Source organism: Pseudoduganella sp. R-43 (assembly GCF_049913255.1).
In the GTDB taxonomy this organism is placed as follows: Bacteria; Pseudomonadota; Gammaproteobacteria; order Burkholderiales; family Burkholderiaceae_D; genus Rugamonas.
Genome location: NZ_CP183988.1, coordinates 6,211,475 through 6,436,012 on the forward strand (window position 1 = coordinate 6,211,475; position 224,538 = coordinate 6,436,012).

Genomic DNA, 224,538 nt, shown 5'->3' on the forward strand with positions numbered 1-224,538 from the left:
CTGCACCACGACGAAATCATTCCCGATTCCGATCACCTGAACATCCCTTACCTGCCGACTACCCAGCAGAAGATCGCCTGCTTCCTGCAGGCGCAGTTCACGCAGCCGGCTTGAATACCGAGCGGAAGGCGCGCATCGCGCCCGGATGGCCGATCGTCATATGCGTTTCTTCCAGCATTGGCGCCATTTGCCAGTGCAGGCCGTCGAGCTGCACGCTGCCCAGCGCCTGCTCCAGCTGTTTCGCCAATTCCGGCTGGCCTTTCTCGCCACTGGTGGCGATGAACAGGGTCTTGTCCAGGCGCTTGCGGGCGCGCAGCGCGCCGGCGGCGGTTTTCAGGATCTGGCGGTTGTTCCACCATAGCGTCGGGTCAATGGCGATAAAGGTGTCGAACATCTCCGGCGCCTGCAGGAAGGTTTCCAGCACGAACATGCCAGCCAGCGATTCGCCTATCAGCGCGGTCTCTCCAGTGGTGTTGTAGCGTGCTGTCACCTGCGGCATCAGTTCTTCGCGGATGAAGCGGCGGAACGCGGCAGAGCCGCCGACCACGGGGGCAATCTTCCTGTCTTCCGGGTTTTCGGTAGGAGCGGTCATGTCGCGGCGCCGCTGCGTATTCTCGATCCCCACCAGCATGAAGGAGCGCATCACCAGGCTGGCCACCGATACTTGCAGCAGGCCTGCCGTGTGCACGAAGTCTTCCGCCACGCCGCCGTCCAGCATGAACAGCACCGGCAGCGGCGCATCCGGCTTCACGTTCCAGGCCCGCGCCGAGTAGACGTTGATGCGGCGCATTTCGCCGAGGATTCTGGACTCCATCGTGAACGTTTCGCCAATCGCCAGCGGTGCAGCAGGCGCGGCGCCAGCCGCCCCAGCTTCCGCCGCCCCCGCCCGCGCCACCGCGGACGCCAGCACGCCCGCTGCCACGCCCAACACCTGCCTCCTGCTTGCCATGCTTTCTCCTCTCAAAACACCAGACAGCCCCGGTACGCGCGCGGCGCGACCACGGACAGATAACCATGCACCGCCTGCCGCACCAGGGCCCGCAGCGCAGCCGCATCGGGCCGCTCGCTGCGCGCCATCAAGGTCTGCGACACCAGGCTGTAAGCGATGGCATGCGCGGCAAAGGCGGCATCCTCCAACGTTGCGCCGGCCGGCCAGTCGGCGCCCGCGCCCAGGCCGCGCTCCCACGTGGCTACGAACTCCCGGTAAAGCTCACGGAACGCCTGCGGCTTTGAAATCTGGCGCTCCAGATGAAACAAGGCCGCCCACTGTTCGGGTTCCGCCAGCGGCGCCTGTAATTGCGCGTCCAGCAGCGCGTCGACCCGTTCCGGCAGCGGCAGGCCGGCCGCCGCCTGCGCCGACTGCTGCAACGCATCGGCAATGGCCCGCACCCGCTGGCGGATGCTGACTGCGGCCAGCGCTTCCTTGCTGGCGAAGTACTCGTAAAAGCTGCCGGCGCCAACGCCAGCCAGCGCCAGCACCTGTCGGATGCTGACCTGCGCATAGCCTTTCTCGACGAGCAGTTGCACGAAAGCCTGCTCGATGGCCTGCGCCGTGGCGCGGGCGCGCGACTGTGTCGGTTTTCGCCGCTTCGGCGCGACGGGAAGTGGTGCATGCATGGTCGGAATCCGAACACCCGGGAAAGCGCCGAGCATTACACTTTCTTGCACATTAATCAAGGAGCTGCGCCGCAATGGACAACCTGCCCCACGAATTGCAAGGCTATAACCTGTACACCAGCGACCTCGCGCTGCAGGAAGGCATCTGCCGCGCCGGCGCCGGCGCCCATGAAGCCGAACTGGAAGCCTATGGCGCGCTGCTGGGCAGCGCGGCCACGATCCGGATGGCCGAAGACGCCAACCATTTCAAACCCGAACTGCAAACCTTCGACCGGCAGGGCCGCCGCATCGACCGTATCGAGTTCCATCCGGCCTGGCACGGCATGATGCGCATGGCGCGCGAGCAAGGCATGATCACCCAGCCCTTCTCGGACCCGCGGCCCGGCGCCTGGGCGGCTTACGCGGCCGCTTTCTCGATGCACCACCAGATCGAGTCCGGCAGCCAATGCCCGCACTCGATGACGCTGGCCTGCGTGCCCGTATTGCGCCAGGAGCCGGAACTGTTCGAAGCGCTGGCGCCGAAACTGTTCTCGCGCACTTACGACCCGCGCGACATCCCGCTCGAGGAAAAGGATTCGATCCTGGTCGGCATGGGCATGACGGAGAAACAGGGCGGCTCGGACCTGCGCACCAACACCACGCGCGCCGAAGCCGTTGCCGGCGGCTACGAGCTGACCGGACACAAATGGTTTTTCTCCGCGCCAATGTGCGATGCGCACCTGGTGCTGGCCCGCACCGAAGGCGGACTGTCCTGCTTCTTCGTGCCGCGCTACCGGCCGGATGGCAGCAAGAATGCGGTGCAGGTGCAGCGCCTGAAGGAAAAGGTCGGCAACCGCTCGAATGCCAGCAGCGAAGTGGAATTCCATGGCGCCTGGGGCCGCATGGTGGGCAAGGAAGGACGCGGCATCCCGACCATCATCGAGATGGCCAATATCACGCGGCTGAACTGCGTGATGGGCGCAGCGAGCCTGATGCGCCAATGCGTGGTGCAGGCCATCCACCATTCGCGCCAGCGGTACGCCTTCGGCAAACGGCTGGTCGAACAGCCACTGATGCAGAACGTGCTGGCAGACATGGCGCTGGAAAGCGAGGCTGCCACGCAGCTGATGATGCGCATGGCCGAAGCCTTCGACCGCGACGACAGCCCGCTGGAGCGCGCTTACCAGCGCATCGTCACCCCGGCAGGCAAGCTGTGGACCACCAAGCGCTCGATCGAACTGTCGGCGGAAGCGATGGAAGTCTTCGGCGGCAACGGCTATATGGACGAAGGGCCGATGGGACGCCTGTACCGCGAAACACCGGTACTGTCGATCTGGGAAGGTTCCGGCAACGTGATGGCGCTCGACCTGCTGCGCGCCATCGGCCGCGAGCCGGAAGCCATGGCCGCACTGCTGGCCGACCTGCAGGATGGCTGCCACGCCGACGCCGTGCTGCGCCCCCATCTCGCAGCGCTGGCCGGCCTGTTCGACGGCGGGCCAGCGCAGGAGGCGCCGGCCCGCCGCAACGCGCAAGCGCTGGTCCTGCTGATCCAGGCCCGGCTGCTGCGCGAACGCGCCCCGGCCGCAATCGCCGACGCCTTCATCGCCAGCCGCTTCGACAGCGCGCACGGCCGCATCTACGGCACCCTGCCGGACGCCCGCGCCCTGCCCGCCATCATCGACCGCGCCTGGCCGGTGTAACGCGAATCGCGGTCCGGCTTCCGGTATAATCCTGCCCCATGAACGATACTACCCGCCCAGAACTCCCGGACCACCTGTCGATCGACCCGCGCAGCCCGCACCACGTAGCTGCCGTGTTCGAGCACGACATTGGCATCAAATTCAACGACAAAGAGCGCTTTGACGTTGAGGAATACTGCATCAGCGAAGGCTGGATCAAAGTCCAGCACGCCACGGCCAAGGACCGCCGCGGCCAGCCGATGCTGATCAAGCTGAAAGGCAAGGTAGACGCCTTCTACCGCTGATATTCCTCCCCGGGCCAGCTTTCGCTGGCCTTTTTTCCGGCCAGCGCAGTCGAATCAAGGCGTCGGCTGCGAAGTTCGATTTGCCGCACCGCTTCCGCGACGCCATTCTCCTGCCGCATTCCTTCGCCAATCCGGCGTGCCCGCTCGCCCATCTCAGGATTTTCGCGCACATGGCGAATCTGCGCGGCGATGCCGGCTGCTGTCGCATTGCGGCGTTTGACGGTCTTGCCTGCGACGCCGATGCGTTTCAGCTCACGGCCCCAATGCTCCTGCTCACTGAGATTGGCGACCACGATCGAAGGCTTGCCCGCCAGCGTAGCCGACTGCGTCGTCCCGGCGCCTCCGTGGTGAACAATCGCCATGCAATGGGGGAAAATCCGGTGGTGCGGCGCCGCCGCGACGTACAAGATACGGTCGTCAGAGCTGAAGCCGCATGCATTCCAGTCGCTGCACTGGATGATCGCACGGCAGTTTGCCTCGCGCGCAGCATCGGTCAGCAAACGCAGGGCCGCCGTTTGCCCCTTGAGATCCTTGGGCATCCAGCTGCCAAAGGTCATGTACACCGGCGCTTCCCCAGCCGCAAGGAAGCCAGACAAGGAGGGCGGCAAAACTCCTTCCAGTTCACAGTTCGGCCGGTCAAGGAAACCGCAGACCTGGATCGAGTCGGGCCAGTCGGGTTGACGCGGACAGATTTGCGGGCTGACTGCCACCAGCGCCAGGTAGCGCGATACCCAGACGTCCGACACGATGTCGCGCATCGGCGCCATGCCCAATTGCTTGCGCAGCCGGTCCGGGTAGTGGCGCACAGTGCGATTCAGGAGAGTGCGGGTCAGCCACCATAACAGGCGATTTCCGTGCCTGCCGACCATCGACAAGCCAAGAGGATTGACATGATCGCTTGGCACGCCGCCATGCGACAACAGGACGCTAACGTAGGGCAGCCCCGCATGTTCCGCCGCAACCTGCAACGGGTGCATGAAGTAATGCCCAACCAGCAGGTCCGACTCCGCGCACAGGCGCCGGGCCGCCTCGAACATGGCGTCCTCCGCCGGCGCAAACGCCAGGCGCAAGATCTCGGCCATCTGCTTCAGCGGATCACGGATGCGATAGGCAGCCTGGCCGACGGCTTCGGCCTGCTCGGCGTTGAAGGTGAGCGGTGTCAAGACGGTGATTTTCGCCCCGGCAGCGGAACGCACCTTGTCGTACGTTTCGGCTTCGAGGCTGGTAATCACCAGGTGGACTTCATGGCCGGCGGACTGCAAGCCATCGGCAAGCGCAAGAAAGGGACGGATATCACCGTGGCTGCCCCAAGTCAGCATTCCAATTTTCATCGTGCCTCCGGAATCTCCGTCAGGTCGTGGTACACCAGCTTGCCGAGTTTGCGCGCCGCGGCCACCATGGCCTCCGCCGCGGCGGAGGCGCCGTCAATGCGCAAGATGGCGTTGCAGTGAGAAAGTAAGCGCTCACAAAGTGGCCGCAAGCGCCACACCAGTTCATTTTGTGAGGAGAAACGCGAAGCGATCAGCGAGCATTCCCCACTGCTTTTCACCGCCGTTGGCTTCATTGGCTTGGCATTGGCCGAGAAGTTGCTGGCATCTCAGTTTTGACAAGGTGATGTTTCCAGTCTCAATGAATGCATCCATTCCGCACCTGACACCGGCCATGTAAAGATCAAGATACTCAACGCCACCTCTTTCAAGGAGCTCTTGCGCAAGTCGCGATACAACCCTGTTCACACCCCAGGCTTCTTTTGCAAAGAGAGTTTCCGCTTTGGACAGCGCCGCAATCAAAGCCAACGGAAAGGCATCCTTGTCATCTTCAAAATAGGAACATACGGCCCTGCGAAACTGCAGATTGCCATCGACGAATTCATCAGCATGCTTACCGTTCCAGGCAAATGCAATTTGAGGTTCAGCATCCGGAGAATAGGTGCGAACAAAATCTTCAACTGCCAACATGCAACTCCTATCTACAATCTAATGAACTAGCGAAGGCGGCTCCTGGCCGGTCACTTCCGATTGTACTCGACGCGAGGGCCGCGCTAGCCAACTCGGCCGCTGGCGCCCGGGCGCGGAAGTGTAGAGCGCGGAATGCGCCTTCGCAGATCAGACATTCGCTGCGCATTTGGCTACAGAACGCGTTCTCCGCGTGTAAACCGTATGTTGATTGTCTCAAGCTCGGGATGGCTTAGCCATGCTGTCACCCCAAACCGGACGTATCGCCAGTCGACGACGTCCAGCAAATCCCAGTCAAAGAAGGTGATGAACGAAAGCACCGCGTCGGCTGTGAAATTGACTCAATTCTTCAATCAACTCGTCAGACAGCAGACCTGCGCAACTGTCCGCTCCTGGCCGATTGCAAACTTCAACTTTTAATCCGGCGCAGCATGGGCTGTAAAGCCAGCCATTGCTTTAGCCGAGCGCCTTGACACCTCATTTCCCCGCCGTGCCACCGTTGAACGCAATTGCCTCGATATTTGGGAAGCGTTCGAGCAAACCAGGCAGGTCATTATCATTCCGTTGACGGATCTGGCTATCCAAGCTTCCCGGGCGATGCGCCTCCGCCACGACGTCCCACAGGCCGATGCTATGTCCCAGTAAGGCCGCCAGTCGAGCCCCATACGCCAAGGCGCGCAGGTCGGCTTCGATCACCTGCCCCACCAGCTCCCAGAACTTGTTGATGTTTTGGTCAATTTGACACTCGCGAAATCGTTTCAATCTACGATGTGCATCAATTCCCTTCTCTGAATCCTGTGCAATGCTTGTTCGCCTAATTCGTCTTGCGACGATTCGCTTATAAGCTAAAATGTACGCTATCCTTCACTACCTTGATTCTCATGGTCGGGACCACTTCCAGGAGTGGCTGGAAGCTCTGGGTGATCGGAAGGCAAAGTTAGCAATCATCCGGCGAGTGGCGCGATTGGCCGCTGGCTTAGCAGGTGACCACCGGTCTCTCCGCGACGGAGTTCAAGAGCTTCGAATTAATGTCGGCCCAGGATACAGGGTGTACTTTGCATTTGTTGGCAGGGCGGTCGTTCTTTTGACCTGCGGCGGTAGCAAACAAACTCAAGGCCGAGATATCGCCTCCGCAATCGACATGCTACGAGATTGGAAGACCAGAAATGACGAAAAGCCACCGTTCTCATGATGACGCCACTGTCGAGATGTTTAGAAAGGATCCATCTCTCGCCGCAGACTATCTTAATGACGTACTAGCGACCGGCGACGAAGTGGACCTGATGATGGCGCTAAGATATTTGAGCACTGCCTTCGGTGGTGTGCAGGAAATAGCGCGCCGGGTGGATGCCAACCCGAATACGATGTACCGCACATTGTCAGAACAAGGCAACCCGTCGTTGAGGACTTTGCGGGCAATTCTAAGCTCGATGGGATTACGCTTAGCAGTCCAGCCGATCGCCGCGGGCAAAACATAGTCATCTACTTGGAACCTTCGAATCGACGGCGACGGCTTTCACCCCGAAGCCGCCGATCGCTGCCAGAGAGCGTGGGAAGCGATGGACAGAATGAAGTAATCGTTGCGCCGCATCGATCACATTCACGTAAGCCCAACTTTCGTTCCATTCGTTCCTTTCCCAATTGTCCCATTGGCCGATTGCGGCCTGCGTCTAATAATCATCGAACCGTCTCATTATCGGCTGTAATGCTAGCCACAGTTTAGCTTTACCTGCGTAAGGCAAAGTGTAGGCCGGGCTACTCGAGGGCAAAGTCAAGATTTGATACGCAACAGCTCGGGAACCAAGCGCTTTGATGCCTAATTTCGCTGCCGTGCCGCCGTTGAACGCGATCGTTTTGATCGTCGGGAAGCGTCCGAGCAATCCGAGAAGGTCATTCTCGTTGCGGTTGCGAATTGCGCTATCCAGGCTTCCTCGGCGATGTGCTTCGGCGACGACGTCCCACAAGCCGATACCGTGTTCGCGCAGCGTTGCGAGTCGTGCGTGGTAGGTCATAGCGCGCAGGTCGACGTTGATCACCTGCCCCACCAGCTCCCAGAACTTGTTCTGAGGATTGCCGTAATACTCCTGCACCGCCAGCGATTTATCGCCCGGCAGGCTGCCCAGCACCAGCAAGCGGGTGCGATGGTCAACCACCGGGTCAAAGCAGCGCTTGCGCGCATCCTGGCATGTGTCGAGGTTCGTCATGCCAGCCATTCTATCAAGCGGGCCGGGCCCGCTTCCAGGCTTCAGGCCTTGCGGCGGCGTACCAGGCCGAAAGCACCCAGGCCCAGGCCGAACAGTGCCAGCGAAGCCGGCTCAGGGACGTCGGCAGCGGCGTTACGGCCTTCCACGGTGAAGGACACGAAGTCGGCGCCGCCGACCGCGTACGAGTCCACCATCGAAGTGTTTTGCCAGCGCACATTCAGCACATTGTCGGCTGCAAACTGCGCCCACTGTGCTGCGGTCAGGGCGATGGTGCCGGTGATGGTGTAGTCGTAGTCAGCCACGTTGGTCACGACATTGGAAGGGCCGCCGTTGGTGCTGCTCCAGTGGGTCAGTTGCACATTATCGAGGAAGAAGTTCAGGTATTCGTCGAAACCGGCATAGTTGGTGCCGTAGTCGCCCTTGGCGGTGATCGACAGGATGACGTCGCTTTGTGCAGGGCCGCTCAGGTTGAATGCACTGGTATAGCTTTGGCCAGTCGTCGTAATTGCAGTGGTGTTGCTAGCGATTACACCGGCGAAAGCGCTGGTGCTGGATGCGGCGGCGATCAGGGCTGCAGCGATCAGTTTCTTCGACATCAGTCTTACTCCATAGTGGTAAATAATAAACAGAACTGCTCATTAAGCAATATTGATGCCAGAGTGCATGTTTTGTTTCCAATCAATAAGTTAGGTTGAAAGCGAAACAAGAGGTGTAAAAAAATCCGACACCAAATGCCGATTCCTCAGGTGTAGAATCGAACGGTAGTGCTAAACAAACAACCACACTGGAGACCGCAACCATGAGCGAGCAGCGCGCCATCGTCACCCTGCTGTTGAAGTACAGCGAGAGTCACCTGAACCCCACGAATGAAGCGATCCACTGCGTGTGCGTGCCGCTGATCGTCTTCAGCCTGCTGGGACTGATCTGGTCCATTCACCCCTTGCTGGCGGTGGCGCTGGCGGCGGCATCGATGGTGTATTACTTCAAGTTGTCGCGCAATTTCGCGCTCGGCATGCTGCTGATGGCGGGCTTCATGCTGGCGGTGCTGAGCGCGCTGCCGCCGGCTGCGGTCCTGCCACTGAGCGGCTTGATCTTCGTCCTGGCATGGATCGGCCAGTTCATCGGCCACAAGATCGAGGGCAAGAAACCGTCGTTCTTCGACGACTTGCGCTTCCTGCTGATCGGGCCCCTGTTCGTCCTGGGCGTGCTGTATCGCCGCCTGAATCTCGCCTACTAAACCAGGGCGGCGCTGCCATGGCCGGGACTTGCGCGTCGCCGGCCGGCGCACTGCGCCGCTTCGAAGAAACACTTATACTGGCGGGATGCCTTCATCGATACTCTTCATTCTCGCCTGCCTTATCTGGGGTTCCACCTTCTTCGCGATTACCCTGCAACTGGGCGACATCGCTCCCGCCGTTTCCATCGTCTACCGCTTTGCACTGGCCTCGAGCGTTCTGTTCGCCTGGTGCCTGCTGCGCGGCGACAAGCTGAAGCTGTCGTGGAAGGCGCAGCGCTGGACTATCCTGCAGGGTTGCTGCAGCTTTGGCTTGAGCTATATCGGCACCTATAACGCGGAACAGTACGTCGTTTCGGCGCTGGTGGCGGTGCTGTTTGCGCTGATGGTGTTCTGGAATCCGATCCTGAACCGCATTGCCTTTGGCACGCCGCTGACCTGGCGCACCTGGGCTGCCGGCAGCGCGGCAGTCGGGGGCGTGGTGCTGCTGTTCTATCATGCGATTTCCGAGTCGCTGCGCGACGTGATGGCGGGCGGCCAGGGGCATTTCATCCTGGGCCTGGCCCTGGCGCTGGGCGCGACCATTGCGAGCTCGGTCGGCAATACGCTGGTGGTCAAGGTGCGCCAGCATGAATCGAATGTGCTGCTGACCATGGCCTGGGGCATGTTGTGGGGCACCCTGCTGGTGGCCCTGTGGGCGCTGGTGCGCGGCGATGCCTTTGTCATGCCGGCCACGGCTTCATACTGGGGCGGCTTGCTGTACCTGTCGCTGCTGGGTTCCGTGATCGCGTTCGCCTGCTACTTCACGCTGATCGACCGCATCGGCACGCAGAAGGCGGTGTATATCGGCGTAGTGACGCCGGTGATTTCCGTCTTGCTGAGCATTCGCCTTGAACATTACCGGCCGGGTTGGATGGAAGTCCTGGGCATGGTGGTGTGTATCGCCAGCGTGGCCTGGGCGCTCAAGGCGCCGTCGATGCCGGCCAGCCGCATTCCTGTTGACCTTAAACCTTTGAAGAAAGCTTCATGAGCAATTTGACTATCCGCCCTGCCCGTCCGGAAGACGTGGCGTCCATCATGGCCATGATCCGCGAACTGGCTGTTTTCGAAAAACTGGAACACCTGGTGGTGGCTGACGAGGCCATGCTGCATGAGGAAATGTTCGGCGCCAAGCCAGGCGTGGAGGGCATCGTCGGCGAGGAGTCGGGTGAAGTGGTGACTTATGCCCTGTTCTTCCACAATTTCTCGACCTTCCTGTGCAAGAAGGGGCTGTACCTGGAAGACCTGTACGTGAAGCAGAACCGCCGCGGCGCGGGCTATGGCAAGCAGATGCTGGCGGCGCTGGCACGGATCGCGGTCGAGCGCCAGTGCGGACGCTTTGAATGGTCGGTACTGGACTGGAATGTCAATGCAATCAAGTTCTACGAACAGATGGGCGCCGACGTGCTGCCAGACTGGCGCGTTTGCCGCGTTACCGGGCCGGCGCTGCAATCGCTGGCCAAGGCCTGAGACAAAAAAAATCCCTCGCGGCTCGTGTGTGGTCGGGCGAGGGATACTAAACCCAGGTGTCAGTTGGGAGGGGAGATGAATCGACGGTTTCAATATAGTCGCCCTGCCCCGACCGTGCCTCGTCACTTACAAATTCTTACCTGGCTTACATTTGATCTAGCTCAATACATTCTTCGGAGAAACTCCCAGAATGGATAGTCCCGCCTCGGTGGAGACTGACGATGTTCAAAGCTGTTTATCGGGTTTATCTGCGCCTTTTGCTGGACCGCTACACGCGGGAATTGCAGGTGCTGGCGGCGCAGCGGGCCAATGATGCATTAGCAGAGCAAGTACTCACGCACGAAGCCGAGCAGGTGCGCGCGCGGCTGCTGATGCTTTGAATCCCCTTTCCATCCATTCGAACAGCCCCTGCGTGAGCAGGGCCAGGAGGGCTGCCGGCAGCGCGCCGGCCAGCATCAGGGTGTTGTCGTTCAGGGCCAGGCCGGTGGTGATGCGTTCGCCGTAGCCGCCCGCGCCGATGAAGGCGGCAATGGTGGCGGTGCCCACGCTCATCACGGCTGCGGTTTTCACGCCGGCCAGGATGACTGGCGCAGCCAGCGGGAGTTCGACTTCTTTCAGGCGCTGCGTGCTGCGCAGGCCTAGCGCTGCGGCGGCTTGCTTCAGGCCTTGCGGTACGCCGCTGATGCCGGTGCAGGTGTTGCGGATGATCGGCAGCAGCGCGTAGACGAACAGCGCACACAGGGCTGGCATGGTGCCGATGGTGCCCAGCAGCGGAATCAGCATGGCCAGCAGGGCCAGCGAAGGGATGGTTTGCAGGGTTCCTGCGACGGCCATCACTGGTTCGCGCAGCCTTGGGCGGTAGGCGGCGAGGATGCCAAGCGGGATGCCGATGGCGCTGGCCATTGCGACCGACAGTGCGACCAGGAGGATGTGCTGGCGGGTCAGGGGCCAGAAATCGTCAGCAAAAAGGCGTCGCCAGAATGTCGGGACGCTGGCTGGCGCGCCCGGGGCCGGGGCCGCGGCGGCGTGCGATGCGCCGGCCGCGCTAATGGAGGCCGGGTGGCGCCCGAGCCAGTCGCTGGCGATGGCGGCGAACGGCTGGCCGTGCAGTTCGGCGGCGGCGTTCATGGCGATCATGTCGGTGGCGCTGATGCGGCCTTCGAGCGCGCGCAATGCCTTCCAGGCGGCAGGGAAGCGCTGGGCAGCGTCGAGGCGGTACAGCAGGACGGCGTCGTAGCGCGGGAAGTAGCCGCGGTCGTCCTCCAGCACGCGCAGGCCGTATTGGCTGATCTTGGCATCGGTGGAGTAGATGTCGATGACGTCGACTTGCTTCTGCGCCAGCGCTTCATAGGCGATGCCGTGGTCAAGCCCGCGCGGCGCGGCGCCAATGCCGTACTGCCTGGCGAGACCCGGCCAGCCGTCTGCGCGGCCGATGAATTCATGCGACAGGCCGTAACGCAGGCCGCGCCGTGCTGCCAGTTCGCTCAATTTGCGCGGGCTGCCCGCGTCGCCGCGCACCGCCAGGGCGTATGTGTTGTTGAAGCCAAGCGGGATGGCCACGCCCAGGCCTTGCGCGGCCAGTTCGCGCTGCATCTGCTCCAGCGTGGCGGGCTGAGTGTGTTTCAGGATTTCCAGGCTGATCGTGCCGGTGTACTCGGGATAGACGTCGATGCTGCCGGACTTCAGCGCGGCCAGCACGATCGCTGTGTTGCCAAGGCCTTGCCTGTGCTCGACCCGCGCCTGCGCCGCAGCGGTTTGCGCCAGCAACTCGCCAAGGATGTAGGACTCGGTGAAGCGCTTGGAGCCGATGCGCAGCGTGGCGCCGGTGGCGTCGGCGGCGCCGGTGTTCGCGGCGCCCGCTGCGCTGCAGGCAACGAGGGCGGCGGTCGCCAGGGCCGGCAGGACTGTGGCGGCGCGGCGCAGCAAGGTCAGGCGCCTGCGGCGGCAGCAATGGCTGGAATGCCGACCACGGGGTCGCGCCAGACGCCTCGGTTGACCACGGCGACGCAGGGGTTGAAACCGAAGGCGTAGCACAAGTCGGCCGGGCGGGCGATCTGCCACAGCGCGAAGTCGGCGCGCTTGCCCACTTCCAGTGTGCCGACCTCGCCATCCAGGCCCAGCGCGCGGGCGGCATGGATGGTGCAGCCGGCCAGCGCTTCGAGCGGCGTCAGGCGCCACAGCGTGCACGCCATATTCATTGCCAGCAGCAGGGACGTCATCGGCGAGGTGCCGGGATTGTTGTCGGTCGCGACTGCCATCGGTACGCCGGCAGCGCGCAAGGCGGCGACCGGCGGCGGCGTCGTGTCACGCAGGAAGTAGTAGGCGCCCGGCAGCAGCACGGCCACGGTGCCGGCGGCTTCCATGGCGGCGATGCCGGCAGCCGACAGGTGCTCCAGGTGGTCCGCCGACAGGCCGCCAAAGCGCGCCACCAGGGCCGCCCCGCCCTGGTCGGACAACTGTTCGGCATGCAGCTTGACCGGCAAGCCATGCTCGCGCGCGGCGGCGAAAATGCGCTCGGTCTGGGCGGCAGTGAAGCCGATGCGCTCGCAGAAGGCGTCCACCGCATCGGCCAGGCCTTCGTCCGCCAGGGCGGGAAGCATGCCGATCACGGCGTCGACGTAGTCGTCGGGCCTGTCCTTGAATTCGGGCGGCAGCGCGTGCGCGCCGAGGAAGGTGGTGCGCACCGACACCGGCATGACCTGCTCCACACGGCGCGCCACGCGCAGCATCTTGCTTTCGGAGGCGAGGTCCAGGCCGTAGCCGGACTTGATTTCCAGCGTGGTCACGCCTTCGGCCAGCAGCGCGGCGATGCGCGGCAGGGACTGGCGCAGCAATTCTTCATCGGAAGCGGCGCGGGTGGCGCGCACGGTGGACATGATGCCGCCGCCGGCACGGGCGATATCCTCGTAGCTGGCGCCGTTCAGGCGCGCCTCGAATTCGTCGCTGCGGTTGCCGGCGTGGACGATGTGGGTGTGGCAGTCGATCAGGCCCGGCGTCAGCCAGCAGCCGCCGGCATCGTGCTCCAGCTCCGCGCTGCCCGCCGCGGCCGCATCCTGGCGGCGGCCGATCCAGGCGATGCGGCCGTTATCGACCGCAATCGCGGCATCGCGGATTTCGCCATAGCCCTCGCCCGCCATGGTGGCCAGGTGCACGTTGGTGATCAACAGGTCCCACTCTACTGCCATGTGTTTTTACTCTTCGTTCGGGAAAATATCGACAATGAACACGGTGGCGTGGCCCGCCTCCAGCGTCCACACGTCATCCTTGTCCAGCACCACCGCATCATAGCGCACCAGCGAGATGCGCTCGCTGGTGCTGGCCAGGTTCAGACTCTCTCCTTCGGCCAGGAACACCACGGTGGTCGGGCTGCGCCGCTCCAGCGTGGAGAAGTCGCGGATGGTGCGCCGTTCCAGCTGGTGGTTGCAGATCGAGCGCCGCGTCATGACGTTGAAATCGGTGGTCGGCGCGCCTTCCACGGTGGCAGTGACGGCGTTCTCGCCCGGGAAGGCGATCACCGGCTCGCGCTCGGACAGCGCCACGCGCCGCTCGTTGCCCACGTCCAGCACCACGCCGCCGCCCTCGACCAGGGTCAGGGTGCGGTCGATGCCGGGAAACACGGAGAACGGTCCGCTCTGCGCGATGGTGGCCAGCGACAGGCGCCATTCGAACTCGTCGAAGCCGGCGCCCGGCGGCATCACGCACAGTTCCGTGGTGCTGCCGCCGCCGTTTTTCCAGGGCGTGGCGTGCAGGCTTGCATACTGGATGATTTGAGTCATGCTCGTAGCTCGCGCAGTTCGGCCAGCGTCTTTTTGAAGCGCGTGGTGATGGCCGGTTGCGCCACGTGCTCCCGGTTGCGCACCACCCAGTGGCCGCCAACCATCACATCCCTGACAAGATTATCATTTCCGCTGAAAACCAAGCATCCCAGAATGTCGGCGGCGTCGATTCCGTCAAGATTCGGGTGGTCGTCGTCCAACACTATCAGGTCGGCACGCTTGCCGGCCGAGAGCGCGCCCACCGGGCGGCCCGCCGCCTGGGCCCCGCCGCGCAAGGCAGCTTGCCACAGGAAGTCGCCGACGCGGCGCTCGCTTCCGGACACCGCGATATTGCGGCGCTGCTGCGCCAGGCGCTGGCCGTATTCGAGCCAGCGCAGTTCTTCCACCGCGCTTTGCGAGACGTGGCTGTCGCTGCCGACGCCGAAACGGCCACCCTGCGCCAGGAAGCTTTCAAGCGGGAACAGGCCGTCGCCCAGGTTGGCTTCCGTGGTCGGGCACAGGCCCGCCACGGCGCCGCTTTGCGCGATGGCCGTCACTTCGTCGTCGCTCAGGTGGGTGGCGTGCACCAGGCACCAGCGCGCGTCGACCGCCAGGTTGTCGACCAGGTACTGCACCGGGCGCTTGCCCGTGTAGTCCAGCGACTGCTGCACCTCGCCCTGCTGCTCGGCGATGTGGATGTGCACCGGGCGCGCCTTCGGCAGGTGGTCCAGCACTTCGCGGATCTGCGCCACCGAGGCGGCGCGCAGCGAATGCGGCGCCACGCCCACTTCCACCTGCGCGTCGCGCAGCGGCTCCAGCTCGCCGATGATCTTCAGCACGTCGCGCGCATCGGTGCGGAAGCGCGCCTGCTCCGGCTTCAGGGGCTGTTCGCCGAAGCCGGCATACGAATACAGCACCGGCAGCATGGTGATGCCGATGCCGGCCTGGCGCGCGGCGGCAATCACGCGCTGCGCCGTTTCCGACGCCTGCGGGTACAGGCTGCCGTCCGGCGCGCGCTGCACGTAGTGGAATTCGCACATCGAGGTATAGCCGTGGCGCAGGCATTCGGAGTACAGCTGGGCGGCGATGGCCTCCATCTGCTCCGGCGTGATGTTGCGCGCGAAGCGGTACATCAGGTCGCGCCAGGTCCAGAAGCTGTCCTGCGCATCGCCCGCGACTTCGGTCAGGCCGCCCAGCGCGCGCTGGAAGGCGTGCGAGTGCAGGTTGACCATGCCCGGCATGACCAGGCGCGCGCCCGGGATGCCGGGCGCCGCCACGGCGTCGGGCTGCACGGCGGTGAAATTGCCGCGCTCGTCCCACTGCAGCAGGACGTTCTTGCGCCAGCCGTCGGCCAGCAGCGCGTGGTGCGCGAACAGGGCTTTCATGGGCGCACCCCGCGCACCCAGTCCGCGGCGGTTTGCACCAGCCGGCGCAGCAGCGGCTCGATCTCGGCAGCACGGTCGGCGCGGTAGCCGAACGGCGCTGCTTCGTCCATATAGGTGGACTGGCACATCTCGAGCTGGATCGCGTGCACGCCCTGCTCCGGCTTGCCGTAAAAGCGCGTGATGTGGCCGCCCTTGAAGCGGCCGTTGACGGCCACGGTGTAGCGCTCGTCGCGGCGCGCCACGCCGGCGATGGCCTCGGTCAGGGCGGCATCGCAGCTGGCGCCGTCGGCGCTGCCGAAATTCAGGTCCGGCAGCTTGCCTTCGAAGAAGCGCGGCACCACGGAAGCGATCGAGTGGGCGTCCCACAGCACCACCTTGCCGTGCATCGCCAGCAGGCGCTCCAGCTCCGCGCGCAACTGGGTGTGGTAGGGCTGCCAGTAGGCGGCCAGGCGGCGCTCGACCTCGGCCTGCGAGGGCTGCTGGCCTTCCAGGTAGAGCGGCTCGCGGTGGAAGGTGTCGACCGGGCACAGGCCGGTGGTGTCCTGGCCGGGATACAGGTTGGTGTTTTCCGGCGGGCGGTTCAGGTCGATCACATAGCGCGACCAGCGCGCCGACAGGGTGGACGCGCCCAGCGCGCCCAGGAAGTCGTACAGCTGCACCAGGTGCCAGTCGGTGTCGGCCTTGCCGCTCGCCGCTGGCGTCATCGCCGCGGCGATATCGTCAGGGATGTCGGTGCCCACGTGGGGCATCGACACCAGCAAGGGAATACTGCCTGCTTGGAAGCGGTAATCCATGGAACCTCCTTACGGATGCAGGGCGCTGAACAGGCTCTTGCAAGTTGCGCTCAGGTCGCCGTTCACCACCATCTGCTTGGCTGCCTCGATGTCCGGCGCGAAGAAGCGGTCGGCGTCGAAGAATGGTACCTTGGAACGCAGCTGGGCGTGTACATGTTCCAGTTGCGCCGAGGTTTTCAGCGGACGGTGGAAGTCGATGCCCTGCGCCGCAGCCAGCAGCTCGATGCCGAGGATGGTCGCGGTATTGTGCGCCATATCGTGCAGGCGGCGCGCGCCGTAGGTGGCCATCGACACGTGGTCTTCCTGGTTGGCGGAAGTCGGGATGGTGTCGACCGAGGCCGGATGCGCGATCGACTTGTTTTCCGAGGCCAGCGCGGCGGCGGTCACGTGGGCGATCATGAAGCCGGAGTTCACGCCCGGGTCGCGCACCAGGAACGGCGGCAGGCCGGACAGGGTGGCGTCGATCAGCAGCGAGACGCGGCGCTCGGAAATCGAGCCGATTTCCGCGATGGCCAGCGCCAGCGTGTCGGCGGCGAAGGCCACCGGTTCGGCGTGGAAGTTGCCGCCCGAGACCACTACCGGGCCGTCGTCGTTCTGGAAAATCAGCGGGTTGTCGGTCACGGCATTGGCTTCGATCAGGAGGGTGCGGCCGGCGTTGGCGATCAGGTCCCAGCAGGCGCCCATCACTTGCGGCTGGCAGCGCAGGCAGTACGGGTCCTGCACGCGCTCGTCGCCCACCAGGTGCGAGGCGCGGATGGCGCTGCCGGAGACCAGCTCGCGGTAGATGCCGGCGGCGGCGATCTGGCCCGGCTGGCCGCGCACTTCGTGGATGCGGGCGTCGAACGGGGAGTCGGAACCCTTGGCGGCGTCCAGCGACATGGAGCCGGTCACCATGCCCGCTTCGAGCAGGCGTTCGGCCATGAACAGGCCGTGCAGCGCCAGCGCGGTGGAGGCCTGGGTGCCGTTGATCAGGGCCAGGCCTTCTTTCGCGGCCAAGACCACGGGGGCGATGCCGGCGGCTTTCAAGGCGTCGGCCGCCTGCACCAGCTCGCCCTTCACGCGCACTTCGCCCACGCCGAGGATGGCCAGGGTCATGTGCGACAGCGGGGCCAGGTCGCCGGAGGCGCCGACCGAGCCCTTGGCCGGGATGGCGGGCATGATGCCCTTGTTGTACAGGGCGATCAGGGTGTCGATCACGATCGGGCGGATGCCGGAGAAGCCGCGCGACAGGCTGCTGATCTTGGTCAGCATCAAGAGGCGCACCACTTCGTCGGACATCAGCTCGCCGGTGCCGACCGAGTGCGACAGGATCAGGTTGCGCTGCAGCTGTTCCAGCTTGTCATCGGGGATGCGGGTTTTCGCCAGCAGGCCGAAGCCGGTGTTGATGCCGTAGGCGGCGTCGCCTTTCGCGACGATGTCCTGTACGGCTTTGCAGGAGGCGTCGATGGCGCTGTAGGCTTCTTGCGCCAGGGCGATCGGGGTGGGGGCGCTCCAGACGGTGCGCAGGTCGGACAGGGTCAGTTTGCCGGGATTCAGGGTCAGGTGGGTCATGGTTTTGTGTCTCGTGTTCGTTTGCTCTTCAACCGGTAAACCGGTGTCTGACCCGCAGGGTCAGACACCCGATACGCGGCGGTCGCGTGGCAAGGTGCCTTACCGGTCTTACTTGATCATCGGCAGGTTCAGTTTATTACGCTTGGCGCATGCGATGGCGGACTCGTAGCCGGCGTCGGCGTGGCGCATCACGCCCGAGCCGCAGTCGTTGACCAGCACGCGGCCCAGGCGCTTGGCGGCGGCTTCCGTGCCGTCGGCCACGATCACCACGCCGGAGTGCTGCGAGTAGCCCATGCCGACGCCGCCGCCGTGGTGCAGCGAGACCCAGGTGGCGCCGCCGGCGGTGTTGAGCATGGCGTTCAAGAGCGGCCAGTCGGACACGGCATCGGTGCCGTCGCGCATGCCTTCGGTTTCGCGGTTGGGCGAGGCGACCGAGCCGGTGTCGAGGTGGTCGCGGCCGATCACGATCGGCGCCTTCAGTTCGCCGTTCTTCACCATTTCATTGAAAGCCAGGCCGGCGATGTGGCGCTCGCCCAGGCCCAGCCAGCAGATGCGCGCCGGCAGGCCCTGGAAGGCGATGCGTTCGCGCGCCATGTCCAGCCAGCGGTGCACGTTGGCGTGGTGCGGGAACAGTTCCTTGATCTTGGCGTCGGTCTTGTAGATGTCTTCCGGATCGCCGGACAGGGCCACCCAGCGGAACGGGCCGCGCCCTTCGCAGAACTGCGGGCGGATGTAGGCCGGCACGAAGCCGGGGAAGTCGAAGGCGTTCCTGACGCCCTTGTCCAGCGCCACCTGGCGGATGTTGTTGCCGTAGTCGACCACCTTGGCGCCCAGCGCCTGGAAGTCCAGCATGGCCTGCACGTGCACGGCGCAGGAAGCGGCTGCCGCGTCGACCAGGCGCGCATGCTGCGCCGCGTCGGCCTGAGCCGCCTTCCACTGCGCGACGCTCCAGCCTTGCGGCAGGTAGCCGTTGACCAGGTCGTGGGCCGAAGTCTGGTCGGTCACCAGGTCCGGCACCAGGCCGCCGGCCTTGGCGCGGCGCACCAGTTCCGGCAGCACGTCGGCGGCGTTGCCCAAGAGGCCGATGGAAATGGCGTCGCCATTGGCCTGGTGCTGCTTGATCATCTCGATCGCTGCATCGATGCTGGCGGCCTGCTTGTCCAGGTAGCGGGTGCGCAGGCGGAAATCGATGGAGGACTGCTGGCATTCGATGTTGAGCGAGACGGCGCCGGCAAAGGTGGCGGCCAGCGGCTGCGCGCCGCCCATGCCGCCCAGGCCGGCGGTCAGCACCCAGCGCCCTTTCAGGTCGCCGCCGAAGTGCTGGCGGCCCGCTTCGGCGAAGGTCTCGTAGGTGCCCTGCACGATGCCCTGGGTGCCGATATAGATCCAGGAACCGGCCGTCATCTGGCCGTACATGAACAGGCCCTGGCGGTCCAGCTCGTTGAAGTGCTCCCAGTTGGCCCATTTCGGCACCAGGTTGGAGTTGGCCAGCAGCACGCGCGGCGCGTCTTCGTGGGTCTGGAACACGCCGACCGGCTTGCCGGACTGGATCAACAGGGTTTCATTGGCTTCCAGCTTTTTCAGGGAAGCGAGGATCTGGTCGAAGCACGCCCAGTTGCGGGCAGCGCGGCCGATGCCGCCGTACACCACCAGGTGCTTCGGGTTTTCCGCCACTTCCTTGTCCAGGTTGTTCTGCAGCATGCGGTAGGCCGCTTCCGCGCCCCAGGTTTTGCAAGTCATTTCCGGGCCGCGCGGGGCGCGGATGTCGCGGGTGGCGTCGTAGCGGGGATCGTTGGCAAGGCTGGTAGGCATGGCGGCTCCTTGAATGGTTGATGGCGCCACTCTAAGTTGTATATACAAGCCAGTCAACTGATTTTTAGCGGCTTGCAGAGTCAATAGTTAGTAAGTACACTACTTTTCTTTCACGTTTACAATTCCCGCCTGGCGCCATGCTTCTCGACCACCCCGACTTCCCTTTGATCGACCTGGCGGGTGAAGCTGCGGCGCAGGCCTACCAGCTGATCCTGGCCGGCCAGCCCCTGCCCTTCACGCTATACCAGCGCGACCACGTTGGCCAGGCGCGCAGCACGCAGCCGCGCGGGGCGCTGGCCGAAGTGCGCGCCCAGCTGCATGGCGCCGGCGCCACCGGCCAGGTGCTGCTGTTCGAGATGAATGCCCGCTTCGACGATTGCCCGGCCGAGCGCGCCCTGTTCGTGGAATTCGGCGCCGCCAGCGGGCTGCTGCACGGCCTGGTGCTGGCCCTGCCCTATACCAGCAACCCCCAGCGGCGCTGCATTCCGGGCATGATCCAGCTGCAGCGCTGCCCGGCAGGCCTGCGCCACCTGGCCGACGACCTGCTGCCGCGCTTCACGCGCGCCCTGCGCAAGAGCCCCAGCGGCAGCGCCTGGCAGCAGGCGCGCGAATACGACCGCCTGGCAGCGCCGTCGCTGGAAGCCTTCGAGGCCACCCGGCGCGCGGTCGACGCCTTTTGTCCCGCGCTGCGCGCCGACGACCCGGCCGGCGACAGCAATGTGCTGGCCAACCGCCACGTCGACGCCCTGATCGAACGCTACCCCTTCGAGCACGGCATCGCCTACCGCAAGGCGCTGTACCAGCTCGGGCTGGACCTGTCGGCGGCCAGCCTGCTGCGCATCGACAACCTGCTCGAGCAACTGCAGCCCAGGCTGGAGGTCAGCGAAGCGCAATTCCTGGCGCATCCGGCCAAGCGCAATTTCCTGCACGTGCTGGCGTTCTACATCGGCACCGTGGTGGCGCAGGAGTCGGGCGCGCGCATCGACTGGTTCACGGCGCGGCAGTTGCAGCAGGCCCACGCGATCGCGGTCGACGCCGTCGGCCAGCCGCGCCTGGCGCTGGCCGGGCTGCTCAACAAAAGCGAGGTCTACTTCCCGCTGCACATGCTGCTGGACCGCCTGTTCGGGCCGTGCAGCGGCGCCCAGTTCCGCGCCACGCTGAAAGAGCTGGGGCGCATGGCCGCCGCCTCGCGCGCGCCGCGCCTGCAGGACGATATGGAGCATGTGCAGCGCCGCATCGACCTGGCGCGCAGCACCGATCCCGGCTACCTGGTGCCGGCGCGCCCGTCCTGGGTCGACGGCGACAGCATTGACCTGTGGTTCCAGAACGTCGGCGCCCTGTTCCTCGGCGGGCGCCTGGTATGGGGGCAAATCACCCAGGCCAATAGCCTGATGTGGCAGGAAGGCGACGCCAACTGCCCGGGCGAGGTGCTGTACGACCTGCGCGGCATCCCGACCGGCGAAGAACTGGGGCCGATCGCCACCACCATCTTCGACTACAAGGGCACGCGCCCGCTGGACCACCGCCTGGCCTTCCTGTCCGACCACCTGATGCACGAGAGGACGCGCAGCTTCGGCCTGCCGCTGCCCTTGCGCCTGTCAAGCTCGGACTTGCGCCTGACCACCATCTTCTTCGACCGCAAGCACCTGCCCGGCGGCTACCTGCAAAGCGGCCTGGTGCCGCTGCTGATCCACGACGCATATCCCGGCATCGTGACGGTGCTGCCGGAGCGTTTCTGGACGGTCGAAGTCCAAGCCCATGCCCGCCGCAATGGCTGGCCGGTATAAGGCAAGCTCACCATGACCATCTGGCACACCCTCGGCATTGCGCCGACCAGCGACACGCGCGCCATCAAGCTGGCTTACGCGGCCCGCCTCAAGCAGATCGACCCGGAGCAAGACCTGGCCGGCTTCCAGTCCTTGCGCGAAGCGTACGAGCAGGCGCTGGCCACGCCGCAGGAGCAGGAGCAGGAGCAGGAGCAGGCGGCCGGCGATTTTCCGGCACTGCTGGCATTCGATAGCATCGGCGCGGCCCCAGTGCCACTGGTGCCGCCCCTGCCGCCGCCGCGGCCGCGGCGCCAGCCGCCGGCAGCGGCCCGCCCGCCGTTCTCCAGCCTGCCGGCCCTGCCCGAACTGCCGCTGGACGCGCCGCTGGCGCAGCCGCTGGTGCTCGACCTGGAGCCCGAGAGCGAGGCCGCGCTGGCGCAGCAGCACAGCCAGCGCTGGCTGCCCGGCCCGCGTCCCCAATCGTATGCCACCGCGCGCCCGCAACTGCGCCCCGGCCCCCAGCCGCCGGCGCCGGAGGCGGCAGCGGCCATGCTGTGCCAGGCGCTGGAGCACTTGCCGGCGGAGCAGCGCGGGGCCGAACTGGCGCGCCGCTACCGGCAGCCGGGCTGGGGCAACGGCGCCTTCCGCGCGGGTCTGGAAACGGCCATCGTGCGCGCGCTGGAAGAAGATTTCGAACAGCGCTGGCAGCTGGTGCCGGCCTTCTCCGGCGCCCTGGCCTGGACTTCGCGCGGGGGCGAGGACTTGCCGGACCAGGCGGCCATCCAGCGCCTGCTCAATCGCTACGTCGCGCGCAAATGGCGGCGCCAGTTCGACCAGTGGTCGCAGGAAGACCCGATGGTGCGGGCCTTGCTGCTGGTGTCCGGTCCGGTCGACGAGGCGCGCTTCACCACGTTTGCCCGCCACCGCAGCCACGTGGAGGGCATGCAGGAAGTATTGCGGCACCTGGCGAAAACCCCGTTCCTGGCCGACTACGAATTCAACGCCGCTGCCGTCCGGTGGTGGACGGACTACTGCCGCAATGCGCCGCCCGCAGCCGCGCCCGCAACAGCCAAGGCCAGGCCGGCCGCCGCGCGCGATGCCTGGCAGCCGCGCCAACGCTGGTACACCGGCCTGTCGTTCAACAAGGTGCTGCTGGTATTGCTTGTGCTGCTGTTCTGGATCGCCAGGCTCGCCGACTACGTCCGCACGAGCTGAGCGCGGCCGGCGCGCTTACTTGCGGAACACCTGCTTGCCGCCGACCCAGGTTTGCAGCACGCCGATCTTGCCGATTTCTTCGGCCGGCACCTGGAACAGGTCGCGGTCGGTGACGATGAAGTCGGCCCACTTGCCTCGCTCCAGCGAACCGACCGACTGCTCCTGGTGCGCCGCCCAGGCCGCGTCCAGCGTGAAGCAGCGCAAGGCTTCGGTCAGCGTCATGGCTTGCTCCTTGTGCCAGCCGCCGTTCGGCATGCCTTGCATGTCCTGGCGCGTGACGGCAGCGTGGATGCCTTGCAGCGGATTGGGCGACTCGATCGGGAAATCGGAACCGCAGGCAATGCGGCTGCCCTGCTTGAGGAAGGTGCGCCAGGCATAGGCGCCCTTGATGCGCTCAGGGCCGACGCGCTGCTCCGCCATGTTCTGGTCGGAGGTGGCATGGGTCGGCTGCATCGACGGCACGATGGCCAGCTGCTTGAAGCGCGGGATGTCGGCCGGCTGCACCACCTGCGCGTGCTCGATGCGGTGCCGTTTGGCCGCCAGCGGGTACTGCTTGCCCAGTTGCGCGAAGCTGTCGAGGATCTGCTTGTTGCCAGCGTCGCCGATGGCGTGCACATTGACCTGGTAGCCGGCCTTCATGGCCTTTTCCATCTTGGCGCGGATGGCGGCGTCGCTGTTGAACAGCAGGCCGCGCGTGTAAGGTGCGTCGCTGTAGGGGTGGACCAGGGCTGCGCCGCGGCTGCCCAGCGCACCGTCCGAATACAGCTTGACGGCTGCCAGCGCGTAATGGCCGTCGGCGTATGAAGGCAGCGGGCCGTTCTTCGACAATTGCTCGAAGTCGGGGCCCACGTCGCCGATCATGGCGTACACGCGGGTGGTCAGCTTGCCCTGGTCGGCGTACTCGCGGAACAGGCGGTCGGCGCCCGCGTCGATGCCGGCATCGTGCACGCTGGTCAGGCCGACGCTGGAGAGGATGCCCAGCGCGCCATCGAGCATGGCGCGCGCTTCGGCCTCGCTTGGTTTCGGCAGCACCTTGTAGACGAATTCCATCGCCGTGTCGACCAGGATGCCGCTGGCATTGCCGTTGGCGTCGCGCTCGATCTTGCCGCCTTCGGGATCTTTCGTGTCTTTCGTAATGCCGGCCGCTTCCAGCGCTTTGCTGTTGACCCACATGGCGTGGCCGTCGATACGTTCCATGGCGGCGGGACGGTCGCTGACCACTGCATCGAGTTCGGCGACATTCGGGAAGCGGCCCAGCTTCCAGGTCTCCTGGTTCCAGCCCTTGCCGATCACCCATTTGCGCTGCGGGTTCGCTTGCGCGAACCTGGCGACGGAAGCTTGCGCAGCCTGCAGCGAAGGGGGGCTGTACAAGTCGGCACTGGTGGCGACTTCACCCAGGCCGAACACGTGGCCATGGGCGTCGATCAGGCCTGGCAGCACGGTCTTGCCTTGCAGGTCGATGCGCTTGAAACCCTTGGCCTTCGCCGCTACTTCGTGCTTACTGCCGACCGCCACCAGCTTGCCGCTGTCGTCGAAGGCCAGCGCCTGGAACCGCAGCAGCTTGCCTTTGGCGTTCAGCGTGTAGCCGTTGGCATTCTCGATCATGGTGCCGGCGCTGGCGGCAGTGGCGGCCAGCAGCGCGGCGGCCAGCAGGGTGCGGCGGAAGTGCATGGGCATGTCCTTTCGAATTTGAAAGCAAGATTTTTTCCGTAGCAGAGTGTACCCGCAGACTCGCTTGCATTAAAGAGCAAGATTCGGGGTGTGGCGGGAACCGGCTGCTGGTCCAATGTGGCTTTTCCTGTTGGAGTTCCGCCATGCTGACGCTTTACGATTACCTGCCTTCACAAAACGCTTACAAAGTCCGCTTGCTGCTGTCGCATCTTGGCTTGCCTTATCGTACCGAGATGGTCAGCATCTTCGAAGGCGCCGGGCAGGATCCTTCCTACCTTGCGCTTAATCCGACCGGTGCGGTGCCTGCTTTGCGCCTCGATGATGGACGGGTGCTGGCGGAGTCGAATGCCATCCTCACCTATCTGGCTTCCGGCACGCGTTACCTGCCTGCCGATGCTTTTGCGGCGGCCAAGGTGCAGCAGTGGATGTCGTTTGAACAGGACTACGTGCTGAGTATCGCTTCCCTGCGCCATTGGACCATGACGGGCAAGCTGGCGCGCCGGCCTGCCGCGCTGGTCGAGATGCGGCGAGCGGGTGGCTTGCGCGCACTGCAAATCCTTGAGCGCGAGCTGGCGCTGCGGCCTTTCATCACTGGCGACACCTATACCATTGCGGATATTTCGCTGTTTGCCTATACCCACCGGGCCGAAGAAGCGGGCCTGCCTTTGCGTCAGTTTCCCCATGTTTGCGCCTGGATAGAGCGCGTGCGGGCGCAGCCGGGTTTCCTCGACGAGCATTACCCGTATTCGATCGATCCGCATTCCTCTGGCGAACTGCCTTGAGCGCATTCGGAAAGGGTTTTCGATGCAGGGGTCAAAACAAATTGTCTGAAACCGTGTCTGAAACTGTCTGAAACCGTTCTGAAATTGTCTGAAATGCCTAATCGTCAGGCAGGATGTCAGTCCGCCGTTCCAACTTGCCTTGGCGGCGGCTGGCTGCCTTCTCTATCAAGGCGAGGGCATTGCGCAGGCTTTGCGCCATGACGGCTGGGGCGGCAACCGCATCGTGAGGCCGGAATGCCGCGACCGGTTCCGGGCGCGGGCCCCGCAGTTGCTCACTACGAATAAAGGCCGCATTTTTCCAGTAGCGCTGGCCCGGCAAACGCAACCATAGGTCGCGCCAGGCGTTGCGGGCCGTGCCCGCCACTTCGGCTGCAAATTGGTTCGGACTCATGGACCTGCCATCGCATAACACCGCATCGCCGACAACCTTGGCAAATGCATAGTGACCACGGTATTGCATTTTCAGTTCCGTGCCTTCAGGCAGAAACAGCTGCTTCCATTGGAAACCTGGCGCTGGGCCATCGCCAGCGCTCGTTTCGCCGCGAGCGACCGCAAGCCAGGAAGCCAGAGCGCCCTCGACTACTTCGGCCGGATCGCGCTCGTCACCGAACTCCTGGAGATAGTTCGCCAGTTCGAGGAACAGTTCACTCGAGATTTGAACAGAAACAAGTTTACGGCCCATGATGTCCCCCCGCTTATTCAAGTACGTCTTTGACAAGCGAGAGAAACCTAAGTTCAGACAATTTCAGAACGGTTTCAGACAGTTTCAGACACGGTTTCAGACAATTTGTTTTAGCACCCGAATCGCGAACCCGTTCCGGATGTCCTCACTCGGCATCGTGGAAAATGATGCCCAGCGTATGCCGGTGGCCTGCATGCAGGCGGCTGACGCCATGCCGCATATTGACGCGGTAAGTACCGCGCGCGCCCGCCACCGGCCGATGAAAGACCGGAAAGATCACGCAATCGCCCTGCTGCAAAGGCACGACTTCCACGCGCGACTGCATGCGCGGGCGCTGTTCGGTGAGCACGAATTCACCGCCCTCGAAATCGCGGCCCGGCTGCGACAGCAGGAAGGCCGCCTGCAGCGGAAACACATGCTCGCCATACAGGTCCTGGTGCAGGCAGTTGTAATCGCCCGCCCCGTACTGCAGCAATAAGGGCGTCGGCCGGCGCTGCCCCGCCGCATGGCAGCGCGCGACGAAGTCCGCATGTTCAGCAGGAAAGCGCGGTTCCAGCCCCATCGTCGCATACCAGCGATTGGCGATGGATGCCAGCGGCGGATACATGGACGAGCGCAACTCGGCGACCAGATCAGGTAAGGGATAGCGGAAATACTGGTATTCCCCCTTGCCGAACCCATGCCGCTGCATGACGACCCGGCTGCGATAGAGCTCCGGCCGGCAATAGCCCGCCACCAGCCCCGCGCACTCGCCAGGCGACAAGACACCCCGCACCAGCGCACAGCCGAATTCATCCAGGTCGCCGGCAATGCGCGGCCAATCGAAAGCCGCGCGCGCCCCGGCCGCCGCAGCCAGCGGCGGCGCAAACAGGTCGCCCATCATGCCGCAGCCTCGGTGGCCGCCTCCGCCTCGCGTTCCAGCAAGGCCGCCTTGCGCTCCACGCCCCAGCGATAGCCCGAGATCGAACCATCGTTGCGCACCACCCGGTGGCAGGGAATCGCCACCGCAATCGCGTTGGCCGCGCAAGCGCCCGCCACCGCCCGCGCCCCGTTCGGCGCGCCCACGCGCTCGGCCAGTTCGGCATAGCTGACCGTCGCGCCGGCCGGAATTTCGCGCAAGGCTTGCCAGACGCGCTGCTGGAAGGCCGTGCCACGCACATCAAGCGGCAGGTCGAGCCCGATCCGCGGCGCCTCGACGAAGGCAATCACACGCGCCACCACCTGCTCGTAATCTGCCTCCGCGCCGCGCAACTCGGCCTGCGGGAAGCGGTCCTGCAGGTCGTGCGCCAGCGCCTGCGGATCGTCGCCCAGCAGGATGCAGCAGATGCCCCGTTCGGTGCTGGCCACCAGGATCGCCCCCAGCGAGCACTGGGCGATGGCAAAGCGGATCACCGCCCCGCGCCCGCCCGCGCGCCAGGCCGACGGCGTCATGCCCAGCGCGCCTGGCGTGGCGGCGTAGAAGCGCCCGCTGGAATTGAAGCCGGCGGCGTAGATGGCATCGGTCACGGAAGCCTGGTCGGCCAGCCCCTGCTGCATGCGCCGCGCGCGCGCCGCCGCGGCATAGGCTTTCGGCGTCAGTCCGGTCTGGGCCTTGAACACGCGGTGGAAGTGGAAGCGGCTCATGCCGCCGGCAGCAGCCAGCGCGTCAAGGTCGGGCGCCACTTCCGAAGCATCGATCAGGCGGCACACCTCGGCCACCATGGCCGCGTGGCGCTCGGCCAGCGGCGGCTGGTCCGGCTTGCAACGCTTGCAGGGGCGGAAGCCGGCCGCCTCGGCCGCCGCGATGGAGGCATGGAAGGCCACGTTCTCGCGCAGGGCCGGCCGGGCGCCGCAGGAAGGGCGGCAGAACACGCCGGTGGTGCGCACGGAATAGTAGAACTGGCCGTCGGCCGCGCTGTCGCGCGCCTGCACGGCGGCCCAGCGCTCGTTGTCGGTCAGGAAACGGGAAATCGGCTTCATCGGGTTCATCGCAAGCTCCAGTCGGTAGTATGCCACCATGGTAGGCAGCCGTCCGGCCGGCGGCACTCCGCCGCTTGCTATTGAATTCCCGAATGCTACAATCGGCGCACTCATCCGGAGGACGGCTTGGAAGAACACCAACAACACGACACCCCCATCTTTCAACGCATCAAGGACTTCCTGCTGGCGCAAATTGCCGCCGGCGCCTGGAAGGAAGGCGCCGTCATCCCTTCCGAGCAAGCCCTGGTCAAGCAGTTCGGCGTCTCGCGCATGACCGTCAACCGCGCCGTGCGCGAACTGACCGCGGAAGGCGTGCTGACCCGCCGCCAGGGCGCCGGCACCTATGTCGCGCCGCAAAAAGTCCAGGCCACCCTGCTGGAAATCAAGAGCATTGCCGACGAGGTCAGGGCGCGCGGCCACGCCCACCGCAGCGCCTTGCAGCTGCTCGAGCGCGGCAAGGCCGGCGACTTGCTGGGCAAGGCCTTCGACTTGCCGCCGGGCCAAGAGCTGTATCATTCCGTCATCGTGCACTTTGAAAACGGCGTGCCGATCCAGGTGGAAGACCGCTGGGTCAACCCGCTTTGCGCCCCCGACTACATGACGCAGGACTTCAGCCACACCACGCCCAATGAATACCTGATGCGGGCGGCGCCGCTGCAGGCGGCCACTTACAGCATAGAAGCGCTGGTGCCGCCGCGCGATATCGCCGAGATGCTGGCGATGGATGGGCGCCAGCCCTGCCTGGTGCTCAAGCGCCAGACCCAGTCGGCCGGCCGCGTGGCCTCGCTGGCCACCATGTGGCATCCTGGCCATCGCTACCAATTTGGCGGCAGCGTCCCCGCCTGAGCAATGCTATAGTTGTCCGCACGCCAGCGCCCCCGCGCTGGCCAGAAAGGGAAGCCTTGTCGCCATCGAGCCAGAAAGCCGCCCCGCCTGTCCTTGCCCGCGTGCGCGCCCGCGCGCGCCGCCGCTGCGCGCGCGCCATCGCAGCCCCGCTGTGCGCCGGGCTGCTGGCGCTGGCCGCCCTGCCGCTGGCGCCGGCCGCCAGCGCCGCCGAGGCCGTCACCGTCCAGCTCAAATGGCGCCACCAGTTCGCCTTTGCCGGCTATTACGCGGCCCAGGCCAAGGGCTATTACCGCGACGCCGGGCTGGACGTGACCTTGCGCGAAGCCCAGCCCGGGCAAGACCCGCTGCAAAGCGTGCTCGACGGCGGCGCCCAGTATGGCGTGGGCAATGCCTCGCTGCTGCTGCGGCGCGCCGCCGGCGCCCCGGTGGTGCTGCTGGCCTCCGTGTTCCAGCATTCGGCCACGGTGCTGGCCGTGCGCCTGGACCAGCAGGGGCGGCGCCGCCCCTGGCCCGGCAGCCGCGTCGCGCTCGGCCCCAACACCGAGGAATTGCGGGTCTACCTGCAGCGCGCGCAGGTGCCGCTGGCCCAGCTCACCATCGTGCCCGGCAGCCACGGCACGCAAGACTTGCTGGAGGGCCGGGTCGACGCCATATCCGCCTACCTGAGCTCGGCGCCCTACGCGCTCGAGCGCGCCGGCCTGCGCTATGAGATCCTGCACCCGCGCAGCGCCGGCATCGACTTCTACGGCGACAACCTGTACACCACCGAGAGCGAGCTGCGCGAACACCCGGCGCGCGCGCGCGCCCTGCGCGAAGCGACGCTGAAAGGCTGGCGCTATGCGCTCGAGCACCCGAACGAGATTGTCGACCTGATCCGCGCCCGCTATCCCGAGCGCAAGGCGCGCGAAGAGCTGCTGTGGGAAGCGGCCCAGCTGGCGCCGCTGCTGGAACAGCACCTGATCGAACTGGGCTACAGCAACCCGCTGCGCTGGCAGGGCATTGCCGCCAGCTACGCCGGCGCCGGCCTGCTGCCGGCCGACTTCAAGCTGGACGGCTTCCTCTACCACGAGGCCCCCGCCACCCCGGCCTGGCACTACGCGCTGGGAGTGGCGCTGGCGCTCTTGGCCGGCGCCGCCCTGTGGCGCCTGCTGCGCGTGTCGCGCGCCCTGCGCGGCGCCGAAGTGCGGGTCGGCGACGCCGAGCGCATTGCCAGCTTTGCGCTGGAAGGCGCCGGCGAAGGTTCCTGGGACTGGCAGCCGCAGCGCCCGGCGCTGCACCTGTCGCCGCGCTACTGCGAAATCCTCGGCTATGCGCCGGGCGCGCTGCGCCCGGCCAATGTCGAGCAGTGGCTGCAGCTGGTGCACCCCGACGACCGCGCCCGCATCGCCGGCGAGATTGGCGCGCTGGACCAGCCGGACGTCGGGCGCACCCCGTTCACCATGGAATTTCGCATGGCCTGCCGCGACGGCAGCTACACCTGGGTGCTGGCGCGCGGCATGGTGCTGGCGCGCGACGCCGCCGGCCGGCCCTTGCGCATGTCTGGCACCCTGGGCGACATTTCCGACCGCAGCGCGGCCGAACTGGCGCGCATGGCCGCCATGCTGGACGCCCTGCCCGGCGCCCTGCTGGTGGCCGACCGCGGCGGGCGGGTGCGCCAGGCCAACGAGGCGGCCGACGCGGTGTTTGCCGCCGACGCCGGCACGCTGGCCGGCGCCAGCATGGAACTGCTGATCCCGGACGTGATGCGCGACACCCCGGGCCGCCCGCGCGAACTGTTTGCCCGCCCGCGCATGCCGGGCCGGGTGCTGACCGCGCGCCGCCTGGACGGCAGCCACTTCCCGGCCATGGTGCACCTGGCGCCGATCCAGCTGGCCGGCCAGGGCCTGGTGGTGGTGTCGCTGCGCGACATGACCCAGCGCCAGCGCGCCGAGGAAGCGCTGCAGGCCTCGTCCGAGCGCTACCGCCTGATCGTGCAGACCGCAGCCGAAGGCATCTGGATGTGCGACGCGGCCGACCAGACCAGCTTCGTCAACCCCACCATGGCGCGCATGCTGGGCTACGAAGTCGAGCACATGCTGGGGCGCCCGATGGCCGACTTCATGGACCCCGACTGCCCGGCCCTGCAGGCGCAGCGCCAGCCAGGCGGCGCCGCCGCCACGCCGGCAGAACCGGCCGAAGGGCGCTTCTACCGCCAGGACGGCTCTTCGCTGTGGGCCCTGCTCTCGACCACCACCGTCAACGCCGACAACGGCAGCTACGCCGGCACGCTGACCATGGTCACCGATATTTCCGACCGGCGCCTGGCGGAGCTGGCGCTGCGCCACTCCAACCAGCGCCTGGCCTCGGTGTTCAACGCCGTCACCAACGGCCTGCTGGTGTTCGACGCGGCCGGCAATATCGTCGAATGCAATGCCGCCGCCAGCCGCATGCTGGGGCGCGCGGCCGCGCGCGGCGCCGGCCAGTGGGACGGCGTGCACGAGGACGGCCGCCGCTTTTCCGCCCCCGAGCACCCGGTGGCGCAGGCGCTCTCCAGCGGCCAGCCGGTGCGCGACGTGGTGATGGGGGTGCCGGCCGCCGCCGGCGCCGGCAGCGACACCTGCTGGCTGTCGGTCAACGTCGAGCCGCTGCGCGACGAGCACGGCCCGGGCAGCATGCTGGTGGCCAGCCTGACCGACATCACCTACAGGAAGCGCAGCGAGGACGCGCTGCGCCAGGGCGAGCAGCGGCTGCAGGAAATCATCCAGATGATGCCGATCGGCCTGTTCATCAAGGACAAGGACAGCCGCATGCTGCTGATGAACCGCGCCTGCGAGCAGCAGTTCGGCTACACCTTCGACGAATTGAACAACGGCGACTACAGCGTGTTCCACGCGCCGGAAGAAGCGGCCGCCTTCCGCGCGCGCGACCTGGAAGCGTTTGCCGGGCGCGCCCTGATCGACTTCGAGGAAAACATCTGGAACCCGGCCCTGGGCCAGACGCGCCAGCTGCGCACCTTCAAGAAGCCGGTGTACGACGCCCACGGCGCGCCGGCCTACCTGATCTGCATGTCGATCGACATCTCGGACAGCAAGGCCAACGAGCGCGCCCTGCGCGAACTCAACGAGCACCTGGAAGAGCGGGTGGCGCAGCGCACCGCGCAGCTGGACGAAGCGCGCCAGCAGGCCGAGGAAGCGTCGGCCGCGAAAGGCCAGTTCCTGGCCAAGATGAGCCACGAGATCCGCACCCCGATGAACGGCGTGATCGGCATGGCCTACCTGGCGCTGAAGACCGAACTGGAGCCGCGCCAGCGCGACTACCTGGAAAAGATCCGCTTCGCCGGCGAGCACCTGCTGCGCATCATCGACGACATCCTCGACATCTCCAAGATCGAAGCAGGCAAGCTGGAAATCGAAGACGTCGACTTCTCGCTCGAGCACGTGATCCAGACCCTGACCACGGTGGTGGCGCCGAAGGCGGCCAGCCGCGGCCTGCGCCTGGCGTTTGACATCGACCCGGCGCTGCCGCCGGTGCTGCGCGGCGACCCGCTGCGCCTGGGCCAGGTCCTGATCAACTACGTCAACAACGCCATCAAGTTTTCCGAGCAGGGCAGCATCGAAGTCAGCGTCAAGCAGCTGCTGGCCGACGACATGGCCTGCCTGCTGCGCTTCGAGGTGCGCGACCACGGCATCGGCCTGTCGGACGCCGAGCAGGGCAAGCTGTTCCAGGCCTTCCAGCAAGCCGACAGCGCCATCACGCGCGAATACGGCGGCACCGGCCTGGGGCTGGCCATCTGCAAGCAGCTGGCGCAGCTGATGGGCGGCGAAGTGGGCGTGCACAGCGCGCCCGGCGCCGGCGCCACCTTCTGGTTCACCGCCCGCCTGGGCGTCTCGCCGCGCGGCCTGCCGGACGTGATCAACGAAGTCAACGCCGCCGCCGCCGCCCTGCTTGACAGCGCGCGCAGCACGGCCGCCATGCAGGCGCTGAAGGACGCGCGCATCCTGCTGGTCGAGGACAACACCTTCAACCAGCAGATCGCGCTCGAGATGCTGGAAGAAGCCGGCTCCTCGGTGTGCCTGGCCAACAACGGCGCCGAAGCGCTCGACCTCTTGCACCAGGCCGCCTTCGACTGCGTGCTGATGGACGTGCAGATGCCGCTGATGGACGGGCTGGAAGCGACGCGCCGCATCCGCGCCGACCCGGCCCTGGCCGCCACCCGCGTGCTGGCCATGACCGCCACCGCCACCAAGGACGACCGCGAACGCTGCCTGCAGGCCGGCATGGACGACTTCATTGCCAAGCCGATCCAGCCGGCCCTGATGTACCAGAAGATCGCCAGCTGGCTGCCCGAGCGCGACGCCGGCGCCGCCGCCAGCGAGGCCGCCCTGCCGCGCGGCGCCGGGCGCGCCGCCTTCCGTCCCACGCTGGCTGGCGACCCGGCCATCATCGACCTGTCGGTGCTGGCCCAGCTCCTGGGCTACCAGCCGCACAAGATCCGCAAGTTCGCCTTCAAGTTCCTGCAGACCACCGAAGCCGGCTTTACCGAAATGGAAAACGCGCTGGCCGCCGGCGAGCTGCAGAAAGTGCGCGAGCTGGGCCACCGCATCAAGAGCAGCGCGCGCGCCGTGGGCGCGCTTGGCATGGCCGAGCTGTGCCTGCAGCTGGAACAGCTGGCGCCCGAAGCCGAAGCGGGCGCCGCGCGCGCCGTGCTGGACCGCCTGTGGCCGCTGCTGCATGCGGTGAGCGAGCACATCATGACCAACACCACCTTTGCCGACGATGACTGAGACCCCCACCACGCCGCTGCGCATCCTGCTGGTCGACGACGACCCCTTCATGCTGAGCATGTTGTCCGACATGCTCGAAGAGCTCGGCCAGCTCAATGTACGTAGTGAAAGCGACGCCCGCCAGGCCCTGCTGGTGCTGCCGCAATACCGCCCCGACCTCCTGGTGTGCGACCTGTCGATGCCCGAGATGGACGGCATAGAATTCCTGCGCAAGGCCGCCGACAGCCACTTCGGCGGCGCGGTCGCCCTCTTGTCCGGCATGGACGCCGGCATCCGCCAGGCCGCCGAAACGCTGGCGCGCGCCCACGGCCTGGCCCTGCTCGGCACGCTGGCCAAGCCCGCCACCCCCGCCGCCCTGGCCGAGCTCCTGGCCCAGGCCGCCACCCGCCGTGCAGGATGAAAGTCGGGGTCAGGTCTGGCAATCCGCCATTTTGGCGGATTGCCAGACCTGACCCCGACTTTCGCCTTTCAAGCAGCGTACACAGGCTGGAAAAATCGGTTATTATTTGGGCCATTCCCGCCCTGATTCCCGCTTGACTTCCCAGTATTGAATTAGCGCAGTTCGTCGCCAGATGGGCGATAACAGCAAGGGATATTCCCGGGCGAACACTCAACTAAGGAAAAACATGAGCGACCTGATCAAACACATTACCGATGCCTCCTTCGACACCGACGTGCTGAAGGCCGACCGCCCTGTGCTGGTGGACTTCTGGGCCGAATGGTGCGGCCCTTGCAAGAGCATCGCGCCGATCCTGGAAGAAGTGGCCAAGGAATACGACGGCAAGCTCACCATCGCCAAGCTGGACGTGGACAGCAACCAGGCCGTGCCGGGCAAGTTCGGCATCCGCGGCATCCCGACCCTGATCCTGTTCAAGAATGGCGTGCCAGCCGCGCAGAAAGTCGGCGCCATGGCAAAAGGTCAACTGACCTCTTTCATCGACAGCAATATTTGATGTAATATAGGCGGTGCTGCGCCCGCAGCCCGCCTGATTGGCAGGGAAAGCGCCCAAAAACCTTTCCCTTTAATTAAAAGAACCCACGTAGTTCCCTCCCCTACCCTTACTTTCCCGTCACGGGACACTCAAACAGCTATGCACCTTTCTGAACTTAAGGCTATGCACGTTTCAGCTTTGCTGGAAATGGCAATCAGCCTCGATATCGACAATGCGGCCCGCCTGCGCAAGCAGGAACTGATGTTCGCGATCCTGAAAAAACGCGCCAAGGCCGGCGAACAGATTTTCGGCGACGGCGCCCTGGAAGTCCTGCCTGACGGCTTTGGCTTCCTGCGCTCGCCGGACGCCTCCTACATGGCGTCGACCGACGATATTTACATTTCCCCGTCCCAGATCCGCCGCTTCAACTTGCACACCGGCGATTCGATCGAGGGCGAGGTGCGTACCCCGAAGGATGGCGAGCGTTACTTCGCCCTGGTGAAGGTGGACAAGGTCAACGGCGAATCGCCGGAAGCGTCCAAGCACCGCATCCTGTTTGAGAACCTGACCCCGCTGCACCCGAACGTGCCGCTGCGCCTCGAGCGCGACATGACCGGCACCGAGAACATCACCGGCCGCATCATCGACCTGGTGGCGCCGATCGGCAAAGGCCAGCGCGGCCTCTTGGTGGCTTCGCCAAAATCCGGTAAATCGGTGATGCTGCAGCATATCGCGCACGCCATCACCACCAACCACCCGGACGTGACCCTGATCGTGCTGCTGATCGACGAACGTCCTGAAGAGGTTACCGAGATGCAGCGCTCGGTGCGCGGCGAAGTGGTGGCTTCCACCTTCGACGAACCGGCCACCCGCCACGTGCAGGTTGCCGAGATGGTGCTGGAAAAAGCCAAGCGCCTGGTGGAAATGAAGAAGGACGTGGTGATCCTGCTGGACTCGATCACCCGCCTGGCGCGCGCCTACAACACCGTGATCCCGGCGTCGGGCAAGGTGCTGACCGGTGGTGTGGATGCCAATGCGCTGCAGCGTCCGAAGCGCTTCTTCGGCGCCGCCCGTAATGTGGAAGAAGGCGGCTCGCTGACCATCGTCGCCACCGCGCTGATCGAAACCGGTTCGCGCATGGACGATGTGATCTACGAAGAATTCAAGGGCACCGGCAATATGGAGGTGCACCTGGAGCGCCGCCTGGCCGAGAAGCGCGTCTACCCGGCCATCAACCTGAACAAGTCGGGCACCCGCCGCGAGGAACTGCTGATCAAGGCCGACCAGCTGCAGAAGATCTGGATCCTGCGCAAGCTGTTGTACTCGATGGACGAGATCGAGGCGATGGAGTTCATTCTCGACAAGATGCGCGCCACCAAGAACAATGGCGAGTTCTTCGAGATGATGCGGCGCGGCGGCTGATCCACCAAAACCGGTAAACCGGGGTCTGACCCGCAGGGTCAGACCCCGTACGGTCTCACGGCCGGGGGCAACCCTAATCCCCGGCTTTTGCACACCTGGGGTCCGACCCTTGGGTCGTACCCCGCCTTACCGGGTTTGATGTATAATCGCGAGTTCCGTTAAACCCTGGCAAGTGATCGGCAATCGGGTCGAGAGGCAGTAAGGACCGACGAAGTGCTGTTTGGCTACCAACATTGAGAGAAAAGCATGAAAGCTGATACCCATCCAGATTACCGCGAAGTCCTGTTCCACGACGTGTCCTGCGACTTCAAGTTCATCACCCGCTCGACCATCCAGACCCGCGACACCGCGACCCACGAAGGTAAAGAGTACCCACTGGTGAAGATCGAGGTTTCCTCCGAATCGCACCCATTCTTCACCGGCCAGCACAAGATCGTCGACACCGCCGGTCGCGTGGAAAAGTTCCGCCAGAAGTTCGGCAAAGTCGGTTCCAAGACCGCAGTTGCAAACGGCTAATCCCCGTCGCAGCGAAAAAAAGGCAGCCGCGGCTGCCTTTTTTCTTTTTACCCGTCATACTCCAGCTTTCCAAAGAATAAGCCCTGACCGATGAAGCCAGTCCGTCTTCCCGCCGCCGCCACCCGCACCCTGCCCCGCTGGGCGTTTTTCGCCCTGGGCTTGCTGTACATCCTGCCGGGCCTGATCGGGCGTGAACCATGGAAGAACGATGACGCGGCCAGCTTCGGCGTGATGTGGACCATGGCGCATGGCGCCTGGCAAGACTGGCTGTGGCCGAACATCGCCGGCCTGTCGGTGACCGATGAAGGGCCGCTGGCGTTCTGGCTCGGGGCGCTGGGCATCAAGCTGTTCGGCTGGGCCATCGGCGACGTGCTGGGCGCGCGCGTGGCCACCCTGGGCGTGTTTTTGCTGGGCGTGATGGCGGTCTGGTATGCCACCTTCAACCTGGGCCGGCGCCCGGAAGCGCAGCCGCTGCGCCTGGCCTTCGGCGGCCAGCCCGAGCCCAACGATTTCGGCCGCACCCTGGCCGATGCGGCCGTGCTGATCTACCTCGGCTGCCTGGGCTTGCTGGTGCACAGCCACGAGACCACGGCCGAACCGCTGCAGGTCTCGCTGCTGGCGCTCACCCTGTACCGCAGCGTGCGCTACATGGAACTGCCTTCGCTGCGCAATGCCGCCCTGGCTGGCCTGGCGCTGGGCCTGCTGACCCTGACGCGCGGCTGGGTGGTGCCGGCCGCCTTGGTGGTCGCCCTGTTTGCCTGCACCCGCTTCCTGGCCATGCCGGCCGCCCGTTCGCTGCGCGACCTGGCCTTTGCCGTGGCGGTGGCTGCCGGCGTGACCGCCGTGTGGGCCGTGCCCGCCCTGCTGACCCGTCCTTACGGCCAGGCGCCGCTGGCTGCCTGGATGGCCTGGAACGAGGCCCAGTTGACGGTGGGCGGGTTCGAAGGCTTGCGCACCTTCTTGCGCGTCGGGGTCTGGTTCTTCTGGCCGGCCTGGCCGTTTGCCGCCTGGGCCGTGTGGGCCTGGCGGCGCCAGAGCAACCTGCTGCACATCGTGGTGCCGACCACCTTCGTCACGGTAGCCACCCTGCTGGTGCTGATCAACCCGGCTCCCGAACAGGGCCACCTGCTGATGCTGCTGCCGCCCTTGGCCATCATGGCCGCCTTCGGCCTGCTGACCATGAAGCGCGGCGCCATCAACGCCATCGACTGGTTCAGCGTGATGGTGCTGACCCTGTGCGCTGCCGTGCTGTGGATTTTCTATTACGCCCAGCTGACCGGCTGGCCGGCCAAGCCGGCGCATAATGTGCTCAAGCTCTTGCCGGGCTTCACGCCGGAAGTGAGCTGGCTGTCGCTGCTGGTCGGCCTGTGCGCCAGCGCCGGCTGGTTCGTGCTGGTGCACTGGCGCCTGTCGCGCCGCCCGGCCGTGCTGTGGCGCGCCGTGGTGCTGTCGTCCGGCGGCCTGATCCTGATCTGGATCCTGCTGATGACGCTGTTCCTGCCGCATGTGAACTACAGCAAGAGCTACGCCAGCGTGGCGCGCGAAGCGGCGGCAGTCCTGCCGCCCGGCACCGATTGCGTGCAGAGCAACGTCACCCCGGCCCAGCGCGCCTCCTTCGCCTTCTTCGGCAAGATGCCGTTCAACGGCGTCGAACAGCGCCGCTGCGAAGTCATGTTGTTGCAAGATAGCATCAAATCTCGTGCCTACCAGCAACAGCCGGGCGCCGAGTGGGAACAGCTCTGGGAAGGGCGCCGCGCCTCGGACCGCAGCGAGCGTTTCCGCCTGTTCAAGCGCCGCACGGTGCACGCCAACTGATTGTCCGCCGGCCCGCCTCCCTGCTATCCTGTACCGGACGATAGCAAAGAGGTAGGCATGGTATCCGCGATAGCGCATCTGGCAATGTTGCTGGCTGCCGGCGCAGCAGCGCTGGCCGCCCCGCCCCTCGTCATCACCTCCGAGCATTCGCCGCCGGCCAGCATGAAGGTCGGCGACCAGGTGGTCGGCCGCGAGGGCGAAAAAATCCGCGAAATGCTGGCCCGCAGCGGCTACGCCTACACCATCGACGTGCTGCCCTGGAAACGCGCCTTCACCATGGCGCAGCGCGACCCCTATACCTGCGTGTATTCCACCTCGCGCACCCCGGAGCGCGAAAAGCAGTTCAAATGGATCGGCCCTACCGATGAAGCGCAATGGGTGCTGATGGGGCGCGCCGGCCGCAAGTACGATGTGCATCGCCTGGACGACGCGCGCAAGCTGCGCATCGGCACTTACAATGGCGATGCGCGCGACGAATTCCTGCGTGCCCGCGGCTTCGATGTCGATGGCGCGCCGGACAATGCCGCCAATCCGAAAAAGCTGATGCTCGACCGCATCGACCTGTGGGCGGTCGGCGTGCGCAACAACGACCTCAGCGCGCTGGCCCAGTTCGCGGCGCCGGAAGCCCTGGTGCCGGTGCTCACGTTCCACCACGTCAAGGTCTACCTGGCCTGCAACCCGAGCGTGCCCGACGCCATGGTGGCACGCATGAATGCCGCCCTCGATACGATGCGCAAGGACGGCACGTTTACAAGATTGGAAAAGAAATACGAGCAGTGGCAAGCCGGCAAATAACTTGTCGATTATTACTGTTGCGCAACTAAAGTTTTTTTGGAATGCAGCGGACGCGCGCTTGGTTTACGCGTTATAGTCACCATATGCGGAAAGTTGCCGTACAGCATTTCCGACAAATGGGGCCAGCCGAGGCATCAGCCGCCGGCCATAGGCCCACCAGAAAACCTTGCGTTTGAATGGCCTATGTTCAATATCTACAAGCTCCAACTCGCCCTCAAGAACCCCCTGGTGCGCATCACCTTGGTGCTGCTGGCTACCGCCGCCCTCGCCTTTGCGCTGCTGCGCGGCGACGTGGCGCAGGATGCCGCGCCGGTGCTGCGCTCGCAGAACATCGGTGAAATCACGGCCCTGGTGGCCCAGCGCGACAAGCTGGACTACCTGCTGATCGCCCGCCCGCTGGCCGATTCGCCGCGCTATGTCTACAAGTTCAAGGGCGACGCCACCCTGCACGTGGTGGTGGTCCCCAGCACCTCGCACCAGAGCCTGGAGCGCGAAGTCCTGCTGCGCAACAACATCCCTTACGCCATTGCGAAAGAAGACTACCTGGCCGCCCACAAGGGCGTGCTGCTGGACGACGGCGGCCAGTGGGCCAGCGTGCAAGTTTTCCTCAAGCGCCATGCCTTCGACATCTTCGTGGTGGGCCTGGTGCTGTTCGTGCTGAAGTGGGGCATGCCGGGCATGGGCATGAACGCGTCCGTGATCGCGCCCGACCAGCTCAAGGGGTCGATGGACGACCTGATCGGCATGGAAGACATCAAGCAGGAAGTGCTGCACCTGGAAGACATGATCCGCAACCGCGAAGTCTACAAGCAGCACAATATCGACAAGCCCTTCAACGTGATGCTGACCGGCCCGGCCGGCACCGGCAAGACCAAGCTGGCCGGCTACCTGGCCAAGCGCCTGGGCTATCCGCTGATCCAGGCTTCCGGTTCGGCGCTGGAATCGGGCTACGTCGGCGGCGGCTCGAAAGCCCTGAATGCGCTGTACAAGAAGGCTTGCGCGCGCGGCAACTGCATCATCTTCCTGGACGAGGCGCAGGCGCTGTTCATGCCGCGCGGCCGCGGCGAGAAGAAATGGGAAGACGATACCGCAAACACCCTGCTGGGCTTGCTGGACGGCGTGAAGAGCGAACAGGGCCAGGGCGTGATCTGGATCGTGGCGTCCAACTTCGACGATGCCTCGACCGCGATGGATGAAGCCATGCTGCGCCGCTTCAGCGTGAAGATCAACTTCCGCCTGCCGAACAAGGGCGAGCGCCGCGCGCTGCTGGAATCGTTCCTGAAGCGCAAGCAAGATGGCCTGGTGGACTGGAACGCCATGGACCTGGACCAGGTGGCGGAAATCACCGCAAACCTCAGCCCGGCCCTGCTGGAAACCGTGGTCGACCGCGCCTCCATGATCTCGATCCAGGAAAAATGCGTGATCAATACCGACCTGATGTTCCGCGCCTTCGAACGCGCCACCATCGGCCTGACCGACCGCGCCACCACGGCCGAGAAGACCCGCCAGCGCGAGCGCATCGCCCTGCACGAGCTCGGCCACTTCTTCATGCAGATCGACCCTTACCTGCGCGCCGGCATGCCGCTGGCCGAGGTGAAGGAAAAATCGCACCTGCTGAAGATTTCCACCGAAGCGGTGTCGAAGATGAACGCGCTGGGCTATGTGCTGTCGGCCGGCGACGACATGTCGCTGCGCACGCTGGAAGAGATGGAGCGCGACGTCATGCAGCTGTACGGCGGCGTGGCGGCGGAGGAATTGTTCTACGGCGCGCGCGGCATTTCCGTGGGCAGCCAGAACGATATCGAGAAGGCCACCAAGATGCTCAACATGATGGTCAACCGCCTGTCGATGTATTCGCGCTCCAAGCTCGATTACAGCCAGTTGCGCGGCGAGACCGGCGACGAGCACACCCTGGTGCAGGTGGAAGCCAAGGCGGACGAGTTGTACAGCACCACGCTGGCCGCCATGCGCGACTACCGCGCGGTGATGGAATCCATCAAGGATGACCTGATGGAGCGCTATGTGCTGTCGAAGGATGCCATCTTCGCGCTGCTGGAAGAGCGCCTCGATCCGGCGCCCCTGCAGCAGGCAGCGTAAGCCGCGTCAGCCAGCGACAGTTTCTCGAAGTTGAGGATGGTGACATCCGCGCCGTCGCTGCTGAATTCGACGCGCGTCCCGGCAGCGGTCACCAGCGCACCCGCCGCGACCGCGAACATGTCGGTCTTCGGCTGATTGTCTCCCGCCAGGGCGGAAGCGCTGCACAACAAGGCGAGGACGGCAGCACTCGCTGCCAAGGATTTCATGGCGTCTCTCCTTCAAACAAAGCGTCGTGGCGCACCGCTTTGATGCGGCGGCCCTGTGGCGACCGCCCTGTCTCTTCGACTTGGTCCCTCCTACGCCCCGCTGTTTCCCTTGGAAAGCTGGCCGTGCGCTCATTTTTTTCAATTTGGACACCGCAGCCCATAGCTTAAATATTTGCTGCAGGGTTGCCGCGCGGTGGCAAATCGGTAATAATGCGTGTCGCGTTAAGTGGCCCGAGTGGTGAAATTGGTAGACGCAGCGGACTCAAAATCCGCCGCCGCAAGGCGTGCCGGTTCGATTCCGGCCTCGGGCACCATCTCTTCTTACTAACGCCTGCTTCCCTATACGCTTCGGCGCACGCCGTGGCATCCGCAAGGCTTCCCGGATTCCGGCTGTTCCCTCCTTTTTTGCTGCAGCACCAGGCGCGCCAGCCAGGCCATCGCCGGGCAGCGGCACCATATCGCGCAAGCGGGACGTATTGCGGCCCGGGCCGGACCGGTCCAGGGTACTGCCGCGTATCGGCGTTCAGGCGTAGCCGTAGCCACGCGCCATGGCGGCGGCGGCAATCGGCAGCAGGGCGAAGAGATGGATCTCGGTCATCAGGGTTTTGCGGACCGCACGGATTTCCACCTCCTCCGGTGCAAAGCCGGCGTCGGCCGACTGCGCCTTGCGCCAGCGCAGGAAGGCGCGGGTCGGCTTGATCGACAGCAGGCCGATGACGGCAAACAGCACCACCTTGGTCCAGAACACGTGGTTGTGGAGGTAGAACGCAGCCCCCTTGGCGCCGAAGAACACGCGCGCAAAGCCGATCGCCACCAGCGACAGCGACATGATGCCGAGCGCGATGTCGTACTTGGCCGCCAGCTGCACGGCCGGCGGCTGCATGCCCGGCCGCACCAGCACCAGCTGGGCCGTGATGGCCGCGGCGATGCCGAAGGCCAGCAGGTGGTGCACTACCGCGAGCAGCAGGTCGACCATCATGGCCGGCCTCCTTAAGCGCGTTCCGACACCGCGTCGACCACGCACAGCGCCGTCATGTTGACGATGCGGCGCACGGTGGCGGACGGGGTCAGGATGTGCACCGGCGCGGCGCAGCCGAGCAGGATCGGGCCGATCGCGATGCCGTTGCCGGCGGTCTTGACCAGGTTGTAGGCGATGTTGGCGGCGTCGATGTTCGGCATCACCAGCAGGTTGGCGTCCTGCTTCAGGGTGGTGTTGGGCAAGAGCTTGTGGCGCAGCTTGGAATCGAGCGCGGTGTCGCCGTGCATTTCGCCGTCCACTTCCAGGTCCGGCGCACGCTGGCGCACCAGGTCCAGCGCGGCGCGCATCTTCTGCGCCGATTCGCTGTTGGAGGAGCCGAAGTTCGAATGCGACAGCAGCGCCGCGCGCGGCACCAGGCCGAAGCGCTTCATCTCTTCCGAAGCCATGATGGTGATGGCGGCCAGTTCGTTGGCGTTCGGGTTTTCGTTGACGTGGGTGTCCACCAGCGCCAGCTGGCGGTCCTGCAGCACCAGGATATTCATCGCCGCGTAGACGCAGGCGCCCGGGCGGCGGCCCAGCACCTGGTCGATGTAGTGCAGGTGCAGCTGGGTGGTGCCGAAGGTGCCGCAGATCATGCCGTCGGCATCGCCCTTCTTGATCATCATGGCGCCGATCAGCGAATGGCGGCGGCGCATTTCCAGCTTGGCGTATTCCTGCGTCACGCCCTTGCGCGCGGTCAGCTCGTAATAAGCCTTCCAGTAGTCGCGGTAACGCTCGTCGAAGTCCGGATTGATCACGTCGTAGTCGACGCCCTGCTTCAGGCGCAGGCCGAATTTCTGCACGCGCGCATCGAGCACGGCGGGACGGCCGACCAGGATCGGGCGCGCCAGTTTCTCGTCGACCACCACCTGCACCGCGCGCAGGATGCGCTCTTCCTCGCCTTCGGCGTAGACGATGCGCTTCATGTCGGCCGGGGTCTGCTTGGCCACCGCGAACACCGGCTTCATGAAGGTGCCGGAACGGTAGACGAACTGCTGCAGGCTGTCGGCGTAGGCTTCCAGGTCCTTGATCGGACGGGTGGCCACGCCGGAATCGGCCGCCGCCTTGGCCACGGCCGGCGCGATCTTGGTCAGCAGGCGCGGGTCGAACGGCATCGGGATCAGGTATTCCGGGCCGAAGGCCAGGTTGGCGATGCCGTAGGTGGTGGCGACGATGTCCGACTGCTCGGCGTGGGCCAGGTCGGCAATCGCGTGCACCACGGCGATTTCCATTTCGCGGGTGATGGTGCTGGCGCCGCTGTCGAGCGCGCCGCGGAAGATGTACGGGAAGCACAGCACGTTGTTGACCTGGTTCGGGTAGTCCGAACGGCCGGTGCAGATGATGGCGTCGCCGCGCACCGCCTTCACGTCCTCCGGCAGGATTTCCGGATTCGGGTTGGCCAGGGCCAGGATCAGCGGATTCGGCGCCATCTGCTTGACCATGTCCTGCTTCAGCACGCCGCCGGCGGACAGGCCGAGGAAGATGTCGGCGCCTTCGATGCAGTCGGCCAGGGTGCGGTGCGGGGTGTCGCGTGCGAAGCGTTCCTTGTCCGGGTCCATCAGTTCGGTGCGGCCCTTGTAGACCACGCCGGCCAGGTCGGTGACCAGGATGTTTTCGATCGGGAAGCCGAGGTCGACGATCAGGTCCAGGCAGGCCAGGGCCGCCGCGCCGGCGCCGGACACCACCAGCTTGACGTTCTTGATGTCCTTGCCGATGTATTTCAGGCCATTCAGGATGGCGGCGCCGACGATGATGGCGGTGCCGTGCTGGTCGTCATGGAAGACCGGGATCTTCATCTTCTCGCGCAGCTTGCGCTCGATGTAGAAGCACTCCGGCGCCTTGATGTCTTCCAGGTTGATGCCGCCGAAGGTCGGTTCCAGCGAGGCGATGATGTCGACCAGCTTGTCCGGGTCGGACTCGTTGATTTCGATGTCGAACACGTCGATGCCGGCGAACTTCTTGAACAGCACGCCCTTGCCTTCCATCACCGGCTTGGACGCCAGCGGGCCGATATTGCCCAGGCCCAGCACGGCGGTGCCGTTGGAAATGACGGCCACCAGGTTGCCGCGCGCGGTGTATTTATAGGAGTTGGCCGGGTCGATGACGATTTCTTCGCATGGCGCAGCCACGCCCGGCGAATAGGCCAGCGCCAGGTCGCGCTGGTTGGTCAGTTGCTTGGTGGGGGAGACGCTGATTTTGCCTGGCTTGGGGCACTCGTGGTATTCGAGTGCGGCGGCGCGCAGTTGTTGGCGAAGTTCTTCTTTTTTGTCAGATCCCGAATCCATGCTGTACTGCCCCTTCTATCCTATGTCCGAAAGCTTCCGATTCTAGCAGATAGAGGGATTGCTCTAACGTAGGTATTTTTACCAATCCCGAATTTTCATCGGTTTCCATTGCCTTCCGATTAAGAATCGTCTTGCGGCCCGGGATTTTTCTCCCAATCAAGCTAATAAACTGTCGCCCCGGCGACAATGCTGACTTGCGGCACGAGACCTTAAAATCTAGTTGCGCCAAATCGCATTTGCTTGCAATTTTCGGCGAAAGCAACTTTACATATAGCATTTTTCTGCATAGACTGGATTTACTGGCACTTTACGGAAGGAAAATACCATGCGTGATGCAATCTGGCATTCCTGGTCCCGTCTGTCCGGCGTCCTGTTCCCTGCGACTGCCGTCGCCCTCTTCTTCACCCCGCAAGATTCCAGTTATGTTGCCTTGCTTGCCATGGCGGCACTGGCTTCGGGCGGCACCTGGATTTACCTGCGCGACAAGCCAAACTAAGGACGAAGCCCGGCTACCCCGCTAGAATGGCGGGATGCTTTCCGAATTCGACCTGATCAAACAATACTTCGCCCGTCCCTTGCCCGGACGCGCAGCCCTTGGCATCGGCGACGATTGCGCCTTGCTGGGGCCGTCGCCGGGGATGCAGACGGCCGTTTCCTGCGACATGCTGGTCGAGGGCCGGCATTTCTTTGCCGGCGAAGATGCACAGCGCCTTGGCCACAAGAGCCTGGCCGTCAACCTGTCCGACCTGGCCGCGATGGGCGCCCGTCCGGTGGCTTTTACCCTGGCCCTGGCCCTGCCGGCCGCCGAACGCGCCTGGCTGGAAGGTTTCTCGCGCGGCCTGTTCGCGCTGGCCGACCTGCACGGCTGCGAACTGATCGGCGGCGACACCACCAAGGGGCCGCTGAATATCTGCATCACCGTGTTTGGCGAAGTGGCGCCGGGACGCGCCCTGCGTCGCAGCGCTGCCCGTCCCGGCGACGACATTTGGGTATCCGGCACCCTGGGCGATGCGCGCCTGGCCCTGGCCGGCTACCTGGGTGAACTGGCGCTTCCCGCCGAGCAGCTGGCAGCCGCCGGAACGCGCATGCATACGCCGACGCCGCGCGTGGCGCTGGGCGCGCTGCTGGCCGAGCGCAGCCTGGCCCATGCCGCCATCGATATCTCGGACGGGCTGGTGGGCGACCTTGGCCACATCCTCGAGAAGTCGCGGGTGGGCGCCACCCTGAATGCCGACGCGCTGCCGGCCGGCCCGGTGCTGGCGACCCAGCCGCAGGCGCTGCGCCGCGCCTTTACCGCAGCCGGTGGCGACGACTACGAGATCTGTTTCACCGCGCCCGCCTCGCGGCGCGAGGCGATCCTCGCCGCCGCCGCAGAATGCGGCACCCCGGTCACCCGCATCGGCCGCATCGAGGACGCTGCCGGCCTGCGCTGGACCGATGCATCCGGCGCGCCGTTGGCACTGGAGCTGTCCAGCTTCGACCACTTCTCCACCTGAACAATGACCTTCCGCGAACATTGCCAACGCCTCGATACCGAAGCGCTGCTGGGGCACCTGCGCCTTGACCTGCGCGACGACGCCAAAGCTGTCGTGATGCAGCTTCTGGCCGCGCGCGGCGTCACGCCCGCCACGATCGAACAGGTACTGGCCGACCAGGCGGCCCGTGATGCCGACGCCTTCGCAGAGTCCGAACGCATGGCCAGCTTGGGCGAGCGCATGCTGGCCTTCGGCATCGACTTCGCGGCCTGGCTGCTGGCGGCCGCCTGCCTGCTGGGGACACGCGACGGGGAAACTGCCGCCCTCCCGGCAAGCAGTTTTGAAGTCCTCAGCTGGACCTATTTGCTGCTGCGCGATGCCGGCCCGGGCCTCAGCCCAGGCAAGCGCCTGCTGGGGCTGCGGGTCGTCCGCGCGTCGGACGAAGGCCCGATATCGTTGCTCAGCTCAATACTGCGCAACGCCACGCATCTGATCTTCATTCTCGATGCTCTGTTCATCCTGGGCGAGCGCCGCAGGCGGCTCGGCGATAAGCTGGCCCGGACTATCGTGCTGCGGGCGGCGGCAGTTGGCGCAAGTATTCCCCCGGCGGCTTGCCCACCAGCGCAGCAAAATCCTTGATGAAGTGGGCCTGGTCGTAATAGCCCAGGCTGAGCGCGAGCTGGGCCAGCGCCGGGGCGGTGCCGGCCTGCAGCCGGGCCACGGCTTCGTGCATGCGATAGCGCTTGATCACCCATTTCGGACCGACGCCAACGTATTGCTGGAACAGGCGCTGCAGGGCGCGCTTGTTGATGCCCGCCTGTTCGGCCAACGCGTCCACCGTCAGCAGCGCCGGATTGCCTGCCACGGCAGCCACCAGCGCTGCGGCGCGGCCTGCGTCTTCATCCGCCCGGGGCAGGCGTGCCAGGAGAAAAGCTTCCGCCAGGGCAGCCATCGCAGAGGGCGCCGCATCGGCGGACGTTGCGCAGGCGCGCAGCTGCTGCGTCAGCTGTTCGCCGCCGGCGCCGAACAGCTGCGCCAGCGCGACACGCCGGTCGGACAGTTCCGCGACTGCGCGGCCGAAGAAGGGACGAAAACCGCCCGGCCTGAACTTGATGCCGAACGCGAAGCCCTGCCCCGCAAGCAGCTTGGTGTAGCGCGCCGTATGCACGCCGTACACGCCGTCCGTATCATTCTCGATCACCAGGTGCACATTGGGATGCGGCAGCGTTTCCTGCTGCTGCGGCGGATGGCCCTGCATGTCCCAGCCGACGAACCAGTAATGCTCGACCCATTCCGCCAGCGCGGCGCTGGGCGCCATGCGTTCATGGCAGAATGAGCCCACCTTGATATGCGGCACCAGGATGCCGCGCGGCTCAGTTTCGATTTGTCGCGTTTTTCCAATCATCAGGCGATGGAGACTACCATAATGGCGGCCATGAAAACACTGATCCCCCTACTATTCGCATTCGCCGCCGCTGCGGCCAATGCAGGAGACAAGCCCATGCAAATCGAAGGCACGTTCGACGTCAAACTCACGCCGCAGCCGGCGGTGGAGGGCCAGCCCTGGGGCCGGCAAACCATTAGCAAGACTTTCCACGGCCCGCTCGATGGCACCAGCAAGGGCGAAATGCTGGCCGTCATGACTGCCGTGAAAGGCTCGGCCGGCTATGTCGCTCTGGAACAGGTCAGCGCCACGCTGGAGGGCCGCAAAGGCAGCTTCTTCCTGCAGCACTCCGGCCTGATGAACAAAGGCACGCCGACACTGAACGTCAGCGTCGTCCCCGACTCCGCCACCGGCGAACTGGCCGGCCTGCAAGGCACGATGACCATCGACGTGACCGGCGGCCAGCACCGCTACACTTTCAACTACCAGCTGCCGTCACGCTGACCTGCCTCAATATCGCAGTCCGCCGTGCCCCTATGCTTGAAGCAGCGGCGCAACGGGGATAGCGATGGCAAATCTTTCCGAGGAAGAAGCACTAGCATTAATGACTGTTCGCAGCCACTGCGATGACTTATGCAACTGGAAGCTCGAGCGAGAGCGAAGCGTAACCTGGGAAATCTCGTCTGGCGTGCCAAACACAATTGGCATCAGAAAGGACCAGTTCATCCAATTGCAGCTCCCATGAACATTTTGGCTGCAGTCGCCGGGAAGAACAGCCTGGATGGCAAAGCTGGGACTTTGAATTGGCGCTTGCACACTTCTGCCAAAGGGCTAACATTTACCTGATGCCCATCCCAATGGATCCACGTTCGGCGTTCAAGGAGAAGGGATATGCTAAAAAACATCATTGAGGCCGCAACAGGCCTGAGCTGTGAAGTGGATGAAAACGACGAAAGCGCAGTAGTCTTCGCTCCACGCCCCTTTAAAGACGAACCGGAGTACTTTCTCTTGATCGAGAAGAGGGGCGACAAACTGCTGCTGACGGACGAAGGCGGAGTAATGCTTCATCATGGCCGCTGCGCAAAAGTGGTTAAAGAGATTTCTGCCATCGTGCGGGGCAGCGACCTGGACTTCACGAATGACGCCATTGAGTTACGCTGCGATGTCGACGAACTGGCTCCCGCAGTAAAAAAATTTCTCGCCACGATGTCAGCCTTGGCCGCACATGAACAGGAGTTCAACGAGATGTGGTGGCAAAGCTGGCAAGAATCAAAGGCAATTGCCGCGAAATGATGTCATGAAGTGGTCACAAGCAGCGACTATTATCCTGCCTGTCTCCACATTCATACCACTCCCGTGAATGTTTTCCAGCCGCCCCCATCGTGGGCGGCATTTTTTTATCCGGTGAGCGCGGTATGGTCTTCGCCCGGTTCCCCGGCGCGGCGGCCGCTGCCGTGCATCAGCCAGTAGTGGTGGAAGGCCAGGCGGATATTGTCGCGCAGCTGGGTGTCGTCCCACGGCTTGGTGTAGAAGCGGTAGATCGCGCCGCGGTTGATCGAGTCGAGCACCGCTTCCAGCCCGGTGTAGCCGGACAGGATGATGCGGATCGTGTCCGGGTACATTTCCTTGACCTTGGCCAGGAATTCGGTGCCGCTCAGGATCGGCATGCGCTGGTCGCACACGATCACCTGCACCGGATACAGCGCCAGCAGGTCGAAACCTTCGGCCGGCGACTCCGCCGTCAGGATGCGGTAGCCGTCGCGGCGGAACAGGCGGTGCAGCGAGGACAGCACGTTGACGTCGTCGTCCACCAGCAGCAGGGTTTGCGGCGGCTCGGCCGCCACATTGGGGTCGGGCGGCAGGCTCTTGCCCGATTCGGCCAGCGCGCCCATCTCCGGCGCGGCCAACGGACGGCTGAAGAAGTAGCCCTGGATTTCGTCGCAGCGGTTGCGGCGCAGGTATTCCAGCTGCGGCCGCGTCTCCACGCCTTCCGCAATCACGCGCAGCTTGAGGCTGTGCGCCATGCTGATGATGGCCAGCGCAATCGCGGCATCGTTGGGATTGGTCGTGATATCGCGCACGAAGGCGATGTCGATCTTCAGCTTGTCGATCGGGAAGCGCTGCAGGTAGGCCAGCGAGGAATAGCCGGTGCCGAAATCGTCGATCGCCACCTTGATGCCCAGTTGCTTGAGCGCCGTCAGCACCTGGATGGTGCGCTCGGCATTGGACATCAAGGCCGTTTCGGTCAATTCCAGCTCCAGCAGTTCGGGCGGCACATTGTGCCGTTCCAGCGCCTGCCGCACGTCGTTTTCCAGGTCGCCCTCGACGAACTGGCGGCTGGCCACGTTCACGGCCACGTGCACGCCGCCAACCGGCGTGCGCAGCCAGGTCGCGATCTGGCGGCAGGCGGCATCGATGATCCAGCTGCCGACGCGCACGATCAGGCCCGTCTCTTCCAGTACGCCGACGAATTCCGCCGGATAGACCAGGCCATAGCCCGGCCGGTTCCAGCGCAGCAGAGCCTCCGCGCCGCTGATGCGGCCCGCGGTCAGGTTGACCTTGGGCTGGTAGTGCAGCTCCAGTTCGTTGTTGTCCAGTGCGCGCCGCAGCGCCATCTCCAGGTCGAGGCGCGCCAGCACCTGCACGTTCATGCCGGCGGTGAAAAAGCGGTAGCCGTCGCCGCCGGCCTCCTTGGCGCGCTCCATGGCGGTGTTGGCATACTTGACCAGCGTCTCCGGATCGTTGGCGTCGTCCGGGTACATGGCGATGCCGATGGAGGCGGTCAGCGTGGCCTGGTGATCGTCCAGCTCGAAGGGCGAGCGCAGGGCATCGCGCACTTCGTTTGCCACCAGGACCGCGTCCTGCTGGTCGCGCGTCATGGTCAGGATCAGCGCGAACTCGTCGCCGCCCAGGCGGCCCACCGTATCGCGCAAGCGCACGCATTGCACCAGGCGGTTGGAAAATTCGTGCAGCAACTGGTCGCCCATGGCGGCGCCCATCGAGTCGTTGACCTTGCGGAAGCGGTCCAGGCCGATGAACAGCACCACGATGCGCCATTCCTTGTCCTGCGCCAGCTCGATCGATTCGCCGAGGGTCTGGAAGAACAGGGTGCGGTTGGGCAGGCCGGTCAGACGATCGTAATGCGCCATGTGGCGCAGGCGCTCTTCGGCCAGGCGCCGTTCGGTGATGTCGCGCGCCACGCAGATCAGGGTGCGGTGTGCCGACTCTCCTTCGCTTTGCAGCAGCCAGTAGACTTCCACGGGCACCGTGGCGCCATCGCCGCGCTGCAGTTCGATTTCCATCAACTCCGGCGCGCGGTGCGGCGCCGCCTTCGCCTGGCCGGCGCGCTCGGCCTGCGCCGACAGCGTATCGCGGCCGCCAAGCCCAAGCCGGGCCGGCTCCAGCGACAGCAGTTGCGCGCGCGGGTGGCCCAGCATGCGGCAGGCGCCTTCGTTGACGTCCACCAGCGCCAGTGTATTGGTGTCGATCAGGAAGATGGCGTCGGCGGTGGCGTCCATGGCGCTGCGAAAGCGCTGCAGGTCGGCGGTGCGGGCGCGCACGGTCTGCTCCAGCACCTCGTTGTAGTCGCGCGCCTGCTGGTGCAGCAGCCGCACTTCCAGCATATTGTTGATGCGCGTGAGCACCTCGACCGGGTCGAAAGGCTTGCTGACGAAGTCGCGCGCGCCGGCATCGAGCGCCGGCAGCTTCTGGTCCGGCTGCGCCGTCACCACCAGCACCGGCAGGTATTCCGGCTCCAGCGGCTTGAGCGCCTCCATCACGTCGAAGCCGCTCATGCCGGGCATGTGCAGGTCGAGGATGATCAGGTCGTAGCGGTGCTCTTCGTGCCAAGGCGCCACCATGCGCGGGTCGGTGGTGGAGCTGACGTTCACGTAGCCGCTGGTCTGCAGCAGGTATTCCAGCAACTGCACATTGACCGGCTGGTCGTCCACTATCAGGACTTTGGCGTTCAGGATATCGTCGCGGCTGATCACTTGGACGTACTCCCTTCTTCCTCCCTGCGTGCCAGGAAGGCCATGGTGCTGTTGATCGCTTCCGTGAACTCGTCGATGTTGATCGGCTTGATCAGGTAGCGGAAGAAGCCTGCCGCCAGGCCTTTTTCCACGTCGCGCGGCATGGCATTGGCGGTCAGGGCGATGACGGGGATGTGCGCGGTGCGGGGATCGCTGGCCAGCAGCTTGACGGCGTCGATGCCGTTCAGGCCCGGCAGGTTGATGTCCATCAGGATGATGTCCGGCTGGTGGGCGCGCGCCAGCTCGATGCCAAGGTGGCCGTCCGGCGCGGAAATCAGTTTCAGGTCGGGGCGGAAGCTGATGATCTCTTCCACCAGCTTGAGGTTGGCCGGGTTGTCTTCCACATACAGGATCATGGCCGGCTCGCCTTCCGCGTGGCGCTGTTGCTGGGGCGGCCGCTCGGCATTGGGGTCGATGCGCGACGGCGTCGGCTCGGTCGATTCCAGCTCGATCCAGAACATGCTGCCCACGCCCTGGCTGCTGGTCACGCCGATGGTTCCGCCCATCAGCTCCACCAGGCGCTTGGTCACCACCAGGCCGATGCCGGTGCCCTCCTCCGCCCCGCTTTCCTGGCCCAGGCGGTTGAAGGGCTGGAACAGCTGCTTGACCTGCTCCGGCCTGAGCCCCATCCCGGTATCCTGCACCGAGACCCGCAGCAGGCTGGTGCCGCTCGGGCTGCAGTCGACCACCACGGCGCCGCCATCGCGGTTGTACTTGATCGCGTTGGACAACAGGTTGAGCACGATCTGCTTCAGGCGGGTGCGGTCGGCCGTGACATGGGAGGTGCAGCCGTCCGGGAACAGCAGGCGGATGCCGCGCGCGCTTGCCAGCGGCGCCACCATGCCTTCGCACTCGTGCAGGATTTCGTTGAGCGCCACCGGTTCCAGCGACAGCGCCACGGCGCCCGACTCGATCTTGGCCAGGTCGAGGATCTCATTGATCAGGGTCAGCAGGTGGCGTCCGGATTTCAGGATGTGGTTGGCAAATTCGCGTTTCTGCACCAGCGTGGAAGGCAGTTTTTCCGAGGTCAGGATTTGCGCGAAGCCGAGGATGGCGTTCAGCGGCGTGCGCAGTTCATGGCTCATGGAGGAGAGGAAGGCCGACTTGGCCTGGTTGGCGCTCTTTGCCTCCTGCATTGCCATGGCCAGCTCGCTGTTGGCCTGCTCCAGCTGCAGGGTGCGTTCGTGCACGCGCTGCTCCAGTTCCTCGTTCAGGCGCATGACTTCCTGCTGCGCCTTGCTGCGCTGTTCCGCCTCGCGCGCGATTTCGCTGTTCGAGGTTTCCAGCTCGCGCGTGCGGCTTTCGATCTCGCCCAGCATCTTGTTGAAGGCATCGGCCAGCTCGGCCACCTCGTCGTTGCTGGTACCCGGCGCACGGCGCGAATAGTCGCCGGTCGCCATCACCTCGCGCGCGACGTCGGCAATCGCCAGCACCGGCTGCGTGACGACCTTGTTCAGGGGCCGCATCAGCAGGTAGGCAATGCCCATCGCCAGGAAGGTGGCGACGATGGCAATCATCATGTAGTCGCCGAAGCGCCCCAGGAGTTCATAGTCCGACTGCAGGTAGACGGTGCCCAGCAATTCGCCGTTGTCGCGGATGCGGCGGAACAGCATCATCTTGCCGTCCTCGAAAGCCACGCCCTCGGCCTGCGGCGCAGCCGGCACGCTGATATCGATGCCCGGCGCCACATAGGTAGCGAACAGCTGGCCGCGCGCGTTGTAGATGGCGCCGGCATTGACCTTGGGCCGCAGGCGCAGCAGGGCCAGGTTCTCCTTGGCCAGCCGCGGATCGTCGAACGTCAGCGCCGGCGCGCTCATATGCCCAAGCAGCTCGGCCTGGGTCGTCATGTCGGAACTGAGGGACTGGTGGTAGGCGCGCAAGTCGTACGCGATGATGGTGCCGAGCGACACCAGCAGGGCCGCCAGCGTGACCAGCATCACCACGCCAAGCAGCTTTTGCGGCAGGGAGCGGCGGCGCGTCATCATCCCGCCACCTGCTGCACGCGAAGGGCGGCCGACAGCATGCGCGCGCTGATCTTCAGGCGCGCTACGGCCGCGTGTTTCAGGGAGACTTCAAAACGCAGCCTTTCGTCGGCGATGACGAAATTGATCATGCTGCCCATGCCGAAAGTCTCGTCGCCATCGGTGACGGTCAGCACCGGCTGGCCGCGGCTGGCGGCCAGCAGCTCCTGCGCCAGCGCCCTCTCCTGCGCCGGGATGAACAGGATGTGGACGCCGGCCAGGCTGTCGCCGCGCTTGATGCGCCTGACCTGCAGCGGCCGGCCGTTGGCCGTATGGCCGGCAACCGTCTGTTCCAGTTGCTCGGCCAGCGGGTCGGCGCCGGCAACGCCGATCACGATTGGCGCATCCGGGCGCGCAAAGCTGCCCTCGGGCCATTCAACGAAGCCGGCAAACTTGTACAGGTAGGCAGCCTTGACCTGGCGCTCCAGGCTGGAGCCGGATTGGGCATGGGCGCACAGGGGCAGCAGCGCAGCCAATAGCAGCGCAACCCAGAAAACGGGACATCTTCCTTGGAGAGTCCTCACCACCGTGCCTCGCGAACAGGGGATTTGGGGCATTCTATCGCTGAGTACCCGACAGCGGCGCAATTATTGGTTTATCGCACCACAAAAGCCTTCCCCGGCTTGCAAGTTAGTCGTGACGCCACATTATTGCGGTGCAGCGTGGTCAATCTGCACAGCAGCGCGCTAGAATGGGTTCAAACGCTTTTGTTTGCTAAAGGAGCCACAAGTGAGTACAGACATCAACGAACTGGCCGCCCAGGTGGGTAAGGCCTTGCAAGACAAAGGCTTGCTGTTGGCAACCGCGGAATCGTGCACCGGTGGCGGCATCTCCACGGCAATCACGGACATTGCCGGCTCCACCGGCTGGTTCGATTGCGGCTTTGTCTGCTATTCGAACGCATCTAAGACCGAAATGCTGGAAGTACCGGCCGCCATGATGGCGCAATTCGGTTCCGTCAGCGAAGAAGTGGCAGCCGCCATGGCGCAAGGCGCGCTGGGCTCCAGCAATGCGCATGTGGCGGTATCGGTCACCGGCATTGCCGGCCCCACCGGCGCGGTGCCGGGCAAGCCGGTCGGCACGGTCTGTTTTGGCTGGGCCAACGCCGATACCGTGCACACCGAACGGCTGGTGTTCTCCGGCGACCGCCAGGCGGTGCGCGCGCAGACCATCGAGCATTCGCTGAAAGGCCTGCTGCGCTTTATTAACTAGTTGAGCAAGCGGCTGCGGCGCTCCGCTGCAGCCGGTTCGAACAGGGTCAGGCCGGCGATGGCGCGGCTGATCGCCACGTACAGGTAGCGCCGTTCTTCGGCGTATTCATCGCCATTACGGGTGGCGCGCGGGAACTGGCCTTCTTCCATATACGGCAGCAGCACCTGCTGCCACTCCCTTCCCTTTGCCGACTGCACCGTGGCCAGCGCCAGCGTCTTACTCGCTGTACCGCGTGCCGCAGGCTTGCCGCGCGTTGCCACCTGGCGGCGGCGCAGTTCTTCGAGGAAGGCCGGCGCCTTGGCATCGCCCTGGCGCTGGGCAAAATCAAGGAAGGCGCGCAGGGTGCGCAGCACGGAGTCGGCGTGGGCGCGCTTGACGAAAGTGCGGCGGGTAGCGGCCGGCAGGTCGAGGCCCGTGCTGGCCAGTTCCAGCAATTGCGCAGCGCTGGCCGTCGGGGCCTGCGCCTTCAACTGCTCCAGCACGGCGGCCAGGCGCTGCTTCCAGCGCCGCGTGGCGCCGCTGTCGTAAGGCTGTTCGGCGCACAGCAGGCCGCTGAACATGAATTCCAGGGTTTCCGGGTCGCGCACCACGGCGTCCTTCTGCTGCTGGTAGGCGTCGCCAGAGCCGTACATGGCGTGGCTGGCCTCGTAGTCGCGGCGATCGCCCGACACGGCGAAATAGGTTTGCAGGCCGTCGACCATCAGCTCGCAGCTTTCCTTGTCCGCCTTCAGCGTGCTGTAGTCGCCGCTGGCCACGTGCAGCAGGGCGCGCAGGGCCATGATCTCGGGGCGCTTGAGGTAGGAGGCGAAGCCGTCGCAGTTGTAGGGCAGGCCGGCGTCCAGCAAGGCGTTTTCGATTTCCACGCTCTGGTCCACTTCACGCAGGATGATGGCCAGGTCGGGGCCGAGCGCCAGCTCTTTCGCCTTGGCGACGACAGCCCGGGCGCAAGCTTGCGGATCGGCGTGCTCATATTCGACGTGGCGCACTTCCGAGTAGGTGTCCGGGTGCGATTCGAAGCCGCATTTCGGCAAGGCGCGTTCCAGCAGTTTTTTCAGCGACACGCCGCAGCGGCGCGACTGCGACAGCGGCAGGCGTTCCGCGTCCGGGAAGGCCAGCTCGAAGCCGCCGCCCGAAAAGCGCGGGTCGGCGCCGCGTTCGGCGTTGATCACCTGGTGGCGGTCGCCCACCACCACCAGCCGCGCGTTGCGGCGGAACAGTTGCAGCAACTCGAATTCGGCGGCATTCACGTCGTGCCATTCGTCGACCAGCAGCAAGTCGGCCTGCGGCATGTCGTGCACGGCTTCCTGAAAGCGGCGCAGGATGGACACCAGGTCGGTCGCGTAATCGACCGGCGCCTGCCACAGGATATGCCCGGCCTGCGGCTGGCGGCGGCGCTCGAACTCGTGGAATATCTCCACGATCTCGCGGTCTTCCAGCTGGAACTCATTGCACAATTCGTCGAAAGTGAAGTCGTCGAAGACCTCATCCTCGAAGCGCAAGGTGGCCAGGGTCGCCTTCATCTGCGCCAGCAATTGCAGCATCATTTCCACGCGCTGGGTGCTGCGCTCGAAATCGAAATCGAATTCCGTATAGCGGCCCTCGTGGCGCTGCCAGACCGTGTTGGCGGCTGCCACCAGCATGGGGCGCATCTGCTCCAGGCTGGACCAGCGCTCGGGCAGGTCCAGCCAGTTGCCGTGCTCCGCGATGCGCGTGAGCTGCGAGCGCGCCAGCGCTTCCACCGTCAGCACCTGCACCTTGCGCTCCGGGCATTCCAGCGCCAGCTTCTCGTAAAAGCGCTGGCGCGCCCCTTCCGAGAAACACAGGCCCAACACGACGCCCGGTTCCTGTGCCGCCAGCATGGCCAGCGTGGTAGTCTTGCCTGTCCCTGCGCGGGCCTCGATCATCAAGGTCCGGGCGCGGGACTTCAGGATCGCTTCCTGCTCGCTGGATGGTGAAACTCGCATGCCTGTTCAAATGGTGCCAATGAAAACACGCATTCTACCTTGGCTGGCCGTCGCAGCCGCCCTCTCCGCTCCAGCCGCCGGGCATGCCGCGCGCCCCCTGACGGTGTACGCCGCCGGCGACATCGCCGACTGCCGCTACAACCGCGCCGCCGACTCCGGCGCCGCCGGAACCGCTGCCATCATTGCCAGGGGCGACCCCGAGGCCCTGATCCTCACCCTGGGCGACCATACCTACCCGAATGGCGCCCCGGCCGAATTCAGCGACTGCTACGCCCCTACCTGGGGCCAGTTCAAGGCGCGCACCCGGCCCACGCCCGGCAACCATGAATACACCAGCGGCAAGGCGGCAGGCTATTTCGACTACTTCGGCGAACTGGCCGGCCCTGCCGGACGTGGCTATTACAGTTTCGACAAGGGCGGCTGGCACTTCATTTCCCTGAACAGCGACCTGAAAACCGCCGAGCACCAGCGCCAGCTCCTGTGGCTCAAAGACGACCTGGCAGCCAGCAAGGCGCGTTGCACCCTCGCCTACTGGCACGCGCCCATGTATAGTTCTGGCGGGCACACACCAACCAGGAAGATGCAGGACGTCTGGCGCGCCCTGCATGCGGCAGGCGTCGAACTGGTGCTGTCCGGGCATGACCACGACTACGAGCGCCTGGCGCCGATGGATGCGGACGCGCAGCCCGATGCGGCGCGCGGCGTGCGCCAGTTCGTGGTCGGCACCGGCGGCGCCATGCTGACGCCCTTCCTCTGGCTCAATGAGCAGAGCGAGGCGCGCTCCAACTGGCGCACCGGCGTGCTGAAACTGGTATTGAAGGAAAACAGCTACGAATGGGAGTTCCTGCCGGTCCAGCCGAAGACGGCGCCGGAACGCCCGCAGCAGGAAGCCCGTGACAGCGGCACGGCCAACTGCCACTGATAACAGGAGCATCAATGCAAAACACGGTTCACTTCGTCCTGCAGGGCAAGGGCGGTATCGGCAAGACGTATGTATCGACCATCCTCGCGCAATGGCTGAAAGCCAAGAGCGAAGGCCCGCTGCGCTGCTACGACACCGACCAGGAAAACACCACCTTCTCGCGCTACAAGGCACTGGACGTGAAGCACGTGCCGGTGATGACCGAATCGCGCACCATCGACCCCAAGCGCTTCGACGCCCTGATGATCGACATCCTGGAAGAAGACGGCAACTGCGTGGTCGACAACGGCGCCAACACGTTCTCGCCGCTGATGGCCTACCTGATTGAGAACGACTGCTTCAACCTGCTGGAAGAATCGGGCCGCAAGGTGTACATCCACACCATCGTTGGCGGCGGCGACACGCTGCACGATACCGCGATGGGCTTCGTCACCACGGCCAAGTCGACCCAGGTGCCGCTGGTGCTGTGGGAGAACGAGCATTTCGGCCTGCTGCAATCGGCATCCGGCAAATCCTTCCTCGAATCGCAGACCTACGCCGACAACTCGCAGCGCGTGCGCGGCCGCATTGTGCTGAGCGCGCGCAATGCCGACACCTTCGGCGCCGACGTGAAGAAGATGAACACCGGCCGCCTGACGGTGGACGAAGTGAAGGCCAGCGACAAATTCAATGTGATGGAAAAGCAGCGCATCAAGGTCGTGTTCCGCGACCTGTTCGAACAACTCGACCTGGTGAACTGGTAAATGGCCCTCGACCCGCAGAAACTACGCCTGCACGTATTCGAAAAGACCGGCATCAAGGTAGATGTCGACGACCCGATCTTTGCCCTGGTGGCCTTGAACGAAGCGGTACTGGAAGAAGCGGTCGAGCGCCACCTGGCGCGCCTGGACGGCGCGCATGCCCCAGCGGCAATGCCAGGCGCCGCCTACGTCCCGCCCCCTGGCGCCCGCCCCATCCCCACCTCGCACGAGCCCTTCTCGCGCCGCGAACTGCGCCTGCTGGCAGCCGCCGCAGGGGTAGCAGTCCTGACCGCCGCCCTGGTGTTGATCGGACAGGCAATGTTCAGCAAACCGGCCGGCATCCCGCCCGCCAAGCTCGAGCGCGCCCTGCAAACCCTCGACGCCAAAACCCGCACCGCCTTCGAAGCTGAACTTGCCAAATAAAAGTCGGGGTCAGGTCTGGCAATCCGCCACCAATTTCGCTATGCGAAATTGGTGGCGGATTGCCAGACCTGACCCCGACTTTCATGCTAACATGTGAATACCTATTCATTTGTTTGCTATGGCTATCTATTCTGACAACGATGCTTCCGTCGCGGAGCTGGCGGACCTGTTCCATTTGCTGGGGGATTCGACCCGGCTGCGCATTGTGCTGGCTTGCCTGGAGCAGCCGATCGCAGTCAGCGATATCGCGGGTTCGCTGCAACTGAGCTCTTCGCTGGTCAGCCACCACCTGCGCCTGCTGCGCGCCGCGCGTATCGTCAAGTCTGAGCGCCAGGGCAAACAAGTCTTCTATTCCACCGCTGATGCCCATATCAGCGGCGTCCTGCGCGATATGCTGGAACATATCGCCGAACCATCCAACGGTAACGAACAATGAGCGCCCATCATCATCACGGACATGGCCACGACCACGGCCATCATCACCACCATCACGGCGAAGTAGGCCACGGCCGCGCTTTTGCCATTGCGATCGCGCTCAACGCGGTGTTCGTTGCCATCGAGTTCTTCTACGGTTTCCTGGCCAATTCGACGGCGCTGATGGCCGACGCGGGCCATAACCTGTCGGACGTATTGAGCCTGATCCTTGCCTGGGGCGCGGCCATCCTGGCCAAGCGCGAGCCGTCCGGCCGCTATACCTATGGCCTGCGCAGCAGCTCCATCCTGGCTGCGCTGTTCAACGGCATGCTGCTGATGGCGGCCACCGGCGCGATCGCATGGGGCGCTTTCCAGCGTTTGATGGAGCCTACGCCTGTGGCGGGGTTGACCGTGTCCGTGGTGGCCGGCATCGGTATTGCCGTCAACGGCATTTCGGCCTGGCTGTTCATGAAGGGCAGCAAGGACGACCTGAATATCCGCGGCGCCTACCTGCACCTGGCGGCCGATGCCGCCATCTCGCTGGGCGTGCTGATTGCGGGCCTGGTGGTCATGTACACCGGCTGGGCGTGGATCGACCCTGCCGTGTCTCTGGTGATCGTGGTGCTGATCATGAAGAGCACCTGGTCGCTGCTGCGCGAGGCGCTGGACATGACGCTGGGCGCGGTGCCCGGCAACGTGGATGCAGGCGAAGTGGAAAAATTCCTGCTGGCCAGCCCTGGCGTGGCCGGCGTGCACGACCTGCATATCTGGTCGATGAGCACCACCGATGTGGCGCTGACTTGCCACCTTGTCATGCCGGGCGGCTACCCGGGCGATATGGCCATCGACGACATTGCGCGCCAGTTGAAGGAGCAATTCGGCATCCACCATACGACATTGCAAACCGAGCAAGGTACCACCCAGCATGAGTGCTGCCTGCAAGGCCAGGGGCATGCGCTTGAGGACAAGCATGACCACGACCATGACCATGACCATGATCACCAGCACGATCACGATCACCACCATGGTCATGCGCATTAAGCCAAGAAGTCATACACAGCCTCTCCACGCCGTCCAAGTCCTGGGACTGTAAAATTGCCAGCCGGCATCATTAGTATGCCGGCAGGCTTATAAATCAAGCACTTACCGGAATCCGTCCAACGGGCACACAGCTTGCTGTTGTCCCGGGACCCCGCCACACACGCGGGGACCTACACAACGGAGACCGGAATGCAAAAGAAGCGCCCCCTTACCCTCTACATCCTGTTCGCGATGCTGCTTGGCATCGCCGTCGGCTACGCCTGTCACACGGTTTTCCCTGACAAGAAGCTCACCGCCGACATCTCGGCCCACATCTCGCTGGTGACCGACATCTTCCTGCGCCTGATCAAGATGATCATTGCGCTGCTGGTGTTCTCGACCCTGACCGTCGGCATCGCCAACCTGAGCGACGGCAAGGCCGCCGGCCGCATCGGCGCCAAGGCTTTCGCCTGGTTCATCGTCGCTTCGCTGGTCTCCCTGGCGCTCGGCATGCTGCTGTCGAATGTGATGCAGCTTGGGACCAACCTGGGCCTGCCGCTGCCCGCCATCGACGCCAGCACCGGCCTGAAAACCTCGGCCTTCACGCTGAAGGATTTCATCACCCACGTGGTGCCGAAGTCGCCGATCGAGGCCATGGCCAATAACGAGATCCTGCAAGTGCTGGTGTTTTCGATCTTCTTCGGCTCCGCGCTGGGCGCGCTGGGCGAATCCGGCAAGCGCCTGCTGGACGTAGTCGACGAGCTGGCACAGGTGATGCTGCGCATTACCGGCACCATCATGGGCCTGGCCCCGCTGGCGGTGTTTGCCGCCATGGCTTCGGTGGTCACCACCAATGGCCTCGGCATCCTTGCCACCTTCGCCAAGTTCATGGGCGGCTTCTACTTCGGCCTGTTCTGCCTGTGGGCACTGCTGATCGGCGCCGGCTTCGCCGTGCTGGGCCCGCGCGTCCTGCGTTTGGTCGGCCTGATCCGCGAACCGTTCCTGCTGGCCTTCTCCACCGCCAGCTCGGAAGCGGCCTATCCCAAACTGCTGGTCGCGCTGGACAAGTTCGGCGTGCAGCGCCGCATCTCCAGCTTCGTGCTGCCAATGGGTTATTCCTTCAACCTGGACGGCTCGATGATGTACTGCACCTTCGCCGTGCTGTTCATCGCCCAGGCTTATGGCATCGACCTGTCGCTGGGCACCCAGATCACCATGCTGCTGCTGTTGATGCTGACCTCGAAAGGCATGGCCGGCGTGCCGCGCGCTTCGCTGGTGGTGATCGCCGCCACCCTGACCCAATTCCACATCCCTGAAGCCGGCCTGCTGCTGTTGATGGGCGTGGACCAGTTCCTCGACATGGGCCGCTCGGCCACCAACGCCGTCGGCAACGCCATCGCAACCGCCGTCGTGGCGAAGTGGGAAGGCGCGCTCGGCGAAGAAGAACAAGCGGACGAACACAGCTACATTCGCGCCGCATAAGAACAACAACCTCAGGAGAACACCAATGAAATACACTGCCACCACCCTGCTGGCCCTGGCCTGCTGCAGCGCGCACGCGCAATCTTCCGTCCAAGTCTATGGCGTTGCCGATGCCGGCATCGTACTCGAACGCGGCGGCGCCGCCGGCAATACCTCCAATGTGAGCAGCGGCATCGCCTCCGGCTCGCGCATTGGATTCAAGGGCACCGAAGACCTGGGCAATGGCCTGTCGGCCAGCTTCGTCATCGAGAGCGGCTTCGCCATGGATACCGGCGCTTCCGGCCAGGGCGGCCTGACTTTCGGCCGCCAGTCCTACGTCTCGCTGGCCAGCCCGCTGGGCACCATCAGCGCCGGCCGCCAGTACTCGCCGTACTACAAGGCCTTGCGCGACATCGCCGATCCTTTCGCAGACGGCCTGGCCGGCCAAGCTGCCAACCTGATGGTACCGAACCGCCGCATGGACAACTCGCTGCGCTACGCCTCGCCCAAGCTGGCCGGCTTCTCGACCGAGCTGGCTTACAGCGCGGGCGAAGTGGCCGACGACAATACCCGCAAGCGCGCGCTGAGCGGCGCCCTGAATTACGACGAAGGCCCGCTGGCGCTGTCGCTGTCGCACTTCCGCCGCGAGAGCGCCAGCGCCGGCCTGCATGCCTATAACACCCTGCTGGCGGCGCGCTATAAGGTCGGCAACTACCAGCTGCACGCGGGCTATGCCTTCAACCGGGGCATGGGCACCGTGGGCGGCGGCGGCAGCAGCACGCTGTCGAACGGCACCAGCAGCCCAACGGGCACCGTGACCAGCGCCACCAGCGTCATCACCGCCGGCACCATCGGCGTTCCCGGCGCATCCAGCCGCGACGTGGTGCTGGGCCTGTGCGCCACCTTCGGCCCGCACAGCTTTGCCGGCTCGGTCGTGCAGCACATGGACCGCAGCGCGGCCAACCAGGATGCGCGCCAATACGGCATCGCCTACCTGTACGGCCTGTCCAAGCGTACCGACCTGTACGCCGCCTACGGCCGCATCAATGGCCACAACGGCGCCCCTTTCACCGTCGGCAACGCCACCGACGACGGCAAGGGCCAGCGCGCCTTTAACCTGGGGTTGCGCCATCAACTGTAACTGAGGTTTGCTATAGTTGGCTGTAATGCCAGTCCAGCCCAACATCACCGCAATGCCCCAGGCGCAACCGCGTCCGACGCAACACGTCCGTACTTTGCTGGGCCTGGTGCTGCTGGCAGGCCTGGCCCTGCCCTACCTGGCCTACTGGTGGGCCGACAGCGCAACGACCGAGCGCCTGCGTGAAGCGGGCGCGCAAAGGCTGGAGGTGTATGCCACCAGCCTGGAAAACCTGCTCGACAAGTACGACCTGATCCCGCGCATGCTGGAGCTGGACAAGGACGTGGTCCAGCTGCTGGAACATCCCGGCGACGAGGATGTGCGCAACAGTGTCAACGAATACCTGGAAGGCTTGAACAAGAAGGCCGAGTCCAGCAATATCTACATCGTCAACCTGCAGGGCCGCACCCAGGCCGCCAGCAACTGGCGCCAGAAGGACAGCTTCATCGGCGACGACGTCAATTTCCGGCCCTACATCCGCAATGCCCTGCGCGGCCGCCCTGGCGGCTTCTACGGCGTCGGCACCACCAGCCTGGAGCCGGGCTATTTCTACGCCCACGGCATCTACAAGGACGGCCGCATGCTGGGCGTGGCGGCCATCAAGGTCAGCATCGAGAACCAGCAGCGCAGCTGGACGCAGGGCAGCGACAAGGTGGCCCTGGTGGACCCGAATGGCGTAATCTTCCTCAGCTCGGACCCGGAGTGGAAGTTCAAGGCCCTGCGGCCCCTGTCGGCAAACGTACGCGCCGAACTCGAACAGACGCGCCAGTATTTCGCGCAAGCGCTGCCGCCGCTGACGCTGAAGCATGACGAAGCGCTGGCCAATGGCGACCGCCTGCTCGTGATCCGCAACAGCAATGCACCGGGTGCAGCGTCGACGCCCCTGATGCTGGCGCAGACACGCTCCCTGGCGCCGCGCGACTGGACCTTCATCTACATGTCCGACCTGAACGCGGCGCGCGGCAATGCCAGCCTCGCCTTCCTGTTCGCGCTGCTGGCCTATGGCTTCCTCATCCTGCTGTTCCTGTACTGGCGCCAGCGCCTGCGCGCCAAGGAAGAGCTGGAACGCATGGTGGCCGAGCGTACCGCCAGCCTGGCGCGCATGACGCAGGATTTGAGCAAGGAAGTCGACGTGCGGCGCCAGGCCGAACAGCAGCTGCAAATCACGCAGAACGAGCTGTTCCAGGCCGGCAAGCTGGCGGTGCTGGGGCAGATGTCGGCCAGCATCACGCACGAGCTGAACCAGCCGCTGACGGCGCTGCGCACCATGTCCGACAACGCCGTGCTGCTGTTTGAGCGCGGCCGCATGGACGATGTGCGCAACAACCTGAAAACCATTTCGCAGGTGGTGGCGCGCATGGGCACCATTACCGGCAAGCTGAAGGGCTTCGCCCGCAAGTCGAATGCGGAACTGGGCCCGGTGTCGATCCACACCTCGATTTCGAACGCCCTGGTGCTGGTGGAGCGCCGCATCCAGCTCGACAAGGTCACCTTCCAGCTGCGCATCGACAAGGCCGATATCTATGCGCTGTGCGACAGCAACCGGCTGGAACAGGTGCTGCTCAACCTGATGACCAATGCCCTGGACTCGATGGCCGGCTGCGCGGTGCGCGAGCTGGTGCTGGAGGTGAGCAGCAAGCCAGGCCGGGTCCTGATCCGCGTGGCCGACAGCGGCCCGGGTCTCAGCGACGAAGCGCGCGAGCGGCTGTTCGAGCCGTTCTACACCTCCAAGCCGCAAGGCGAAGGCTTGGGTCTGGGGCTGGCGATTTCAGAACAAATCATCCGCGATTTCGGCGGAAGCTTAAGAGCGGAACAGGCCAGTACTGGCGCCTGCTTCGTGATCGAATTAAAAGAAGCGCAGGAGACGTAATGGACAACATACAAGTGCTACTGGTCGAAGATGACCCGACCGTACGCGCTGGCAGTGAACAGGCGCTGGAGCTGGCCGATTTCTCGGTGAGCAGCTTCGAAAGCGCCGAACCGGCAGCCCAGCTGCTGCAGGCGAACAGCCCGGTGGTGCTGGTGAGCGATGTACGCCTGCCCGGCATGAGCGGGCTGGAATTGCTGGAAGCGGCGCGTGCCATCGACCCCGAACTGCCGGTCATCCTGGTCACCGGCCATGGCGACATTGCGATGGCGGTGCAAGCCATGCACGACGGCGCTTACGACTTCCTGGAAAAGCCCTACTCTTCGGAGCAACTGGCTGACGTGGTGCGACGTGCCGTCGACAAGCGGCGCCTGCAGCTGGAAGTGCGCGCGCTGCGCCAGAAGCTCGAGCACAGCGAAGGCATCGAGGCCTGCCTGCTGGGCAATACACCCGCCATGCAAGCCTTGCGCCAGGTGATCCTGGACGTCGCCGGACAGCCGGCCGATGTGCTGATCTATGGTGAAACCGGCACCGGCAAGGAACTGGTGGCACGTTGCCTGCACCAGTTCAGCGAGCGCGGCAGGCATCACTACGTGCCGGTCAACTGCGGCGCCATCCCGGAGACGATTTTCGAGAGCGAACTGTTCGGCCACGAGCAAGGCGCCTTCACCGGCGCTGCCAAGCGCCAGGTCGGCAAGATCGAGCACGCCGATCACGGCACGCTGTTCCTGGACGAAATTGAAAGCCTGCCGCTGGCGATGCAGGTCAAGCTGCTGCGTGTGCTGCAGGAGCGCTCGATCCAGCGCCTGGGTTCGAACGCCCCGGTAGCGCTGGACATCCGTGTCATTGCTGCGTCAAAAGAAGACCTGAAGGAGTTTTCCGACCAGGGCAAGTTCCGCAGCGACCTGTATTACCGCTTGAACCTGATCGTGCTGCACATCCCGCCGCTGCGCGAGCGCCGCGAAGACATTCCGCTGTTGTTCGAGCATTTCATGATGGATGCGGCAGCACGCTACAAGCGTCCCTGCCCGGTCGTACCGCCCGCGCAGATGCAGCAGCTGATGGCGCAGGACTGGCCCGGCAATGTGCGCGAGTTGCGTAATGCGGCCGATCGTTTCGTGCTGGGGTTGTCGGCCTCGACGGAGAGCGCAGCGCCGGCTTCGCTGGCGGACCAGGTCGGCGCCTTCGAGCGCATGCTGATCGAGCAGGCGCTGCGCGCGGCCGGCGGCAACGTCGCCACCGCCTGTACCGCGCTGAACCTGCCGAAGCAGACCATGTACCACAAGATGCAGAAGTACAGCCTGGCGGCCGAGGACTACCGCTGAGTTATTTGACGTCCACCAGCTCGACGTCGAAGATCAGGGCCGAGTTGGCAGGAATGCCCGGCATGGAGCGCGAGCCATAAGCCAGTTCCGCCGGGATGATCAGGGTGCGCTTGCCGCCCACCTTCATGCCGACGATGCCCTGGTCCCAGCCCTTGATCACTTTGCCGGTGCCCAGCTTGAAGTCCAGCGGCTCGCCGCGCGGGATCGAGCTGTCGAACTGGCGGCCGCGCTGGTTCTTGGCCAGCGGACGATACAGCCAGCCGGTGTAGTGCATGAAAACGGTGTTGCCGACATTGGCTTCGGCGCCCTTGCCGATCTTGTGATCGGTGACGATCAGTTGCTCTGCGGCTGGACCTGGCTGGGCCGAACCCGGCACGACCGGTCCTGGCTGGGCCGGCGCCGCGGCTTCGGCTTGCGCCGCTGGTGCGGCCGTCGCCGCTGGCTGCGCCGGGGCAGGTTCTTGGGTAGGCTGCTGTGCCTGCGCCAGGCCGGCGGCGCACAGGAATGCGAACAGGATCGAAGTGCGTTTCATGTATATTCGTTAAGTGGTTTTAAAGCGGCTGCCATGATAGCAAAACAAGCTGTGCACAAACTGTTTTTTGCGCTCTGGCCGGACGAGGATGTTCGCCAGGACTTGGTGCGCCTGCAGCAGCCGGTGCGTGGACGACTGGTTCCGCCCGAAAAACTGCACCTGACCATGGCATTTCTTGGCCAGCAGCCGGCGGAAGCCTTGCCTGTCTTGCTCGACATCCTGCATGCAACGCATGTGCCGCCGTTGCAGTTGACCGTTGATTGTTATGGCTACTTCAAGCGGCCGCAAATTGCCTGGGCGGGGATGAGTGCTGTGCCTGCCGGGCTGCTGGCCGCACAAGGTGAGCTGATGTCGCGGCTGGAGGCGGCGGGGTTCAGCGCCGCGACGCATGGGGAATTCAAGCCGCACATCACGCTGGCGCGCGAGGCGAAGGAGGCGCCTGCGGATTTCAGCGGGGTGCCGGTGTTGTGGAATGTGCAGGGGCTTGCGCTGGTGGAGTCGATGCCGGATGGGCGGTATTTGCCGTTCGCCCAAAACCGGTAAAACGGTGTCTGACCCGCAGGGTCAGACACCGGGCTGCTGCGGCCGCGAGTCAGGTGTCTGACCCTGCGGGTCAGACACCGGTTTACCGGTTTCAGCCTGCTCAGCCAGTTTGCGCAGCAAATGCCCCGCCGCCACCATCCCAAACGTCGCGGTCACAACCATCGCCGAGCCAAACCCCGCGCAGTTGATACCGGTCAGCCCAGGCTTCGCAGCCTTCTCATCGCCATCGACAGTGCAAGCCTCCCCCGTCTCAGGAAACTTCAAAGGCTCCATCGAAAACACCGCATCGACCCCCAGCTTGTTCTTGGAATTCGGCGGATAGTTGTACTGGCTGCGCAAACGCCGCCGCACCTTCTTCAGCAAGGGCTCCTGCTCAGTCTTGGACAAATCGCGCACCTCGATCCGGGTCGGATCGGTCTGTCCTCCCGCACTGCCAATCACGATCAGCGGAATCTGCTTGCTGCGGCAATAGTGAATCAGCGCCGTTTTCGATTTGGCTGAATCAATTGCATCCACGACATAGTCGAATTGCTGCGCCCCCACCATCTCATCCAGGTTATCCGGCGTGATGAAATCCTCCACCTGCACCACTTCGCAGAATGGATTGATCTGGGCAATGCGCTCCGCCAGCGCGGTAATCTTGGCCATCCCGATCGTGCCGGACAAGGCCTGGATCTGGCGATTGATATTCGACTCGGCCACATTGTCGAGGTCAATCAGGGTCAGCTTGCCAATGGCAGAGCGCGCCAGCGCCTCCACAATCCACGAGCCGACGCCGCCCACGCCAATGACGCAGACATTTGCGCCACGGAAACGTGCGAGCGCTTTTTCGCCATACAAGCGGGCGATGCCGCCAAAACGGCGGTCAAAATCGATATCTTCCAGAACTGGATCAACTATTTGCGGGGAATTCATCCCGTCATTTTACCGGACCCGGGCTACAATGTTTTCTCTTGCCAAGTTCACCAGACCTGCACCATGAGTAACTCCTTGATCGATACCGCCCCCGGCTATGAGCAGCCGATCGCTGTCCTGAAACACTGCCACGACAAGATCCGCAAGCAATTGCAAACCTTGCAAAACCTGCTGAGCCACCTGCCGCAGCACGGCGCCGATGCCGCCGCCCAGCAGGCCGCCCAGGCCGTGCAAAAGTACTTCAACAAGGCTGCCCACCTGCACCACGCCGACGAGGAAAACGACCTCTTTCCCCTGTTGACGGCGGCGGCGCAAGGCGACGATTCGGCCCTGCTGGCCGAGCTGGGCCCGCAGATCCTCGCTCAGCACAAGCAGATGGACCAGGACTGGGCTATACTCGATTCGCAACTTGATAAGATTGCCAACGGTTCCAGCGCAGCCTTGAATGCCGCCGACGTAGAACGCTTCGTGCAAGCCTATACCTCGCATATGGAAACCGAAGAGGCGCACATCGCGCCCATGGCCAAACGGATACTCAGTCCCGCCCAGATGACCATCCTGGGCGAGGCCATGCAGCAGCGCCGCGGCATCCTGCCGGCGGCCATCGCCGGCGGAATCGCCCTGGCGGACCTGCGCATGGATTATGGCCGCGCCAGCCTGTCGGAAGCCGACACCCTGGCCGACCCGATTGCGCAGTTTGCCAAGTGGTTCAATGAAGCCATGAAGGCGCAGGTGAACGAGCCCAACGCCATGAGCGTGGCCACGGTCGGCAAGAATGGCCGCCCGAGTTCGCGCATCGTGCTGATCAAGCAATACGATGAGCGCGGCTTCACCTGGTACACCAATTACCAGAGCCAGAAAGGCCAGCAGCTCGCGGAGAATCCGCACGCGGCAATCCTGTTCTTCTGGCCCGAGCTTGAACGCCAGGTCAGGATCGAAGGCCGGGTCGAGAAAACCTCCGCCGAAGAGAGCGACAAGTACTTTTACAGCCGCCCGGTGAAGAGCCAGCTGGGGGCCATTGCTTCCCAGCAGAGCCGGCCGATCGCCAGCCGCGAAGCAATGGAAGAGAGTTATGCCGCCGTCGAGGCGGCCAGCGGCGGTCAGCCGCATCGGCCCGAGCACTGGGGCGGTTACCGCCTGGTCCCGGACCGCGTCGAGTTCTGGCAAGGGCGCGCCTCGCGCTTCCACGACAGGATAGTCTATGACTTGCAGGACGGTAGCTGGAAAAAGGAACGCATCCAGCCCTGATCCGTCCTTTCACAGGGAAGGGGCAGGCGCATGTTTGTACAAAACCGCATCAACAGCTGGATCAGCAGCATTGCCCCGCAAGTCGCCCTGCCCCTGAGGATCGAGCTGTGGAATGGCCGCAGCTTCGACTTCTCGCAAGAAGCGCCGCGCGTGACGATCCGCGTCCCCAGCCCAGCCGCGGCGCGCTACCTGCTCAAGCCCTCGCTCTCCAGCCTGGGCACCGCCTATGTCGAAGGCGCCATCGAAGTGACCGGACGCGCCGTCGACATGATCAAGGTGGTCAACGCCCTCGCCCGCAGCTCGCTGAATGACAGCAGCAGCCTGGCCCGCATCGCGCGCAGCTTCCACCACAACCGCAAGGGCGATGCGGAAGCGATCCGCTACCACTACGACGTCTCCAACGAGTTCTACCAGCAGTTCCTCGATCCGAACATGGTGTATTCCTGCGCCTACTTCGAAAATGGCGACGAGGACCTGGCTACCGCGCAGATCAAGAAGATCGACCATATCCTGGCCAAGATCCGGCTGCAGCCGGGACAGACGCTGCTCGATATCGGATGCGGCTGGGGCGCACTGGTGATCCGCGCCGCCCAGAAGTTCGGCGCGCGCTGCACCGGCATCACGCTGAGCGAAAACCAGCATGCGCTGGCGCAGGAGCGTGTGCGCGCCGCCGGGCTGTCGGACCTGGTCGAGATTCGCTTGCAGGACTATCGCGACGTGCAAGGCAGCTTCGACCGCATCACCAGCGTCGGCATGTTCGAGCACGTGGGCATCAAGCACCTTGTGGAGTACTTCGGGATTATCAACAGGCTGCTGGCCGACGATGGGCTGGTGATGAACCACGGGATTACGTCGACCGATCCGGATAACGGCGAGACACCGTATGGCGGAGGCGAGTTCATCGAGAAGTATGTCTTCCCGCACGGCGAGCTGGCCCACATCGGCCAAGTGCTGAAAGCCATGCAGCAAGGCCAGCTCGAGGCCTACGACGTGGAAAACCTGCGTCGCCACTACGCCCGCACCTGCGCCATCTGGACCGAGAACTTTGAAGAACACGAGGAGAAGGTGCGCGAACTGGCGGGCGACAAGCGCTTCCGCATCTGGCACGTCTACCTCGCCGGCTGCGCCTATGCATTCGACCAGGACTGGATCAGTCTTTACCAGATCGTGTGCGGCAAGGCGGGGCGGCATCCTTCTTCGTTTCCCTGGTCGCGGCGTTACATCTACGACGACCACTGATCCCGGCTGGCCGGTTGCACTCGGTTGGCTGGCCAGGTTCCCCTGTAACTCGTTCAATTCCTGCTCTTTGGCCTTTCCGCGATAAACTACCGCCGTTTGTGCAAACTAATCGCAGCATTTTCACAAGTGTACCGGCACAAGAAGTTGCGTCTTACGCTATTAGACGTCATGATTGTAATTTTGAACATGCCAGTATGACGTCTTATGCACGTTGTTAGGTTTATCTGTACGCGCCCATGGCAAGGCACTGGAAAGAAAAACCAGATCCGAGCAAGCACCGCGACTTTATGCGGGATTCACTTCGACGCCTACGGCGCGCCTGCATTAACGCGTTAAGCCGGCACTAAACTTTATGGACATCCAAGAAGAACTTCGCAAGTCGGTAGCGTTGGCAGTTCGTCGATCAGCCGCGACGCTAAAGACAGATGGCCCGCTATTTGGATTCGCACTTGCGACCGATGACGATGTAAGAACTCTTTACCATGTCGCGTGTACCGTCGACTGGGTTCGGGAAAATGAGCTGTCCTACCCTGACATTGGTTTCATCTTTGTCGAGTGGCCTGATTCCGCGCACGATGATCTTTTCTCTCCCATAAGTTCACGCTTGGCTACCCTATCCAATCAAACATCCATCGAACATGCCGCTTGGTCTTCCGCTAGAGATCAAAGATTCAATGCATTGGTACTGGCCCTGAAGGACTGTCGGGACGCAGGAATATTTGATGAGGAAACACTACTGGTTGTGGGCAGCACCGATCCAAGCGAACACCTTCAGGCTCTTGAGATGCGGGCAGCAAAGTTACTCAATAGATCCAAAATCATTAGCGAGTATGCGAGAGCAATTGGGTCGCCCATGGGGTCAACTTAACAATGCATTCAAGCCGACGCCCTGCCTCCACGCTGCGCGCTTCGGCTGCCAGTTACTAGCGAGATACGCAATCACTTATGGATACTCCTTACATTTGCCCCCGCTGTCGCTCGAACCAGTTTGGAGCATTCGTGCAAGGTGGCAGCTATTTCACTCGTTGTTTGAATTGCGGTGATGGTGGGCCAGTGACTAGTTGGCTCGCGTTGTCCGCTCGGCTTACCAGTGAAATACGCGCCGTAGTGGTGGATGAAAATCTCAACGAAATTGAGGTGTTGGGCCAAGCTGCGGGACCGCAAATCAGTAAGGTAATTTCGGAAGCTGCCTACCAAGGGAAGCTGGTCCGTCTAATGAAACCGATGTGACGCAAGTGCCCGCCCCACCCGGCCCAACTGAAGATCCTTGGCGTCACGCCGCAACCTTCCGATCACAGCCTCAACATTCCATTGCCATGACAGCGTGCTAGAATTTTCCGCCAAATCGCAGCATAAGGCCTTGTTTCGGGAGAGTGATCGTGTTGTTGGAAATTGCCTTTGGTGACGCCTATGGCGCAGGTTTCGAATTCTGCAGCCGCGAGAAGATTGAGCGCCACAATAATCTGGCTTCCTATGTGTCCCACGAGTGCGGGATGGCGCCTGGCCGTTATACCGACGATACGCAAATGAGCATGGCAGTTGCGGAAGTCCTGCTGGCATCCACTGACTGGACCAGCGATGCTTTCGCCGACGCGTTTGTTCGCTGTTATAAGCGCGATCCCAGAATGGGTTACGCCAAAGGCCTGCAAAGCTTGCTGGACGACTGTGGCAGCGGCATCGAATTGCGGAAAAAGATCCATCCAAATAGTGCCCGCAATGGCGCTGCAATGCGTTCGGTCCCATTGGGGCTTATCCCGGACAAGCATCTGCTATTGGCGACAGCTCGCGAACAAGCTGTGGTCACTCACGATACGCCAGACGGTATTCTGTCATCACAAGTTGTGGCATTGATGGCGCATCATCTGGTGCATGGACGCGCCACCCTCGAGGACTTGCCACGCATGATCCGAACCGATACTGGGTTCGAGTTGAGAACAGATTGGGCCGGCAAGGTCGAATGCGACGCCATCCAGACAGTGCATGCTATGAGTACCGCATTGCTCAGGAACAGGCGCATGTCCGACTTGATGCGCGACTGCGTGAATTTTGGTGGCGACGTCGATAGCGTGGCAGCCATTGCCATGGGGTTGGCATCGCTGACTGAGGAATATACGCCTGATGTTCCATCGCAATTGCGACTTGGCTTGGAATCCGGGAAGTATGGTTCAAATTTTCTGGCACAGCTGGATACGACTTTGGCTGCCCATTTCTCGCGATGAACTCCACCGCTCACCACATATCGCCACACGTCCAAGCCTTAAGCGCCGAACATGCGGCGCAATATCGCGCGCTTGTGTTGCACGGCTATGAGCAAGAGCCGGATGCTTTCACGGCTACGCCGGAAGAACGCGCTGGCTTGCCCTTGTCCTGGTGGGAGCAGCGCATCGGCGGCCCCGGCCAGGACATCATTGCTTTTGGCGCGTTCAACGATGCACAACTGATCGGCGTGGTGGCTGTGGAATTCTCAGTCCGGCCGAAGACCCGTCACAAGGCTCACTTGATTGGCATGTACGTGGAAAAGGTATGGCGCGGCAAGGGCCTCGGCCGCCAATTGGTGGATATCGCCCTCAACCAGGCCAGGCAGCGGCCTGGCCTGGCAGTCGTGACGCTGACCGCCACCGAGGGCAACGCCCCCGCCATCGCCCTCTATGAAGCAGCAGGCTTCCGCAGCTTCGGGATCGAGCCGATGGCAATACGAACCGCGACGGGATTTCGGGCAAAAGTTCACATGTGGCTCGCGCTATAGTGTTTACACTATCGATTTCATGAAAACAATCAATTAGATCAATCCATACTCTTGCTTTAGCCTAAGGTTTCCCTGACAACAACAAGGAGAAACCGTGATGAGCAATCGCAAACTCGCCGTGCTGGCCATGCTGGCAGGCCTTCTTCCACTCTTCGAACCGCAGCTCGCCTACGCCGCCGACAAGGTAGCCGGCGGGCAGAACCGGTGGCCCGAGAAACTGGACCTCCAACCGCTACGCCAGCATTCCCCCGAATCCAATCCCTACGGCGCAAACTTCAACTACGCCAAAGAATTCCAGAGCCTCGACCTGAAGGCAGTCAAAAAAGACATCAACACAGCCCTGACCAATTCCCAGCCCTGGTGGCCGGCAGACTACGGCAACTACGGTCCATTCTTCATCCGCATGGCATGGCACAGCGCCGGCACCTATCGCGTAGGCGATGGCCGCGGCGGTGCGGCCAGCGGCCAGCAGCGCTTCGAACCGCTGAATAGCTGGCCCGACAACGTCAGCCTGGACAAGGCGCGCCGCTTGCTGTGGCCAGTCAAACAGAAATACGGCCGCAAGATTTCCTGGGCCGACCTGATGGTCCTGGCCGGCAATGTGGCGATGGAAAACATGGGCTTCAAGACCATCGGTTTTGCCGGTGGGCGCACCGATGCCTGGGAAGCCGACAAGGTATTCTGGGGCGCCGAAAACAAATGGCTGGGCGCCGACCGCTTCAGCGGCAAGCGTGAGCTGAAAGGCGCGCTGGCCGCCACCCAGATGGGCCTGATCTACGTGAATCCTGAAGGCCCCGAAGGCAAGCCTGATCCGATCGCCGCCGCAGCCGATATTCGCCAGGCTTTCGGCCGCATGGCCATGGACGACGAGGAGATCGTCGCCCTGATCGCCGGCGGCCACACCTTCGGCAAGGCGCATGGCGCGCACAAGCCCGAAGAATGCGTGGGCGCAGATCCTGCTGGCGCCGCGCTGGAGCAGCAAGGGTTGGGCTGGCAGAACAAATGCGGCAAGGGTAATGCCGAGGATTCGGTGACCAGCGGACTGGAAGGCTCCTGGACCTCGAACCCTATTGCATTCACCACGCAATACCTGGACAACCTGTTTGCCTTCGACTGGGTGCAAAGCAAGAGCCCCGCCGGCGCCACGCAGTGGGTGCCAAGCACGCCGGATGCAGCGAACCTGACGCCGGATGCACACATCGCCGGCAAGCGCCACGCCCCGATCATGTTCACCACCGACTTGTCGCTGAAGGAAGACCCCGAGTTCCGCAAGATCGCCAAACGCTTCCAGCAAGATCCGAAGTTGTTTGCCGACGCCTTCGCCCGGGCATGGTTCAAGCTGACCCACCGCGACATGGGCCCAAGCGCCCGCTACATTGGCGCCGACGTACCGAAGCAGGCCTTCCTGTGGCAAGACCCGATTCCCGCGCCAAGCTATGCCGCCATCGGCAGCCAGGATGCGGCACAGCTGAAGGAGAAAATCCTGTCGTCCGGCCTGAGCACGCAGGATCTGGTCAAGACGGCGTGGGCCGCCGCTGCCAGCTACCGCGGCAGCGACAAGCGGGGCGGCATCAACGGCGCCCGCATCCGTCTCGCGCCGCAGAAGGATTGGGCGGTGAACGAACCTGAGCAACTGGCCAAGGTGCTGGCCAAGCTTGAAACCATCCAGGCCGATTTCAACAAGGCCCAGAAAGGCGGCAAGAAAGTCTCGCTGGCCGACCTGATTGTCCTCGGTGGCAATGCGGCAATCGAGAAGGCAGCGAAAGCGGGCGGCCATGCCGTGCAAGTCCCGTTCAAGCCGGGCCGCGCCGACGTGACCCAGGCGCAGACCGATGTCAAATCCTTCGCCGTGCTAGAGCCGAAAGCCGATGGCTTCCGCAACTACTATGACAGCGAGAGCAAGCTGTCGCCCGCAGAAGCACTGGTAGAAAAAGCCAACCTGCTCAACCTGACGGTGCCTGAAATGACGGTGCTGATAGGCGGCCTGCGCGCCCTCGATGCAAACTATGGCCACTCGGCCAATGGAGTGCTGACCAGCAAGCCGGGTACCCTGAACAACGACTTCTTCGTCAACCTGCTGGCCATGGACACCAAATGGAACAAGGCGCCCGGCGTGGACGGCCTGTACGAGGGCCGCGACCGCAGTAGCGGTGAACTGAAATGGAAGGCGACACCGGTGGACCTGGTGTTCGGTTCGAATTCGGAACTGCGCGCTGTGGCCGAAGTCTATGCTGCAAACGATAGTCGTGAAAAATTCGTCAGGGACTTCGTGGCCGCCTGGAACAAGGTCATGAACCTGGACCGCTTCGATTAAAGACCGCAGCCCTGTGGGGAGTGATTGAACAGAGCTCCCCGCAGGCATCCTCCGCCTGCTTACTGGCCTGCCGAACAGCACGCCGGAAACGCCGAGGTGACCAGTGCATAAGCGGCATGCTACCATTTGCAAAAAAGTTAATTTGAGCGTGAATCAATGTTCTGGAACCGCAACAAGAAACCCAAAGCCACTCCCGCCGAACCCAGGGAGCATCACTACGTCTTTGCCCACATCCTGGTGAGAGAAGTTTGCTCACAAGATCCGTTGCACTTTTTTGCTTTGGTCGCTTCGCCCGAGCAGGAACATTTCGTCGGATGGCTGTGGGAAATGACTGCGAAGCAGGTTGGCAGGCCAATCACCGACTTCGACGCGCGTCAGTTGGTAGTAAGCACCTTCCGGATTCAGGATTCGCCAACCGTTCTGCTGAAGATGCCGGCTCCAATAGCGGCGGCAGAGGCCCACATGGTTGCAGTTGTCCTCACCGACTTCCCCAAAGACGAGGCGTCGGAAAGCAAAGGAGGCTTCCGCTATTTCACCCTTGAGCACGGCGTGAACCTGGACGACTCGACCAGGACCGTCTTCTGCGAATGGGATAATGAAGGCCACAAGAACTTTGGCGATGGACCTTCGCCAACCGTTGAAGCCTTCGCAGCTGCTATTGAAGCGAGACTTTGATCCTTGAGCAAGCGCTGCATAGTCTTCGGCTCTAGCTGGATGGACCGCGCAAGTGAGCTTCAACACGGGACGGAGCCCTCAGCCCAATCTCGATGCCTACTGCGCGCTGAAGCCGTGATGAGCAACGCGTTATCTGAAAGATCAACATGAAGATGTATATTCTTGTTCGAGACGACATTCCGCTTGGCTTTGCCATGGTGGCAGTTGCGCACGCATCACTCGCGGGCTATCTGAAGTTTCAAGACTCTCCCGAAGTGAAGGAGTGGCTTTCTGGTCCGTTCTTCAAGGCCGTCTGCAAAGCCAATCCAAAGGAGTTCGAGAACGCCAAGCTCGTTCCGGACCACGTTGTCCTCACCGAATCTGCCCTTGGCAACCAGGAAGTCGCCATCGTTTTCAAGCCGCGCTCTGAATGGCCAAAGATGTTCAAGTTCCTGCGACTCTACCGTGCTTGACCCCTGCAGACCAAACGACGAGGCACGCACAATCGCCGTACCACCACTGGAAAGCCCGACTTGAGAGAAGTAAAGCGAGGGCAGTTGTTGCTGCTGACGGTATTTCTAATGTTGAACGGCCTCGACATCGTGCTGCTGCTTGGCCAGCTTTTTCACGGCAACGTTCAGCGCGCGTTACCTGTTTCGATCCGCTTAACGCTAACGCTTGTCTTGCTGTCCTATCTTTACAGGGGCTTCGTGTGGGCGCGCGTGGTTACCGGCGTGCTGCTTCTTGTCGCGACAATCTACGGCGCCGTTGCAGCGGCTTCGCTGCAGTCATGGGTCTTGTGGGCACTGCTTGCCTCGTATAGTTTCTCGCTGTATGTTGTATGCCTCTCGCCTTCAGTTCGAAAGTTCTTCGCAGCACAAAAAGCACAACGCACTCACATTCCGCAGGAAATCCCTGCCAACACCGGCAATGAACGAAATTTACGCATCGAAGCTTTCCGCAAGCAGCATGAAGGCTAAGACGATTTAGCTGGTCCTTTCATACATGACGTCAGACCTCAACACGTATTTGGTGCCCGCGCTGATCTCTGCCCCTTGGTGCGACTGGTTGTGCGGGAAGACCAGCAGCATGCCTTCCTGCGGGCGTACGGTCTCCCACCTGAACTGGGTGTCGCCGCCTTCGAAGCCGGCATTCAGGTAGATCAGGAACGTGAGCAGGCTCACCTCGTCCGGCGACTTCTCGAACGAGCCATCCTTGTGCCATTTGAAGTACTCACCGCGTCCGTACCGATAAAAACGAAAACGCTCGTTCAAGCCGCACAGGCGCCACTCTCCCATGGTCGCTGGGAGCAACGGCGCGGCACGCGTAAATAGCAACTCGGCCAGGCATGGATCGTCGAAGATCACCCGGTCGTTGTTGCGAATGTCCGTGCGCCGAACCGATCCCATAGGGAGATTGACTTCAGAGGGCTGGTAGCCCATCTGCTCGCCCATTGCGATGTAGTGATGGCATTCGGCTTCATCGAGGAATTGATTTACCGTGAAGACGCCAAGACCCAGTTGTTCTGCTTTCATGATGTCGCCTTATTTTCTTTGTTAGTGCAAATAATACACTAAGTTATTTTCTTTTGACACTAAGGGGATTAAAATGGCCGCCTATGAGCGAGGACATCAATGAGCAACCGCGAGACTGAGCAGGAATTTCTGCGGAAGTACAATATTCATGACTTCGACGTTCCGCTGACCAGCGTCGACCTGGTCATTCTCACGATTCGAGAAAATGCGCTGCACGTCCTGCTGGTACGCCGAGGCGAACACCCGCACAAGGGACGCTGGGCGCTGCCTGGCGGCTTCATCGACGTTCACCGCGACGCCGACCTTGATGCCACGGCGCTGCGCAAGCTACGCGAGAAGACGGGCGTCGAGGCGCCCTACCTCGAACAACTGCAAGGCTTCGGCAGCGCTACGCGCGATCCGCGCGGCTGGTCCGCGACCTTCGCCTACTTCGCCTTGATCGGATCGGACGGCGTGGAGCTGCACCATGGTTCCGGCAGCGACGCGGCCAGTTGGCATCCGGTGGATGGCTTGACGGCGAAAGATGCGCTGGCGTTCGACCACGCAACGATCCTCGACGTGGCCCTGCAGCGCGTGCGCAACAAGGTCGAGTACACGTCGATCCCCGTGCATTTGCTGGCGCCCGAATTCACCTTGTCGGACCTGCAGCGCGTGTACGAAACCATCCTGGGGCGCGCGGTGGAGAAGAGCGCATTCCGCAAGCGGATCAAGGAGGGCGATTTCCTCGAAGAGATTCCAGGCAAGCAGCGCCACGGCAGCAACCGGCCGGCCCAGTTGTACCGCCTTCGCGCCGGCCATCCAACGGTCTACTTCAATCGCGTAATGAGCGCTGGAGGTTGAGCCTATGTTGAAGCCTCGCGTGGTACGCTATCTGCGCCCACTCTCGTATGTCCCGATCTTCCTTGTAATCGCCGCGCTTGTTTGGGACAATTTTCGTCCCAGGGGACAAGCCTGTCCAAGCATGTCTTGCGTCGGACAAGGCCTGGGCGAGGCGATGGCGCTGATGTGCGCACTCGTCGTGGCAGTTATTCTGGGTGCTGTGCTCAACATCGCATCGTTCCGGCGCCAGGAATCGCCCAGGTCGACGCTGCGGAAGCTTGAACTTTGGCTGTTCGTGTCGCCGTTCATTCTGACGTTGGGACTCGTCATCCTTTTCATCCTCAGATAGCAGTAGGAGCCGCAATGTCTACCCTTGAGCGAGCCATCGAAATTGCAGCTGCAGCCCATGCCGGCCAAGCCGACAAGGCCGGCCAGCCCTACATCCTGCATCCACTGCGGGTAATGCTTCGCGTCTCTACCAATGACGAGCGCATGGCAGCGGTGCTGCATGACGTGGTGGAAGACACGCCGGTTACATTGGCGCAGTTGACAGAGGCCGGCCTTCCAGTTGAAGTAGTCGAAGCCATTGAGGCGCTTACCAAGCGCCCCGGCGAAACCAGGATGCAGGCCGCGGCACGCGCAGCATTGAATCCGATTGCACGCGTCGTCAAGCTCGCCGACAATGCGGAAAACATGGACCTGAGCCGCATCGCCAACCCGACCGAGAAAGACTTCGCGCGGGTTGAGGAATACAAACAGGTTCGCGCCCTCTTACTGAATTCGGATTCAAATTGACACGCACGCTGGACATCGCACTTGCCCTTGGCCTCGGAGCAGTACTGCTCACGGCAGTTTTCATCTTCGGTGATCCAGCCTATCTGGGTCCATGGTATTACCTGCTGGCCTGGGGCGGCGTGATCGGCCTGATCCAGATTGGCAAAGCACCTCCTTTGTCTACTTTGGGCGCTACGACTGCCTTGACTGTGACCCTCCTCGGCTACTGGGCATGGCAAGCCTCGCTGCCGCGACCAGAGGGATTGCTTGGACTCGGCCATTTGTTCTCACTGCCCGGCCTTGCGCTGGCGGCAGTCGCTGTTGCAGTGCTCGCGCGGCGCCGTGGCTTGAAGCCTGCCAGCGCCTTTGCCGCGACCTTCGCCGCATGTTCCGCAGGTTTCTGTATCGCGCAGTTCATTGTTTGCAGGACTGCCCTCTATTGCGGGGCGATCTCGGGAATGTGATTTGCTGAAGGAGTTTCCGCCATGAAGACTGCTGTTGGACCATTCAATACCGTCGAAACTTACCTGCACCTTGGCCCTGATGGAACTTCGGTGCCACTTGAAGTCAACGAATCGTTCTGGCAAGACTTGACTTCGGGCGCATTCGCCCACCTCGGGCCGGGGCGGCTGGTATCGACTTATGACTTCAGCGAGGACTGGGCAAGCTGGGAGCAGCACCCGGCCGGCGAAGAAATTGTCGCCCTGATTTCTGGCGCCATCCAATTCGTGCTGGAAGTGGATGGCGGCGAACGCAAGGTTGAGTTAGACCAGCCCGGTCAATTCCTCATCGTCCCACGCGGCACCTGGCACACGGCGAACATCGCGCGCCAGGCCAAGGTCCTGTTCATTACTCCCGGCGAGGGTACAAGCCACCGTCCAAGGGTTTGATGATGGCCATAGCATAGTTCAGCCCGAGATATGCGCCGAGTGAAATCGCTGCGAGCCTGACGGTGCCGGGCGGACGCCGGCTGGCTACTTGAGCTTCTCGGCGTACATCTTACGGAACTTGGCCACCTTGGGCGCCACCACGAAGGCGCAATAGCCTTGCAGCGGATGCTGGGCGAAGTAGTTCTGGTGGTAGTCCTCGGCCTTGTAGAACGGCGCGGACGGCGCCAGTTCGGTGACGATCGGCGCGTCCCAGACATGGGCCATCTCGGCGATCACCTGCCGCGCAGTGGCTTCCTGCTCAGGAGTTTCGTAGAAGATCACGGAGCGGTACTGGGTGCCAACGTCATTGCCCTGGCGATTCAGGGTAGTCGGGTCGTGAATGGTAAAGAAGATGACCAGCAGGTCGCGGTAGCTGACTTGGGCCGGGTCGAATTCCAGCCGCACCACTTCGGCGTGACCGGTTTCACCGGTACACACCTGTTCATACGTGGGATTCGGCTGCGCGCCGCCCATGTATCCCGATTCGACCTTGGTGACACCTTTCGCCTCCAGGTACACCGCCTCGGTGCACCAGAAACATCCACCGCCCAGGATTGCTACTTCAGCCATATCGCCCTCCTCACGTACCGGAAGTATTACTGTAGCGCAAATCGGCGCGCACTGCTCAAAAAGTGCCGCCTTAGCTAAAATCCCCGTCGCTTTCGCCAAAGGTTAGACTATCGTTCTTTGGCATAATCTCTTTGAAACAAACAGGTCCCGCATGAATACCAGCTCCCCACGCGCCGCCTCGCGCGAATTCGACAGTGTGCATTTTCGCCAGGCACTGTCGCAATTTGCCACGGGTGTGACCGTGATTACCACGCGGCTCGCTGATGGCAGTTTCCGTGGCTTGACGGCCAGCTCCTTCAATTCCGTCTCGCTCGACCCGCCATTGGTGCTGTGGAGCCTGGGCACCGGCGCCAACAGCCTGCCCATATTCAGCGGTAACTCGCACTATGTGATCAATGTGCTGAGCGCCGACCAGGCCCATTTGGCCAAGCTGTTTTCGACCCGCACGGAAGACCCGTTCGGCACGGTCGAATTCGAGCTGTCGCGCACCGGCCAGCCGGTCCTGAAGGGCGCCACGGCGTGGTTTGAATGCCACAACCGCAGCCGCTACCCGGAGGGCGACCACGTGATTTTCGTGGGCGAGGTTGAACATTGCGAGTTTGCCGGGAACGCACCGCTGGTTTTCCACGGCGGGAAGTTCCGCGACCTGTTGAAATGATTGATTTTTTATAAACAAAGAGAGACAGGAAGCATAATGAGCAAAGCCGCATTCCACTGGGACGATCCCCTGCTGCTGAACGACCAGCTGACCGACGACGAGCGCATGGTGCGCGACGCCGCCGCGGCTTACTGCCAGGACAAGCTGGCGCCGCGCATCCTGGAAGCCTTCCGCCACGAGCAGATGGACACTTCCATCTTCCGCGAAATGGGCGAACTGGGCCTACTGGGCCCGACCATCCCTGAGCAATACGGCGGCCCTGGCCTGAACTACGTGGCTTACGGCCTGATCGCGCGCGAAGTGGAACGTGTCGATTCCGGCTACCGCTCGATGATGTCGGTGCAGTCCTCGCTGGTGATGGTGCCGATCTATGAATTCGGCACCGAAGCCCAGAAACAGAAATACCTGCCAAAGCTGGCCACCGGCGAATGGATCGGCTGCTTCGGCCTGACCGAGCCAAACCACGGTTCCGATCCAGGCTCGATGATCACCCGCGCCAAGAAGGTGCCAGGCGGCTACTCGCTGACCGGCTCCAAGATGTGGATCACCAACTCGCCGGTAGCCGACGTATTCGTGGTGTGGGCGAAGGACGATGAAGGCGCGATCCGCGGCTTCGTGCTGGAAAAAGGCATGAAAGGCCTGTCGGCTCCTGCGATCCACGGCAAGTTCGGCCTGCGCGCTTCGATCACCGGCGAAATCGTGATGGACGAAGTGTTCTGCCCTGAAGAAAACGCCTTCCCGGACGTACGCGGCCTGAAAGGCCCGTTCACCTGCCTGAATTCGGCCCGCTACGGCATCGCCTGGGGCGCGCTGGGCGCGGCGGAAGCCTGCTGGCATACCGCCCGCCAGTACACGCTGGACCGCAAGCAGTTCGGCCGTCCACTGGCGGCGAACCAGCTGGTGCAGAAGAAGCTGGCCGACATGCAGACCGAAATCACCCTCGGCCTGCAAGGCTGCCTGCGCCTGGGCCGCATGAAGGACGAAGGTACTGCCGCCGTCGAAATCACCTCCATCATGAAGCGCAACTCCTGCGGCAAGTCGCTGGACATCGCCCGCGTAGCGCGCGACATGCTGGGCGGTAACGGCATCTCCGACGAATTCGGCATCATCCGCCATATGGTGAACCTGGAAGTGGTCAACACCTACGAAGGCACGCACGACATCCACGCCCTGATCCTGGGCCGCGCGATGACTGGCATCCAAGCCTTCCAGTAAATAAATGGGGACGTACCCCATTTATTAAGCAAGCCCCGCTGCGAGCGGGGCTTATCGTTTGTGCTCAGATTGGCTGCGTCAGGAAGTTCAGATTGGCCGCCGCTGCAGTCTTTCCTTTCGTCGCGCCCTTCTTGCTGTCCGTCGACAGCTTCTGCCAGCGATCGACGAAGTCCGATAGCGCGTGCATCAGCGCGACTTGTCCCTGCGACTTGGCGATGATCTCGCCGAGCTCCTTGTGCAGGCGGCTCGATTCATCCACGATCTTCTGCGTCGGCGATTCAGTCGACACCGGGCCAAAGCGATGCATGAACGCTTCATGCGCTTCGCGCAAGCGCGCAATCATGTTGGCCATGTCGAGATAGGCTGCCGCGGCTGAGGCACGGGCGCCATCGGTGCTGCCAGGGTCGGAGGCAGCGTCTTCGAATTCATTCTGCTTCGCTTTCAGCCGCCGCAGGGAGTCGAAGTAGTCCAGCATGTATTGTTCGGTGAGTGACGCCATCTTCGCCTCCATTAGTCATTGGCTTTCTTTTCTGCTTCTTCAATTTTCTTTTTGCCGTCTTCAACGCTGTCCTTTACAGCCTTGATGAAAGCCTGCAGTTCGCTGCGCCGGATATCCCAGCCGAGTTCCTCTCCCATTTCCGCCAGCCTTGCCTGGGCAGTGCCGGTGGCGCTGCGGCTGTTTGGAATTGGCGTCAACAGGGCCGCCACTTCTGCTTCGTTCCTGGCGTTGGTATCCGAGTATTCGGCCTGGATCAAGGCCAGTCCTTCAGTATTTGCAACCAGGTTGTCGATCAGCGTTGCCGACAGCTTGTCGCCCGCTGCAACACGCGCCTGCAAGTCGCGCTGCTTTTCGCGATCGATGAAGGCGATTGCCTTGCGCTGGGCGAGCAGGGACTCGGCGCGGGCATCCAGGGAATTTTTTTCCACACGCCGGAATTCGCTCAACGAGGATTCAAGTTGGGCAATCAGGCCGACGCCGTGGTTTGCCTGCTCCATCGCCGGCTTTGGCGTTGAACATCCGCACAGCGCCAGCGCTACAGTCATCAAGAGGAAACGCATTACTGAACTCCTTTCGCGATGAACAGCAATGCAATCGAGTTCACCAGGCTTGTAATGTCTTCCTTGCGCACACCCGCATCCCCATATTCCGCGAGCTGGTTGACGGTCGACGAGATCAGCACGTTCCACTGAGCGATATTCCCCTCCGCGTAAGCGATGGCGCGCTCATGGTCGAGCGCATTGCGCTGGATATCGGTCTTGTTCACTTCCGCCGCCAGGCGCCCGTTGGCATCGAGGTAGGAGGCCGCACTCTTCCAGACCTTGGTCTTGTCTTCAAAGGCCTTGCCGGAAGTGGCTTTCGCCGTTTCGACCGGCGCCAACGCAGCCCGAACCTGCATCTCGGCCATCTCTGCGCTCACAGCCTGCAAGGCTTGATGACCATAGCTCAGCGAGCGAAGCTGCTCGAGCTGCCAGTTCATTTTCGACTCGAGCAACTGCAATTCCATTGCCTGTAGTTGGGCGTCCTTGGCGGCGGCATCGGCTTTGGCCTGCTCGAGATTGCGCAGCAAAAGCACGGCAGCCAGGCGCGGCTTCTTCGCATCAGCAAGCGCCACGCGCGACTGGTCGAACCATTCAGCAAGGCTGGCCAAGGCAGCACCGGTCGCACCGCTCTCGCCCTTGCCGTCGACGTTTCCCGCCAACGAAGCCAGAGCCGTATCAAGCGCCTTCACCCTTTGCTCCGACACGAACTGGCGCGAGACCGGGTCCGGCAGCTTCTCGATCTTTGCCAGCGCTTCACCAAGCTCTCTGGCGATGGATTTCAGCTTGTCTTGCGCAAGCGATGGATCGGCGGAGAGCTTTTCCAGTTCCCCGCTGTATTCCTTCGACAGTTTCGTCACCTGGTTGCGGGCCGCGAGGCTGGCCGATTTTGCGCCACCGATTGCTGCGCGGGCATCAGCCGCCGCTTTCTGGGTAATCGCCAAGGCACCGGCCTTGAACGCGAAACTGGAGCCGGCAGTCAGGGCGTCGCCGGTGCATTCATCGGCGGCACTCATCCAGGCTGCGCGCAAGTATGCCGGCGCGCCAGCATGGGACTGCGCCCAGTCGTCAAACGACTGCTTCGTCAAAACACCGCAAGCAGGCATCTCGACACCTGCACGCGTGAATTCGATTTCAGCGTCATGCAGGTTGCTCTTCGCCCTCGCCTCCTTCTTCAGGGCGGCGGTCCAGGCGACAGCAACTTGCGGCGAACCGGCCAGCGCCACCAACTGCTTCTCGATCGGGTCCTTCAATTGCGCTGCCACAGTGCCTTCAAAAACCATGGAGCGAATCAGGGCATCACGCCTCGCTTTCTGCAGCGCCTCTTCTGTCCTGAGCTGTTCGGCCAACAGCGCTGCCTCCCCCTTGCGCGCGGCGCCAAGCTGGGCGCCGATGTCGACCGACTTCCAGGCTTCCTTGACGGCCTCGCCCTGCTTGTGCCGCGTTTCGCTATACACTGCACAACCGGTGAGGCTGAAAAATGCCGGCAGCAAGGCGGCAAAACATATCGTTCGAAATTGCAAGCTACTCTCCTCCTCTAAAGGACCGACACCATGCCCCAGGATCACGTTCCAACTTTGTACGAATGGGTTGGCGGCACCGAAGCGCTGAACCGCTTGACCACTCGTTTCTACCAGCACGTCAAGGCCGATGTACTACTCGGCCCAGTCTTTGCCCATATGGGCGACCATCATCCCGCACACGTCGCGGCCTTCCTCGGCGAAGTGATGGGCGGCCCCACAGCATATTCCGAAGCACATGGCGGCCACGCACACATGATCCGGCAGCACCTCAACCGCCACTTATCGCAGGAACAGCGCCGCCGCTGGGTGGCGCTGCTGCTGGAGACCGCCGATGAACTGTCGATGCCGGATGATCCTGAATTCCGCTCGGCCCTGGTGGGCTACCTGGAATGGGGATCGCGGCTGGCCGTCATCAACTCCCAGCCCGGTGCGACGGTCGATGCCGACCAGCCGATGCCGAAGTGGGGCTGGGGCGAAGTCAAGGGGCCGTATAACCCTTAGTACTGCGCTTGCCCTCCTTCAGCGCCAGCGGGCGCACGTAAGTGAGCAGGCTGGCCAGCGTCTTGCCCGGTTCTTCCCACGGCATCATGTGGGCTGAATGTTCGAACCAGACGCTTTGCTTGTACGGCGCCTTGAGCTGCGCCATCCATTTCACCACTGGCTCGGTCGGCGTGGTGTAGTCATGCCGGCCGAGGAACATCACCACCGGAATCGGGAACTTCCTGATGGTGGAAAAATCCACCTCCGTCCACTCTTTCAGCACGGTGCCGAGTGTCATCTGGCTGCCTTCGCCGATCGCCTCCCAATCGGCCTGGTCGTACTCGGGCGACAGCATCGGCGCACGGAAGTAATACACCGAATCGCTCTTGTATGCGCTCAGGCCACCGTAATACTGCGGCCACTTGCGGGCAATGATGATGCGCTCGCGCGTAATCGGCTCGTTTCCGGGATACGGCGCGATGGATTCCATTTCCTTCAGCGCTTCGGCGTTGTTGTGCTTTCTGGCCTGCTCGATGCCGAAGTCATAGCTGATCCGTTCGTTCTCGCGCATGTTGGCGATCTGGCCGATGCCGACGTAGGCATGGAACAGGTCCGGCCGCTTCAGCACGGCGCGTGTGGAAACCACGGTGCCCCAGCTATGGCCGACGATGATCAGCTTGTCCTTCTTGTACTTGGCGCGCAGGTGCTCCGCCACTTCGATCGCATCGTCGACGAAGCGGTCGATGCGCAAGGTGCCAGCCACCGCATCCTTGTCGTTGGCACGCAGGGTCTTGCCGACGGCACGCTGGTCGTAGTGCGCGACGGTGAAATACTCCTCGATGGGACGCTGCCATTGCCAGGTCGTCGGCATGGCCGGCGAGGCCGGCCCCCCGTGCACGAACAGGATCATCGGGTTGGCTTTGTCCTGGCCGCGCACATTGATCCACTGGTCGATGCCGCCGATTTGGGCCTTGTAGGTTTCCTGCACGCCTTCCGGTGCGACAATGCGGGTCAGGTCCTCCACGGCGGCGCGGGCGCGCATGCAGGGCGGCGATTCGGCGCAACTCTGCGCCACGGCGGCTGTACTGAGACACAGGGCAGCAAAGCCCAGCCAGACTGTTTTCATGCGGGTTCCTTTCGACAAATGGATTTGCGAAATGCGCGATGATAATAGTGCAATTTTTGCATCCCTGCTTGCCGCAGGGACGAAAAAAAAAGCCGCCTTGCGGCGGCTTTGGGAGATGCTGGGCTTAGAAGTGATAGCCGACCGACAGGCTGACTGCCAGCGGATCCAGCTTGATGTCCAGCGTCTGGCCGGTGGAGAAGTGGGCAGTGGTCTTGAGCTTGGTCTTGACCACGTTCACGTCGGCGTAATAACGCTCGCCCAGCTTGGCGGTGGCGCCGAGCACCAGGCTGCCGGCGTGTTTTGCATCCAGCGAGTAGGTGGCAGGCTCGCCACCGGTGTTCAGCACGGCGGTCAGCTGGGCGGAGCCAGTCTCCTTGCGGAAGTAGGCGTAGGTGTAGCCAAGGCCAACGTAAGGACGCACCGTCGCATTCGGCTCGAACATGCGGTACTGCAGGAAGATGGTCGGCGGCAGCGCTTCGGCGGTACCAAGCTTGCCGGTGCCTTCGATCGAGCCGGCGCCGTACAGGGTGTGCTTGTACGGCACGCCCAGCATCAGCTCAGTGCTCACGTTATCGGTGATCATGTAGCCGACGCTGAAGATCGGCTTGGTGTCGGAACCCACCTCGGCCTTGATGCCTGGCTTGGAAGGTGCGGTGACGTCGCCGGAAGTGACGTCCGGCGAAATGCGGTTGACGCCGACCTTTGCCAGCCATTCACCCTTGGATTGCGCCGATGCGCCCGATGCTGCGCCCAGCGCGGCCATCACGGCCAGCAGCTTTACAGCGGTGTTGATGCGTTGTGTCATTGTGTCTCCATTATCCTTTGATTACAGCCAGCCCCTGGCTACCATTTTTTCCGAAACATAGCGTGCCAGCAGCAGGTGCAGGAACGGGGTCGGGTGCACGGTGTCGGCGTAGGAATAGTGGCTGACGTCGCCGGCCTTCAGGTTGCTGGCGTTGCAGCCCAGCGAATTGCCCAGCGGGTTCTTGGCAGGCGTCAGGTCGCAGGCGGTGTCGGTGACGTTGGTCAGGCCATACGGCGCCGGATTGGTTGCCTGGTCGTGGCTGACGCTGAACGTATCCACCAGCAGGATCTTGGCGTCGCCCGACAGGCCGGCCGACAAGGTGTCGTTGAAGGCCTTGACCATGCTGTCGATCAGGGCACGGGTGCTGGCCGATTGCGCCAGGCCGGACGGGGTGTTGGCGATGTCCGGCATATTGTTCACCACCACGAAGTTGGCGCCGTTGGCCACGATCTGGGTCTTGACCAGTGCCACCAGTTCAGCGCCCGCCTTGGCGATGTTCTGCACCAGGATCGGCGCTTGCGCGGTGGCGTAGTCGGCACCGGCCTTGGCGCCTGCGGCAGTCGCATCAGCCTGTGCCTTGACGACCATTGGGCCGTAAACGCTTGCCGAGACGGCGGCAGTATTGCCAGCCGAGTAGGCGGCAGTTACAGCGGCCTGCACGATGCTGGCGCTGGTGCTGCCGGCGCGTGCGGCTTCGGTGGCGATGGCCAGCGAGATGGATTGCACTGCAGTGGCTGGATCGGTGGCGCCGGCTGCCAGCTGGGTGGCCAGGCTTGTCGCGAAGACGGTGCTGCCTGCTGCCGTGCCGGCGGCGGTAGCGCCAGCCGACAGTTGCTCAAGGCCGATCAGCACGTCGTTGTTGCCGCCCATGACGTAGACGATTTCATCGCCCTTGAATTTGCCGCCCACGGCAGCCAGGTGGTTCTTGACCTGGGTGACGATCGGCACGGTCAGCGCACCGAGCGGGCTGCCGGTCAGTTTGTTGCCGGGGCCGACAGGATTGGTCACACGAGCGCCGCCCTGCGCATAGCCATAGCAGCCTGCCTTGGCTTGCACTGGTACGCTGAAGCCCTTGGCCGCATCGCCATCGAGGCCGGTCACGGCCGGGCACGGTGCAGGCAGGCCGACTTGCGCGGCCATCAGCTCGGTCCAGTTCTTGCCGGTCAGCGCCGGATTGGATTTGGTATTGTCACCGTTGATGGTGAAAGTGCCGCCGCCGATGGCTTGCACGGTGCCGACCTTGTAGGTACCGACGTCCGACAGGCTGTCGCCGAAAGAAACCTGGGCAGAATATTTGAGTTTAGGGCTTTGGTCGCCTGGGCGTGGGTCGCTGCCGCCGCAACCGGCAATAACTGCCGCTGCCATGACCGTCATGGCAAGTTTGAAATGACGCATTGTGTCTCCAGAGGGGATGATTTTATTGTGTGCTTTGCGAACGTACGTGCTATTCGCTGCCGAACTAATATGCCAGCTTGGACTTGCTTGTTACAAGTAGAAATTTGTAAAAACAACAGCCTTGCACAACCAAGGGGCGCGACTGTAGCAGCCACGCATCAGCATTGCAAGTCACTGTTCTTCCAGCCAGGCAGGACGGGCGAATTGCTGCTTCAGGAAATCAACGAAAAGGCGCGTGCGCTGGGGGCGCTGGCGGACGCTGGCCGGCAGCAGGGCGACAATGTCGGCCTCCGGCAATGCATGGTCGGGCAATACGCGGCACAGGGCGCCGCTGCGCAGCTCACCCGCAACGTCCCATTCCGAGCGCAGCATGATGCCGTGGCCGTCGAGCGCCCATTGCTTGACGACGCGGCCGTCGTTGCAAGCCAGCGTGGGTTCGATGCGCAAGGTACGGAACTGGCTGGCGCCGGGCGGCATCAGCTTCCAGCGCGTGGCGTCTTCCTCATTCTCGCGCAAGGCCAGGCAGGCATGGCCGGCCAGTTGTTCCAGGCTGCGCGGGCTGCCGTGCCGGGCGAGGTAGGACGGCGCCGCGCACAGGTAGCGCCGGTTACGCGCCAGCACTTGCTGGCGCAGGCTGGAGTCGCGCATCGCGCCGATGTGGATCACCACGTCCCAGCCTTCGTGCAGGCGCAGGTTCGGCCGGTCGGACAATTCCAGTTCGAAGGCCAGCGCCGGATGCTGCGCCCGGAAGCGTGCCGCCAGCGGGGCGATGTGCGCACTGCCGAAGCCCATCGGCGCCAGCACGCGCAGGCGCCCCGCCAGCTCATTGCGCTGTTCGTGCAGCGCGCGCTGCAAGGAGTCCATCTCGGCCAGGATCGCTTGCGCCCGTTCGGCCAGCAGCTGCCCCTGCTCGGTCAGCGCAATCCCCCGCCCCTGCCGGTCGGCCAGCTTGAGGCGCAGTTTGTCTTCGATAGCTTGCAGGCGCTGGGTGACGGAAGACGGCGTCACATCCAGCAGGCGCGCCGTGGCCGACAGCGAAGGCTGGCTGGCCACGGCGCAGAAAAAACTCAGGTCGTCAGTGGAGAGCATTAAGGCTGGCCTTAATCATGTAATCAAGAAATCTTAAGCACAGACTTTATTCCATTCATTAGAATTTCGGCAATGAAAATTCCTGCCCTCCTCCTTGCCCTCGGCGCGCTGTGCTGCGCCCCACTGCACGCCGACCCGGCGCGCTTCACGCCTGCGCAGTTGCAGCAGGACCTGCAATTCGTGCGCGAAGCCATCGAGAGCACGCACCCCGAGCCCGCACTGCGCTCCGGGCAGCAAGCCTATGAGCAAGCCTTCGAGGTGGCGCGCAGCAGGCTGGGCCAGCCCCTGTCGCGCGACGAGGCGTGGCGCGTGCTGGCAGCCATGAACCCGGTCTTCAACGATGCACATCTCGGCGTGGTGTTCCCCGACTGGCGCTCGGAAACGCGGGCCCACCTGCAGGCAGGCGGCAGGCTGTTCCCGTTCGAGGTCATGATCGATGGCCAGCAGCGCTTGCGCATCGTCGCTGCACTGGGCGGCGGCAGCTCCGCGCTGGCAGGCCGCGAGATCGGCAATATCAACGGCATGCCGGCGGCGCGCATCCTGCGCGAGCTGGGGTCGCTGGTGCACGGCGATACGCCGGCCTTTCGCAATAAACTGCTGGAGCGGCGCTTCTGGCTGTACTACTGGAAGAACTATGGCGCAGCGGAGCGCTTTACCCTGCAGGCCGGCGGGCAGGTACTGGAAGTGCCTGCAGCCCCGGTACTGCCGGCTGCGGTGGCAGGCGAAAAATCGTTCGAGCAGACTTTCCAGTTCCGCATCCTGCCAAGCGGAGTCGGACTGCTGACCGTCAACCAGTTCGCCTGGCCGGACAAGCAGCGCTTCTACGATTTCACGGAACGCGCCTTTACCAGCTTGCGCGATGCCGGCGCGCAGACGCTGTTGATCGACGTGCGTGAAAACGGCGGCGGCGACGACGATATGTGGAAGACCGGCATCCTGCGCTATATCGCGAACAAGCCCTACCGCAACGGCTCCAGCTACGTGAAGAAAGTGCTGGAAGGCCGCGCCGGCCCCGGCGAAAAAGTGGGCGACATCGTCAGCGGCAACGTCGATAGCTGGGTGCAGCCGGAGCCTGCGCATCCGCTGCATTTCAGCGGCAAGGTATTCGTGCTGGTGGGCGACCTGACTTATTCGTCCGCCATCCTGTTCAGCAATACGGTGCAGGACCACGGCTTCGCCAGGCTGGTCGGCGCCGCAGGCTATGCCTATGTGCGCCAGACCGGCGGCACGCAGAAACAGCACGTGCTGCCCAACACCGGGCTGGAAGTCGTGGTGCCGCGCTTCGTGCTCGACCGCCCGTCAGGCAAGCGCGAACCGGCGCTGCTGCAGCCTGACATCGTGCTGGCCGACGATCCTTTCGATCGCAACGCGCTGGTCAAGGCGCTGCTGGCGCATCCTGCCGCATCAACGAATTGAAGTAGCTGCGGGCGGCCAGCAGGCAGGGCGCGCCAGCCAGACGGGCGTGATACGCGTCCATCAGCAGTTCGTTGGCGCTGCGACCGCTTTTCGGCGCGTCTTCCTGCGCCCTCTTCATGGCCTCCTCGCTAATCAGCACGAAGCTGCGGCGGGCATCCCTGAATTCGTCCTGTGCGCCCAGCTCTTCCAGATCGACCACGGTCGGCGGCGCGCCATGTTCGCTGAAATATTCCGCCGCAGCGGTGGCATTGAAAAATGGTACTGAAGGGTCCCTGCTGCCGCCGCACAGCAACAGCGGGCTTTGCGGCGTGTAGTTGCGCAAGTCGTTTTTCAGCATCCATTTGCGCAGGTTGTTGGCGGGCGTGCAGTCGCCATCGTCGCAGGGATGCTGGGCCAGGTCTTGCAGGTAGGCGTCGCGGTAGCTGGTGCGTACCAGGTGGGGATTGCTGAAGTAGACGGATGCCCCCCTGCCCTGCGGCAGCGAGTCGCGCGCGAAGAGGGCGGCCTTGGGCAGCTTGCCCTGCTTGAGCAGTTCCTTGCGCGTCATCGTGGTAGGGAACAGCGTTTCGATGCCGCTGGCGTATTGCAGCTCATACAGCTCCTCCGGCTTGCTGTAGATGGCCGCGCCGGCGCGCTGGGCGGAAGTGGCAATCAGCGGCAAATAGATGGTGATGCCGGCATTCGGCTGGCCGCTGAATACCGTGTCGGAAAAGCGCGCCATGGCATACGGTCCGGACAATCCTGCGGCGGCAGTGACCTTGAATTCACTGCCTTGCTGCATGGCGCGCTGCGTGGCGAGCGTGACGTGGCCGCCCTGCGAGTAACCGGCCAGGAACAGCTGCGGCGCTGCCTGGACCTTGAGCTGCGCCATCGCACTGCGGGCAGCGCGCATGGCGTCAATCATGTCGGCCGATTGCTGCTCGGCGTTCAGGTAGGGGTGGTAAGGCAGTGAAGACCCGTCATAGCCGGCGTAATTGGGCGCTACGACGATATAGCCTTGTGCGGTGAACAAGGCCGCCACCAGCTTGGCCTCGCCGCGCAGGCGCGCCATATTGTGGTCCTTGGCGGTCGAGGTGCCGTGGGCGTACAACAGCACCGGCCGCGGCCCCTGGCAGGCGGGATCTTCGCCGGACGGCAGGATCAGCGCGGTGCTGGCGTCCGTCGGCTCGCCGCTGCCGCCGATGGTGCTGTAACGCAGGCTGTAGGTGGTGATAGTGCAGCGCGGCGTACCGGCAAATTGGGCCACGGTACTGCCGGCCTTCTCCAGCACTTCGGCCAGCATGGCCGGCTCGATGCGCTTGGAAGTGCTGAACACGCCGGTTTCGATGCGGGACAGGGTGGGGCCGGAAATCAGGGTGCCGCGTTCAGGGACGGCCAGCAGGGTACGCGAGACGGTGGAGGATTCTGCTGCGGCGCAAAAAGGTGGAGGAAAGGCTGCAACCAGAGTGGAAAGGTATGTCGCAATTTTCCGAATAGGGCGCATATTGGCCTCCGTGCATGTGCAGGAGAATGCCGCCCAACCTGAAAGCGCGGCACGTATGTATGTATGATGTAAGCATACTCCTCCAGCTACCCGGACAGCGTGCCGATTGGATGTGCTCCCCTCTCAAGCATCCACCGACAAGCATCACGCCTATGCAGGCGAATATCCGCAAGTGGTATTTCTGTCGTTGGCTCACAACATAGCTGACCAAGCACGTTCGCCTTATTGCGCATCAAGATCCGTGCAAGCCAACGTGCCACCATGGCTTTTCTGATCGCTTGACAAGGACTCAAGCATGGCCACCCAGCTATCCGTTGACATGAGTTCAGGAGGCAGAAAAGCCCAGGGATTCTGCACACCGAAGGTGGACAAGACGCCGCAGGTTATGCACGTGCTGCCGAAGCGCGTTATTCCAATTCTCTTCTTACCCGGAATTATGGGTTCGAACTTGCGCATGAACGCGGAGCGTCAACAGCGCTTAAAGAAATCCAATAACATCGCTTGGCGCCCGGACAAGCTGAATGAGGTAACAGAGTTCCTCGAAGCATCGCCAGTTCGGCGCCAACTGCAATTGGATCCCCAAGCAACGGAAGTGGATAGCTACGATGGCGGAATGGCGCCAACCGGGAATGGCCATGAAAATGCAGGTCAACGCCAGGACCACAGCAAGGTCAGAGTTGCACTACGATTCGAAATTGATTCTCCGTTACTGTCAGACGATCCGCCTTGCATCACGCCACGCAGGACGAAAGAGGAAAAGGCAAGGGAACGAGGATGGGGAGAAATACTCTTCAACAGTTATCGACACATCCTTGAGCGATGCGAACAGCATTTGAATCGCCCTGACCTCGATAGCTATTGGAAAAAAATCATTGGCCAAAATCCTGCTGGGTGGGGCGCTGCAGTAAATCCTGCGATCCCGCCGTTGACCGAAGAAGAATTCAGGGTCGCCACAAAGGATTGCTTGTTCCCCGTCCACGCCATGGGATACAACTGGCTGCAATCCAACGAAGACTCAGCACGCATCGTTTCGAGAAGAATCAGAACCTCATACTCGACTATCGAAGAAGGGGCTTTGCTTGTGAGAAGGTCATCGTCATCAGCCACTCCATGGGCGGTTTACTCGCCCGCGCATTGATTCATCCTGAAATGGGCAATATCAATGACAAGATACTCGGTATTGTGCACGGCGTAATGCCTGCACTAGGTGCACCGGCAGCATACAGGCGCATGCGCTGTGGCTTTGAAGAAGGCAAGATGGGGATGAACCCAGCGCCAAAGTTTCTGGGAAATTTCGGCAATGAAGTCACTGCAGTTCTCGGTAATGCCCCCGGCGGCCTTCAACTGCTGCCCAACTGCGCCTATGGGAATGGCTGGCTCGAAATTCGGCGCAATGGCCTTCTTGTCGATCAATTTCCAAAAAACGGCGATCCCTATGAGGAGATCTATTGCCTGCGTGATCGATGGTTCGGCTTACTGCGAGAAGAATGGCTGAATCCAGCGGGAAGTCAAAGTGCCGGGATCGCGAGAACTATGAAATTACTCCGTGAAGCCAGGCAATTCCATCTCGACTTAGCTGACACCTTCCACGAGCAAAGCTATGCGCATTATGGTGCTGACGCAGCACGCCCCTCCTGGGACAGGATCGTCTGGAACCTGAATGATACGAACGTTGATGCTGCATGGACAGACTATCGCATCACCAACGACAGCAGGCAGGGAAAGTTGGTGTTGGCCGGGAAAACATCCAAGGGTGTACCAGTTGATGGCATCAGCGCAGAACTGGGGCCTTCACAAGGAGCCGGCGATCAAACAGTCCCGCTCCGTTCATCGGATCGTCAACTCTTAAGCAATCGGTTCAAGGCGATCTTCCGCCAGACCGGTTATGAGCATCAGGCCAGCTTTAGCAATGACGATGCCTTGCATTCGACGATGTTCAGCATCATAAAAATTGCCGCCACAATGAAGTGGGGAAGCCTTGCGTAGCTTCATCACGTCCATGGCAATGCTACTAGCAATAGTTCTGTTTCTCCTGCCAGTCCACTCCACGTGGGCCGAATATCCACATACGGGGAACAAAAAAATGAACTCAACCTCGAACAGACTTGTCGAGACTAACGCAGAGACAAACACCATCTGCGCCGGACGATTCCTGATAGATGTGCCCAAAGGTGCTGCAGTTGTTTACGGTCCGGCGCGCGTCCCGTTTCATTTATCGAGGCTTGAAGGTGAAGGGGCAGGCCTGGACAGCGAAGTCAAGCGGGCGCTTGCAAAAATTGAGGAGAACCGAGAGTTCGCGCGAGGCCCATTGAAGAAAAAAGAGTCAATGCTGGGCAAGGTACTGCCTGGCATAGGAGGGCAACACAAGATGGTTATTGGCATAGGGCGCGGCAGCTTCGCCGATTACAACGTCCAGTCATTCCTCCGGCTTGGAGATGACCTGTTCTTGCAGGAGTACGAAGTTGACGGTGAGGGTGATGCGTACCTTGAAGCGGTAGCTTTACTGATGGAGGTCGCACGCTCTTTGCGCTTTCGTCCTTCCGACGAAATTCCAAACGAACCAGGACTTTGCCTGGACAGAGCTTTCCTCCGCGAGCCTGCTCGCTATATGCTGGAAGAAGTCACGCTAGGCATTCGACTGAAGCAATTCGAAGACGTCCACATGTCAATCGAAATGACGAAGAAGGAAATCTTTATTGAGTCGGATGCGTTGGAACCCAGGATGAACCGTGCCAAACAAGCGGCCTTCGCGTCCGGCATGGGAAAGTGGTACTCACGAATCAAATTCCTTCGACGCGGTTACCGTCACATAGGGGGATGGGAAGGGTTCGAAGTGCTTGCCCATAAACCCGCGCAAGAATTTGAAGGCGAAAGCCATGAATTCGCCTTCCAAAGCCACGGTGAGCCCAAGAACCCTTTGCTGCCAGTGCTTCAGATTGAATTGCACACCGGCGTCAAGGGAAACACCACAGGAGGTACCAAACCCTCCATCAGTGACGAAGAAGCAGTCTTCCTGTGGGACTCGATCATTGGCTCGATCAGGCCGAGGCCAGTTAGTGGGCAGCGCTAAGCGTTTTACGACTTCAGGAAACGCTCAATAATGCCGGTCGAACCGAAAGCGGCGCGGCGCAGGCGATCGTTGACGCCCAGCCAGGCATCGCCTGTCGGCGGTGCTTCCACGAGGATCAGCTCAACCTGTTGCTGGTCCATCGCGCGCAACGCGGCATACACGCCATAAGCATACCCCTTTGGCTCGGCAGGGAGCGTCACATTTGGTTGAGACAACACAAACGGCGAGTAGTGGATCAGCGCGGCACACCGCCCTCGCAGCTTGAGTTCCGCAAGGGTTTTTTCGATGTCGCCAGTGGGCAACAGTGCCACCGGCGCTTTCGGCGCGTAATGCGACTCCAGGGTGCCGGAAGCACGCGGCGCGGCCTGGTCGGGCTGGCGCGGCATGGTGCCGATCACGTCGGCAATCTGCTGCGCGGTGATGTGGCCGGGTCGCAGCAGCACCGGGCCATGGCTGGCCAGGCGCGACATGTCGAGGATAGTGGACTCGATGCCAACCTGGCTCGATCCGCCATCAAGGATGGCCGCCAGGCGCGGGTCGTCGCCGAATTCGTCATGCACGTGCTGGGCGGTAGTCGGGCTGACATTGCCGAACTTGTTGGCCGATGGTGCGGCCACTCCGCCCTTGCCTTCCTTGAATGCTTGCAGCAGCTGCATCGCCACCGGGTGCGACGGGCAGCGGATGCCGACCGTATCCTGGCCGCCGGAAACGGCGTCGGGAATATGCGCGTTGCGCTTGAGGATCAGGGTCAGCGGGCCGGGCCAGAAGGCACGCACCAGGGCGCGTGCTTCGTCGGGTACTTCGGTGGTCCAGTAATCGATGTCGGCGCCGGGGGCGACGTGCACGATCACGGGATGGTCCTGCGGGCGGCCTTTGGCAGCATAGATCTTTGCGACGGCGGCCGGGTTTTCCGCATCCGCACCGAGGCCGTACACGGTCTCGGTAGGGAATGCGACCAGGTCGCCATTCGCCAGCGCAGCTGCTGCGCCGGCGATGTCGCGGGATGCGGCGTCGGTCATGCTTCGATCCCGAGGATGGCGCAGGCGGCGTTGAGGTGCTGCTGCGCTTCGGCCAGGGTCGGCGCGACGAAGGTCAGGTGGCCCATCTTGCGGGCACGGCGCGGTTCTTCCTTGCCGTACAGGTGCAGGTTGGCGCCTGGCAGCGCCAGCACCTTGTCCCACGCCGGCTCGCGCACCGTGCCAAGCGGGTTGAAGCGCGCTTCGGCGCCGGGCAATGGCAGTCCGGTATTCTCCACCGGATCGGCGACCACCTCGGCTTCGTACCAGATATCGCCCAGCAGGTTCAGCATGACCGCCGGCGAATGCTGGCGCACGTCGCCCAGCGGCAGGCCGGCCATGGCACGCACCTGTTGGGCGAACTGGCTGGTGACGCAGGCATCGATGGTGTAGTGGCCGCTGTTGTGCGGGCGCGGCGCCATTTCATTGACCACCAGTGATCCGTCGGCCAGCACGAAGAACTCGATGCACAGCACGCCCACGTAGCCCAGTTCGGCCACGATGGCTGTCGCCGCCGCCTGTGCCTTGGCGGCGCAGTCGGCGGTGATGTTCGGCCCCGGCACGGTCGTGGTGAACAGGATGCCGTCGCGGTGCACGTTCTCGGCGATCGGGTAGACCACGGAGGCGCCGTCGGCGCCGCGCGCCGTCAGCACGGAAACCTCATACGCCAGCGGCAGCATCTTCTCCAGCAGGCAGGTGACCTGGCCCATGCCTTCGAAGGCGGCGCGCACGTCGTCGCGCGACTTCACGCGCACCTGGCCCTTGCCGTCGTAGCCCATGCGAACGGTCTTCAAGATGCCCGGCAGCAGGTCATCGGGAATCGCATCGATGTCGGCATCGGTGGCGATGACCTTGTGCGGCGCCGGCATCACGCCCGACTTGGCCGCGCTGGCGACGAAGAAAGCCTTCTCCGCAATGCGGTCCTGCGCCACGGACACGCCGTGCGCATTCGGCGCCACGAAAACCGATTGCGCCAGGCGCGACAGGCTGTCGGCCGGCACGTTTTCGAACTCAGTGGTCACGGCAACGCATTGCGCAGCCAGTGCATCGAGGCCGGCGGCATCGCTGTAGCCGGCATTGATCAGGCGGTTCGCCGCCTGCCCCGCAGGGCAGTCGGCGGACGGTTCCAGCACGGCCACGTTGTAGCCCATGCTCTGCGCGGCGTGCGCGAACATGCGGCCAAGCTGGCCGCCGCCCATGACACCCAGCCACGCTGGAGGATTTTTTACATCGGTACTCATACGCTTACAACGGCAAAGTCATGGCCTTGGCGGCCTCGGTTTGCGATGCGCGGAACTCTTCCAGCCTGGCAGCCAGCGCGTCGTCGGTGGTGGCGATGATCGCCACTGCGGTCAGGCCCGCGTTGGCAGCGCCGGCCTCGCCGATCGCAAAGGTCGACACCGGCACGCCCTTCGGCATCTGCACGATGGACAACAGCGAGTCTTCGCCGCGCAGGTACTTGGACGGCACGGGCACGCCCAGCACCGGCACGATGGTCATGGCAGCGACCATGCCCGGCAGGTGGGCCGCACCGCCGGCGCCGGCGATGATGGCGCGCAGGCCGCGCGCACGGGCGCTCTTGGCGTAGGCGTACATCTCGTCCGGCATGCGGTGGGCGGAGATCACCTGCGCTTCATACGGCACGCCGAACTGCTTCAGCATGTCGACGGCATTCTTCATCACGTCCCAGTCCGAGGACGAGCCCATGATGATGCCGACCAGCGGTTTGCTCATTGGCTGATTCTCTGACATGGCTTATACCTTCAGCTTTTCGCCGGTCAGGCGTTCGATGGCTTCGAAGTACTTGGCCTGGGTCTTTTCGATCACTTCCGCCGGCAGGGCTGGCGCCGGCGGGGTCTTTTGCCAGTCCTTCAGGGTTTCCAGGTAGTCGCGCACGAACTGCTTGTCGTAGGACGGTGGGGAAATGCCTGGACGGTAGGAGTCGGCTGGCCAGAAGCGCGAGGAGTCGGCGGTCAGCACTTCATCCATCAGGTGCAGCACACCGTTGTCGTCCAGCCCGAACTCGAACTTGGTGTCGGCGATGATGATGCCCTTGGTTGCTGCGTAGTCGGCGGCGGTGGTGTACAGCTTGATCGCCACTTCGCGGATCTTGGCGGCCAGTTCGGCGCCGATTTTCTTTTCCATCTCTTCGAAGGAGATGTTTTCATCGTGTTCGCCCAGGTCTGCCTTGGCAGCCGGGGTGAAGATTGGTTCTGGCAGCTTGTCAGCTTGCTGCAGGCCTTCCGGCAGTTTGATGCCGCAGATGCTGCCGGTCGCCTGGTAGTCTTTCCAGCCCGAGCCGATGATGTAGCCGCGTACCACCGCTTCCACCAGGATAGGCTGCAGGCGCTTCGCTACGACTGCGCGGCCTTTGACCTGCTCTACTTCGTCCTGTGCCACGACCGATTCCGGGGTGACGCCGGTCAGGTGGTTGGGGACGATGTGGCCCAGTTTCTCGAACCAGAAATCGGACATCTGGTTCAGGACCATGCCTTTGCCGGGGATCGGTTCGTTCATCACGACGTCGAACGCGGACAGGCGGTCGGTGGTGACGATCAGGATCTTGTCGGTGCCGACGGCGTAGTTGTCGCGCACTTTACCGTGGCCCAGCAGGGGGAGGGATTTGATGGAGGATTTGTACAGGCTGTTCATGGCGGGGACTATCTGAGATTTTTAGAACCGGTAAACCAGTGTCCGACCCGCAGGGTCAGACACTGTCTGTGCCGCGGCCGGCGGCTCCGGCAGACCTGGTGTCTGACCCTGCGGGTCAGACACCGATTTGCCGGTTTTATTACTTGACGATCTGGGCCAGCTCGCCGGCCTTGTAACGCTCAGCCATCTTCTCCAGCGAAATCGGCTTGATCATCGACGCGCGGCCTTCGCAGCCGAATGCCAGGAAGCGTGCCTTCACCACTTCTTCAGCAGCAGCTCGGGCTGGCTTCAGGAAGTCGCGCGGGTCGAACTTCGATGGGTTCTCGAACATGTACTTGCGCACGGCAGCCGTCATGGCCAGGCGGATATCGGTGTCGATATTGATCTTGCGCACGCCGTGACGGATGCCTTCCTGGATTTCCTCGACAGGCACGCCGTAGGTTTCCTTCATGTCGCCGCCGAATTCGCGGATGATGGCCAGCAGTTCCTGCGGCACAGAAGACGAACCGTGCATCACCAGGTGGGTGTTAGGGATGCGGGCGTGGATTTCCTTGATGCGGTCGATCGCCAGGATGTCGCCGGTTGGCTTGCGGGTGAACTTGTAGGCGCCGTGCGAGGTGCCGATCGCGATGGCCAGCGCGTCACACTGGGTCTTCTGCACGAAGTCGGCAGCTTGCGCCACGTCGGTCAGCAGCTGTTCGCGGGTCATGGTGCCTTCCGCGCCGTGGCCGTCTTCCTTGTCGCCCTTCATGGTTTCCAGGGAGCCCAGCACACCCAGTTCCGCTTCCACGGTCACGCCGATGGAGTGGGAGAACTTCACCACTTCCTTCGACACTTCGACGTTGTATTCGTAGGAAGCCACGGACTTGCCGTCAGCCATCAGGGAACCGTCCATCATCACGGACGAGAAACCGGACTTGATTGCAGCCATGCAGACTGCCGGCGACTGGCCGTGGTCCTGGTGCATGACGACAGGGATGTGCGGGTAAGCTTCGATTGCCGCGTCGATCAGGTGACGCAGGAAGGCTTCGCCAGCGTATTTACGGGCGCCAGCCGAAGCTTGCATGATCACCGGCGCGTTGACGGCGTCGGCGGCAGCCATGATGGCCTGCACTTGTTCCAGGTTGTTGACGTTGAAAGCCGGGATGCCGTAGCCGTTTTCAGCAGCGTGGTCCAGCAGTTGACGCATGGATACGAGGGACATGGTAGTACTCCAATAACAATAAAGAAATCGTTAGCGTTCGTTATCGAGCCGATCAGCGGGCAGATTCGGCGCGGTGAGTAAACTCACCTACTTTCACGATACGCAGCGCGTTCGTGCCGCCCACCTTGCCCATCGGCGCACCCCAGGTAACCACAATCATATCGCCCTTCTGGGCAATACCCTGTTTTACCAGGAGGTCTTCCGCGGCGCGCAACACGACGTCGGTCGGCGCATCCTGCATCAGTTGGTGGGTGCAAACGTTACGGTACAAGGCCAGCTTGCGCTGGGTGGTGGTGCTCGGCGTGAGCGCAATAATCGGGGTGTCGATGTTGTGGCGGCTCATCCACAGCGCGGTGGAGCCGGATTCGGTCAGGGCCACAATCGCTTTCACGCGCAGGTGGTGCGCGGTGAACAGGGCGCCATAGGCGATCGACTGGTCGATGCGGGTGAAGCGCGCGTTCAGGAAGTCCGCATCGAGTTTGTTGTATTCGGATTGCTCGGCTTCGGTACAGATGGCCGCCATCATTTCCACAGTTTCCACCGGGTATTTACCGGAGGCAGTCTCAGCCGAAGTCATCACGGCATCGGTACCGTCCAGCACGGCGTTGGCCACGTCGGACACTTCGGCGCGGGTCGGCACGGCGTTGAAGATCATCGACTCCATCATCTGGGTCGCAGTGATGGCGATCTTGTTCGATTCGCGCGCCATGCGGATCATGCGCTTCTGTAGCGCAGGCACAGCCGCATTGCCTACCTCGACAGCCAGGTCGCCGCGGGCCACCATGATGCCGTCGGAGGCGTTCAGGATTTCCTGCAGCGCCGGGATAGCTTCAGCACGCTCGATCTTGGCGATCATCATCGGCTTGAAGCCGAACGGCTCGCCGGCGATATTGGCCAGCTGGCGCGCCATTTCCATATCGGTGGCGTTTTTCGGGAAGGAAATCGCCAGGTAATCGGCCTGGAACGACATTGCAGTCTTGATGTCTTCCATGTCCTTGGCGGTCAGCGCCGGCGCGGTCAGGCCGCCGCCCTGGCGGTTGATGCCCTTGTTGTTGGACAGCTCGCCGCCGATCTTCACGGTGGTGTAGATTTCGCTGCCGACAATCTTGTCCACGGTCAGCACGATCAGGCCATCGTTCAGCAGCAGCACGTCGGCCGGCTTCACATCGGTTGGCAGGCTCTTGTAGTCCAGGCCCACGCGCTCCTGGTTGCCCAGTTCACCGTTCTCGCCCCACTTGGCATCGAGGATGAACTTGTCGCCCTTGGCCAGCTCGATCTTGTTGTTCTCAAACTTGCCGATACGGATCTTCGGACCCTGCATGTCGGCCATGATCGCCACTTCCTTGCCGCATTCCGCTGCCGCCTGACGCACCAGGTTGGCGCGATCGATATGATCCTGCGCCTTGCCGTGGGAGAAATTCAGGCGGACCACGTCAACCCCTGCCTTGATCATCTGGATCAGGATGTTCAGGTCGGTCGAAGCTGGGCCGATAGTTGCGACGATCTTGGTACCACGTGCCATGAAGGTTTCCTTCGTGTGAGCTTGAAAAAGTTCAAAAGGCGCCTTGCGGGCGCCTTTTACCGTGTTACTGGGCGCGTTGCGCCAGGATTTCCACTGCCGGCAGGGTCTTCCCTTCCAGGAATTCCAGGAAGGCGCCGCCGCCGGTGGAGATATAGCCGATCTTGTCGGTGATCTGGTACTTGGCGATGGCCGCCAGGGTGTCGCCACCGCCGGCGATCGAGAAGCCCTTGGAGTTGGCGATCGCCATGGCCAGGGTCTTGGTGCCTTCGCCGAACTGGTCGAACTCGAACACGCCGACCGGGCCGTTCCAGACGATGGTGCCGGCTTCGGCGATCTGGGCAGCCAGCTTGGCGGCGGTCTTGGGACCGATGTCCAGGATCATGTCGTCGTCGGCCACATCAGCCACGGCCTTCACGGTCGCCGCTGCGGTTGGCGAGAATTCCTTCGCGCACACCACGTCTTCAGGGATAGGCACCTGGGCGCCGCGGGCAGCCATGATGTCGATGATGGCCTTGGCTTCAGCAACCAGGTCGGCTTCCGCCAGCGACTTGCCGATCTTCAGGCCGGCAGCCAGCATGAAGGTGTTGGCAATGCCGCCGCCAACGATCAGGTTGTCCACTTTGTCGGCCAGCGATTTCAGGATCGACAGTTTGGTCGACACTTTGGAACCGGCCACGATGGCCAGCAGCGGACGGGCCGGCGCGCCCAAGGCCTTGCCCAGCGCATCCAGCTCGGCAGCCAGCAGCGGGCCGGCGCAAGCGATCGGCGCGAACTTGGCGATGCCGTGGGTGGTCGCCTCAGCGCGGTGCGCAGTACCGAAAGCATCGTTCACGTACACATCGCACAGCTTGGCCATTTTCTGGGCCAGCTCATCGGAATTCTTCTTTTCGCCCTTGTTGACGCGGCAGTTTTCCAGCAGCACAACCTGGCCGGCAGCGACTTCCACGCCATCAACCCAGTCCTGCTTCAGCTCGACCGGCTGGCCCAGCAGTTCGGACATGCGCTTGGCGATTGGCGCCAGGCTGTCTTCCGGCTTGAATTCGCCTTCGGTTGGACGGCCCAGGTGGGAGGTAACCATGACCTTGGCGCCAGCGCCCAGGGCCGCCTTAATCGCCGGAATCGAAGCACGAATGCGTGTATCTTCGGTGATATTGCCCGCATCGTCCTGCGGCACGTTCAGATCTGCACGGATAAAGACGCGCTTGCCCTGCAGCGCGTTCTGCGCTACGAGGTCTTCCAGGCGGTTGAATTTCAGCATGGTTACTCAGGGGTCACAGTTGGAAAGAGCGCTATTTTACCTTAAGCCGGGGCCCCTTAGCCGCATGTTAAGCTCGGGCAAGGCCGATATTTAGTTACCAACAAGAAAACAAAATTCGGGGTCAGGTCTGTCATTTGGACACCAAAGCCACACTTTTGATCTTCCTCAATCCATCGGCGCGCAATTGTGCAGGTGTCAGGCCCAGGACCTGGCGAACGCTGCGGACCATATGGCTGGGGTGCGCGAAACCCGCTTCCAGTGCGATCTCGGTATTTGTCTTTTTGCCTTCCTGCAGGAGCTGGCGGGCGCGCTCGGCGCGGCGGACCAGGACGTAACGATGCACGGGCATGCCGGCTGCCTGGCGGAACAGTTCCTTGAAGTGAGAAACACTGAAGCCGGCCACGACAGCCAGCTCGGCCAGTCTCAGGTCGTGGTCAAGGTTGGCTTCGATATAGTCCTGGATGGCGCGCAACTGCCAGGCAGGCAAGGCTCGGGGCGGCGCTGCGGATGGGCGGCGGGAGGCCAGCGTCTGCAGCGCCAGCAGCCGTGCCGCCAGCGCACTGGCCAGGCTGTCAGCGAAGATACGGCCGCCGGGATGCCCCTCTTGCTCTTCCGTTTGCATCATCCAGCCAATGCGTTCGATTTGCGGGTCGCGGATGTGGATGGCTGGCGCCAGCCCGGCATCCAGGCGCATATGTTCCGCCGTGTCCTGCAGCAGGGATGGATTCAGGCGCAACAACAATGACGTGGCGGGTGCAGTCAGCGTCCAGCGTGTGCTGGCGCCGGCGGGCACCACGCAGAACTGGCCGTGCAGCCGAGTCCCCTGCCGCTCGTACCGGCCAGCGCGGTAGCTGACCGGCACCGGAGCGCCAAGGTGCAGGCACAACACATGATGGCCATCGACCGGCGAGTCGAAGCGGCCATGCGGAACTGGCGAAGTCAACACATCCAGTAGCGGTACCTCGTCCCGCACTGGGTAACACGAAGGCCTGGTCGTCATTGCTTCCTCTCACGCAGGAAATGGGAGAGTGCGCCATTTCCAGCGATGAAGCAATAAAAAATCAGCCGACTGTGCTCGCCAGCGGCTGATTATGCGCGCAGCCTCCCAGGCTTGCCGATAGCATCGATTCCACCACTCAGCTACTGCATGGAGACCGCAAGTGAAACGCCGTGACTTTTTATCCCTGACCGCCGCCGCCCTCGCCGCCAGCGCGGCGCCACAACTATCCATTGCTGCCGCCGCCACCGAGGTCGCCAAATTCCGTGCTGCGCGCCGTTTCGCAAAACTGCCCTTCGGCCACATCGCTTACGTAGAGCGTGGTTCCGGCCCGGCAGCAGCGCTGTTCCTGCACGGCGCCCCGCTGAACAGCTTCCAATGGCGCGGCGCGCTGGATCGACTGTCGGCATACCGCCGCTGCATTGCGCCCGATTTCATGGGCCTCGGCTATTCGGAAATACCCGCCAGCCAGTCGCTGGCAGCATCCGCCCAGGCCGAGATGCTGGCCGCCTTGCTCGACAAGCTCGGCGCCGGCATTGTGGATCTCGTCGCCAGCGACAGTGGCGGCGCCGTCGCGCAACTGTTCCTGCTGCGCTACCCGCAACGCGTGCGCAGCCTGATGCTGACCAATTGCGACATCGAGCCGCATAGTCCGCCCGCCGAGATCGCGCCCGTGCTGGAAATGGCCCGCCAGGGCACGCTGGCCGACGAAACCGCCAAGTGGCTGACCGACCAGCCCATGGCCCGCGCCACGTTTGGCGCCGCCGTCTTCCACAACCCCGCGCAGCTGACGGATGAAATCATCGAGTACTATGCAGCGCCACTGGTGAGTTCACCACTGCGGCGCGCGCAATACCACGAGTTCCACAACGCCCTGTCGCCCAACCCGCTCGCCGGCATCGAGGCCCAACTGCGGCGCAGCACTGTGCCGGTGCGCATGGTGTGGGGCGCCAGCGATACCATTTTCACGATGGTCGATGCGCACTACCTCGACCAGCTCTTCCCGCATTCGCAAGGCATCCGCGCCATTCCGGAAGGAAAGCTGTTCTTCCAGGAAGAATTCCCTGACATCATTGCGGAAGAAGCACGCAAGCTGTGGAAGGCCTAGCAGCGAATTTCCAGGTTGTGCCCGTCTGGATCCTCGAAATAGCAAGCCAGCGCCAGCCCGCGTGCGCCGTATTGTGGCTGGGGCTGGCTGCAGTTGCGGTCCATATGATTGCCGCCGAATGGGATGCGGCGTTCACGCAATTGCACCATCACACGTTCGAAATGTTCGGGATCGACGCGGAAGGCCAGGTGCAGATGCATGGTGGGCGGCTCCGCCAGCAGATCCAGCGTGAAGCCCTCATTGACGCGCACCACTTCGAACGGCCCTACCCTGCCTTCGTGTTTGAATCCAAGCACATCCGCATAAAAGCGGATTGACTGCATTGAATTGCTGACGCGCAAGATCATGTGGTCTATTTCTGCCATATGCCCTCCCATAAATGGACAGGTTATCTTTGAGATTGATCAATGGTGCGTAGCGGGTGTCCAAATGACAGACCTGACCCCGAATTTAAGGCAACAGCAGGCGCAATGCGGTAAAGCACGCCATGCCAAACACAATGGTCTCCAGCATGTTGCGGCGAGCGATGTAGTAGGCGATGGCGGCTGCGCCGGCCAGCAGCTTGTAGTTATGGATGCTGAACTCGACCGTGCCCTGCGAGCCGAGCAGCAGGTCGGGACCGATGATGGCGGCCAGCGCGCACGCCGGCGCATAGCGCAGCATCTCCTGCACGCGGGTGGGGATTGAGACGTGCTCGCCAATCACCCAGAACGAGGACCGGGTGATCGCGGTGGCGCAGGCCAGCGCGGCAATCGTCAGCCAGATATCTAGATCAGTCATCGGCGGCCTTTCTTCGTTCGATCATTCCTTCCACCACCATTGCAGTTACCATGCCGACCAGCACGGCTGCCAGCAAACCCAGCTTGTATGGGAAGCCATGCGCCAGCACCGCGGTCACGCCAGCGACCAGCGCGCCGCACAGTGCGGGCCGGGTCGCTACCATCGGCACGGTAATGCAGATAATCGCCAGCGTGCCAGCAAAGCCCAGACCCCATTCGGCCGGCACGGCGCTGCCAAGGAAAATGCCGGCGATGGAGCCGGCCTGCCATGCGACAAAGTTCGGGTATAGCAGGCCGCGCAGGTAGGACACTTTGCCCATAACGGGCTTTTCGGTCGGATAGCGCTGCAGGAACATGGCGGTGGTCATGTCGCCGGCGCCGTAGCCAAGCAGGAAGCGGCGCCACAGCGGCAGCCTGGCGAAGTGCGGCGCGAGCAAGGCGGCGAAGATCACGAAGCGCAGGTTGACCACCAGCGCGGTCAGGAAGATCACCCAGATCGGTGCGGCGGCTGCAATCAGGGGCAGCGAGGCGAGTTGCGCGGAACCGGCAAACACCACCAGGGTCATGCCCATCGCCTGCGCCACGGTCAGCCCGGACTTGACCATGGCCACGCCTACCACCAGGCCCCAGGCGGCGATGCCGAACAATGTCGGGGTCCCGTCTTTCAGTCCCGCGCGCCAGGAGGGCTCGTGGTGGGCCGCGACGTCGGGCAGGCTATCTGGAGAACTCATTGGCAAGCACAGGGGAAAGCCGACATTCTACCGACGAATGCTTTTCGCTGCCGGGATGCATTAAAATCGTGGTTTTTGATCTCGCGGAGTGTTATAAAATGAGCAACGCCACCCAGCCAGTAGAACTCGATGGCAAAGACTTGCCGGCCTACTGCCCGAATCCAGCCATGCCGCTGTGGTCTTCGCACCCGCGCGTGTTCCTGGACTTCAAACATGGCGAAGCAAAATGCCCGTACTGCGGCACCCAGTACAAGCTGAAACCAGGCGCCGACGCCGGCCACCATTAATCACCCTTTCCCCCGGAGCCCGGATGGCAGCGCGTAAACACCAGAATGGCAGTGCGGCAGAAGTCGAAGCGGCCTTTTACGATGCCTTGAACCGGGCCGACCTGGAAGCCTTGATGGCGCTGTGGGCGGACGATGAGGAAATCGTCTGCATCCATCCCGGCGGCCCGCGCCTGATCGGACACCGCGCCATCCGCGATTCCTGGAGTGCACTGTTGGAACACGGCGGGTTGCAAATTCGCCCATCCCAGCTGCATGAGACACACAACCTGATGAGTTCGGTGCATACTGTGGTTGAGGGCGTCACAGCGGCAAGCGGCGAGCCGGCGCACCTGATTGCGACCAATGTGTACGTTAAGACACCGAAGGGTTGGCGCATTGTGTTGCATCATGTGTCTGTAGCGCCGGGACCTGTTCCCGTCGATCCGCGCGCTCAAATACTGCACTAAAAAAAGGGGGACCGGGCCCGCTGGGCCGATCCCAGCCGCGCCATGAACTACATCGCCCCATTCTGGCTGCCGAGCGGCCACTTGCAGACCATTTATCCGGCTACCTGCATAGCCAAGCCCGACGTCCGTTTCCGCCGCGAACGGTGGCATACGCCGGATGCGGATTTCATCGATGTCGATTTCGTCGACGGCCAGCCGGGCAAGCCATTCGTGGTGCTGTTCCATGGGCTGGAAGGCTCTTCCGACAGCCATTACTCGCGCGCCCTGATGGCTGAGATCACGCGCCGCGGCTGGTCGGGCGCCGTGCCGCATTTTCGCGGCTGCTCCGGCGAGCCGAACCTGGCGCCGCGCTTCTACCATTCCGGCGACTCCGGTGAACTGGACTGGATCATCCGCCGCCTGCACCCGCATGCGAGCGGCAAGTTCTATGCTTGCGGCGTATCGCTGGGCGGCAATGTGCTGCTGCGCTGGCTGGGCGAGTCGCAGCACCAGGCCGAGTTTGTCGACGCGGCCTGTGCAGTGTCGGCGCCGCTCGACCTGGCGCAGGGCGGCAATGCCCTGTCGCGCGGCCTCAGCCGCCTGTACACGCGCATGTTCCTGCAAACGCTGAAACCGAAATGCGTGGCCAAGCTGCAGCAGTTCCCCGGACTGTTCGACCTTGATGCACTGATGGCGGCGCAGGACTTGCACGCCTTTGACAACGTAGTCACGGCGCCGCTGCATGGCTACCGCGATGCGGACGATTACTGGGACCGCGCCAGCGCCAAGCACGTGCTGACCGATATCACGGTGCCGACCCTGGTGCTGAATGCGAAGAATGATCCCTTCATGCCGGGCGAATACCTGCCGCGCAAGGCTTCGCACCAGGTGGTGCTGGATTATCCGGATGAAGGCGGCCATGTGGGCTTTGCCACCGGGCGCTTGCCGGGCAGCCTGGACTGGCTGCCGCTGCGCATGCTGAAATTCCTGACCGCCATCGAGGCCACTGAAATGGCCGAGGCTTGAACCATGGATGAAATAGTCAAACAGGCGATGGCCAAGTGGCCCAATGTGCCGCACTGCTACGGCTGGCTGGCGCTCGATGCGCGCGGCAACTGGCGCATGCGCGACGAGCGCGCGCAGCATTTCAACGAGGCAGGCGACAAGCTGACCAACCCGGCACTGGTCGGCTTCATCACACGCAATTACCAGTGCGATGAACTGGGTCGCTGGTACTTCCAGAACGGGCCGCAGCGCGTGTACCTGAACCTGGAAGCCACGCCTTTCATCGCGCGCACCGATCCGCTCCGCGGCTTCGTGCTGCATACCGGCGAGCCATTGGGTGAAATTGATGCTGCCTGGCTGACCGAGGCCGGCGAACTGCTGCTGCGCAGCGGCGAGGTGCTGGCCCAGCTCGACGATCGCGATTTCGCGCAAGTGTTGCCGCAACTGGAGTTGAATGGCCGTCCGGTGGGTGACAACGCCCTGCTGGCTTGGCTGGATGCCGCGGCCAGCGATCCTGCCAGCCTGTCGCCACTCACCTTGCGTGTCGGCGAGCGCGCAGTTCCGCTGGCGGCCATCGCGCGCGACAGTGTGCCGGCCGCCTTCCACTTCCAGCGCCTGCCGCAAGCTTGACGATGCCAGGTACGAAACGTTTAAGGGCTTGCGCGACCGCAGTCACCCTGGCATTTTCAAGCGCCCAGGCTTTGGCCGAACCGGTCTCGAACTGGATCGGCGGGTCATATGTCAATGTGCGCGAGGCCGCCAACAGGAATGCGCCCGTACTCGACCATCTGGTGATCAACACGCCGGTGGCCTTGCTCGCGCAGCTGGACGAATTTTGCGAGATCTCCTGGGGCGCGCAGAAAAAGGGATACGTGGCCTGCAAGCTGCTGCGAACGAAACCCACCTCGCTGGCGGAGGTCGTTGGCCAATCAGCTGCCCGTACATTCTGGATCGAGCCTACCTTTGAGCACCTGGTTGGCGCGGCGGCGAATTTTGAGCTGGAAATGCTGCCTGAGAAGCGAAAAGAGCGGGAAGAGCACTTCCTCGCCAGCGGCAGTTGGGAAAATCCACCGGCGCTGTCGCGCTACGCGATACCGGAGCTGGAAGCGATGAAGTCCATGCTCGCACAGGGCGTCATCGCGCCACGCGGACTATGGAGGCCTGCGCCAGCCTGGGAGAATTATCCTGGCCTGGCTGGCCTGGATCCGCTGAACCAATGGCTTTACCGGCAGATCAAGCTGGTAGCGGTAAAGCCTTCCTACTTCAAGTCCCTGAACGATGTTGCCAGTCCAAAGGCGACACCGGAAACGCTTAGCGCCCAGTTCTCCATTCGCTGGAAACTGAAGGTGGACAGCGCGTCGGATTGGGTCGGCGACAGCAACAGTGGCCCAATGCGTAACGGCGTGTGGGATATCGGCAAGGTGACGCAGCGCCTGGAAAAGCCCGTGTACGCTTTGGTGATCAGCGACAAAGGCGACGCCGCCAGCCTGCCAAGCGACGCAGCATTCGAGGACATTGCGAACGGAGACCAGGCGGTTTGCGCAGGAACACACCACATTCTGCCGCTGGATTCCGGGCAGCTTCCCGTCTTGCGCACATTGCTGCCGCTGGACATCAGGAAAGCCCGCATCACCGCCAAGGCGCAACTGCTATCCCCGCCGAAAACCGGGAATGGGGAGCCGATTTACCGCCGGGCGACCGTTACCTACATCGACCTGGATCGCGACGGCGTCAATGACATCGCCGTCTGGGATGCAATCAATACGCAGTTTGGCGCAGGCGATGGCCCCGAGGGCAGCGAATACCACGCGAAATTCATCTTCATCAACGTGGGCGGCGCCTGGCACCTGCTGGAAATCGACCAGGACGACCCGCCGTGCGGGTGCTAAGCGCTCAGTCCTTGTCTTTCTTCTTATCGCCCAGCATTTCCTTGCGCTTGGCTTGCAGCTCGCGTTCGCGGGCGTCGATCACCGACTGGTCGTAGTAGGTCGCGTCGGGCGCCTTGCGGGCCAGCGCCAGCTGGTCCAGCGCCGCCAGCACGCCGCCCAGCAGCACGTACGATTCCGCCAGCGAGATATGCTGCAGGGCGATCTTGCCCTGCTTGGCATAGGCCTGCGCCATGTAGTCGTGCAGTTCCGGCTCGCGGCGATACATCTGCAGCTGGTCGCGCAGGAAGCGCGTGGCCTCGTCGTATTTGCCGCCCTTGATCAGGGCGTCGGCATACTGCCATACCAGGCCGCGCGACAGCGGGTAGCGGCCCTGCGCCTGCTTCGCCTCCTCGATGGCCGCTGCAATCACTTCCGGCTTGTTCTCCTGCGCCAGCTTGATCTCCAGCGACAAATAGGCCAGCGCCGAATCGGTGGTGCCGCGCGGGATCGGCGTGCTGAACGCGCCGGCAACCGGCGGCTTGTCGATGGTGGCGCGCGCCTTGTCGAGCCATTCCTGCGCGGCAGCGAATTCGGAGCGCTTGAGCGATACCATGGCCATGCCGTATTGGCCGGCGGCCACGTTCTGCCGGCCCGGCAGCTGGATCTGGTTCTTGAATACCGCTTCCGTGTCGGACAGGCCCTTGCTGCTTTCGTCCTGCAGCACCCGGGCACGGGCGCGGATCAGGTGGAAGTCCATGCCGTCCACGCGCTGGCTGAATTTCTGCTCGCGGATGCGGGCCTGGATATCGGCGATCCGTTCGGTGGTCAGCGGGTGGGTCAACAGCCAGGGCGGCATCAGGTCGCTATACATGCGCGTGCTGTTTTGCATGCGCTGGAAGAAGGACACCATGCCGCTGGCGTCATAACCTGCCGCATTCATGATCTGGAAGCCGACGCGGTCCGCCTCGCGCTCCGCATCTCGGCCGAAGTTCAGCTGGCGCTGGATCGCCAGGCCCTGCCCGCCCATGAAGACGCCGATTGCCGCATCGGAACTGGACTTGGCGGCCAGCGCAGCCAGCAGCATCGCCGCCAGGGGAATCAGGGCGTCGTTCTTCTGCGCCCCAAGCTGGCGCGCGATATGGCGCTGCGCCACGTGGCCGATTTCGTGCGACAGTACCGAGGCCAGCTCGGATTCGTTTTGCGCCGCCAGCAACAGCGCCGAGTGCACGCCGATATAACCGCCCGGCATGGCGAAGGCGTTCAGGTTTTTGTCGCGGATCGCGAAGAAATAGTACTCGAGGTTGGCGTCGCCGCGCGCTCCCGGGCGTGCATCCACCAGCCTGGTGCCGAAATTATTCAGGTACTCGATGATGGGCGGGTCATCCAGGTAGTCGCGCTCGAAGCGCAGGCTTTGCATGATCTCCTCGCCCAGGCGCTTCTCCATCACCGGCGACATGTCCTCGCGCGACGCATCGCCCAGCGTGGGCAATTCCGCCTGCTGCGCCTGCCCCGCCGGAGCGGCGATCAGCAGGCCGGAAACCAGTGCCGCCAGCAAGGGACGGCGAAAATGTAGTGCATTCACAGTGCTATCATACCCGTTCAACAAGAGAGCTACGCGATGACCGAACACCTTACTCATTTTGACGCTGCCGGCCGGGCCCATATGGTCGATGTCGGCGCCAAGGCCGAAACCCACCGCATTGCCGTCGCCACCGGCAGTATCCGCATGAAGCCGGAAACGCTGGCGCTCATTCTATCGGGAACCGCCAAGAAAGGGGACGTACTCGGTATTGCCCGCATTGCCGCTATCATGGCGTCCAAGCGCACGGCCGACCTGGTCCCCCTGTGCCATCCCCTGGCCCTGACCCGCGTTGCAGTGGACTTTACCACTGATGAACCCAGCAACACCGTCCATTGCCGCGCCCAGGTCGAAACCTACGGCAAGACCGGGGTGGAAATGGAAGCGCTGACTGCGGTGCAGGTCGGCCTGCTCACCGTCTACGACATGTGCAAGGCCGTCGACCGCGGCATGGTGATGACCGATATCCGCGTCACCGAGAAAGCGGGCGGCAAGTCCGGCGACTGGAAAGCCTGATGCTGCGCCGCGCGGCCGTCGCATCATTTCTTGCCCTGCTCGCAGCATGCGAAAGCAATGAAGCCGGGCATGGCAGCCGCGCTGCGATGGCCGAGGTGGCGAACGCTGAGTGGCACCGCAAGGACCTCAACGCCCACCTGTCACGCTGGCTGGCAGTGGCGCCCACGCCTTCCGGCCTGCTGCAAGGGCAGTTCGATCGCAACTGGCAGCCGCCGAGCAAGATCAGCGGCGACCTGACCCTGCACAGCCGGCTGGTGTACACCATGCTGGTCGGCTATGAATCTACCGGCGATGCGCGCTACCTGGAAGTGGCGCGGCGCGGCACCGACTTCCTGCTGTCGTCTTTCCACGACCCGCTGCACGGAGGCTTTTTCCAGGTGCTCGATGCCGGGGGCAAGCCGGCCAGCATGAGCAAGAACACCTACGGCCACGCGTTTGCCCTGCTGGCGCTGGCACACGCTGCGAGGGTGACGGGCGAGCCGAAATACAAGGCGGCGGCGCTGGCCGCGTGGCAGGACATCCGCCGCAACTTGCGTGAACCAGGCGGTGGCTTGCGCGGTTCCGCGCCGCGCGATTTTGCGCCGAAGCAGGAAGGCAGGCACTCGCAGAATCCCCTGATGCATATGTTCGAAGCCCTGCTGGCCCTGATCGATGCGACCGGCGACCAGCAGGTGGTGGCCGATGCGCGCGAGCTGGGCGACTTCGTGCTGAACCAGCTCATGGTTGGCTTGCCCGACGGCGGCGCCTATATCCCCGAGTGGTATGACGAACAGTGGAAACCGCTCACCGACGGCGACGGCTTTACCGACCTTGGCCACCAGTTCGAATGGAGCCACCTGCTGCGCAGCGCCGAGGCGCGCGGCCTGCCGCCTATCTATTCGGGCGTGGCAGACCGCCTGCTGAAGTTCGCCGTGGCGAAAGGCTATGACGAACAGGATGGCGGCGTCTTCAACCGCATGTCGCCCAGCGGGCAGGTGGACCGCAGCAAGTACTGGTGGCAGCAGGCGGAAGGCATGAAGGCTTTCCTGGCCGTGGCGCAGCGGCCGGACATGGCGCGGCGCTACCATGAAACGCTGGAACTGGTGGACAAGGAAATCCTCGACCGCGAAAACGGCGGCTGGCGCTTCGGCGCGAAGGAGACTTGCAGCGGCGGTTGCAACAAGATGCAGCCCGACCCGTATCACCTGGTCGGCCTGGACTGGACTGTCCTATCGACAAAGCAATAGTTGATGCGCGGCCCTATTGTACAATGGGCAATTGCTCATAAATAGACAATAACGAAGATGGCGGGCGAAAACAAATTGCAGGAATATGCGTTTGAACAGATGAACCTGCAGGTTGGCGGGCGCATCCAGTTGATCACCCATCGCACGCTGCGGCCCATGCAGCATTTCTCGACCGTCATTGGCTGGGTGCGTGACGAGTACATGATCGTCAAGATCCCGATGGAGAACAACGGGCCGATCGCCGTTACCGAGGGCGACAAGCTGACGGTGCGGGTGTTCTCGGGTGTGAATGTCTGCTCCTTCTCGACTGTCGTGCAGCGCGTCTTCCTGCGGCCGCTGATGTATGCGCACGTGGCCTTCCCCAGCGAAATCCAGGGCACCAGCCTGCGCGCGGCAATGCGGGTGAAGGTCGAAATCCCGGCCAAGATGTCGCGCGATGACGGCCACCATGCTTCCGTCTTCCTGGTGAACCTGAGCGTGTCCGGCGCGCTGATCGAATCGGCCCAGCCCTTGAGCCGCGAGGGCGAGACGGTGCAGCTGGACTTTACCCTGCTGGCGCCGCCGGACGACCGGCAAGTGCGCATCAATACCCCGGCGCTGGTGCGCAACGCCACGGTCGCGCAGTCGCAGAAGGGAGACGGGAAGGATGTGTTCAGCTATGGCGTGCAATTCATCGGACTCGATCCGGCACACTTCACCCTGCTGCAAAACCTGACTTACGAGGCCATGCTGGCCGACCGTCAAAAAATCGTCTGACCGGTCCAGGGGACCACTTCAACTTTGAACGTCAGCTGAGGCGGAATGCCATCAGGATGCCGCTGAGGTCGAGGATCTCGCCACCCTTCAATGGGTGCGGCTGGCGCGGCATCGGGTCGCCGTTCAGCAGGGGCGATTTGTCGCCTTCCACGTGGGCGACGGAATAGCCTTCCAGGGCGCGAGTGATGACCACCACTTGCACGCCTGGCCGGCCCAGGCTGGTGACGGCCTTGGTCAGGCTCAGGGTCTTGCCGGCGTTGCTGCCGTTCAGGACTTCGATATGGGCGAGCGGCAGTTCGGCGAACTGGGTGTTCGGCGCGGCGGCCGGGGCCGATGGCGGAACCGGCATGGCCGGGATGGTCGCTGCTGCGGCGGCCAGGGGGCGGATGCCGTCGCTGACGAATTCGAGGTGGTACTTGGCCATCTTGATCACATCCTTGTTCTGCAGGAAGTGCTTGCCGATGCGGTGGCCGTTCACAAATGTACCATTTGTGCTTTGCAGGTCTTCCAGGAAGGAATCGTCCAGGATGGTGGTGACGAGGGCATGCTCACCACTGACTGCGGGGTGATTCAGGACAATGTCGTTATGCTTATGGCGGCCGACGGTCATGCGCTCCTTGGTGAGCTGCACTGTCTGCTCGATAACACCTTCTCGCATCACGAGTAGTTTTGCCAAATCGATATCCTCCGGGTAAACAAAAACGGGGAGCCGAAGCTCCCCGTTATCATACAGCTACTATTACAGCATTGCCTTCAACAGACGAGCCATTTCGGAAGGATTCTTGGTAACCTTGATGCCGCAGGCTTCCATGATTTCCAGTTTGGCTTGTGCAGTGTCGGCGCCGCCGGAGATCAGCGCGCCGGCGTGGCCCATGCGCTTGCCTGGAGGAGCGGTCACACCGGCGATGAAGCCAACCACTGGCTTCTTCATGTTGTCCTTGATCCAACGGGCTGCGTTGGCTTCGTCCGGACCGCCGATTTCGCCGATCATGATCACAGCGTCGGTGTCAGGATCGTCGTTGAACATGCGCATCACGTCGATGTGCTTCAGGCCGTTGATCGGGTCGCCGCCGATACCCACGGCGGAAGACTGGCCCAGGCCCAGTGCGGTCAGCTGGCCGACTGCTTCATAGGTCAGGGTGCCGGAGCGCGAAACCACGCCGATACGGCCTTTCTTGTGGATGTGGCCAGGCATGATGCCGATCTTGATTTCGTCAGGGGTGATCAGGCCTGGGCAGTTAGGGCCCAACAGCAGGGTCTTGGAACCTGCTTTAGCCATGCGGTCTTTCACTTCCATCATGTCGCGGACTGGGATGCCTTCGGTAATGCAGATGGCCAGGTCCAGTTCAGCTTCTACGGCTTCCCAGATGGCAGCGGCTGCGCCTGCTGGTGGAACGTAGATCACGGAAACGGTTGCGCCGGTTTCCGAAGCTGCTTCCTTGACGGATGCGTAGATTGGGATGCCTTCGAAATCTTCGCCGGCTTTCTTAGGGTTCACGCCAGCAACGAAAGCTTCTCGGCCGTTCGCGTAGTCGCGGCACATGCGGGTGTGGAACTGGCCGGTCTTGCCGGTGATGCCCTGGGTGATGACTTTGGTGTCTTTATTGATCAGGATAGACATAGTGATTCCTTAATTATTTACCGGCAGCGGCAGCAACAACGCTCTTGGCTGCATCTTCCATGGTGTCAGCGGAGATGATTGGCAGGCCGGAGTCGGCCAGCATCTTCTTGCCCAGGTCTTCGTTGGTGCCCTTCATGCGGACGACCAGCGGTACTTGCAGGGACACGGCTTTGGATGCGGTGATCACGCCTTCGGCGATCACGTCGCAGCGCATGATGCCGCCGAAGATGTTCACCAGGATGGCTTTCAGGCCTGGGTTCTTCAGCATGATCTTGAACGCTTCGGTGACTTTCTCGGCCGTTGCGCCGCCGCCCACGTCCAGGAAGTTGGCTGGCTCGCCGCCGAACAGCTTGATGGTGTCCATGGTTGCCATGGCCAGGCCGGCGCCGTTCACCAGGCAGCCGATGTTGCCGTCCAGGGAGATGTAGGCCAGGTCGAATTTCGAAGCTTCGACTTCGGCTGGATCTTCTTCGTCCAGGTCGCGGTAAGCAACGATTTCCGGGTGGCGGAACAGGGCGTTGGAGTCGAAGTTGAACTTGGCGTCCAGGGCGATGACCTTGCCGGAACCGGTCAGGATCAGCGGGTTGATTTCAGCCAGGGAAGCATCGGTTTCCCAGTAGGCTTTGTACAGGCCTTGCAGGTTGGTCACCGCGTCGGCGATCGAGCCTTCCGGCACGCCGATCTTGGCGGCGATGCCGGCGGCTTCAGCGTCGGTCAGGCCAACGGCTGGATCGATCGCGATCGAGTGGATTTTTTCCGGGTGCGATTCAGCGACTTCTTCGATGTCCATGCCGCCTTCGGAGGAAGCCATCAGGACTACGCGCTGGGTGACGCGGTCGGTCACCAGGGAAACGTACAGTTCCTTCTTGATGTCGGCGCCTTCTTCGATCAGCAGGCGGCGGACTTTCTGGCCTTCAGGGCCGGTCTGGTGGGTCACCAGCTGCATGCCCATGATCTGGTCGGCGTACTCTTTCACCTGTTCCATGGTCTTGGCAACTTTCACGCCGCCGCCTTTACCACGGCCACCTGCATGGATCTGTGCCTTCACGACCCACACTGGGCCGCCCAGGGTTTCAGCAGCTTTCACTGCCTCTTCCACGGACATGCACGGAATACCGCGCGGTACGGTCACTCCGAACTTTCGGAGGATTTCTTTGCCTTGATACTCATGGATTTTCATGCTGGCTTTCCCTTCTTTCGAATACCTGTTTGTTGGTTAGATGTATTTTGTACAGCACCTAGGCTGCTTCCGTCTTGTTGACGTACCAGCGTGGGTAGAACTCGGCAACTGCCCCGCCATCGGTCTTGAGGGCGTGGCACTTGTCAAGTTGGAACGGTTTTTCTGTCGCAGTGCTGGAGCGCTCGTTCACTGGCCAGACATCGTTGGCAAAGGCTTGCACGGCTGCCGTCGGCAGCACCAGGGCCAATTCTGTCAGGTGGGTACAGCCTTGTACGCCGGCCAGCCTTTCCTTGACTGCATGGCGAAAACCCTTCATCAGGTTCAGGCCGATCAAGGCTTTGTAGGCGGGGCCGATCGTGTTGCAATGGCCAGGATAGGGAACAGCGTCCGAACTTGCTTCGGCATCGACGATGGTCAGCTGCTTATCGACGGTCACGCGCAGCCACAGGTCGTGCAGGGCTTCGTTGCCCTTGCGCGGGCCCGATGCCAGCATGGTGTCGAAGGATTTGATGTCCGTGATATGGGCGTCAAGATCCCACAGGCCATCCTCGCGTGAATACGCCTGGATGTCTATGGCGCGCGTGTGCCGCAGCGCTCGTCGGGAGACAGGATTTGACAAGGACATAAGACCGATGCCACTCAAAAGTGGCCAAAATTATAAGCAGCTAATCAGTACGCCGCAGCTTCTACGGACAACCACCGCACCCGCGGTGCTGCATAAAACTCTCGAAGTGTAGCATACCTTCCGAGGCCAATTTAAAAGTCCTCGTCGGGCATGGTGCCCTTCATGGCGGTGCGGATGGCCTTTTGTGAGAAGCCGCGCGACATGAGGAAGCGCAATTGCTTCTGTCGGCCTTCGGGATCTTCGGCCACTTCGCCGAATTTGCGGCGCCAGACTTCGCAGCAGCGCTCGACTTCGTCTTCTTTCAGGCTTTCCTTGACTTCGGCCAGCATCTCGCCGCCGATGCCGTGGTGCTGCAGTTCGGCCACGATGCGGCTGTTGCCATAGCGGGCGGCGCGGCGGTGCACCAGGTTTTCGGAGAAGCGCTCTTCAGAGAGCCATTTGTTTTGCTCGAGGAAGTTGAGCAGGGCTTCGATGTCGTCGCCCTCTTCCGCGTGGCGTTGCAGCTTGCGGGCGAGTTCGAGGCGGCTGTGCTCGCGCTGGCTGAGCAGGCGCAGGGCACGGGCTTTTAGGGTGGGTTTGGGGAGGGGCATCTGTTAAACCGGTAAACCGATGTCTGACCCGCAGGGTCAGACACCTTCTGATCTACGGCCTGTGGCTCCGGCATACCAGTGTCTGACCCTGCGGGTCAGACGGGACGGCCATCCGGCTGCCTTACCGGTTTTAGTCGACCGCGCGCAGCTTCGGCGCTTCTTCGCCATCATCGGAAACGGCCGGCAGCTCACGCACGCCCAGTGCCGCACGCACCTTGTTCTCGATTTCACGCGCCAGTGCCGGACGCTCCTTGAGGAAGGAACGGGCATTGTCCTTGCCCTGGCCGATACGCTCGCCGCCGTAGCTGTACCAGGAACCCGACTTCTCGACGATCTTGGCTTCCACGCCCAGGTCGATGATCTCGCCTTCGCGCGAAGTGCCTTCGCCATACAGGATGTCGAAGTGGGCTTCCTTGAACGGCGGCGCAATCTTGTTCTTGACCACCTTGACCTTGGTCTCGTTACCGATCACCTCGTCGCCCGACTTGATCGAGCCGGTACGGCGGATGTCGAGGCGCACGGAGGCGTAAAACTTCAGGGCATTGCCGCCGGTGGTGGTTTCCGGCGAGCCGAACATCACGCCGATCTTCATGCGGATCTGGTTAATGAAGATTACCAGGGTGTTGGTGCGGTTGATGGTGCCGGTCAGCTTGCGCAGCGCCTGGGACATCAGTCGCGCCTGCAGGCCCGGCAGGGAATCGCCCATATCGCCTTCGATTTCGGCTTTCGGGGTCAGCGCGGCAACCGAGTCGACCACGATCAGGTCCACGGAACCGGAGCGCACCAGCGCGTCGCAGATTTCCAGGGCCTGTTCGCCGGTATCCGGCTGGGAGATCAGCAGCTCGTGCAGGTTGACGCCCAGTTTTTGGGCATACACCACGTCCAGCGCGTGTTCCGCGTCGATGAAGGCGCAGGTGCCGCCCATTTTCTGCATTTCAGCGATGGCTTGCAGGGTCAGGGTGGTTTTACCGGAAGATTCAGGACCGTAGATTTCCACCACACGGCCGCGTGGCAGGCCGCCTACGCCCAGCGCGATATCCAGGCCCAGGGAGCCGGTGGAGACAGTCTGCACTTCCTCGATCGGGGCGGATGCGTCCATGCGCATCACGGAGCCTTTGCCAAACTGCTTTTCAATCTGGGCCAGTGCGGCCGCCAGGGCCTTGGCTTTTTCCGATGCAGGTACTGCGCCTTTTTTGTCGTCCATGATGTTCTTTCGCGGGCTAAATGAATTGAGTCACTACGTTGTACAGGTGGTACTGTATAAAATTACAGTGCTTTTGACAAGCCCCTTTTTGCAAACTTTGCGAAAAGTCAAACGGCTGGAGTACAGTGTCCTTATGCGTATCCTATTAGCCGAAGATGACAGCGTCCTCGCGGACGGCCTGACGCGCTCCCTGCGCCAGTCCGGCTATGCGATCGACTGCGTAAAAAACGGGCAGGAGGCGGACACCGCCCTGTCCACCCAGGAATTCGACCTGCTGATCCTGGACCTGGGCCTGCCCAAGATGTCCGGGCTGGAAGTGCTGCGCCGCCTGCGCACGCGCGGCTCGCTGCTGCCGGTGCTGATCCTGACCGCCGCCGACTCGGTCGAGCAGAGGGTCAACGGCCTCGACCTGGGCGCCGACGATTACATGGCCAAGCCGTTCGCGCTGTCCGAGCTGGAGGCGCGGGTGCGGGCGCTGACCCGGCGCGGCCAGGGCGGCGGCTCCACCGTCGTCAAGCACGGCCCCCTCACCTACGACCAGGTCGGGCGCAGCGCCTATATCAACGAGCAGATGCTGGACCTGTCGGCGCGCGAACTGGGCTTGCTGGAAATCCTGCTGGCGCGCACCGGGCGCCTGGTGTCGAAAGAGCAGCTGGTGGACCACCTGTGCGAATGGGGCGAAGAGGTCAGCAACAACGCCATCGAGGTCTATGTGCACCGCCTGCGCAAGAAGATTGAAGTGGGCGGCATCCGCATCGCCACCGTGCGCGGCCTCGGCTACTGCCTGGAGAAATTCAACCCGCCGCAACCGCCGGCCGCACCGTGAACGGCGAGCAGCAGGCCGCCGACTGGGCCCACGCCCCGGCCGCCGAAGAGAACGAGATCCAGCACTCGCTGTTCGGCGAGATCCTCGACTGGATGCTCGCTCCCCTGCTGCTGCTGTGGCCAATGAGCATCGCCATCACCTACCTGGTGGCGAAGTCGATCGCCAACCAGCCCTTCGACCATGCGCTGGAAGACACCGTCACCGTGCTCACGCAGCAGGTGCGCGAAGTGGGCGGCGTGATTCCCCGCCTGCCCGGCCCGGCGCGCGACATCCTGCGTGCCGACGACGTGGACAATATCTATTACCAGGTCAGCAGCCCGACCGGCGCCCACGTCGACGGCGACCGCGACCTGCCGCCGCCGCCGAAGCAGGATCCCGAGCTGCAGGACATCCGCGCCGGCGCGGTCCTGTTCCGCAACTCCACCCTGCACGGCACGCCGATCCGCATCGCCTGGACCTGGGTCAACCTGGAAGAAGACAAGGCGCAGCCGCAGCGCCTGGCCCTGGTGCAGGTCGGCGAAACGCTGGAAAAGCGCGCCAAGCTGGCCAATGAAATCATCAAGGGCGTGATCCTGCCGCAGTTCATCATCCTGCCAATCGTGCTGGCCCTGGTGTGGTTTGCACTGTCGCGCGGGCTGCTGCCGCTGCGTGAACTGCAGGAGCGCATCCGCGCCCGCCCGTCGGACGACCTGAGCCCGATCCCGCCGCGCCAGGTGCCGGAAGAAATCACGCCGCTGGTCAAGTCGCTCAATGAAATGCTGGAGCGCCTCAAACTGTCGATCGATTCGCAAAAGCGTTTCATCGCCGATGCTGCGCACCAGATGAAAACCCCGCTGGCCGGCATGCGCACCCAATCGGAACTGGCGCTGCGCCAGACCGACCAGGCCGAGGTGCACCGTTCGCTGGAACAGCTGGCCAAATCGTCGCAGGCGGCCACCCGCCTGGTCAACCAGCTGCTGGCACTGGCGCGCGCCGAGAACCAGCCGCAGGCCGGCACCGCCATGGAGCCGCTGGAGCTGGGCGGAATGGCGCGCAGCACGGTGCACGACTGGGTCCAGGCGTCCTTCAACTACGGCATCGACCTTGGCTACGAACCGCCGCCCGAGGACGTGCCGATTTCCGGCAACGCGATGATGCTGCGCGAGATGCTGTCCAACCTGATCGACAATGCCTTGCGCTACACGCCGCGCGGCAGCGCCGTCACGGTGCGCGTGCGCCGCACAGGCAAGCATGCCCTGCTTGAAGTGGAAGACAACGGCCCCGGCATCCCGGCAGCGGAGCGCGGCCATGTGTTCGAGCGCTTCTACCGCATCCTGGGCAGCAACACCGAGGGCTCCGGGCTGGGCCTGCCGATCGTGCGCGAAGTGGCGCAGCAGCACGAAGCGGAAGTCGACCTGTTCGCCAACCCGCGCACCACCGACCCGAAATACCCAGGCTGCCTGTTCCGCGTGACGTTCCCGCTGCGCGTGCCGGACACGCCGCCCGAAGAAGAAGAGGTACCGCATTTTGGATAAGCTCGAGCGCCACTGGCGCCGCGTACGCCGCATGACCGGCTGGCTGCTGGCCACCTGGCTCCTCACCACGTTCTGCATCATTTTCTTCGCGCGCGAATTGAGCGGGCTGTCGATCTTCGGCTGGCCGCTGTCGTTCTACCTGGCGGCGCAAGGCGCTTCGCTGATCTACCTTGGCATCATCGGCTTCTACGCCTGGCGCATGCGCGCGCTGGAGCGGCGCTACAGAAGCGAGCAGTTGCGCGAAAGCGGGGGCCAGGCATGAGGACGCCCTTCTTCCGCAAGCTGCAGCGCTACTACACGATCTTTACCGGCTGCTTCGCCATGTTCCTGCTCGCGCTGGCGATGCTGGAAAAGGAAGGCATGCCGCGCCTGTGGATCGGCTACCTGTTCATGTTCGCCACCATCATCCTGTACGCAGCGATCGGGGTGATCAGCCGCACTTCCAACGTGGCGGAGTATTACGTGGCGGGAAGGCGCGTGCCCTCGCTGTTCAACGGCATGGCCACGGCGGCCGACTGGATTTCGGCCGCGTCCTTCATTTCGCTGGCGGGCGGCCTGTACCTGCACGGCTTCGACGGCCTGGCCTACATCATGGGCTGGACCGGCGGCTACTGCCTGGTGGCGCTGCTGATCGGGCCTTACCTGCGCAAGTTCGGCCAGTACACGATTCCCGACTTTTTCGCGGCGCGCTACGGCGGCGGCTACAACGGCCGCGCCGTGCGGCTGATGGCTGTCGGCGCCACCATCATCGTTTCCTTCACCTACGTGGTGGCGCAGATCTACGCGGTGGGACTGATCGCTTCGCGCTTTACCGGCGTCGATTTCTCGGTCGGCATCTTCCTCGGCCTGGCGTCGATTCTGGTGTGCTCCTTCCTGGGCGGCATGCGGGCCATTACCTGGACCCAGGTGGCGCAGTACATTATTATCCTCGTGGCCTTCCTGATGCCGGCCATGTGGCTGGCGGTCAAGCACGGCGGCAATCCGGTGCCGCAGGTCGCCTACGGCAAGCTGCTGCCCAAGCTCAGCGCACGCGAGACGCAGCTGGCGCGCGACGAGAAAGAGGCCGAGGTGCGCGAAGTGTTCCTGCAGCGCGCCGAAGATTTCGGCGTGCGGCTGCACGGCTTGCCGGCCTCCTGGGATTCGGGCCGGCTCGAAGCGCAGCACAATCTGGACATGGTCAAGCAGCGCAATGGCTCGCTGCTGGAAATCCGCGCTGCAGAACGGGCACTGGCCAACTATCCGAAAACCGTGGAAGACGCGGCCGTCGTGTGGACCGCGCAGCGCAACTACAACCTGGCGCGCGGACGCGAACTGGTGAAGCACGCCGAGCCCTTCCCCGGCGCCGACCGCGAGCAGTCGGACCAGAAGCGCAACAACTTCCTGGCGCTGGTGTTCTGCCTGATGGTGGGCACGGCGGCCCTGCCGCATATCCTGATGCGCTCCTACACCACGCCTTCGGTGCAGGCGACGCGGGTGTCGGTGTTCTGGACCCTGTTCTTCATCCTGCTGGTGTACCTGACCATCCCGGCGTTGGCGGTGCTGGTCAAGTACGACATCTACAGCTCGCTGGTGGGCAGCGACTTCGCCCACCTGCCGACCTGGGTCTCCTACTGGGCCAATGTGGACAAGACCAGCCCGCTGCTGTCGATCAGCGACATCAACCTGGACGGCATTGTGCAGCTGGCGGAAATCCAGATCGACAGCGACGTGCTGGTGCTGGCCACGCCCGAGATTGCCGGCTTGCCGTATGTGGTGTCGGGACTGGTGGCGGCAGGCGGGCTGGCGGCAGCGCTGTCGACCGCCGACGGCCTGCTGCTGGCGATCTCGAACGCGCTCTCGCATGACGTGTACTACAAGATCGTCGACCCGCAGGCATCGACCCAGAAGCGGGTGACGATTTCCAAGCTGCTGTTGCTGGCTGTGGCCTTCATTGCCGCCTATGCCGCCTCGACCAAGCCGGGCGACATCCTGTCGCTGGTGGGCGCCGCCTTCTCGCTGGCAGCATCGACGCTGTTCCCGGCCCTGGTGGCCGGCGTGTTCTGGCAGCGCGCCAACCATCAGGGCGCAATGGCCGCGATGGTGGCAGGCTTCTTCACCTGCCTGTACTACATGCTGCATGCCAACCCGGTACTGGGCGGCAGCCTCAGCGGGCAGTGGTTCGGCATTGCCGCCAATTCGGCCGGCGTATTCGGCGTGCCGGCCGGGCTGGCAGCGCTGGTGGCAGTCAGCCTGCTGACGCCGCCGCCGGATGCGCGCACCTTGTCGCTTGTGCGCCACATTCGCACGCCAGAATAAACGAATGTTACATTTGGCTAGCATTTAAGATTGCCAATAGAGTAACATTCGTTTCCTGCGAATATCCCATCCCCGCTGGAAGCCTTCTCCGACAACTCCTGCATTCTTCAACAATGATCAAGTATTTCCTGGCCGGACTGGCTACCGTGGCCGGCTTGGCCCAGGCTGCGCCGCCAGCCCTGCATTTCTTCGAAGCGGCGCGCTACAAGGAAGCCCGGCTCTCGCCGAGCGGCCGCTACCTGGCGCTGCGCGTCGGCAGCAACGAGACCCGCGATTCGCTGGCGGTGATCGATACCGACACTTTGCAAGTGGTGAGCACCAAACGGCTGGCCGAATACGACGTTGGCCACATCCGCTGGGTCAACGATGAGCGCCTGGTCTACACCGTCACGGACAAAGATGCGGCGCCGGGGGACCGTCGCGTTGCCCCGGGACTCTATGCCATGAGCCGCGACGGCAAGGAAACGCGCCAGCTGGCTGAACACCACGGCGGCAATCAAAGCACAGGTTCGCATATCAAGTTGCGGCTGGAGCCATGGAATACTTACCTGATGGATGAGGATGGCGCCCAGGATTCCAACATCATCTACGTCGAGCGCCCGATCTGGACGGCAAAGGCCGGCTACGACATCGAGCGTACCGAACTGGTCAAGCTCGACACCGCGAGCGGCCAATCCAGCGTGCTGTCCCATCCAGGCATATCGCAGGGCTGGATGCTGGACCACAAGGGCGTGCCGACGATCATGGTGTCTTCGAAAGAAGGCAATGAGACCATCCATTACCGCGACGCTGGCGGCGAATGGCGCGACGTCGCGACCCAGGCTACCTACGGCAGCAGCTCACAAGGCCTGTCGCCGATCGGTTTCTATGACGACAAGCGCCTGCTGGTCAGGACCCGCAAGAACGGCGACAAGGCCGCGCTGTACCTGATGGACCTGGGCACGGGCAAGATCGATGCCGAGCCATTGGTGGCGATGGCGGACTTCGACTTCAACGGCCGCATGGTGTATTCCAAGCAGCGCCTGGTCGGCATCCATTACCTGGCCGACGCCCGCTCCAGCGCCTGGTTCGACCCGGCGCTGCAAACGGCGCAGAAAGAAGTGGACCGCCAATTGGCCGGCCTGGTCAACATCATCACTCCGCCGACGCACCCGGACAGCGCCTGGACGCTGGTAGCCAGCTACTCGGATCGCCAGCCGCGCTTCTATTCCCTGTACAACAGCAACACCCGTGAAGTCAAAGGCCTGGGTGGCACGCACCCGGACATCAAGGCCGCCGAAATGGGCGCCCAGGACATCGTCAAGTACCGCGCCCGCGACGGGCTGGAGATCCCGGCCTGGCTGACATTGCCGGCCAAGGGCGGCAAGAAGCTGCCGATGGTGGTGCTGGTCCATGGCGGGCCTTATGTGCGCGGCAGTGAATGGGGCTGGGATGCCGATGGGCAGTTCCTTGCCTCGCGCGGTTACGCCGTGCTCGAGCCGGAATTCCGCGGTTCCACCGGCTACGGCCTGAAGTTGTTCAATGCAGGCCGGAAGCAATGGGGCTTGAAAATGCAGGACGATATTGCCGACAGCGTCAAGTGGGCGGTGGACAAAGGCATCGCCGATCCTGAGCGCGTGTGCATCATGGGCGGCAGCTATGGCGGTTACGCCACGCTGATGGGCCTGGTCAACGATCCAGGCGTTTATCGCTGCGGCATCGCGTACGCGGCCGTCACCGACATCCCCCTGCTGTACGACAGCGGCATGGCCGTCCTGTCCGACCTGCCGCCCGATTACAAGACCTACGGCGTGCCGGTGCTGGTGGGCGACCTGGAAAAAGACGCCGCGCAGTTCACTGCGACTTCGCCGCTGAAGCAGGCGGCACGCATCAAGCGCCCGCTGCTGCTGGCGCACGGCACGGATGATCGCCGCGTCCCCTTCCCGCATTACAGCAAACTGCGCAACGCGCTGCAAGACGCCAAGGCCGATGCCGAATTCGTTGAATACATCGGCGAAGGCCACGGCTGGAGCACGTTGAAGACCCGTCTCGACTTTTGGGGCCGGGTCGAGAAATTCCTCGACAAGCATATCGGCCAGAAATGATAGGGCAAGCCGTGGCGGACCCGGTTCGCCCGCCACGGATCAAGGGGAAAGTTACATTTGGCTAGTTTTCAAAGCTTGCCATTCCAGTAACATACGTTTCCCACAACAGTATTGGCAGCAAGCATGATGATCAAGCATTTTCTTCTGTCCCTGGCTACCGTCGGCGGCCTGGCGCACGCGGCCCCGCCGCTGCAGCAATTCTTCGAACCGGCCCATTTCAAGGACGCCGCCATCTCGCCAAGCGGCCGCTATGTAGCACTTCGTATCGGCGATAACACGCTGCGCGACGGCATGGTGGTCATCGACAGCGAAACCCAAGCCGTTGTCGGCGGCACGCGCCTTGCCGGTTACGATATCGCCGCCATCCGCTGGGTCAACGACAACCGCCTGGTGTACAACGTGGACGATTCCAAGCTGACCGCTGGCGAAACAGAATTTGCCCCTGGCCTATGGGCCGTCAACCGTGACGGCACGGACAAACGCCAACTGGCCGAACACAGGATCGCGTACGTCATCGGCAGTCTGATCACGCGCCATGTCGAACCGTGGAATACTTTTCTGATGAGTGAACGGGGCGCGCAGGATTCGGAGTTCATCTATGCCCGCCGCCCCGAATGGAAAGAACGCTCCCATGTCATTGAGCGCACCGACCTGATCAGGTTGAACACTTCGACCGGGCAAGCGACTACTGTCAGCCGCCCGGCGGCTGCGAAGTACTGGATGCTGGATCACAAGGGCGAGCCCAGCATCATGGTGTCGCTCAAGGACGGCAAGCAAACCTTCCACTACCGTGACCCTGCCAGCCGCGAATGGCGCGTCCTGGCCACCTTCACAGCTTACGGCGAGGAAGACGGCATCGAGCCGGTCGGCTTCGTCAATGACGAGCAGATGCTGGTCAAGGCCCGCCTGAAAGGAGACAAGGCGGCTCTGCACACCCTGGACCTGTCCTCCGGCAAGGTCGACCCGGAACCTCTGGTTTCGCTGAGCGACTACGACTTCAGCGGCAGCATGGTGTATTCGAACAAGCATCTGCTTGGCATCCACTACCTTGGCGAGGCGCGCAGCAGCATATGGTTCGATGCCGGTATGAAGGCGGCCCAGGCGGAAGTGGACAAGAGGTTGCCGGACCTGGTCAATATCATCACCCCGCCGGCAACTCCGGAAGTGCCTTGGCTGCTGGTAAGGAGCTATTCCGATCGCCAGCCACACACCTATCTGCTGTTCAACAGTAAGACCGGCCAGTTGAAAGTCATCGGTGCCAGCCACCCCGACATCAATCCGGCTGAAATGGGACGCCAGGAACTGGTCAAGGTCAAGGCGCGCGACGGCATGCAGATCCCGGTCTGGCTGACCAAGCCAGCCAAGGGCGGCAGCAAGCTGCCGATGGTGGTGATGGTGCATGGCGGCCCTTATGTGCGAGGCACCGAATGGGGCTGGGATTCCGACGCCCAGTTCCTGGCTTCACGCGGCTATGCCGTGCTGGAACCGGAATACAGGGGCTCGACAGGTTACGGCGTCAAACTGTTCTCCGCAGGCTTCAAGCAATGGGGCCTGAAAATGCAGGATGATATTGCCGACAGCGTTAAGTGGGCCGTTGAAAAAGGCATTGCCGACCCCGATCGCGTCTGCATCATGGGCGGCAGCTATGGCGGCTATGCCACCTTGATGGGACTGGTCAACGATCCGGAACTGTACCGCTGCGGGATTTCCTACCTGGCTGTCACCGACATTCCGCTGCTGTATGACGGCGGTATGGCCCTGCTGTCCGATCTGCCGGACGACTACAAGAAGCACGGCGTGCCGGTGCTGGTGGGTGACCTGGAAAAGGACGCCGCGCAGCTTGTTGCCACATCGCCGCTGAAGCAGGCGGCCCGCATCAAGCGACCTCTGCTGATGGCACACGGCAGCGACGACCGCCGCGTGCCCTTCGTGCATTTCAAAAAGATGCGCAGCGCATTGGAAGACGCCAAGGCCGATGCCGAATTCGTTGAATACGTGGGTGAGCAACACGGCTGGCATACGCTGAAGACCCGCCTCGACTTCTGGGGCCGGGTCGAGAAATTCCTCGACAAGCATATCGGCGCGGGGGCAAAAACGGAGTAAGCTGGCGGCTCGTCCGTCACTCACTTCGAAGGAGGCAGCGCGATGTCGTCTGGCAAAATCCTGGTCGCACAAGGGGGCGGTCCGACCGCCGTGATCAACCAGTCGCTGGTCGGCGTCGTGCTCGAAGCGCGCCGCTTCCGCAACGTGACGCGCATCTACGGTGCGCTGCACGGCGTGCGCGGCATCGTCAACGAGGACTTCGTCGACCTGACGCAGGAGACCAGCCATAACCTGGAACTGGTCGCCGCCACCCCTTCCTCCGCCCTCGGTTCCACACGCGACAAGCCGGACCTGAAGTACTGCGAAGAGATCTTCAAGGTGCTGAAGGCGCACGAGATCGAACACTTCTTCTACATCGGCGGCAACGATTCCTCGGATACCGTGCGCATCGTGGCCGAGCAGGCGCAGGCTGCCGGCTATCCGCTGCGCGCCATCCACATCCCCAAGACCATCGACAACGACCTGGTGGGCAATGACCACACGCCGGGTTTCCCCTCCGCTGCGCGCTTTGTGGCACAGGCCTTTGCCGGCGCCAACCTGGATAACGCTTCGCTGCCGGGCGTGTACGTGGGCGTGGTCATGGGCCGCCATGCCGGCTTCCTGACGGCAGCTTCCGCACTGGGCAAGAAATTCCCGGACGATGGGCCGCACCTGATCTACCTGCCGGAGCGCGTATTCTCGATCGAGCAGTTCCTGGCCGACGTCAAGGACACTTACGCGCGCTACGGGCGCTGCGTGGTGGCGGTGTCGGAGGGCATCCACGATGCATCCGGCGCGCCGATCGCCACCTTGCTGGCGAAGGAAGTGGAGCGCGATGCGCATGGCAACGTGCAGCTGTCCGGCACCGGCGCGCTGGCCGACCTGCTGTGCGACGAGATCAAGGACAAGCTGGGCATCAAGCGCGTGCGCGGCGATACTTTCGGCTACCTGCAGCGCTCCTTCATCGGTTGCGTGTCCGACGTGGACCAGCGCGAGGCGCGCGAAGTGGGCGAGAAGGCCGTGCAGTTCGCCATGTGGGGCGACCGCAACGGCTCGGTGGCGATCAAGCGCACCGGCTTCTATTCGGTCGACTATGAGCTGATGCCGCTGGAAGCGGTGGCAGGCAAGACGCGCACCATGGAAGACGAATTCATTGACGAGAAAGGCACCGGCGTGACCGATGCCTTCCGCATGTACCTGCGCCCCCTGCTCGGCTCCGGCATGCCGGACGCTTACCGCCTGCGCCCGGCGCCGGTGCCGAAGATCCTCAAGCGTTAGAGCATCGCCGGCAATTCCGCCGCCAGGAAGTCGGACAGGGCGCGCACCTTGGTCTGCAGGTGGCGGTTGCCGGGATAAACGATGTAGGCCACGCGCGGTTGCAAATGCCAGGCCGGCAGGACGCGTTCCAGCGCGCCGTGGGCCAGCATCGGCCGGGCAATGAAGGATGGCAGCGAACCGATGCCCTGCCCGGCCGCCAGCATCTGTCCCAGCATCAGGCTGTTGTCCAGCCACATGCGCACCGGCGGCTCGATTTCGACCGTCCCTCCCTCGCCATCCAGCCGCCACAGGCCGGGCGCTTCCGCCAGGCGGAAGGCCAGGGCGCGGTGGGCAAGCAGGTCGTGCGGCTCCTGCGGCGCGCCGTGTTCTCGCAGGTAGCTGGGGGAGGCGCATAGCCATTGCTCCACCTTGCCGGCCGAACGTACCACCAGCGAGGAATCGGGCAGCGTGGTGCGCACGCGCAGCGACAGGTCGAAGCCTTCCGCCACTACGTCGAGCAAGCGGTCCGCCATGGTCAGCTCGACGTCGATCTCGGGATACTGGTCCATGAAACGCGCCAGCAGCGGCGGCAGCACCACCAGGCTGAGCGACATCGGTGCGTTGATACGCACGCGCCCTTTCATGGCGGCCTGCTCGCCGCTGGTGCTGCGTTCAAGCTCCTCCAGTTCGTCGAGCAGGCGGCAGCATTCCTGGAAATAGGCGCGGCCGGTGTCGGTCAGGCTCATGGTGCGCGTGGTGCGCAATAGCAGTGCTGCGTGCAGGCCCTGCTCCAGCCAGCGCACCTGCTTGCCGATGCCGGCCGGCGACAGCCCCAGTTCCTCGGCCGCCTTGCTGAAGCTGCCGCGCTCGACCACGCGGCGAAAGGCGTGCATGGCCGCCAGCTTGTCCATTCGATCCTCCTGGTAAAAAGTCTTTATCAAAAACGCCTGATTATCTTAGCGGCAGAATCAAATATGCTGGCCTCACTGAACTTTCTTTCAAAGGAACCAAGATGAGACTCGCAACTACCCTCGCCGCCTTGCTGCTGTCCGCCAATGCCCTGGCCGCCGAACCGGGCACCAGCCCCTGGGGGCCGCAAGATGAGATCGGGCGACTGAACCTGGTCACGCAAGCCTCCAGCGCGGCCATCCTGGCCCGCATCAGCGGAGGCCGAGCATACGACCTGTCGGTGGACTATTTCGTCGGCATGCCGAGCTGGCAGGCTGCCGGCGACCCGCCTTACCTGATGTGGATGACGCATACGCCGCACGGCAATGTGCTGTCGGACCCGATGGAGACCGGCAAAGCCATGAACCAGCACGTCAGCTACACGGGCAGCGCCATCTCGATGTATGCGCACATGGGCACCCATATCGATGCGCTCAACCACTTCGGCCTGAATGGCAAGATCTGGAATGGCTTCAAGGCTTCCGAACACCTGGGAGACCGGGGCTGGAAAGTGGCCGGTGCGGAGAAGCTGCCGCCCATCGTGGCGCGCGGCGTGCTGATCGACGTGGCGGCGGCCAAGGGCGTCTCCATGCTGCCGGATAACTACCGCGTCACTGGCAAGGACCTGGCCGAAGCGCTGGCGCGACAGAAGGTGGCGCTGCAAAAAGGCGATGTGGTGCTGATCCGCACCGGGCGCATGCAGCAGTTCGAGAAGGCCCAGGTCTTCATGCAGAACCCGCCCGGCATGGGCTTGGATGCGGCGCGCTTCCTGGTGGAGCAGAACGGCGCTATGGTGGTGGGGGCGGACAACCTGAGCTTCGAGGCCTTTCCTTCCGAGGCCAAGGACAACTACATCCCGGTCCACACCTACCTGCTGGCCGAGCATGGGGTGCCCATCATGGAGCTGGTCAACCTGGAAGAACTGGCGCGCGACAAGGTCTATGAGTTTGCCTTTATCGGCGCCTCGCTCAAGCTGCGCGGTGCGGATGCGGCGCCGATGCGTCCGATCGCGCTGCCGCTGCGTTGATCACTCCTGGTGGACGTCGCGGTAGGCCAGCATGTCCACCAGGCGTTCTTCCTTGTCGGGATCGAAGCCGCAGGTGGCTTCGAACTTCTCCGGGTTCTCGTAGGTTCCGAACAGCATGTCCCACCACACGATGTCTCCGTAGTTGTTCTTGTGGCGGCCGTACTGGTGGTGGATGCGGTGCATCTCGGGACGCTGGAAGAACCAGCCGACCCAGCGCGGCGTGGTAACGCTGGTGTGGTAGAAGAATTCGCCGAGCGCGGTGCACAGCGTATAGACCGCGCCGGATTCCGGAGACAGGCCAAGGAAGGCATAGACCAGCAGGCTGCCGATGATCGAGTTGACGATCATTTCGCCGGGATGCTTGTAGAACGAGGTGATGACTTCGATGCGCTGCGGGCTGTGGTGGATCTGGTGGAACAGGCGCCACAGCAAATCCGATTCGTGGCGCACGCGATGCCACCAGTAGAACACAAAGGTGGCGATGAAGTAGGCCAGCAGGCCGCCGACAACCGGGCCGACATGGTCCGACAAGTGCAGCAGCGAGGCTTGCGAAGTCCAGCGTTCCCAGCTCACGCCGGCCAGCAGCACGACGCCAAGCTGCACGGCATTGATGGCAAGAACGCGCACGGGCCAGGTGCGGATACGGGGAAGTTTCCAGCCGGGGCGCAGGCGCTCCAGTACAAAGCAGGCGGCGAAAACAATGAAGATTGTGGTGAGCATGGCGTGTCCTTTCGTTTGGCAAGGACGAAATGATCGCGCCAGCGCTTTGCACAAGCCCCGAAATTCCGCCGAGGTATCGGATTCAGATACTGCCGGCATATAGGGCAAGTTCTCGCCTGTTGGCGGCCTAGCATGGTGGCTCTTTCAAACAGGAGACAACCATGAAAAAACTGATTGGGGCACTGGCGCTGGCGGCAAGCGGCGCGGCTGGCGCGGTCGGCGGCACGGCGACGGCAAGTGCACCTGCTGCCGCCGAAATCGAACGGGCGCGGCATGCTTTCGACTTCCTGCACGGCGACTGGACGGTGCAGAACCGGCGCCAGTCCGATTACGCCAATCCGGACAGCCCGTGGGAAACCTTCAGCGCCAGCAACCTGGTGCACGCGCTGCCGGCCGGCATCGGCAACTACGACGAGTACCGGCCGCTGGGCGACTGGCGGCCCGGCTTCGTGGCGATGACGCTGCGCGTGTTCGATCCAACGACCGGACGCTGGAGCATCTACTGGCTGACCAACCGCGACGGCGGACTCGATCCCGCCACCGGCACCTTGCTGCCGCCGGTGGTGGGCCGTTTCGATGCCGATGGCGTGGGACGCTTCGAAGGCGAAGAAGTCTACAAAGGCCGCACGGCCCGCGTGCGCTTCACCTGGACCCGCAGCAGCGAGCGCCAGGCGCGCTGGGAGCAAGCCTACTCCTGGGATGATGGCACCAGCTGGCAGACCAACTGGGTCATGGACTTTACGCGCAGATAAAAATGACAAATTTGCGCGCAAACAAAAACGGAGCCGCTGGGGCTCCGTTCTTCGAAAAAGGGGTACGCCCCCCTTTTTCTTCGTCCTTACTTCTTATACGACGATGGTCTGGTGTTCGCCTTCCGCGCGGGCGCGGATCTTGCCGATGCGGGACACGGTCTCGCCGGCTGCGGTCAGCTGGGCGACGGCTGCGTCGGCGTTTTCAGCGGACACGATGACGGTCATGCCGATGCCGCAGTTGAACACGCGGTGCATTTCCGCGTCGGCCACGCCGCCGTGCTGCTGCAGCCACTTGAACAGTGGTGGCATGGTCCACGAAGAACCATCCAGTTCGGCAGTCAGGTTGTCGGCCAGCACGCGCGGGATGTTTTCCACCAGGCCGCCACCGGTAATGTGCACCAGGCCTTTGACTTCCATCGCTTCCATCAGCGCCAGCAGCGGCTTGACGTAGATGCGGGTCGGTTCCATCAGCACGTCGGCCAGCTTGCGGCCGTGGAAGTCGGCTTCCAGGTCCGGCTTGGCCACTTCGATGATCTTGCGCACCAGGGAGTAACCGTTGGAGTGGGCGCCCGAGGAGGCCAGGCCCAGCACCACGTCGCCCGGCTGGATCTTGCTGCCGTCGATCAGTTTGGATTTTTCCACCGCGCCGACGGCGAAGCCGGCCAGGTCGTATTCGCCGTCCGGGTACATGGACGGCATTTCAGCGGTTTCGCCGCCGATCAGGGCGCAGCCGGAGATCTCGCAGCCCTTGGCAATGCCTTTGATCACGTCGGTGGCGGTGGCCACGTTCAGCTTGCCGCAGGCGAAGTAGTCGAGGAAGAACAGCGGCTCGGCGCCCTGCACCAGGATGTCGTTCACGCTCATGGCCACCAGGTCGATGCCCACGGTGTCGTGGCGGTTCAGCTCGAACGCCAGTTTCAGCTTGGTGCCGACGCCGTCGGTGCCGGAAACCAGCACCGGCTCCTTGTATTTCTTGCTGATCTCGAACAGCGCGCCGAAGCCGCCGATGCCGCCCATCACGCCTTCGCGCATGGTGCGCTTGGCGAATGGCTTGATCGCTTCAACTAGGGCGTCGCCGGCGTCGATATCGACACCTGCGTCACGGTAGGACAGGGAAACATTCGAAGGTTGGCTCATGGTGTTGTCGCAACTGAGGCGGAAGAATGGAAAAGCGGTGGCCGAATACGGCAAGTCCGCTATTTTAGCATTTTTGCCCCCGCATTTTCTCTTGTTATCGGCCGTTTTCAGCCACCGGACCGGCAAACTTCCCCAAATCCAGGGCGCGCACCCAGCTTCAGCAGGCGTGCAGCCAATTCCTCGTTCTGCTTTTCCAGGGCGACGTCGTAGGGCGTCAGGCATTCGTTGTCCGGGCTGGCCTTGCCATTCGGGTCGGCGCCTTGTTCGATGGCGAAGCTGACGCGGGCGGTTACCGCCGCCACGCATTTCTGCCACTCCGCTTCGAAGCGCTCGGGAGCAACCAGCTTGCGCGTCATGTCCTTGTCGCATTCGCTGACCAGGCGCACCAGCATGCTGCGCTTGCCCCAGGTGCTGCCGTTGGGATCGGCGCCCAGGGCGACCAGGCGCTTGGCGGCGTCAAACTGGTCCTTGCGGATGAAGCGGTTGAGCAGGGCCGAATAAGTCGTGGACTGGACGTTCGGGTTGGCGCCGGCCTGGATCAGCAGCGCCAGGAATTCATTATCAGTCTCGCAATGGTCGCAGGTGGACAGGTTGATGCCCTTGGCGCTGGCGCCGTGCTCGATCAGCAGTTGGGCCAGCGCCAGGCGGCGCGGCCAGCTTTCCTGCGGGGCATTGCGGGCGAAATAGGCCTGGCTCACGGTCTCCTGCAGCAGCACGGTACCCAGTTCGCCGGAGATGTCGGCCTTCCCGGCCAGGTATTCGAGGACGGCGAAGCGCTTGGCGTCCCTGGCCGGGTCGGGCTTGGCCAGGTAGGTATTGACGGCCACGCCCAGCATGTTTTCCGGCGCAAAGCTGGGGTCTTTCCTGGGGTCGAAGCGCTTGATGCGGTCCAGGTCACCCTCGTCCGTTGCGTCGATGACCTTGGTGGACGGCTTCTTGAAGTTCACCGCCTCGGCGACGTTGGCAGCGGCGTTGGCGGCGGCGTTTGCCACGCTGGCTGCAGCGGCCATGGGCAGGCACAGCAGGCGGTTGAAGCCTTCGCATTTTTCGCCATCATCCGCTGCCATGGCAGGGGAATGCGCGGCGAACGCCAGGGACAGGGCCGCTATGGCGGCTTGGGTACGAACAGACAGCATGACTTCCACTTCAAAGTTTATTTATGGAAATATTAAACTACTGGTAGGCCCCGCGCATGGTGTTTTTAACAGCAGAGGCGTTAGAATAGCCCTTCCTTCGTCCCGACCACGCCCCAGCAGATGCCTCTTCCCCTCTCGGCAGAACAAAAACAAACGCTATTCTGGGTATCGGTCTGGGCCGCCTTCTTTTTCCTGCTCTGGATCCTGGGGCCGGTACTGACGCCCTTCCTGGCCGCCGCCATTTTCGCCTATGCGCTGAATCCTGCCGTCGACAAACTGTGCCGCCTGCGCCTGTTCAAGCGCTGGAAGATGCCGCGCGCACTGGCAGTATCCATCGTTATCACGCTGTTTGGCGCCGCCGTGCTGGCGCTGCTGCTGATCGTGGTGCCGGTGCTGCAAAAGGAAATCCCGCTGCTGCAGGCGGCCATTCCCGCTTCGCTGGCAAAACTGAATGACACGCTGGGGCCGCGCCTGCAGCAACTGGGCGTGGAATTCACGCTCGATGGCGCCAGCATCAAGGCCCTGGTGGCAGAAAAGATGGCGGAAAGCGGCAACCAGATCTGGACCGCCGTGCTGAACTCCGTGCGCACCGGCGGCAGCGCGGTCCTGGGCTGGCTGGCGACGCTGGTGCTGATCCCGGTCGTGCTGTTCTACCTGCTGCTGGACTGGCACCAGCTGCTGGCACGCATTGCCGGCGCCGTGCCGCGCCGCTATATCGGCGCCACCATGGAAATGGCGCGCGAATCGGATGCCTTGCTGGCGCAATACCTGCGCGGCCAGTTGCTGGTGATGCTGGTGTTGTCGGTTTATTACTCCACTGCGCTGGCGGTGGCGGGCTTTGACGTGGCGCTGCCGGTCGGCATCCTGTCCGGCGTGCTGGTCTTTATCCCCTATCTCGGCTTCGGCCTGGGCCTGCTGCTGGCGCTGATGGCGGCGGTGCTGCAATTTACCGACTGGAGCGGGCTGGTGGCCGTGGCCATCATCTACGGCCTGGGCCAGGTCATCGAAGGTTTTTTCCTGACGCCCCGGCTGGTGGGCGAACGGATCGGCCTCGATCCGCTGGCCGTGATCTTCGCTTTGTTGGCCTTCGGCCAGCTGTTCGGCTTCGTCGGCGTGCTGCTCGCTTTGCCTGCTTCCGCCCTCTTGATGGTGGGTTTCAGGCACTTGCGCCGCCACTACCTGCGCAGCAGCTTTTATAATGCGTAGTGTGAAGATCGATTACGTTAGCAAAAAATCCACAAAGCCGGGACAAGTCCAATGAAACAGCTGGTGCTTGACCTGGGTGCGGAGCCGGTGTGCACCCTCGAATCCTTCGAGGTGGGCCGCAATGCGGAGGTGGCGGCGCTGATGCGCCAGTTCGCCGACCGCAGCTCCCGCGAGCATTTCGCCTACCTGTGGGGGGAAATTGGCGCAGGCAAGTCGCACCTGCTGAAGGCGCTCGCCTCAAGCGACCGTGCGCGCTATATTTCGCCGTTTTCGATTGAAACCGAGTTCCTGTATTCGCCGGACGTGGACCTGTACCTGCTGGACGACTGCGAAAAGCTGTCGCCGGTGGCCCAGATCGATGCCTTTGCCCTGTTCAACGAGATCCGCGCCAACAACGCCTTCATGGTGAGCGCGGGCTCGGTCGCCCCGGCCGTGCTGCCGGTGCGCGAGGACCTGCGCACACGCATGGGCTGGGGCCTGGTGTACCAGATCCATGGCCTGACCGATGAGGAAAAACTGGCAACGCTGACGCAGATGGCGGAAGCGCGCGGTTTGACCCTGTCGCCCGGTGTGCTACCTTACCTGCTGTCGCACTTCCAGCGCGACATGGTATCGCTGTCCTCGATGCTCGACTCGCTCGACCAGTATTCCCTGGAAACCAAACGCCCGATCACCCTGCCCCTGCTGCGCGAATGGCTGCAGGAGGAAGCGAACGAATGATGAAACTCGCCCTGTTCGACCTTGACCATACCCTGCTGCCGATCGATTCCGATTTCGAGTGGGGCCAATTCCTGTGCCGCGTAGGCGCCGTCGACGCCGTAGAATTCAAGCGCCGCAACGAAGAGTTCTTCGCACAGTACCAGGCGGGCACCCTGGACCCGGTGGAATACCTGGAATTTTCGCTCGGAACCCTGGCTTCCTTCGAGCCTGAGCAACTGGCCGAACTGCAGCAGCAGTACATGACCGAAGTGGTGATGCCGAACATCCTGCCTGCCGCCCGCGCGCTGCTGCAAAAGCACCTCGACGCCGGCGACTTGGTGGCGATCGTGACGGCGACCAACCACTTCGTGGTGGCGCCGATCGCCAAGGCCTTCGGCGTGGAGCACCTGATTGCCGCGATGCCGGAGCGCGATGCCGCCGGCCGCATCACCGGCAAGCTGCTCGGCACGCCAACCCAGGGCGAAGGCAAGATCGTGCACACCAAGGCATGGCTGGAGAAATTGGGACACTCGCTGGACAGCTTCGACAGCGTCCACTTCTACAGCGATTCCCATAACGACCTGCCGCTGCTGTCGATCGTCAGCCATCCGATTGCGACCAACCCGAACGCCAAGCTGTCCGAACACGCGACCGCGCAAGGCTGGCCACTAATTCACCTGTTCAATGATTAAGAAATTCATCCGCAAGATCCTGGGCGTCAAGAACGCGAGACCCCGCAACGAACCGCTCGTGCTGGGCCCGAAGGACCATGGCATCGACCCGCGCATGGTGTCGAACAACGCGATCCGCGTCACCAGCACGCTGCAGGAAGCCGGCTTTGAAGCCTTCGTGGTCGGCGGCGCAGTGCGCGACCTGCTGCTGGGCGTCAAGCCGAAAGACTTCGACGTTGCGACCAATGCCACCCCCGAACAGGTGAAGCGCCTGTTCCGCCGCGCCTTCATCATCGGCCGCCGTTTCCAGATCGTGCACGTGATGTTCGGCCAGGACCTGCTGGAAGTGACCACCTTCCGCGGCACCACCACCGACAATGCGCCGAAGGACGAACATGGCCGCGTGCTGCGCGACAACACCTTCGGCTCGCAGGCGGAGGACGCGGAGCGCCGCGACTTCACCATCAACGCCATGTACTACAATCCTGCCACGCAGGAAGTGCTGGACTACCACGGCGGCATCGAGGATATCCGCAGCAAGACGCTGCGCATCATCGGCCAGCCGGAAGCGCGCTACCGCGAAGACCCGGTGCGCATGCTGCGCGTGGTGCGCTTTGCGGCCAAGCTGAAATTCTCCATCGAGCGTTCGACCGCCGAGCCGATCGGCGTGATGGCGCCGCTGATCGACAACGTGCCTGCGGCACGCGTGTTCGACGAGATGCTCAAGCTGCTCACGTCCGGGCAGGCCCTGGCCTGCCTGCAGCAGCTGCGCAAGGAAGGCCTGCACCACGGCCTGCTGCCGATGCTGGATGTGGTGCTGGAACAGCCGATGGGCACCAAGTTCGTGACGCTGGCGCTGGACTCCACCGACAAGCGCGTCATGGCCGGCAAGACCGTGTCGCCGGGCTTCCTGTTTGCTTCGCTGCTGTGGCACCAGGTGCTGGAAAAATGGGAGGCCTACCAGGCGGCGGGCGAATTCCCGATTCCTGCGCTGCACCTGGCGGCCGACGAAGTGCTGGAGTCGCAGACCGAGAAGCTGGCGATCCAGCGCAAGATCGGCTCCGACATGCGCGACATCTGGGCCATGCAGCCGCGCTTCGAGCGCCGCAATGGCAAGAATCCTTACAAGCTGCTGGAACACCTGCGCTTCCGCGCCGGCTACGACTTCCTGCTGTTGCGTTGCGCTTCGGGCGAGATTGACCGCGAACTGGGCGACTGGTGGACGGCCTTCTACGAAGGCGACGAAACCATGCGCGCCGAACTGGTGTCGACCGCATCGTCCGGCGGTGGCAAGAAGAAGAAACCCGCGGCACGCCGCAGTCGCGCCGCAGCGCTTGACGACGCGCCGGTGGATGCCAATCCGGATGGCGAAGAAGGCGACGAGTCGGATGACGATGACTTCCTGAATCCGCGCCCTGAGGGCGAAGCGCCGGCACGCAAGCGCCGCCGTCGTCCGCGCCGCGGCCGCCGCAGCGGCGGTGGCGGCAATGCCCCGGCCGGCGAAGCTTGATGCCTGTTACCGCGTATATCGGCATTGGCGCCAATCTCGGCGATGCGCGCGCGAATGTGCTGGATGCTTTCGAACGCCTGCGCAAAGTGCCGGGTTCCACGCTCGAGGCGGTGTCTTCGCTGTACCGTACGGCGCCCATCGATTCTTCGGGCGACGATTACATCAACGCGGTCGCCCGCCTGGAGACCTCCCTGCCTGCGCAGGCGCTGCTGGAAGCCCTGTTCGAGATCGAGCAGGCGCACGGCCGGGAGCGGCCTTACTTTAACGCTCCGCGCACGCTGGACCTGGACTTGCTGCTGTACGGGGATGAACAGATTGCGACGCCGACGCTTACCGTGCCACATCCGCGCATGCATCGGCGGGCCTTTGTTCTGATGCCGCTGCTGGAGCTGGCGCCCGAGGTGGTGCTGCCGGGACTGGGGCGCGCGGGCGACTTCGCGCCTTCGGTTTCCGACCAAGGTATTATCCGGCTTTAAACCGGTAAACCTGGGTCCGACCCGCAGGGTCAGACCCAGTCTGCTCGACTGCCGCGGGTTTCGGTTGTGCGCCGGAACCAAACCCGTGGCTTCAAGACCGTCGAGGGTCAGACCCTTCGGGTCTGACCCTGGTTTACCGGTTTTGCCCGCTGTGTACAATAGCGCTTTTCGAATTTAAGGACATCCCATGTCTGGCAACCTGCAAAACCCTTACCCGGCGCCTGCGCGTGCCGTCCCTACCAAGGCGGTCACGATCCCTTCGATTAACGCCCTGAAGGCAGCCGGCGAAAAGATCACCATGCTGACCTGCTACGACGCCAGCTTCGCCTCCCTGATGGACGGCTGCGGCGTGGAAGTGCTGCTGATCGGCGATTCGCTGGGCATGGTATGCAACGGCCACCAGTCCACCCTGCCGGTGACCGTGCAGGAAATCGCTTACCACACCGCCGCCGTAGCCCGTGGTGCGAAAAACGCGCTGATCCTGGCCGACATGCCTTTCGGCTCCTACGCCACCCCTGAGCAGGCGTTCAACAACGCCGTGCAACTGATCCAGGCCGGCGCCCACATGGTGAAGATCGAAGGCGGCGCCTGGGTTGCCGAAACCGTGCGCTTCCTGGTGGAGCGCTCGATCCCGGTCTGCGCCCACCTGGGCCTGACCCCGCAGTCCGTGCACACGCTGGGCGGCTACAAGGTGCAGGGCAAGACCATCGAGAGCGCCGAACTGCTGAAACAGGATGCGCTCAAGCTGCAGGCTGCCGGTGCAGCCATGGTGGTGCTGGAAGCGATTCCTACCGCGCTGGGCAAGGAAGTGACCGACATGCTGTCGATGCCGACCATCGGCATTGGCGCGGGTCCGGATTGCTCGGGCCAGGTGCTGGTCATGCACGACATGCTGGGCGTGTTCCCAGGCCGCAAGGCGCGCTTCGTGAAGAACTTCATGGAAGGCCAGGTGTCGATCCAGGCTGCCGTGTCGGCCTACATTGACGCCGTCAAGGGCGGCACCTTCCCGGCACTGGAGCATTGCTTCTGAACCCGCTGAACGACGACGAGTACGACCGGCTCGATGAGCTGCTGGCCGAGATCGGCCCGCAGAGCATGGACGTCGCCAAGCTGGAAGGCTTCCTGACCGCGCTGGTGGCCGGCCCGGCCGAGGTGGCGCAAGAGGCGTGGTTGCCAGCAGTCTGGGGCGGCGCGGCCGGCAACGATGAAGCTGCCGCGTTGGCTGTGCGCCACCACGACTACATGCGCGTATGGATGCAGAAAGACCCGGGCAGCTTTGAGCCGATCTACGAATGCGGCGGCAACTGGACCGCGGAAGCGTGGTGCGATGGCTTCATGGCCGGCGTGAACATGGCGGCTGATGCCTGGGCGCCGCTGCGGGCCCAACAACCTGCCCTGCTGGTGCCGTTCCAGGCGCCGCTGAACGCCGCCAAGGTGCCGCAGTCCGTCATCAGGATCAACGAATTCTTCCACGCGCCGCAGACTAAAGTAGCCAAGGCTGGCCGCAACGATCCTTGCCCTTGCGGCAGCGGCAAGAAATTCAAGAAGTGCTGCGGCGCTTAAACCTGGATCCAGGTCGTCTTCAACTCGGTGTACTTGTCGAAGGCATGCAGCGACTTGTCGCGTCCATTGCCTGACTGCTTGTAGCCGCCAAACGGCACCGTGATGTCGTCGCCATCGTACTGGTTGACGTGCACGGTGCCCGCCTTCAGCGCCCGCGAGGTGCGGATCGCTTTCGAAATATCCGATGTCCATACCGCGGCGTGCAGCCCATACGGCGTATCGTTGGCCTGCTTCACAGCTTCGTCGAGATCCTTGAACGACAGCACCGATAGCACAGGGCCGAAAATCTCTTCCCGCGCGATCTTCATCGTGTTCTGCACGCCGTCAAACAGCGTCGGCTCGACATAGAAGCCGCCGGTTTCCTTGCGCACCGCATTGCCGCCAGCCAGAAGCTTCGCCCCTTCGTCGCGGCCGGCTTCGATATAGTCCATCACGGTCTTCATCTGGACCGCATCGACAATCGCGCCCATCACGGTCTTTTCGTCGAGCGGGTCGCCCGGCGCGTAAGACGGCACCATGGCCAAGGCCTTCTCCAGGAACTTGTCCTTGATCGACTCTTCCACGAACAGGCGCGAAGGCGCGTTGCAGCTCTCCCCCTGGTTGAAGTAGATCGAACCAACAGCTGCAGCGACGGCGGCGTCGAGGTCGGGACAATCGGCGCACACGATATTGGCCGACTTGCCGCCCAACTCCGTCCACGCCCGCTTCAGGTTTGACTGCCCCGCCATCTGGATGATCTGCTTGCCCGTGCGCGTGGAACCTGTGAAGCCGATGCAGTCCACGTCCATGTGCATGGCCAGCGCGGCGCCAGCCTCGTTACCGTAGCCAGGCAGCACGTTGAACACGCCTGGAGGAATTCCCGCCTCCACCGCAAGCTCCGCCAGCCGCAAGGCCGACAACGGCGATTTCTCGGACGGCTTGAGCACCACGCTGTTGCCGGCCGCCAGCGCCGGCGCGATCTTCCACGCTGCCATCAGGAGCGGGTAATTCCAGGGCACGATAGCCGCCACCACCCCGACCGGTTCACGCGTGATCAAGGCCAGCGCATTGCCCGGCGTCGGCGCAATCTCGCCGTACACCTTGTCGATCGCTTCTCCGTACCAGCGGATGCAATTGGCCGCGAGCGAAACATCGACCACCTGGCTGTACTTGATGGGCTTGCCCATATCGAGTGTTTCGAGCAGCGCCAGTTCGTCCTTGTTCTGCATCATGAGGTCTGCGAACTTGATGAGAACACGCTTGCGCTGCGCCGGCGCCTGCCCGGCCCAGCGGCCGCTATCGAAGGCGCGGCGCGCCACGGCAACCGCCTGGTCGACGTCGGCCGCATCGCAGCGCGCCGTCTGCGACAGGTAGCGGCCGTCGATTGGAGAAAGGTTGTCGAACTTGCGCTCGCCGCGCGCCCAGGTGCGTTCGCCGTTGACGAAGGCGCGACCGTCGAGGGCCAGCATCTTGGCCCGGTCGTGCCAGTTGATCGTTTCTTTTGCCATGGCTACATCCATCCTCTCTGCTGCAGGTCCGCATAGGTATCGTCAAGGCAGCGCCGGATCAGCGCCACCATCTCGTCGATCTGCTCGCGCGTCATGACCAGCGGCGGCGCGATGATCATGCGGTCGCCCACGGCGCGCATGATCATGCCGTTGTTGAACATATAGCCGCGGCACACCATGCCCACTTCCAGTTTCGGATCGAAATACTCGTGGCCGTGGATTGTGGGTCCCTTGCGCCGTACGAGATTCAGGCCTGCGACGAAGCCGCAGCTATTGGCATAGCCAACCAGCGGATGGTCGCCGAGCGTGGCGAAACGCTGCGCAAGATATGGACCGGTATCTTCGGCCACGCGCTGCACCACCTTTTCTTCTTCGATGATGCGAATCGTCTCAAGCGCCGCAGCACACGCGACAGGGTGGCCAGAGTAAGTAAAGCCGTGCGCGAACTCGCCGCCCTGGCCAATCAGCACTTCCGCCACGCGCTCGCCTACCAGCACGCCACCGAGCGGGATATAGCCCGAAGTGACGCCCTTGGCGAAGGTAATCAGGTCCGGCTTGAAGTCAAAGTACTCGCAAGCGAACATGCGGCCGGTGCGGCCAAAGCCGGTGATCACTTCATCTGCGATCAGGAGAATGCCGTATTTGTCGCAGATGCGCTGGATCTCCGGCCAGTAGGTGCGCGGCGGAATCACCACACCGCCCGCTCCCTGGATCGGCTCGCCAATGAAGGCCGCCACCTTTTCCGGGCCGACGTCGAGGATCTTCTGCTCCAGCCACGATGCGGCCTCGATCCCGAATTCATCCTCCGACATGCCACGCCCCGACTCAAGGTAGTTCGGCTGCCGGATGTGCACGATGCCGGGGATCGGCAAGCCGCCCTGCGCATGCATGCCTTCCATGCCGCCCAGAGAGGCGCCCGCCATGGTGCTGCCATGGTAGGCGTTGAAGCGGCTGATGATGGTGTGGCGGTGTGGCTGACCCTTCAAGTCCCAATAGCGGCGCACCATGCGCACATTGGTGTCGTTTGCCTCCGATCCCGAGCCCGTGAAGAACACATGCTTGAAACCGGGTGGCGCAATCTCCGCCAGCTTGGCGGCCAGCGTCACGGCCGGCACATTGGTCGTGTTGAAGAAGCTGTTATAGAACGGCAGCGTTTCCATCTGGTCGAACACCGCCTTCGATATGCTGTGCCGGCCGTAGCCGACATTCACGCACCACAGCCCGGACATGCCGTCCAAAATCTTCTTGCCTTCAGAATCCCAGAGGTAGATGCCTTCGCCGCGTACCATCACGCGCACGCCGCGCTCGCCGAGCGCCTTGTGGTCAGTGAAGGGATGCATGTAGTGCGCGTGATCACGCGCCTGGAGTGTTTTGGTATCGTCCATGATCGCCTCCTCATACATGCAGCAGCAGGTGCTCGCGCTCCCACGGGCTGATCACGGTCATGAACTCCTGGTGCTCAAGGTCCTTGATGGCTGCATACACGTCGATGAAGCGCTCGCCGAGCACAAAGCGCAGCTTGTCCTCGCCACGCAGTATCTTCAGCGCTTCCGGCAAGCCTTGCGGCAGCTCGTATTTCATTTCGTAGGCGCTGCCGGTGGTCGGCGCGGTAGGTTCGAGCGATTCGGTCATGCCGAGGTAGCCGCAGGCCAGCGTCACTGCCAGCGCCAGGTAAGGATTTGCATCGGCGCCGATGATACGGTTCTCCACGCGCCGGTCTTGCACGCCCGATTCCGGAACCCGGAATCCGACGGTGCGATTATCCATGCCCCACTGGATATTGATCGGCGCCGCCGTGTGGCGCACCAGCCGGCGGTAGGAATTCACATACGGCGCGACGATGGCTAATGCGCTCGGCATATAGCGCTGCAGGCCGCCGATGTAGGCCTTGAACAGCTGCGATGGTGAACCATCCTGGTTGCTGAAGATGTTCCATCCGCTGCGCGCATCGACCACGCTCTGGTGGATGTGCATTGCCGATCCCGGCTCGCCTGCCATCGGCTTGGCCATGAAGGTGGCGTACATATGATGCTTCAATGCCGCCTCGCGCAAGGTACGCTTGAAGAAGAACACCTTGTCAGCCAGGCCAAGCGGCTCGCCGTGCAGGAAGTTGATCTCCATCTGGCCGGCGCCGATTTCGTGAATCAGGGTGTCCACGTCAAGGCCCATCAGATCGCAGTAATCGTAGATGTCCTCGAACAGCGGATCGAACTCGTTCACCGCGTCGATGCTGTACACCTGGCGGCTGGTTTCGGCGCGGCCGCTGCGGCCGATCGGCGCCTTCAGCGGCAGGTCGGGGTCGGAGTTCTTGTCGGTCAGGTAGAACTCCAGTTCCGGTGCAACGACAGGCTTCCAGCCCCGGTCTTCGAACAGTTTCAGCACGCGGCGTAGCACAGAGCGCGGGGCGAAGTCGACCAGGCGGCCATCGCTGAAATAGCAGTCGTGGATCACTTGCGCCGTCGGGTCGACCGCCCACGGCACCATGGTGATGGTGGTAGGGTCGGCCTTCAGGATCATGTCGCGGTCGGTACTGGAGATGGCACGGTCATAGGCATCATCCTCGGTCGGATAATTGCCGGTGACGGTCATGCCAAGCACCGCCTCAGGAATGCGCATGCCGCGCTCCTGGGTGAATTTGCCGCGCGGGAGAATCTTCCCGCGCGCGACGCCGGTCAGGTCAGGGACCAGGCATTCGATCTCGGTGACTCGCTTTTCATTGAGCCACTCGTCCATGTCGGTGTAACTGAAATTTTCGCGGATTGCCATAGCTTCCTCTCAGGTAGTTTAGAAAACAGCACTACTGAAGGAAAGCCACCTAAGGAATGCGATCCCTGTGCACGCGGCACGCGAGGCCGAATGCGCTGAACATGCGCATGGAGTCGTGGTTCTCTTCGATGCGCCATTCCGGGTGCCATTGCACCGCCAGCGCGAACGAAGGAGAAGCCGCGATGGAATAAGCTTCGATCAAGCCATCATCCGAACGTGCTTCGACTTGCAGTCCAGCCGCCAGGCGATCAATGCCCTGCCCGTGCAGCGAGTTCACTTGTATTTCGCTAGCACCATCGAGGATATGCGCCAGCAAGCCACCCTTTTCGAGCTTCACGCGGTGAGCTGCCGCGTATTGCTGCTCCAGCGATTGCGACTTGTCTTCGCGATGGTCAAAGTAGCCTGGCACCGTGTGCACGGCTTGATGCAGCGTTCCGCCCAGCGCCACATTCACTTCCTGGAAGCCGCGGCAAATCGCCAGTATCGGAATGCCGTGCATCAGCGCAGCGCGGATCAGGGGCAAAGTGGTCTCATCGCGCGCGTGATCTTCCGGCAGCGAGGGGTCAAGGGTTTCCTGCCCATACAGGCTTGCCTGCAAATTGGAGGCAGCGCCGGTCAGCATGACGCCGTTGGCAATGCCAAGCAGGCTTTCAATATCGGTGTTGTCGCCCAAGGGAGGGACCAACAACGGCTGGCAGCGCGCTCCCACAGCCACCGCATCAACGTATTTGTTTTGAGCGGCGTAGCTGGGATGGGAGCCTTTATTCTGGCTGCAGGCGGGGACCAGTACGATGGGGCGGCGCATGTTTAGTTTTTTCGGTAACTATCAGTGTGCAGCTTGATCTTATTCCCAATTTTGGAATGTGGCAACCGTGCAGCGTGATACCCGGTATACTGGTTTTTTACTTTGGAGGTGAATCATGCTGACCCTGAAAGATCCCAGCCTTCTGCGCCAACAGTGCTTTATCGCTGGCCAATGGTGCGATGCCGACGGGGGCGCAACCATCAGCGTCACCAATCCCGCTACCGGCGAAGCCCTTGGCAGCGTGCCGAAAATGGGCGCCGCCGAAACGCGCCGCGCTATCGAAGCCGCGAATGCCGCATGGCCTGAATGGCGCAAGAAGCCAGCCAAGGCGCGCGCCGCCATCCTGCGCAAATGGAATGACCTGATCCTCGCCAACGCCGACGACCTGGCAGCCCTGATGACGGCGGAACAAGGCAAGCCGCTGGCTGAATCCAAAGGCGAAATCGCCTACGCGGCATCCTTCATCGAATGGTTTGGCGAAGAGGCCAAGCGCATTGCCGGCGAAACCCTGGCGTCGCCATGGCCCGACAAGCGCGTGGTGGTCACGCGCGAGCCGATTGGCGTCAGTGCGGCGATCACGCCGTGGAACTTCCCGGCCGCGATGATCACGCGCAAAGCCGGACCGGCACTTGCCGCGGGTTGCCCAATGGTGGTGAAGCCGGCGGAACTCACGCCCTTCTCCGCATTGGCATTGGCCGTGCTGGCGGAACGCGCCGGCGTACCGGCTGGCGTGTTCAGCGTGATCACCGGCGCATCGCGCGAGATCGGTGGCGAGATGACCTCCAACCCCATCGTGCGCAAATTGAGTTTCACCGGTTCGACGGCAGTCGGCCGCCTGCTGATGGAACAGTGCGCACCGACGATCAAGAAGCTGTCGCTGGAACTTGGCGGCAACGCACCATTCATCGTGTTCGATGATGCCGACCTGGACGCCGCGGTGGAAGGTGCAATCGCATCCAAATACCGCAACGCCGGCCAAACCTGCGTATGCGCGAACCGCATCTACGTGCAGGATGGCGTGTACGACTCCTTCGCATCGAAACTGGTGGAAGCGGTACGCAAACTCAAAGTCGGCAACGGCGCCGATGACGGCGTGACGCAAGGCCCGCTGATCGAGGAGAAAGCCGTCGTCAAGGTGGAAGAGCATATCGCCGATGCCGTTGGCAAGGGCGCACGCTTGCTGTTGGGTGGCAAGCGGCATGACCTGGGACACAACTTCTTCCAGCCAACCGTGCTGGCCGACGTGAATGCCGACATGTTGGTTGCGCGCGAAGAGACCTTTGGCCCACTGGCGCCGTTGTTCCGCTTCAAAACCGACGAGGAAGCCGTGGCGCTGGCCAACGACACCGAGTTCGGGCTCGCAGCGTACTTCTACTCGCGCGATATCGGCCGTATCTGGCGCGTGGCCGAAGGCTTGGAGAGTGGCATGGTGGGCGTGAATACTGGCCTGATCTCGACCGAAATCGCACCATTCGGCGGCGTCAAGCAATCGGGCCTTGGCCGCGAAGGCTCGACGCACGGCATCGACGACTACCTCGTCATCAAATACATCTGCATGGGCGGCATCTAGCGTGCCTACCCTGCCCGGCGAACGCTGCGTTGTTTCACCACGCCCAACAGGGCCAGGCCTGCAGCCAGCATGGCATAGGTGAACGGCTCGGGAATCGGGATGGTGCCAACCGCGGTCTGTGCCGCGAACTCGAATGACAGGTCTACATAGATTTCGTCGTCCGTGGTATTGGCAAAGCCCAGCCAGAAATTCTCCACATTGGTGCTGCCTGCGCCTGTCGCCAGCTCGACGGTCCGCGTCAGGTACGTCCACAGCTCCGGCTGTCCAGCGGAGCGCATTTCGATCAGCGTGCCGGCCTTGCCCCAGGAGACTGAAAAGTCGGGGTCCTGGCGGATGACCGAGTATTCGGCCGTGCCAGCGACGGTCAAGGCCGCGTTAGGTGCAAGGAAGAACCCAAAGCGCTGATCCAGCCATGCGTTCGCCTTGCCGCCCGGGCCAAGATCGCTGTGGGCATCCGAAACGGCTCCGATGGATCCAGTCATGCCATACATGGCTTGCGCGGACGAATGCGCTGTCGCCAGACCAAGAATATCGTTCGCAGTCCCGGTGACATGACGGCTGTCGGTTTGGGTGTTCAGCGCGACCGTGAGATCCCCGGAAAGGCCGTCCGGACGGAAACTTGCGGCGACACCGTCGTCCGGCTGAAGATCGAGGACGCCGAACTGCAGGTTCGTAACGCGCGCGGTAGCGGTGACACCCGCGTCGGCGGCGGCGCTGGCCGCGACAAGAGCCAGCATTGCACCGGCCAGGAATCTACTGAAAGATGGAATGAGGTTCATTGCAGCCCCCTTTGTCAGCACGATTGTCGGCGCAGTGCGCCCAACAGCATCAAGCCCACGGCAAACATCGCATAAGCCGAAGGCTCAGGAATCGATGAAACGATCATGCCCGCGGCGGCCACGTAGGTATCGACCAGCACCTTCATGTCGCCGTCCGAGGGGTTCGCATACATCAGGAAAAAATTCTCGGACCAACTGTCCCCGCCGCTGTCAGGGGCGGTATCCACGAAGTGGCGGAACACGGTGAAAGTTCCCTCCCACGTCTTGATCAGGGCGGCGGCAGAGACGTAACCGAGGGAATCGTAGGTCCCCACGTCCGTTCTGGCGATGGAGGTGGAGGCTTCACCGCGTACTGTGAGCACGCTGTGCGGCGCGATAGTAACGGTATAGTTACGGAAAACGGACGCACCGGTATCTCCCCCGACGGCCAGGTTGTCATACGCGGCGATGCCAGCTTTCATGCTGCCCACCTGATCATAAGAGAATCCCGCGAACGACGGGCCAGAGGTGTAAAAGACCGTTTCGCTCATCCCCTTGGAGATTGAGCGGATGTCATGGCGTTCCAGCCCACCGGGACTGCGGTCGACAAGGTAGCGGCTGACCATGCCTTCCTCTCCATTGATGGTAATGCCGGCTGCTTGGCCATCGCTCGGCGTCAAGTCGATCACGCCAAACTGCAGATTGCTGATTTGAGACTCCGCGACGACACTAGGATCGGCCGCCGCCATGCCGCAGGCAGCGGCAAGCGCGGTACCGAGCAATTCCTTCCGCACGATATGCAAGACGTTCATTGGTGGACCTCGACAGGTATGGGTTGGGGGCTGTCAGCGCGCCCCAGCGCAATAACCGCAAAGTTGTCCTCGCTTGCATCAAATCAGTAACACTTTCGCAATTATTTCGCAGTCTACCTGTCGGATTTCACCGATGTGCTTTCGTTACCCGTGGACATTACGTGGTTGAAGGTGCAGGCCAGCGTCAATGTGCCGCCATCGGGATCGATCGGTTTTTTGCTTCAGCCCAGCTATATTGCAGCAGGCTATCCAATTCAACGTGCTGGCTTGCCAGTACCAGGCTCGCCATTGAGGCTACGAAGCCGTCAGGGCAATCGCCATTCAAAAGTTGCGACAGACAGGCCGTTACTCGATGCTGAATTTCATTCACCCTTCGAAGCTCAGAAGGATGAGTAAGCTCATTTGTACCTACCTCATAACTATTTCGTCCAGCTACTGTGAGGTTCAAGCTTAGCCTGGCCAGGAATCGAAGCTGACATTCAAGGGGAAGTTCATTAATCCAGGTAGCTTCGTCTGAAATTGTTTGCGCAGGTCTTGTAAGAAAATGGGTGAATCATATTCATGGTTTGCCAAACCATCTGGCTGCAATGGCAGCAGCGTTGCTTCTTTTGCTGGAGGAGTCGCTGGCCCAGGCAACGATACCGTCAGGACGTATCAACAGCGCGCTTAAATCCAGTCGCTCCTTTGCGGAACTCGCGACGTAGCGAATGCTATCGCCCCAGCGAGCGGCAATCTCCTTGAGCGAGTCGTCCCCGTCGAAGTCGAGCAAAACCCCCTGCCCTTTTCGAAGGTGCATGTTCAGCCTCGTTCCGTCGGCAAGCTCGAAATCTGGCGCGCTACGGCCAGCCAGCGGGTGAGCGTCTCCGAGATCGTAGCGGGTTTCGACGCCCCAAACACGTCCGGCGAAATAGGTCGCGCCATCATTCGTCTGAATCAAGTCGCGGATGATCGCTTCCAGCGCACGCGAACTCGGGCCAGGACGCATCAATCCTACCTGCGCACGGGACCAGTCGAGGATTCGTGCGCCTTCCGGATGCCGTTCGCGTTCGTAACTGTCAAGCAGATCGGCTGGAGCGGTTCCATGCAATGTCGCTGCAAGCTTCCAGCCCAGGTTCATTGCGTCGCCAAGCCCGAGGTTCAGCCCCTGCCCGCCAAGCGGCGAATGTATGTGCGCTGCGTCGCCGGCCAACAGCACACGGTCTTTCTTGTATTCCGTTGCCTGGTAAGCGCGGTCGGTCCAGGTAGCGGCAAGTTCGAGCTCCGTTACCCTGACGTCGGCGCCGGAAACCTTGCGTAGCACAGTCTCGACATGCTCTCGCGTGATTGGAACGGTGCGATGGAAAGCGCCTCCGTCAAAGTCGACCATGCCGAGCGTGCCGGGTGCTGCGTAGACATACATTCCTGTCGCCGTGTAATGGCGGCCGGGTTTGAGAATGCCCGGTTCAGCAAGCGTGACCTTGGCCGAGTAGCCTGTGAACTCAGGATCAGTGCCGCTAAACCCGATTCGCGCCAACTTGCGCACCGCGCTGCGGCCCCCGTCGCAGCCGACAAGCCACTGCCCTCGAAACTCGCGGCCTCCTGCGAAGACAGTTACGCCAGCTTCGGACTGCTTGAAATCTTCTACGCCGTAACCTCGCAATATCTCGACGCCCAGCTTGTTCGCGCGCGCAGCGAGAACCGCTTCGATACTTGCCATGTCTGTAGCGACAGTGCTGACCTGCCCCGGCAGACGGTACTGCCACTGCATGCTGTCAACCTGGTCGTGGAAAAATTGGATGCCGGCGAAGTGACCTGCGGGACGGCGCGGCTGCTGCAACCAGTGCGCGGCGGCCGGCGCGTCGCGGCTGACTGCACGCTCCTCGATTGGACGCAGCAGGTCGCGGCGGTCCAGGCTTTCGATGGTCGGTACGGTAAGGCCACGCAGCCCGAATGGGAGTTCCTTCAGCGGGCTGTATGGCTCTTGCGCCTGCTCCAGGATGAGCACTGAGCTGCCGGCCATGCGCAACTCGCAGGCGAGAAACAGGCCAACAGGACCAGCGCCTGCAATCAGGACGTCGTGGGAATTGAGTTTGGGGGTATGCATGTCGAGGCTCCTTTGTCGATGTTCGACCGGAGCGTTTCCTAGCTTGGACTCCGCACGGACGAACAATTGGACGCCAGGTGGCGTCAAATATTCGTCGCGGGGATCTCATGCAAGGGCCAAAGACCAGAGCTTTCGTTACCGAAAGGACTTGGGCTTACCAAACCAAGTCTGCCTTTTCCGACAAGGCGGAATATAGCATTAGCTTTAGAAGGCGGTCAATGCTTTGAAAACCGGTAAACCAGGGTCCGACCCATAGGGTCAGACCCGCCAGGGCTACTGTCTGCGATTCTTTTGGCTTTGCGATTTGCTGCTAGACGTGCAGGAGGAGGTGCTCGCGCTCCCAGGGGCTGATCACGCGCATGAATTCCTGGTGCTCGAGTTCTTTCACAGCGGCGTAGACGTCGATGAAACGCTCGCCCAACACCTGGTGCAGCTTTTCTTCCGCCCGTAGCGCGCGCAGTGCTTCGGGCAAGCCTTGCGGCAGTTCGTACTTCATATCATAAGCGCTGCCGGACGTTGGCGCGGTGGGTTCGATCCGTTCGGTCATGCCGAGGTAGCCACAGGCCAGCGTGACCGCCAGCGCGAGGTAGGGATTGGCGTCGGCGCCGATGATGCGGTTTTCAATGCGCCGGTCCTGCACGCCCGATTCCGGCACGCGGAAGCCTACCGTGCGGTTGTCGGTGCCCCATTGGATATTGATCGGTGCGGCCGTGTGCCGCACAAGCCGGCGGTAGGAATTCACATACGGCGCGGCGATCGCCAGCGCGGCGGGCATGTAGCGCTGCAGGCCGCCGATGTAGAACTTGAACAGTTGCGACGGTGCGCCGTCGGCGTCGCTGAAGATGTTCTTGCGCGTGCGTGCATCGAGTACGCTCTGGTGTACGTGCATCGCTGATCCGGGCTCGCCAGCCATGGGCTTGGCCATGAAGGTGGCGTACATGTGGTGCTTGATGGCGGCTTCGCGCAGCGTGCGCTTGAAATAAAACACATTGTCGGCAAGGCCCAGCGGTTCGCCGTGCAGGAAGTTGATTTCCATCTGGCCGGCGCCGATTTCATGGATCAGCGTGTCGACGTCGAGTCCCATCATGTCACAGTAGTCGTAGATGTCTTCGAACAGCGGGTCGAATTCATTCACCGCGTCGATGCTGTAGACCTGACGGCTGGTTTCGGCGCGGCCGCTGCGGCCGATGGGCGCCTTTAGCGGCAGGTCGGGGTCGGAGTTCTTGTCGGTCAGGTAGAACTCCAGCTCGGGCGCTACGATGGGGCACCAGCCCTTGTCTTCGTACAGCTTGAGCACGCGCCGCAGCACGGAGCGTGGCGCGAAGTCGACCAGGCGGCCATCGGCGAAGTAGCAATCGTGGATGACTTGTGCTGTGGGGTCGGCAGCCCAGGGCACCATGGTGATGGTGCTGGGGTCGGCCTTCAGCACCATGTCGCGGTCGGTGGGCGAGATGGCGCGGTCGTAGGCGGCATCGTCTTGCGGCGAATTGCCGGTGACGGTCATGCCGAGCACGGCCTCCGGGATGCGCATGCCCCGTACTTCGGTGAATTTAGCCCTCGGCAGTATCTTGCCGCGTGCGACGCCGGTCAGGTCCGGCACCAGACATTCAATTTCGGTGACCCGTTTATCGTTGAGCCACTCATCCATGTCCGTGTAGGTAAAGTTGTCACGGATTGCCATGATGCGCTCCCATAACAACTCTACCACGGGCGGGTTTTACGCGGTTTCCTCCACGCGTACTTCGCTCAGCAGTTTCTTCAGCTCCGGCACGCAGGAACCGCAATTCCCGCCGGCTTTCACACAGGCGGTGATCTGTGCCGGCGTAGTCAGGTTCTGCTCGCGGATCGCTTTGCAGATCGTATTGCGGCCGACGCCGAAGCAGGAGCATACCGTTGGCCCAGTGTCGGCGCCTGCCGCAATCGGGCGGCCAGCCAGCAGCGCTGCGCGGTCGGCCAGTTCCAGTTGCGCCTTGTCGAACAGGCTGGCCAGCCATTGGCGGGCCGGCAGGTCCGGGCGGGCCGAGATGAAGATGCACTGCGCAATGCGGTCGTCGACCAGGTGCACGGCGCGGAATACACCGGAGGTGCGGTCGGCGTATTCCAGCCAGTCGGCATCGTCGTCCTGGATGCCGAGCAGCTGGCGCGCCCAGGTGCCGAAATCTTCGATCGCATTGCGGCCGGCCAGTTCGTAGCGCTGGAAGTCCTTGCCCTGCACCTTGGTCCAGTAGGCCAGTGCATCAAGCTCCAGCCCTTCGCGGCTCAGGATAAAGCCGTGCCATTTGACCGGGAAGCGGTCGACCATCACGGGCGTGTGCTTGAACTCCGGCTCGCCGGAGACTGGGTCGACCACAGGATTCACCACGGCTCCGACGCGGGCGTCGGAAGCGGTCTGGTTGTTCCAGTGAATCGGCACGAAGACGCTGCCGCGAGCAATGCCGCCGCCGTGCTGGACGCGGGCGATCATGCTACCCCATTGGCTGGTGACGCGCGCCAGCTCGCCTTCCTTCACACCGCACAGCAGTGCATCCTGCGGGTGCATGTCGATGAAGGATTCCGGGATATGGTCGGCCAGCTTCGGTGCGCGGCCGGTGCGGGTCATTGTGTGCCAGTGGTCGCGCACGCGGCCGGTGTTGAGGGTGATCGGGAATTCGCCGTCCGGCAGGTTGGCCGGTGCGCGCGGCACTGTGGCGACGAAACGCGCGCGGCCGTCGGCGTGCGAGAAGCGGCCATCCGCGAATGGGCGGCTGGCTGGCGGTGCGTCGGTGGATGCAATCGCCGGCCATTGCGTCGGCTGCAGTGCATCGTAGGCCGCTTCACCCAGCGTGGCAAGACCGCCGATGTTGAAGGCGCGCGGCAGTTCGCTGTCGCTATTGCGCCAGGCGCTCAGGCGAGCATGTTCGGTGAAGATCTCGGCGGCGCTGGAGTAGCCAAAGCCATCGTAGCCCATGCGCAGCGCGAACTGCGACAGGATCAGCCAGTCCGCCCTCGCCTCGCCCGGCGCAAGCAGGAAGGCGCGCTGACGCGAGATGCGGCGCTCGGAGTTGGTGACCGTGCCGTCCTTTTCGCCCCAGGCCAACGCGGGCAGCAGGACGTCGGCGTAGGCATTGGTGTCGGTATCTCGCACCACGTCGGACACCACAACCAGTTCGCAGCGCTCCAGCGCGCGGCGCACCTGGTCGGCGTTTGGCAGGCTGACCACCGGGTTGGTGGCGATCACCCACACCGCCTTCACGCGTCCGGCTTCAATGGCTTCGAACAGGTCGACGGCCTTCAGGCCGGGCTTCGATGCAATGCGAGGCGATTCCCAGAATGTCTGCACGGCGTCGCGGTGCGCGGCGTTGTCCAGGTCCATGTGCGCTGCCAGCATATTGGCCAGGCCGCCCACTTCGCGGCCGCCCATGGCGTTGGGCTGGCCGGTGATGGAGAACGGGCCCATGCCCTGCTTGCCGATGCGGCCGCCGATCAGGTGGCAGTTGATGATGCTGTTCACCTTGTCGGTGCCGGCGCTGGACTGGTTGACGCCCATCGAGAAGCCGGTGATCACTTTCGCCGTCGCGGCGAAGGATTCGTAGAACTCCATCAGGTCCTGCAGGTTGAGGCGGCATGCGCGCGCGACCTCTTCCGGCGTCAGCGTGGCCACTGCCAAAGCGTCTTCCAGGCCGTTGGTATGAGCGGCCACGAACTCCGGATCGACGGCACCGATGCGCGACAGGTAACCCAGCAGGCCATTGAAGAGCCAGACGTCGGTTCCCGGCTTGATTGGCAGGTGCAGGTCGGCCAGCTCGCAGGTGGCGGTGCGGCGCGGGTCGACCACGACGATCTTCAGATTCGGGCGCGCTTCCTTGGCGCGCGTCAGGCGCTGGAACAGGATCGGGTGGCACCAGGCCAGGTTGGAGCCGACCAGCACCACCATGTCGGCGTGGTCGATGTCCTCGTAGTTGACCGGCACCACGTCTTCGCCGAAGGCCCGTTTGTGGCCTGCCACGGCGGACGACATGCACAGGCGGGAATTGGTATCGATGTTGGCGCTGCCGATATAGCCTTTAATCAGCTTGTTGGCGACGTAGTAGTCCTCGGTCAGCAACTGGCCGGAGACGTAGAAGGCCACGGCATCAGGGCCGTGTTCGTCGATGATGGCGCTCCATTTATCGGCCACATGGTCCAGCGCCTCCCCCCAGGCTACGCGCTGCAGCGAGCCATCGCCGCCCCGCTCGCGCATCATCGGATAAAGCAGCCGTCCTTCGAGGCCGATCGTCTCACCCAGCGCCGAGCCCTTCACGCACAAGCGCCCCTGGTTGGCGGGATGCGCGGCATCGCCGGCAATCTCGAACCCGCCTTCCGCACGCGGCGTCGCCGTGACACCGCAACCCACACCACAATAGGCGCACGTCGTCTTAATCATGAATTCACGCAGCCTGCGCGCAAAGCGCCTGCCCAAACAAAAGATGGTTGCGCATCGACGAAATGTCGGTGCGGTTCTGGATCAGGTCAAAGTACCAGGGGCCGTCCTGCACGTCGCCATACAGCACGGCGCCGGTGATGCGGCCGCCGTCGAGCACCAGGCGCTTGTAGACGCCGCGCCGCGGGTCTCGCAGCACCAGGTCCTCGCTGCCTTCACCGCCGATGAAGTCGCCAACCGAGTACAGGTCGACGCCGGTCACCTTCAGGCGGGTCGGCGTTACCTGCTGCACGTAACGGCGGTGGCCATTGCCTGCCAGGTGGGCGGCGCAGACGCGCGCCTGTTCCCAGATCGGCGCCACCAGGCCGAAGGTGGCGCGGCGGTGCTGCACGCATTCGCCCACGGCGTAAATGCGCGGATCGAAGCTTTGCAGCGTATCGTCCACCACAATGGCGCGTTCGCAATGCAGGCCGCTGCGCTTGGCCAGTTCGATATTCGGGCGTACGCCGGCGGTCATCACCACCAGGTCGGCCGGGATTTCGCTGCCGTCGGCAAAGCGCACGGCGGTCACGCGGTCGGGGCCGACGATTTCGCTGGTCTGCGCTTCCATGCGGAAGGCCAGGCCCTTCGCTTCCAGCGCCTTTTGCAGCAGTTGTGCAGCAGGCTTGTCCAGTTGCTGGTTCATCAGCGAGTCAGTCACGTGCACGACGGTGACCTGCATGCCCTGGCGCTGCAGGCCATTGGCTGCTTCCAGGCCGAGCAGGCCGCCACCGATAACGACTGCGTGACGGTGATTGCGCGCCGCCTCCAGCATCTGTTCGACGTCGTTGATGTCTCGGAAGGCCAGCACGCCAGGCAGCTCATGGCCCGGCACCGGGATGATGAACGGGCGCGAGCCGGTCGCGATCAGCAGGCGGTCATAGCGCACCTCGAGGCCGGAACGGGCGCGCACCAGGCGGCGCTTGCGGTCGATGAATTCGACCGCGTCGCCGGCGTGCAGGGTGATGCGGTTCTGTTCGTACCACTCGCGGGTGTTCAGCATGATGTCGTCGACCGTCTTTTCGCCCGCCAGCACCGGCGACAACAGGATGCGGTTGTAGTTGCCGTGCGGTTCGGCGCCAAAGACGGTGATGTCGTACATGTCCGGCGCGAGCTTGAGCAGCTCCTCGACCGTGCGCATGCCGGCCATGCCGTTGCCGATGACAACCAGCGCGGGTTTCATGCCCCGACCCAGACCTTTCCGCCTTCGATGCGTGCGGGCCAGGTCGGCACCGAGTGTTCCGGCGCTTCCAGGCATTCACCGGTCTGCAGGTCGAAATGGTGCTTGTAGATCGGCGAGGCAACGACGAGGCGCTCGCCCAGGTTGCCGACCAGGCCGCGCGACAGCACGGAGGCGTCCGAGTTCGGATCGTAGTTGCCGATGGCGAAGACGCGCGGCTCGCTGCCGTCGTTCAGGTGGAACACGGCGACCTGCTGGCCCTGCAGCAAGGCGCAGACACCGGTGTTCGGGACGATCTGGTCAACGTCGCAGATGGCGGTCCAGGCGGAGGCGGATTGGTCACGATGCATGGCTAGTCTCCTTATGCGATGGCTTTGATTGGTATGCGCTTGCGTTCTTCCACAGTGGCGGGGCGGATCTGGCCGCGCTCTTCCATGAAGACCACGTTGCTGTCTGCTTCCGGGCTGTTGACGAAGTGGCGGAAGCGGGCGCGCGTTTCAGGATTGTTGACGGCTTCCTTCCACTCGCAGGCGTAGGTATCGACCACGCGCTGCATGTCTTCTTCCATTTCGGCGTTGATGCCCAGCTTGTCGTTGATGATCACGTCCTTCAGGTAATCCAGGCCGCCTTCCAGGTTCTCGCGCCAGGTGCTGGTGCGCTGCAGGCGGTCGGCGGTACGGCTGTACAACATCAGGAAGCGGTCGACGTAGGCCACCAGGGTTGCCTTGTCCAGGTCGGAAGCGAGCAGCTCGGCATGGCGCGGCTTCATGCCGCCGTTGCCGCACACGTACAGGTTCCAGCCCTTCTCGGTGGCGATGATGCCGACGTCCTTGCCCTGCGCTTCGGCGCACTCGCGGGTGCAGCCGGACACGCCGAACTTGATCTTGTGCGGGGTGCGCAGGCCTTTGTAGCGGTTCTCCAGCTCAATCGCCAGGCCGACCGAATCACCGACGCCATAGCGGCACCAGGTGGAGCCGACGCAGGACTTCACGGTACGCAGCGACTTGCCGTAGGCGTGGCCCGTTTCGAAGCCGGCTTCGATCAGTTCTTCCCAGATCGCGGGCAACTGGTCGACGCGGGCGCCGAACAGGTCAACACGCTGGCCGCCAGTAATCTTGGTGTACAGGCCGTACTTCTTGGCCACCCGGCCAACGGCGATCAGGCCTTCCGGCGTCACTTCGCCGCCCGGCATGCGCGGCACCACCGAATAGGTGCCATCTTTCTGGATATTGCCCAGGAAGTAGTCGTTCGAATCCTGCAGGCTGGCGTGCTCTTTCTTCAGCACGAAATCGTTCCAGCAGGTGGCGAAGATGCTCGCCGCCAGCGGCTTGCAGACATCACAGCCCATGCCCTTGCCGTGGCGTGCCAGCAGGTCTTCGAAGGACTTGATCTGGCCGACGCGGATCAGGTGGAACAGTTCCTGGCGCGAATGCGGGAAGTGTTCGCAGACGTGGTTGTTCACGTCCATGCCCAGCTTCTTCATCTCGGCCTTCATGATCTGCGTCACCAGGGGCACGCAGCCGCCGCAGGAGGTGCCGGCGTTGCAGCACTGCTTGATGGCGCCGATGCTGGTGGCGCCGCCTGCAACAGCCTCGCAGATCGCGCCTTTCGACACGTCGTTGCAGGAGCAGATCTGGGCGCCGGCCGGCAGGGCATCCACGCCCAAGCCCGGCTTGGCGGCGCCGTCGGATTGCGGCAGGATCAGGAATTCCGGCGCTTCCGGCAATTCGATCTTGTTCAGCATCATTTGCAGCAGGGTGCCGTATTCGCCGGCATCGCCCACCATCACGCCACCCAGCAGGTACTTGCCGCAGTCGGAGACCACGATCTTCTTGTAGACCTGCTTGCGTTCATCGGTAAATTGGTAGCTGCGCGCACCTTCCGCCTTGGCGTGCGGATCGCCGATGCTGGCCACGTCCACGCCCATCAGCTTCAGCTTGGTGCTCATGTCGGCGCCGGTGAATTCAGCTTCGGTGTCGCCGCTGATGTGGCGCGCGGTAACGCGGGCCATGTCGTAGCCCGGTGCCACCAGGCCGTACACCATGCCGTTCCACAGTGCGCACTCGCCGATCGCGTACACATCCGGATCGCTGGTCTGGCAGTGGTTGTTGATGGCGATGCCGCCGCGCGGACCGACTTCCAGGCCGCATTCGCGTGCCAGGTAGTCGCGCGGGCGAATACCGGCGGAGAACACGATCATGTCGGCGTCCAGCGAAGTGCCGTCGGCGAACTGCATGCGGTGGGTGCCGGCCTCGCCGTCCACGATGGCGGTGGTGTTCTTGCCGGTGTGGACGGTCACGCCCAGGTCTTCGATCTTCTTGCGCAACACGCGGCCGCCGCCATCGTCGACCTGCACTGCCATCAGGCGCGGGGCAAATTCAACGACGTGGGTTTCCAGGCCCATGTCCTTCAGCGCCTTGGCGCACTCCAGGCCGAGCAGGCCGCCGCCGATCACCACGCCGGTTTTCGAGCGGGCGCCGCATTCCTGCATGGCTTCCAGGTCTTCGATGGTGCGGTAGACGAAGCAGTCCTTGCGGTCCTTGCCTTCCAGCGGCGGCACGAAGGGGAAAGAACCGGTGGCGATCACCAGCTTGTCGTAGGCCAGCACTTCGCCGCTGTTGCTGGTGACGGTGCGTGCGGCGCGGTCGATCGCGACGGCACGGCCGTTCAGCTTCAGGACCATGTCGTCGCGGTCGAAGAAGCCCGGCTCCACCAGGGACAGCTCGTCGGCGCTCTTGCCGCTGAAGAATTCCGACAGGTGCACGCGGTCATATGCCGGGCGCGGTTCTTCGCACAGGATGGTGACTTGCGCGCTGCCTGCCGGCAGGGATTTCAGGAACTGGTGGCCAACCATGCCGTGGCCGATGACGACGATCTTCTTCATGCTGCTGCTCCTGCAATGGCGTTTTCTTTTACGGTGGATTCGCTGAAACGTGCGGCCAGCGCGCACAGGGCGGAGACGGCGACGAACACACCCAGGATCCACAGGGTTTGCTGGGTATTGCCGATGCCTTTCAGCAGGAAGCCTGCTGCCACCGCGCCTACGTTGCCGCCGGCGCCGATGATGCCGGCCACGCCGCCCAGGGCGCGCTTGTCGACGAAAGGCACCAGCGCATACGTCGCGCCGCAGGCCATGTGGGTGAACAGGCCGAATACCAGCATGGCGATCACGGCGAGGGTCACGCTGTCTGCCTTGGCGAAGAACATCAGGCCGATGCCTTCGCCGATCATCATGGCGAACAGCAGGGTGACGCGGCTATTCAGGCTGCCGCGGGCGGCTGCCTTGTCCGAGACATAGCCGCCCAGGGCGCGGGCAAACAGCGCCAGCAGGCCGAAGCTGCCAGCCGCCAGGCCGGCTTGCGGCAGCGTGAGCTTGAAGGTGTCGACGTAATAAGTGGCGGCGATGTTGTGGATGAAGATCTCCACGCCGAAGCAGGCGCCGTAGGTGATGAACAGCAGCCACACACGGTAGTTGGCAGCAGCCAGCTTGAAGCTCGACCAGCCGCCCTTCTTGCCGCCTTCCAGTTCGACGCCGGCAGCGCGCAGGTCGGCGTAGTTGCCTTCCGGGCAGTCCTGGGTGAAGCGGTAGTAGACGAAGGCCATGACCAGCATCAGCACGCCTGGCACCACTAGGGCAGCGCGCCAGCCCATGGTTTCGTTCACGCCCAGCATGACCATGGCGGCCATGATCATCGGCATGGTGGACTGCACCACGCCGCCGCCGGCGTTGCCCCAGCCAGCTGCGGCCGCGTTGGCGGTGCCGACCACGTTCGGCGCAAACATGACCGAGGTGTGATATTGGGTGATGACGAAGCTGGCGCCGACCGCGCCGATCAGGAGGCGGAAGAACAGGAAGCTCTCATAGGTCTGCGCAGCGGCCACGCCCAGCACAGGGATGGCACCCAGCAGCAGCAGGCCGGTGTAGGCCTTGCGCGGGCCGTAGCGGTCGCACAGCGGGCCGATGATCAGGCGCACGACGATGGTGATCGCCACTGCCGCGATATTGATATTGGCGATCTGCGCCGGGGTCAGGCCGAACTCGCCTTTAATCACCGGCATCAGCGGCGCGCAGGCGAACCACGCGAAGAAGCAGACGAAGAAGGCCATCCACGTGAGGTGGAAGGCACGCATCTGCGGCGTTGAGAACGAAAACAGTTTGATGCTGGTCGCTTTGGCCATGTCGTTATCCCTGAAAACAAAAAGGCGTCCGCACAGCCGCTGCCGATCGAATCGTGTCGAAGGTAGCGCTGCGCGGACGCCGTTGTCCGGTTTTGCCGATCCTCCGTTAGACCGACCCTTTACCTATTGCTTTGCAAGACCTGTGCCAGCTCCTTGCAGGGGGAAAAGCGCGTCAATGGGCCCTGCCGAGGGCCGATTTCGCCATCTCGCGGTGCACCGCGCCCAACTATGGTGCACCGCAATAGCGCACGCGGCTCAGGCACTGGCCGCTTGCAGGGCGGCCTTCACCATGTCGTCGATTTCCGTCGTGATATTCGAGAGCACGCCGGCCACCACGGCAAATTCGCGCCCGGCGTGGCCTGCCCGTGCCGCCACCACGCGTGCATTGAAGGTGACCATTTTTGCCTGCCGGGCAATTGTTTCGATATCGGTAATCACGCCGCGCAGTTGTTTCTTCATCAGCACCGCATGCTGCTTGGACTGCTCTTCATAGATAGCGGTAATCTGGTTCAGGACCGCCAGCACGGGCGTGGCCGTTTCCACTAGTTGCTCCAGCGCTGGACCGGCGCGTCCCCGGTCGAGCGCGCGCTGGGCCAGGTCGATGAACTCCTTGATCTGGCGTGCGCCATCGGGCTTGCCGTAGTAGGCTTCCTGCAGCTCGGGGCAGAAAATGCCGGGCAGCGTGTCGCTGCCGTTCAGGAGAACGTGGTGCGCTTCGCGGAACAGGTTCAGCGCATCCTGCGCCGTTGCGGCGGCGCCGGGCTGGCCCTGGGCCGCCAGCACCGCATACAGCACCAGCCTTTGAGAGGTAAAGCGGCGGCGGCCGGACAGGTTGATCAAAGCGCCGAATACTTCGCCCGACAGGGGCTTGGCCGGTTCCTGCATGGATTCTCCTTCGCTACATGTGGATGTCGAAGGAGCCGGCGTAGCGCTCGGGGTCCTTGCCATCCCAGGTGGTCCCGTCGATGAACACCGAGCTGCGCAAGGTGCTGGCGGGGATCGGAGTCTCCGTTATTTCGGCCGCCTCTTTATACAAGGCGGTCTGGTGGACCTTAAGGGCCACGCCGAGGTAGTCGGGCGAGGCCTTGAGCAAGCCCCAGCGTTTTTGCTGGGTCATGAACCACATGCCGTCCGACAGGTAAGGGAAATTGGCCGCACCCTCCTGGTGGAAGCGCATGCTGTGCGCATCTTCCCAGCTGCGTCCCATGCCGTCTTCATAATGGCCGAGGATGCGCTGCCAGATCACGTCCTTGCCGGTATTGACGTACTGGATGGCGGAAATGATCTCGGCCATCGCCATGCGGTTGGCGGAACTGGCGTCGATCCAGCGGCTGGCCTCCAGCACGGCGGCAACCAGGGCGCGCGCGGTATTGGGGTGGCGGCGCACAAAATCGGCGGTGGTGGCCAGTACTTTTTCCGGATGGTCGGGCCAGATCTGCTGGCTGGTGGCGATGGTGACGCCCACGCCGTCCATCACGGCGCGGTGGTTCCACGGTTCGCCGGCGCAGAAGCCGTCCATATGCCCTGCCGCCAGGTTGGTCGCCATCTGCGATGGCGGCACCGTGATCACGCGCGCTTCCCGCAAAGGATGCACGCCATGCGCCGCCAGCCAGTAGTACAGCCACATGGCGTGCGTGCCGGTCGGGAAGGTCTGGGCCCAGCGCAGCTCACGCTCGTGCGACAGGGCGGCAACGGCGGCGCCGTCGCGCACGCCCTCCTCCGCCAGGCGGCGCGACAGGGTAATGGCCTGGCCGTTGCGATTCAAATTCATCAAGATTGCCATGTCGCGCCGCACCGAGCCCACGCCGAGGTGAGTTGCATAGACAAGCCCGTACAGCGCATGGGCGGCATCGAGTTCGCCGCTCAGCAGCTTGTCGCGCACGCCGGCCCACGACGTTTCCTTGCTCAATACGATGCGGATGCCGTGCTTGCGGTCCAGCCCAAGCACGGACGCCATCACCAGCGACGCGCAATCGGTCAGCGGGTTGAAGCCAATCCTGACGATGTCTTTTTCAATCTGCATACTTCACTCCTGCCGGGAATGCACCATCACGGTGCATCAGCCAAGCAAATCCTCCGCGTCCAGGATGCGCTGCGCCAGTTCGGCGAGCTTCAGGTTCTTGTTCATGGCCATGCTGCGCAGCTTCTGGAAAGCCTGGTCTTCGGTCAGGCCCTGGCGCGCCATCAGGATGCCCTTGGCGCGGTCGAGAAGCTTGCGCTCGGCCAGCTTGAGACGGGTGCCTTCCAGCTCGTCCAGCAGCTTCTGTTCGCGCTTGAAGCGCACCAGCGCCACGTCCAGCACGGGCTTGATGCGCTCGGGCTGCAAACCCGCCACCACATAGGCGGAAACCCCCGCCGCCATTGCCGCTTCCATGGAATCGGCCTTGTCGTCTTCGGTGAACATGACGATGGGGCGGCGCTCGTCGCGGGTGGCGATGACGATGTGCTCAAGCACGTCGCGCGCATCCGATTCGGCGTCGACGATGATCATGTCGGGCTGCAGGCGGGCGATGTGTTCGGGCAGGTGGAAATCGGCCGGCAGCGAGGCGATAAGGTCGTACCCCGCCTCCGCCAGCCCGGCCTGCAGGGCGTGCGCGCGTGCCTCACTTTCGTGCGGCGGGTGAATCAAAACGATGCGTAACGGGCGGCTCATGCTACTAATCGAGCAAGAACCGGGCCAGCTTTCGAGTTACTATTCGCATATGAACAAAACAATCTCCCCCTTGCACCTGGCGCTGGGCGCCATTGTTCTTTTGGTATTGGCCTGGTCGGGCATCGGTCCTTATGACCGTGCGACCTGGTGGATGGAAGTGGCGCCGGCGCTGGTGGCCTTGCCGCTGATGGCAGCGACTTACCGCAGCTACCGCCTGACGGACCTGCTGTATGTGCTGATTGCGGTGCATTGCGTGATCCTGATGGTGGGCGGCGCCTACACCTATGCGCGGGTGCCGTTCGGCTTCGACCTGCAGCACTGGTTCGGGCTGTCGCGCAACCCTTACGACAAGATCGGGCATTTTGCGCAGGGCTTCGTACTGGTCATGGTGGCGCGCGAAATCCTGCTGCGCGGCCGCCACCTCCCGGCCGGGAAGATGCTGGCCTTTATCGTGCTCTCCATCGTGCTGGCGATCAGCGCGACCTATGAGCTGATCGAATGGGGCGCTGCCGTGGCGCTGGGCCAGGGCGCGGACGAATTCCTCGGCACCCAGGGCGACCCGTGGGATACGCAGTCGGACATGTTCATGGCCCTGATCGGGGGCATCGCCGCCCTGCTGACGCTGACCCGCCTGCACGACCGCCAACTGGCTGGCCGCTAAGATGCTTGGCTCGATCATCCCGGTCTTCCTGCTGATCATGCTGGGAGTGGCGATCCGCCAGTCCCGCTGGATGCCGGACGATTTCTTTCCCTCGGTCGAGAAGTTCTCGTATTTCATCGCCTTCCCTGCCCTGCTGTTCACCGGTATAGCGCGGCTCGACTTCCACGGCCGCATGGTGGAGGAACTGGCGCTGGCGACGCTGCTGCCGACCTTTATCGTGGTCGGCATCGCCCTGCTGGTGCTGCTGTTCTGGCGTGGGTTGCCCGACCCAAGCCGCTCCTCCGTAGTGCAGGGCGCGATGCGGCCGAACAGCTACTTCGGGATTGCGGTCTCCGCCCTGTTCTTCCAGCCGCAGACAGCTGCGCTGGTGATGCTGGCGCTGGCCTTATGCCTGCCGGTGGTGAACGTGGTCTCGATCCTGGCCCTGTCATGGTGGAGCGGCAGCAAGGCGGACCTGGGCAAAGTGGCGAAGACGCTGGCGACCAATCCCATCATCCTGGCGACACTGGCGGGGATGGTTTTCAGCCTTGGCGGGCTGGCCCTGCCGGCGCCGTTGATGAACACACTGGATATCCTCGGCAAGTCGGCGCTCGCGCTTGGCCTGATCAGCGTCGGGAGCGGCCTGGTGTTTTCCATGGAAGGCCTGCGGCCCGCGGCGCTGGCCTTTACTTCCGTTCTCAAGCTGCTGGTGCTGCCCTTTGTGGCATCGCGCGTGTGCCTGGCGTTCGGCGTGTCCGAACCCGTATCGCTGGCGGCCTGCTTCTACTGCGCGCTGCCGACCGCCCCTAACGCGTACATCATGGCGCGGCAACTTGGCGGCGATGCGCGGCTGATGGCGTCCCTGATTACGCTGCAAACGCTGCTGGCGGCAGCCACGATTCCGCTGAGCCGGATGCTCTCAGCTTAGGTTATAGCAGACGCTTTGCTTCGAGCAGTGCATCGATGATGGCCTGGCGCGCTGCGGCACGGGCTTCGCTGCCGGGGACGCGCAGCGCGTAGGCGGGATGGTAGGTGGCGATGATCCAGCGGCCGCCCCGCTCTACCGGCTGGCCCATATAGTCTTTCAACGCCACGCTGCCGCTTTGCAGGACAGACTTCAGCGCAGTAGCGCCAAGGGCGACGATGATGTCTGGCGCCACGCTTTCCAGTTCGGCTTCGAGCCAGTAGTGGCAAGCAGCGACTTCCTTCTGCGCCGGCGTCTTGTGCATTCGGCGCTTGCCGCGTGGTTCCCATTTGAAGTGTTTGACCGCGTTGGTGATGTAAACCTGGCGGCGGTCGATGCCGGCTGCCTCCAGCGCCTCATCCAGCAGGTCGCCTGCCGGGCCGACGAAGGGTTTGCCGGCCAGGTCTTCCTGGTCACCCGGCTGCTCACCGACCAGCATCAGCTTTGCATGGCGCGCGCCCTGCCCGCCGACAGGCTGCGTGGCATTGCGCCATAAATCGCAGCGGCGGCACTCATCCAGCGTGGAGGGACGTTGCTCATCCGGCTTGGCTTTCATCCGGCCATTGTACGGCGCACCCGGCAAAGCGGCGCACGATGCAGGGAAGAAAAAAAATGGCACGGGCGGCTGGCGCCCGTGCCACGAATACTAGCCTGGCTGGGAGTGCCTGGCCGGTCAGAGAGACACAGTAAAGTCGTCGATGTCGACGTAGCCACCCTGGGCGCTGGATGCTGCGCTGAACAGGCCCATGCGGGCGCCGACCCAGCGGCCCACGGTGGCGGTGAATGGCATGCCGATTTCCTGGAAGCGCTTTTGGTCCAGGCTGTAGCTGAAAACGGTGCGGCCGCCTTCCGTCACCTGCAGGCGCAGGTAGACACGGCGCGCAGGAAGTTCGATGCCCGCCTGCTCTTCGTCGCGGCAGCCGGCCATCGCCTTCAAGCAGGTTTTCAATACAAGGCGGTTGGCGCCGCCGCTGCGCTGCACGCCGATCCAGGCGTAATCGAGGCCGTACATCAGCAAACCGCTGCTGTCGCCGTCGGCCATGCCGGACAGGTCAAGGCTGGCAGTGGCGGTGAAGCGCTCGGCCGGAAGCTTCTGCATCAACAGGGAGGCGCGGTTCCACAGGCTTCCCTGTTGCTGGGCCTGGGCGTCGAACTGGGAGAACAGGCGCAAGTGGCCGGGGCGGGCCTGGAGCGAATACCACTCGCTGCGCCAGTTGGCATTCCATTGCCATTGCAGGCCGAGTTGCGGGCCGTCGAAATTGTCGCTGGTGGCCGGGGCCACGGCATTGAATGCGCCGGTGACCGGCTGGCGATAGTTGCTGACTGGTTGGCCGATGCCTTTGCCATCCTGCTGTTCGCCCATCACCGGCCAACCATCCTGCCAACGCATCGGCTGCAGGTGGACGATGCGGCCATAGGCGCCCTTGTCCTGGAAGTGATAGAATCAGTCGCTGCCATCCGCCGCCTGCACCCATGCCCCCTGGTGCGGGCCGTTGACGGCCGTGCGCCCTTGGGCCAGCACGATCTTCGCTTCATACGGTCCTGCGATGCTGCGCGAGCGGAACACCGATTGCCAGCCCTGCCCAACGCCGCCAGCCGGGGCGAAGACATAGTAGTAGCCCTGGTGCTTGTACAGCTTGGGCCCTTCCAGCGTGTGGTAGCCGGTGAACTTGCTGCCGTCGATGGCGACGCTGCCTTTGTCGTCCAGCAGGCGACTGGCGTCGGGCGCCATGCGGCGCAGCGTCAGCAGGTTGTTGATGCCGGCGCGGCTGCGCGCCCAGGCGTGCATCAGCCATGCGCTGCCGTCGTCGTCCCAGAATGGCGCTGGATCAATGATGCCTTTGCCGGGTAACAGTAGCGTAGGCGCACTCCATGGGCCGCGGAAATCAGGTGCCGTCATCACGTACACGCCCTGGTCCGGGTCGGGATAGAAAATCCAGAACTTGCCATCGTGATGCCGCAACGCCGGTGCCCACACGCCCTTGCCGTGCGCGGGACGCTCGAACTGCGCGGCCGGCACCAGTTGCGGCAGTGCGTGGCCGACCAGCTGCCAATGCACCATGTCGCGCGACTCCAGCAGCGGCAAACCGGGGGCGTTGTTGAAACTGGACGCGGTCATGTAGTAAGTGTCGCCGACACGGATCACGTCCGGGTCGGAATAGTCGGCGTGCAGGATCGGGTTGCTGTAGTCCGGCGCCAGGGCCTTCGCCACCGGCTTGGCCGCAGTGGGGGAAATGGTGAAACTGTAGCGCGCCGGCTGCAGTTTGATGCGATAGCGCGCCAGCGGCCAGCCATCCGGACTCCAGCCGGTATCGCCGCCCACGCCTGCCTGCGCAAGGTCCACCAGCAAGCTGCCATCGCCATGCGGCGCGATGTCGGTGTTATGGCGCTCGCCGCGCGGGCGCAGGTAAAGGTCTTCGTAGGGGAAGGCCAACGCGTTCATCGACAGCGGTACGGGGCCCGCTACGCGGATGCCTGCACCGTCGGCATCGGTCAGCGAGAGCCAGCGCACGCCGGTCTTGTTGCCGCTTTCCTGCGGACGCATATAGCCTGCATAGTATTGATCGGCGACCTTGCCGCTGTAACGGCCAAGAGCGGCGCCGGTCAGGCGGTCGGCGTAGGATTCGCGCGGGCCGCGGCCATACCAGGTTACAGTGTCCAGCGCGGCGCTATGGTTGAAACGCATGCCGATGCGCATTGGTTCCGGCAGGTCGTCGCGCAGCGGGGTAAAGGCAGCTTCCACCTGCAGCTTGCCGTCCGGCGCCATGCGGTAGGCGCTTTCCCATTCCGCTGCGCCGGCGCCGAACGCGTGTTGCACCTTGACGAAGTCATGGCCCGCTTCGATCGCGCGAACTTGGCGCTGCTCGGTGAAATGCTGCCATATCTTCTGGCGCTGTTCGGCACCCGTGCCTTCGTCATTGTCGGTCGCGCCGCGCCAGAAGTTCGGCATGCCGCCATTCAGTAGCAGCTGTCCGTTGGCGCTGTAGTTTACCAGGCCGGTACTGGTGTCGATCTCCAGCTTTGCATTGGCGGCAGCCAGGGTAATCGAACCGGCGCTGCGCTGCGGAGCGATAAACTTGCCGGATGGCGCCTTGGCGGCCGGCGCGGAGGCAACGATGAACTGGCTCCAGCCGAGGATTGTTCCTGCCTCGACACCCGGGACCGCACCTTCCCTCACCTTTGCGCGCAGGGTCAGGACCAGCTCTCCTCCTTGCGGCGCGGCCGATGGCAGCTTGAAGGCGAAGCTGCGGGTAGCGCCGGCGGGCGCATTCACACCTTCCAGCTTGCCTGTGGCGATCTGCTCGCCGTCGCGCGCCAACATCCAGTCGAAGTCGAAGCCGGACAGGTCGCGAAAGTCGTAGCGGTTCACTACCGACAGCTTGCCGCTACGCGGGTCGCCTTCGAAGACGACGGGCGAATACACTTTCTGCAGTTCGTAGTATTCGGGCTGCGGCGCGCGGTCGGCCGTGACCACGCCGTCGCCTACCACGCTGTTGTCGCCGCGTTCAGGATTGAGGTCGAAGCCGGAGGCCCAGTATTCGCGGCCTTGCGCATCCTTGGCGCGCACGCCCTGGTCGACCCAGTCCCACACGAAGCCGCCCTGCAGCTTGCGGTACGAGCGGATCACCTTCCAGTAGTCTTCCAGGTTGCCGAGCGAGTTGCCCATGGCGTGGGCATATTCGCATTGGATCATCGGCTGCAGGTAGCGTGGATCGCGCGCATAGCCGGCTATCTTGTCGATATCGTCGTACATCGGCGCGTAGATGTCGACGTAGGCGTTCGGCAGGTGCTCCTCGCCAAGGGTGCCGTGGCCCAGGTAGCTTATCAGGCGGCTCGGATCGCGCTGGCGGATCCATGCGGCGGCCTGCTCGAAGTTCATGCCGGTGCCGGCCTCGTTGCCGAGCGACCAGAAGATGATCGATGGATGGTTCTTGTCACGCTCGACCATGCGCGAGACGCGGTCCAGGTGGGCGTCCTTCCAGCTTTCCAGGTAGCCCAGCTGGGTTGCGGCGCGCGTCGCGGGATCGGTTGCGGCGTCACCCTTCTGCATGTATTCATGCGACTCGATATTGGCTTCGTCCATCACGTACATGCCGTATTCGTCGGCCAGTTCGTACCAGCGCGGGTCGTTCGGGTAATGCGAGGTGCGCACGGCGTTGATGTTGGCGCGCTTCATCAGCTCCATGTCGCGCCTCATCGATTCCAGCGACATTACGCGGTAAGTATCCGGGTCGTGCTCGTGGCGGTTCATGCCCTTGATCATCACGCGCTTGCCGTTCACGCGGACCTCGCTCTGCGCCACTTCGACCGTGCGGAAGCCGATCTTGCGCGAAGTGGCGGACAACAGCTTGCCGCCTGCATCGCGGTATTCCAGCTGCAGGCGGTACAGGTTTGGCGTTTCGGCCGACCAGGCTTTCACGTTGGGCAGCGTGGCGCGCAGCGCAGGAACCTGACCGGCAGTGATCGCGGCGGCCGCGCTCCAGACGCTCCTGGCGCCATCATAAATGGTGGCGACGATGCTGCCGCCGGCAGGCAGGCCCGCCATGGCGGCTTCCAGCGCAAAGATGCCGTCGCGGTAGTGGGCCTTGTCCAGTGCGGCAGTGACCGTGAAATCGCGCAGGCGCGCCTTCGGCTCGGCATAGATGTAGACGCTGCGTTCGATGCCGGACACCCGCCAGAAATCCTGGTCCTCCAGGTAGGAGCCGTCTGCCCAGCGATACAGTTCGATCGCGATGGTGTTGCGGCCGGCGCGCACGAATTTGCCGATGTTGAATTCGGACGGCAGCTTGGAGTCTTCCGAGTAGCCGACTTTTTCGCCGTTGATCCAGATGTAATAAGCCGCACCCGCGGCGCCGATGTGCAGGAATACGTCGCGTTCCTGCCAGCCTGCCGGCACCTCGAAATCGCGCCGGTAGGATCCTACTTCGTTCAGGTCATGCGGAATGAAGGGCTGGTTGGCCGGGAAAGGGTATTTGATATTGGTGAAAATGGGCTTGCCGTAGCCTTGCGCCTGCATCATGCCCGGAACCTGGATGGTCTTCCAGCTGCTGATGTCGTAACCGGGCTTGTAAAAGTCCACCGGGCGCTTGTCGGTTCCCTGCGTGTAGGCGAACGACCAGGTGCCGTCCAGCGAACGGTAATACTGCGATGCCGCCATATCGCCCGCCACTGCCTTTTCCACGCTCTCGAAATTGAAGAACGTCGCCTTCATCGGCTCGCGATTGAGCGCAACTACTCCTGGCTGTTCCCATTCCGGGGTGGCCGCTGCGCAGCCGAATGCGGCTGCCATGGCAAGGGCGGCGAAGATATAACGAATACTCACTGCATGCTTCCTTTAAAAAACGCCGGACCACGCCATTCAGGGCGAAGTCCGGCATCAAGGTGCTGGGATGGCACCGGAGAAAACAAAGCTTAGCCGCCGAACTTGTAGCTCAGGCCAAGGCTGAAGGTGCGGCCGTTGTAGAAGTGCTGGTACTCGATCGGCACCTGGGTCGAACCTGGCTCGCCAAGGGCGCGGTTAGCCGCCTTGTTGAGGATGTTCGAGGCGTTGAAGCGCAACGTCAGGCTTGGCGCAACCTGGTAGCTGATCGAACCATCCAGCAATCCGTAGGACTTGATGTAGCGGGCCCAGATCGGGAACGGGTCGACGTTGAACAGCACCGACGGCGAGCGCCAGGTATAGACCAGGCGGGCCGACAACTTGTCGTCCTCATACATGCCGGACACGCTGACATTGTTCTTGGAGACGAACGGCTGCATGGTTTCGACGATCTTTGGCGCGGCGGCGCTGCCGAAGTTGACCGGGTTGGAGGTCTTGACGTAGCTGTAGGAACCGGACACGCCGAAGTTGTTCAGGAAGCCGTAGCTGGAATCGAAGAAGTACTGGCCCGCCACTTCCAAGCCGCGTGCATAGCCTTTTTCGGAGTTGACCTTCTTGGTCACCAGGTACTGCCCGTCCGAGCAGCCATTCGCGATGGCGCCGGAATAAGCCGGGGCGTTGCTCAGGGTTTCGCAGGAATTGATCCCGTTCGGGAAGTCCTTGATCTCCTTGTCGAACAGGGCAAGCGAGGCGTAGTTGGTCTTGTTGAAGTAATGTTCGAGCGAGATGTCGAAGCTGTCGGCCACCAGTGGCTTCAGTTGCGTATTGCCGATGCTGCCGGTACCGGTGGTGGTGTTGACGCTGATCACAGGATTCAGGTCGCCCAGCCCCGGACGGGTCATGCCGCGGCCTGCGCCGAGGCGCAGCAGGGTGTCCTGCGCCAGGTCGTAGGTCATGTTAAAGGTCGGCAGCACATTGTTGTAGGTGGAATTCTTCACGACGTCCACCAGTTGGCCGGTGCGGGTATCGGTGGCGCGGGCCGTTGCCGTGGTGTTGGTGCGCACCAGACGCACACCGACGTTACCCTTGATGCGGTCGTTGAACGCGGTGAAGTCGCCAACCAGGTAGGCCGCCGAGTCGTGCTCGCCGAAGATGCTGCGCGCACCCTGGTTTTCAACATAGGAATCCTGCGGCAGGATGCCGGCGTTCGGGAATGCCGTGCGCACCTGGTCGCCCAGCAGGGCGTCCGGGATGTAGACCAGGTAACCGCCGCTGTAGCCGGCTTGGCCGTTCATGAAGTTGGTCGGCGCCTGCTCCAGGTTGCCGGCCAGGGTGCTGGCCGACAGCGCATTGGAACGAGTGGCGTTGACGTCCTTGCCGTCGGTGGTCAGGAACTTGCTGAAGCCGTAGTTCTGGAAGAAGTCGTGCTGGTAGGCGTGGCGCGCACCGAAGCGCAGCTTGTTGAACATGCCGTCCATGGCATAGGAACCGGACAGCGCGACCGCGAAGCCGTTATCCTTGTTGTGGTAGTTCTGGCCGTTGCCGTAATCCTTGAACACGAAGTTCTGCGGATCGCTCAAGCTTGGGCCGGTGAACGTCAACGGATGCGGCGCGCCGTCGGCGACGCGGTTGGTGGTCCATTGCAGGCCGGCCGCAGAGTCCAGTCGAATCGAGCGGTTGTCGCTCTTCTTGTCGGACCTGATGTAGTTGGCGTCGGCCTTCAGCGACAGGCGCGAGGTCGGACTCCACTCGACGCCGATGGCGCCGATCATGGTTTCCCACGGCGTGTGCTCGTCGCCGCCGATGGTGGTCATGGTCGAATTGAGGAAACTGCCGCTCAGCAGGCGCTTGTTGACGATGGTGTCGTTGCTGCCGCCGTTGCTGTTGCGGTTAGCCAGGTTCTCGTCGTAGTTGAACGGGGTGGTCTGCAGGTTCTGCACGTTCGCGCCGTCGTTCGAGTTCAGGCCGCGGTAGTTCTGGTGGTACAGGAAGGAGTAATAATTCGCCTCGGTGTAGAAACGCAGGGTGTTGCTGACGCGGTAGTCCGCCGCCAGGTTCAGGCCTTTGCGCTCGCGCATGATGGTTTCCTGGAACACGTTGGTGTTCACCCACGGAGCGATCATCACACTGTCTTGCTGGGCGGCGGTCAGGCCCGCCAGGTTCGGCGTCTGGGCGCTGGTGGTCGGTACATTGGCCAGGTAGCTGATGTCGTTGCGGCCGACGTAGGCCGACATCGGCTGGTTGGTCGCATTCGCGGTATTGGCAGCCGCCATGGTGGCGTATTCGGCGCTGTCGGCGCGGATGGCGCGCTTCAGGTTCGGGCCGCGGCCGCCGGCCGGGTTGTTGTCATTGCGCGTGGTGCTTTTCTGGTAGGTCGCTGCTGCCAGCACGCCGATGCGGCTGCCGCCGCCCAGGTCGAAGCGGTTGGCGATCAGGCCGAAGAGTTCCGGATCGGCTTTCTTGGCCAGCGAGTTTTCGCGGTAATTCACGCCCAGCGATACGGTCAGGTTCTTGAAGTCGCTCGGGTTGCGGGTACGCACGTTCACCAGGCCGCCAATGCCGCCTTCGATGTGCTCCGCCGAAGGGTTCTTGTATACGTCGATGCCGGCCACCATCGCAGGGACCGCAGCTTCGACGTTGTATTCGCGGCTGCCGGCGCTGAAGTACGAGCGGCCGTTGGTCTGGAACGCGGTGTAGCCCAGGCCGCGGATGGTCACGCCGGAGCCGAAGCCGCCGAATGGGGCCGAAGCTTCGCCGCCAAAGCGGTAAGCCTGCACGCCGGGAATGCGGGTCAGCGTTTCGCCCACGTTCGGGTCGGGCAGCTTGCCGATATCGTCGGCAGTGATCGAGTCGACCACTTCCATCGTATCGCGCTTGATTGCCACGGAACTGCGGGCGCTGGCACGGATGCCGGTCACCACCACGGTGTTCTCATCGGACGCCTTTTCCTGCGCCATGGCTTGCGGCGCGAAGGCTTGCATCACTGCCAGCGCAACGCCGGACAGCTTGAGGGACATCTTGATCTGCTGCTGATTCATTCTCCATCTCCTCCAGGTATATATTTTTGTAATACTGATTTCGAAGACTGTCAGCGGAAGGTCACTCCGCTGGCGTGTGGGCCAATATCCAGCAAGTTGGGAGCGGCGCCGGTAAGACGCTTGCCGGCTACCGTCACGTTGTCGATGACGATGTTGCGCACCTGGCGGCCGGGATCGTAGCCGTAGATGACGGACGCGCTGGGCGAGCCCTTGCCGGTGTAACTGATATTGCGAAGCGTGACGTTTTCGATGCCACGCCCGGGACTGGTGTTGTACTTGGGTGTATAGGCAATGTGCAGGTTGAACAGCTTGCCTTCTTCGATGCGGTCGACGCGGATGTCCTCGAACACCACGTCGCGCACCAGGTTGTCGTCGCCGGCCATGATGCCGATGGCGCCTTCGTACTCGGGTTCATCCTCGTCGTGCTCGAGGATATCGATATTGCTGAAGCGGATGCGCTCCAGGACTTCGGGTTCGGGATGGGCAGGCGTCGGCGTATTGCCGTGGATGCCGATCATCACGGCGTGGGCCACGTCGGCCCACAGGGTGGAATCGGTCACCGTCACGTCGCGTGTATTGCCCCAGATGTCCCAGCGGTGGTTATACAGCGTGATGCAGTCGTCCGAAGTGCGGATGAAGCTGTCGGAGATGCGCACCCGTTCGCAGGCGAAGTGTCCCAGGCCATCGGACCATTGGCCGGCGCCGATGCTGCGGATGCTTTTTTCCTCGATGTCCTGCGAGGTGATGCAGCGCATGGTGCCGTGCGGCTGGTTGATGAAGATCGGGCCGTCGATGCTGACGTTTTTCGAGTTACGGATGGCGACCATGTCGACGCCGTCGAATACGCCATCGCTGATCACTTTTACGTTTTCCACGCCATCGATGAGCAGGGGGCTTTTCAGGAAGGCGGAGCCGTCGATATAGACCGTGCTGTTGGAACGCAGGCGAAACTCGCCGCTGTGGATACCTGGTCCGAAAACTACCACCGGCTGGGTGAAGTCGGGCATCTTACCCTGGGTGATGCTGTAGCTGTCCAGGGCCGCCTGCTGCGCCGGCATGTCCTTGCGGATGGCATGGGTGAAGACGTGCAGGTTGTGCAGGCGGTCGTCGTCGAATTCCACGCTGAGGTTTTCCGGCCGCTGCATGGTGAAGTAGGCAATGCCGTCGCGTACCACAGGCTTGATGCCGCGCCCTGCGGGCCGCACGGCCACTTTGGCAAAGTTGCCGTTGTTCTTCTGCACCGCCACTTCCACCGCGCCGTCGAAATTGAAGTAGACCATGGAGGCGTCCTGCTGCTTGTCCAGGTCCACTTTGGCGCGGTATTCATACAGGTCCTGCCACACGCCGCCCGGGGTGCGCACGCGCACCGTGAAATCGTCGTTATGGTGCGAGTAGCGCAGCGGCTGCGGGAAAGGGAACACCTGCAGGCGATCGGCAGCCAGGGCGGCGGCTGGCAACAACAGGGCAAGGCTGGCGCAGGCAAGGCGCCGGGTCAGGTACGTCAACACTTGGTCTCCTCCGATGACTTAGTCATTCTAAGTTTAGTGTTATCGATAACGCGCTTTGACGAATGCAATGGCTGGGTTTTTGGCGCGTTTTTTACATGCTACTGAAAGAAGTAGACCCGGAACAATAAAAAAATGCATCAGAGCTATATGAATCTGGCATAAATCCGCCGCGCCGGAGCGCATATACTTGTTATCGATAACAGAAATGGAGGCGGTTAATGTTCGAAAAGTGCTACCACGCGACCCACCCTGACATGATGGCCGGCGCCAGCAACGAGCAGTTGCGCGAGCGCTACCTGGTCGACGGCTTGTTCCAGCCAGGCCAGCTCCGGCTCAATTACTGCCATCACGAGCGCTTCGTGATCGGCGGGGCGGCGCCGGTGCACAGCGAACTGGCGCTGCCGCGCCAGACCGAACCTGCCGCCGCCGCAGGCCAGCCTTTCCTGGCGCGGCGCGAACTGGGCATCATCAACGTGGCGGACGGCGCCGGCCGCGTCACGGTCGACGGCCAAGTCATTTCGCTGGCGCCGCGCGACGGCCTGTATGTGCCGATGGGCGCAGGCGACGTCAGCTTCGCTTCCGACGATCCGGCCAACCCGGCCCGCTTCTACCTGGTGTCGACGCCGGCCCACCAGCGCTTCGAACTCACCAAGATCACCCACGCCCAGGCGGTGCCGCTGGAACGCGGCAGCCCGGAAACTTCGAATGCGCGCACCATTTACCAGTATGTGGTGCCCGGCGTCTGCCAGTCGGCCCAACTACTGCTTGGCCTGACGGTGCTGCAGACCGGCAGCGTGTGGAACACCATGCCGCCCCACCTGCATGAGCGCCGCTCCGAGGTGTACTTCTATTTCAGCCTGCCGCCATCCGAACGCGTGTTTCACTTCATGGGCGAACCGGACAGCGCGCGCCACATCGTGGTGGCCAACGAGGAAGCCGTAGTGTCGCCGCCATGGTCGATCCATATGGGTTCCGGCACCTCGAACTATGCCTTCATCTGGGCCATGGGCGGCGAGAACCTCGACTACACCGACATGCAGGCAGTCGATATCTGCCAATTGAAATAAAGGACGCGCCATGCCTTACTTGTTCAACCTGAGCGGCCAGGTGGCGCTGGTAACCGGCGCCAACACGGGCCTGGGCCAGGCAATTGCCGTGGCGCTGGCGGCCGCCGGCGCCGACATCGTGGCTGCCGGCCGCAGCGCCGCCGACGATACCGCGGCGCGCGTGGCGGCAACCGGCCGCCGCTTCCTGTTCCTGCAGGCAGATTTTGCCGCCGATGGCGCCGCCATGCGGCAGGTGGCCGATGCGGCCTATGCCTGGCAGGGCAGGCTCGACATCCTGGTCAACAATGCCGGCACCATCCAGCGTGCCGACAGCCTGGATGTGAGCGAAGAGGACTGGGACCGCGTGGTCGACACCAACCTCAAGGCGCCCTTCTTCCTGGCGCAGGCGGCGGCGCGCCATATGGCCGGCCAGGGTTCCGGCAAGATCATCAACATCGCCTCCATGCTGTCCTTCCAGGGCGGCTTGCGGGTGCCGGCCTACGCCGCCAGCAAGAGCGCCATCGCCGGCCTGACACGCGCCCTGGCCAACGAATGGGCGGCGTGCGGCATCAACGTCAATGCGCTGGCGCCGGGCTACTTTGAAACCAATAACACCGCGCCGCTGCGCGACGACCCGCAGCGCGCGCCGGCGATCCTGGCGCGCATCCCGGCCGGCCGCTGGGGCCAGCCGGGCGACCTGGCCGGCGCCGCCGTATTCCTGGCCAGCCGCGCCAGCGACTACGTGCACGGCATCGTATTGCCGGTCGATGGCGGATGGCTGGCGCGATGAAGGGCCGCATCGTCTGCTTTGGCGAAATGCTGCTGCGCCTGTCCTCGCCGGCCGGACAACTGCTGCTGCAAACGCCGCAACTCGACACCTGCATAGGCGGGGCGGAAGCCAATGTCGCCGTCTCGCTGGCGCGCTTCGGCCAGCCGGCTGCCATGGCCAGCACCCTGCCGGACAACGCACTTGGCTGGGCCGCGCGCGACCAGTTGCGCATGCACGGCGTGGCGGTGGACGGGCTGCGTTTCGAGCCGGGCCGCATGGGCCTGTATTTCCTCACGCCGGGCGCCGTCATGCGCCCATCCGAAATCGTGTACGACCGCGCCGGCTCCGCTTTTGCGCTGGCCGATCCAGCGGCTTACGACTGGGCGGAGCTGCTTGATGGCGCGGCCTGGCTGCACGTGTCGGGCGTTTCGCCAGCCGTCGGCGAACAGGCGGCGCAAGCCGTGCTGGACGCGATGACGGCGGCGCGCGCATGCGGCGTGCAGGTGTCCTACGACGGCAATTACCGCGCCTCGTTGTGGGCCGCGCGCGGCAGCGACGGCGCCGGCGTGCTGCGCACCCTGCTGGCGCAAGCCGACCTGGCGTTTGCCGGGCCGCGCGACATCGCCCTGCTGCTCGGCGAACCTGGGCTGGCGCAGCAAGGACGCGCCGAGGAAGCCATTGCCGCCTGCTTCGCCGCCTTCCCGCAATTGCAGCGGCTGGCGGCCACGCAAAGGGCGCAGGACAGCGTCGACCAGCATACCCTGTCGGCCACGCTGCACACGCGCCAGGGCGCGCTGCAGGCCGGCAGCTACGCCATGCACGGCATTGTCGACCGCATCGGCGGCGGCGACGCATTTGCCGCAGGCATGCTGCATGGTTTGCACAGCGGCTGGAGCGACAGCGAAGCGCTGGAATTCGCGCTGGCAGCGGCCGTCGCCAAGCACAGCATCGCGGGCGACTTCAACCTGGCCAGCGTGGCGCAGGTGGAGGCCGTGCGCGGCGGGAGGCTGGATGTCCAGCGCTGACCACTTCGTGCGCACCACGCGCGGCCCGTGGCGCCTGTGCTGGGCCCACGGCAGCGCCGAAATCCAGGCCCTGGGCGGCATGCTAGGGCCGCTGCAGTTCCGCCTCGACGATGAACGCGAGCTGGACGTCATGCACGTGGCGCCCTGGTCCGGGCTGACGCGCGCCAGCGCCCTGCCCGGCGTGCTGCGCCGCCTGCGCGGCGAATGGCCCTGCATTCCTTTCGGCCGCGCCGACCAGCCGCCCGCGCTGCCGCCCGGCTGGCGGGTGCAGCCGGCCGACGACAGCTGGCATCATGGCTATGCCGCCAACCACCGCTGGCAATGCCTGCATGCCGATGCCGGCCGGGTACGGCTGGCGCTCGACTTTCCGCCCGGCGCCGCAGTGGCGCGCGTGGAGCGCGAAATCTGCGCCGACCCGCACGCGGCGGCCATCGATATCGGGCTGACGGTATGGGCGCGGCGCCCGGCCCGGCTGCCGCTCGGACTGCACCCCACATTCAGACTGCCGCCGGCGGCGCAGCGCGTACGCGTCATGCTGGGCCGCCACGACGGCATCCACAGCTACCCCGCCCTAGCCAGCGATTCGGTGACGCGGCTGCAGCCCGACACCTGTTCGGCGGACCTGTCGGCGCTGGCCGGCATCGACGGCCCGCTCGACCTGGCGCGATTGCCGGCACACGGCGTGTTTGAAGAATTGCTGCAGGCGCGTGCCGTGCAAAGCGCCAAGGAAGGCGCGCCGCCGTTCGCCCTGCATTACCTCGATTACGATGCCTGCGTCGGCCTGTGGTGGGACACCGCGCAATTGCCCGACCTGATGCTGTGGGTCAGCAACGGCGGGCGCCAGCGTTTTCCCTGGCAGGGCCGCCATCTGGCGCTCGGCGCGGAACCGGTCAACAGCCTGTTCGACCTGGGCCGCGTAGCCAAGGCGCCGCCCGGCCATCCGCTGGCCGACCGCACCGGCATTGCGCTCGATCCCGCCACGCCATGGCACACCCGTTACCGTATCGCCGCCTGGCAGCAGGCGGCCCATCCAGACGCCGACCACCATGCCTTATAAACCCGTGCCGTTCCGTTCGCGCCCAATGCTGCTGGCCCATATCCGCCACACCATGGGCTTCTACCATCCGCGCTGCATCGATCCGAGCGGCGGCTTCTATCATTTCTTCCTCGACGACGGCACGGTGTACGACCGCAGCACGCGCCACCTGGTCAGCAGCACCCGCTTCATCTTCAACTACGCCATGGCCTACCGACACTTCGGCGACCCCGCATACCTGCAGGCGCTGCGCCATGGCCTGGCTTTCCTGCGCGACGTGCAGCGCGATCCGCAGACCGGCGGCTATGCCTGGCAGCTGGAATGGCAGGATGGCCGCAAGCGCATCATCGACAGCGACAACCATTGCTACGGCCTGGCCTTCGTGCTGCTGGCCTATGCCCATGCCAGCATGGCCGGCGTGGCGGAAGCGCGGCCCCATATCGAAGAGACTTTCGCGCTGATGGAGCGCCGCTTCTGGCAGCCGCAGCACGGCCTGTACGCCGACCAGGCCAGCGCCGACTGGTCGGTGCTCGATCCGTATCGCGGCCAGAACGCCAATATGCACGCGTGCGAGGCGCTGCTGGCGGCTTATTCGGCCACCGGCGAACTGCGCTACCTGCACCGCGCCGAAACCGTGGCGCGCAATATCACGCAGCGCCAGGCCGGCCTGGCCGGCGGCTTTATCTGGGAGCACTACCGCGAAGACTGGTCGGTGGACTGGGACTACAACCGCCACGACAAGAGCAATATCTTCCGCCCCTGGGGCTACCAGCCGGGTCACTTTACCGAGTGGGCCAAGCTGTTGTTGCTGCTGGAGCGCGAAGCGCCGCAACTGGCCGGCCCAGGCGACTGGCTGCTGCCGCGCGCCAGGCAATTGTTCCAGGTCGCGCTGGAGCGGGCCTGGGACACGCAGCATGGCGGCATCGTCTACGGTTTCGGCCCGGATGGCGAAATCTGCGACGGCGACAAGTACTTTTGGGTGCAGGCGGAAAGCCTGGCCGCAGCAGCAGTGCTGGGCGCCCGGACCGACGACACCAGCTACTGGGACTGGTACGACAGGATCTGGGACTACAGCTGGCGCCACATGGTCGACCACGAGCACGGCGCGTGGTACCGCTTGCTCAGCCGCGACAACGTCAAGCAAAGCACGGAAAAGAGCCCGGCCGGCAAGACCGATTACCACACCATGGGCGCCTGCTATGAAGTGCTGGGCGCACTGGAGGCGGCGCCATGAGCGCACTGCCCCACTTCGTCGCCGCCGGCGAAGCGCTGACCGACCTGCTGCGCAGCGGCCCTCACGGTTGGACCAGCCAGGTGGGCGGTTCGACCTGGAACGTGGCGCGCGTGGTGGCCCGCCTCGGCATGCCCAGCGCCTTTGCCGGTGCCGTCAGTCGCGACGTATTCGGCGCGGCGCTGGCCACAGCCAGTGAGGCGGCCGGCCTGGATCGCCGCTTCCTGCAGCAGCTGGACCGCTCGCCGCTGCTGGCCGTAGTGCACGAACTGGACCCGCCGCGCTATTTCTTCGTAGGCGACGACAGCGCCGACCTGCATTTCGACGCGGCGCAACTGCCGGCCGGATGGCAGGCCGCTGCACGCTGGGTGCATTTCGGCGGCATCAGCCTGGCGCGCGAACCGCTGGCCGGCAAGCTGGTGGCGCTGGCGGCCGAACTGAAGGCGCAGGGTGTGTCGATCAGCTACGACCCTAATTTCCGCAGCCTGATGGACCAGCGCTACGACGCCACGCTGCGCCGCATGACCACCCTGGCCGACGTGATCAAGGTATCCGACGAAGACCTGCACGGACTGTTCCGCCATAACGACAGCGCGGCCTCGCTGGCTGCCATGCGCACGCTCAATCCCGGCGCCACCATCCTGTACACCCAGGGTGCGCAAGGCGCCACCCTGCTCAAGAAAGACAGTAGCTGGCATGCCAAGCCGCCCGCCGTGACTGTGGCCGACACCGTCGGCGCCGGCGACGCAAGCATCGGGGCCCTGGTCTACAGCCTGCTGCGCCATCCCGAGCGCGATGGCGGCGAACACCTGCGTTTCGCCGTCGCTGCCGGCGCCGCAGCCTGCACCGCGCCAGGCGCCACGCCGCCCGCGCTGGAGCAGGTGGCGGGCCTGCTGGCGGCGACAGCGGTGCAGGAAACCGGCGCCCCGAACCGGCCAACCCAATCTTTTACCCCGGCAGGATGACACCATGAACAGCCAGCAGTCGCATTTCCGCTTCCTGTGCAGCTTTGTCTTCATCTTCTTCTTTGCGCAGGCGATGGCTATCTCGCTTCTGGCCCTGTGGCTGCGCAGCAGCCTGCAATTGAGCGGCACCGAAGCGGGCATCGTCTTTTCCGCCAACTTCATCGCGGCCATGTGCTCGCAGCCGGTGTACGGCTTCGTCTCCGACCGGGTCGGCATGCGCAAGCACGTTCTGTGGCTGGTGGCCGGCCTGGTCACCCTTTGCGGCCTGTTCTTCAGCTTCGTGTACGCCCCGCTGCTGAAGGCAAATATCGTGGCCGGCGCGGTGCTGGGCGGTGCCTACCTGGGCGTAACCTTCATCGCAGGCAGCTATGCGCTGGAATCGTATGTGGACCGCATCGGCCGCCGCCACGGCTTCGAATACAGCCGCGTAAGGCTGTTCGGATCGCTGGGCTTTGCCAGCGCCGCCCTGGTGAGCGGCCGCCTGTTCAATGTCGACCCGGCCATCAACTTCTTCCTGGCCTCGGCCGCCGGCCTGCTGCTGCTTGGCCTGCTCCTGTTCTGGCGCACAGATGCCGCCGCCGGCGCAACGGACGCGCAGGCGCCGGCGCACAAGGTGCATCTGGCGGAAGCGCTGGCCCTGTTGCGCAACGGCCAGTTCTGGCGCTTCATGGTGTTCATCCTCGGTGTCACCAACCTGTACCTGGTATTCGACCAGCAGTTTCCCAGCTATTTCACCAGCCTGTTCGCCGACAAGGAAACCGGCGCCGCCATGTTCGGCTACCTCAATTCGCTGCAGATCTTCATCGAAGCCGGCGGCCTGTTCCTGTCGCCACTGCTGGTCAAGCGCATCGGCGCCAAGCGCGGCCTGCTGCTGGCCGGCGGCATCATGCTGGTGCGCATTGCCGGCTCCGGCCTTGCGGTCGGCCCGCTCAGCATCTCGGCGATGAAGCTGCTGCATTCAGTGGAGCTGCCGATCCTGGTGGTGTCGGTGTTCCGCTATATCGCCTGCCACTTCGACAACCGCCTGGCCTCCACCATCTACATGGTCGGCGTCAGCTTCGGCCATTCGCTCGGCCTGGCGATCCTGTCGCCGATCGCCGGCAAAGGCTACGACCTGCTCGGCTTCCCTGCCACCTACCTGTTGATGGCAGCTTTGGGCCTGGTGTTCCTGCTGCTGTCGGCATGGCTGCTGTCGCCCACTGCGCCGGAAATCGCCACACGCAACAAGCCCCAAGGAGTTACCGCATGACCCAAGCCCTGAACAGCGCGCGCCTGGAAGCGCTGGACGTCGAACGCCTGCCGCCGCACTGGGACGGCAGCATCGACAGCGTGCTGCTGCAGCGCGCCACCGCCCAGGCCCTGCTGTCCATCGACCGCAACCTGCGCCACTTCGGCGACAACTTTCCCGCACCATCGAGCAGCGGCCTGCAATACCCGGCAATCGGCAATATCGAATGGACCAACGGCTTCTGGACAGGCATGCTGTGGTTGGCCTATGAGCTGACCGGCGCACCGCATTACCGCGCCGGCGCCGAACGCCAGGTGCGCAGTTTTCATGCGCGCCAAGCCGGGCGCCAGCACACCAGCCACCACGACCTGGGCTTCCTGTACAGCCTTTCCTGCGTGGCCTCGCATCGCGTGACCGGCGACCCACTGGCAGCGGAAGCGGCGCTGGGTGCGGCACGCCTGCTGCTGGAACGCTACCTGCCGCACGCCGGCATCATCCAGGCCTGGGGCGAGCTGTGCGACCCGGCGCAGCAGGGCCGCATGATCATCGACTGCAACCTGAACCTGCCCTTGCTGTACTGGGCCAGCGAGCATAGCGGCGAGGCGGCGTTCCGCATCGCAGCCGACAGCCATATCGAGGCAGCGGCGCGCCATATCGTGCGGCCGGATGGTTCCACCTTCCACACCTTCTTCTTCGATCCCGCCAGCGGCCGTCCGCTGCAGGGCAATACCCATCAGGGCTTCGCCGACGATTCGTGCTGGGCGCGCGGGCAGGCCTGGGGCATCTCGGGCTTCCCGCTGGTGTACCGCTACAACGGCAATGCGCGCCTGCTGGACCTGGCCAAGGTGCTGGCCAACTACTTCCTGAACCGGTTGCCCGCAGACGGCATCTGCTACTGGGACCTGGTGTTCACTTCCGGCAGCGAAGAGCGCGACAGTTCTGCTGCGGCCATCGCTGCCTGCGGCCTGCTGGAGCTGGAGGCGAGCCTGGCGGCCGACGACCCGCTGCGCCCGGCCTACCGGCGCGCCGCCATCGGCATCGTGCAGGAACTGTCGGCCAGCTACCTGGTCCGGGATACGGCGCCGGGCAGCGGCCTGCTGCAGCATGCGGTGTACCACAAGCCGCAAGGCATCGGCGTGGACGAATGCTGCATCTGGGGCGATTACTTCTACCTGGAGGCGCTCACCAGGCTGCAGCGCAACTGGCGGCCTTACTGGTAAGGAGCCGGGCTGCCGGCCGAGGATTCGCGCGTAACGAGGGTGTACGGCAGCAGGCGATGCGGCACGTGGCGCGACTCGCCCGCGCGGCGGCTGCGCACCTGGTCGACCAGCAGGTCGACCGCCAGGCGCGCCATGTCGCCGATCGGCTGGTGGATGGTGGTCAGTTCCGGCCAGACGGTGGTGGCCACCGGCGTATCGTCGAAACCGCACACCGTCAGGTCTTCCGGCACCTGCAGGTGCATGCCGTGGGCCACGGCGATCACGGCGGCCGCCATGTCGTCGTTGCTGGCGAAGATGGCTGTCGGCCGCGGCTCCTGCGCCAGCAGGCTGCGTGCCGCAGTCAAGCCGGAGCGGTAGGTGAACAGGCCCTGCGCCACGCGCTGCGGCGGCACCGCCAGGCCGGCTTCCTCCATTGTGTCCATGAAGGCCTGGTAGCGCAGTTGGGCCGGGGTGTGCTCAGGGTCGCCCTTGATGAAGGCGATGTTCTTGTGGCCCAGCGACAGCAGGTAGCGCGTCATGGTGCGAGCGCCTTCGTAGTCGTCGATGCGCACCGCTGCCACGCCGGTCAGCGGGCGCGCAGTGGCTACTGCCACCGTCGGGATGCCGATTTCATCGAGCTGGCGCAGCGCCTCTTCGGCGTCGCACAGGGGCGGCGGCACCAGGATGCCGTCGGCGCCTTCGGCGATCAGCCTTTCGATAGCCTTGCGCTGGCTGGACAGGCCGTCGCAGCGTTCCAGCAGCAACTGGGCGCCATTCTGGCCGCACTGGTCCATCGCGCCGACCAGCAGGGCGCTCAGGAAGGCGGCGCTGGGATTGCTGTACAGCAGGCCAACGCGCAGCGTACCGATGCGGGCCGCGCGTGCCGCATGGTTCACCTGGTATTTGAGCGAGGCGATGGCGGCCAGCACCTTGTCGCGCGTGGCCTCGCTGACATGGGAATTGCCGTTGATGACGCGCGAAACCGTCATGGCCGACACCCCGGCCGCGCGTGCCACGTCATATACGGTGGCGCCGCCAGTGGCGCGCGCCTGTTTGCTTACATCGTCCATTTTGTCCATGCCTGCTTCAACCCGACTGATTATCGCATCGAACGGCGCACGATGTAGCTGCCGATATCGAAGCGCCTGGTGATATGGCGGTAATGGAAGGTGAAGCCAGGCCAGATCACCAGATTGCGACCGCGCGAATCGAGGTACCAGCTCTTGCAGCCCGTATGCCATACGGTGCCCTTGAGCTTTTGCTGCAGCCGGCGGTTGTAGGCGCCCTGCACCTCCGGCTTCACCTCGACCGAGTGCAGGCTATCGCGCAGCACGCGCCGCACGCCATCCACGGCGTAGCGCACGCCGGATTCGATCATGTAGAGCATTGAATTGTGGCCCAGCAGGGTATTCGGCCCGGTGATCATGAAGAAGTTCGGAAACCCTGCCACAGTGGCGCCTTTGTAAGCGCCTGCGCCATCCTCCAGCGCCTGGCCGAAACTGCGGCCGCCGCGCCCGCGCAGTTCGATCGGGCCGTAGGCATGTTCGACGTCGAAACCGGTGGCGTAGATGATCACATCGACCGGGCGCTCCTCACCGCTGCCGGTGACGATGCTGTGCTCACGCACTTCGCGGATGCCGTCTTTCAGCACGGCGACGTTGGGCTGCGCCAGCGCGGGATAGTAATCGTTGGTCAGCAGCACGCGCTTGCAGCCCAGCGTGTACTCCGGCGCCAGCTTGGCGCGCAGCTGCGGATCGGCAACCTGCTGCTTCAGGTGGCGCATGGCCTGCCATTGCATGAGCTTGGCCAGCGCGGGCAGGAAAATGAATAGCACGACACGCGATTCGAACTGCACATAGTGCTTGGCGCGGAACAGCAGCTGCAGCGGGCGCACGCGATCGAGCAGCCATCGCTCGACGCGGGTGACGGCACGGTCGGGGCGCGGCAGCACCCAGTGTGCCGTACGCTGGAAGTGGTCCAGCTGCCGCACCAGCGGCTGTATCTCCGGCACGAACTGCACCGCGCTGGCGCCGCTGCCGATCACGGCCACGCGCTTGCCGCGCAAGTCGATGCTGTGGTCCCATTGCGCGGAATGGAAGGCCTGGCCGCGGAAACGCTCGATGCCTGGAAAGTGCGGCACGCTTGGGCGTCCCAGCAGGCCGATGGCGAAGATCACCGTGCGGGCGGTCATGTCGCCTTTGCTGGTGGCGATGCGCCAAGTGCCCGTGGCCTCATCGAACTGCGCCGAACGCAGCGCAGTGCCGAGGCGCAGGTGCCGCTCCAGGTCGAATTCGCGCACGACGCGCAAGGTGTATTCGAGCAGTTCGTCCTGGCGCGGGAACAGGCGGCTCCAGTGCGCGTTCTGCGCAAAGGAAAACGAGTACAGGTGGCTGGGAATATCGCAGGCTGCGCCGGGATAGGTGTTGACGCGCCAGGTGCCGCCGAACACTTCATCCTTTTCCAGCATGACGAAGTTGTCGATGCCTGCTTCCTTCAGCTTGATTGCGCTGCATATGCCGCCAAAGCCGCTGCCCACGATCACAACGTCATAGTCCATTGCCGCCCCCCTGGATGGTTTGGCAGACTATAATTTTGCATTAATAACAAGTCAATACGGAGGCGGGGATGTTCTTCTTTTACGCGTTAGGCGGCGCGGTGCTGGCGCTGGCGGCGGCGGACCGGCTGCTGCCAGGACCCGTGGCGCGGGCCTCGCTGGCACTGGAGCGCAAGCGTTCCGGTCTCACGCTGCGGCGTGCTTCCCTGCCCTACCTCGACAGCCGCGCCGGCACGGAAGTACTGCTGCTGGTGCACGGCTTTGCCGGCGACAAGGACAACTTCACCCGCATCGCGCGCTTCCTCGCTCCCCATTACCGCGTCATCATTCCCGACCTGCCGGGCTTCGGCGATGCGCGCCGCGATCCCGGCGCGAGGCACGACATGGCAACGCAAGTCGAGAATCTTCGCGCCTTCATGGCCGAACTGGGCGTGCAGCGCTTCCACATGGGCGGTAATTCGATGGGCGGCTTTATCGCCGCCGAATACGCGGCGCGCTACCCTGAGCAGGTGGCGAGCCTCTGGCTGCTGGCGCCCGCCGGTACGGAAGCTGCGTACGACAACCCCACTTTCCGAACTTATCTGGCCAGTGGCGCAATGCCGCTGCTGGTGTCCGGCCCGCGCGACTTCGACACGCTGATGGCGAGCTGCATGGCCAAACCGCCGTTCTTCCCCTACTCGCTGAAGCACATGCTGGCGCGACGTGCTGTGGCGGATTACGGGCTGCACTGCGCCATCATGCGCGAACTGGTCGACTCGCCGACGTTGCGCGGCACAATTGAAACGCCTGCTCTGATCGTGTGGGGCACCGAAGACCGCATCCTCAGCCCCGAAGGCGCCGCCGCAACAAAGGCACTAATGCCGAACGCCCGGCTGACCATGATGGCGGGCGTCGGTCACCTGCCGATGCTGGAAGCGACGCGCCGTGCGGCGTACGATTTCCTTGAATTCCAGCGTGAATTGGCAACTAGGCGGGACGACCAGTCAGCGCAAAAGCGCGGGTGCGCTTGAGGAACTCGTTGAACTGGGAGGCGTGCTCGGGGAAGAGTTCCTGGCCTTCGGTGAAGATGGCCTCGGCCTCGTCAAGGTGACCCAGTTTGAGCAAGCATTCCCCCTTGGCGAAGAAGGCTGCCATGCCTTCTGGATTGAGGTAGATCGATTCGTCCAGGTCGCGCAAGGCTTGCTGGTGCAGGCCCAATTCCATGAAGGCGAAGGCCCGCTTGCCCAGCGCGTCGGTGTAGGCGGGATACAGTTCGATTGCCTTGCCATATTCGTTGATGGCGTCGATGCGGCGGCCTTCGGCGGCGTGCATTCCGGCGCGTTCGAAATGCTCGGTGGCAGTGCGCATGATCGTGTCGACATCCTGCCCGGTCAGGCGGACATAGAGTTCGAAGTCCATATACTTCAGGCCTTGCAATTCGCGCGCTGTGGCGGGCTGGTTGCCGGCCAGCTCCCATCCTTCCGCCAGTGAAGCCGCGGCGCGCGGCGCATGCGCCATGCGCACGGCGGCTTGTGCCAGCGATGCCAGCGCAGGCTTGCCGATACTCGTTTCGTAAGTCAGGCAGTGGGCGGTGGCGCCGTCGACAGCGAACACCTTGAGCGAGCTCCAGCCCTGGCCATCCGGCAGCGGCTGGACGAGCACATCTCCCGCCTTCACGGCGAGCTGGGAGTGGGGATGGAAATTTCCCGCCGCCCTGGCGCGCGAGGCGCCAAGGGAAGCGAGGAAGGCAGTGATGGTTTTAAGCATGCACAGGAGTGTACATGCTTTTTTAACAGGTTTACTGCTTGGCGTAGGATGCCAGGCGGGCGTCGATGGAAGGCTGCAGGTCTGCCGGAGAGCTGATGTTCATGCCCAGGTCGTTCAGCAGGCCGTCCTTCAGGCCATACACAAAGCCGTGCACGGTCAGTTCCTGGCCGCGGTCCCAGGCGTCCTGCACGATGGTTGTGGAGCAGACGTTCGCCACCTGTTCCACCACGTTCAGTTCGCACAGGCGCTCGCTCTGCTTGTTGACATCGTTCAGCGCGGTGCCCAGGTAGCGTTCGTGCTTAGTGGCGACGTCTTGCACATGGCGCAGCCAGTTGTCGACCAGGCCCACGCGGCCGCCGGTCAGGGCGGTGTGCACGCCCTTGCAGCCGTAGTGGCCCACGATGATCACGTGCTTGACCTTCAGCACTTCGATCGAGAACTGCAGCACCGACAGGGAATTCAGGTCCGAGTGCACCACCACGTTGGCGATATTACGGTGTACGAACACTTTGCCTGGGGGCAGGCCAAGCAGTTCGTTTGCCGGTACGCGCGAATCGGAGCAACCGATCCACAGGTATTCCGGTCCCACCATCGACAGGTCGCGGAAGTAGTCCGGGTCCTTGGCCAATTTGGCCTCGGCCCATTTGCGGTTGTTTTCCAGCAGGTGCTTCAGTACGTCGTCGCTCATGTCTCTCACTCGAAGAAGTCTTTGACCTTGTCCATGAAGGACTTGGTCTGTGGGCTATGCTTCGCACCACCCTCGGTGGTGGAACGCTCGAATTCGCGCAGCAGTTCCTTCTGCTTGTCGGTCAGCTTGACCGGGGTCTCAACGGCGACATGGCAGAACAGGTCGCCCGGATAACCGGAGCGCACGCCCTTGATGCCCTTGCCCTTGAGGCGGAAGGTCTTGCCGGACTGGGTGCCGTCCGGAATGGTGAACGATACTTTACCATCGAGCGTCGGCACTTCGATTTCGCCGCCCAGCGCCGCCTTGGCGAAGCTGATCGGCATTTCGCAATGCAGGTCGTCGCCTTCGCGCTGGAACACCGGGTGCGGCTTGATGTGGATTTCCACATACAGGTCGCCCGGCGGCCCGCCGTTGGTGCCCGGCTCGCCGTTGCCGGTGGAGCGGATGCGCATGCCGTTGTCGATACCGACCGGGATCTTCACTTCCAGCGTCTTGTTGCGCTTGATGCGGCCCGCGCCGGAGCACGATGGGCATGGTTCAGGAATGATCTTGCCGGTGCCGTGGCACTTCGGGCAGGTCTGCTGGATGCTGAAGAAGCCCTGCTGCATGCGCACCTGGCCGTGGCCGCCGCAAGTGGAGCAGGTGACCGGCTGGGTGCCCGGCTTGGCGCCGGAACCGTGGCAGGTGTCGCACTTGTCCCAGCTCGGCACGCGGATGGTGGTGTCGAAACCGTGGGCGGCCTGCTCCAGGGTGATTTCCAGGTTGTAGCGCAGGTCGGCGCCGCGGTAAACCTGCGGGCCGGACTGGCGGCTGCGGCCACCGCCGAAAATATCGCCAAAGATGTCGCCGAAGGCGTCGCCAAAGCCGCCGAAGCCGCCGCCGCCGCCCGCACCCATGTTCGGGTCAACGCCGGCGTGACCGTAACGGTCATACGCTTCGCGCTTTTCAGGGTTGGTCAGCATCTCGTAGGCCTCTTTGACCTCCTTGAACTTCTCTTCGGCCTCTTTGTTATCCGGATTGCGGTCCGGATGGTATTTCATCGCGAGTTTGCGATAGGCCTTCTTGATTTCGTCTTCGGACGAGTTCTTAGCGACCCCGAGGATCTCGTAAAAATCACGCTTTGCCATGGTGTACCAATTTATGCGAAAAAGCCGAGCGAGCCCCTGTTGGATGCTCGGCTCGGCAGGTCATAGAGTTGACCGGATTTGAAGCTTACTTGCTGTCTTTGACTTCCTTGAAGTCAGCGTCGACCACGTCGTCCTGGGCTGGCTTGGATTCAGCCTGTGCACCGGCACCAGCTTCGGCACCGGCTGCGCCTTGCTGCGCCTGCATGTCAGCGTACATCTTCTCGCCCAGCTTCTGCGAAGCTTCGGACAGCGCTGCCACCTTGGCGTCGATCGCTGCCTTGTCGCCATCCTTGATGGAGGTTTCCAGGGCGGTGATTGCAGCTTCGATCTTCTCTTTCTCGCCGGCTTCCAGCTTGTCGCCGTACTCGGTCAGGGACTTCTTGGTCGAGTGCACCAGCGCGTCGGCCTGGTTGCGGGACTCGGCCAGTTCCTTCAGCTTCTTGTCTTCTTCCGCGTTCAGCTCGGCGTCCTTCACCATCTTCTGGATTTCCTCTTCGGACAGGCCGGAGTTTGCCTTGATGGTGATCTTGTTTTCCTTGCCGGTGGCCTTGTCTTTCGCGCCCACGTGCAGGATGCCGTTGGCGTCGATGTCGAAGGTCACTTCGATCTGCGGGGTGCCGCGTGCTGCCGGCGGGATGCCTTCCAGGTTGAATTCGCCCAGGCCCTTGTTGCCCGCTGCGATTTCACGCTCGCCCTGGTACACCTTGATGGTCACGGCCGGCTGGTTGTCGTCGGCGGTCGAGAACACTTGCGAGAACTTGGTAGGAATCGTGGTGTTCTTGTGGATCATCTTGGTCATCACGCCGCCCAGGGTTTCGATACCCAGGGACAGCGGGGTCACGTCCAGCAGCAGCAGGTCCTTGCGGTCGCCCGACAGGACTGCACCCTGGATCGCGGCGCCAACAGCCACGGCTTCGTCAGGGTTCACGTCCTTGCGTGGATCCTTGCCGAAGAACTCTTTCACTTTTTCCTGCACCTTAGGCATACGGGTCATGCCGCCGACCAGGATGATGTCGTCGATGTCGGACACTTTCACGCCGGCGTCCTTGATCGCGGTGCGGCAAGGCTCGATGGTGGCGGTGATCAGCTCCTCAACCAGGGACTCCAGCTTGGCGCGGGTCATCTTCAGGTTCAGGTGGACTGGGGCACCGTTCGCCATGGCGATGTAAGGCTCGTTGATTTCGGTCTGCTGCGAGGACGACAGTTCGATCTTCGCGCGCTCGGCCGATGCCTTGATACGCTGCAGGGCGATTGGATCCTTCTTCAGGTCCAGGCCGTTGATCTTCTTGAACTCTTCGATGATGTAGTCGATCACGCGCTGGTCGAAGTCTTCGCCGCCCAGGAAGGTGTCGCCGTTGGTCGACAGCACTTCGAACTGCTTCTCGCCGTCCACGTCGGCGATTTCGATGATCGAGATGTCGAAGGTACCGCCACCCAGGTCATACACGGCGATCTTGCGGTCGCCCTTGTCGGTCTTGTCCAGGCCGAAAGCCAGTGCGGCTGCGGTAGGTTCGTTGATGATACGCTTGACGTCCAGGCCGGCGATACGGCCGGCGTCCTTGGTTGCCTGGCGCTGCGAGTCGTTGAAGTAGGCAGGCACGGTGATGACCGCTTCGGTCACTTCTTCGCCCAGGTAGTCTTCAGCGGTCTTCTTCATCTTGCGCAGCACTTCTGCGGAAATCTGAGGAGGAGCCAGTTTCTTGTCGCGCACGCCGATCCAGGCGTCGCCGTTGTCGGCCTTGGTGATTTCGTAAGGCATCAGGGAGATGTCCTTCTGGACTTCCTTCTCCTGGAACTTACGGCCGATCAGGCGCTTCACCGCGAACAGGGTGTTTTTTGGGTTGGTGACGGCCTGGCGCTTGGCAGGTGCGCCAACCAGGATTTCGCCGTCGTCTTGGTAGGCGATGATCGAAGGGGTGGTACGCGCGCCTTCTGCATTCTCGATGACCTTCGGCGAGCCATTTTCCATGATGGCGACGCAGGAATTGGTGGTGCCCAGGTCAATACCGATGATTTTGCCCATGATTTGTTCTTCCTTGTGTACTAAGTTTGATTACTTCTTATATGTGGAATTTGTGTTTCTTTTCAAGTGCTTACTTTGGCTGGGCAGCCGTCACGATGGCGGGGCGCAGCAAACGGTCCGCAATCATGTAACCCTTTTGCAGCACGGCGACAACGGTGTTCGCTTCCTGCTCGGCAGGCACCATGGCGACGGCCTGGTGCTTGTTCGGGTCCAGCTTGTCGCCAGCTGCAGGCATCACTTCGATCAGGCGGTTGCGCTCAAAGGCGGAATTCAGCTGCTTCAGGGTCATTTCGACGCCTTCTTTCAGCGATTCCAGGGTCGGATTTTCGACCTTGAGCGCCATTTCCAGGCTGTCTTTCACCGGCACCATGGCTTCGGCGAAGCTTTCAACAGCAAATTTGTGGGCCTTGGCAACGTCTTCCTGGGCGCGGCGGCGAATGTTTTCGCCTTCGGCCTTGGCACGCATGAAGGCATCATGCATTTCGGCCAGTTTCGCCTCGGTCGCGGACAGCTGCGCTTCCAGGTCGGACATCGCAGGGGCTTCAACTGGAGTCGTTTGCTCTTCTGCCTGTTCCACTTCCGGGTTCTGGCTTGGCTGGTTTTCCTGGTCTTGCATCTAAAAGACTCCTACAAAATCGTGTTTATCTGACATCTAATGCTTGTTGCACGTGCAAAAAATGGGGCTTGCCCCTATCTTTTCAAGGGGTATTCTGCGCCCCAGTGCAAAGGCCCGGCGCACGCCGGTGGGACTGTTGTTGTAACAGTAGAGTTACAAATTTTACAAAGCTCGCAGATACGTAAACCGAGGGTTTTGACTAAGATGAATCCATGCGGTGCCTGGACACCGCGTCCCCTCGGAGCGCATCATGAAGTTGCCATTCATTACAGCGTCGATCATCGCGTGGAGCTTCCTTGCTACAGCGGTGATCGTCTTCAGCGAACTCTTCCCCTAACCAGTTATTTTAGCAGGTTAGCACTCACCACCCGCAAGTGCTAACAACTGGCTAGCGGCGCAGCTTGCGCATGGACGACATGGTCGGCCAGCCGATCATGTGTTGCTCGGCAACCTCAGTCAGGGCAGCGATCCATGCGGGGTGGCTGTTCAGGCAAGGGATATAGTTGAACTCCTTGCCGCCATTGGACAGGAAGTCGTGGCGCACTTCCATTGCAATTTCTTCCAGGGTTTCCAGGCAGTCGCTGGTAAAGCCTGGACAAATTACATCCAGCTTGCGCACCCCGTCTTTTGCCAATTGCGCCACAGTCGGCGCGGTGTAAGGCTGCAGCCATTCGGCCTTGCCGAAGCGGGACTGAAAGGTGACCAGGTACTGGTTTTCGTTCAGGCGCAGCTTGTCGGCCAGCAGGCGGGCGGTTTCCATGCATTCGCGCTGGTAGGTGTCGCCCAGGTCGATGGTGCGTTTTGGCACGCCGTGGAAGCTCATGATGAGCTTTTCGCCGCGGCCATTGGTTTCCCAATGCGCCAGCACGGTCTTTTTCAGCGCATCGATATAGCCGTCGTGGTCGTGGTAGTCGCGCACGAACCGTAGCTCGGGAATATTGCGCACCTTCTTATAGTGGTCGAACACGGCGTCGCTGACCGAGGCAGTGGTGGTGCCGGAGTATTGCGGGTAGGCCGGCAGGATCAGGATGCGGTCGTGGCCGTCGGCTTTCAGCTTGCCCAGCACCTCAGGCAGGGATGGCGAGCCGTAGCGCATGGCCATCGCCACTGTCACGTCATTGTGGCCGCGCTCGCCGAGCAGGCCGCGCAGCAGCTTGGCTTGTGCTTGCGTGTGGTATTTCAGCGGCGAGCCGTCGCTGGTCCAGATCGAGGCATATTTTTCGGCTGACTGCCTGGAGCGGAAAGGCAGGATGATGCCGTTCAGGATGAACCACCAGACCGCCTTCGGGATTTCAACGACACGCGGGTCGGAAAGGAATTCCTTCAGATAGCGGCGCACCGCGCCAGGTGTCGGTTCGTCGGGAGTACCGAGGTTGACCAGTACCACGGCGGTCCTGGACACGGTGCCTTGTGCGAGTTGGGGTTCTTTGGCGAACGGCATCTTGGGTACTTTTTGTTATTCGTGGGCGCGCCATTATAAACCCGGTAACTCTGGGCCCATGAATAAGCAAGCTGTCTACAGCAGTCTGAAACTTTCCCCCAAGCGTCTAAAGGAGTCTACAAGTCAATGACTTATTCCTGAGGCGCCATCCAGACCAGGTTCCACAAATGGCCATCGAGATCCTCGAAGCCCTGGTCGTACATGAAGCCATGGTCCTCGGGCGGATGTGGTATGCGAGCACCTGCGGCAAGGGCTTTGGCAATCAGGCTGTCGACTTCTTCCCGGTTCTCGCAATTTAGGCAAATCACCACCTCGTTGGCTTCTTTGGCATGCACAACGGGCTTGTTGATGAGCGACTTGAAGAACGCTTCTGTCGTCAGCATGACATCAATCGCGCCCTCGACGATGGTAATAAAGGCCGCGTTCTCGTTGCTGAATTGTGGCTTGAGACTGAAACCGAGGGCGAAAAAGAAGGCCCTGGATTTGTCCAGGTCCTTGACTGGCAAGTTAAAGATGACCGATTTGTTCATAGCGCCTCCAAGAAAATTTGGATGAGGTAAAAGGTGATACCTCTCTACGACGAATGACGGCAAGTGAATTCGACAAGGGTGATTCAGAGTCCCGCATGGATTGTCAGCAGTCCGAGCCCGGATGTCGCCGCACGCTTGACGCGATCTACGAATAAGGGGTACAGGTCATACTCAACCGTGCTACAGCCTTCCCAATGCATCATTTCCGTCCACAGGCACTCCACCTCAATCGGTGAAAGGTAGCCAGCAAATGAAAGGTCGTCGTACCCTGGCCAAATCGGCGATTCGGACGGAAACCAAGTCCCAGGAATGACTCGCTGAAAAAGGAACAGCGACTCAAAAAGTTCCTGGAGTTGCGCGGACGTGCCTTTACTGCGGCGCGAGTATTCGTAGTGCTTCGTCTCCGCATTCCAGTTAACTTCGAAGGCTGCTTCGAGGAAACTGTACTGGTTCTTCGTTCCCGCGACCTGAATTTTCACGGAGCCGCCGTCTGTGCTCGCGAAATAACTTCCTGTATACGGATCGTCACCAATTAAATTGACTGACGCAGACTGTTTGATCGCAACTTCAAGCAGATATGAGATGGAATCCGGAGCTTGGCAATACTCCCGACAATCGGCAGTCTCGTGGAGCTTGGCGCGACAGTACGGCGGATGCAGGGGTGTGTCGAACAGACGTAAGTACTTGGCGGGCGCAAAGTAATGATCTTCGAGCAAATCCCCATACATATCGCCGGCAGGCACGTAACGCGCGTAAAACTCAGCCGGCGTCGCTGTATTGGATAGAAGGGACAACCAGCTGGGAATTACCTCCTCCCACAGCAGTTTCCAATTCACGGGTACTACGCAGCTGTAGGAGGACATGTCGTATTTAAGAAGCCAGCAGCTCGCGGGCGTGCTTGCGCGTGGTAGCGGTGATTTCGAGGCCGCCCAGCATGCGCGCCACTTCCTCGATGCGCGCCTTCTGGTCGAGCACTTCGATGCGCGAGGCTGTGCGGCCATTGTCCGACGTTCCCTTGGCGACCTGGAAGTGCTGATTGCCCTGGCTCGCGACTTGCGGCAAGTGCGTCACGCACAACACTTGGCGTTCCTGGCCGAGGCGCTTGAGCAAGCGGCCCACGACTTCGGCCACGCCGCCGCCGATGCCGCTATCGACCTCATCGAAGATCAGGGTCGGCACCGTCGTCGCGTGCGAGGTGATGACCGAGATCGCCAGCGAGATACGCGCCAACTCGCCACCCGATGCCACCTTGGCCAGCGGACGCGGCGCCACGCCGGCATGACCGGCGACCAGGAACTCCACCTGTTCAACACCGTACGCCGTCGGCTCGCATGGGCGCAGTGCAATCTCGAAGCGGCCACCGGACATGCTCAGTTCCTGCATGCCTTGCGTAACGGCTGCGCCCAGCGCCTGCGCGGCTGCCGCGCGCGTTGCCGACAACTCTGCGGCTAACGCGAGATAGGACGCTTTCAGCTTTTCTTCCTGCTTGCGCAAGCCTTCCAGGTCGGCCGCATCGGCCAGTTGCGCCAGCTTTTCCGACAAGCGTTCGTGTTCGTCCGGCAAGTCATCGGCCTGCACGCGGAACTTGCGCGAGGCCGAATGCAGCGCTTCCATGCGCGCGTCGACCTGGCGCAGACGCTCCGGGTCGAGTTCCACGCGGTCCATGTAGTTGCTCAAGGCGTAGACCGACTCTTGCAACTGGATGCGCGCGGACTCCAGCATTTCCACCACGGGCTGCAACTCCGCATCAACCGATACCAGCTTGCCGAGACGTGTGCCGATGGCCGTGACTTGCGACAGCACCGGGTTCTCGTCCGATTCGGACAGCACGCCAAGCGCTTCCTGCGCGCCTTCCAGCAAACTGGCCGCGTGCGACAGGCGCGAATGCTCATTGCCGATTTCCGTCCACTCGCCCTTCTTCGGTGCCAGCTTGTCCAGCTCCGTCACCTGCCATTCCAGGCGTTCACGCTCGAACTGCAGGTTGGCCGCATTGGCCTCGTATTCTTCCAGCTGTTTCGACAAAGCGCGCCAGGCACGGTAAGCCGCCGTGACGTCGCGCACATTGGCGCCGCACTGGTTATCCAGCAGCTCGCGCTGCGAATCGGTTTTCAACAGCGACTGGTGGGCGTGCTGGCCGTGGATGTCCACCAGCATGTCGCCCAATTCGCGCAGCTGGCCCGCCGTCGCGGCCACGCCGTTGATGAAGGCTTTCGAGCGGCCGGCATTGTCGATCACGCGGCGCAGCAACGCCCCGCCCTCTTCCACCGCAAACTCGTTCGCTGCCAGCCAGGCCTGCGCCTGCTCGGTCAGCGCAAAATCGGCGGTGATGTCGGCCTTGGCCGCGCCTTCGCGCACCATGCTGCCATCGCCCCGGCCACCCAGCGCCAGCGTCAGTGCATCAATCAGGATGGATTTACCGGCACCGGTTTCGCCGGTGAAGACTGTGAAGCCAGGGGAAAATTCCAGTTCAATCGAATCGACAATAACGAAATCGCGGATGGACAGGGTTCGAAGCATCAGATTTTGCCGTCAGTAGATGGGTATTCGTTCCAGTGCAGCTTTTCGCGCAGGGTGTTGTAGTAGCTCCAGCCTTCCGGATGCAGGAAGGTGATGGTGTGCGGCGACAGGCGGATGTGGATCTGGTCGCCGTTGGCCAGGCTGGCGAAGGTCTGCATGTCGAAGTTCACGGTGATGTCCTTGCCGCGCTTGATCTCGATCACGATCTCACTGGAATCGGGCAGCACGATCGGGCGGTTGGACAGCGCGTGCGGTGCGATCGGCACCATCACGATGCCGCCCAGTGTCGGATGCAGCAGGGGGCCGCCCGCCGACAGCGCATAGGCGGTGGAGCCGGTCGGCGTGGAAATGATCAGGCCGTCCGAGCGCTGGTTGTACATGAACTGGTTGTCGACGTCGACGCTCAGCTCCACCATGCCCGCGCCGGCACCGCGCGACACCACCACGTCGTTGACGGCGGTGCCGAAGAAGATCGCCTTCCCTTCGCGCATGACACGGCCTTCGAGCAAGGTGCGGCGCTCGGCCTTGTGGGTCCCGCCGAGGATGCGGCCCAGCACCGGCAGCATGTCTTCCTGGCGGATGTCGGTCATGAAGCCGAGGCGGCCCTGGTTGATGCCGATCAGCGGGGTGTCGTAGGAGGCGAGCTGGCGTGCGATGCCCAGCATGGTGCCGTCGCCGCCCATCACCACCACGGCATCGGCGCGCTCGCCAATGCCCTGCACGCTCATCGAGGGGATGTCCGAAATGGCGAGGTGCTCTGCCGTGTCCGACTCCAGCACCACGCTGTAACCGCCCTGCTTCAGGAAGTCCAGCACATCCCGCACCGGCTCTTCGATGCCGGTGGTATTGGGGCGGACAACCAGGGCAATCGTGTTGTACATCGGATGCGTAACGGACATATCAATCTCGGTCAAAATATGGGGGTGGCAACACGCAGCAGAGTAACCCATAATGCTTGCTCATGCCATGCATTGCGACGCTGGCCGATACGCTAATAAATACTGTATGTTTGCACAGTATATAACAAGGGAGACTGGAATGGCAAAAGCATTGGGCATCGGCGGGATTTTCTTCAAATCCAAAGACCCGCAAGCGCTGATGGCCTGGTACCAGGCCTGCCTTGGCTTGCCGGATGAGGCCAAGGAGTATGCCTCCTTCGCGCCGGCCACCATGCCAGCAAATGGCGCTACCGTATTCAGCCCTTTCAAGAGCACCACTTCCTACTTCGCCCCGTCCAAGCGCGAGTTCATGATCAATTTCATCGTGGATGACCTGGATGGCGCGCTGAAACAGGTGGCCGATGGCGGCGGCACGCTGGTGGGCGATGTCCAGTCTTTCGACTACGGCCGCTTTGGCTGGTTCATCGATCCGGACGGGAATAAGGTCGAATTGTGGCAGCCGACTGCTGCGGAGTGAGGAACTGACCGCGCCAGGCGCAAACTTTCGTGACTTCGATGCTGGCCGCAGCCCGCGTGCTGATCCACCTCAAATGCAGGCCAGCAGCGCCTTTCCAGGCGGCAAGGTTGAGGTAAAATTCAAGCTATTGCGAGATTTGCTCCTTTTTTGCCGCGCCATGGATTCCGTATCAGAAGCTCAATTTGAACTTGACCAAATGCGCCTCCAGGCCAAGCGGCAGTTGCTTGGGACGGTGGTATTGGGTGTCATGGCGGGCCTGCTGGCGTTTGTCGGCCAGAGTGCGCTGGGTCAGGCCCGGCCGCTGCTGGAAGGTTCTTTCGGATCTTGGCAATCGTTCTACACTTTCGTGCTATGGGCACTGGCGATTGCCTGGGTGGTGGCGCTGGCCCAGCAAGCCATCCACTTCCAGAACATCAGCGAACGCTTCGAATCGCAGCGCCGCCTCGACACGGTCTACGCCGAGCGCGCCGCCAAGGCGCAGGCCGCCGAAGAAGACCGCCAGCGCCAGCGTGCCGAGACGGAAGCCCGCCAGGCCGCCGAACGCACGCGCCGCCAGAACAAAAACGCCCGCAGCACCAAATTCGATTTCTGGCAGGAATAACGAGACGTGACCGACAACCTATACGCGTCGCCCCGTTCGGACTTGAGCGCTGGAGATCAGCACAAGCGTCCTATCCCTGTGTACCTGATCGCGGCCTTGTGCACGTTCCAGGTTGCTGCCTTGATTTACCTGGTATCCAGCGGCTGGCGACAAATCGATTTGGCCATTTCAGCCGGGGCCTTGTCCCCGGTTGCGTTCCTGGCGAAATTCCTCTTCCCATTGTTCCATTTCATCTCTGGCATGCTGCTCTTCTTCATGAGGAAAGCCGGCGCCTATGCGTTCGGGGCTTACCTCGCATGGAGTGCCATCAGGCTGTTCACCGATGCGCACACCCCAACGACGCTGGCGGATTTCACGCTAACCGTCGTGATTACTGTCTATAGCGCCTGGCTGTATCGCCGTGGGTCGCTCAAATAAAGAAACAAAGCCCGCCATTGTCATGTTGCCCGGCATGGACGGAACGGGCGAGCTTTTCGCGCCATTCATCGCAGCACTCGGCGGGGAATTCGAAATGCGCGTGGTGCGGTATCCGGGCGACCATTGCGGCGGGTACGAAGAGCTGGAGGCATTCGCCCGGGCGGCGATTCCACTAGACCGACCGTATGTTCTTCTGGGCGAGTCGTTTTCGGGGCCGATTGCAATCTCCATTGCGGCATCGGCGCCGGGCCGGTTGCAAGGATTGGCGTTGTGCTGCACTTTTGCGCGCAACCCGAGGCCACGGTTGGGAGTGTTGAAGGCGCTACTCAACGTTATCCCGCTGAAAGCGCTGCCGGCAAGGTGGCTGGCAGGTGCGCAGATGCGGGCGCCGCTCAAAGCGGCATTGGAACTTGTGAGCTCCGCTGCGCTTCGGGCGCGCATGCGCGCGGTGCTGGCGGTCGATGTCAGCGACCGGCTGGCGGCCTGTGATGCACCTATCCTTTATTTGCGCGCGACGCGCGACCGGCTGGTGCCGCGAACTGCGGCGGAACTGGTCGCAAAAATAAAGCCGTCAACCAAGGTGGTCGAACTCGACGCGCCGCACTTTCTGCTGCAAACGGAGCCCGCGCAGGCCGCGCGCGAAATCGCGGCCTTCGTCCGGCTTAATGTGCAGAGATAATCCCCAGCGCCATCACGCCCAGAACGGCAATCGCCAGCGATATGCCGTGCAAGACGCCAAGCAGTGCCCAGCGCCAGAACGTGCCCCACTTGCCCTTTTGATAGACGCGCTGCATGGCCCACGGCAGGTAGCCAGCTACCCAGCAGAACGCTACAAACTTCAGGAAGCCATCGGGTAGGAAGATGAACACGCCGAGCATCACGAAGGCAAACGCATTGGTGTGCAGCGCGAACAGCATGTGCTCACCGTACTTCTTGCCGGTGCCGAGATAGAGCACCTTCATCCATAGCGCAAAAATTGGCATCAGCAGGAAGATCGCATACGGCGCGTATTTGTAGAACCCAGCCTGCATCACCGCGCTCTTCTGGTGGTCGTCCATCTTCTCGAAGCGGTCGACGGCGTGATAGATGGCAGGGTACTTTTGCTGCAGCGCCAGTTCCAGCTTGTCGTTCACGATCGGCGGATGATCTTCCTGGTTCGCCTTTACTTCGGCAATCGCGCGTTCGGCCTGCTGCTTGACGGCCGGCGGCGTCGGACGCGGATCGACTGTCGCCACATCGGCATCGCTGAACTTCAGCACAGCGAAAAAGATGATGCTGAGCGAGAGGTAGAGCCGCAGCGGCTCGACATAACGCTTGCGGCGGCCCGCCAGGTACTCGGCGGTCAGCAGCCCCGGGCGAAACAGCAGGCGCGAGATCGTGCCCCACAGGCGCCCCTCCAGCGCAACGTAATGGCCGATGAACTCGTGCATGAATTCACTGAAGCTTGGTGGATGCAGGTGGGTCTCCTGCCCGCACATATGGCAGAAATTCCCGGAAGTGGTGGCGCCGCAGTTGCGGCAAGTATTGTCGGTGGCGATATCCATATTGCAATGCTACCGGCGGAATTGCTTCTGTTCAAGCTGGCGACCACCGCCGCTGGCCTTCGCTACCATGAAGCGAGGAGGACGACACCATGGAACCGAACAGCAAGGACCGCAAGGTCAATACGCAGGCGCCCGTGGACAGCAGCGGCGGCAAGCGCCTGCCGCACGAGCGCGACGAATCGCCTCAGGGCGAAACGCAGCAGAAGACCCGCAGCGTGATCCGCCAGGCGGCCGAGGATATCGAGCAGGGCCTGGTCGACACGGACCTGCACGGCAAGCCGGGCCTGCAAAAGCCGCAGGCAGGCAACGAATCGAAAGCCCATCCCCTGCCCGGCACCAAGCGCGATTGAGGCCCACCATGCGAACCGCCATCCTTTCCCTCGCCGCCTGCATCGCCGCCAGCGCCGCCCTGGCGCAAACTTACCCCGCCGGCTGGGGGCCCAACCCAAGCCTGCCGGAGCCAAACAAGAAGCTGATCCCAACCATCAATGTCGCGCCAGTCGAGCGCTGGAAGGATGACGACAAGCCGGTGGCCGCCTCGGGCTTCAGCGTCAGCGCCTATGCACGAGAGCTCGAACATCCGCGCTGGCTGTACGTGCTGCCCAACGGCGACGTGCTGGTCGCCGAGACGGCCGCCCCGCCCAAGCCGGAAGACAGCAAGGGCATCAAGGGTGCGATCATGAAGCACGAGATGAAGAAGGCCGGCTCGGTCACGCCATCGGCCAACCGCATTACCCTGCTGCGCGATATCGACGAACGCGGCATGGCCAAGACGCGCGCCACCTTCATCAAGGACCTCAACTCGCCCTTCGGCATGGTACTGGTCGATAAGGACCTGTACGTCGCCAACACCGATGCAGTGGTGCGCTTCCCCTACGCCGAGGGTGCGACCTCGATCAGCGCCGCCGGCATCAAGGTGCTCGACCTGCCGGCCGGCCCGCTCAACCACCACTGGACCAAGAACATCACTGCCAGCCCCGACGGCCGCTTCCTGTACGTCACCGTCGGGTCGAACAGCAACGTCGCCGAGAACGGCATGGACAAGGAAGAAGGCCGCGCCGCCATCTGGGAATATGAGCGCGCCACGGGCAAATCGCGCCTGTTCGCAACCGGGCTGCGCAACGCCAACGGCATGGCATGGGAGCCCAGGACCAAGGCGCTGTGGACCGTGGTAAACGAGCGCGATGAACTGGGCGAGGACCTGGTGCCGGACTACCTGACGTCGGTGAAGGACGGCGCGTTCTACGGCTGGCCCTACAGCTATTACGGCCAGCGCGTCGACACGCGCGTCAAGGAGCCGCGCCCGGACCTGGTGGCGAAAGCAATCATGCCGGACTACGCGCTTGGCGGGCACACGGCCTCCCTCGGCCTCGCTTTCTACGATGCGAAACTGTTCCCCGCCAGCTGGCAGGGCGGCGCCTTCATCGGCCAGCACGGCTCCTGGAACCGCAGGCAATTCAGCGGCTACAAGGTGGCTTTCGTGCCGTTCGCGGAGGGGCGTCCTTCCGGGCCGCCGGTGGACTTCCTGTCCGGCTTCCTGACGCGCGACGGCAAGGCCAAGGGCCGCCCGGTGGGCGTGGCGGTGGACAAGGCGGGCGCCTTGCTGGTGGCGGACGACGTGGGCAACGTGGTGTGGCGTGTGACGCCGGCGGCGCGCTGATACAATAAACCCATGCGTATCCTACACACGATGCTGCGGGTTGGTGACCTGCAGCGATCCATCGACTTCTACACCAAGGTGCTGGGCATGAAACTCTTGCGCACCAGCGACAATCCCGAATACAAGTACACGCTGGCCTTCCTCGGCTACGGGCATAACCCGGAGCATGCGGAACTGGAGCTCACGTACAACTACGGCGTCGAAAAATACGATATGGGCAATGCCTATGGCCATATCGCGATCTCCGCAACCGACATCGTGTCGGCCTGCGAGGCCGTGCGCGCCAACGGCGGCAACGTCACGCGCGAGCCGGGCCCGGTCAAGGGCGGCACGACCGTGATCGCCTTCGTCACCGACCCGGATGGCTACAAGATTGAACTGATCGAGCGCAGCTTCGACGGCCAGGGCGCCGGCCTGCGCTGAAGGGAACGGGCCGCGGCGCCTTGACTGGCGCCGCAACCGTTCAAAGGCTTAGTGCTGCAGCAGGGCGTTGATCGGCTCCAGGTCTTCTTCCTTGAGCGAGCCGGCCGCCGACTTCAGGCGCAGGCCATTCATGATGGTGTCGTAGCGCGCCTTCGACAGGTCCTTCTGCGTGGTGTACAGCTGGCGCTGCGCATTCAGCACGTCGATATTGATGCGCACGCCCACCTGGTAACCCAGCTTGTTCGATTCCAGCGCGGACTTGGACGACACTTCCGCCGCCTCCAGCGCCTTGACCTGGGCCAGGCCGCTGTTCACGCCGAGGAAGGCCTGGCGCGCGGTCTGCGCAGCCTGGCGGCGCGATGCCTCCAGGTCGTTGCGGGCCTTGTCTTCCAGGGCGATCGATTCACGCACCTTGCTGGTCACGGCGAAGCCGTTGAAGATCGGGATGTTCCAGGTCACGCCGATGGCGTTGTTGTTGGCCAGCGATGCGCCGGTGACCGAATTGCGGGACTTCTGCGCCACGAGGTCCAGGGTCGGCATATGGCCCGCCCGCTGCTTGCTGATCTCACGCTTGGCGATTTCCACATTCAGCTTGGCGCCGGTCACGCCGTAGTTCTGCTCTTCGGCAGCCCCCACCCAAGGCTCCAGCGTTGCCGGCTGCGGGCTGGCGATCGTGACGCCGGTGCGCAGCGGCGCCAGAGCACCTGGCGCCTGGCCGATGATCTGCTGCAGCGCGGTGCGTTTCACCTCCAGGTCGTTCTGGGCGGCGAACTCCTGCGCCACCACCAGGTCGTACGCGGCCTGCGCCTCGTGCGTGTCGGTGATGGTCTGGGTGCCCACCTCGAAGTTGCGCTTGGCCGATGCCAGCTGTTCGGTGGTGGCGGCCTTCTGCGCCTGGGTCGCGGTCAGGTTGTCCTGCGCGGTCAGCACGTCGAAGTAGGCCTGCGACACGCGCAGGATCACGTCCTGCTGCGCTTGTGCAAACACCGCTTCCGCGGCGGCGGCCGACAGCTTGCTCTGCTGGTAGTTTTCCCAGTTGGCCCAGCGGAACAGGGGCTGGGTCAGTTGCAGCTGCATCGTGTGGCTGTAGTTTTCCGTGTCGCCCGAGAGGCCTTTGATACGGTCAGTCTGGTCACCGTCGTTTTTCATGGCGGTGCCGCTAAGGCCTATGGTTGGAAGCAATTGCGAACGTCCCTGCACCGTGCGTTCCTGGCCAGCCGCCAGTGCGGCGCGGGCGCTGGCGTAAGTGGCGTCATTCGACAGCGCCTGTTTGTACACCTGGACCAGGTCGGCCGCCTGTGCATTCAGCGAGAACAGGGCGCTGGATACCAGCACGGCGAGGAGGGGTTTCTGCATTTGCATCTCCGTTGGAGTCGTCAAAAAGGATTAGTTTTCGTGCCTAGTACTGCGGCATTGAGCTGTCTACCTGCACAGCCCAGGCGTGGATCCCGCCTGTCAGATTGCTTACCTTGCTGAAACCGTGATGCTCGAGGAAGGCTGCCACCTTGAGGCTGCGCGCCCCGTGGTGGCAGATGCAGACAATCTCTGCATCCTCGTCGAGATCGTCGATGCGGGCCGGGATGGTCTGCATCGGCATCAGGGTCGAGCCTGCGATATGGCAGGTCTCGAACTCCCAGTTCTCGCGCACGTCCAGCAGGAAAGGCTGGGCGCGGCTCTCGTCATTGAGCCAGCCTGCCAGTTCCGGTGCGGTCAAGTGCTGCATTGGCGTTCCTTAGAAAGTGAACGCCGAAGGTTTCACCGCCAGGTCCAGCGGCTTGACATCGGTCTCAAACAGTTTGACGGTGTCGTAGCCGTGGTCGCCGGTGCGGGTGATGCGGTGCGCGGACATCACGGGCGAATCGCCGATGATGGCCACGATGCGGCCGCCCACCTTCACTTGCTGCAGCACTGCTTCCGGCAGTACCGGCAGCGAGCCGGAGAACACGATCACGTCGAACGGCGCGCCGTTGGCCCAGCCCTGGGCGCCATTGCCCAGTTCCACGGTCACGTTGGCGATGCCGTTCGCCGCCAGGTTCTTTTCCGCCAGCGCCTTCAGTTCGGGCGCGATTTCGACGGCGGTCACGTGGCGGGCACGGTGCGCCAGCAGCGCGGCCAGGTAGCCGGTGCCCGCGCCAACCAGCAGCACGTTTTCATGTTTCTTGATTTGCGCGTCTTGCACGATGCGCGCTTCCAGCTTCGGGGTCAGCATCTGCTCGCCACCCGGCAGCGGAATGAAAGTGTCGACAAAAGCCAGGTTCTTGTAGGCTTCTGGCACGAAATTCTCGCGTTTTACGACCAGCAAGAGATCGAGGATGTCCGTATCCAGCACGTCCCAAGGACGGATTTGCTGTTCGATCATATTGAAACGGGCTTGTTCGATATTCATCTTTGTTGACTCGGTGAGGGATAAATAATCCGTCATTTTATCGTTTGTCTGGTCAGGTGGGCATATTAACGATTAAGACAACGGACCGCGGGAAATTGCGACAGTCTGCAGATTTGGGGGGGTGAACGACCAAATTCGGCAATTTAAGCTGGTTTTTGCGGGGCCAGGCCCTGCTGCACGAGGCCGAGGAAGGTGTCCATGAAAGCGTCGGCATCGATGCCCTCGTGGGTTTCGCAGGGGAAGAAGCTGTGCTTCCACATCATCAGCGTCAGCACCGGGGCGACCAGGACGTTGGTCATCATGACCGGGTCGAGCGGCCGGAATTCGCCGCGTGCCACGCCGCGTTCCAGGATGCGGGTCAGCAGCGCGCTGCCGCGCTCGATGACTTCTTCGTTATAGAACAGGGCCAGTTCGGGGAAATTGCCCGATTCGGCCATCATCAGCTTGGCCAGCCCGGCGGCCTTGGTGGCGCCGACCTTGGTCCACCAGGTGCGCAGCATCTGGCGCAGCAGCTCGTCGCTGGGCATGTCGCGGGCGGCGGCGGCATCGGTTTCGGCCTGGCCGATAGTCTGCACGATGGTCTCGCGCACCACGGCCTTGAACAGTTCCTGCTTGTTCTCGAAATATAGATAGAGCGTGCCCTTGGAGACGCCGGCGGCGCGCGCCACGTCTTCCAGGCGGGTGGCGGCAAAGCCGCGATCGACGAACAGCTCCAGCGCGGCGGCCAGCAATTCCTGCGGACGCGCGTCCTTGCGCCGTTCCCAGCGGGGCTTGGTATCAGTCGGGTCTTGCATACTTAAAGTTGCGTTTCAGTAACTTACTCATGAGTCAGTTATCTTAGTTCCCGCGCCCGCCGGCGTCAAGTTTCAGCGTTGGACGACGCATCCGCTTGCGCTGGCGTCACATCTACTTGCGTTGGCAATAAGTTGCTGCCCCGCGAGATCACACTTGAGTTTAGGCCCAACGAAAGGGATCGACCGAGTACGCTCCATTCTCGGTCATGAAGATGTTACTTTGTAGTCTGATGCGCCTCGACCATAAAAAGGATGGTTGTTGCCGTGAGGTTTAATGCATATCGAGCCAAGTATTCAGGAACGGCTATAGGTGCAGCACCTTGGCCGTGGCCGCCGTTTTTATTTCGTACGGTTGGGACGCCGCTTTCCAGAAGACCACGGATTGAAGTGAACTGTGAATCGAAGTAGGCTGGAAACAAACCATTGCTGAGACAGGTTGCGATCAAGTTCTTCGCGGTATCCGTTGGCTGAGTTGGCCACTTGCGCAAAATGCAAATTGTTTTCATAGTGCTTTCGAACGCTTTCAGCGCGTCCACAAGGCACTCTTTATAGCGTGCGTGTCGATAGTGTTCATGAGCTTTCAAGAACTCTTCGTTAGCCCCTTTAAAATTCTTATCCCTGAGAATCACCAGCGTTGGCTTAACAGCCTCAGCATGTAGGAATTGAGAGTCAACACGAATAATCTCGCCGGACTCGAATTGATACCCAACTCCGTGTTCCTTGAAACGAGCATTCAATTCTGAAATTGCATCACCCGGCGCGACCTTGCGCATCGTGTGATAATTATATGTTTGGTCTTCAGCTATGTGAAAGTGGATAAATTTGAAGCATAATTCCACCACATCAAGAGAGCGTTCAATCGATTCTTCCTGCAAAAAGAAATTGAAAACCGAATCTTGATCTGATCTTGGATTTTTTACGAGCTCGAACTGCCCGTACTCACGGCATAGTGTCTGTTTAACGAATTTATAGGCTTCCTCCACATGGTTCGAACCATAGCTATCGACTCCAAACGCGTCCCTCACGATGTGCACGATCTGAACACGCAACGGTTGTGGTAAGTCATCGTAGACATACACATCGGGAATTTCCCCCCTTGCACGCTTTTGTCGCTTTGAAAATAAATCGAAGACTCCCATTTTTTCCTCTCTCTTGAATCTTATTAGGACCCGACGAATTTCTTCGCGTGGGCAACGATTACTGAAACGATATTTGATAGTATCGGATTGAACCTTTTAAAGTCGATCTTTTCCGCCGGGGCCTTCACAACCTTTTGCGCAAAAAACTACTTTCCAGTAGTGCTTCTCAGTCTCCTCATCAAGCTTAAGATCAAACGTCTTTCCACGGACGACAATCGAATTGGTCGAACAGTAAAAAATTCCGATCAGTGACTCCGCCGCGCCCGCGATAACCAGCGTCGCGGGCAAATAAAGATGGGCCGCGATATGAACGGAGGGCTCATGCCCTGTCACCTTGCTCTTAGTTATCTGTTTGGGGATGCTGTAGATTGTCGCAACGCCGCTGTCATTGTCCACCAAGAGGATGACCGGATGCCGGCAACCGCGGGCCGTGAACTTCGCACTCTCGTTTCGGTAGTCAAGAATGAAGCTTCCGAGATCACTGCTTGACTTGGATTTACAGCGGCGTAATAGTGAATGCAAACCCCACTCCGCCTTGCCGGGAACAACCATGGGACGCCTTTTTTACGCGACATGCTTTGTGTTCGCCGCCTGGTGTGCGGACGCGCACGCCGACACGCTCAGGGTCGGCTTCTACAATTACCCGCCGATGATGATCGAAAGCGAGCAGGCGGGCATTTATCAGGAAATCCTGGACGAGCTGAGCAAAATTACCGGCCATCGCTTCCAGATCCGGTACTTTCCCTACGCGCGGCTTGCCCAAGAGTTCGACCTGGGGCAGATCGACCTCGAACCTGGTGTCTTCCCCGGCTGGGTAAAGAAGCAACGGGTTCCTGGCCAGTTTTCAGTGCCGTTCGGGAAGGTGGTTGACGTGCTCGTGTTCGCCCCGGGCAAGCACTTTCGAATCAGCACGCCAAGAGACCTGAGTGGCAGGACGATCGGATTGGTCAGGGGCTACACCTACCCGGACTTGCGCGAACTGTTTGACAGTGGCCTCGTGCATCGCTCGGACGCCGTGAGCGAAGCGCAGCTCATGGCCATGCTCTCTGCCGGGCGGATGGACCAGATCTTGATCAACAAGGCGGTCGCGCAATACAACATGCTCCTGGTGCCCAAGTACCGGGAGTTCGTCCTCGGCGACGTTCTGGGCTCGTTTGATGTATCGATGCGCATCCACCCCAACAAGAAAGCCTTGTTGCCGGAACTGGATGAAGCCATCCTGGCAATGAAGCGCTCGGGCGCCATCGCCAGAATCTACGCCAAGTACGGCGTAACTCTTTAGTCCCGGCCAAACACCGCGTAGACCGACTGCACGACCATCGCCATGCGCTTGTAATCGAGCTTGTCGAACGTATCGCCGGCGCGGTGGTAGTTCCGATTGCGCATGAATGCCGTGTCGGTCACCATCAGCGCCGGGAAGCCTTGCGCCCAATAACTGCGATGGTCGGAAAAATCGACGCCCTGCACAAAGGCTGGCGCGTTAAGCGAATAGACCGGCAAGTCCGACGCTCCCGACATTGCCGCCTTCACTGAGCGGCTAAGGCCAAAGTCGCCGAATTGTCCCACCAGGGCGATGAAATGGCCGCGATCCGGATAGGCAAGCTTCATCGCGGACAGCGGGTACGCCTGGCTTCCCGGACTGTCGCTAAAGTAACCGATCATCTCCAGCGAGAGCATCAACTCCACATCACGCCCCTCTGCTTTCAGCGCGCGGGCATGCCACACGCTACCCATGTGGGGCGAGCGGAAGTGTGGCGGCTCTTCCAGGGTATATGCCACCAGTTCGACCGGGCGGCCTGGTGCGGATTTCCCCAGCAAGTGCGCCAGTTCCAGCAAGCCAGCGATGCCACTGGCATTGTCGTCGGCGCCCGGTGTGCCGCCGTGGCTGTCGTAGTGCGCGCCAATCACCAGCAGGCGCCCGCGCTCGGGACCAAAGCGGGCGACGACGTTCTTGTACCGTGCTTTGTCGACGATCACGTCCTGGATAGATACCTGCGCACCAGCTTCCTTGAATTGCTCTTCGATGTAGGACGCGGTACGTTCCAGGTTTGCGGCGTGATCGAAAGAGCGCGGGTAAAAATCGACGCTCAGTTTTTTCACGTGTGCCTCGAGCCGGGCAGGATCGACAGAGGGAGGCGTGGATGGCACCGAGGCCACCATGGGCTGGCAGAGCAATACGGTCAACATCAATATCCCCGCGCAGATGACTGCTGACGTAACAATGAGGCGGCGGGAGCTACTTGTGAAGGACTGCAAAAAACCCATTCCTGTGCCTTGTTATCAAATCGCACATACTACCCGTGCTGCCGCCAGATCCCAAGCGGCCTGGCCGACCGTTTTAAAGACCGGAGCCAGCGGCCCGTGCGGCGCGGCGCCGGCGAGGATATCGGCAATCGGCAGCACCCGATCCCAGGCGATGGCCGCTTGCAGCAGGTCGCCGGCTTCGTGCCGCGCACCGGCCAGGTCGTCCACCACAACCTGGCGGGCATGCAGCAATTCAGGCGGCAGTTCAGCCATGCCAGGGCGAAATGCGCCTACGCCGATAGCAAGTGTATGGGGCGGTAACGCAGCGGGAACGACCGGTTGCCGCGAGGTGGTCAGTGCAATGACCACGTCGGCCGCTGCGGCATGCTGCGCCAACTCGCCCTCGCCGACCGGCACGATGTTCACGCCGGGATGGCGGGCGCGCAGCACGGCGGCAAACTGCATCGCTTTCGCCATGCTGCTGCCGGCGACATGCAGTTCTGCCACGCCGAAGTAGTCGGCCAGTGCCTCGGCGTGTGCCGCTGCCTGCGCGCCGGTGCCGATCAGCAGCACCGTTACGGGCTTGCGCGGCGCCAGCGTGCGGATGCCAAGCAGGGACATGGCCGCAGTGCGGCGCTGCGTGACCGTTGGGCCGTCGAGGAGCGCCAGGCGCTTTCCAGTCGCGGAATCGAACACCACCACTTCGCCCTGGATCGCCGGCAATCCGTGCCGCGCATTATCGGTATGGACGGTAACCAGCTTGGTGACGCCAAGATCGGGGGCAACGGCAGGCATGCAGAGCAGCGTGCTGTCCGCATCGATCCCGACCGCCAATCGTTCCGGTGCCTTGATGATGCCTGCGGCCAGTTCCCTGGCGGCCTGGGCCAGTGCGTCGACCAGGCGGTCGTAGGGCAAAGCCTGGGCGGTTTGCGCGGGATCGAAAATCTGCATGACGTCAGCGGAAGAAGAAACCGGTCGGGAACGGGTCGGCGTCTTCCAGCACCCATTGGTTGAAGCCACTGATATGGGCGCTGCCTGTGACTTCGGTAATAGCGCCGTCGAACTCGCCCACTTTCACTTTTTCGGTTACGCGCACGGTGAAGGCGCTGCCGACGATGCTGCCGTTCACATAGGGCTGTCCCAGCGGCAGTTGGCCGCGCAGGAACAACTGAGCCGCGCGGCCGGAGGTGCCGGTGCCAGTGGGCGAGCGGTCCACCTCGCGGTCGGCAAAGATGCAGACGTTCGACTGGTCCACGCCGGGACGGTTCGGCGCGCCGTCGATGATGGTGCCGTACAGCTGGTCCAGGCCCGGCTCGAGGGGATGGCGAATGCGCGCCCTGGCGATGACGGCCGCCTTGGTTTCCGCGCCGAGCTGGATCAGCGCGCGCACCTGTTCCGGCCGCACTTCCAGGCCCGCTTGCGCGCCGTTGATGTAGTAGTAGAAAGCGCCGCCGAACACGATGTCGCCGGCGATGCGGCCGAAGCCCGGCGTTTCCACTTCGAGGTCGCGCGCCAGGATGAAGGCCGGCACATTCCTGAAGGTCACCTCCCCTGCCCGCTGGCCGTCCCATGCCACGCGCGCTTCGATGAAGCCGGCCGGCGTGTCGAAACCAATGCGGGTGACCGGGCTTTGGCGCTCGACGTGCCCCATTTCCACCAGCACCTTGCCAAGGGCGATGATGCCGTGGCCGCACATATCGCTATAGCCTTCGTTGTGGATGAAGATGACGCCGAAATCCGCGTCTGCCGTGACAGGCGGCAGCAGGTAGGCGCCGTACATGTCGGCATGGCCGCGCGGTTCATTCATCAGGAAGCGCCGCAGATCGTCGCGGTGCTCCTTCAACCACGCCCTTTTCTCGAGGATGGTCGCGCCGGGAATGGCGGGCAAGCCATTCATCAGGATGCGCAGCGGTTCGCCGCCGGTGTGGGCGTCGATAGTGTGGATCGTACGGGAAAAGGTCAGCATGGTTGGCAGCAGGCTTGGTAAAATTGGTTCAGATTATAACCACATTGGATTATTAAAAAGACCAAAATGAACAAACTCGCTTCCGCCCTGCAGGCGCCGCAACTGTACGAGATCGTCGCCGACCGCCTCCAGGGCATGGTGCTGGCCGGGGAATATGCAACGGGTACGCGCCTGCCGGCGGAACGCAGCCTTTCGCTAGCGCTGGGCGTTGGCCGCGCCACGGTGCGCGAGGCGATTGCGGCGCTGGTCAACCGCGGCATCCTCGAAACCCGGCCCAATTCCGGCACCTATGTGCAGCCGGGTGCGCTGGACGCGATCCGCGCGGCAGGCGCGCCGCTGGCGGCCGATACCAGCCCAAGCGCAACCTTGGCCGCGCGCCTGGCCATCGAACCGCTGATCGCCGAATTCGCGGCGGCAGTGGGCAAGCGCGATCGGGAAATGGAAGCTTTGCTGGACCAGATGGAGGCCATCAGCGACTGGGCCGATGCCGGGGCGCGCCAGCAATGGAATGAACTCGACCGGCAGTTCCACCAGCGCATTGCCGCGATGAGCGGCAACCCGGTCATGATCGCCATCGCCGGCGTCGTCGCGGGCGCGGTCGATGAGCCGCTATGGCGCCAACTGCGCGATACCGGCATCCACGATCCGGCCCGCGCCCGCCTGTACGTCTACGAACACCGCCTAATCTACGAAGCCATCGCCAGCGGCAACCAGGAGGCGGCGCGCTTTTATGTGCGCCAGCACCTGGAACGCGTGCAGAAGGACATCCTCACCTACGCTTAAGGGCGTGGAGCCGCTTCGGTCTTTGCGGGCTCGATCAGCACCAGTTGGCCGGTCTTTGGGTCGCGGAATACTTCGCCGACGCGGTCGTAGCCGCTGCCGGCTTGCGTCACGCCGTCGGCGGGGCGCTCGATCTGACGGCCCTTCTCCACCGGCTTGTGCTGGAGCGCGCCCTGGCTGCCGGCGATGGCTGCGATCAGGCCGCAGGCGAACACCAGCATCACGTCGACCAGGTTGACCAGGCTCGCGCGCGGGTCTTCGTCGCTGTCGTCGAAGCGGGAGTCCAGGTGGCGGTACAGGCGCAGGCGCTTGCGGGCCGGGACGGCGGCATTGCCGGGAGCTTGGGGCTGGTCCCTCATGCCGCGTGCTCCATGGCGTCGAGCGTTTCTTCGTACCAGCGGCGGCGCAGCTTGCCGATCACCAGGCCGGCAATGCCGGCAACCAGTCCGAGAACCGTGGCGTCGAATGCGACGGTGACGGCGCTGGCTAGTTGTGCGGGGTTGCCCTGTCCAAGGGCTGCCAGGCCTGGGCCAAGGGGGATGATGGTGGCCATCAGGCCCAGCATCGGGGGGATGCGGGCCAGCAGGTCGGCGCGCTCAAGGCGATGGCGGGCAAGGGCCTGGATGTGGGCGGCGTTGCCGGCTGCGCGGAGCTTTTTCAATCCGCTGAAACGTTCGCCGGCGGCGATGCCTGCTTCCACTACCGCAATGGCGCACGCGACGAGGAGGGCCAGCAGCGCCGGCGCGAGGAGGTAGCTGACGCCGTCGTGCAGCCAGGCGTAGGTTTGGTTGTCGATCATTGATGTGCTCCTTTGAGGATGGGTGTCTGGATGCCGCGATGTACGCCCAGCGCAAACAGGGCCAGGCCGGCGGCCAGGGCGGCCAACAGGGCAAGCAGGTGCATGGCGCGCTCGGCGGGGGATTGCGTGGGTTCGGCAAGATCGCGCAACTCGTAGGCACGCGGCTGCGCCGACTGGGCGTTTGCGCGCGCAACGGCGCCCATTTCGGCGGCGTCGTGCGTGGTGCGCCGTTGCTGCGCCGGGCGGGCTGCGTCGGGCGCAGCGCTGTTGCGCGCAGCTGCCTCGGACGCGGCTTCCGCTTGCGAGGCAGCGGCGATGGCTGGCGCAGAGCCGGGTTGCGCGCCGGCGGCAGCGTTGGCGCCGGCCGGAACGGCAGTGGCGTACGCCTCGGCAGCCAGCGCATCGCCGCGCGCCTTGGCGAGGGTGCTGGCCAAAGCTTGCGCGTCGGCCGGATCGAGCTGCGGCGACAGCCATTGCCACATCGGGTGGTCAGGTGCAGTGTGGCCGCTGCCCGGCAAGCCGTTGCTGGCAACCAGGCGGGCCAGTTCGCCGCCCATTTTCTTGACGGTGGCATCGTCGGTTTTCCAGTAACCCTTCTCGGCCGCCACCATGAAGATTGCCAGCATATGCGCCTTGGCGTGCGCGTTGTGGCGCTGGCCGAGGAATTGCGGCAGGCCGAGCTTATGCGCATCGTCGAAGTAGACCGACTTCACTTCATCCCAGGCCCAGTTCTTCACCAGGTCCGGCCGCGTGACCTGCCAGCCCCACAGGTTCTCCAGGAACTCCTGCCCCATGGTGCGGGCGCCGGCATAACCATGCCCCATCAGGGGCTTGATCCACGCCGGGTTGAGGAAGCGGCCGCGCAGTTCGCCCAGCATGGCGGAAGCCAGCGGCTCAACGTCGGCGCGCCCCGGCTGTGCGTGCTGCAGGATCAGCGCTTCCGGCACGCGGCCGGTGCGGCTCTCGACGGCCAGCGACAGGCCGCCCAGGTAATCGAAGGCGTCATTGTTATCGAGCAGGCCGTACAGGTTGCTGGCGCGGCCGTGGTAGGTGCGCGTGATGCCGTCCAACGCCACGTCAAAGGCGGCATGGTTTGCCTCGCCGCTCGCATCGAGGCCGTAGGCATGCCCCATGCGGTTGCGGTAAGCCTTGCCGATCTCGTCGCGCTCGCGCCAGGCGCCGGAACGCTCGGTTAGGCGGTTGACGCCGGCGCCGTAAGCGCCAGGAGCGTCACCGAAGATGCGCTGGGCGGCGGCGCGGCCGGCATCGGCCAGCGGCATGCCGCCCGCTTGCAGCGCGCGCACGCGCACCAGCCATTCACGCGCCACGCGGTTGTTCGCTGTCGGCTCGCGGCCCCATGCAGCGCTGGCACTGGCGCCGGTGCTGCCGCTGCCGGCGCCTGCGCTGCTGCCCAGCGGCGCCAGCGCAGCTTCCAGTGCCTCGCGCAATGCAGGCTCCTGCTCGGCGATGCCCGCAGCGGAGGCGGCCAATGACATTCGACCGGCGCGGTCGATCAGGCGAATCAGGTTCGGGTACAGGTCGCGAAACAGGCCGGACGTGGTCACCAGCGCATCGCGCCGCACTGCGCCCGGCACCAGCCGCACATCGTTGACGATGCCGCGCGCATTCCATACCGGCTCGGCGCCCATCATCGCCAGCGCGAACGCCACCATCACGCCTTCATCGCGCACCGCATCGGATGCCCACAGCAGGATGCCTTCGCTGCCCGCATCGGAATGCTCACGCGCCGCAGCCTTGGCCGCCAGGCTGGAGCCCATCTGGTAGCCGATTCTGGTCGGCAGGATATCGCCATCGACCGCATGGAAATTGCGGCCGGTCGGCAGCGCTTCCGGCGAGCGCAGGGGATCGTTGCCCTTGCCCGGTTCGATGAAGCGGCCATCCAGGCCCGCCAGCAGCGCGCGCATTTCATTGAGCGGCGACGCAGCCAGCTTGCGCGCAACCTCAGGATCGTCGATGCCGCCCTTCTTCATCGATTCCAGCATCAGGTCGATGGAGTCCCGCTTCCACGGACGCCCGAAGATGTGCAGGCCGTGCGGCATGAACTTTTCCTGCAGCTTTGTCAGGTAGTGGCCCACTTCGTGCGCCAGCAGGTCGTCGTCGGCCGCGTCGAAGCCGATGCCGCGCACGGCCAGCACGTCGGCCATCGACGCTTCCAGTTCCGCCTTCAGGTTCAGGGCCACAACGCGCTCGCGCATCAGCTGCGCCGCCTTGGCCTTCAGCGTGTCGGAGCTGGCTGCCTCGTAGCTCTCCACAATCTGGCGCAGCGACAGCAGTTCGTCGTACAGCGGCGTGGACGCCAGCGGCGGCGTCAGGTGGTCAACCATCACCGCCAGGCCGCGCCGCTTGGCCTGCGTGCCTTCGCCGACGCCGTCCACGATATAGGGATAGATGCCGGGCAGGTCGCCCGCGATCAGGCTGGGAAAGTCGTCGGCCGAAAGTCCGACCGCCTTCCCCGGCAAGAACTCATAGGTCGAGTGGCGGCCGATATGCACCAGCGCATCGGCCTTGAAGCGGTCGCGCAGCCAGTGGTAGAAGGCCAGGTACTGGTGCGGGGGCGGCACGCTGGTATTCGCATGCAGCAGCTCTTCGTCCACTTCCCAGCCGCGCGGCGGCTGTGGTCCGATGAACACGTTGCCGAACTGGATGCCCGGCACCAGCAGCTTGCCGCTGTCGACCATGATCTTGCCCGGTGCAGGCCCCCAGCCCTTCAAGCCCTCGATGCCGTAGGACGCGACCCGGCGTCGCAGCGGCTCCAGCGCAGCGCAGCGGCGCGGCGCCTTCGCCTGCAGGCAGCCCGCATAGCCATCGGACAGCGCAGCCAGGTCGCGGATCGCCGCCTCGCGCTGCGGATGATCGGCGCCCTCCACCAGGTGCTGCAGTTCCTTGATCACGACTTCCGCCTGCTTGCGGCCGAGTGCCCATTCGCCGGCAGCTTCCGCTTCCAGCACGTCGGCGTGCAAGCGGCCCAGCAGGCCGCTGGTCATTTCTCCCTGCACGCGCGGCGACAGCGTCGCGAACCACTTCGCATAATCGGCGGCGCTGACGCTGTTCACGGAGCCCGCCAGTTCACGCAAGGCGCCGCGGTCCTCAGGCAGGTTGACGCCGTGCGCCATGATGCGGTCAAGCAGCGCTTCCGGCGTGGCCGGCAATTCGCCGACCGTGTAGCCGGCGTCCTTCAGGGCGTGCAGCATGTCGAACAGCGAAGCCGGCACATCAAGGTTGTCGGCGCCGATGTTCTGGCGGCCCGGCGGGTGATTGTAGTACACCAGCGCCACGCGCTTGTCGCGGTTGGATTTGGCGCGCAAGGCCAGCCAGCGCTCGACGCGCGCAGCCAGGCGCTCCGCTTCCGCCGCCAGTACTACCGGCGGGCGATTCTCGATGCCGGTCAGCTTGTCGCGCTGCGGCTCGCCCAGTGCCGCCACCACGATGGGCTGGCCGATGCCCTGCAGCTCGGGTAGCGCCACGCGGTACTGCACCGAATCAGGCGGCAAGCCGTCCGGCGACAAGCGCCATTGCATGGCGGTGCGGTCGGACAGCCGGATCGCCTTGAACAGCGGGATATCGAGCTTCTTGAATGCCTCGCTGACGGCTTCGCGCCCTTCGGCGGCGCCCACCACAAAGTCCTGCAGCACCACCATGGCGGCCGGCACGGCAGGCGCAATCAGTTCCGGCAAGCGCTCAAGCGCCTCGCGCGAGGCGCCGCCCCAGCGCGGCAGCACCTGCACGCATTGCTGGCCAATGCGTTCGACTTGCTTGCAGACGGCATCGGGCACCGTGCCATCCATGTTCGACAGGTCCAGCACTACCACGGTAGGACGCGCCTGCAGGCCTAGCTGCGCCGCCCTGCCCCATGCCGCCGCGTCGTGCAGTTCGCGCTGGCCGGCGCGCAGGCGCAGCGTCGGTTCCGGCTGCGGCTCGGCCAGGGCGCGCGAGGGGTCGAGCAGGTGCGCAAGCAGCGCTGCCGTGTTGTCGCGGCCACCGGCCTGCCAGACCTGGCGCGCAGCCAGCCACTGGCCTGCCGCCGGTCGCGCCCTGGCTGCCTGCAGTGCCGCTTCCGGCGGCTGCTCGGTCGAGAGCTGGCGCAGCGTTTCAGGCGAAAAGCCCTGCAAGCTGCCCTGCCGTCCGCGCGACAGCAGGCTAAGCGTGGCCTCGCCATTCATGGCCAGCACGCTGGCCTGCGGGCGGGCATGGCGCGGCAAGAATTCCTTCAGGCGCCGGGCCGGGTCGCCGAACAGCGATACGGCCAGGATGCTGTCCGCCTGCGCCAGCCACTGGGCGGCTTGCTTGTCGTCGGCCGCCATCCATTGCGCGGGCGTGCGCAACACGATACGGTCCTGGGGATGGCCGGCCAGGTGGCGATGGGCCGCCTCGATGGCGACAGGCGCAGCGCGTTCGGTCACGATGGCAAACAGCACGGCGGCGTTGGCACGCGCGCAAGCGAACGCACATAGCAGGACCACAATGGTCCGGGCAAAGGTAGTGGTAGGCACAGCAGGATTCCGAGCACGCAAAACCACACCCCGGGCTTCGCACAATCAAAAGTGACCGGCCGGTCTTCTGGCTCGCCTTCTTCCTCCGCTGGCCTGGCCTTCCCGTGCGATGCACAGTGGCGTTGGTCAGCTTCGTCCGGCTTACAGCAGCGGGGGCTGCGCCGGACTGGCGCAAGATGGCTATCCCGCGCGGCACCGGCTTCCCGTTTCACCTCCCGGCAGGCTTGCAGGAAGGCACCAATCACATAACGTGCGTCATTCTAACAGACTGCACTTGGCCAACAATCTAGCCAGAAGAGCAACGACTGTTGTTATAAAGATCCACTTCTTAGAAATGATTGGTAATTCGTGAGAATTAGGTATTTACTGCTAAGTACGCGTCAAAGAACGTGTCTGGGAGAGTAAAAATGCATAACAAGACAACATTACAAGTCCTGGCAGCCGCCTCCGGACTTGCGGATGAGCGCATCCAGGAACTCTGGGAAGGGGCCGATATGTATGCCCGTGCCCAGGCTGGGAATCCGGATTCGCCGCGCTACCAGCAAGTGCTGCATGAGCGCATGGCGGCCATGGTCGAACGTGAAGTGGCCAAGCGCCATGCCGCGGACGGCGAGCCCTGGGTGCTGGCTGACGCCCACCTGGGACAGATTGAAGTGTCGCTGTCCGACGCCCTCAAGGCCTTCGGCGGCCGCACGCACCACGTTATCCATTAGCAAGGCAAAGCCGCCCGCACGGCTGTGAACCGCACCCCGATCCCGTGCCGTCCACAATGCGGCGCCTGCTGTACGGCGCCCGCGATCTCCAGCCCGATTCCCGGCATGCCTGAAGGCAAACCGGCAGGCGTGCCCTGCATCCAGCTCGATTCGCACATGCGCTGCAAGCTGTATGGCTTGCCCGAACGCCCCCTCGTGTGCGTGGAATTCAGGGCCGACGAAGCAGTGTGCGGTGAGTCGCGCGAGCAGGCCATGCGCTGGCTGGGTTGGCCGAAGCTGTAAAATACTGGCCCACCATGAGTTTCCAATGCCGCCCAGCCTGTGGCGCCTGCTGCACGGCGCCCTCGATTACGTCCCCGATTCCCGGAATGCCGAACGGCAAACCGGCCGGGGTGCGCTGCGTCCAATTGGGCGACGATAACCGTTGCAAGATCTTCGGCAAGCCGGAACGCCCGGCCTTCTGCGGCGGCCTGCAGCCTTCGGCCGAAATGTGCGGCGAGAGTCGGGAACAGGCGATGACGTGGCTCGCGGTGCTGGAACGCGAAACCTGTCCGTGAGCCGCTAGCGAACGTAGAGCGTTGCGAATGTCGAAGGAATTTCAGCCAGTTCCGCTTCCAGATATGGAACAGTCGCAATGCAAGTGACCCATTCCAGGAATCGATCTTCGCTGAAGTACGATCGAACCACGTCCAGCGTTGCCGTTCGGGCAGCCTCAGGGACAAGCGCCGCTACCGGCGGCGCGCCGCTGTCGTCTACAACCGTCAGCCGGGCCTCGAGACAATGACTCCATTCCCAACCGATGTATGGTCGGGCTTCCAGCGAAAATTCAGATGGCCACCGCATTGTGTCGTTCAGGATCCCATGCGCACCAACCAGCCAGACGACGACCTGCGCGCGCCAGTGCGGTGAGGGGATATCGAACACGGAACGCAGCCAAGGCTCGACTAAAGACTCAGGCAGATATTTCAGGCAGAAGAACATCGAAGCGGAGAAATCTCCACTGGCATCCCACCAGAGCCAGACACGGTTCGGGTTGTCGTTTGATTGACGCAGAATATTCCCGATAGCGATGTCGGTGCCGTTCCAGCACATGCCATCCATCATGCACCGTCCCAGGGTTAGCAGCACATCTTCCCGAAAGCCTTCGTATGGCTCCCGAGAGACGCCGTTCGGGTAAATGGCCATAAACCCAGTCATCAACGATTCCAGCAGGTAGGAAAAACATGCCTCATGGCTGCGCGGCAGGAGCGCCGCAAGCAGGTAGTGGTACCAGGTTTTCCATTCCTCCATCGGACCGAATGACCGGGTACCGCTGGCGATTTCAGCAAAACATTCCTGCAGTTCGCGCACTGCAATCTCGTCCAGGTTTCCCAGCAAGTCACTGAACATTCGCCTTTCGGCCCCCATGAACCAGGCCTCGCCCATCGGAGCGGCCGGCTTTGGAAAATGCGCCCGCAAGCGGCCTAAGGCCAGCGTGTCAATCCCGTTCCCAGGCGTCCACAGAAACCGATCCATACCTCGTTCCTTGCGATAAGAGCAGTGCACATCATAATCGACTGCCAACGCTCAAGGACCATAATGGAAACGGTTCCATGCTAGAATCTTCAGCCATGAACCAAACCATCGACCACCGCCACCGCCTGTCCACCCGCCTGGCTTTCCTGACTGCGGGCCTTGCCATGTCTGCCTGGGCGCCGCTGGTGCCGTACGCGAAGGAGCGCCTGCAACTGGCGGAAGGCCCGCTTGGGTTGCTGCTGCTTTGCCTCGGCCTGGGCTCGCTGCTGGCGATGCCGCTGACCGGCGCGCTGGCGGCGCGCTTTGGCTGCCGCAAGGTGGTGCTGTGGTCGGCGCTGGTGGTCTGCCTGTCGCTGCCGGCCCTGGCGCTGGCGCCAACCCCGCTGCTGCTTGGCCTGGCGCTGTTTGTGTTCGGCGCCTCGCTCGGCACCATGGACGTGGCGATGAACGTGCAGGCGGTGATTGTCGAAAAGGCCAGCGGCGGCGCGCTGATGTCCGGTTTCCACGGCATGTTCAGCCTTGGCGGCTTCGCCGGCGCCGGCGGCATGGCCCTGTTGCTGTGGCTTGGCAGCGGCCCGCTGGGCGCGTGCCTGGCTATCGTCGCCGTGAGCGCCATCCTGCTGTGGCGCGCCAGTCCCGACTTGCTGCACGAGCCGGAAGCGCGCGACGGCAGTACGCCAACCTTCGTCATGCCGCACGGCGCCGTGATCTTTATCGGCGTCCTGTGCTTCATCGTCTTCCTGGCCGAAGGCGCGATGCTGGACTGGAGCGCCGTGTTCCTGACCGCCGAACGCGGCCTGCAGGAAGGCCGCGCCGGCCTCGGTTATGCCGCCTTTGCCGTCGCCATGACCGTCGGCCGCCTGACGGGCGACCGCGTGGTGCGCCGTTTCGGCGGGCGCCGCGTGCTGCTGGCGGGCGGCCTGTGCGCCGCCGCCGGCTTCTTCACGGCAGTCGCCTCGCCTTCGCCGGCCGCGGCCCTGGCCGGCTTCGTGCTGGTCGGCCTGGGCGCTTCGAATATCGTGCCCATCCTGTTCACTGCCGCCGGCAACCAGCGCACCATGCCCGCCAGCCTGGCGATCGCTGCCATCACCACCATCGGCTACGCCGGCGTCCTGGCCGGCCCAGCCCTGATCGGCTTCATGGCCCACCTGACCAGCCTGGAGCTGGCGTTTGCCGTCCTCGGCGGCGCCTTGTTGCTGGTCGCCGCCAGCAGCCGCCTGGTACGCGTTCACTCCTGACGCAGCGCAAACCGGCGCCTTGGCAAGGGCGCTACCCTTGACTCAAGTGCATCGGTGGGCCGCGCTCATGGTAAGCTTCGTGCCCGCGCAGCATCCCGCCCGCGTTCGCCTACCGACACACTTACCAAAATCACAATGGATATCGTTCTCGCGCTGAAGGCTCTGATCATGGGTCTGGTCGAAGGATTTACCGAATTCCTGCCGATTTCTTCCACCGGCCACCTCGTGCTGGCGGGCAGCCTGCTGAATTTCACCGGCGAGAAGGCTAAAGTGTTCGAGATTGCCATCCAGGGCGGCGCCATGGTTGCCGTTATCTGGGAGTTCCACAAAAAGATAGGCGAAGTGTTGTTCGGCATGTTCCGCGAAGCGCGCGCGCGCCGCTTTGCGCTCAATGTGGCAGTCGGCTTCCTTCCGGCCGCGGGGCTGGGCTTCCTGTTCGAACACAAGATCAAGGCGGTGCTGTTCGCGCCACTGCCGGTGGCGCTGGCCTTCATCATCGGCGGCCTGGTCATCCTGTGGGTCGAGCGCCGCGCCAGGGACAACCCGGTCGCCGTGCGCGTGCAGTCGGTGGACGACATGACGACACTGGATGCGCTGAAGGTCGGCTTCGCCCAGGTCTTCGCCCTGATTCCCGGCACCAGCCGCTCCGGCGCCACCATCATTGGCGGCATGATGTTCGGCCTGTCGCGCAAGGTGGCCACCGAGTTCTCCTTCTACCTCGCGATCCCGACCCTGCTGGCCGCGACATTTTACTCGCTGTGGAAAGCGCGCGACCAACTGACTGCCGGCGACCTGCCGCTATTCAGCATCGGCGCCGTGGTGGCTTTCGTGTCGGCGTTTGCCTGCATCCGCTGGCTGCTGCGCTACATTAGCAGCCATACCTTCACCCCTTTCGCCTGGTACCGCATCGTGTTCGGCATCGTGGTGATTGTTTCCGCCTATACCGGCGTCATCACCTGGGCCGAATAAGAGCATGACCGACCAGGACACCAGCCAGCGCGCCCTGCACCTGCTCCAGACCGTCTTCGGCTACCCAGCCTTCCGCGGCCAGCAGGGGCAGATTGTCGAGCATGTCGGCAACGGCGGCGATGCCCTGGTGCTGATGCCGACCGGCGGCGGCAAGTCGCTGTGCTACCAGATCCCGGCCATGCTGCGCGAAGGCGTGGGCGTGGTGGTGTCGCCGCTGATCGCGCTGATGCAGGACCAGGTCGACGCGCTGGCCGAGGTGGGCGTGCGCGCGGCCTTCCTGAACTCCACCCAGACGTATGAGGAAGCGGCGCGCATCGAACGTCTGGTGCGCACAAGCCAGATCGACCTGCTGTACGTGGCGCCGGAACGGCTGCTGACCCAGCGCTGCTTCGACCTGCTGCAGGATTCGCAGATCGCCCTGTTCGCCATTGACGAGGCGCACTGCGTTTCGCAATGGGGCCACGACTTCCGTCCTGAATACATCAAGCTCTCGGTGCTGCACGAGCAGTTCCCGAACGTGCCGCGCATTGCGCTGACTGCGACCGCCGACCAGCAGACGCGCGCCGAAATCATCCACCGCCTGGCGCTGACCGAAGCGGCGCAATTCGTGTCGTCTTTCGACCGCCCGAACATCCGCTACCAGATCGTTGAAAAGACCAACGGCCGCAAGCAGCTGCTGGACTTCATCACCGCCGAACATGCCGGCGATTGCGGCATCGTCTACTGCCTGTCGCGCAAGAAGGTGGAGGAGACGGCGGAGTTCCTGAACGAGCACGGCGTGCGCGCCCTGGCCTACCACGCCGGCATGGAGCACACGGTGCGCGCCGGGAACCAGGCGCGCTTCCTGCGCGAAGAGAACATCGTGATGGTGGCCACCATCGCCTTCGGCATGGGCATCGACAAGCCGGACGTGCGTTTCGTCTGCCACCTCGACCTGCCGAAATCGATCGAAGGCTATTACCAGGAAACCGGCCGCGCCGGCCGCGACGGCATGCCAGCCAGCGCCTGGATGTCCTACGGCCTGCAGGACGTGGTGCTGCAGCGGCGCATGATCGACGAGTCGGAAGCCGACGAGAATTTCAAGCGCGTCCTGTCGACCAAGCTTGATTCCATGCTGGGCCTGTGCGAGACACTGAGCTGCCGCCGCGTGCGCCTGCTGGAATACTTCGGCGAGCCGGCCACGCCTTGCGGCAATTGTGACACCTGCCTGATTCCGCCGGTATCCTTCGATGGCACGGTGCCGGTGCAGAAGCTGCTGTCGGCCATCTACCGCTGCGACCAGCGCTTCGCCGCCGGCCACGTGATCGACGTGCTGCGCGGCGCCGAGTCGGAACGCATCCAGACCTGGCACCACGATAAGCTGTCCG

Annotated in this window: 216 protein-coding genes, 1 tRNA gene, 1 pseudogene and 1 riboswitch (2 of these 219 only partly in view); of the genes and pseudogenes, 111 read left to right on the forward strand and 107 right to left on the reverse strand. The window is 63.2% G+C overall.

The features are described from left to right. On the forward strand, positions 1–114 hold the end of the coding sequence (locus ACN9M3_RS28390) for an alpha/beta hydrolase (RefSeq protein ID WP_426165154.1). The gene continues 723 nt to the left of window position 1, outside the view; 114 of the gene's 837 nt are visible here — the last part of the coding sequence; its start codon lies beyond the left edge, outside the window; its stop codon occupies positions 112–114. On the opposite strand, the gene ACN9M3_RS28395 is transcribed toward ACN9M3_RS28390, so the two are convergent. After that, the gene (locus ACN9M3_RS28395) at positions 98–949 is read right to left on the reverse strand and encodes an alpha/beta hydrolase (RefSeq protein WP_426165156.1); all 852 of its coding nucleotides are present in this window, start codon (positions 947–949) and stop codon (positions 98–100) included. The two genes, ACN9M3_RS28390 and ACN9M3_RS28395, sit on opposite strands and share 17 nt — an antisense overlap. Before the next feature lie 11 nt (positions 950–960). Further along, positions 961–1,668, reverse strand: coding sequence for a TetR/AcrR family transcriptional regulator (locus ACN9M3_RS28400; protein ID WP_426319349.1), 708 nt, complete (start codon positions 1,666–1,668; stop codon positions 961–963). 23 nt (positions 1,669–1,691) lie between these two features. Here ACN9M3_RS28400 and ACN9M3_RS28405 point away from each other — a divergent pair, with 23 nt between their 5' ends. Further along, positions 1,692–3,296: an acyl-CoA dehydrogenase family protein gene (locus ACN9M3_RS28405; protein WP_426319350.1), complete on the forward strand. Its 1,605-nt coding sequence runs from the start codon at positions 1,692–1,694 to the stop codon at positions 3,294–3,296. Positions 3,297–3,334: 38 nt separating this feature from the next. Next, entirely contained in the window at positions 3,335–3,580 is a 246-nt protein-coding gene (locus ACN9M3_RS28410; RefSeq protein ID WP_130310317.1) for a DUF3297 family protein, read from the forward strand. Here ACN9M3_RS28410 and ACN9M3_RS28415 read toward each other — a convergent pair. The 3 genes and pseudogenes from ACN9M3_RS28415 to ACN9M3_RS28425 all read right to left on the reverse strand — a co-directional run. After that, positions 3,571–4,911, reverse strand: coding sequence for a glycosyltransferase (locus ACN9M3_RS28415; protein ID WP_426319351.1), 1,341 nt, complete (start codon positions 4,909–4,911; stop codon positions 3,571–3,573). The two genes, ACN9M3_RS28410 and ACN9M3_RS28415, sit on opposite strands and share 10 nt — an antisense overlap. A 162-nt stretch (positions 4,912–5,073) precedes the next feature. After that, a complete protein-coding gene (locus tag ACN9M3_RS28420; RefSeq protein ID WP_426319352.1) occupies positions 5,074–5,538 on the reverse strand; it encodes a hypothetical protein in 465 nt (154 codons plus the stop codon). A gap of 477 nt (positions 5,539–6,015) precedes the next feature. Next, positions 6,016–6,258 (reverse strand): annotated as a pseudogene (locus ACN9M3_RS28425) (DNA-deoxyinosine glycosylase); the annotation flags it as partial. 127 nt (positions 6,259–6,385) lie between these two features. On the opposite strand from ACN9M3_RS28425, the gene ACN9M3_RS28430 reads away from it, so the two are divergent. Beyond that, positions 6,386–6,727 (forward strand): type II toxin-antitoxin system RelE/ParE family toxin, encoded by a 342-nt coding sequence (locus ACN9M3_RS28430; protein ID WP_426319353.1) that lies wholly within the window; start codon positions 6,386–6,388, stop codon positions 6,725–6,727. Further along, positions 6,702–7,013, forward strand: a complete 312-nt coding sequence (locus ACN9M3_RS28435; protein WP_426319354.1) for a DNA-binding protein — start codon at positions 6,702–6,704, stop codon at positions 7,011–7,013. The genes ACN9M3_RS28430 and ACN9M3_RS28435 overlap by 26 nt, the downstream gene beginning before the upstream one ends. Before the next feature lie 192 nt (positions 7,014–7,205). Here ACN9M3_RS28435 and ACN9M3_RS28440 read toward each other — a convergent pair whose 3' ends face one another. Further along, positions 7,206–7,739 carry a DNA-deoxyinosine glycosylase gene (locus ACN9M3_RS28440; protein ID WP_426319355.1) on the reverse strand — a complete coding sequence of 178 codons (534 nt, stop codon included), beginning with the start codon at positions 7,737–7,739 and terminating at the stop codon, positions 7,206–7,208. A 41-nt stretch (positions 7,740–7,780) separates the two neighbouring features. Then, complete coding sequence (locus tag ACN9M3_RS28445) at positions 7,781–8,335, reverse strand: PEP-CTERM sorting domain-containing protein (RefSeq protein WP_426165186.1); 555 nt, start codon at positions 8,333–8,335, stop codon at positions 7,781–7,783. Between the two features lie 203 nt (positions 8,336–8,538). Here ACN9M3_RS28445 and ACN9M3_RS28450 point away from each other — a divergent pair, with 203 nt between their 5' ends. From ACN9M3_RS28450 to ACN9M3_RS28465, 4 genes are all read left to right on the forward strand, one after another. Beyond that, complete coding sequence (locus tag ACN9M3_RS28450) at positions 8,539–8,976, forward strand: DUF962 domain-containing protein (protein WP_426165188.1); 438 nt, start codon at positions 8,539–8,541, stop codon at positions 8,974–8,976. 85 nt (positions 8,977–9,061) lie between these two features. After that, positions 9,062–10,003: a DMT family transporter gene (locus ACN9M3_RS28455; RefSeq protein ID WP_426165190.1), complete on the forward strand. Its 942-nt coding sequence runs from the start codon at positions 9,062–9,064 to the stop codon at positions 10,001–10,003. After that, entirely contained in the window at positions 10,000–10,482 is a 483-nt protein-coding gene (locus tag ACN9M3_RS28460; protein ID WP_426165192.1) for a GNAT family N-acetyltransferase, read from the forward strand. The genes ACN9M3_RS28455 and ACN9M3_RS28460 overlap by 4 nt, the downstream gene beginning before the upstream one ends. Before the next feature lie 221 nt (positions 10,483–10,703). Next, on the forward strand, positions 10,704–10,862 hold the full coding sequence (locus ACN9M3_RS28465) for a hypothetical protein (RefSeq protein WP_426165194.1): 159 nt from the start codon (positions 10,704–10,706) through the stop codon (positions 10,860–10,862). On the opposite strand, the gene ACN9M3_RS28470 is transcribed toward ACN9M3_RS28465, so the two are convergent. The 7 genes from ACN9M3_RS28470 to hutU all read right to left on the reverse strand — a co-directional run bounded on the left by ACN9M3_RS28470 (position 10,816) and on the right by hutU (position 19,779). After that, positions 10,816–12,408 (reverse strand): glycine betaine ABC transporter substrate-binding protein, encoded by a 1,593-nt coding sequence (locus ACN9M3_RS28470; protein ID WP_426319356.1) that lies wholly within the window; start codon positions 12,406–12,408, stop codon positions 10,816–10,818. The two genes, ACN9M3_RS28465 and ACN9M3_RS28470, sit on opposite strands and share 47 nt — an antisense overlap. A 2-nt stretch (positions 12,409–12,410) precedes the next feature. Next, entirely contained in the window at positions 12,411–13,667 is a 1,257-nt protein-coding gene (gene hutI / locus ACN9M3_RS28475) for an imidazolonepropionase (protein WP_426319357.1), read from the reverse strand. A gap of 6 nt (positions 13,668–13,673) precedes the next feature. After that, positions 13,674–14,258, reverse strand: coding sequence for a HutD/Ves family protein (locus tag ACN9M3_RS28480; RefSeq protein ID WP_426319358.1), 585 nt, complete (start codon positions 14,256–14,258; stop codon positions 13,674–13,676). Then, the gene (locus ACN9M3_RS28485) at positions 14,255–15,622 is read right to left on the reverse strand and encodes a formimidoylglutamate deiminase (protein ID WP_426165202.1); all 1,368 of its coding nucleotides are present in this window, start codon (positions 15,620–15,622) and stop codon (positions 14,255–14,257) included. The genes ACN9M3_RS28480 and ACN9M3_RS28485 overlap by 4 nt, the downstream gene beginning before the upstream one ends. Next, entirely contained in the window at positions 15,619–16,416 is a 798-nt protein-coding gene (gene hutG, locus ACN9M3_RS28490; RefSeq protein ID WP_426165204.1) for an N-formylglutamate deformylase, read from the reverse strand. The genes ACN9M3_RS28485 and hutG overlap by 4 nt, the downstream gene beginning before the upstream one ends. Before the next feature lie 9 nt (positions 16,417–16,425). Then, positions 16,426–17,967 (reverse strand): histidine ammonia-lyase, encoded by a 1,542-nt coding sequence (hutH, locus tag ACN9M3_RS28495; RefSeq protein WP_426319359.1) that lies wholly within the window; start codon positions 17,965–17,967, stop codon positions 16,426–16,428. A 108-nt stretch (positions 17,968–18,075) separates the two neighbouring features. Then, a complete protein-coding gene (gene hutU, locus ACN9M3_RS28500; protein ID WP_426319360.1) occupies positions 18,076–19,779 on the reverse strand; it encodes a urocanate hydratase in 1,704 nt (567 codons plus the stop codon). A 137-nt stretch (positions 19,780–19,916) separates the two neighbouring features. Between hutU and ACN9M3_RS28505 the strand changes: the two genes are divergently transcribed. Further along, positions 19,917–21,566 carry a hypothetical protein gene (locus tag ACN9M3_RS28505; RefSeq protein WP_426319361.1) on the forward strand — a complete coding sequence of 550 codons (1,650 nt, stop codon included), beginning with the start codon at positions 19,917–19,919 and terminating at the stop codon, positions 21,564–21,566. Between the two features lie 12 nt (positions 21,567–21,578). Next, positions 21,579–22,760, forward strand: coding sequence for a hypothetical protein (locus ACN9M3_RS28510; protein WP_426319362.1), 1,182 nt, complete (start codon positions 21,579–21,581; stop codon positions 22,758–22,760). A gap of 15 nt (positions 22,761–22,775) precedes the next feature. Here ACN9M3_RS28510 and ACN9M3_RS28515 read toward each other — a convergent pair whose 3' ends face one another. Beyond that, a complete protein-coding gene (locus ACN9M3_RS28515; RefSeq protein ID WP_426319363.1) occupies positions 22,776–24,437 on the reverse strand; it encodes an amidohydrolase in 1,662 nt (553 codons plus the stop codon). Between the two features lie 137 nt (positions 24,438–24,574). On the opposite strand from ACN9M3_RS28515, the gene ACN9M3_RS28520 reads away from it, so the two are divergent. Further along, on the forward strand, positions 24,575–25,213 hold the full coding sequence (locus ACN9M3_RS28520; RefSeq protein WP_426319364.1) for a glutathione S-transferase family protein: 639 nt from the start codon (positions 24,575–24,577) through the stop codon (positions 25,211–25,213). Positions 25,214–25,310: 97 nt separating this feature from the next. Here the strand turns inward: ACN9M3_RS28520 and ACN9M3_RS28525 are convergent, their stop codons facing one another. The 3 genes from ACN9M3_RS28525 to ada form a co-directional block, all read right to left on the reverse strand. Next, the gene (locus tag ACN9M3_RS28525) at positions 25,311–25,895 is read right to left on the reverse strand and encodes a hypothetical protein (protein WP_426319365.1); all 585 of its coding nucleotides are present in this window, start codon (positions 25,893–25,895) and stop codon (positions 25,311–25,313) included. A gap of 145 nt (positions 25,896–26,040) precedes the next feature. Further along, positions 26,041–26,778, reverse strand: coding sequence for a 2OG-Fe(II) oxygenase (locus ACN9M3_RS28530; protein ID WP_426319366.1), 738 nt, complete (start codon positions 26,776–26,778; stop codon positions 26,041–26,043). Further along, on the reverse strand, positions 26,775–27,863 hold the full coding sequence (ada, locus tag ACN9M3_RS28535) for a bifunctional DNA-binding transcriptional regulator/O6-methylguanine-DNA methyltransferase Ada (RefSeq protein WP_426319367.1): 1,089 nt from the start codon (positions 27,861–27,863) through the stop codon (positions 26,775–26,777). The genes ACN9M3_RS28530 and ada overlap by 4 nt, the downstream gene beginning before the upstream one ends. 117 nt (positions 27,864–27,980) lie before the next feature. On the opposite strand from ada, the gene hutC reads away from it, so the two are divergent. From hutC to ACN9M3_RS28580, 9 genes are all read left to right on the forward strand, one after another. Next, positions 27,981–28,700 carry a histidine utilization repressor gene (gene hutC, locus ACN9M3_RS28540; protein ID WP_426319368.1) on the forward strand — a complete coding sequence of 240 codons (720 nt, stop codon included), beginning with the start codon at positions 27,981–27,983 and terminating at the stop codon, positions 28,698–28,700. Between the two features lie 56 nt (positions 28,701–28,756). After that, a complete protein-coding gene (locus tag ACN9M3_RS28545) occupies positions 28,757–33,463 on the forward strand; it encodes a PAS domain S-box protein (protein WP_426319369.1) in 4,707 nt (1,568 codons plus the stop codon). Next, a complete protein-coding gene (locus ACN9M3_RS28550) occupies positions 33,456–33,863 on the forward strand; it encodes a response regulator (RefSeq protein WP_426165228.1) in 408 nt (135 codons plus the stop codon). Before ACN9M3_RS28545 ends, ACN9M3_RS28550 begins: the two co-directional genes overlap by 8 nt. A 226-nt stretch (positions 33,864–34,089) precedes the next feature. Continuing rightward, the gene (trxA, locus tag ACN9M3_RS28555) at positions 34,090–34,416 is read left to right on the forward strand and encodes a thioredoxin TrxA (RefSeq protein ID WP_426165230.1); all 327 of its coding nucleotides are present in this window, start codon (positions 34,090–34,092) and stop codon (positions 34,414–34,416) included. Positions 34,417–34,554: 138 nt separating this feature from the next. Then, positions 34,555–35,817, forward strand: coding sequence for a transcription termination factor Rho (rho, locus tag ACN9M3_RS28560; RefSeq protein WP_130310289.1), 1,263 nt, complete (start codon positions 34,555–34,557; stop codon positions 35,815–35,817). A gap of 246 nt (positions 35,818–36,063) precedes the next feature. Then, complete coding sequence (locus ACN9M3_RS28565) at positions 36,064–36,333, forward strand: type B 50S ribosomal protein L31 (RefSeq protein ID WP_130310288.1); 270 nt, start codon at positions 36,064–36,066, stop codon at positions 36,331–36,333. A gap of 90 nt (positions 36,334–36,423) precedes the next feature. Next, complete coding sequence (locus tag ACN9M3_RS28570) at positions 36,424–38,148, forward strand: ArnT family glycosyltransferase (RefSeq protein WP_426319370.1); 1,725 nt, start codon at positions 36,424–36,426, stop codon at positions 38,146–38,148. Between the two features lie 57 nt (positions 38,149–38,205). Then, on the forward strand, positions 38,206–38,943 hold the full coding sequence (locus ACN9M3_RS28575) for a substrate-binding periplasmic protein (RefSeq protein ID WP_426319371.1): 738 nt from the start codon (positions 38,206–38,208) through the stop codon (positions 38,941–38,943). A gap of 183 nt (positions 38,944–39,126) precedes the next feature. Then, positions 39,127–41,040, forward strand: coding sequence for an AAA family ATPase (locus tag ACN9M3_RS28580; RefSeq protein WP_426319372.1), 1,914 nt, complete (start codon positions 39,127–39,129; stop codon positions 41,038–41,040). On the opposite strand, the gene ACN9M3_RS28585 is transcribed toward ACN9M3_RS28580, so the two are convergent. After that, complete coding sequence (locus ACN9M3_RS28585) at positions 40,962–41,246, reverse strand: hypothetical protein (protein WP_426319373.1); 285 nt, start codon at positions 41,244–41,246, stop codon at positions 40,962–40,964. The two genes, ACN9M3_RS28580 and ACN9M3_RS28585, sit on opposite strands and share 79 nt — an antisense overlap. Before the next feature lie 229 nt (positions 41,247–41,475). Between ACN9M3_RS28585 and ACN9M3_RS28590 the strand changes: the two genes are divergently transcribed. Further along, positions 41,476–41,560, forward strand: a tRNA-Leu gene (locus tag ACN9M3_RS28590). 209 nt (positions 41,561–41,769) lie between these two features. On the opposite strand, the gene ACN9M3_RS28595 is transcribed toward ACN9M3_RS28590, so the two are convergent. Together ACN9M3_RS28595 and ACN9M3_RS28600 are read right to left on the reverse strand one after the other, a co-directional pair. Then, entirely contained in the window at positions 41,770–42,225 is a 456-nt protein-coding gene (locus tag ACN9M3_RS28595) for a DUF2214 family protein (RefSeq protein ID WP_426319374.1), read from the reverse strand. A gap of 11 nt (positions 42,226–42,236) precedes the next feature. Further along, on the reverse strand, positions 42,237–44,549 hold the full coding sequence (locus tag ACN9M3_RS28600) for an NADP-dependent malic enzyme (RefSeq protein ID WP_426319375.1): 2,313 nt from the start codon (positions 44,547–44,549) through the stop codon (positions 42,237–42,239). A 325-nt stretch (positions 44,550–44,874) separates the two neighbouring features. On the opposite strand from ACN9M3_RS28600, the gene ACN9M3_RS28605 reads away from it, so the two are divergent. From ACN9M3_RS28605 to ACN9M3_RS28615, 3 genes are read left to right on the forward strand one after another with little or no spacing between them, the layout of a single operon-like run. Then, positions 44,875–45,045 (forward strand): hypothetical protein, encoded by a 171-nt coding sequence (locus tag ACN9M3_RS28605; RefSeq protein WP_426165245.1) that lies wholly within the window; start codon positions 44,875–44,877, stop codon positions 45,043–45,045. A 34-nt stretch (positions 45,046–45,079) separates the two neighbouring features. After that, a complete protein-coding gene (gene thiL / locus ACN9M3_RS28610) occupies positions 45,080–46,045 on the forward strand; it encodes a thiamine-phosphate kinase (protein WP_426319376.1) in 966 nt (321 codons plus the stop codon). Between the two features lie 3 nt (positions 46,046–46,048). After that, a complete protein-coding gene (locus ACN9M3_RS28615; protein ID WP_426319377.1) occupies positions 46,049–46,663 on the forward strand; it encodes an RDD family protein in 615 nt (204 codons plus the stop codon). On the opposite strand, the gene ACN9M3_RS28620 is transcribed toward ACN9M3_RS28615, so the two are convergent. Then, positions 46,587–47,429 (reverse strand): AraC family transcriptional regulator, encoded by an 843-nt coding sequence (locus tag ACN9M3_RS28620; RefSeq protein ID WP_426165251.1) that lies wholly within the window; start codon positions 47,427–47,429, stop codon positions 46,587–46,589. The two genes, ACN9M3_RS28615 and ACN9M3_RS28620, sit on opposite strands and share 77 nt — an antisense overlap. A gap of 96 nt (positions 47,430–47,525) precedes the next feature. Between ACN9M3_RS28620 and ACN9M3_RS28625 the strand changes: the two genes are divergently transcribed. Both ACN9M3_RS28625 and ACN9M3_RS28630 read left to right on the forward strand, forming a co-directional pair. After that, positions 47,526–47,912 carry a DUF3224 domain-containing protein gene (locus tag ACN9M3_RS28625; RefSeq protein ID WP_426319378.1) on the forward strand — a complete coding sequence of 129 codons (387 nt, stop codon included), beginning with the start codon at positions 47,526–47,528 and terminating at the stop codon, positions 47,910–47,912. Between the two features lie 387 nt (positions 47,913–48,299). Continuing rightward, on the forward strand, positions 48,300–48,701 hold the full coding sequence (locus ACN9M3_RS28630; protein WP_426319379.1) for a hypothetical protein: 402 nt from the start codon (positions 48,300–48,302) through the stop codon (positions 48,699–48,701). Between the two features lie 104 nt (positions 48,702–48,805). Here the strand turns inward: ACN9M3_RS28630 and ACN9M3_RS28635 are convergent, their stop codons facing one another. The 3 genes from ACN9M3_RS28635 to ACN9M3_RS28645 are packed head-to-tail and all read right to left on the reverse strand — an operon-like array spanning position 48,806 to position 53,936. Further along, positions 48,806–51,400, reverse strand: coding sequence for an EAL domain-containing protein (locus tag ACN9M3_RS28635; RefSeq protein ID WP_426165255.1), 2,595 nt, complete (start codon positions 51,398–51,400; stop codon positions 48,806–48,808). Continuing rightward, complete coding sequence (locus tag ACN9M3_RS28640) at positions 51,397–53,424, reverse strand: ATP-binding protein (protein WP_426165257.1); 2,028 nt, start codon at positions 53,422–53,424, stop codon at positions 51,397–51,399. The genes ACN9M3_RS28635 and ACN9M3_RS28640 overlap by 4 nt, the downstream gene beginning before the upstream one ends. Continuing rightward, complete coding sequence (locus ACN9M3_RS28645; RefSeq protein WP_426165259.1) at positions 53,421–53,936, reverse strand: YfiR family protein; 516 nt, start codon at positions 53,934–53,936, stop codon at positions 53,421–53,423. Before ACN9M3_RS28645 ends, ACN9M3_RS28640 begins: the two co-directional genes overlap by 4 nt. A 253-nt stretch (positions 53,937–54,189) precedes the next feature. Between ACN9M3_RS28645 and ACN9M3_RS28650 the strand changes: the two genes are divergently transcribed. Then, complete coding sequence (locus ACN9M3_RS28650; protein ID WP_426165261.1) at positions 54,190–54,672, forward strand: CinA family protein; 483 nt, start codon at positions 54,190–54,192, stop codon at positions 54,670–54,672. Here ACN9M3_RS28650 and ACN9M3_RS28655 read toward each other — a convergent pair. After that, complete coding sequence (locus tag ACN9M3_RS28655; protein ID WP_426319380.1) at positions 54,669–56,636, reverse strand: 3'-5' exonuclease; 1,968 nt, start codon at positions 56,634–56,636, stop codon at positions 54,669–54,671. The genes ACN9M3_RS28650 and ACN9M3_RS28655 overlap by 4 nt on opposite strands. Before the next feature lie 19 nt (positions 56,637–56,655). Between ACN9M3_RS28655 and ACN9M3_RS28660 the strand changes: the two genes are divergently transcribed. From ACN9M3_RS28660 to ACN9M3_RS28700, 9 genes are all read left to right on the forward strand, one after another. Further along, a complete protein-coding gene (locus ACN9M3_RS28660; RefSeq protein ID WP_426319381.1) occupies positions 56,656–57,558 on the forward strand; it encodes a metallophosphoesterase family protein in 903 nt (300 codons plus the stop codon). Between the two features lie 14 nt (positions 57,559–57,572). Then, a complete protein-coding gene (locus tag ACN9M3_RS28665) occupies positions 57,573–58,301 on the forward strand; it encodes a hypothetical protein (RefSeq protein WP_426165267.1) in 729 nt (242 codons plus the stop codon). After that, the gene (locus ACN9M3_RS28670) at positions 58,302–58,721 is read left to right on the forward strand and encodes a hypothetical protein (protein WP_426165269.1); all 420 of its coding nucleotides are present in this window, start codon (positions 58,302–58,304) and stop codon (positions 58,719–58,721) included. A gap of 118 nt (positions 58,722–58,839) precedes the next feature. Further along, the gene (locus ACN9M3_RS28675) at positions 58,840–59,157 is read left to right on the forward strand and encodes an ArsR/SmtB family transcription factor (RefSeq protein ID WP_057261009.1); all 318 of its coding nucleotides are present in this window, start codon (positions 58,840–58,842) and stop codon (positions 59,155–59,157) included. Further along, on the forward strand, positions 59,154–60,176 hold the full coding sequence (locus tag ACN9M3_RS28680; protein ID WP_426319382.1) for a cation diffusion facilitator family transporter: 1,023 nt from the start codon (positions 59,154–59,156) through the stop codon (positions 60,174–60,176). Before ACN9M3_RS28675 ends, ACN9M3_RS28680 begins: the two co-directional genes overlap by 4 nt. Before the next feature lie 189 nt (positions 60,177–60,365). Continuing rightward, entirely contained in the window at positions 60,366–61,637 is a 1,272-nt protein-coding gene (locus ACN9M3_RS28685) for a dicarboxylate/amino acid:cation symporter (protein ID WP_426319383.1), read from the forward strand. 25 nt (positions 61,638–61,662) lie between these two features. Continuing rightward, positions 61,663–62,757, forward strand: a complete 1,095-nt coding sequence (locus ACN9M3_RS28690) for a porin (protein ID WP_426319384.1) — start codon at positions 61,663–61,665, stop codon at positions 62,755–62,757. Between the two features lie 25 nt (positions 62,758–62,782). Then, positions 62,783–64,624, forward strand: a complete 1,842-nt coding sequence (locus ACN9M3_RS28695; RefSeq protein WP_426319385.1) for a sensor histidine kinase — start codon at positions 62,783–62,785, stop codon at positions 64,622–64,624. Further along, on the forward strand, positions 64,624–65,946 hold the full coding sequence (locus tag ACN9M3_RS28700) for a sigma-54-dependent transcriptional regulator (RefSeq protein WP_426319386.1): 1,323 nt from the start codon (positions 64,624–64,626) through the stop codon (positions 65,944–65,946). The genes ACN9M3_RS28695 and ACN9M3_RS28700 overlap by 1 nt, the downstream gene beginning before the upstream one ends. Position 65,947: 1 nt before the next feature. Here the strand turns inward: ACN9M3_RS28700 and ACN9M3_RS28705 are convergent, their stop codons facing one another. Continuing rightward, on the reverse strand, positions 65,948–66,478 hold the full coding sequence (locus tag ACN9M3_RS28705; RefSeq protein WP_426319387.1) for an FKBP-type peptidyl-prolyl cis-trans isomerase: 531 nt from the start codon (positions 66,476–66,478) through the stop codon (positions 65,948–65,950). 33 nt (positions 66,479–66,511) lie between these two features. On the opposite strand from ACN9M3_RS28705, the gene thpR reads away from it, so the two are divergent. Continuing rightward, positions 66,512–67,021: an RNA 2',3'-cyclic phosphodiesterase gene (gene thpR / locus ACN9M3_RS28710; RefSeq protein WP_426319388.1), complete on the forward strand. Its 510-nt coding sequence runs from the start codon at positions 66,512–66,514 to the stop codon at positions 67,019–67,021. Between the two features lie 21 nt (positions 67,022–67,042). Here the strand turns inward: thpR and tcdA are convergent, their stop codons facing one another. Further along, positions 67,043–67,936 carry a tRNA cyclic N6-threonylcarbamoyladenosine(37) synthase TcdA gene (gene tcdA / locus ACN9M3_RS28715; RefSeq protein WP_426319389.1) on the reverse strand — a complete coding sequence of 298 codons (894 nt, stop codon included), beginning with the start codon at positions 67,934–67,936 and terminating at the stop codon, positions 67,043–67,045. Between the two features lie 63 nt (positions 67,937–67,999). Between tcdA and pdxH the strand changes: the two genes are divergently transcribed. The 9 genes from pdxH (at position 68,000) to ACN9M3_RS28760 (ending at position 77,117) form a co-directional block, all read left to right on the forward strand. Continuing rightward, on the forward strand, positions 68,000–69,184 hold the full coding sequence (gene pdxH, locus ACN9M3_RS28720; RefSeq protein WP_426319390.1) for a pyridoxamine 5'-phosphate oxidase: 1,185 nt from the start codon (positions 68,000–68,002) through the stop codon (positions 69,182–69,184). A gap of 30 nt (positions 69,185–69,214) precedes the next feature. Then, positions 69,215–70,423 (forward strand): class I SAM-dependent methyltransferase, encoded by a 1,209-nt coding sequence (locus ACN9M3_RS28725; RefSeq protein WP_426319391.1) that lies wholly within the window; start codon positions 69,215–69,217, stop codon positions 70,421–70,423. A 352-nt stretch (positions 70,424–70,775) separates the two neighbouring features. After that, positions 70,776–71,291, forward strand: coding sequence for a DUF4303 domain-containing protein (locus ACN9M3_RS28730; RefSeq protein ID WP_426319392.1), 516 nt, complete (start codon positions 70,776–70,778; stop codon positions 71,289–71,291). A gap of 511 nt (positions 71,292–71,802) precedes the next feature. Then, positions 71,803–72,642: an ADP-ribosylglycohydrolase family protein gene (locus ACN9M3_RS28735; protein ID WP_426319393.1), complete on the forward strand. Its 840-nt coding sequence runs from the start codon at positions 71,803–71,805 to the stop codon at positions 72,640–72,642. Continuing rightward, on the forward strand, positions 72,639–73,169 hold the full coding sequence (locus ACN9M3_RS28740) for a GNAT family N-acetyltransferase (RefSeq protein ID WP_426319394.1): 531 nt from the start codon (positions 72,639–72,641) through the stop codon (positions 73,167–73,169). Before ACN9M3_RS28735 ends, ACN9M3_RS28740 begins: the two co-directional genes overlap by 4 nt. A gap of 97 nt (positions 73,170–73,266) precedes the next feature. Then, entirely contained in the window at positions 73,267–75,483 is a 2,217-nt protein-coding gene (katG, locus tag ACN9M3_RS28745) for a catalase/peroxidase HPI (RefSeq protein WP_426319395.1), read from the forward strand. A gap of 156 nt (positions 75,484–75,639) precedes the next feature. After that, complete coding sequence (locus ACN9M3_RS28750; RefSeq protein ID WP_426319396.1) at positions 75,640–76,158, forward strand: hypothetical protein; 519 nt, start codon at positions 75,640–75,642, stop codon at positions 76,156–76,158. Positions 76,159–76,304: 146 nt separating this feature from the next. Further along, positions 76,305–76,610 carry a hypothetical protein gene (locus tag ACN9M3_RS28755; RefSeq protein ID WP_426319397.1) on the forward strand — a complete coding sequence of 102 codons (306 nt, stop codon included), beginning with the start codon at positions 76,305–76,307 and terminating at the stop codon, positions 76,608–76,610. Positions 76,611–76,670: 60 nt separating this feature from the next. Further along, complete coding sequence (locus ACN9M3_RS28760; RefSeq protein WP_426319398.1) at positions 76,671–77,117, forward strand: hypothetical protein; 447 nt, start codon at positions 76,671–76,673, stop codon at positions 77,115–77,117. Between the two features lie 6 nt (positions 77,118–77,123). Here ACN9M3_RS28760 and ACN9M3_RS28765 read toward each other — a convergent pair whose 3' ends face one another. Beyond that, a complete protein-coding gene (locus tag ACN9M3_RS28765; protein WP_426319399.1) occupies positions 77,124–77,672 on the reverse strand; it encodes a 2OG-Fe(II) oxygenase in 549 nt (182 codons plus the stop codon). Positions 77,673–77,771: 99 nt separating this feature from the next. On the opposite strand from ACN9M3_RS28765, the gene ACN9M3_RS28770 reads away from it, so the two are divergent. From ACN9M3_RS28770 to ACN9M3_RS28790, 5 genes are read left to right on the forward strand one after another with little or no spacing between them, the layout of a single operon-like run. Next, positions 77,772–78,512 carry an NUDIX hydrolase gene (locus ACN9M3_RS28770; RefSeq protein ID WP_426319400.1) on the forward strand — a complete coding sequence of 247 codons (741 nt, stop codon included), beginning with the start codon at positions 77,772–77,774 and terminating at the stop codon, positions 78,510–78,512. Positions 78,513–78,516: 4 nt separating this feature from the next. Continuing rightward, positions 78,517–78,840 (forward strand): hypothetical protein, encoded by a 324-nt coding sequence (locus ACN9M3_RS28775; protein WP_426319401.1) that lies wholly within the window; start codon positions 78,517–78,519, stop codon positions 78,838–78,840. 14 nt (positions 78,841–78,854) lie between these two features. Then, positions 78,855–79,286: an HD domain-containing protein gene (locus ACN9M3_RS28780; RefSeq protein WP_426319402.1), complete on the forward strand. Its 432-nt coding sequence runs from the start codon at positions 78,855–78,857 to the stop codon at positions 79,284–79,286. Then, entirely contained in the window at positions 79,283–79,729 is a 447-nt protein-coding gene (locus ACN9M3_RS28785; RefSeq protein WP_426165314.1) for a hypothetical protein, read from the forward strand. Before ACN9M3_RS28780 ends, ACN9M3_RS28785 begins: the two co-directional genes overlap by 4 nt. Before the next feature lie 21 nt (positions 79,730–79,750). Further along, positions 79,751–80,155 carry a cupin domain-containing protein gene (locus ACN9M3_RS28790; RefSeq protein WP_426319403.1) on the forward strand — a complete coding sequence of 135 codons (405 nt, stop codon included), beginning with the start codon at positions 79,751–79,753 and terminating at the stop codon, positions 80,153–80,155. An 84-nt stretch (positions 80,156–80,239) separates the two neighbouring features. Here the strand turns inward: ACN9M3_RS28790 and msrA are convergent, their stop codons facing one another. Then, positions 80,240–80,764, reverse strand: coding sequence for a peptide-methionine (S)-S-oxide reductase MsrA (gene msrA, locus ACN9M3_RS28795; RefSeq protein ID WP_426165318.1), 525 nt, complete (start codon positions 80,762–80,764; stop codon positions 80,240–80,242). A gap of 151 nt (positions 80,765–80,915) precedes the next feature. Between msrA and ACN9M3_RS28800 the strand changes: the two genes are divergently transcribed. Continuing rightward, complete coding sequence (locus ACN9M3_RS28800; RefSeq protein WP_426319404.1) at positions 80,916–81,422, forward strand: flavin reductase family protein; 507 nt, start codon at positions 80,916–80,918, stop codon at positions 81,420–81,422. Between the two features lie 36 nt (positions 81,423–81,458). Continuing rightward, positions 81,459–82,637 (forward strand): acyl-CoA dehydrogenase, encoded by a 1,179-nt coding sequence (locus ACN9M3_RS28805; RefSeq protein ID WP_426165322.1) that lies wholly within the window; start codon positions 81,459–81,461, stop codon positions 82,635–82,637. A 64-nt stretch (positions 82,638–82,701) separates the two neighbouring features. Here ACN9M3_RS28805 and ACN9M3_RS28810 read toward each other — a convergent pair whose 3' ends face one another. The 3 genes from ACN9M3_RS28810 to ACN9M3_RS28820 are packed head-to-tail and all read right to left on the reverse strand — an operon-like array spanning position 82,702 to position 85,198. After that, entirely contained in the window at positions 82,702–83,136 is a 435-nt protein-coding gene (locus ACN9M3_RS28810) for a hypothetical protein (RefSeq protein ID WP_426319405.1), read from the reverse strand. Positions 83,137–83,147: 11 nt separating this feature from the next. Continuing rightward, positions 83,148–83,696, reverse strand: coding sequence for a hypothetical protein (locus tag ACN9M3_RS28815; protein WP_426319406.1), 549 nt, complete (start codon positions 83,694–83,696; stop codon positions 83,148–83,150). After that, entirely contained in the window at positions 83,696–85,198 is a 1,503-nt protein-coding gene (locus ACN9M3_RS28820; protein WP_426319407.1) for a hypothetical protein, read from the reverse strand. Before ACN9M3_RS28820 ends, ACN9M3_RS28815 begins: the two co-directional genes overlap by 1 nt. 30 nt (positions 85,199–85,228) lie before the next feature. On the opposite strand from ACN9M3_RS28820, the gene ACN9M3_RS28825 reads away from it, so the two are divergent. After that, on the forward strand, positions 85,229–85,699 hold the full coding sequence (locus ACN9M3_RS28825) for a group II truncated hemoglobin (RefSeq protein ID WP_426319408.1): 471 nt from the start codon (positions 85,229–85,231) through the stop codon (positions 85,697–85,699). Here ACN9M3_RS28825 and ACN9M3_RS28830 read toward each other — a convergent pair. The 4 genes from ACN9M3_RS28830 to ACN9M3_RS28845 all read right to left on the reverse strand — a co-directional run bounded on the left by ACN9M3_RS28830 (position 85,677) and on the right by ACN9M3_RS28845 (position 90,093). Beyond that, positions 85,677–86,804, reverse strand: coding sequence for an alpha/beta fold hydrolase (locus ACN9M3_RS28830; RefSeq protein ID WP_426319409.1), 1,128 nt, complete (start codon positions 86,802–86,804; stop codon positions 85,677–85,679). The genes ACN9M3_RS28825 and ACN9M3_RS28830 overlap by 23 nt on opposite strands. A gap of 124 nt (positions 86,805–86,928) precedes the next feature. Beyond that, positions 86,929–87,609, reverse strand: a complete 681-nt coding sequence (locus ACN9M3_RS28835) for an OmpW/AlkL family protein (RefSeq protein ID WP_426319410.1) — start codon at positions 87,607–87,609, stop codon at positions 86,929–86,931. 21 nt (positions 87,610–87,630) lie between these two features. Beyond that, positions 87,631–89,004: an SGNH/GDSL hydrolase family protein gene (locus tag ACN9M3_RS28840; RefSeq protein WP_426319411.1), complete on the reverse strand. Its 1,374-nt coding sequence runs from the start codon at positions 89,002–89,004 to the stop codon at positions 87,631–87,633. 171 nt (positions 89,005–89,175) lie between these two features. Next, positions 89,176–90,093, reverse strand: coding sequence for a LysR substrate-binding domain-containing protein (locus ACN9M3_RS28845; protein ID WP_426319412.1), 918 nt, complete (start codon positions 90,091–90,093; stop codon positions 89,176–89,178). 72 nt (positions 90,094–90,165) lie between these two features. Here ACN9M3_RS28845 and ACN9M3_RS28850 point away from each other — a divergent pair, with 72 nt between their 5' ends. Further along, positions 90,166–91,509 carry a S41 family peptidase gene (locus ACN9M3_RS28850; RefSeq protein WP_426319413.1) on the forward strand — a complete coding sequence of 448 codons (1,344 nt, stop codon included), beginning with the start codon at positions 90,166–90,168 and terminating at the stop codon, positions 91,507–91,509. On the opposite strand, the gene ACN9M3_RS28855 is transcribed toward ACN9M3_RS28850, so the two are convergent. Then, entirely contained in the window at positions 91,469–92,992 is a 1,524-nt protein-coding gene (locus ACN9M3_RS28855) for an alpha/beta hydrolase family protein (protein ID WP_426319414.1), read from the reverse strand. The two genes, ACN9M3_RS28850 and ACN9M3_RS28855, sit on opposite strands and share 41 nt — an antisense overlap. A 295-nt stretch (positions 92,993–93,287) precedes the next feature. On the opposite strand from ACN9M3_RS28855, the gene ACN9M3_RS28860 reads away from it, so the two are divergent. The 3 genes from ACN9M3_RS28860 to ACN9M3_RS28870 all read left to right on the forward strand — a co-directional run bounded on the left by ACN9M3_RS28860 (position 93,288) and on the right by ACN9M3_RS28870 (position 96,062). After that, entirely contained in the window at positions 93,288–94,130 is an 843-nt protein-coding gene (locus tag ACN9M3_RS28860; RefSeq protein ID WP_426165344.1) for a hypothetical protein, read from the forward strand. After that, positions 94,103–94,978 (forward strand): hypothetical protein, encoded by an 876-nt coding sequence (locus ACN9M3_RS28865; RefSeq protein WP_426165346.1) that lies wholly within the window; start codon positions 94,103–94,105, stop codon positions 94,976–94,978. Before ACN9M3_RS28860 ends, ACN9M3_RS28865 begins: the two co-directional genes overlap by 28 nt. A gap of 97 nt (positions 94,979–95,075) precedes the next feature. Next, on the forward strand, positions 95,076–96,062 hold the full coding sequence (locus tag ACN9M3_RS28870; RefSeq protein ID WP_426319415.1) for a T6SS immunity protein Tli4 family protein: 987 nt from the start codon (positions 95,076–95,078) through the stop codon (positions 96,060–96,062). A gap of 5 nt (positions 96,063–96,067) precedes the next feature. Here the strand turns inward: ACN9M3_RS28870 and ACN9M3_RS28875 are convergent, their stop codons facing one another. The 8 genes from ACN9M3_RS28875 to ACN9M3_RS28910 form a co-directional block, all read right to left on the reverse strand. Continuing rightward, positions 96,068–97,081 (reverse strand): L-threonylcarbamoyladenylate synthase, encoded by a 1,014-nt coding sequence (locus tag ACN9M3_RS28875; RefSeq protein ID WP_426165350.1) that lies wholly within the window; start codon positions 97,079–97,081, stop codon positions 96,068–96,070. Further along, positions 97,078–98,319 carry a 5-(carboxyamino)imidazole ribonucleotide synthase gene (locus ACN9M3_RS28880; RefSeq protein WP_426165352.1) on the reverse strand — a complete coding sequence of 414 codons (1,242 nt, stop codon included), beginning with the start codon at positions 98,317–98,319 and terminating at the stop codon, positions 97,078–97,080. The genes ACN9M3_RS28875 and ACN9M3_RS28880 overlap by 4 nt, the downstream gene beginning before the upstream one ends. A 4-nt stretch (positions 98,320–98,323) precedes the next feature. Continuing rightward, on the reverse strand, positions 98,324–98,812 hold the full coding sequence (purE, locus tag ACN9M3_RS28885; protein ID WP_426165354.1) for a 5-(carboxyamino)imidazole ribonucleotide mutase: 489 nt from the start codon (positions 98,810–98,812) through the stop codon (positions 98,324–98,326). Positions 98,813–98,833: 21 nt separating this feature from the next. After that, positions 98,834–99,730, reverse strand: a complete 897-nt coding sequence (locus ACN9M3_RS28890; protein ID WP_426165356.1) for a phosphoribosylaminoimidazolesuccinocarboxamide synthase — start codon at positions 99,728–99,730, stop codon at positions 98,834–98,836. 139 nt (positions 99,731–99,869) lie between these two features. Beyond that, the gene (fba, locus tag ACN9M3_RS28895; RefSeq protein WP_426319416.1) at positions 99,870–100,934 is read right to left on the reverse strand and encodes a class II fructose-bisphosphate aldolase; all 1,065 of its coding nucleotides are present in this window, start codon (positions 100,932–100,934) and stop codon (positions 99,870–99,872) included. Positions 100,935–100,986: 52 nt separating this feature from the next. Continuing rightward, the gene (gene pyk, locus ACN9M3_RS28900; protein ID WP_426165360.1) at positions 100,987–102,456 is read right to left on the reverse strand and encodes a pyruvate kinase; all 1,470 of its coding nucleotides are present in this window, start codon (positions 102,454–102,456) and stop codon (positions 100,987–100,989) included. Between the two features lie 64 nt (positions 102,457–102,520). Next, entirely contained in the window at positions 102,521–103,714 is a 1,194-nt protein-coding gene (locus tag ACN9M3_RS28905; RefSeq protein WP_426165362.1) for a phosphoglycerate kinase, read from the reverse strand. A 130-nt stretch (positions 103,715–103,844) separates the two neighbouring features. Next, positions 103,845–104,657: a helix-turn-helix domain-containing protein gene (locus tag ACN9M3_RS28910; RefSeq protein WP_426319417.1), complete on the reverse strand. Its 813-nt coding sequence runs from the start codon at positions 104,655–104,657 to the stop codon at positions 103,845–103,847. Positions 104,658–104,874: 217 nt separating this feature from the next. On the opposite strand from ACN9M3_RS28910, the gene ACN9M3_RS28915 reads away from it, so the two are divergent. Then, on the forward strand, positions 104,875–105,819 hold the full coding sequence (locus tag ACN9M3_RS28915; protein WP_426319418.1) for an alpha/beta fold hydrolase: 945 nt from the start codon (positions 104,875–104,877) through the stop codon (positions 105,817–105,819). Here ACN9M3_RS28915 and ACN9M3_RS28920 read toward each other — a convergent pair. The 3 genes from ACN9M3_RS28920 to ACN9M3_RS28930 form a co-directional block, all read right to left on the reverse strand. Next, on the reverse strand, positions 105,816–106,184 hold the full coding sequence (locus ACN9M3_RS28920; RefSeq protein WP_426319419.1) for a VOC family protein: 369 nt from the start codon (positions 106,182–106,184) through the stop codon (positions 105,816–105,818). The two genes, ACN9M3_RS28915 and ACN9M3_RS28920, sit on opposite strands and share 4 nt — an antisense overlap. Positions 106,185–106,269: 85 nt before the next feature. After that, the gene (locus ACN9M3_RS28925) at positions 106,270–106,599 is read right to left on the reverse strand and encodes an AzlD domain-containing protein (RefSeq protein ID WP_426319420.1); all 330 of its coding nucleotides are present in this window, start codon (positions 106,597–106,599) and stop codon (positions 106,270–106,272) included. Further along, positions 106,592–107,329: an AzlC family ABC transporter permease gene (locus ACN9M3_RS28930; protein ID WP_426319421.1), complete on the reverse strand. Its 738-nt coding sequence runs from the start codon at positions 107,327–107,329 to the stop codon at positions 106,592–106,594. The genes ACN9M3_RS28925 and ACN9M3_RS28930 overlap by 8 nt, the downstream gene beginning before the upstream one ends. A 98-nt stretch (positions 107,330–107,427) precedes the next feature. On the opposite strand from ACN9M3_RS28930, the gene ACN9M3_RS28935 reads away from it, so the two are divergent. From ACN9M3_RS28935 to ACN9M3_RS28955, 5 genes are read left to right on the forward strand one after another with little or no spacing between them, the layout of a single operon-like run. Next, entirely contained in the window at positions 107,428–107,616 is a 189-nt protein-coding gene (locus tag ACN9M3_RS28935) for a zinc-finger domain-containing protein (RefSeq protein ID WP_057263119.1), read from the forward strand. Between the two features lie 23 nt (positions 107,617–107,639). After that, positions 107,640–108,062 (forward strand): YybH family protein, encoded by a 423-nt coding sequence (locus ACN9M3_RS28940; RefSeq protein ID WP_426165375.1) that lies wholly within the window; start codon positions 107,640–107,642, stop codon positions 108,060–108,062. A 42-nt stretch (positions 108,063–108,104) separates the two neighbouring features. Further along, positions 108,105–109,067: a YheT family hydrolase gene (locus tag ACN9M3_RS28945; RefSeq protein ID WP_426319422.1), complete on the forward strand. Its 963-nt coding sequence runs from the start codon at positions 108,105–108,107 to the stop codon at positions 109,065–109,067. A gap of 3 nt (positions 109,068–109,070) precedes the next feature. Continuing rightward, positions 109,071–109,676, forward strand: coding sequence for a DUF2946 family protein (locus tag ACN9M3_RS28950; protein ID WP_426319423.1), 606 nt, complete (start codon positions 109,071–109,073; stop codon positions 109,674–109,676). A 2-nt stretch (positions 109,677–109,678) separates the two neighbouring features. Beyond that, positions 109,679–110,935, forward strand: a complete 1,257-nt coding sequence (locus tag ACN9M3_RS28955) for a hypothetical protein (RefSeq protein WP_426319424.1) — start codon at positions 109,679–109,681, stop codon at positions 110,933–110,935. 4 nt (positions 110,936–110,939) lie between these two features. Here ACN9M3_RS28955 and ACN9M3_RS28960 read toward each other — a convergent pair whose 3' ends face one another. Further along, positions 110,940–112,553, reverse strand: coding sequence for a M48 family metalloprotease (locus ACN9M3_RS28960; RefSeq protein WP_426319425.1), 1,614 nt, complete (start codon positions 112,551–112,553; stop codon positions 110,940–110,942). Between ACN9M3_RS28960 and moaC the strand changes: the two genes are divergently transcribed. The 3 genes from moaC to ACN9M3_RS28975 are packed head-to-tail and all read left to right on the forward strand — an operon-like array spanning position 112,533 to position 114,991. Beyond that, positions 112,533–113,009 (forward strand): cyclic pyranopterin monophosphate synthase MoaC, encoded by a 477-nt coding sequence (gene moaC, locus ACN9M3_RS28965; protein WP_426165385.1) that lies wholly within the window; start codon positions 112,533–112,535, stop codon positions 113,007–113,009. The two genes, ACN9M3_RS28960 and moaC, sit on opposite strands and share 21 nt — an antisense overlap. Continuing rightward, entirely contained in the window at positions 113,009–114,235 is a 1,227-nt protein-coding gene (locus ACN9M3_RS28970; RefSeq protein WP_426319426.1) for an AGE family epimerase/isomerase, read from the forward strand. Before moaC ends, ACN9M3_RS28970 begins: the two co-directional genes overlap by 1 nt. A gap of 57 nt (positions 114,236–114,292) precedes the next feature. Further along, positions 114,293–114,991: a flagellar brake protein gene (locus ACN9M3_RS28975; protein WP_426165389.1), complete on the forward strand. Its 699-nt coding sequence runs from the start codon at positions 114,293–114,295 to the stop codon at positions 114,989–114,991. Between the two features lie 31 nt (positions 114,992–115,022). On the opposite strand, the gene ACN9M3_RS28980 is transcribed toward ACN9M3_RS28975, so the two are convergent. From ACN9M3_RS28980 to recA, 6 genes are all read right to left on the reverse strand, one after another. Beyond that, positions 115,023–115,667, reverse strand: a complete 645-nt coding sequence (locus ACN9M3_RS28980) for an FHA domain-containing protein (protein WP_426165391.1) — start codon at positions 115,665–115,667, stop codon at positions 115,023–115,025. A 63-nt stretch (positions 115,668–115,730) separates the two neighbouring features. After that, a complete protein-coding gene (sucD, locus tag ACN9M3_RS28985; RefSeq protein WP_155454657.1) occupies positions 115,731–116,612 on the reverse strand; it encodes a succinate--CoA ligase subunit alpha in 882 nt (293 codons plus the stop codon). A 13-nt stretch (positions 116,613–116,625) separates the two neighbouring features. Continuing rightward, positions 116,626–117,792, reverse strand: a complete 1,167-nt coding sequence (gene sucC / locus ACN9M3_RS28990; RefSeq protein ID WP_426165393.1) for an ADP-forming succinate--CoA ligase subunit beta — start codon at positions 117,790–117,792, stop codon at positions 116,626–116,628. Positions 117,793–117,850: 58 nt separating this feature from the next. Beyond that, entirely contained in the window at positions 117,851–118,417 is a 567-nt protein-coding gene (locus tag ACN9M3_RS28995; protein ID WP_426165395.1) for a DUF2889 domain-containing protein, read from the reverse strand. Between the two features lie 131 nt (positions 118,418–118,548). Next, the gene (gene recX, locus ACN9M3_RS29000) at positions 118,549–119,007 is read right to left on the reverse strand and encodes a recombination regulator RecX (RefSeq protein ID WP_426319427.1); all 459 of its coding nucleotides are present in this window, start codon (positions 119,005–119,007) and stop codon (positions 118,549–118,551) included. A gap of 130 nt (positions 119,008–119,137) precedes the next feature. Further along, positions 119,138–120,211, reverse strand: a complete 1,074-nt coding sequence (recA, locus tag ACN9M3_RS29005) for a recombinase RecA (RefSeq protein WP_426165399.1) — start codon at positions 120,209–120,211, stop codon at positions 119,138–119,140. A 133-nt stretch (positions 120,212–120,344) separates the two neighbouring features. Here recA and ACN9M3_RS29010 point away from each other — a divergent pair, with 133 nt between their 5' ends. From ACN9M3_RS29010 to ACN9M3_RS29040, 7 genes are all read left to right on the forward strand, one after another. Further along, positions 120,345–121,037 carry a response regulator gene (locus ACN9M3_RS29010; protein ID WP_426165401.1) on the forward strand — a complete coding sequence of 231 codons (693 nt, stop codon included), beginning with the start codon at positions 120,345–120,347 and terminating at the stop codon, positions 121,035–121,037. Beyond that, entirely contained in the window at positions 121,034–122,551 is a 1,518-nt protein-coding gene (locus ACN9M3_RS29015) for a sensor histidine kinase N-terminal domain-containing protein (RefSeq protein ID WP_426319428.1), read from the forward strand. The genes ACN9M3_RS29010 and ACN9M3_RS29015 overlap by 4 nt, the downstream gene beginning before the upstream one ends. Further along, entirely contained in the window at positions 122,544–122,813 is a 270-nt protein-coding gene (locus ACN9M3_RS29020; RefSeq protein ID WP_426319429.1) for a DUF4212 domain-containing protein, read from the forward strand. The genes ACN9M3_RS29015 and ACN9M3_RS29020 overlap by 8 nt, the downstream gene beginning before the upstream one ends. Then, positions 122,810–124,846: a sodium:solute symporter family protein gene (locus ACN9M3_RS29025; RefSeq protein WP_426319430.1), complete on the forward strand. Its 2,037-nt coding sequence runs from the start codon at positions 122,810–122,812 to the stop codon at positions 124,844–124,846. Before ACN9M3_RS29020 ends, ACN9M3_RS29025 begins: the two co-directional genes overlap by 4 nt. Positions 124,847–124,959: 113 nt before the next feature. Next, positions 124,960–126,930: a S9 family peptidase gene (locus ACN9M3_RS29030; protein WP_426319431.1), complete on the forward strand. Its 1,971-nt coding sequence runs from the start codon at positions 124,960–124,962 to the stop codon at positions 126,928–126,930. A gap of 123 nt (positions 126,931–127,053) precedes the next feature. Further along, entirely contained in the window at positions 127,054–129,033 is a 1,980-nt protein-coding gene (locus ACN9M3_RS29035; protein WP_426319432.1) for an alpha/beta hydrolase family protein, read from the forward strand. A 42-nt stretch (positions 129,034–129,075) separates the two neighbouring features. Continuing rightward, positions 129,076–130,290 carry a 6-phosphofructokinase gene (locus ACN9M3_RS29040; protein WP_426165413.1) on the forward strand — a complete coding sequence of 405 codons (1,215 nt, stop codon included), beginning with the start codon at positions 129,076–129,078 and terminating at the stop codon, positions 130,288–130,290. Here the strand turns inward: ACN9M3_RS29040 and ACN9M3_RS29045 are convergent. After that, positions 130,287–131,180 carry a LysR family transcriptional regulator gene (locus ACN9M3_RS29045; protein WP_426319433.1) on the reverse strand — a complete coding sequence of 298 codons (894 nt, stop codon included), beginning with the start codon at positions 131,178–131,180 and terminating at the stop codon, positions 130,287–130,289. The two genes, ACN9M3_RS29040 and ACN9M3_RS29045, sit on opposite strands and share 4 nt — an antisense overlap. 101 nt (positions 131,181–131,281) lie before the next feature. Here ACN9M3_RS29045 and ACN9M3_RS29050 point away from each other — a divergent pair, with 101 nt between their 5' ends. Next, a complete protein-coding gene (locus tag ACN9M3_RS29050; protein WP_426319434.1) occupies positions 131,282–132,244 on the forward strand; it encodes a cyclase family protein in 963 nt (320 codons plus the stop codon). Here ACN9M3_RS29050 and ACN9M3_RS29055 read toward each other — a convergent pair whose 3' ends face one another. Beyond that, the gene (locus ACN9M3_RS29055; RefSeq protein WP_426319435.1) at positions 132,245–132,964 is read right to left on the reverse strand and encodes a sterol desaturase family protein; all 720 of its coding nucleotides are present in this window, start codon (positions 132,962–132,964) and stop codon (positions 132,245–132,247) included. A 161-nt stretch (positions 132,965–133,125) separates the two neighbouring features. Here ACN9M3_RS29055 and ACN9M3_RS29060 point away from each other — a divergent pair, with 161 nt between their 5' ends. Further along, a complete protein-coding gene (locus ACN9M3_RS29060; RefSeq protein WP_426319436.1) occupies positions 133,126–133,716 on the forward strand; it encodes a hypothetical protein in 591 nt (196 codons plus the stop codon). Between the two features lie 93 nt (positions 133,717–133,809). Here ACN9M3_RS29060 and purM read toward each other — a convergent pair whose 3' ends face one another. After that, entirely contained in the window at positions 133,810–134,853 is a 1,044-nt protein-coding gene (gene purM / locus ACN9M3_RS29065) for a phosphoribosylformylglycinamidine cyclo-ligase (protein WP_426319437.1), read from the reverse strand. Positions 134,854–134,960: 107 nt separating this feature from the next. Then, positions 134,961–135,989, reverse strand: coding sequence for an ankyrin repeat domain-containing protein (locus ACN9M3_RS29070; RefSeq protein WP_426319438.1), 1,029 nt, complete (start codon positions 135,987–135,989; stop codon positions 134,961–134,963). 120 nt (positions 135,990–136,109) lie between these two features. Between ACN9M3_RS29070 and ACN9M3_RS29075 the strand changes: the two genes are divergently transcribed. The 7 genes from ACN9M3_RS29075 (at position 136,110) to ACN9M3_RS29105 (ending at position 142,114) form a co-directional block, all read left to right on the forward strand. Next, positions 136,110–137,195 (forward strand): AI-2E family transporter, encoded by a 1,086-nt coding sequence (locus ACN9M3_RS29075; protein WP_426319439.1) that lies wholly within the window; start codon positions 136,110–136,112, stop codon positions 137,193–137,195. A 51-nt stretch (positions 137,196–137,246) separates the two neighbouring features. Next, positions 137,247–137,915 carry a DnaA regulatory inactivator Hda gene (hda, locus tag ACN9M3_RS29080; protein ID WP_426165439.1) on the forward strand — a complete coding sequence of 223 codons (669 nt, stop codon included), beginning with the start codon at positions 137,247–137,249 and terminating at the stop codon, positions 137,913–137,915. After that, positions 137,915–138,586: an HAD family hydrolase gene (locus ACN9M3_RS29085; RefSeq protein ID WP_426172328.1), complete on the forward strand. Its 672-nt coding sequence runs from the start codon at positions 137,915–137,917 to the stop codon at positions 138,584–138,586. The genes hda and ACN9M3_RS29085 overlap by 1 nt, the downstream gene beginning before the upstream one ends. Further along, complete coding sequence (gene pcnB, locus ACN9M3_RS29090) at positions 138,579–140,075, forward strand: polynucleotide adenylyltransferase PcnB (protein WP_426319440.1); 1,497 nt, start codon at positions 138,579–138,581, stop codon at positions 140,073–140,075. Before ACN9M3_RS29085 ends, pcnB begins: the two co-directional genes overlap by 8 nt. Beyond that, entirely contained in the window at positions 140,075–140,551 is a 477-nt protein-coding gene (folK, locus tag ACN9M3_RS29095) for a 2-amino-4-hydroxy-6-hydroxymethyldihydropteridine diphosphokinase (protein ID WP_426319441.1), read from the forward strand. Before pcnB ends, folK begins: the two co-directional genes overlap by 1 nt. Positions 140,552–140,738: 187 nt before the next feature. After that, positions 140,739–141,581 carry a 3-methyl-2-oxobutanoate hydroxymethyltransferase gene (gene panB, locus ACN9M3_RS29100; RefSeq protein WP_426319442.1) on the forward strand — a complete coding sequence of 281 codons (843 nt, stop codon included), beginning with the start codon at positions 140,739–140,741 and terminating at the stop codon, positions 141,579–141,581. Next, a complete protein-coding gene (locus ACN9M3_RS29105) occupies positions 141,572–142,114 on the forward strand; it encodes a UPF0149 family protein (RefSeq protein ID WP_426319443.1) in 543 nt (180 codons plus the stop codon). Before panB ends, ACN9M3_RS29105 begins: the two co-directional genes overlap by 10 nt. Here the strand turns inward: ACN9M3_RS29105 and ACN9M3_RS29110 are convergent. Genes ACN9M3_RS29110 through ACN9M3_RS29125 form a run of 4 tightly spaced genes read right to left on the reverse strand, consistent with a single transcriptional unit; the run spans position 142,111 to position 147,172 of the window. Continuing rightward, the gene (locus ACN9M3_RS29110; protein WP_426319444.1) at positions 142,111–143,601 is read right to left on the reverse strand and encodes an aldehyde dehydrogenase; all 1,491 of its coding nucleotides are present in this window, start codon (positions 143,599–143,601) and stop codon (positions 142,111–142,113) included. The two genes, ACN9M3_RS29105 and ACN9M3_RS29110, sit on opposite strands and share 4 nt — an antisense overlap. Before the next feature lie 2 nt (positions 143,602–143,603). Further along, positions 143,604–144,986, reverse strand: coding sequence for an aspartate aminotransferase family protein (locus ACN9M3_RS29115; RefSeq protein WP_426165451.1), 1,383 nt, complete (start codon positions 144,984–144,986; stop codon positions 143,604–143,606). A gap of 10 nt (positions 144,987–144,996) precedes the next feature. Continuing rightward, on the reverse strand, positions 144,997–146,367 hold the full coding sequence (locus ACN9M3_RS29120) for a glutamine synthetase family protein (protein ID WP_426165453.1): 1,371 nt from the start codon (positions 146,365–146,367) through the stop codon (positions 144,997–144,999). Positions 146,368–146,416: 49 nt separating this feature from the next. Continuing rightward, complete coding sequence (locus tag ACN9M3_RS29125; protein ID WP_426165455.1) at positions 146,417–147,172, reverse strand: gamma-glutamyl-gamma-aminobutyrate hydrolase family protein; 756 nt, start codon at positions 147,170–147,172, stop codon at positions 146,417–146,419. Positions 147,173–147,287: 115 nt separating this feature from the next. Here ACN9M3_RS29125 and gabD point away from each other — a divergent pair, with 115 nt between their 5' ends. Continuing rightward, positions 147,288–148,742, forward strand: a complete 1,455-nt coding sequence (gene gabD / locus ACN9M3_RS29130; protein ID WP_426165457.1) for an NADP-dependent succinate-semialdehyde dehydrogenase — start codon at positions 147,288–147,290, stop codon at positions 148,740–148,742. A gap of 5 nt (positions 148,743–148,747) precedes the next feature. Here the strand turns inward: gabD and ACN9M3_RS29135 are convergent, their stop codons facing one another. The 12 genes from ACN9M3_RS29135 to ACN9M3_RS29190 all read right to left on the reverse strand — a co-directional run bounded on the left by ACN9M3_RS29135 (position 148,748) and on the right by ACN9M3_RS29190 (position 164,845). Next, entirely contained in the window at positions 148,748–149,521 is a 774-nt protein-coding gene (locus tag ACN9M3_RS29135; RefSeq protein WP_426165459.1) for a hypothetical protein, read from the reverse strand. 14 nt (positions 149,522–149,535) lie between these two features. Beyond that, complete coding sequence (locus ACN9M3_RS29140) at positions 149,536–150,312, reverse strand: PEP-CTERM sorting domain-containing protein (RefSeq protein WP_426165461.1); 777 nt, start codon at positions 150,310–150,312, stop codon at positions 149,536–149,538. A gap of 559 nt (positions 150,313–150,871) precedes the next feature. Further along, entirely contained in the window at positions 150,872–152,395 is a 1,524-nt protein-coding gene (locus ACN9M3_RS29145; protein WP_426165463.1) for an FAD-dependent monooxygenase, read from the reverse strand. 310 nt (positions 152,396–152,705) lie between these two features. Next, positions 152,706–154,076, reverse strand: a complete 1,371-nt coding sequence (locus tag ACN9M3_RS29150; protein WP_426165465.1) for a glutamine synthetase family protein — start codon at positions 154,074–154,076, stop codon at positions 152,706–152,708. A 36-nt stretch (positions 154,077–154,112) separates the two neighbouring features. Further along, positions 154,113–156,797, reverse strand: a complete 2,685-nt coding sequence (locus ACN9M3_RS29155; protein WP_426165467.1) for a molybdopterin-dependent oxidoreductase — start codon at positions 156,795–156,797, stop codon at positions 154,113–154,115. A 4-nt stretch (positions 156,798–156,801) separates the two neighbouring features. Further along, entirely contained in the window at positions 156,802–158,016 is a 1,215-nt protein-coding gene (locus tag ACN9M3_RS29160) for an NAD(P)/FAD-dependent oxidoreductase (protein WP_426165469.1), read from the reverse strand. After that, the gene (nirD, locus tag ACN9M3_RS29165) at positions 158,013–158,363 is read right to left on the reverse strand and encodes a nitrite reductase small subunit NirD (protein ID WP_426165471.1); all 351 of its coding nucleotides are present in this window, start codon (positions 158,361–158,363) and stop codon (positions 158,013–158,015) included. The genes ACN9M3_RS29160 and nirD overlap by 4 nt, the downstream gene beginning before the upstream one ends. Positions 158,364–158,374: 11 nt before the next feature. After that, a complete protein-coding gene (gene nirB / locus ACN9M3_RS29170; RefSeq protein ID WP_426319445.1) occupies positions 158,375–160,897 on the reverse strand; it encodes a nitrite reductase large subunit NirB in 2,523 nt (840 codons plus the stop codon). Beyond that, positions 160,894–162,192, reverse strand: coding sequence for an MFS transporter (locus tag ACN9M3_RS29175; protein WP_426319446.1), 1,299 nt, complete (start codon positions 162,190–162,192; stop codon positions 160,894–160,896). Before ACN9M3_RS29175 ends, nirB begins: the two co-directional genes overlap by 4 nt. A gap of 255 nt (positions 162,193–162,447) precedes the next feature. After that, complete coding sequence (locus ACN9M3_RS29180; protein ID WP_426319447.1) at positions 162,448–163,077, reverse strand: methyl-accepting chemotaxis protein; 630 nt, start codon at positions 163,075–163,077, stop codon at positions 162,448–162,450. Between the two features lie 13 nt (positions 163,078–163,090). After that, on the reverse strand, positions 163,091–164,215 hold the full coding sequence (locus tag ACN9M3_RS29185) for a CmpA/NrtA family ABC transporter substrate-binding protein (protein ID WP_426319448.1): 1,125 nt from the start codon (positions 164,213–164,215) through the stop codon (positions 163,091–163,093). Positions 164,216–164,251: 36 nt separating this feature from the next. Continuing rightward, entirely contained in the window at positions 164,252–164,845 is a 594-nt protein-coding gene (locus tag ACN9M3_RS29190) for an ANTAR domain-containing response regulator (protein WP_426319449.1), read from the reverse strand. Positions 164,846–164,894: 49 nt separating this feature from the next. Here ACN9M3_RS29190 and ACN9M3_RS29195 point away from each other — a divergent pair, with 49 nt between their 5' ends. Both ACN9M3_RS29195 and ACN9M3_RS29200 read left to right on the forward strand, forming a co-directional pair. Then, a complete protein-coding gene (locus ACN9M3_RS29195) occupies positions 164,895–165,506 on the forward strand; it encodes a DUF2238 domain-containing protein (RefSeq protein WP_426319450.1) in 612 nt (203 codons plus the stop codon). Position 165,507: 1 nt separating this feature from the next. Next, entirely contained in the window at positions 165,508–166,413 is a 906-nt protein-coding gene (locus ACN9M3_RS29200) for an AEC family transporter (RefSeq protein WP_426165485.1), read from the forward strand. Between the two features lies 1 nt (position 166,414). Here the strand turns inward: ACN9M3_RS29200 and ACN9M3_RS29205 are convergent, their stop codons facing one another. The 5 genes from ACN9M3_RS29205 to ACN9M3_RS29225 form a co-directional block, all read right to left on the reverse strand. Beyond that, the gene (locus tag ACN9M3_RS29205) at positions 166,415–167,005 is read right to left on the reverse strand and encodes a UdgX family uracil-DNA binding protein (protein ID WP_426165487.1); all 591 of its coding nucleotides are present in this window, start codon (positions 167,003–167,005) and stop codon (positions 166,415–166,417) included. 117 nt (positions 167,006–167,122) lie between these two features. Beyond that, complete coding sequence (locus ACN9M3_RS29210) at positions 167,123–167,812, reverse strand: hypothetical protein (RefSeq protein WP_426319451.1); 690 nt, start codon at positions 167,810–167,812, stop codon at positions 167,123–167,125. Between the two features lie 81 nt (positions 167,813–167,893). Then, complete coding sequence (locus ACN9M3_RS29215; RefSeq protein ID WP_426319452.1) at positions 167,894–171,772, reverse strand: glycoside hydrolase family 2 TIM barrel-domain containing protein; 3,879 nt, start codon at positions 171,770–171,772, stop codon at positions 167,894–167,896. A gap of 89 nt (positions 171,773–171,861) precedes the next feature. After that, positions 171,862–174,807, reverse strand: a complete 2,946-nt coding sequence (locus tag ACN9M3_RS29220) for a TonB-dependent receptor (RefSeq protein ID WP_426319453.1) — start codon at positions 174,805–174,807, stop codon at positions 171,862–171,864. A 50-nt stretch (positions 174,808–174,857) separates the two neighbouring features. Then, positions 174,858–176,312: a hypothetical protein gene (locus tag ACN9M3_RS29225; RefSeq protein WP_426319454.1), complete on the reverse strand. Its 1,455-nt coding sequence runs from the start codon at positions 176,310–176,312 to the stop codon at positions 174,858–174,860. 221 nt (positions 176,313–176,533) lie between these two features. On the opposite strand from ACN9M3_RS29225, the gene kduI reads away from it, so the two are divergent. From kduI to ACN9M3_RS29265, 8 genes are read left to right on the forward strand one after another with little or no spacing between them, the layout of a single operon-like run. Continuing rightward, entirely contained in the window at positions 176,534–177,382 is an 849-nt protein-coding gene (kduI, locus tag ACN9M3_RS29230; protein ID WP_426165495.1) for a 5-dehydro-4-deoxy-D-glucuronate isomerase, read from the forward strand. A gap of 10 nt (positions 177,383–177,392) precedes the next feature. Continuing rightward, positions 177,393–178,151 carry a 2-dehydro-3-deoxy-D-gluconate 5-dehydrogenase KduD gene (kduD, locus tag ACN9M3_RS29235; RefSeq protein WP_426319455.1) on the forward strand — a complete coding sequence of 253 codons (759 nt, stop codon included), beginning with the start codon at positions 177,393–177,395 and terminating at the stop codon, positions 178,149–178,151. Then, on the forward strand, positions 178,136–179,155 hold the full coding sequence (locus ACN9M3_RS29240; protein WP_426165500.1) for a sugar kinase: 1,020 nt from the start codon (positions 178,136–178,138) through the stop codon (positions 179,153–179,155). The genes kduD and ACN9M3_RS29240 overlap by 16 nt, the downstream gene beginning before the upstream one ends. After that, a complete protein-coding gene (locus tag ACN9M3_RS29245) occupies positions 179,142–180,212 on the forward strand; it encodes a hypothetical protein (RefSeq protein WP_426165502.1) in 1,071 nt (356 codons plus the stop codon). The genes ACN9M3_RS29240 and ACN9M3_RS29245 overlap by 14 nt, the downstream gene beginning before the upstream one ends. Continuing rightward, positions 180,202–181,425: an AGE family epimerase/isomerase gene (locus tag ACN9M3_RS29250; protein WP_426165504.1), complete on the forward strand. Its 1,224-nt coding sequence runs from the start codon at positions 180,202–180,204 to the stop codon at positions 181,423–181,425. The genes ACN9M3_RS29245 and ACN9M3_RS29250 overlap by 11 nt, the downstream gene beginning before the upstream one ends. Next, entirely contained in the window at positions 181,422–182,387 is a 966-nt protein-coding gene (locus ACN9M3_RS29255; RefSeq protein WP_426165506.1) for a carbohydrate kinase family protein, read from the forward strand. Before ACN9M3_RS29250 ends, ACN9M3_RS29255 begins: the two co-directional genes overlap by 4 nt. Before the next feature lie 4 nt (positions 182,388–182,391). Further along, the gene (locus ACN9M3_RS29260) at positions 182,392–183,636 is read left to right on the forward strand and encodes an oligosaccharide MFS transporter (protein WP_426165508.1); all 1,245 of its coding nucleotides are present in this window, start codon (positions 182,392–182,394) and stop codon (positions 183,634–183,636) included. Continuing rightward, on the forward strand, positions 183,633–184,835 hold the full coding sequence (locus ACN9M3_RS29265) for a glycoside hydrolase family 88 protein (protein ID WP_426165510.1): 1,203 nt from the start codon (positions 183,633–183,635) through the stop codon (positions 184,833–184,835). The genes ACN9M3_RS29260 and ACN9M3_RS29265 overlap by 4 nt, the downstream gene beginning before the upstream one ends. Here the strand turns inward: ACN9M3_RS29265 and ACN9M3_RS29270 are convergent. Together ACN9M3_RS29270 and ACN9M3_RS29275 are read right to left on the reverse strand one after the other, a co-directional pair. After that, positions 184,826–185,893 carry a LacI family DNA-binding transcriptional regulator gene (locus tag ACN9M3_RS29270; protein WP_426165512.1) on the reverse strand — a complete coding sequence of 356 codons (1,068 nt, stop codon included), beginning with the start codon at positions 185,891–185,893 and terminating at the stop codon, positions 184,826–184,828. The two genes, ACN9M3_RS29265 and ACN9M3_RS29270, sit on opposite strands and share 10 nt — an antisense overlap. 20 nt (positions 185,894–185,913) lie before the next feature. After that, entirely contained in the window at positions 185,914–187,371 is a 1,458-nt protein-coding gene (locus ACN9M3_RS29275; RefSeq protein WP_426319456.1) for a flavin-containing monooxygenase, read from the reverse strand. Between the two features lie 68 nt (positions 187,372–187,439). Here ACN9M3_RS29275 and ACN9M3_RS29280 point away from each other — a divergent pair, with 68 nt between their 5' ends. Beyond that, positions 187,440–188,378 carry an alpha/beta fold hydrolase gene (locus ACN9M3_RS29280; protein ID WP_426319457.1) on the forward strand — a complete coding sequence of 313 codons (939 nt, stop codon included), beginning with the start codon at positions 187,440–187,442 and terminating at the stop codon, positions 188,376–188,378. Here ACN9M3_RS29280 and ACN9M3_RS29285 read toward each other — a convergent pair. The 10 genes from ACN9M3_RS29285 to ACN9M3_RS29330 form a co-directional block, all read right to left on the reverse strand. After that, a complete protein-coding gene (locus tag ACN9M3_RS29285) occupies positions 188,335–189,114 on the reverse strand; it encodes a tetratricopeptide repeat protein (RefSeq protein WP_426165518.1) in 780 nt (259 codons plus the stop codon). The two genes, ACN9M3_RS29280 and ACN9M3_RS29285, sit on opposite strands and share 44 nt — an antisense overlap. Before the next feature lie 31 nt (positions 189,115–189,145). Then, positions 189,146–189,802, reverse strand: a complete 657-nt coding sequence (locus ACN9M3_RS29290; RefSeq protein WP_426165520.1) for a carbonic anhydrase — start codon at positions 189,800–189,802, stop codon at positions 189,146–189,148. A 5-nt stretch (positions 189,803–189,807) separates the two neighbouring features. Beyond that, positions 189,808–190,929, reverse strand: coding sequence for a molecular chaperone DnaJ (dnaJ, locus tag ACN9M3_RS29295; RefSeq protein ID WP_426319458.1), 1,122 nt, complete (start codon positions 190,927–190,929; stop codon positions 189,808–189,810). A gap of 85 nt (positions 190,930–191,014) precedes the next feature. After that, the gene (gene dnaK, locus ACN9M3_RS29300) at positions 191,015–192,952 is read right to left on the reverse strand and encodes a molecular chaperone DnaK (protein WP_426319459.1); all 1,938 of its coding nucleotides are present in this window, start codon (positions 192,950–192,952) and stop codon (positions 191,015–191,017) included. A 70-nt stretch (positions 192,953–193,022) separates the two neighbouring features. Next, positions 193,023–193,568 (reverse strand): nucleotide exchange factor GrpE, encoded by a 546-nt coding sequence (gene grpE / locus ACN9M3_RS29305; protein ID WP_426165526.1) that lies wholly within the window; start codon positions 193,566–193,568, stop codon positions 193,023–193,025. Between the two features lie 388 nt (positions 193,569–193,956). Next, complete coding sequence (hemH, locus tag ACN9M3_RS29310) at positions 193,957–195,009, reverse strand: ferrochelatase (RefSeq protein ID WP_426319460.1); 1,053 nt, start codon at positions 195,007–195,009, stop codon at positions 193,957–193,959. 131 nt (positions 195,010–195,140) lie between these two features. After that, a complete protein-coding gene (locus tag ACN9M3_RS29315; protein ID WP_426319461.1) occupies positions 195,141–195,539 on the reverse strand; it encodes a VOC family protein in 399 nt (132 codons plus the stop codon). A gap of 83 nt (positions 195,540–195,622) precedes the next feature. Beyond that, positions 195,623–196,375, reverse strand: coding sequence for a hypothetical protein (locus ACN9M3_RS29320; protein WP_426319462.1), 753 nt, complete (start codon positions 196,373–196,375; stop codon positions 195,623–195,625). A 34-nt stretch (positions 196,376–196,409) separates the two neighbouring features. Further along, on the reverse strand, positions 196,410–198,056 hold the full coding sequence (gene recN / locus ACN9M3_RS29325; RefSeq protein ID WP_426319463.1) for a DNA repair protein RecN: 1,647 nt from the start codon (positions 198,054–198,056) through the stop codon (positions 196,410–196,412). Next, positions 198,056–198,955, reverse strand: a complete 900-nt coding sequence (locus ACN9M3_RS29330) for an NAD kinase (protein ID WP_426319464.1) — start codon at positions 198,953–198,955, stop codon at positions 198,056–198,058. The genes recN and ACN9M3_RS29330 overlap by 1 nt, the downstream gene beginning before the upstream one ends. A 139-nt stretch (positions 198,956–199,094) precedes the next feature. Here ACN9M3_RS29330 and ACN9M3_RS29335 point away from each other — a divergent pair, with 139 nt between their 5' ends. From ACN9M3_RS29335 to ACN9M3_RS29350, 4 genes are all read left to right on the forward strand, one after another. Then, a complete protein-coding gene (locus ACN9M3_RS29335) occupies positions 199,095–199,472 on the forward strand; it encodes a VOC family protein (RefSeq protein ID WP_426165538.1) in 378 nt (125 codons plus the stop codon). A 196-nt stretch (positions 199,473–199,668) separates the two neighbouring features. Beyond that, positions 199,669–200,073 carry a hypothetical protein gene (locus ACN9M3_RS29340; RefSeq protein ID WP_426165540.1) on the forward strand — a complete coding sequence of 135 codons (405 nt, stop codon included), beginning with the start codon at positions 199,669–199,671 and terminating at the stop codon, positions 200,071–200,073. A 6-nt stretch (positions 200,074–200,079) separates the two neighbouring features. Continuing rightward, the gene (locus ACN9M3_RS29345; RefSeq protein WP_426319465.1) at positions 200,080–200,490 is read left to right on the forward strand and encodes a hypothetical protein; all 411 of its coding nucleotides are present in this window, start codon (positions 200,080–200,082) and stop codon (positions 200,488–200,490) included. Between the two features lie 22 nt (positions 200,491–200,512). Then, complete coding sequence (locus tag ACN9M3_RS29350) at positions 200,513–201,169, forward strand: alpha/beta fold hydrolase (protein ID WP_426323875.1); 657 nt, start codon at positions 200,513–200,515, stop codon at positions 201,167–201,169. On the opposite strand, the gene ACN9M3_RS29355 is transcribed toward ACN9M3_RS29350, so the two are convergent. Further along, a complete protein-coding gene (locus tag ACN9M3_RS29355) occupies positions 201,153–202,034 on the reverse strand; it encodes a DUF3667 domain-containing protein (RefSeq protein WP_426319466.1) in 882 nt (293 codons plus the stop codon). The two genes, ACN9M3_RS29350 and ACN9M3_RS29355, sit on opposite strands and share 17 nt — an antisense overlap. Positions 202,035–202,123: 89 nt before the next feature. Here ACN9M3_RS29355 and ACN9M3_RS29360 point away from each other — a divergent pair, with 89 nt between their 5' ends. Genes ACN9M3_RS29360 through gloA form a run of 3 tightly spaced genes read left to right on the forward strand, consistent with a single transcriptional unit; the run spans position 202,124 to position 204,117 of the window. Then, positions 202,124–202,384 (forward strand): hypothetical protein, encoded by a 261-nt coding sequence (locus ACN9M3_RS29360; RefSeq protein ID WP_426319467.1) that lies wholly within the window; start codon positions 202,124–202,126, stop codon positions 202,382–202,384. 8 nt (positions 202,385–202,392) lie between these two features. Then, a complete protein-coding gene (locus tag ACN9M3_RS29365; protein ID WP_426319468.1) occupies positions 202,393–203,694 on the forward strand; it encodes a PQQ-dependent sugar dehydrogenase in 1,302 nt (433 codons plus the stop codon). Positions 203,695–203,706: 12 nt separating this feature from the next. Beyond that, complete coding sequence (gene gloA / locus ACN9M3_RS29370; RefSeq protein ID WP_082565302.1) at positions 203,707–204,117, forward strand: lactoylglutathione lyase; 411 nt, start codon at positions 203,707–203,709, stop codon at positions 204,115–204,117. A 48-nt stretch (positions 204,118–204,165) separates the two neighbouring features. On the opposite strand, the gene ACN9M3_RS29375 is transcribed toward gloA, so the two are convergent. The 6 genes from ACN9M3_RS29375 to ACN9M3_RS29400 form a co-directional block, all read right to left on the reverse strand. Beyond that, the gene (locus ACN9M3_RS29375) at positions 204,166–205,473 is read right to left on the reverse strand and encodes a TolC family outer membrane protein (protein WP_426319469.1); all 1,308 of its coding nucleotides are present in this window, start codon (positions 205,471–205,473) and stop codon (positions 204,166–204,168) included. 43 nt (positions 205,474–205,516) lie between these two features. After that, on the reverse strand, positions 205,517–205,840 hold the full coding sequence (locus ACN9M3_RS29380; RefSeq protein WP_426319470.1) for a rhodanese-like domain-containing protein: 324 nt from the start codon (positions 205,838–205,840) through the stop codon (positions 205,517–205,519). 9 nt (positions 205,841–205,849) lie between these two features. Beyond that, positions 205,850–206,503 carry a protein-L-isoaspartate O-methyltransferase family protein gene (locus ACN9M3_RS29385; protein WP_426319471.1) on the reverse strand — a complete coding sequence of 218 codons (654 nt, stop codon included), beginning with the start codon at positions 206,501–206,503 and terminating at the stop codon, positions 205,850–205,852. A gap of 143 nt (positions 206,504–206,646) precedes the next feature. Further along, complete coding sequence (locus ACN9M3_RS29390) at positions 206,647–207,297, reverse strand: TetR/AcrR family transcriptional regulator (protein WP_426319472.1); 651 nt, start codon at positions 207,295–207,297, stop codon at positions 206,647–206,649. Positions 207,298–207,512: 215 nt separating this feature from the next. Next, positions 207,513–208,436, reverse strand: a complete 924-nt coding sequence (locus tag ACN9M3_RS29395) for an STM4504/CBY_0614 family protein (RefSeq protein WP_426319473.1) — start codon at positions 208,434–208,436, stop codon at positions 207,513–207,515. A gap of 96 nt (positions 208,437–208,532) precedes the next feature. Continuing rightward, positions 208,533–208,988, reverse strand: coding sequence for a hypothetical protein (locus ACN9M3_RS29400; protein ID WP_426319474.1), 456 nt, complete (start codon positions 208,986–208,988; stop codon positions 208,533–208,535). Between ACN9M3_RS29400 and ACN9M3_RS29405 the strand changes: the two genes are divergently transcribed. Continuing rightward, the gene (locus ACN9M3_RS29405; RefSeq protein WP_426319475.1) at positions 208,987–209,718 is read left to right on the forward strand and encodes a substrate-binding periplasmic protein; all 732 of its coding nucleotides are present in this window, start codon (positions 208,987–208,989) and stop codon (positions 209,716–209,718) included. The genes ACN9M3_RS29400 and ACN9M3_RS29405 overlap by 2 nt on opposite strands. Here the strand turns inward: ACN9M3_RS29405 and ACN9M3_RS29410 are convergent. From ACN9M3_RS29410 to lhpH, 3 genes are all read right to left on the reverse strand, one after another. Further along, the gene (locus tag ACN9M3_RS29410; protein ID WP_426319476.1) at positions 209,715–210,623 is read right to left on the reverse strand and encodes a M28 family peptidase; all 909 of its coding nucleotides are present in this window, start codon (positions 210,621–210,623) and stop codon (positions 209,715–209,717) included. The genes ACN9M3_RS29405 and ACN9M3_RS29410 overlap by 4 nt on opposite strands. A 93-nt stretch (positions 210,624–210,716) precedes the next feature. Beyond that, on the reverse strand, positions 210,717–211,631 hold the full coding sequence (locus ACN9M3_RS29415) for a delta(1)-pyrroline-2-carboxylate reductase family protein (RefSeq protein ID WP_426319477.1): 915 nt from the start codon (positions 211,629–211,631) through the stop codon (positions 210,717–210,719). Positions 211,632–211,635: 4 nt separating this feature from the next. After that, complete coding sequence (gene lhpH / locus ACN9M3_RS29420; protein WP_426319478.1) at positions 211,636–212,646, reverse strand: trans-3-hydroxy-L-proline dehydratase; 1,011 nt, start codon at positions 212,644–212,646, stop codon at positions 211,636–211,638. 66 nt (positions 212,647–212,712) lie between these two features. On the opposite strand from lhpH, the gene ACN9M3_RS29425 reads away from it, so the two are divergent. Further along, entirely contained in the window at positions 212,713–213,429 is a 717-nt protein-coding gene (locus ACN9M3_RS29425; RefSeq protein WP_426319479.1) for a FadR/GntR family transcriptional regulator, read from the forward strand. Here ACN9M3_RS29425 and ACN9M3_RS29430 read toward each other — a convergent pair. From ACN9M3_RS29430 to ACN9M3_RS29440, 3 genes are read right to left on the reverse strand one after another with little or no spacing between them, the layout of a single operon-like run. Continuing rightward, positions 213,426–213,785, reverse strand: coding sequence for a hypothetical protein (locus ACN9M3_RS29430; protein WP_426319480.1), 360 nt, complete (start codon positions 213,783–213,785; stop codon positions 213,426–213,428). The two genes, ACN9M3_RS29425 and ACN9M3_RS29430, sit on opposite strands and share 4 nt — an antisense overlap. Then, positions 213,782–214,225: a MotA/TolQ/ExbB proton channel family protein gene (locus tag ACN9M3_RS29435; protein WP_426319481.1), complete on the reverse strand. Its 444-nt coding sequence runs from the start codon at positions 214,223–214,225 to the stop codon at positions 213,782–213,784. Before ACN9M3_RS29435 ends, ACN9M3_RS29430 begins: the two co-directional genes overlap by 4 nt. After that, a complete protein-coding gene (locus tag ACN9M3_RS29440) occupies positions 214,222–218,736 on the reverse strand; it encodes a cobaltochelatase subunit CobN (protein WP_426319482.1) in 4,515 nt (1,504 codons plus the stop codon). Before ACN9M3_RS29440 ends, ACN9M3_RS29435 begins: the two co-directional genes overlap by 4 nt. Before the next feature lie 40 nt (positions 218,737–218,776). Further along, positions 218,777–218,993: riboswitch (cobalamin riboswitch) on the reverse strand. Positions 218,994–219,143: 150 nt separating this feature from the next. Between ACN9M3_RS29440 and ACN9M3_RS29445 the strand changes: the two genes are divergently transcribed. The 3 genes from ACN9M3_RS29445 to ACN9M3_RS29455 are packed head-to-tail and all read left to right on the forward strand — an operon-like array spanning position 219,144 to position 220,006. After that, the gene (locus tag ACN9M3_RS29445) at positions 219,144–219,449 is read left to right on the forward strand and encodes a hypothetical protein (protein ID WP_426165576.1); all 306 of its coding nucleotides are present in this window, start codon (positions 219,144–219,146) and stop codon (positions 219,447–219,449) included. A gap of 39 nt (positions 219,450–219,488) precedes the next feature. Beyond that, entirely contained in the window at positions 219,489–219,731 is a 243-nt protein-coding gene (locus ACN9M3_RS29450) for a YkgJ family cysteine cluster protein (protein WP_426172329.1), read from the forward strand. Between the two features lie 14 nt (positions 219,732–219,745). Further along, positions 219,746–220,006, forward strand: a complete 261-nt coding sequence (locus ACN9M3_RS29455; RefSeq protein ID WP_426165578.1) for a YkgJ family cysteine cluster protein — start codon at positions 219,746–219,748, stop codon at positions 220,004–220,006. Between the two features lie 4 nt (positions 220,007–220,010). Here ACN9M3_RS29455 and ACN9M3_RS29460 read toward each other — a convergent pair whose 3' ends face one another. After that, a complete protein-coding gene (locus tag ACN9M3_RS29460; protein WP_426319483.1) occupies positions 220,011–220,964 on the reverse strand; it encodes a hypothetical protein in 954 nt (317 codons plus the stop codon). Positions 220,965–221,059: 95 nt separating this feature from the next. On the opposite strand from ACN9M3_RS29460, the gene ACN9M3_RS29465 reads away from it, so the two are divergent. From ACN9M3_RS29465 to recQ, 3 genes are all read left to right on the forward strand, one after another. Continuing rightward, on the forward strand, positions 221,060–222,202 hold the full coding sequence (locus ACN9M3_RS29465; RefSeq protein ID WP_426319484.1) for an MFS transporter: 1,143 nt from the start codon (positions 221,060–221,062) through the stop codon (positions 222,200–222,202). A 135-nt stretch (positions 222,203–222,337) separates the two neighbouring features. Next, a complete protein-coding gene (locus tag ACN9M3_RS29470; protein WP_426165584.1) occupies positions 222,338–223,171 on the forward strand; it encodes an undecaprenyl-diphosphate phosphatase in 834 nt (277 codons plus the stop codon). Between the two features lie 4 nt (positions 223,172–223,175). After that, on the forward strand, positions 223,176–224,538 hold the 5' portion of the coding sequence (gene recQ / locus ACN9M3_RS29475) for a DNA helicase RecQ (RefSeq protein WP_426165586.1). Its footprint extends 458 nt past the window's final position; the window shows 1,363 of its 1,821 coding nt (coding positions 1–1,363); it begins with the start codon at positions 223,176–223,178; the stop codon falls past the right edge of the window.

Bases quoted from the DNA above. Each gene is read 5' to 3' on its own strand.
- ACN9M3_RS28395 (WP_426165156.1), bottom strand. From the start codon at position 949: ATGGCAAGCAGGAGGCAGGTGTTGGGCGTGGCAGCGGGCGTGCTGGCG.
- ACN9M3_RS28405 (WP_426319350.1), top strand. From the start codon at position 1,692: ATGGACAACCTGCCCCACGAATTGCAAGGCTATAACCTGTACACCAGC.
- ACN9M3_RS28410 (WP_130310317.1), top strand. From the start codon at position 3,335: ATGAACGATACTACCCGCCCAGAACTCCCGGACCACCTGTCGATCGAC.
- ACN9M3_RS28415 (WP_426319351.1), bottom strand. From the start codon at position 4,911: ATGAAAATTGGAATGCTGACTTGGGGCAGCCACGGTGATATCCGTCCC.
- ACN9M3_RS28420 (WP_426319352.1), bottom strand. From the start codon at position 5,538: ATGTTGGCAGTTGAAGATTTTGTTCGCACCTATTCTCCGGATGCTGAA.
- ACN9M3_RS28430 (WP_426319353.1), top strand. From the start codon at position 6,386: ATGTACGCTATCCTTCACTACCTTGATTCTCATGGTCGGGACCACTTC.
- ACN9M3_RS28435 (WP_426319354.1), top strand. From the start codon at position 6,702: ATGACGAAAAGCCACCGTTCTCATGATGACGCCACTGTCGAGATGTTT.
- ACN9M3_RS28440 (WP_426319355.1), bottom strand. From the start codon at position 7,739: ATGACGAACCTCGACACATGCCAGGATGCGCGCAAGCGCTGCTTTGAC.
- ACN9M3_RS28445 (WP_426165186.1), bottom strand. From the start codon at position 8,335: ATGTCGAAGAAACTGATCGCTGCAGCCCTGATCGCCGCCGCATCCAGC.
- ACN9M3_RS28450 (WP_426165188.1), top strand. From the start codon at position 8,539: ATGAGCGAGCAGCGCGCCATCGTCACCCTGCTGTTGAAGTACAGCGAG.
- ACN9M3_RS28455 (WP_426165190.1), top strand. From the start codon at position 9,062: ATGCCTTCATCGATACTCTTCATTCTCGCCTGCCTTATCTGGGGTTCC.
- ACN9M3_RS28460 (WP_426165192.1), top strand. From the start codon at position 10,000: ATGAGCAATTTGACTATCCGCCCTGCCCGTCCGGAAGACGTGGCGTCC.
- ACN9M3_RS28465 (WP_426165194.1), top strand. From the start codon at position 10,704: ATGTTCAAAGCTGTTTATCGGGTTTATCTGCGCCTTTTGCTGGACCGC.
- hutI (WP_426319357.1), bottom strand. From the start codon at position 13,667: ATGGCAGTAGAGTGGGACCTGTTGATCACCAACGTGCACCTGGCCACC.
- ACN9M3_RS28480 (WP_426319358.1), bottom strand. From the start codon at position 14,258: ATGACTCAAATCATCCAGTATGCAAGCCTGCACGCCACGCCCTGGAAA.
- ACN9M3_RS28485 (WP_426165202.1), bottom strand. From the start codon at position 15,622: ATGAAAGCCCTGTTCGCGCACCACGCGCTGCTGGCCGACGGCTGGCGC.
- hutG (WP_426165204.1), bottom strand. From the start codon at position 16,416: ATGGATTACCGCTTCCAAGCAGGCAGTATTCCCTTGCTGGTGTCGATG.
- hutH (WP_426319359.1), bottom strand. From the start codon at position 17,967: ATGACCCACCTGACCCTGAATCCCGGCAAACTGACCCTGTCCGACCTG.
- hutU (WP_426319360.1), bottom strand. From the start codon at position 19,779: ATGCCTACCAGCCTTGCCAACGATCCCCGCTACGACGCCACCCGCGAC.
- ACN9M3_RS28505 (WP_426319361.1), top strand. From the start codon at position 19,917: ATGCTTCTCGACCACCCCGACTTCCCTTTGATCGACCTGGCGGGTGAA.
- ACN9M3_RS28510 (WP_426319362.1), top strand. From the start codon at position 21,579: ATGACCATCTGGCACACCCTCGGCATTGCGCCGACCAGCGACACGCGC.
- ACN9M3_RS28515 (WP_426319363.1), bottom strand. From the start codon at position 24,437: ATGCCCATGCACTTCCGCCGCACCCTGCTGGCCGCCGCGCTGCTGGCC.
- ACN9M3_RS28520 (WP_426319364.1), top strand. From the start codon at position 24,575: ATGCTGACGCTTTACGATTACCTGCCTTCACAAAACGCTTACAAAGTC.
- ACN9M3_RS28525 (WP_426319365.1), bottom strand. From the start codon at position 25,895: ATGGGCCGTAAACTTGTTTCTGTTCAAATCTCGAGTGAACTGTTCCTC.
- ACN9M3_RS28530 (WP_426319366.1), bottom strand. From the start codon at position 26,778: ATGATGGGCGACCTGTTTGCGCCGCCGCTGGCTGCGGCGGCCGGGGCG.
- ada (WP_426319367.1), bottom strand. From the start codon at position 27,863: ATGAACCCGATGAAGCCGATTTCCCGTTTCCTGACCGACAACGAGCGC.
- ACN9M3_RS28550 (WP_426165228.1), top strand. From the start codon at position 33,456: ATGACTGAGACCCCCACCACGCCGCTGCGCATCCTGCTGGTCGACGAC.
- trxA (WP_426165230.1), top strand. From the start codon at position 34,090: ATGAGCGACCTGATCAAACACATTACCGATGCCTCCTTCGACACCGAC.
- rho (WP_130310289.1), top strand. From the start codon at position 34,555: ATGCACCTTTCTGAACTTAAGGCTATGCACGTTTCAGCTTTGCTGGAA.
- ACN9M3_RS28565 (WP_130310288.1), top strand. From the start codon at position 36,064: ATGAAAGCTGATACCCATCCAGATTACCGCGAAGTCCTGTTCCACGAC.
- ACN9M3_RS28570 (WP_426319370.1), top strand. From the start codon at position 36,424: ATGAAGCCAGTCCGTCTTCCCGCCGCCGCCACCCGCACCCTGCCCCGC.
- ACN9M3_RS28575 (WP_426319371.1), top strand. From the start codon at position 38,206: ATGGTATCCGCGATAGCGCATCTGGCAATGTTGCTGGCTGCCGGCGCA.
- ACN9M3_RS28580 (WP_426319372.1), top strand. From the start codon at position 39,127: ATGTTCAATATCTACAAGCTCCAACTCGCCCTCAAGAACCCCCTGGTG.
- ACN9M3_RS28585 (WP_426319373.1), bottom strand. From the start codon at position 41,246: ATGAAATCCTTGGCAGCGAGTGCTGCCGTCCTCGCCTTGTTGTGCAGC.
- ACN9M3_RS28595 (WP_426319374.1), bottom strand. From the start codon at position 42,225: ATGATGGTCGACCTGCTGCTCGCGGTAGTGCACCACCTGCTGGCCTTC.
- ACN9M3_RS28600 (WP_426319375.1), bottom strand. From the start codon at position 44,549: ATGGATTCGGGATCTGACAAAAAAGAAGAACTTCGCCAACAACTGCGC.
- ACN9M3_RS28605 (WP_426165245.1), top strand. From the start codon at position 44,875: ATGCGTGATGCAATCTGGCATTCCTGGTCCCGTCTGTCCGGCGTCCTG.
- thiL (WP_426319376.1), top strand. From the start codon at position 45,080: ATGCTTTCCGAATTCGACCTGATCAAACAATACTTCGCCCGTCCCTTG.
- ACN9M3_RS28615 (WP_426319377.1), top strand. From the start codon at position 46,049: ATGACCTTCCGCGAACATTGCCAACGCCTCGATACCGAAGCGCTGCTG.
- ACN9M3_RS28620 (WP_426165251.1), bottom strand. From the start codon at position 47,429: ATGATTGGAAAAACGCGACAAATCGAAACTGAGCCGCGCGGCATCCTG.
- ACN9M3_RS28625 (WP_426319378.1), top strand. From the start codon at position 47,526: ATGCAAATCGAAGGCACGTTCGACGTCAAACTCACGCCGCAGCCGGCG.
- ACN9M3_RS28630 (WP_426319379.1), top strand. From the start codon at position 48,300: ATGCTAAAAAACATCATTGAGGCCGCAACAGGCCTGAGCTGTGAAGTG.
- ACN9M3_RS28640 (WP_426165257.1), bottom strand. From the start codon at position 53,424: ATGATGACGCGCCGCCGCTCCCTGCCGCAAAAGCTGCTTGGCGTGGTG.
- ACN9M3_RS28655 (WP_426319380.1), bottom strand. From the start codon at position 56,636: ATGCGAGTTTCACCATCCAGCGAGCAGGAAGCGATCCTGAAGTCCCGC.
- ACN9M3_RS28660 (WP_426319381.1), top strand. From the start codon at position 56,656: ATGAAAACACGCATTCTACCTTGGCTGGCCGTCGCAGCCGCCCTCTCC.
- ACN9M3_RS28665 (WP_426165267.1), top strand. From the start codon at position 57,573: ATGCAAAACACGGTTCACTTCGTCCTGCAGGGCAAGGGCGGTATCGGC.
- ACN9M3_RS28670 (WP_426165269.1), top strand. From the start codon at position 58,302: ATGGCCCTCGACCCGCAGAAACTACGCCTGCACGTATTCGAAAAGACC.
- ACN9M3_RS28675 (WP_057261009.1), top strand. From the start codon at position 58,840: ATGGCTATCTATTCTGACAACGATGCTTCCGTCGCGGAGCTGGCGGAC.
- ACN9M3_RS28680 (WP_426319382.1), top strand. From the start codon at position 59,154: ATGAGCGCCCATCATCATCACGGACATGGCCACGACCACGGCCATCAT.
- ACN9M3_RS28685 (WP_426319383.1), top strand. From the start codon at position 60,366: ATGCAAAAGAAGCGCCCCCTTACCCTCTACATCCTGTTCGCGATGCTG.
- ACN9M3_RS28690 (WP_426319384.1), top strand. From the start codon at position 61,663: ATGAAATACACTGCCACCACCCTGCTGGCCCTGGCCTGCTGCAGCGCG.
- ACN9M3_RS28695 (WP_426319385.1), top strand. From the start codon at position 62,783: ATGCCAGTCCAGCCCAACATCACCGCAATGCCCCAGGCGCAACCGCGT.
- ACN9M3_RS28700 (WP_426319386.1), top strand. From the start codon at position 64,624: ATGGACAACATACAAGTGCTACTGGTCGAAGATGACCCGACCGTACGC.
- ACN9M3_RS28705 (WP_426319387.1), bottom strand. From the start codon at position 66,478: ATGAAACGCACTTCGATCCTGTTCGCATTCCTGTGCGCCGCCGGCCTG.
- thpR (WP_426319388.1), top strand. From the start codon at position 66,512: ATGATAGCAAAACAAGCTGTGCACAAACTGTTTTTTGCGCTCTGGCCG.
- tcdA (WP_426319389.1), bottom strand. From the start codon at position 67,936: ATGAATTCCCCGCAAATAGTTGATCCAGTTCTGGAAGATATCGATTTT.
- pdxH (WP_426319390.1), top strand. From the start codon at position 68,000: ATGAGTAACTCCTTGATCGATACCGCCCCCGGCTATGAGCAGCCGATC.
- ACN9M3_RS28725 (WP_426319391.1), top strand. From the start codon at position 69,215: ATGTTTGTACAAAACCGCATCAACAGCTGGATCAGCAGCATTGCCCCG.
- ACN9M3_RS28730 (WP_426319392.1), top strand. From the start codon at position 70,776: ATGGACATCCAAGAAGAACTTCGCAAGTCGGTAGCGTTGGCAGTTCGT.
- ACN9M3_RS28740 (WP_426319394.1), top strand. From the start codon at position 72,639: ATGAACTCCACCGCTCACCACATATCGCCACACGTCCAAGCCTTAAGC.
- katG (WP_426319395.1), top strand. From the start codon at position 73,267: ATGAGCAATCGCAAACTCGCCGTGCTGGCCATGCTGGCAGGCCTTCTT.
- ACN9M3_RS28750 (WP_426319396.1), top strand. From the start codon at position 75,640: ATGTTCTGGAACCGCAACAAGAAACCCAAAGCCACTCCCGCCGAACCC.
- ACN9M3_RS28755 (WP_426319397.1), top strand. From the start codon at position 76,305: ATGAAGATGTATATTCTTGTTCGAGACGACATTCCGCTTGGCTTTGCC.
- ACN9M3_RS28765 (WP_426319399.1), bottom strand. From the start codon at position 77,672: ATGAAAGCAGAACAACTGGGTCTTGGCGTCTTCACGGTAAATCAATTC.
- ACN9M3_RS28770 (WP_426319400.1), top strand. From the start codon at position 77,772: ATGAGCAACCGCGAGACTGAGCAGGAATTTCTGCGGAAGTACAATATT.
- ACN9M3_RS28775 (WP_426319401.1), top strand. From the start codon at position 78,517: ATGTTGAAGCCTCGCGTGGTACGCTATCTGCGCCCACTCTCGTATGTC.
- ACN9M3_RS28780 (WP_426319402.1), top strand. From the start codon at position 78,855: ATGTCTACCCTTGAGCGAGCCATCGAAATTGCAGCTGCAGCCCATGCC.
- ACN9M3_RS28790 (WP_426319403.1), top strand. From the start codon at position 79,751: ATGAAGACTGCTGTTGGACCATTCAATACCGTCGAAACTTACCTGCAC.
- msrA (WP_426165318.1), bottom strand. From the start codon at position 80,764: ATGGCTGAAGTAGCAATCCTGGGCGGTGGATGTTTCTGGTGCACCGAG.
- ACN9M3_RS28800 (WP_426319404.1), top strand. From the start codon at position 80,916: ATGAATACCAGCTCCCCACGCGCCGCCTCGCGCGAATTCGACAGTGTG.
- ACN9M3_RS28805 (WP_426165322.1), top strand. From the start codon at position 81,459: ATGAGCAAAGCCGCATTCCACTGGGACGATCCCCTGCTGCTGAACGAC.
- ACN9M3_RS28810 (WP_426319405.1), bottom strand. From the start codon at position 83,136: ATGGCGTCACTCACCGAACAATACATGCTGGACTACTTCGACTCCCTG.
- ACN9M3_RS28815 (WP_426319406.1), bottom strand. From the start codon at position 83,696: ATGCGTTTCCTCTTGATGACTGTAGCGCTGGCGCTGTGCGGATGTTCA.
- ACN9M3_RS28825 (WP_426319408.1), top strand. From the start codon at position 85,229: ATGCCCCAGGATCACGTTCCAACTTTGTACGAATGGGTTGGCGGCACC.
- ACN9M3_RS28830 (WP_426319409.1), bottom strand. From the start codon at position 86,804: ATGAAAACAGTCTGGCTGGGCTTTGCTGCCCTGTGTCTCAGTACAGCC.
- ACN9M3_RS28835 (WP_426319410.1), bottom strand. From the start codon at position 87,609: ATGACACAACGCATCAACACCGCTGTAAAGCTGCTGGCCGTGATGGCC.
- ACN9M3_RS28840 (WP_426319411.1), bottom strand. From the start codon at position 89,004: ATGCGTCATTTCAAACTTGCCATGACGGTCATGGCAGCGGCAGTTATT.
- ACN9M3_RS28845 (WP_426319412.1), bottom strand. From the start codon at position 90,093: ATGCTCTCCACTGACGACCTGAGTTTTTTCTGCGCCGTGGCCAGCCAG.
- ACN9M3_RS28850 (WP_426319413.1), top strand. From the start codon at position 90,166: ATGAAAATTCCTGCCCTCCTCCTTGCCCTCGGCGCGCTGTGCTGCGCC.
- ACN9M3_RS28855 (WP_426319414.1), bottom strand. From the start codon at position 92,992: ATGCGCCCTATTCGGAAAATTGCGACATACCTTTCCACTCTGGTTGCA.
- ACN9M3_RS28860 (WP_426165344.1), top strand. From the start codon at position 93,288: ATGGCCACCCAGCTATCCGTTGACATGAGTTCAGGAGGCAGAAAAGCC.
- ACN9M3_RS28865 (WP_426165346.1), top strand. From the start codon at position 94,103: ATGGGCGGTTTACTCGCCCGCGCATTGATTCATCCTGAAATGGGCAAT.
- ACN9M3_RS28870 (WP_426319415.1), top strand. From the start codon at position 95,076: ATGAACTCAACCTCGAACAGACTTGTCGAGACTAACGCAGAGACAAAC.
- ACN9M3_RS28875 (WP_426165350.1), bottom strand. From the start codon at position 97,081: ATGACCGACGCCGCATCCCGCGACATCGCCGGCGCAGCAGCTGCGCTG.
- ACN9M3_RS28880 (WP_426165352.1), bottom strand. From the start codon at position 98,319: ATGAGTACCGATGTAAAAAATCCTCCAGCGTGGCTGGGTGTCATGGGC.
- purE (WP_426165354.1), bottom strand. From the start codon at position 98,812: ATGAGCAAACCGCTGGTCGGCATCATCATGGGCTCGTCCTCGGACTGG.
- ACN9M3_RS28890 (WP_426165356.1), bottom strand. From the start codon at position 99,730: ATGAACAGCCTGTACAAATCCTCCATCAAATCCCTCCCCCTGCTGGGC.
- fba (WP_426319416.1), bottom strand. From the start codon at position 100,934: ATGTCCCTCGTATCCATGCGTCAACTGCTGGACCACGCTGCTGAAAAC.
- pyk (WP_426165360.1), bottom strand. From the start codon at position 102,456: ATGGCACGTGGTACCAAGATCGTCGCAACTATCGGCCCAGCTTCGACC.
- ACN9M3_RS28905 (WP_426165362.1), bottom strand. From the start codon at position 103,714: ATGCTGAAATTCAACCGCCTGGAAGACCTCGTAGCGCAGAACGCGCTG.
- ACN9M3_RS28920 (WP_426319419.1), bottom strand. From the start codon at position 106,184: ATGGCAGAAATAGACCACATGATCTTGCGCGTCAGCAATTCAATGCAG.
- ACN9M3_RS28925 (WP_426319420.1), bottom strand. From the start codon at position 106,599: ATGACTGATCTAGATATCTGGCTGACGATTGCCGCGCTGGCCTGCGCC.
- ACN9M3_RS28930 (WP_426319421.1), bottom strand. From the start codon at position 107,329: ATGAGTTCTCCAGATAGCCTGCCCGACGTCGCGGCCCACCACGAGCCC.
- ACN9M3_RS28935 (WP_057263119.1), top strand. From the start codon at position 107,428: ATGAGCAACGCCACCCAGCCAGTAGAACTCGATGGCAAAGACTTGCCG.
- ACN9M3_RS28940 (WP_426165375.1), top strand. From the start codon at position 107,640: ATGGCAGCGCGTAAACACCAGAATGGCAGTGCGGCAGAAGTCGAAGCG.
- ACN9M3_RS28945 (WP_426319422.1), top strand. From the start codon at position 108,105: ATGAACTACATCGCCCCATTCTGGCTGCCGAGCGGCCACTTGCAGACC.
- ACN9M3_RS28950 (WP_426319423.1), top strand. From the start codon at position 109,071: ATGGATGAAATAGTCAAACAGGCGATGGCCAAGTGGCCCAATGTGCCG.
- ACN9M3_RS28955 (WP_426319424.1), top strand. From the start codon at position 109,679: ATGCCAGGTACGAAACGTTTAAGGGCTTGCGCGACCGCAGTCACCCTG.
- moaC (WP_426165385.1), top strand. From the start codon at position 112,533: ATGACCGAACACCTTACTCATTTTGACGCTGCCGGCCGGGCCCATATG.
- ACN9M3_RS28960 (WP_426319425.1), bottom strand. From the start codon at position 112,553: ATGAGTAAGGTGTTCGGTCATCGCGTAGCTCTCTTGTTGAACGGGTAT.
- ACN9M3_RS28970 (WP_426319426.1), top strand. From the start codon at position 113,009: ATGCTGCGCCGCGCGGCCGTCGCATCATTTCTTGCCCTGCTCGCAGCA.
- ACN9M3_RS28975 (WP_426165389.1), top strand. From the start codon at position 114,293: ATGGCGGGCGAAAACAAATTGCAGGAATATGCGTTTGAACAGATGAAC.
- sucD (WP_155454657.1), bottom strand. From the start codon at position 116,612: ATGTCTATCCTGATCAATAAAGACACCAAAGTCATCACCCAGGGCATC.
- sucC (WP_426165393.1), bottom strand. From the start codon at position 117,792: ATGAAAATCCATGAGTATCAAGGCAAAGAAATCCTCCGAAAGTTCGGA.
- ACN9M3_RS28995 (WP_426165395.1), bottom strand. From the start codon at position 118,417: ATGTCCTTGTCAAATCCTGTCTCCCGACGAGCGCTGCGGCACACGCGC.
- recX (WP_426319427.1), bottom strand. From the start codon at position 119,007: ATGCCCCTCCCCAAACCCACCCTAAAAGCCCGTGCCCTGCGCCTGCTC.
- recA (WP_426165399.1), bottom strand. From the start codon at position 120,211: ATGGACGACAAAAAAGGCGCAGTACCTGCATCGGAAAAAGCCAAGGCC.
- ACN9M3_RS29010 (WP_426165401.1), top strand. From the start codon at position 120,345: ATGCGTATCCTATTAGCCGAAGATGACAGCGTCCTCGCGGACGGCCTG.
- ACN9M3_RS29025 (WP_426319430.1), top strand. From the start codon at position 122,810: ATGAGGACGCCCTTCTTCCGCAAGCTGCAGCGCTACTACACGATCTTT.
- ACN9M3_RS29030 (WP_426319431.1), top strand. From the start codon at position 124,960: ATGATCAAGTATTTCCTGGCCGGACTGGCTACCGTGGCCGGCTTGGCC.
- ACN9M3_RS29035 (WP_426319432.1), top strand. From the start codon at position 127,054: ATGATGATCAAGCATTTTCTTCTGTCCCTGGCTACCGTCGGCGGCCTG.
- ACN9M3_RS29040 (WP_426165413.1), top strand. From the start codon at position 129,076: ATGTCGTCTGGCAAAATCCTGGTCGCACAAGGGGGCGGTCCGACCGCC.
- ACN9M3_RS29045 (WP_426319433.1), bottom strand. From the start codon at position 131,180: ATGGACAAGCTGGCGGCCATGCACGCCTTTCGCCGCGTGGTCGAGCGC.
- ACN9M3_RS29050 (WP_426319434.1), top strand. From the start codon at position 131,282: ATGAGACTCGCAACTACCCTCGCCGCCTTGCTGCTGTCCGCCAATGCC.
- ACN9M3_RS29055 (WP_426319435.1), bottom strand. From the start codon at position 132,964: ATGCTCACCACAATCTTCATTGTTTTCGCCGCCTGCTTTGTACTGGAG.
- ACN9M3_RS29060 (WP_426319436.1), top strand. From the start codon at position 133,126: ATGAAAAAACTGATTGGGGCACTGGCGCTGGCGGCAAGCGGCGCGGCT.
- purM (WP_426319437.1), bottom strand. From the start codon at position 134,853: ATGAGCCAACCTTCGAATGTTTCCCTGTCCTACCGTGACGCAGGTGTC.
- ACN9M3_RS29070 (WP_426319438.1), bottom strand. From the start codon at position 135,989: ATGCTGTCTGTTCGTACCCAAGCCGCCATAGCGGCCCTGTCCCTGGCG.
- ACN9M3_RS29075 (WP_426319439.1), top strand. From the start codon at position 136,110: ATGCCTCTTCCCCTCTCGGCAGAACAAAAACAAACGCTATTCTGGGTA.
- hda (WP_426165439.1), top strand. From the start codon at position 137,247: ATGAAACAGCTGGTGCTTGACCTGGGTGCGGAGCCGGTGTGCACCCTC.
- ACN9M3_RS29085 (WP_426172328.1), top strand. From the start codon at position 137,915: ATGAAACTCGCCCTGTTCGACCTTGACCATACCCTGCTGCCGATCGAT.
- pcnB (WP_426319440.1), top strand. From the start codon at position 138,579: ATGATTAAGAAATTCATCCGCAAGATCCTGGGCGTCAAGAACGCGAGA.
- folK (WP_426319441.1), top strand. From the start codon at position 140,075: ATGCCTGTTACCGCGTATATCGGCATTGGCGCCAATCTCGGCGATGCG.
- panB (WP_426319442.1), top strand. From the start codon at position 140,739: ATGTCTGGCAACCTGCAAAACCCTTACCCGGCGCCTGCGCGTGCCGTC.
- ACN9M3_RS29110 (WP_426319444.1), bottom strand. From the start codon at position 143,601: ATGGCAAAAGAAACGATCAACTGGCACGACCGGGCCAAGATGCTGGCC.
- ACN9M3_RS29115 (WP_426165451.1), bottom strand. From the start codon at position 144,986: ATGGACGATACCAAAACACTCCAGGCGCGTGATCACGCGCACTACATG.
- ACN9M3_RS29120 (WP_426165453.1), bottom strand. From the start codon at position 146,367: ATGGCAATCCGCGAAAATTTCAGTTACACCGACATGGACGAGTGGCTC.
- ACN9M3_RS29125 (WP_426165455.1), bottom strand. From the start codon at position 147,172: ATGCGCCGCCCCATCGTACTGGTCCCCGCCTGCAGCCAGAATAAAGGC.
- gabD (WP_426165457.1), top strand. From the start codon at position 147,288: ATGCTGACCCTGAAAGATCCCAGCCTTCTGCGCCAACAGTGCTTTATC.
- ACN9M3_RS29135 (WP_426165459.1), bottom strand. From the start codon at position 149,521: ATGAACCTCATTCCATCTTTCAGTAGATTCCTGGCCGGTGCAATGCTG.
- ACN9M3_RS29140 (WP_426165461.1), bottom strand. From the start codon at position 150,312: ATGAACGTCTTGCATATCGTGCGGAAGGAATTGCTCGGTACCGCGCTT.
- ACN9M3_RS29145 (WP_426165463.1), bottom strand. From the start codon at position 152,395: ATGCATACCCCCAAACTCAATTCCCACGACGTCCTGATTGCAGGCGCT.
- ACN9M3_RS29150 (WP_426165465.1), bottom strand. From the start codon at position 154,076: ATGGCAATCCGTGACAACTTTACCTACACGGACATGGATGAGTGGCTC.
- ACN9M3_RS29155 (WP_426165467.1), bottom strand. From the start codon at position 156,797: ATGATTAAGACGACGTGCGCCTATTGTGGTGTGGGTTGCGGTGTCACG.
- ACN9M3_RS29160 (WP_426165469.1), bottom strand. From the start codon at position 158,016: ATGAAACCCGCGCTGGTTGTCATCGGCAACGGCATGGCCGGCATGCGC.
- nirD (WP_426165471.1), bottom strand. From the start codon at position 158,363: ATGCATCGTGACCAATCCGCCTCCGCCTGGACCGCCATCTGCGACGTT.
- nirB (WP_426319445.1), bottom strand. From the start codon at position 160,897: ATGAAGAAGATCGTCGTCATCGGCCACGGCATGGTTGGCCACCAGTTC.
- ACN9M3_RS29175 (WP_426319446.1), bottom strand. From the start codon at position 162,192: ATGGCCAAAGCGACCAGCATCAAACTGTTTTCGTTCTCAACGCCGCAG.
- ACN9M3_RS29180 (WP_426319447.1), bottom strand. From the start codon at position 163,077: ATGCAGGAACCGGCCAAGCCCCTGTCGGGCGAAGTATTCGGCGCTTTG.
- ACN9M3_RS29185 (WP_426319448.1), bottom strand. From the start codon at position 164,215: ATGCAGATTGAAAAAGACATCGTCAGGATTGGCTTCAACCCGCTGACC.
- ACN9M3_RS29190 (WP_426319449.1), bottom strand. From the start codon at position 164,845: ATGAGCCGCCCGTTACGCATCGTTTTGATTCACCCGCCGCACGAAAGT.
- ACN9M3_RS29195 (WP_426319450.1), top strand. From the start codon at position 164,895: ATGAACAAAACAATCTCCCCCTTGCACCTGGCGCTGGGCGCCATTGTT.
- ACN9M3_RS29200 (WP_426165485.1), top strand. From the start codon at position 165,508: ATGCTTGGCTCGATCATCCCGGTCTTCCTGCTGATCATGCTGGGAGTG.
- ACN9M3_RS29205 (WP_426165487.1), bottom strand. From the start codon at position 167,005: ATGAAAGCCAAGCCGGATGAGCAACGTCCCTCCACGCTGGATGAGTGC.
- ACN9M3_RS29210 (WP_426319451.1), bottom strand. From the start codon at position 167,812: ATGGGCGAACAGCAGGATGGCAAAGGCATCGGCCAACCAGTCAGCAAC.
- ACN9M3_RS29220 (WP_426319453.1), bottom strand. From the start codon at position 174,807: ATGAATCAGCAGCAGATCAAGATGTCCCTCAAGCTGTCCGGCGTTGCG.
- kduI (WP_426165495.1), top strand. From the start codon at position 176,534: ATGTTCGAAAAGTGCTACCACGCGACCCACCCTGACATGATGGCCGGC.
- kduD (WP_426319455.1), top strand. From the start codon at position 177,393: ATGCCTTACTTGTTCAACCTGAGCGGCCAGGTGGCGCTGGTAACCGGC.
- ACN9M3_RS29240 (WP_426165500.1), top strand. From the start codon at position 178,136: ATGGCTGGCGCGATGAAGGGCCGCATCGTCTGCTTTGGCGAAATGCTG.
- ACN9M3_RS29245 (WP_426165502.1), top strand. From the start codon at position 179,142: ATGTCCAGCGCTGACCACTTCGTGCGCACCACGCGCGGCCCGTGGCGC.
- ACN9M3_RS29250 (WP_426165504.1), top strand. From the start codon at position 180,202: ATGCCTTATAAACCCGTGCCGTTCCGTTCGCGCCCAATGCTGCTGGCC.
- ACN9M3_RS29255 (WP_426165506.1), top strand. From the start codon at position 181,422: ATGAGCGCACTGCCCCACTTCGTCGCCGCCGGCGAAGCGCTGACCGAC.
- ACN9M3_RS29260 (WP_426165508.1), top strand. From the start codon at position 182,392: ATGAACAGCCAGCAGTCGCATTTCCGCTTCCTGTGCAGCTTTGTCTTC.
- ACN9M3_RS29265 (WP_426165510.1), top strand. From the start codon at position 183,633: ATGACCCAAGCCCTGAACAGCGCGCGCCTGGAAGCGCTGGACGTCGAA.
- ACN9M3_RS29270 (WP_426165512.1), bottom strand. From the start codon at position 185,893: ATGGACAAAATGGACGATGTAAGCAAACAGGCGCGCGCCACTGGCGGC.
- ACN9M3_RS29275 (WP_426319456.1), bottom strand. From the start codon at position 187,371: ATGGACTATGACGTTGTGATCGTGGGCAGCGGCTTTGGCGGCATATGC.
- ACN9M3_RS29280 (WP_426319457.1), top strand. From the start codon at position 187,440: ATGTTCTTCTTTTACGCGTTAGGCGGCGCGGTGCTGGCGCTGGCGGCG.
- ACN9M3_RS29285 (WP_426165518.1), bottom strand. From the start codon at position 189,114: ATGCTTAAAACCATCACTGCCTTCCTCGCTTCCCTTGGCGCCTCGCGC.
- ACN9M3_RS29290 (WP_426165520.1), bottom strand. From the start codon at position 189,802: ATGAGCGACGACGTACTGAAGCACCTGCTGGAAAACAACCGCAAATGG.
- dnaJ (WP_426319458.1), bottom strand. From the start codon at position 190,929: ATGGCAAAGCGTGATTTTTACGAGATCCTCGGGGTCGCTAAGAACTCG.
- dnaK (WP_426319459.1), bottom strand. From the start codon at position 192,952: ATGGGCAAAATCATCGGTATTGACCTGGGCACCACCAATTCCTGCGTC.
- grpE (WP_426165526.1), bottom strand. From the start codon at position 193,568: ATGCAAGACCAGGAAAACCAGCCAAGCCAGAACCCGGAAGTGGAACAG.
- hemH (WP_426319460.1), bottom strand. From the start codon at position 195,009: ATGCCGTTCGCCAAAGAACCCCAACTCGCACAAGGCACCGTGTCCAGG.
- ACN9M3_RS29315 (WP_426319461.1), bottom strand. From the start codon at position 195,539: ATGAACAAATCGGTCATCTTTAACTTGCCAGTCAAGGACCTGGACAAA.
- recN (WP_426319463.1), bottom strand. From the start codon at position 198,056: ATGCTTCGAACCCTGTCCATCCGCGATTTCGTTATTGTCGATTCGATT.
- ACN9M3_RS29330 (WP_426319464.1), bottom strand. From the start codon at position 198,955: ATGTCCGTTACGCATCCGATGTACAACACGATTGCCCTGGTTGTCCGC.
- ACN9M3_RS29335 (WP_426165538.1), top strand. From the start codon at position 199,095: ATGGCAAAAGCATTGGGCATCGGCGGGATTTTCTTCAAATCCAAAGAC.
- ACN9M3_RS29340 (WP_426165540.1), top strand. From the start codon at position 199,669: ATGCGCCTCCAGGCCAAGCGGCAGTTGCTTGGGACGGTGGTATTGGGT.
- ACN9M3_RS29350 (WP_426323875.1), top strand. From the start codon at position 200,513: ATGTTGCCCGGCATGGACGGAACGGGCGAGCTTTTCGCGCCATTCATC.
- ACN9M3_RS29355 (WP_426319466.1), bottom strand. From the start codon at position 202,034: ATGGATATCGCCACCGACAATACTTGCCGCAACTGCGGCGCCACCACT.
- ACN9M3_RS29360 (WP_426319467.1), top strand. From the start codon at position 202,124: ATGGAACCGAACAGCAAGGACCGCAAGGTCAATACGCAGGCGCCCGTG.
- ACN9M3_RS29365 (WP_426319468.1), top strand. From the start codon at position 202,393: ATGCGAACCGCCATCCTTTCCCTCGCCGCCTGCATCGCCGCCAGCGCC.
- gloA (WP_082565302.1), top strand. From the start codon at position 203,707: ATGCGTATCCTACACACGATGCTGCGGGTTGGTGACCTGCAGCGATCC.
- ACN9M3_RS29375 (WP_426319469.1), bottom strand. From the start codon at position 205,473: ATGCAGAAACCCCTCCTCGCCGTGCTGGTATCCAGCGCCCTGTTCTCG.
- ACN9M3_RS29380 (WP_426319470.1), bottom strand. From the start codon at position 205,840: ATGCAGCACTTGACCGCACCGGAACTGGCAGGCTGGCTCAATGACGAG.
- ACN9M3_RS29385 (WP_426319471.1), bottom strand. From the start codon at position 206,503: ATGAATATCGAACAAGCCCGTTTCAATATGATCGAACAGCAAATCCGT.
- ACN9M3_RS29390 (WP_426319472.1), bottom strand. From the start codon at position 207,297: ATGCAAGACCCGACTGATACCAAGCCCCGCTGGGAACGGCGCAAGGAC.
- ACN9M3_RS29395 (WP_426319473.1), bottom strand. From the start codon at position 208,436: ATGGGAGTCTTCGATTTATTTTCAAAGCGACAAAAGCGTGCAAGGGGG.
- ACN9M3_RS29405 (WP_426319475.1), top strand. From the start codon at position 208,987: ATGGGACGCCTTTTTTACGCGACATGCTTTGTGTTCGCCGCCTGGTGT.
- ACN9M3_RS29400 (WP_426319474.1), bottom strand. From the start codon at position 208,988: ATGGTTGTTCCCGGCAAGGCGGAGTGGGGTTTGCATTCACTATTACGC.
- ACN9M3_RS29410 (WP_426319476.1), bottom strand. From the start codon at position 210,623: ATGTTGACCGTATTGCTCTGCCAGCCCATGGTGGCCTCGGTGCCATCC.
- ACN9M3_RS29415 (WP_426319477.1), bottom strand. From the start codon at position 211,631: ATGCAGATTTTCGATCCCGCGCAAACCGCCCAGGCTTTGCCCTACGAC.
- lhpH (WP_426319478.1), bottom strand. From the start codon at position 212,646: ATGCTGACCTTTTCCCGTACGATCCACACTATCGACGCCCACACCGGC.
- ACN9M3_RS29425 (WP_426319479.1), top strand. From the start codon at position 212,713: ATGAACAAACTCGCTTCCGCCCTGCAGGCGCCGCAACTGTACGAGATC.
- ACN9M3_RS29430 (WP_426319480.1), bottom strand. From the start codon at position 213,785: ATGAGGGACCAGCCCCAAGCTCCCGGCAATGCCGCCGTCCCGGCCCGC.
- ACN9M3_RS29435 (WP_426319481.1), bottom strand. From the start codon at position 214,225: ATGATCGACAACCAAACCTACGCCTGGCTGCACGACGGCGTCAGCTAC.
- ACN9M3_RS29445 (WP_426165576.1), top strand. From the start codon at position 219,144: ATGCATAACAAGACAACATTACAAGTCCTGGCAGCCGCCTCCGGACTT.
- ACN9M3_RS29455 (WP_426165578.1), top strand. From the start codon at position 219,746: ATGAGTTTCCAATGCCGCCCAGCCTGTGGCGCCTGCTGCACGGCGCCC.
- ACN9M3_RS29460 (WP_426319483.1), bottom strand. From the start codon at position 220,964: ATGGATCGGTTTCTGTGGACGCCTGGGAACGGGATTGACACGCTGGCC.
- ACN9M3_RS29465 (WP_426319484.1), top strand. From the start codon at position 221,060: ATGAACCAAACCATCGACCACCGCCACCGCCTGTCCACCCGCCTGGCT.
- ACN9M3_RS29470 (WP_426165584.1), top strand. From the start codon at position 222,338: ATGGATATCGTTCTCGCGCTGAAGGCTCTGATCATGGGTCTGGTCGAA.